The sequence below is a fragment of the Agrobacterium sp. 22-210-1 genome (assembly GCF_053522525.1).
Genome location: NZ_JBNWCI010000001.1, coordinates 2,015,243 through 2,243,686, shown reverse-complemented (window position 1 = coordinate 2,243,686; position 228,444 = coordinate 2,015,243). Strand labels below are relative to the sequence as shown.

General features: G+C 59.2%; 217 protein-coding genes, 4 tRNA genes and 1 riboswitch (1 of these 222 running past the window's edge). Of the genes, 129 read left to right on the top strand and 92 right to left on the bottom strand.

Translation table 11 applies throughout. The features are described from left to right. The 4 genes from pstA to phoB all read left to right on the top strand — a co-directional run. On the top strand, positions 1–290 hold the 3' portion of the coding sequence (gene pstA / locus ACQZ5F_RS11270; RefSeq protein WP_046799395.1) for a phosphate ABC transporter permease PstA. 1,033 nt of this gene lie to the left of the window's left edge; only the last 290 of its 1,323 coding nucleotides appear in the window; its start codon lies beyond the left edge, outside the window; its stop codon occupies positions 288–290. 14 nt (positions 291–304) lie between these two features. Further along, positions 305–1,120 (top strand): phosphate ABC transporter ATP-binding protein PstB, encoded by an 816-nt coding sequence (pstB, locus tag ACQZ5F_RS11265; RefSeq protein ID WP_052820251.1) that lies wholly within the window; start codon positions 305–307, stop codon positions 1,118–1,120. A 98-nt stretch (positions 1,121–1,218) separates the two neighbouring features. Further along, positions 1,219–1,944: a phosphate signaling complex protein PhoU gene (phoU, locus tag ACQZ5F_RS11260; protein WP_046799397.1), complete on the top strand. Its 726-nt coding sequence runs from the start codon at positions 1,219–1,221 to the stop codon at positions 1,942–1,944. A gap of 30 nt (positions 1,945–1,974) precedes the next feature. After that, positions 1,975–2,658: a phosphate regulon transcriptional regulator PhoB gene (gene phoB, locus ACQZ5F_RS11255; RefSeq protein WP_003493692.1), complete on the top strand. Its 684-nt coding sequence runs from the start codon at positions 1,975–1,977 to the stop codon at positions 2,656–2,658. Between the two features lie 388 nt (positions 2,659–3,046). Here the strand turns inward: phoB and ACQZ5F_RS11250 are convergent, their stop codons facing one another. Beyond that, positions 3,047–3,580, bottom strand: a complete 534-nt coding sequence (locus tag ACQZ5F_RS11250; RefSeq protein ID WP_046799398.1) for a GcrA family cell cycle regulator — start codon at positions 3,578–3,580, stop codon at positions 3,047–3,049. 430 nt (positions 3,581–4,010) lie between these two features. On the opposite strand from ACQZ5F_RS11250, the gene ACQZ5F_RS11245 reads away from it, so the two are divergent. The 3 genes from ACQZ5F_RS11245 (at position 4,011) to ACQZ5F_RS11235 (ending at position 7,417) form a co-directional block, all read left to right on the top strand. Beyond that, positions 4,011–5,210, top strand: a complete 1,200-nt coding sequence (locus ACQZ5F_RS11245; RefSeq protein WP_052820250.1) for an aspartate aminotransferase family protein — start codon at positions 4,011–4,013, stop codon at positions 5,208–5,210. 55 nt (positions 5,211–5,265) lie between these two features. Continuing rightward, positions 5,266–6,183: an ornithine carbamoyltransferase gene (gene argF / locus ACQZ5F_RS11240; protein WP_046799462.1), complete on the top strand. Its 918-nt coding sequence runs from the start codon at positions 5,266–5,268 to the stop codon at positions 6,181–6,183. A gap of 244 nt (positions 6,184–6,427) precedes the next feature. After that, entirely contained in the window at positions 6,428–7,417 is a 990-nt protein-coding gene (locus ACQZ5F_RS11235; protein WP_225339506.1) for an Hsp33 family molecular chaperone, read from the top strand. A gap of 51 nt (positions 7,418–7,468) precedes the next feature. Here ACQZ5F_RS11235 and apaG read toward each other — a convergent pair whose 3' ends face one another. Together apaG and ACQZ5F_RS11225 are read right to left on the bottom strand one after the other, a co-directional pair. Continuing rightward, a complete protein-coding gene (gene apaG / locus ACQZ5F_RS11230) occupies positions 7,469–7,861 on the bottom strand; it encodes a Co2+/Mg2+ efflux protein ApaG (RefSeq protein WP_046799401.1) in 393 nt (130 codons plus the stop codon). Between the two features lie 241 nt (positions 7,862–8,102). Further along, positions 8,103–9,287 carry an O-succinylhomoserine sulfhydrylase gene (locus ACQZ5F_RS11225; protein ID WP_052820249.1) on the bottom strand — a complete coding sequence of 395 codons (1,185 nt, stop codon included), beginning with the start codon at positions 9,285–9,287 and terminating at the stop codon, positions 8,103–8,105. A 43-nt stretch (positions 9,288–9,330) separates the two neighbouring features. Then, positions 9,331–9,409: riboswitch (SAM riboswitch) on the bottom strand. Positions 9,410–9,482: 73 nt separating this feature from the next. Between ACQZ5F_RS11225 and ACQZ5F_RS11220 the strand changes: the two genes are divergently transcribed. The 4 genes from ACQZ5F_RS11220 (at position 9,483) to ACQZ5F_RS11205 (ending at position 11,933) form a co-directional block, all read left to right on the top strand. Beyond that, a complete protein-coding gene (locus tag ACQZ5F_RS11220) occupies positions 9,483–10,580 on the top strand; it encodes a 2'-deoxycytidine 5'-triphosphate deaminase (protein WP_225339505.1) in 1,098 nt (365 codons plus the stop codon). A gap of 57 nt (positions 10,581–10,637) precedes the next feature. Next, a tRNA-Gly gene (locus ACQZ5F_RS11215) sits at positions 10,638–10,711 on the top strand. Between the two features lie 149 nt (positions 10,712–10,860). Beyond that, positions 10,861–11,550, top strand: coding sequence for an aquaporin Z (gene aqpZ / locus ACQZ5F_RS11210; RefSeq protein WP_225339504.1), 690 nt, complete (start codon positions 10,861–10,863; stop codon positions 11,548–11,550). Positions 11,551–11,639: 89 nt separating this feature from the next. Further along, the gene (locus ACQZ5F_RS11205; RefSeq protein WP_046800726.1) at positions 11,640–11,933 is read left to right on the top strand and encodes a hypothetical protein; all 294 of its coding nucleotides are present in this window, start codon (positions 11,640–11,642) and stop codon (positions 11,931–11,933) included. Between the two features lie 215 nt (positions 11,934–12,148). On the opposite strand, the gene ACQZ5F_RS11200 is transcribed toward ACQZ5F_RS11205, so the two are convergent. Next, positions 12,149–14,095 carry a glycosyltransferase family 2 protein gene (locus ACQZ5F_RS11200; protein WP_225339503.1) on the bottom strand — a complete coding sequence of 649 codons (1,947 nt, stop codon included), beginning with the start codon at positions 14,093–14,095 and terminating at the stop codon, positions 12,149–12,151. A gap of 170 nt (positions 14,096–14,265) precedes the next feature. Between ACQZ5F_RS11200 and ACQZ5F_RS11195 the strand changes: the two genes are divergently transcribed. Further along, positions 14,266–15,027 (top strand): transporter substrate-binding domain-containing protein, encoded by a 762-nt coding sequence (locus tag ACQZ5F_RS11195; RefSeq protein ID WP_225339502.1) that lies wholly within the window; start codon positions 14,266–14,268, stop codon positions 15,025–15,027. Between the two features lie 100 nt (positions 15,028–15,127). Here the strand turns inward: ACQZ5F_RS11195 and uppX are convergent, their stop codons facing one another. Beyond that, entirely contained in the window at positions 15,128–16,420 is a 1,293-nt protein-coding gene (gene uppX / locus ACQZ5F_RS11190) for a Wzx-type polysaccharide biosynthesis protein UppX (RefSeq protein WP_225245453.1), read from the bottom strand. Positions 16,421–16,709: 289 nt separating this feature from the next. Between uppX and uppY the strand changes: the two genes are divergently transcribed. Continuing rightward, positions 16,710–18,005, top strand: coding sequence for a Wzy-type polysaccharide biosynthesis protein UppY (uppY, locus tag ACQZ5F_RS11185; RefSeq protein ID WP_225339501.1), 1,296 nt, complete (start codon positions 16,710–16,712; stop codon positions 18,003–18,005). A gap of 26 nt (positions 18,006–18,031) precedes the next feature. Continuing rightward, entirely contained in the window at positions 18,032–18,784 is a 753-nt protein-coding gene (locus ACQZ5F_RS11180; protein WP_046800521.1) for a polysaccharide deacetylase family protein, read from the top strand. A gap of 47 nt (positions 18,785–18,831) precedes the next feature. Here the strand turns inward: ACQZ5F_RS11180 and ACQZ5F_RS11175 are convergent, their stop codons facing one another. Both ACQZ5F_RS11175 and ACQZ5F_RS11170 read right to left on the bottom strand, forming a co-directional pair. Continuing rightward, the gene (locus ACQZ5F_RS11175) at positions 18,832–19,482 is read right to left on the bottom strand and encodes a S24 family peptidase (protein ID WP_046800522.1); all 651 of its coding nucleotides are present in this window, start codon (positions 19,480–19,482) and stop codon (positions 18,832–18,834) included. A 113-nt stretch (positions 19,483–19,595) separates the two neighbouring features. After that, the gene (locus ACQZ5F_RS11170; RefSeq protein ID WP_225339500.1) at positions 19,596–20,246 is read right to left on the bottom strand and encodes a response regulator; all 651 of its coding nucleotides are present in this window, start codon (positions 20,244–20,246) and stop codon (positions 19,596–19,598) included. A gap of 241 nt (positions 20,247–20,487) precedes the next feature. On the opposite strand from ACQZ5F_RS11170, the gene ACQZ5F_RS11165 reads away from it, so the two are divergent. Both ACQZ5F_RS11165 and ACQZ5F_RS11160 read left to right on the top strand, forming a co-directional pair. Further along, the gene (locus ACQZ5F_RS11165; RefSeq protein WP_448730465.1) at positions 20,488–20,841 is read left to right on the top strand and encodes a DUF952 domain-containing protein; all 354 of its coding nucleotides are present in this window, start codon (positions 20,488–20,490) and stop codon (positions 20,839–20,841) included. Then, entirely contained in the window at positions 20,841–21,932 is a 1,092-nt protein-coding gene (locus tag ACQZ5F_RS11160; protein WP_052816925.1) for a quinone-dependent dihydroorotate dehydrogenase, read from the top strand. Before ACQZ5F_RS11165 ends, ACQZ5F_RS11160 begins: the two co-directional genes overlap by 1 nt. 196 nt (positions 21,933–22,128) lie before the next feature. Here the strand turns inward: ACQZ5F_RS11160 and ACQZ5F_RS11155 are convergent, their stop codons facing one another. Continuing rightward, the gene (locus ACQZ5F_RS11155) at positions 22,129–22,458 is read right to left on the bottom strand and encodes a helix-turn-helix domain-containing protein (protein ID WP_225339499.1); all 330 of its coding nucleotides are present in this window, start codon (positions 22,456–22,458) and stop codon (positions 22,129–22,131) included. Between the two features lie 163 nt (positions 22,459–22,621). Between ACQZ5F_RS11155 and ACQZ5F_RS11150 the strand changes: the two genes are divergently transcribed. Continuing rightward, positions 22,622–22,960 carry a hypothetical protein gene (locus ACQZ5F_RS11150; protein ID WP_225339498.1) on the top strand — a complete coding sequence of 113 codons (339 nt, stop codon included), beginning with the start codon at positions 22,622–22,624 and terminating at the stop codon, positions 22,958–22,960. A gap of 211 nt (positions 22,961–23,171) precedes the next feature. Here ACQZ5F_RS11150 and ACQZ5F_RS11145 read toward each other — a convergent pair whose 3' ends face one another. Further along, complete coding sequence (locus ACQZ5F_RS11145; protein ID WP_046800526.1) at positions 23,172–23,672, bottom strand: CAP domain-containing protein; 501 nt, start codon at positions 23,670–23,672, stop codon at positions 23,172–23,174. 1 nt (position 23,673) lies between these two features. Next, the gene (locus ACQZ5F_RS11140) at positions 23,674–23,940 is read right to left on the bottom strand and encodes a DUF6460 domain-containing protein (RefSeq protein WP_046800527.1); all 267 of its coding nucleotides are present in this window, start codon (positions 23,938–23,940) and stop codon (positions 23,674–23,676) included. 168 nt (positions 23,941–24,108) lie between these two features. Here ACQZ5F_RS11140 and ACQZ5F_RS11135 point away from each other — a divergent pair, with 168 nt between their 5' ends. The 3 genes from ACQZ5F_RS11135 (at position 24,109) to ACQZ5F_RS11125 (ending at position 26,520) form a co-directional block, all read left to right on the top strand. Continuing rightward, on the top strand, positions 24,109–25,050 hold the full coding sequence (locus tag ACQZ5F_RS11135) for a class I SAM-dependent DNA methyltransferase (RefSeq protein ID WP_225339497.1): 942 nt from the start codon (positions 24,109–24,111) through the stop codon (positions 25,048–25,050). Between the two features lie 135 nt (positions 25,051–25,185). Next, positions 25,186–25,797, top strand: a complete 612-nt coding sequence (locus ACQZ5F_RS11130; RefSeq protein WP_137085871.1) for a YitT family protein — start codon at positions 25,186–25,188, stop codon at positions 25,795–25,797. A gap of 81 nt (positions 25,798–25,878) precedes the next feature. Further along, positions 25,879–26,520, top strand: coding sequence for a YitT family protein (locus ACQZ5F_RS11125; RefSeq protein WP_225339496.1), 642 nt, complete (start codon positions 25,879–25,881; stop codon positions 26,518–26,520). 26 nt (positions 26,521–26,546) lie between these two features. On the opposite strand, the gene ACQZ5F_RS11120 is transcribed toward ACQZ5F_RS11125, so the two are convergent. After that, complete coding sequence (locus tag ACQZ5F_RS11120) at positions 26,547–27,008, bottom strand: carboxymuconolactone decarboxylase family protein (protein ID WP_046800531.1); 462 nt, start codon at positions 27,006–27,008, stop codon at positions 26,547–26,549. 114 nt (positions 27,009–27,122) lie between these two features. Beyond that, positions 27,123–27,626 (bottom strand): RrF2 family transcriptional regulator, encoded by a 504-nt coding sequence (locus ACQZ5F_RS11115; protein WP_052816930.1) that lies wholly within the window; start codon positions 27,624–27,626, stop codon positions 27,123–27,125. A 49-nt stretch (positions 27,627–27,675) separates the two neighbouring features. On the opposite strand from ACQZ5F_RS11115, the gene ACQZ5F_RS11110 reads away from it, so the two are divergent. Continuing rightward, positions 27,676–30,267, top strand: a complete 2,592-nt coding sequence (locus ACQZ5F_RS11110; RefSeq protein WP_225339495.1) for a ligase-associated DNA damage response DEXH box helicase — start codon at positions 27,676–27,678, stop codon at positions 30,265–30,267. 32 nt (positions 30,268–30,299) lie between these two features. Then, positions 30,300–31,028: a ligase-associated DNA damage response endonuclease PdeM gene (pdeM, locus tag ACQZ5F_RS11105; RefSeq protein WP_046800533.1), complete on the top strand. Its 729-nt coding sequence runs from the start codon at positions 30,300–30,302 to the stop codon at positions 31,026–31,028. A 78-nt stretch (positions 31,029–31,106) separates the two neighbouring features. Here pdeM and ACQZ5F_RS11100 read toward each other — a convergent pair whose 3' ends face one another. The 4 genes from ACQZ5F_RS11100 to podJ all read right to left on the bottom strand — a co-directional run bounded on the left by ACQZ5F_RS11100 (position 31,107) and on the right by podJ (position 37,470). Further along, positions 31,107–31,544 carry a universal stress protein gene (locus ACQZ5F_RS11100; RefSeq protein ID WP_052816932.1) on the bottom strand — a complete coding sequence of 146 codons (438 nt, stop codon included), beginning with the start codon at positions 31,542–31,544 and terminating at the stop codon, positions 31,107–31,109. Between the two features lie 160 nt (positions 31,545–31,704). Then, entirely contained in the window at positions 31,705–32,532 is an 828-nt protein-coding gene (locus ACQZ5F_RS11095) for a TIGR02186 family protein (protein ID WP_046800535.1), read from the bottom strand. After that, on the bottom strand, positions 32,529–33,455 hold the full coding sequence (locus ACQZ5F_RS11090; protein ID WP_046800536.1) for a sulfite exporter TauE/SafE family protein: 927 nt from the start codon (positions 33,453–33,455) through the stop codon (positions 32,529–32,531). The genes ACQZ5F_RS11095 and ACQZ5F_RS11090 overlap by 4 nt, the downstream gene beginning before the upstream one ends. A gap of 265 nt (positions 33,456–33,720) precedes the next feature. Further along, the gene (podJ, locus tag ACQZ5F_RS11085; protein WP_225339494.1) at positions 33,721–37,470 is read right to left on the bottom strand and encodes a cell division protein PodJ; all 3,750 of its coding nucleotides are present in this window, start codon (positions 37,468–37,470) and stop codon (positions 33,721–33,723) included. Between the two features lie 374 nt (positions 37,471–37,844). Here podJ and ACQZ5F_RS11080 point away from each other — a divergent pair, with 374 nt between their 5' ends. The 6 genes from ACQZ5F_RS11080 to ACQZ5F_RS11055 all read left to right on the top strand — a co-directional run bounded on the left by ACQZ5F_RS11080 (position 37,845) and on the right by ACQZ5F_RS11055 (position 44,892). Further along, positions 37,845–39,641, top strand: a complete 1,797-nt coding sequence (locus tag ACQZ5F_RS11080; RefSeq protein ID WP_225339493.1) for an acyl-CoA dehydrogenase C-terminal domain-containing protein — start codon at positions 37,845–37,847, stop codon at positions 39,639–39,641. Between the two features lie 32 nt (positions 39,642–39,673). Next, positions 39,674–40,882, top strand: a complete 1,209-nt coding sequence (locus ACQZ5F_RS11075; RefSeq protein ID WP_225339492.1) for an acetyl-CoA C-acetyltransferase — start codon at positions 39,674–39,676, stop codon at positions 40,880–40,882. Between the two features lie 146 nt (positions 40,883–41,028). Then, complete coding sequence (locus ACQZ5F_RS11070) at positions 41,029–43,245, top strand: 3-hydroxyacyl-CoA dehydrogenase NAD-binding domain-containing protein (protein WP_225339491.1); 2,217 nt, start codon at positions 41,029–41,031, stop codon at positions 43,243–43,245. Positions 43,246–43,400: 155 nt separating this feature from the next. Beyond that, complete coding sequence (locus ACQZ5F_RS11065) at positions 43,401–43,826, top strand: hypothetical protein (RefSeq protein WP_225339490.1); 426 nt, start codon at positions 43,401–43,403, stop codon at positions 43,824–43,826. A 239-nt stretch (positions 43,827–44,065) separates the two neighbouring features. After that, positions 44,066–44,141: transfer RNA gene (locus ACQZ5F_RS11060), tRNA-Phe, on the top strand. Positions 44,142–44,424: 283 nt separating this feature from the next. Further along, complete coding sequence (locus ACQZ5F_RS11055; RefSeq protein ID WP_225339489.1) at positions 44,425–44,892, top strand: alpha-ketoglutarate-dependent dioxygenase AlkB; 468 nt, start codon at positions 44,425–44,427, stop codon at positions 44,890–44,892. Between the two features lie 42 nt (positions 44,893–44,934). Here the strand turns inward: ACQZ5F_RS11055 and ACQZ5F_RS11050 are convergent, their stop codons facing one another. Then, on the bottom strand, positions 44,935–45,267 hold the full coding sequence (locus ACQZ5F_RS11050; RefSeq protein WP_225339488.1) for a helix-turn-helix domain-containing protein: 333 nt from the start codon (positions 45,265–45,267) through the stop codon (positions 44,935–44,937). 130 nt (positions 45,268–45,397) lie between these two features. Between ACQZ5F_RS11050 and ACQZ5F_RS11045 the strand changes: the two genes are divergently transcribed. Together ACQZ5F_RS11045 and ACQZ5F_RS11040 are read left to right on the top strand one after the other, a co-directional pair. Further along, positions 45,398–45,679 (top strand): hypothetical protein, encoded by a 282-nt coding sequence (locus ACQZ5F_RS11045; protein WP_225339487.1) that lies wholly within the window; start codon positions 45,398–45,400, stop codon positions 45,677–45,679. Positions 45,680–45,780: 101 nt separating this feature from the next. Further along, positions 45,781–46,572 carry a toll/interleukin-1 receptor domain-containing protein gene (locus ACQZ5F_RS11040; RefSeq protein WP_225339486.1) on the top strand — a complete coding sequence of 264 codons (792 nt, stop codon included), beginning with the start codon at positions 45,781–45,783 and terminating at the stop codon, positions 46,570–46,572. An 83-nt stretch (positions 46,573–46,655) separates the two neighbouring features. On the opposite strand, the gene mnhG is transcribed toward ACQZ5F_RS11040, so the two are convergent. From mnhG to ACQZ5F_RS11005, 7 genes are all read right to left on the bottom strand, one after another. After that, positions 46,656–47,000 carry a monovalent cation/H(+) antiporter subunit G gene (gene mnhG / locus ACQZ5F_RS11035; protein ID WP_046800545.1) on the bottom strand — a complete coding sequence of 115 codons (345 nt, stop codon included), beginning with the start codon at positions 46,998–47,000 and terminating at the stop codon, positions 46,656–46,658. Next, a complete protein-coding gene (locus ACQZ5F_RS11030; RefSeq protein ID WP_046800546.1) occupies positions 46,997–47,278 on the bottom strand; it encodes a K+/H+ antiporter subunit F in 282 nt (93 codons plus the stop codon). The genes mnhG and ACQZ5F_RS11030 overlap by 4 nt, the downstream gene beginning before the upstream one ends. After that, complete coding sequence (locus tag ACQZ5F_RS11025; protein WP_046800547.1) at positions 47,275–47,763, bottom strand: Na+/H+ antiporter subunit E; 489 nt, start codon at positions 47,761–47,763, stop codon at positions 47,275–47,277. Before ACQZ5F_RS11025 ends, ACQZ5F_RS11030 begins: the two co-directional genes overlap by 4 nt. Continuing rightward, entirely contained in the window at positions 47,760–49,406 is a 1,647-nt protein-coding gene (locus ACQZ5F_RS11020) for a monovalent cation/H+ antiporter subunit D (protein ID WP_046800548.1), read from the bottom strand. Before ACQZ5F_RS11020 ends, ACQZ5F_RS11025 begins: the two co-directional genes overlap by 4 nt. Beyond that, positions 49,403–49,738, bottom strand: a complete 336-nt coding sequence (locus ACQZ5F_RS11015; RefSeq protein ID WP_003493763.1) for a Na+/H+ antiporter subunit C — start codon at positions 49,736–49,738, stop codon at positions 49,403–49,405. Before ACQZ5F_RS11015 ends, ACQZ5F_RS11020 begins: the two co-directional genes overlap by 4 nt. Further along, positions 49,738–52,656 carry a monovalent cation/H+ antiporter subunit A gene (locus ACQZ5F_RS11010; RefSeq protein WP_137083454.1) on the bottom strand — a complete coding sequence of 973 codons (2,919 nt, stop codon included), beginning with the start codon at positions 52,654–52,656 and terminating at the stop codon, positions 49,738–49,740. The genes ACQZ5F_RS11015 and ACQZ5F_RS11010 overlap by 1 nt, the downstream gene beginning before the upstream one ends. Before the next feature lie 104 nt (positions 52,657–52,760). Further along, positions 52,761–53,126 carry a hypothetical protein gene (locus ACQZ5F_RS11005; protein WP_046800550.1) on the bottom strand — a complete coding sequence of 122 codons (366 nt, stop codon included), beginning with the start codon at positions 53,124–53,126 and terminating at the stop codon, positions 52,761–52,763. 517 nt (positions 53,127–53,643) lie between these two features. Here ACQZ5F_RS11005 and ACQZ5F_RS11000 point away from each other — a divergent pair. The 13 genes from ACQZ5F_RS11000 to ACQZ5F_RS10940 all read left to right on the top strand — a co-directional run bounded on the left by ACQZ5F_RS11000 (position 53,644) and on the right by ACQZ5F_RS10940 (position 67,161). Next, positions 53,644–55,239 (top strand): globin-coupled sensor protein, encoded by a 1,596-nt coding sequence (locus ACQZ5F_RS11000; protein WP_225339485.1) that lies wholly within the window; start codon positions 53,644–53,646, stop codon positions 55,237–55,239. Beyond that, on the top strand, positions 55,239–55,538 hold the full coding sequence (locus ACQZ5F_RS10995) for an STAS domain-containing protein (RefSeq protein WP_046800552.1): 300 nt from the start codon (positions 55,239–55,241) through the stop codon (positions 55,536–55,538). The genes ACQZ5F_RS11000 and ACQZ5F_RS10995 overlap by 1 nt, the downstream gene beginning before the upstream one ends. Further along, positions 55,535–55,900: a chemotaxis response regulator CheY1 gene (gene cheY1 / locus ACQZ5F_RS10990; RefSeq protein WP_004439870.1), complete on the top strand. Its 366-nt coding sequence runs from the start codon at positions 55,535–55,537 to the stop codon at positions 55,898–55,900. The genes ACQZ5F_RS10995 and cheY1 overlap by 4 nt, the downstream gene beginning before the upstream one ends. A 16-nt stretch (positions 55,901–55,916) precedes the next feature. Then, positions 55,917–58,184, top strand: a complete 2,268-nt coding sequence (locus ACQZ5F_RS10985) for a chemotaxis protein CheA (protein WP_225339484.1) — start codon at positions 55,917–55,919, stop codon at positions 58,182–58,184. A gap of 13 nt (positions 58,185–58,197) precedes the next feature. Next, on the top strand, positions 58,198–59,106 hold the full coding sequence (gene cheR / locus ACQZ5F_RS10980) for a protein-glutamate O-methyltransferase CheR (RefSeq protein WP_052817816.1): 909 nt from the start codon (positions 58,198–58,200) through the stop codon (positions 59,104–59,106). Next, positions 59,103–60,158, top strand: coding sequence for a protein-glutamate O-methylesterase CheB (gene cheB, locus ACQZ5F_RS10975; RefSeq protein WP_046800554.1), 1,056 nt, complete (start codon positions 59,103–59,105; stop codon positions 60,156–60,158). The genes cheR and cheB overlap by 4 nt, the downstream gene beginning before the upstream one ends. Further along, entirely contained in the window at positions 60,158–60,547 is a 390-nt protein-coding gene (gene cheY2, locus ACQZ5F_RS10970; RefSeq protein WP_003515008.1) for a chemotaxis response regulator CheY2, read from the top strand. The genes cheB and cheY2 overlap by 1 nt, the downstream gene beginning before the upstream one ends. Continuing rightward, on the top strand, positions 60,544–61,089 hold the full coding sequence (gene cheD, locus ACQZ5F_RS10965; protein WP_046800555.1) for a chemoreceptor glutamine deamidase CheD: 546 nt from the start codon (positions 60,544–60,546) through the stop codon (positions 61,087–61,089). Before cheY2 ends, cheD begins: the two co-directional genes overlap by 4 nt. Before the next feature lie 14 nt (positions 61,090–61,103). Further along, complete coding sequence (gene cheT / locus ACQZ5F_RS10960) at positions 61,104–61,487, top strand: chemotaxis protein CheT (RefSeq protein ID WP_052816944.1); 384 nt, start codon at positions 61,104–61,106, stop codon at positions 61,485–61,487. Positions 61,488–61,616: 129 nt separating this feature from the next. Next, positions 61,617–63,299: a flagellar basal-body MS-ring/collar protein FliF gene (fliF, locus tag ACQZ5F_RS10955; protein ID WP_046800557.1), complete on the top strand. Its 1,683-nt coding sequence runs from the start codon at positions 61,617–61,619 to the stop codon at positions 63,297–63,299. A 372-nt stretch (positions 63,300–63,671) separates the two neighbouring features. Next, entirely contained in the window at positions 63,672–64,403 is a 732-nt protein-coding gene (gene visN / locus ACQZ5F_RS10950; RefSeq protein WP_052760248.1) for a transcriptional regulator VisN, read from the top strand. A 53-nt stretch (positions 64,404–64,456) separates the two neighbouring features. Then, on the top strand, positions 64,457–65,158 hold the full coding sequence (gene visR, locus ACQZ5F_RS10945; protein WP_046800731.1) for a transcriptional regulator VisR: 702 nt from the start codon (positions 64,457–64,459) through the stop codon (positions 65,156–65,158). A gap of 155 nt (positions 65,159–65,313) precedes the next feature. Then, entirely contained in the window at positions 65,314–67,161 is a 1,848-nt protein-coding gene (locus ACQZ5F_RS10940) for a methyl-accepting chemotaxis protein (protein WP_225339483.1), read from the top strand. Between the two features lie 52 nt (positions 67,162–67,213). On the opposite strand, the gene ACQZ5F_RS10935 is transcribed toward ACQZ5F_RS10940, so the two are convergent. Then, positions 67,214–70,723 (bottom strand): PAS domain-containing hybrid sensor histidine kinase/response regulator, encoded by a 3,510-nt coding sequence (locus ACQZ5F_RS10935; protein WP_225245437.1) that lies wholly within the window; start codon positions 70,721–70,723, stop codon positions 67,214–67,216. Positions 70,724–71,048: 325 nt separating this feature from the next. Between ACQZ5F_RS10935 and mscL the strand changes: the two genes are divergently transcribed. The 3 genes from mscL (at position 71,049) to galE (ending at position 74,158) form a co-directional block, all read left to right on the top strand. Beyond that, positions 71,049–71,477: a large conductance mechanosensitive channel protein MscL gene (gene mscL, locus ACQZ5F_RS10930; protein ID WP_046800560.1), complete on the top strand. Its 429-nt coding sequence runs from the start codon at positions 71,049–71,051 to the stop codon at positions 71,475–71,477. Between the two features lie 155 nt (positions 71,478–71,632). Next, positions 71,633–72,799: a pyridoxal phosphate-dependent aminotransferase gene (locus ACQZ5F_RS10925; RefSeq protein WP_046800561.1), complete on the top strand. Its 1,167-nt coding sequence runs from the start codon at positions 71,633–71,635 to the stop codon at positions 72,797–72,799. A 327-nt stretch (positions 72,800–73,126) separates the two neighbouring features. Continuing rightward, positions 73,127–74,158 (top strand): UDP-glucose 4-epimerase GalE, encoded by a 1,032-nt coding sequence (galE, locus tag ACQZ5F_RS10920; protein WP_052816950.1) that lies wholly within the window; start codon positions 73,127–73,129, stop codon positions 74,156–74,158. Between the two features lie 12 nt (positions 74,159–74,170). On the opposite strand, the gene ACQZ5F_RS10915 is transcribed toward galE, so the two are convergent. The 10 genes from ACQZ5F_RS10915 to ACQZ5F_RS10870 form a co-directional block, all read right to left on the bottom strand. Beyond that, entirely contained in the window at positions 74,171–75,007 is an 837-nt protein-coding gene (locus ACQZ5F_RS10915) for a DUF6030 family protein (protein WP_225339482.1), read from the bottom strand. A 149-nt stretch (positions 75,008–75,156) separates the two neighbouring features. Further along, complete coding sequence (gene yacG / locus ACQZ5F_RS10910) at positions 75,157–75,384, bottom strand: DNA gyrase inhibitor YacG (protein WP_046800564.1); 228 nt, start codon at positions 75,382–75,384, stop codon at positions 75,157–75,159. A gap of 3 nt (positions 75,385–75,387) precedes the next feature. Beyond that, positions 75,388–76,011, bottom strand: coding sequence for a Maf-like protein (locus ACQZ5F_RS10905; RefSeq protein WP_225339481.1), 624 nt, complete (start codon positions 76,009–76,011; stop codon positions 75,388–75,390). A gap of 31 nt (positions 76,012–76,042) precedes the next feature. Further along, complete coding sequence (gene infA / locus ACQZ5F_RS10900) at positions 76,043–76,261, bottom strand: translation initiation factor IF-1 (protein WP_004432473.1); 219 nt, start codon at positions 76,259–76,261, stop codon at positions 76,043–76,045. A 144-nt stretch (positions 76,262–76,405) separates the two neighbouring features. Continuing rightward, positions 76,406–76,894, bottom strand: a complete 489-nt coding sequence (locus ACQZ5F_RS10895) for an arsenate-mycothiol transferase ArsC (RefSeq protein ID WP_046800566.1) — start codon at positions 76,892–76,894, stop codon at positions 76,406–76,408. Between the two features lie 2 nt (positions 76,895–76,896). Continuing rightward, entirely contained in the window at positions 76,897–77,370 is a 474-nt protein-coding gene (locus tag ACQZ5F_RS10890) for a UPF0262 family protein (RefSeq protein ID WP_046800567.1), read from the bottom strand. Between the two features lie 3 nt (positions 77,371–77,373). Then, positions 77,374–78,672 (bottom strand): histidinol dehydrogenase, encoded by a 1,299-nt coding sequence (hisD, locus tag ACQZ5F_RS10885; protein ID WP_137083470.1) that lies wholly within the window; start codon positions 78,670–78,672, stop codon positions 77,374–77,376. A 133-nt stretch (positions 78,673–78,805) separates the two neighbouring features. Then, complete coding sequence (locus ACQZ5F_RS10880; protein WP_225339480.1) at positions 78,806–79,246, bottom strand: DUF2948 family protein; 441 nt, start codon at positions 79,244–79,246, stop codon at positions 78,806–78,808. Between the two features lie 115 nt (positions 79,247–79,361). Beyond that, the gene (murA, locus tag ACQZ5F_RS10875; protein ID WP_046800570.1) at positions 79,362–80,654 is read right to left on the bottom strand and encodes a UDP-N-acetylglucosamine 1-carboxyvinyltransferase; all 1,293 of its coding nucleotides are present in this window, start codon (positions 80,652–80,654) and stop codon (positions 79,362–79,364) included. A gap of 101 nt (positions 80,655–80,755) precedes the next feature. Next, the gene (locus tag ACQZ5F_RS10870) at positions 80,756–81,022 is read right to left on the bottom strand and encodes a hypothetical protein (RefSeq protein ID WP_225339479.1); all 267 of its coding nucleotides are present in this window, start codon (positions 81,020–81,022) and stop codon (positions 80,756–80,758) included. A gap of 155 nt (positions 81,023–81,177) precedes the next feature. On the opposite strand from ACQZ5F_RS10870, the gene ACQZ5F_RS10865 reads away from it, so the two are divergent. Continuing rightward, positions 81,178–81,252: transfer RNA gene (locus ACQZ5F_RS10865), tRNA-Thr, on the top strand. Positions 81,253–81,472: 220 nt separating this feature from the next. Here ACQZ5F_RS10865 and ACQZ5F_RS10860 read toward each other — a convergent pair. From ACQZ5F_RS10860 to ACQZ5F_RS10780, 17 genes are all read right to left on the bottom strand, one after another. Continuing rightward, positions 81,473–82,810 (bottom strand): flagellin N-terminal helical domain-containing protein, encoded by a 1,338-nt coding sequence (locus ACQZ5F_RS10860; RefSeq protein ID WP_046800571.1) that lies wholly within the window; start codon positions 82,808–82,810, stop codon positions 81,473–81,475. Positions 82,811–83,070: 260 nt separating this feature from the next. Next, positions 83,071–84,414 carry a flagellin N-terminal helical domain-containing protein gene (locus ACQZ5F_RS10855; RefSeq protein ID WP_046800572.1) on the bottom strand — a complete coding sequence of 448 codons (1,344 nt, stop codon included), beginning with the start codon at positions 84,412–84,414 and terminating at the stop codon, positions 83,071–83,073. A gap of 593 nt (positions 84,415–85,007) precedes the next feature. After that, positions 85,008–86,018 (bottom strand): flagellin N-terminal helical domain-containing protein, encoded by a 1,011-nt coding sequence (locus ACQZ5F_RS10850; protein ID WP_225339478.1) that lies wholly within the window; start codon positions 86,016–86,018, stop codon positions 85,008–85,010. Positions 86,019–86,390: 372 nt separating this feature from the next. Further along, complete coding sequence (fliP, locus tag ACQZ5F_RS10845; protein WP_052817083.1) at positions 86,391–87,128, bottom strand: flagellar type III secretion system pore protein FliP; 738 nt, start codon at positions 87,126–87,128, stop codon at positions 86,391–86,393. Continuing rightward, positions 87,125–87,628 carry a flagellar basal body-associated FliL family protein gene (locus tag ACQZ5F_RS10840; RefSeq protein ID WP_137083474.1) on the bottom strand — a complete coding sequence of 168 codons (504 nt, stop codon included), beginning with the start codon at positions 87,626–87,628 and terminating at the stop codon, positions 87,125–87,127. The genes fliP and ACQZ5F_RS10840 overlap by 4 nt, the downstream gene beginning before the upstream one ends. A 27-nt stretch (positions 87,629–87,655) precedes the next feature. Further along, on the bottom strand, positions 87,656–88,375 hold the full coding sequence (gene flgH, locus ACQZ5F_RS10835) for a flagellar basal body L-ring protein FlgH (protein WP_046800576.1): 720 nt from the start codon (positions 88,373–88,375) through the stop codon (positions 87,656–87,658). Then, positions 88,372–88,908 (bottom strand): MotE family protein, encoded by a 537-nt coding sequence (locus tag ACQZ5F_RS10830; RefSeq protein ID WP_046800577.1) that lies wholly within the window; start codon positions 88,906–88,908, stop codon positions 88,372–88,374. Before ACQZ5F_RS10830 ends, flgH begins: the two co-directional genes overlap by 4 nt. Continuing rightward, positions 88,905–90,026, bottom strand: coding sequence for a flagellar basal body P-ring protein FlgI (locus tag ACQZ5F_RS10825; RefSeq protein WP_225339477.1), 1,122 nt, complete (start codon positions 90,024–90,026; stop codon positions 88,905–88,907). Before ACQZ5F_RS10825 ends, ACQZ5F_RS10830 begins: the two co-directional genes overlap by 4 nt. Next, positions 90,023–90,511: a flagellar basal body P-ring formation chaperone FlgA gene (gene flgA / locus ACQZ5F_RS10820; protein WP_080842295.1), complete on the bottom strand. Its 489-nt coding sequence runs from the start codon at positions 90,509–90,511 to the stop codon at positions 90,023–90,025. The genes ACQZ5F_RS10825 and flgA overlap by 4 nt, the downstream gene beginning before the upstream one ends. 20 nt (positions 90,512–90,531) lie before the next feature. After that, positions 90,532–91,320: a flagellar basal-body rod protein FlgG gene (gene flgG, locus ACQZ5F_RS10815; protein WP_003503427.1), complete on the bottom strand. Its 789-nt coding sequence runs from the start codon at positions 91,318–91,320 to the stop codon at positions 90,532–90,534. Between the two features lie 18 nt (positions 91,321–91,338). Then, on the bottom strand, positions 91,339–91,674 hold the full coding sequence (locus ACQZ5F_RS10810) for a flagellar hook-basal body complex protein FliE (RefSeq protein ID WP_046800580.1): 336 nt from the start codon (positions 91,672–91,674) through the stop codon (positions 91,339–91,341). Then, positions 91,671–92,090 carry a flagellar basal body rod protein FlgC gene (gene flgC / locus ACQZ5F_RS10805; protein WP_046800581.1) on the bottom strand — a complete coding sequence of 140 codons (420 nt, stop codon included), beginning with the start codon at positions 92,088–92,090 and terminating at the stop codon, positions 91,671–91,673. Before flgC ends, ACQZ5F_RS10810 begins: the two co-directional genes overlap by 4 nt. 3 nt (positions 92,091–92,093) lie before the next feature. Continuing rightward, positions 92,094–92,486, bottom strand: coding sequence for a flagellar basal body rod protein FlgB (gene flgB / locus ACQZ5F_RS10800; protein ID WP_046800582.1), 393 nt, complete (start codon positions 92,484–92,486; stop codon positions 92,094–92,096). 162 nt (positions 92,487–92,648) lie between these two features. Next, a complete protein-coding gene (locus ACQZ5F_RS10795) occupies positions 92,649–93,212 on the bottom strand; it encodes a hypothetical protein (protein ID WP_448730466.1) in 564 nt (187 codons plus the stop codon). 4 nt (positions 93,213–93,216) lie between these two features. Further along, entirely contained in the window at positions 93,217–94,623 is a 1,407-nt protein-coding gene (gene fliI, locus ACQZ5F_RS10790; protein WP_046800583.1) for a flagellar protein export ATPase FliI, read from the bottom strand. Between the two features lie 11 nt (positions 94,624–94,634). Next, on the bottom strand, positions 94,635–95,369 hold the full coding sequence (flgF, locus tag ACQZ5F_RS10785; RefSeq protein WP_052817091.1) for a flagellar basal-body rod protein FlgF: 735 nt from the start codon (positions 95,367–95,369) through the stop codon (positions 94,635–94,637). A 1-nt stretch (position 95,370) separates the two neighbouring features. Next, the gene (locus ACQZ5F_RS10780) at positions 95,371–96,150 is read right to left on the bottom strand and encodes a DUF1217 domain-containing protein (protein ID WP_225339649.1); all 780 of its coding nucleotides are present in this window, start codon (positions 96,148–96,150) and stop codon (positions 95,371–95,373) included. Positions 96,151–96,335: 185 nt separating this feature from the next. Here ACQZ5F_RS10780 and motA point away from each other — a divergent pair, with 185 nt between their 5' ends. The 29 genes from motA to ACQZ5F_RS10635 all read left to right on the top strand — a co-directional run bounded on the left by motA (position 96,336) and on the right by ACQZ5F_RS10635 (position 123,818). Then, the gene (gene motA, locus ACQZ5F_RS10775; RefSeq protein WP_046800586.1) at positions 96,336–97,208 is read left to right on the top strand and encodes a flagellar motor stator protein MotA; all 873 of its coding nucleotides are present in this window, start codon (positions 96,336–96,338) and stop codon (positions 97,206–97,208) included. Next, the gene (locus tag ACQZ5F_RS10770; protein ID WP_052817096.1) at positions 97,205–98,164 is read left to right on the top strand and encodes a FliM/FliN family flagellar motor switch protein; all 960 of its coding nucleotides are present in this window, start codon (positions 97,205–97,207) and stop codon (positions 98,162–98,164) included. The genes motA and ACQZ5F_RS10770 overlap by 4 nt, the downstream gene beginning before the upstream one ends. A gap of 65 nt (positions 98,165–98,229) precedes the next feature. Then, a complete protein-coding gene (gene fliN / locus ACQZ5F_RS10765; protein WP_046800588.1) occupies positions 98,230–98,769 on the top strand; it encodes a flagellar motor switch protein FliN in 540 nt (179 codons plus the stop codon). A gap of 27 nt (positions 98,770–98,796) precedes the next feature. Further along, positions 98,797–99,840, top strand: coding sequence for a flagellar motor switch protein FliG (fliG, locus tag ACQZ5F_RS10760; RefSeq protein ID WP_046800589.1), 1,044 nt, complete (start codon positions 98,797–98,799; stop codon positions 99,838–99,840). A gap of 129 nt (positions 99,841–99,969) precedes the next feature. Continuing rightward, positions 99,970–101,052 carry a flagellar biosynthesis protein FlhB gene (gene flhB, locus ACQZ5F_RS10755; protein ID WP_046800590.1) on the top strand — a complete coding sequence of 361 codons (1,083 nt, stop codon included), beginning with the start codon at positions 99,970–99,972 and terminating at the stop codon, positions 101,050–101,052. A 5-nt stretch (positions 101,053–101,057) separates the two neighbouring features. Beyond that, the gene (locus ACQZ5F_RS10750) at positions 101,058–101,495 is read left to right on the top strand and encodes a hypothetical protein (protein WP_046800591.1); all 438 of its coding nucleotides are present in this window, start codon (positions 101,058–101,060) and stop codon (positions 101,493–101,495) included. A 298-nt stretch (positions 101,496–101,793) separates the two neighbouring features. Then, on the top strand, positions 101,794–103,110 hold the full coding sequence (locus ACQZ5F_RS10745; RefSeq protein ID WP_052817100.1) for a flagellin N-terminal helical domain-containing protein: 1,317 nt from the start codon (positions 101,794–101,796) through the stop codon (positions 103,108–103,110). Positions 103,111–103,370: 260 nt separating this feature from the next. Continuing rightward, positions 103,371–104,021 (top strand): hypothetical protein, encoded by a 651-nt coding sequence (locus ACQZ5F_RS10740; protein WP_448730467.1) that lies wholly within the window; start codon positions 103,371–103,373, stop codon positions 104,019–104,021. Further along, the gene (locus ACQZ5F_RS10735) at positions 104,018–105,298 is read left to right on the top strand and encodes a MotB family protein (protein WP_448730468.1); all 1,281 of its coding nucleotides are present in this window, start codon (positions 104,018–104,020) and stop codon (positions 105,296–105,298) included. The genes ACQZ5F_RS10740 and ACQZ5F_RS10735 overlap by 4 nt, the downstream gene beginning before the upstream one ends. Continuing rightward, the gene (motC, locus tag ACQZ5F_RS10730; protein ID WP_309581300.1) at positions 105,295–106,584 is read left to right on the top strand and encodes a chemotaxis protein MotC; all 1,290 of its coding nucleotides are present in this window, start codon (positions 105,295–105,297) and stop codon (positions 106,582–106,584) included. Before ACQZ5F_RS10735 ends, motC begins: the two co-directional genes overlap by 4 nt. Beyond that, on the top strand, positions 106,581–107,942 hold the full coding sequence (fliK, locus tag ACQZ5F_RS10725) for a flagellar hook-length control protein FliK (RefSeq protein WP_448730469.1): 1,362 nt from the start codon (positions 106,581–106,583) through the stop codon (positions 107,940–107,942). Before motC ends, fliK begins: the two co-directional genes overlap by 4 nt. Then, positions 107,890–108,456 carry a lytic transglycosylase domain-containing protein gene (locus ACQZ5F_RS10720; RefSeq protein WP_046800596.1) on the top strand — a complete coding sequence of 189 codons (567 nt, stop codon included), beginning with the start codon at positions 107,890–107,892 and terminating at the stop codon, positions 108,454–108,456. Before fliK ends, ACQZ5F_RS10720 begins: the two co-directional genes overlap by 53 nt. A gap of 282 nt (positions 108,457–108,738) precedes the next feature. Next, positions 108,739–109,410 carry a response regulator transcription factor gene (locus ACQZ5F_RS10715; protein ID WP_046800597.1) on the top strand — a complete coding sequence of 224 codons (672 nt, stop codon included), beginning with the start codon at positions 108,739–108,741 and terminating at the stop codon, positions 109,408–109,410. A 105-nt stretch (positions 109,411–109,515) separates the two neighbouring features. Continuing rightward, positions 109,516–110,820 (top strand): flagellar hook protein FlgE, encoded by a 1,305-nt coding sequence (locus tag ACQZ5F_RS10710; RefSeq protein ID WP_225339471.1) that lies wholly within the window; start codon positions 109,516–109,518, stop codon positions 110,818–110,820. Positions 110,821–110,842: 22 nt separating this feature from the next. Next, a complete protein-coding gene (gene flgK, locus ACQZ5F_RS10705; protein WP_046800599.1) occupies positions 110,843–112,336 on the top strand; it encodes a flagellar hook-associated protein FlgK in 1,494 nt (497 codons plus the stop codon). 3 nt (positions 112,337–112,339) lie between these two features. Continuing rightward, positions 112,340–113,443 carry a flagellar hook-associated family protein gene (locus ACQZ5F_RS10700; protein ID WP_046800600.1) on the top strand — a complete coding sequence of 368 codons (1,104 nt, stop codon included), beginning with the start codon at positions 112,340–112,342 and terminating at the stop codon, positions 113,441–113,443. A 34-nt stretch (positions 113,444–113,477) separates the two neighbouring features. Next, a complete protein-coding gene (gene flaF, locus ACQZ5F_RS10695; protein WP_045021979.1) occupies positions 113,478–113,822 on the top strand; it encodes a flagellar biosynthesis regulator FlaF in 345 nt (114 codons plus the stop codon). Beyond that, entirely contained in the window at positions 113,819–114,268 is a 450-nt protein-coding gene (flbT, locus tag ACQZ5F_RS10690; RefSeq protein ID WP_046800601.1) for a flagellar biosynthesis repressor FlbT, read from the top strand. The genes flaF and flbT overlap by 4 nt, the downstream gene beginning before the upstream one ends. Beyond that, on the top strand, positions 114,259–114,729 hold the full coding sequence (flgD, locus tag ACQZ5F_RS10685; RefSeq protein WP_046800602.1) for a flagellar hook assembly protein FlgD: 471 nt from the start codon (positions 114,259–114,261) through the stop codon (positions 114,727–114,729). The genes flbT and flgD overlap by 10 nt, the downstream gene beginning before the upstream one ends. Before the next feature lie 49 nt (positions 114,730–114,778). Then, entirely contained in the window at positions 114,779–115,045 is a 267-nt protein-coding gene (fliQ, locus tag ACQZ5F_RS10680) for a flagellar biosynthesis protein FliQ (protein ID WP_046800603.1), read from the top strand. Between the two features lie 158 nt (positions 115,046–115,203). Further along, positions 115,204–117,291, top strand: coding sequence for a flagellar biosynthesis protein FlhA (flhA, locus tag ACQZ5F_RS10675; protein ID WP_046800604.1), 2,088 nt, complete (start codon positions 115,204–115,206; stop codon positions 117,289–117,291). Beyond that, on the top strand, positions 117,288–118,043 hold the full coding sequence (gene fliR, locus ACQZ5F_RS10670; protein ID WP_046800605.1) for a flagellar biosynthetic protein FliR: 756 nt from the start codon (positions 117,288–117,290) through the stop codon (positions 118,041–118,043). Before flhA ends, fliR begins: the two co-directional genes overlap by 4 nt. Positions 118,044–118,056: 13 nt before the next feature. Next, positions 118,057–118,476 (top strand): hypothetical protein, encoded by a 420-nt coding sequence (locus tag ACQZ5F_RS10665; protein ID WP_046800606.1) that lies wholly within the window; start codon positions 118,057–118,059, stop codon positions 118,474–118,476. Between the two features lie 114 nt (positions 118,477–118,590). Beyond that, complete coding sequence (locus ACQZ5F_RS10660; RefSeq protein ID WP_046800607.1) at positions 118,591–119,148, top strand: rod-binding protein; 558 nt, start codon at positions 118,591–118,593, stop codon at positions 119,146–119,148. A gap of 29 nt (positions 119,149–119,177) precedes the next feature. After that, the gene (locus ACQZ5F_RS10655) at positions 119,178–119,546 is read left to right on the top strand and encodes a hypothetical protein (protein WP_046800735.1); all 369 of its coding nucleotides are present in this window, start codon (positions 119,178–119,180) and stop codon (positions 119,544–119,546) included. Further along, positions 119,546–120,082, top strand: coding sequence for a flagellar basal body-associated FliL family protein (locus tag ACQZ5F_RS10650; RefSeq protein ID WP_046800608.1), 537 nt, complete (start codon positions 119,546–119,548; stop codon positions 120,080–120,082). The genes ACQZ5F_RS10655 and ACQZ5F_RS10650 overlap by 1 nt, the downstream gene beginning before the upstream one ends. A 199-nt stretch (positions 120,083–120,281) precedes the next feature. Beyond that, a complete protein-coding gene (locus ACQZ5F_RS10645; RefSeq protein ID WP_052817833.1) occupies positions 120,282–120,980 on the top strand; it encodes a WecB/TagA/CpsF family glycosyltransferase in 699 nt (232 codons plus the stop codon). A gap of 88 nt (positions 120,981–121,068) precedes the next feature. Then, positions 121,069–122,841, top strand: a complete 1,773-nt coding sequence (locus ACQZ5F_RS10640) for a GumC domain-containing protein (protein ID WP_225339469.1) — start codon at positions 121,069–121,071, stop codon at positions 122,839–122,841. Between the two features lie 77 nt (positions 122,842–122,918). Further along, positions 122,919–123,818 carry a bifunctional methylenetetrahydrofolate dehydrogenase/methenyltetrahydrofolate cyclohydrolase gene (locus ACQZ5F_RS10635; RefSeq protein WP_137083492.1) on the top strand — a complete coding sequence of 300 codons (900 nt, stop codon included), beginning with the start codon at positions 122,919–122,921 and terminating at the stop codon, positions 123,816–123,818. Between the two features lie 17 nt (positions 123,819–123,835). Here the strand turns inward: ACQZ5F_RS10635 and ACQZ5F_RS10630 are convergent, their stop codons facing one another. Then, positions 123,836–124,861 carry a LacI family DNA-binding transcriptional regulator gene (locus tag ACQZ5F_RS10630; RefSeq protein WP_046800611.1) on the bottom strand — a complete coding sequence of 342 codons (1,026 nt, stop codon included), beginning with the start codon at positions 124,859–124,861 and terminating at the stop codon, positions 123,836–123,838. 269 nt (positions 124,862–125,130) lie between these two features. Here ACQZ5F_RS10630 and ACQZ5F_RS10625 point away from each other — a divergent pair, with 269 nt between their 5' ends. From ACQZ5F_RS10625 to ACQZ5F_RS10590, 8 genes are all read left to right on the top strand, one after another. Then, positions 125,131–126,492 carry an ABC transporter substrate-binding protein gene (locus tag ACQZ5F_RS10625; protein ID WP_046800612.1) on the top strand — a complete coding sequence of 454 codons (1,362 nt, stop codon included), beginning with the start codon at positions 125,131–125,133 and terminating at the stop codon, positions 126,490–126,492. Between the two features lie 161 nt (positions 126,493–126,653). Then, the gene (locus tag ACQZ5F_RS10620; RefSeq protein WP_046800613.1) at positions 126,654–127,667 is read left to right on the top strand and encodes a carbohydrate ABC transporter permease; all 1,014 of its coding nucleotides are present in this window, start codon (positions 126,654–126,656) and stop codon (positions 127,665–127,667) included. A 1-nt stretch (position 127,668) separates the two neighbouring features. Then, complete coding sequence (locus ACQZ5F_RS10615) at positions 127,669–128,829, top strand: carbohydrate ABC transporter permease (RefSeq protein WP_052817119.1); 1,161 nt, start codon at positions 127,669–127,671, stop codon at positions 128,827–128,829. Positions 128,830–128,866: 37 nt separating this feature from the next. Continuing rightward, entirely contained in the window at positions 128,867–130,522 is a 1,656-nt protein-coding gene (gene bglA / locus ACQZ5F_RS10610) for a beta-galactosidase BglA (protein ID WP_225339468.1), read from the top strand. 20 nt (positions 130,523–130,542) lie between these two features. Beyond that, positions 130,543–131,631: an ABC transporter ATP-binding protein gene (locus ACQZ5F_RS10605; RefSeq protein ID WP_046800615.1), complete on the top strand. Its 1,089-nt coding sequence runs from the start codon at positions 130,543–130,545 to the stop codon at positions 131,629–131,631. A gap of 241 nt (positions 131,632–131,872) precedes the next feature. Further along, on the top strand, positions 131,873–132,229 hold the full coding sequence (locus tag ACQZ5F_RS10600) for a hypothetical protein (RefSeq protein WP_046800738.1): 357 nt from the start codon (positions 131,873–131,875) through the stop codon (positions 132,227–132,229). A 120-nt stretch (positions 132,230–132,349) separates the two neighbouring features. Further along, positions 132,350–132,613: a type II toxin-antitoxin system ParD family antitoxin gene (locus ACQZ5F_RS10595; RefSeq protein ID WP_137083500.1), complete on the top strand. Its 264-nt coding sequence runs from the start codon at positions 132,350–132,352 to the stop codon at positions 132,611–132,613. Next, on the top strand, positions 132,610–132,909 hold the full coding sequence (locus ACQZ5F_RS10590) for a type II toxin-antitoxin system RelE/ParE family toxin (RefSeq protein ID WP_225339467.1): 300 nt from the start codon (positions 132,610–132,612) through the stop codon (positions 132,907–132,909). The genes ACQZ5F_RS10595 and ACQZ5F_RS10590 overlap by 4 nt, the downstream gene beginning before the upstream one ends. A gap of 54 nt (positions 132,910–132,963) precedes the next feature. Here the strand turns inward: ACQZ5F_RS10590 and ACQZ5F_RS10585 are convergent, their stop codons facing one another. From ACQZ5F_RS10585 to ACQZ5F_RS10560, 6 genes are all read right to left on the bottom strand, one after another. Then, on the bottom strand, positions 132,964–134,328 hold the full coding sequence (locus ACQZ5F_RS10585; protein ID WP_225339466.1) for a metallophosphoesterase: 1,365 nt from the start codon (positions 134,326–134,328) through the stop codon (positions 132,964–132,966). A gap of 218 nt (positions 134,329–134,546) precedes the next feature. Then, a complete protein-coding gene (gene edd / locus ACQZ5F_RS10580) occupies positions 134,547–136,367 on the bottom strand; it encodes a phosphogluconate dehydratase (RefSeq protein WP_225339465.1) in 1,821 nt (606 codons plus the stop codon). Between the two features lie 126 nt (positions 136,368–136,493). Beyond that, positions 136,494–137,192, bottom strand: coding sequence for a 6-phosphogluconolactonase (pgl, locus tag ACQZ5F_RS10575; RefSeq protein WP_046800739.1), 699 nt, complete (start codon positions 137,190–137,192; stop codon positions 136,494–136,496). 11 nt (positions 137,193–137,203) lie between these two features. Then, on the bottom strand, positions 137,204–138,679 hold the full coding sequence (gene zwf, locus ACQZ5F_RS10570) for a glucose-6-phosphate dehydrogenase (RefSeq protein WP_046800618.1): 1,476 nt from the start codon (positions 138,677–138,679) through the stop codon (positions 137,204–137,206). Positions 138,680–138,815: 136 nt separating this feature from the next. Further along, the gene (locus ACQZ5F_RS10565) at positions 138,816–140,102 is read right to left on the bottom strand and encodes an NAD(P)/FAD-dependent oxidoreductase (protein ID WP_448730470.1); all 1,287 of its coding nucleotides are present in this window, start codon (positions 140,100–140,102) and stop codon (positions 138,816–138,818) included. Positions 140,103–140,114: 12 nt separating this feature from the next. Next, entirely contained in the window at positions 140,115–141,551 is a 1,437-nt protein-coding gene (locus ACQZ5F_RS10560; RefSeq protein ID WP_046800620.1) for a glutamine synthetase family protein, read from the bottom strand. A 123-nt stretch (positions 141,552–141,674) separates the two neighbouring features. Between ACQZ5F_RS10560 and ACQZ5F_RS10555 the strand changes: the two genes are divergently transcribed. Next, positions 141,675–142,859, top strand: coding sequence for a BaiN/RdsA family NAD(P)/FAD-dependent oxidoreductase (locus tag ACQZ5F_RS10555; protein ID WP_225339463.1), 1,185 nt, complete (start codon positions 141,675–141,677; stop codon positions 142,857–142,859). Positions 142,860–142,969: 110 nt separating this feature from the next. Here the strand turns inward: ACQZ5F_RS10555 and ACQZ5F_RS10550 are convergent, their stop codons facing one another. Further along, positions 142,970–143,404, bottom strand: coding sequence for a hypothetical protein (locus ACQZ5F_RS10550; RefSeq protein WP_225339462.1), 435 nt, complete (start codon positions 143,402–143,404; stop codon positions 142,970–142,972). Between ACQZ5F_RS10550 and ACQZ5F_RS10545 the strand changes: the two genes are divergently transcribed. Next, the gene (locus ACQZ5F_RS10545) at positions 143,403–144,275 is read left to right on the top strand and encodes a LysR family transcriptional regulator (protein ID WP_046800623.1); all 873 of its coding nucleotides are present in this window, start codon (positions 143,403–143,405) and stop codon (positions 144,273–144,275) included. The two genes, ACQZ5F_RS10550 and ACQZ5F_RS10545, sit on opposite strands and share 2 nt — an antisense overlap. Before the next feature lie 66 nt (positions 144,276–144,341). Here ACQZ5F_RS10545 and ACQZ5F_RS10540 read toward each other — a convergent pair whose 3' ends face one another. Continuing rightward, entirely contained in the window at positions 144,342–144,596 is a 255-nt protein-coding gene (locus ACQZ5F_RS10540) for an SMc00767 family acetate metabolism repressor (protein ID WP_046800624.1), read from the bottom strand. A 162-nt stretch (positions 144,597–144,758) separates the two neighbouring features. Continuing rightward, a complete protein-coding gene (aceA, locus tag ACQZ5F_RS10535; RefSeq protein ID WP_225339461.1) occupies positions 144,759–146,048 on the bottom strand; it encodes an isocitrate lyase in 1,290 nt (429 codons plus the stop codon). Between the two features lie 254 nt (positions 146,049–146,302). On the opposite strand from aceA, the gene ACQZ5F_RS10530 reads away from it, so the two are divergent. The 5 genes from ACQZ5F_RS10530 (at position 146,303) to ACQZ5F_RS10510 (ending at position 151,995) form a co-directional block, all read left to right on the top strand. Then, complete coding sequence (locus tag ACQZ5F_RS10530) at positions 146,303–147,718, top strand: helix-turn-helix domain-containing protein (protein WP_225339460.1); 1,416 nt, start codon at positions 146,303–146,305, stop codon at positions 147,716–147,718. A gap of 152 nt (positions 147,719–147,870) precedes the next feature. Beyond that, entirely contained in the window at positions 147,871–148,968 is a 1,098-nt protein-coding gene (locus ACQZ5F_RS10525; RefSeq protein ID WP_046800627.1) for a polyamine ABC transporter substrate-binding protein, read from the top strand. 132 nt (positions 148,969–149,100) lie between these two features. Then, positions 149,101–150,258, top strand: a complete 1,158-nt coding sequence (locus ACQZ5F_RS10520; RefSeq protein WP_046800628.1) for an ABC transporter ATP-binding protein — start codon at positions 149,101–149,103, stop codon at positions 150,256–150,258. 11 nt (positions 150,259–150,269) lie between these two features. Further along, on the top strand, positions 150,270–151,178 hold the full coding sequence (locus tag ACQZ5F_RS10515) for an ABC transporter permease subunit (RefSeq protein ID WP_046800629.1): 909 nt from the start codon (positions 150,270–150,272) through the stop codon (positions 151,176–151,178). 4 nt (positions 151,179–151,182) lie between these two features. Then, complete coding sequence (locus ACQZ5F_RS10510; RefSeq protein WP_046800630.1) at positions 151,183–151,995, top strand: ABC transporter permease; 813 nt, start codon at positions 151,183–151,185, stop codon at positions 151,993–151,995. A 311-nt stretch (positions 151,996–152,306) separates the two neighbouring features. Here the strand turns inward: ACQZ5F_RS10510 and ACQZ5F_RS10505 are convergent, their stop codons facing one another. Then, on the bottom strand, positions 152,307–153,971 hold the full coding sequence (locus ACQZ5F_RS10505; RefSeq protein WP_225339459.1) for an ABC transporter permease: 1,665 nt from the start codon (positions 153,969–153,971) through the stop codon (positions 152,307–152,309). 75 nt (positions 153,972–154,046) lie between these two features. After that, complete coding sequence (locus ACQZ5F_RS10500; protein WP_225339458.1) at positions 154,047–157,805, bottom strand: ATP-binding protein; 3,759 nt, start codon at positions 157,803–157,805, stop codon at positions 154,047–154,049. 314 nt (positions 157,806–158,119) lie between these two features. On the opposite strand from ACQZ5F_RS10500, the gene ACQZ5F_RS10495 reads away from it, so the two are divergent. The 3 genes from ACQZ5F_RS10495 (at position 158,120) to ACQZ5F_RS10485 (ending at position 160,794) form a co-directional block, all read left to right on the top strand. Beyond that, positions 158,120–158,196: transfer RNA gene (locus ACQZ5F_RS10495), tRNA-His, on the top strand. 229 nt (positions 158,197–158,425) lie between these two features. Further along, a complete protein-coding gene (locus tag ACQZ5F_RS10490) occupies positions 158,426–160,057 on the top strand; it encodes a Ppx/GppA phosphatase family protein (protein ID WP_225339457.1) in 1,632 nt (543 codons plus the stop codon). Continuing rightward, a complete protein-coding gene (locus ACQZ5F_RS10485) occupies positions 160,054–160,794 on the top strand; it encodes an RlmE family RNA methyltransferase (RefSeq protein WP_046800634.1) in 741 nt (246 codons plus the stop codon). Before ACQZ5F_RS10490 ends, ACQZ5F_RS10485 begins: the two co-directional genes overlap by 4 nt. Positions 160,795–160,819: 25 nt before the next feature. Here the strand turns inward: ACQZ5F_RS10485 and ACQZ5F_RS10480 are convergent, their stop codons facing one another. After that, on the bottom strand, positions 160,820–162,217 hold the full coding sequence (locus tag ACQZ5F_RS10480) for an MDR family MFS transporter (protein ID WP_225245461.1): 1,398 nt from the start codon (positions 162,215–162,217) through the stop codon (positions 160,820–160,822). Between the two features lie 208 nt (positions 162,218–162,425). On the opposite strand from ACQZ5F_RS10480, the gene ACQZ5F_RS10475 reads away from it, so the two are divergent. The 5 genes from ACQZ5F_RS10475 to ACQZ5F_RS10455 all read left to right on the top strand — a co-directional run bounded on the left by ACQZ5F_RS10475 (position 162,426) and on the right by ACQZ5F_RS10455 (position 167,805). Beyond that, a complete protein-coding gene (locus ACQZ5F_RS10475; protein ID WP_225339456.1) occupies positions 162,426–163,427 on the top strand; it encodes an MBL fold metallo-hydrolase in 1,002 nt (333 codons plus the stop codon). A gap of 179 nt (positions 163,428–163,606) precedes the next feature. Next, positions 163,607–165,112: an IMP dehydrogenase gene (gene guaB / locus ACQZ5F_RS10470; protein ID WP_052817149.1), complete on the top strand. Its 1,506-nt coding sequence runs from the start codon at positions 163,607–163,609 to the stop codon at positions 165,110–165,112. Between the two features lie 114 nt (positions 165,113–165,226). Then, on the top strand, positions 165,227–165,628 hold the full coding sequence (locus ACQZ5F_RS10465; RefSeq protein WP_046800637.1) for an MAPEG family protein: 402 nt from the start codon (positions 165,227–165,229) through the stop codon (positions 165,626–165,628). 148 nt (positions 165,629–165,776) lie between these two features. After that, positions 165,777–166,805 carry an alcohol dehydrogenase AdhP gene (gene adhP, locus ACQZ5F_RS10460; protein WP_046800638.1) on the top strand — a complete coding sequence of 343 codons (1,029 nt, stop codon included), beginning with the start codon at positions 165,777–165,779 and terminating at the stop codon, positions 166,803–166,805. A gap of 124 nt (positions 166,806–166,929) precedes the next feature. After that, positions 166,930–167,805 carry a dienelactone hydrolase family protein gene (locus ACQZ5F_RS10455; RefSeq protein ID WP_225339455.1) on the top strand — a complete coding sequence of 292 codons (876 nt, stop codon included), beginning with the start codon at positions 166,930–166,932 and terminating at the stop codon, positions 167,803–167,805. Positions 167,806–168,097: 292 nt separating this feature from the next. Here ACQZ5F_RS10455 and moaB read toward each other — a convergent pair whose 3' ends face one another. From moaB to ACQZ5F_RS10435, 4 genes are all read right to left on the bottom strand, one after another. After that, positions 168,098–168,643, bottom strand: a complete 546-nt coding sequence (gene moaB, locus ACQZ5F_RS10450) for a molybdenum cofactor biosynthesis protein B (protein ID WP_137083522.1) — start codon at positions 168,641–168,643, stop codon at positions 168,098–168,100. 26 nt (positions 168,644–168,669) lie between these two features. After that, a complete protein-coding gene (locus ACQZ5F_RS10445; RefSeq protein ID WP_448730471.1) occupies positions 168,670–169,554 on the bottom strand; it encodes a 4-(cytidine 5'-diphospho)-2-C-methyl-D-erythritol kinase in 885 nt (294 codons plus the stop codon). A gap of 6 nt (positions 169,555–169,560) precedes the next feature. Then, positions 169,561–171,405, bottom strand: a complete 1,845-nt coding sequence (locus ACQZ5F_RS10440) for a tetratricopeptide repeat protein (RefSeq protein ID WP_082178683.1) — start codon at positions 171,403–171,405, stop codon at positions 169,561–169,563. Positions 171,406–171,595: 190 nt separating this feature from the next. Continuing rightward, a complete protein-coding gene (locus tag ACQZ5F_RS10435) occupies positions 171,596–172,612 on the bottom strand; it encodes a polyprenyl synthetase family protein (protein WP_035219036.1) in 1,017 nt (338 codons plus the stop codon). A 111-nt stretch (positions 172,613–172,723) separates the two neighbouring features. On the opposite strand from ACQZ5F_RS10435, the gene ACQZ5F_RS10430 reads away from it, so the two are divergent. From ACQZ5F_RS10430 to ACQZ5F_RS10375, 12 genes are all read left to right on the top strand, one after another. Continuing rightward, positions 172,724–172,954: a putative signal transducing protein gene (locus ACQZ5F_RS10430; RefSeq protein ID WP_052817160.1), complete on the top strand. Its 231-nt coding sequence runs from the start codon at positions 172,724–172,726 to the stop codon at positions 172,952–172,954. Between the two features lie 6 nt (positions 172,955–172,960). Then, complete coding sequence (locus tag ACQZ5F_RS10425) at positions 172,961–173,761, top strand: tRNA1(Val) (adenine(37)-N6)-methyltransferase (RefSeq protein WP_046800644.1); 801 nt, start codon at positions 172,961–172,963, stop codon at positions 173,759–173,761. Positions 173,762–173,850: 89 nt separating this feature from the next. Continuing rightward, a complete protein-coding gene (locus ACQZ5F_RS10420) occupies positions 173,851–174,717 on the top strand; it encodes a S49 family peptidase (protein ID WP_046800645.1) in 867 nt (288 codons plus the stop codon). A 20-nt stretch (positions 174,718–174,737) separates the two neighbouring features. Further along, positions 174,738–174,932 carry an NfeD family protein gene (locus tag ACQZ5F_RS10415; protein WP_046800646.1) on the top strand — a complete coding sequence of 65 codons (195 nt, stop codon included), beginning with the start codon at positions 174,738–174,740 and terminating at the stop codon, positions 174,930–174,932. A gap of 208 nt (positions 174,933–175,140) precedes the next feature. Continuing rightward, positions 175,141–176,121, top strand: coding sequence for an acyltransferase family protein (locus tag ACQZ5F_RS10410; protein WP_225339453.1), 981 nt, complete (start codon positions 175,141–175,143; stop codon positions 176,119–176,121). A 122-nt stretch (positions 176,122–176,243) separates the two neighbouring features. Then, positions 176,244–177,197, top strand: coding sequence for a glycine--tRNA ligase subunit alpha (locus ACQZ5F_RS10405; RefSeq protein ID WP_046800648.1), 954 nt, complete (start codon positions 176,244–176,246; stop codon positions 177,195–177,197). 51 nt (positions 177,198–177,248) lie between these two features. Beyond that, the gene (locus ACQZ5F_RS10400; RefSeq protein WP_046800649.1) at positions 177,249–177,689 is read left to right on the top strand and encodes a hypothetical protein; all 441 of its coding nucleotides are present in this window, start codon (positions 177,249–177,251) and stop codon (positions 177,687–177,689) included. A 120-nt stretch (positions 177,690–177,809) separates the two neighbouring features. Beyond that, positions 177,810–178,361 (top strand): LemA family protein, encoded by a 552-nt coding sequence (locus tag ACQZ5F_RS10395; protein ID WP_080825990.1) that lies wholly within the window; start codon positions 177,810–177,812, stop codon positions 178,359–178,361. A gap of 84 nt (positions 178,362–178,445) precedes the next feature. Next, positions 178,446–179,723 (top strand): 3-phosphoshikimate 1-carboxyvinyltransferase, encoded by a 1,278-nt coding sequence (locus tag ACQZ5F_RS10390; RefSeq protein ID WP_052817169.1) that lies wholly within the window; start codon positions 178,446–178,448, stop codon positions 179,721–179,723. Between the two features lie 23 nt (positions 179,724–179,746). Then, complete coding sequence (locus ACQZ5F_RS10385; protein ID WP_448730472.1) at positions 179,747–181,687, top strand: DUF2207 domain-containing protein; 1,941 nt, start codon at positions 179,747–179,749, stop codon at positions 181,685–181,687. Positions 181,688–181,787: 100 nt separating this feature from the next. Next, the gene (gene glyS, locus ACQZ5F_RS10380) at positions 181,788–184,184 is read left to right on the top strand and encodes a glycine--tRNA ligase subunit beta (protein WP_448730473.1); all 2,397 of its coding nucleotides are present in this window, start codon (positions 181,788–181,790) and stop codon (positions 184,182–184,184) included. A 230-nt stretch (positions 184,185–184,414) separates the two neighbouring features. Beyond that, positions 184,415–184,909, top strand: coding sequence for a DUF523 domain-containing protein (locus tag ACQZ5F_RS10375; RefSeq protein ID WP_448730474.1), 495 nt, complete (start codon positions 184,415–184,417; stop codon positions 184,907–184,909). Positions 184,910–185,130: 221 nt separating this feature from the next. Here ACQZ5F_RS10375 and ACQZ5F_RS10370 read toward each other — a convergent pair whose 3' ends face one another. The 3 genes from ACQZ5F_RS10370 to purD all read right to left on the bottom strand — a co-directional run bounded on the left by ACQZ5F_RS10370 (position 185,131) and on the right by purD (position 189,213). Continuing rightward, positions 185,131–186,954 carry a methyl-accepting chemotaxis protein gene (locus ACQZ5F_RS10370; protein WP_448730475.1) on the bottom strand — a complete coding sequence of 608 codons (1,824 nt, stop codon included), beginning with the start codon at positions 186,952–186,954 and terminating at the stop codon, positions 185,131–185,133. 325 nt (positions 186,955–187,279) lie between these two features. After that, positions 187,280–187,786 carry a plant virulence effector HPE1-like domain-containing protein gene (locus tag ACQZ5F_RS10365; RefSeq protein WP_225245394.1) on the bottom strand — a complete coding sequence of 169 codons (507 nt, stop codon included), beginning with the start codon at positions 187,784–187,786 and terminating at the stop codon, positions 187,280–187,282. A 155-nt stretch (positions 187,787–187,941) separates the two neighbouring features. Further along, positions 187,942–189,213, bottom strand: coding sequence for a phosphoribosylamine--glycine ligase (gene purD / locus ACQZ5F_RS10360; RefSeq protein ID WP_448730476.1), 1,272 nt, complete (start codon positions 189,211–189,213; stop codon positions 187,942–187,944). Between the two features lie 201 nt (positions 189,214–189,414). On the opposite strand from purD, the gene ACQZ5F_RS10355 reads away from it, so the two are divergent. The 4 genes from ACQZ5F_RS10355 (at position 189,415) to ubiA (ending at position 195,321) form a co-directional block, all read left to right on the top strand. Beyond that, positions 189,415–191,739 carry a Tex family protein gene (locus ACQZ5F_RS10355; RefSeq protein WP_046800656.1) on the top strand — a complete coding sequence of 775 codons (2,325 nt, stop codon included), beginning with the start codon at positions 189,415–189,417 and terminating at the stop codon, positions 191,737–191,739. 168 nt (positions 191,740–191,907) lie between these two features. Further along, entirely contained in the window at positions 191,908–193,164 is a 1,257-nt protein-coding gene (locus ACQZ5F_RS10350) for an SAM-dependent methyltransferase (RefSeq protein ID WP_046800657.1), read from the top strand. 284 nt (positions 193,165–193,448) lie between these two features. Then, the gene (locus ACQZ5F_RS10345; RefSeq protein ID WP_046800743.1) at positions 193,449–194,249 is read left to right on the top strand and encodes a MipA/OmpV family protein; all 801 of its coding nucleotides are present in this window, start codon (positions 193,449–193,451) and stop codon (positions 194,247–194,249) included. A 118-nt stretch (positions 194,250–194,367) separates the two neighbouring features. Next, a complete protein-coding gene (gene ubiA / locus ACQZ5F_RS10340) occupies positions 194,368–195,321 on the top strand; it encodes a 4-hydroxybenzoate octaprenyltransferase (RefSeq protein ID WP_225339446.1) in 954 nt (317 codons plus the stop codon). Positions 195,322–195,400: 79 nt separating this feature from the next. Here the strand turns inward: ubiA and ACQZ5F_RS10335 are convergent, their stop codons facing one another. Continuing rightward, entirely contained in the window at positions 195,401–195,967 is a 567-nt protein-coding gene (locus ACQZ5F_RS10335; protein WP_046800659.1) for a DUF6101 family protein, read from the bottom strand. 367 nt (positions 195,968–196,334) lie between these two features. On the opposite strand from ACQZ5F_RS10335, the gene ACQZ5F_RS10330 reads away from it, so the two are divergent. After that, positions 196,335–198,773, top strand: coding sequence for a DUF1217 domain-containing protein (locus tag ACQZ5F_RS10330; RefSeq protein WP_046800744.1), 2,439 nt, complete (start codon positions 196,335–196,337; stop codon positions 198,771–198,773). Between the two features lie 68 nt (positions 198,774–198,841). Here ACQZ5F_RS10330 and ACQZ5F_RS10325 read toward each other — a convergent pair whose 3' ends face one another. Then, positions 198,842–199,792, bottom strand: coding sequence for a LysR substrate-binding domain-containing protein (locus ACQZ5F_RS10325; RefSeq protein ID WP_046800660.1), 951 nt, complete (start codon positions 199,790–199,792; stop codon positions 198,842–198,844). A 202-nt stretch (positions 199,793–199,994) separates the two neighbouring features. On the opposite strand from ACQZ5F_RS10325, the gene ACQZ5F_RS10320 reads away from it, so the two are divergent. Then, a complete protein-coding gene (locus tag ACQZ5F_RS10320; protein WP_052817310.1) occupies positions 199,995–200,288 on the top strand; it encodes a DUF1127 domain-containing protein in 294 nt (97 codons plus the stop codon). Between the two features lie 216 nt (positions 200,289–200,504). On the opposite strand, the gene ACQZ5F_RS10315 is transcribed toward ACQZ5F_RS10320, so the two are convergent. From ACQZ5F_RS10315 to ACQZ5F_RS10285, 7 genes are all read right to left on the bottom strand, one after another. Then, positions 200,505–201,878 carry a glutamate--cysteine ligase gene (locus ACQZ5F_RS10315; RefSeq protein ID WP_448730477.1) on the bottom strand — a complete coding sequence of 458 codons (1,374 nt, stop codon included), beginning with the start codon at positions 201,876–201,878 and terminating at the stop codon, positions 200,505–200,507. A gap of 118 nt (positions 201,879–201,996) precedes the next feature. Then, on the bottom strand, positions 201,997–202,734 hold the full coding sequence (locus tag ACQZ5F_RS10310; protein ID WP_225339445.1) for a 16S rRNA (uracil(1498)-N(3))-methyltransferase: 738 nt from the start codon (positions 202,732–202,734) through the stop codon (positions 201,997–201,999). A 17-nt stretch (positions 202,735–202,751) separates the two neighbouring features. After that, positions 202,752–204,257, bottom strand: coding sequence for an inorganic phosphate transporter (locus ACQZ5F_RS10305; RefSeq protein WP_052817317.1), 1,506 nt, complete (start codon positions 204,255–204,257; stop codon positions 202,752–202,754). Between the two features lie 163 nt (positions 204,258–204,420). Beyond that, positions 204,421–204,861, bottom strand: a complete 441-nt coding sequence (locus tag ACQZ5F_RS10300; protein ID WP_046800665.1) for an NUDIX hydrolase — start codon at positions 204,859–204,861, stop codon at positions 204,421–204,423. Between the two features lie 269 nt (positions 204,862–205,130). Then, positions 205,131–205,895, bottom strand: a complete 765-nt coding sequence (locus ACQZ5F_RS10295) for an HAD family hydrolase (protein WP_225339444.1) — start codon at positions 205,893–205,895, stop codon at positions 205,131–205,133. Beyond that, a complete protein-coding gene (locus tag ACQZ5F_RS10290) occupies positions 205,892–207,238 on the bottom strand; it encodes a glycosyltransferase family 4 protein (protein ID WP_162249028.1) in 1,347 nt (448 codons plus the stop codon). Before ACQZ5F_RS10290 ends, ACQZ5F_RS10295 begins: the two co-directional genes overlap by 4 nt. Positions 207,239–207,341: 103 nt before the next feature. Then, positions 207,342–208,115 (bottom strand): FadR/GntR family transcriptional regulator, encoded by a 774-nt coding sequence (locus ACQZ5F_RS10285; RefSeq protein ID WP_137083556.1) that lies wholly within the window; start codon positions 208,113–208,115, stop codon positions 207,342–207,344. A 295-nt stretch (positions 208,116–208,410) separates the two neighbouring features. Here ACQZ5F_RS10285 and ACQZ5F_RS10280 point away from each other — a divergent pair, with 295 nt between their 5' ends. Then, complete coding sequence (locus ACQZ5F_RS10280; protein WP_225339443.1) at positions 208,411–209,685, top strand: DUF3422 family protein; 1,275 nt, start codon at positions 208,411–208,413, stop codon at positions 209,683–209,685. 144 nt (positions 209,686–209,829) lie between these two features. Here the strand turns inward: ACQZ5F_RS10280 and ACQZ5F_RS10275 are convergent, their stop codons facing one another. Next, positions 209,830–210,729 carry a LysR family transcriptional regulator gene (locus tag ACQZ5F_RS10275; RefSeq protein ID WP_448730478.1) on the bottom strand — a complete coding sequence of 300 codons (900 nt, stop codon included), beginning with the start codon at positions 210,727–210,729 and terminating at the stop codon, positions 209,830–209,832. 97 nt (positions 210,730–210,826) lie between these two features. Here ACQZ5F_RS10275 and ACQZ5F_RS10270 point away from each other — a divergent pair, with 97 nt between their 5' ends. The 3 genes from ACQZ5F_RS10270 (at position 210,827) to glcF (ending at position 215,033) form a co-directional block, all read left to right on the top strand. Next, entirely contained in the window at positions 210,827–212,275 is a 1,449-nt protein-coding gene (locus ACQZ5F_RS10270; RefSeq protein WP_263647273.1) for an FAD-linked oxidase C-terminal domain-containing protein, read from the top strand. 238 nt (positions 212,276–212,513) lie between these two features. After that, complete coding sequence (locus tag ACQZ5F_RS10265) at positions 212,514–213,728, top strand: FAD-binding protein (protein WP_448730479.1); 1,215 nt, start codon at positions 212,514–212,516, stop codon at positions 213,726–213,728. A gap of 3 nt (positions 213,729–213,731) precedes the next feature. Beyond that, positions 213,732–215,033, top strand: coding sequence for a glycolate oxidase subunit GlcF (glcF, locus tag ACQZ5F_RS10260; protein WP_225339439.1), 1,302 nt, complete (start codon positions 213,732–213,734; stop codon positions 215,031–215,033). 393 nt (positions 215,034–215,426) lie between these two features. Here glcF and ACQZ5F_RS10255 read toward each other — a convergent pair whose 3' ends face one another. Beyond that, the gene (locus ACQZ5F_RS10255) at positions 215,427–216,086 is read right to left on the bottom strand and encodes an outer membrane beta-barrel protein (RefSeq protein ID WP_225339438.1); all 660 of its coding nucleotides are present in this window, start codon (positions 216,084–216,086) and stop codon (positions 215,427–215,429) included. A gap of 275 nt (positions 216,087–216,361) precedes the next feature. Next, positions 216,362–217,138: a L,D-transpeptidase gene (locus ACQZ5F_RS10250; protein WP_046800674.1), complete on the bottom strand. Its 777-nt coding sequence runs from the start codon at positions 217,136–217,138 to the stop codon at positions 216,362–216,364. Between the two features lie 238 nt (positions 217,139–217,376). On the opposite strand from ACQZ5F_RS10250, the gene ACQZ5F_RS10245 reads away from it, so the two are divergent. Together ACQZ5F_RS10245 and ACQZ5F_RS10240 are read left to right on the top strand one after the other, a co-directional pair. Then, positions 217,377–218,006, top strand: a complete 630-nt coding sequence (locus ACQZ5F_RS10245) for a DNA-3-methyladenine glycosylase I (RefSeq protein ID WP_225339437.1) — start codon at positions 217,377–217,379, stop codon at positions 218,004–218,006. Continuing rightward, positions 218,003–218,446, top strand: a complete 444-nt coding sequence (locus ACQZ5F_RS10240) for a hypothetical protein (protein WP_046800676.1) — start codon at positions 218,003–218,005, stop codon at positions 218,444–218,446. Before ACQZ5F_RS10245 ends, ACQZ5F_RS10240 begins: the two co-directional genes overlap by 4 nt. Positions 218,447–218,456: 10 nt before the next feature. Here ACQZ5F_RS10240 and ACQZ5F_RS10235 read toward each other — a convergent pair whose 3' ends face one another. Next, complete coding sequence (locus ACQZ5F_RS10235; protein ID WP_046800677.1) at positions 218,457–219,500, bottom strand: YeiH family protein; 1,044 nt, start codon at positions 219,498–219,500, stop codon at positions 218,457–218,459. Between the two features lie 81 nt (positions 219,501–219,581). Here ACQZ5F_RS10235 and ACQZ5F_RS10230 point away from each other — a divergent pair, with 81 nt between their 5' ends. Further along, entirely contained in the window at positions 219,582–220,499 is a 918-nt protein-coding gene (locus tag ACQZ5F_RS10230) for a LysR substrate-binding domain-containing protein (protein ID WP_020812649.1), read from the top strand. 253 nt (positions 220,500–220,752) lie between these two features. Here ACQZ5F_RS10230 and copM read toward each other — a convergent pair whose 3' ends face one another. From copM to relB, 5 genes are read right to left on the bottom strand one after another with little or no spacing between them, the layout of a single operon-like run. Continuing rightward, on the bottom strand, positions 220,753–221,127 hold the full coding sequence (gene copM / locus ACQZ5F_RS10225) for a CopM family metallochaperone (protein WP_225339436.1): 375 nt from the start codon (positions 221,125–221,127) through the stop codon (positions 220,753–220,755). Positions 221,128–221,185: 58 nt separating this feature from the next. Then, positions 221,186–221,590, bottom strand: coding sequence for a hypothetical protein (locus ACQZ5F_RS10220; protein WP_225339435.1), 405 nt, complete (start codon positions 221,588–221,590; stop codon positions 221,186–221,188). A gap of 41 nt (positions 221,591–221,631) precedes the next feature. Next, positions 221,632–222,396 carry a hypothetical protein gene (locus ACQZ5F_RS10215; protein WP_137083578.1) on the bottom strand — a complete coding sequence of 255 codons (765 nt, stop codon included), beginning with the start codon at positions 222,394–222,396 and terminating at the stop codon, positions 221,632–221,634. A 6-nt stretch (positions 222,397–222,402) separates the two neighbouring features. Further along, on the bottom strand, positions 222,403–222,672 hold the full coding sequence (locus tag ACQZ5F_RS10210) for a type II toxin-antitoxin system RelE family toxin (protein ID WP_046800682.1): 270 nt from the start codon (positions 222,670–222,672) through the stop codon (positions 222,403–222,405). Next, the gene (gene relB / locus ACQZ5F_RS10205) at positions 222,656–222,889 is read right to left on the bottom strand and encodes a type II toxin-antitoxin system RelB family antitoxin (protein ID WP_004440186.1); all 234 of its coding nucleotides are present in this window, start codon (positions 222,887–222,889) and stop codon (positions 222,656–222,658) included. The genes ACQZ5F_RS10210 and relB overlap by 17 nt, the downstream gene beginning before the upstream one ends. Positions 222,890–223,046: 157 nt before the next feature. Here relB and hisS point away from each other — a divergent pair, with 157 nt between their 5' ends. From hisS to hisG, 4 genes are read left to right on the top strand one after another with little or no spacing between them, the layout of a single operon-like run. Further along, the gene (gene hisS / locus ACQZ5F_RS10200; RefSeq protein WP_225339434.1) at positions 223,047–224,633 is read left to right on the top strand and encodes a histidine--tRNA ligase; all 1,587 of its coding nucleotides are present in this window, start codon (positions 223,047–223,049) and stop codon (positions 224,631–224,633) included. A gap of 4 nt (positions 224,634–224,637) precedes the next feature. Further along, entirely contained in the window at positions 224,638–225,006 is a 369-nt protein-coding gene (locus tag ACQZ5F_RS10195; RefSeq protein ID WP_225339433.1) for a VOC family protein, read from the top strand. Positions 225,007–225,022: 16 nt separating this feature from the next. Next, entirely contained in the window at positions 225,023–226,150 is a 1,128-nt protein-coding gene (locus ACQZ5F_RS10190) for an ATP phosphoribosyltransferase regulatory subunit (RefSeq protein ID WP_225339432.1), read from the top strand. Beyond that, on the top strand, positions 226,147–226,839 hold the full coding sequence (hisG, locus tag ACQZ5F_RS10185; RefSeq protein WP_020812640.1) for an ATP phosphoribosyltransferase: 693 nt from the start codon (positions 226,147–226,149) through the stop codon (positions 226,837–226,839). The genes ACQZ5F_RS10190 and hisG overlap by 4 nt, the downstream gene beginning before the upstream one ends. A 64-nt stretch (positions 226,840–226,903) precedes the next feature. Here hisG and ACQZ5F_RS10180 read toward each other — a convergent pair whose 3' ends face one another. Together ACQZ5F_RS10180 and ACQZ5F_RS10175 are read right to left on the bottom strand one after the other, a co-directional pair. Then, positions 226,904–227,350: a DoxX family protein gene (locus tag ACQZ5F_RS10180; RefSeq protein WP_046800685.1), complete on the bottom strand. Its 447-nt coding sequence runs from the start codon at positions 227,348–227,350 to the stop codon at positions 226,904–226,906. A gap of 155 nt (positions 227,351–227,505) precedes the next feature. Next, the gene (locus ACQZ5F_RS10175) at positions 227,506–227,940 is read right to left on the bottom strand and encodes a hypothetical protein (RefSeq protein ID WP_137083590.1); all 435 of its coding nucleotides are present in this window, start codon (positions 227,938–227,940) and stop codon (positions 227,506–227,508) included. On the opposite strand from ACQZ5F_RS10175, the gene ACQZ5F_RS10170 reads away from it, so the two are divergent. Beyond that, complete coding sequence (locus ACQZ5F_RS10170; protein WP_448739318.1) at positions 227,873–228,154, top strand: hypothetical protein; 282 nt, start codon at positions 227,873–227,875, stop codon at positions 228,152–228,154. The two genes, ACQZ5F_RS10175 and ACQZ5F_RS10170, sit on opposite strands and share 68 nt — an antisense overlap. Positions 228,155–228,444: the final 290 nt, after the last annotated feature.

The window sequence follows — 228,444 nt, the reverse complement described above, 5'->3', positions numbered from 1 at the left end:
CGCTCGCCATGCCCGGCATTCTCACCGGCACCATCATCGGCCTTGCCCATGCGCTGGGTGAAACGGCGCCGCTGCTCTTGATCGGCATGGTGGCATTCGTTGCAAATTATCCGACAACGCCGATGGATCCGTCCACGGCTCTGCCGGTGCAGATTTACATGTGGGCGAACGAAGCGGAACGTGCCTTTGTCGAAAGGACATCCGGCGCTATCATCATCCTGCTTTTGTTCCTCATCGTCATGAATGTTGGCGCAATCCTGTTGCGTCGCCGCTTCGAACGGCGCTGGTAGAGGGAGATTGAGCAATGAACATGTTGTCGGAAGCAGCAGTTGAAAAGGCGCTGGACAAGAAAATGAATGAAGTTTCGTACAAGATGATCGGCAAGGACGTTTCGGTTTTTTACGGCGAAAAGCGTGCGCTTTACGACGTGAACCTCAATGTCCGCGAAAACACGGTCACTGCGCTCATCGGTCCGTCCGGTTGCGGTAAATCCACATTCCTGCGTACCTTGAATCGCATGAACGATACGATCGATGGCTGCCGGGTCACCGGCAAGATCACCCTCGACAGCGACGATATCTACGATCAGGCGATCGACGTCGTGGAATTGCGCGCCCGCGTCGGCATGGTGTTCCAGAAGCCGAACCCCTTCCCGAAGACGATTTACGAGAACATCTCCTACGGTCCGCGCATCCACGGCCTTGCCCGTAACAAGGCGGATATGGACCAGATCGTTGAACAGAGCCTGCAGAAGGCCGGCCTGTGGAACGAGGTGAAAGACCGTCTGCAGGAATCCGGTACCGGCCTTTCCGGTGGTCAGCAGCAGCGTCTGTGTATTGCGCGCGCGGTTGCCGTCAGCCCGGAAGTGATCCTGATGGATGAACCCTGCTCGGCGCTCGATCCGATCGCAACCGCCAAGGTCGAGGAACTGATCCACGAACTGCGCGCCAACTTTACGATCGTCATCGTCACGCACTCCATGCAGCAGGCAGCGCGTGTTTCCCAGCGTACGGCCATGTTCCATCTTGGTCATCTTGTCGAAGAAAACGAAACGGACAAGATGTTCACCAATCCGGACGACCAGCGTACGCAGGATTACATCATGGGCCGCTTCGGCTGATTTCCGGCCGGCGCTTTATCGAAACCGAACAAGACTGGTGCCTTTGCCGTGCCCCGTTGGCGTGCACGTGCATGAAGGCCAAGCCGGAGGATTAGACCATGACACAGACAACGACCCATTCGCATATTCTGTCCGCTTATGACGAGGAATTGAAGTTCCTGACGCGCCGCATCGCCGAAATGGGCGGTCTGGCCGAGCAGATGTGCGCCGACGCCGTGCGCGCACTGGTCAATTCCGACGCTGCGCTTGCGCAGAAGGTCATTTCCGACGACGCGATCCTCGACCATTCCGAGCGCGAGATCGGCGACAAGGCCATCGTCACCATCGCCAGACGGCAGCCTGTCGCGGCCGATCTTCGCGAAATCATCGGCACGCTGCGTATTGCCGGCGATCTCGAGCGCGTTGGCGATCTCGGCAAGAACACCGCCAAGCGCGTTATCGCGGTTGCCGGCACCGGCGTGCCGCGCAAGCTCGCCCGCGGTCTCGAACATCTGTCGGAACTGGCGCTGGTGCAGCTCAAGGAAGTACTCGACGTCTATTCCACGCGTTCTGCCGAGAAAGCCAACGCCATTCGTGAACGGGACGAAGAAATCGACGCCATGTACACGTCGCTCTTCCGTGAGCTTCTGACCTACATGATGGAAGATCCGCGCAACATCACCACCTGCACACATCTTCTGTTCTGCGCCAAGAACATCGAGCGTATCGGCGATCATGCGACGAATATCGCTGAAACAATCTATTACATGGCCACCGGCAGCCAGCCGGAGGGTGAGCGTCCGAAGGACGATAGTTCCAACACACTCGGTTCGGTGACCGAATAACAGACAGGCAGAAGCTTGCGGAGTTAGTATATGGTGCCCAAGATTGCAGTTGTGGAAGACGAGGAAGCGTTGAGCGTCCTGCTTCGTTACAATCTCGAGGCTGAGGGATACGACGTCGACACGATACCCCGTGGCGACGAGGCGGAAATCAGGCTGCAGGAACGTATTCCGGATCTTCTTATCCTGGACTGGATGTTGCCCGGTGTTTCCGGCATCGAACTGTGCCGGCGCTTGAGAATGCGGCCCGAAACCGAACGCCTGCCCATCATCATGCTGACAGCGCGCGGTGAAGAAAGCGAGCGGGTGCGCGGTCTTGCCACCGGCGCCGACGATTATGTCGTCAAGCCATTCTCGACGCCGGAACTCATGGCCCGCGTCAAGGCGATGCTACGCCGGGCCCGCCCGGAGGTTCTTTCATCGGTGCTGAAATGCGGCGATATCGAACTCGATCGCGAAACCCACCGCGTTCACCGCAAGAGCCGCGAAGTGCGCCTCGGACCGACGGAATTTCGCCTGCTGGAATTCCTGATGACATCTCCGGGTCGGGTGTTCTCCCGCTCGCAGTTGCTGGACGGCGTCTGGGGTCACGATATCTACGTGGATGAGCGCACCGTTGACGTTCACGTAGGGCGCCTGCGCAAGGCGCTCAATTTTTCGCACATGCAGGATGTCATCCGCACCGTTCGCGGTGCTGGATATTCGATGGAAGCCTGAGCTAAGCCGAACAGCAGCTTCAATCAGCACAACATCTGACCAAAATCAAAAGGCCCGACACCATTCCGGTTTCGGGCCTTTCGGTTTTGAACCTTTCCCAAACACGGCACCTTGACCTTTTGAATGGACAATCGGCGGCCTGTTCGCATGCGGATTGTGGGCTAGAGTATTTCCAGTAAAGCGGTTCTACGTCCGGAAAATACGTAAAAACAAAGAGATAGGGCACGTCCAAAGATGCCGTTTAAACCGGACGTGCCTGGCCCGGGCGGCGTGGAGGAAAGGCCGAACATTCCACCGGCGATTGTTTTCCGGAACCGGCCTGAATTTGTCATAAAAAAACGGGCCCGAAGGCCCGTAGTTTTTGAGTGCTGAATGCGTGCCGCAACACTCAAGCCTTGCGGCGCTCACTGACCGGCTGGTAGGCGAGTTTCGCATGGAACTTGCAATAGGGTGAGGATTCCAGCGCTTCGCAACCGCAGAAGTGGAAATCGTCTTTCAAGGGATCACCGACCGGCCACTTGCAGGTGCGCTCGGTCAGTTCCGTCAGCGTCAAGCGACGGGAAATCGGCGTCACTACATTTCTGGAAGGAACGTAATCGAGAACCTGCGCGGTTTCGATATCGATCTCTTCATGAAGAGCCGTTGCTGCGTTCGAACGGCTCATGGTGCGGGCCGGCGCCGCGCTGACGCGTGCCGTGAAATTTGTCGCGCGCGGGGCAGGGGCCGCGGTGCGCTTGGGCGCGGAGCGTGCCGAAGTGACCGGTCCGCCGGCCTTGACGCGTCCCGGTAGATTGAGACGATGGACCTTGCCGATCACGGCATTACGGCTTACACCGCCCAGCTGCGCTGCTATCTGGCTGGCGCTCAGTCCTTCGGCCCACAATTTCTTGAGTTTCTCGACCCGCTCGTCTGTCCAGTTCATGCCGCTTCTCCGCTTGTCGCGTATCTTTCGGCAGAATCCCTCTCCGTCTCGCGGGCGCGCCGCGAGCGTGGTTTCTGCCGGATTTTAGGTGACTAGTTCCGCCGCAATGCAGTCTAGTAATTAGCGATTAACCTAGTGCCAGCCCGACTCCGTGGCAAGAGTCGCGGGAATCATCTGGAATCGATTTTCCGGTTTTCCCCAACTTGCTGGTGCGTTGAGTCTGAAAGGCAACACCTTGGGCCTCCTTCGGTGGCGCCTACTAGTGCTTGAGAAGCCCGGGAAACGCGGACTTTTGTTGACATCGGCAAACGAAGTGACAATAGTGCCCCTGCCGCCGCGAGGCGGCATTTTTGATTTTCAGGCGAGGGATAACCTCGCGAGCCTATTGACAACCTTATGACAGCGCATCCGCGCAAGGAGTGATACAGCCATGGCCGAAGCCGCCGCGCCATTGTTCGATACGTTTGCAAGAGCCCCGCTGCGCTTCGAGCGCGGTGAAGGCGTCTGGCTGTTCACGGAGAGCGGCGAACGATATCTGGATTTTGCAGCCGGTGTTGCGGTTAACTCGCTGGGTCACGCTCATCCGCACCTCGTGGAAGCAATTAAGGCGCAGGCCGAGAAGGTCTGGCACGTCTCGAACCTTTATGAAGTGCCCGGACAGGAAAAGCTCGCTAAACGGCTGACGGAAGCAACCTTCGCGGACAAGGTGTTCTTCACCAATTCCGGTGCTGAAGCGCTGGAATGCGCCATCAAGACCGCGCGCCGTTATCACTATTCAAAGGGCCACCCGGAAAAATTCCGCATCGTCACCTTCGAGGGCGCGTTCCATGGCCGCACGCTGGCAACGATCGCTGCCGGCGGCCAGCAGAAATATCTCGAGGGTTTCGGTCCCAAGGTCGAAGGTTTCGATCAGGTTCCTTTCGCTGATGTCGATGCCTTGAAGGCTGCCATCACGTCTGAGACGGCCGCGCTTTTGATCGAGCCTATCCAGGGCGAGGGCGGTATTCGCGCGCCGAGCAAGGAATTCCTGCAAATCCTGCGTGGATTGTGCGACGAGCACGGCCTTCTCCTGATTTTTGATGAAGTCCAGACGGGCGTCGGCCGCACGGGTAAGCTGTTTGCCTATGAGCAGACCGGCGTTGCGCCTGACATCATGGCGGTTGCCAAGGGTATCGGCGGCGGTTTCCCGCTTGGCGCATGCCTTGCAACAGCGGATGCCGCCTCCGGCATGACGGCCGGTGTGCATGGCACCACCTATGGCGGCAACCCGCTGGCAATGGCGGTCGGCAATGCGGTGCTGGATGTCGTTCTGGCCGACGGTTTTCTGGAAAAGGTTCGTGATGTCGCGCTGGTCTTCCGCCAGGGACTGGCATCGCTCAAGGACCGCTATCCTGATGTAATCGAGGAAATTCGTGGCGAAGGCCTGTTGATGGGCATCAAGGCGAAGGTTCCTTCGGGCGATCTGCTGCAGGCCATGCGCGCGGAGCACCTGCTCGGCGTTCCGGCAGGTGACAACGTCATCCGTCTCCTGCCGCCGCTCGTCACCACGGCGGAAGAGGCCCGCGAAGGGCTGGCGCGAGTGGAAGCGGCTGCCGCCTCCCTGACAGCGAAACAGGCGAAAATCGCCTGAAACCAATCAAGGGCGGGCCTCTTCCCGGAGGCTCGCGAGCATGGGACAGTTTGAAATGGCTTCACCAAAACATTTTCTAGACCTTTCGGCCGTTGGGTCGGAGGATTTGCGGACGATTCTTGATGATGCGCGGGCGCGCAAGATTGCCACCAAGGCCGGCACTGCGGAAAAGCCGCTTGCCGGCAAGATGCTGGCGATGATCTTTGAAAAGCCGTCCACCCGAACCCGCGTTTCCTTCGATGTCGGCATGCGTCAACTCGGCGGTGAGACCCTGTTCCTGTCGGGTACGGAAATGCAGCTCGGTCGTGCGGAAACGATCGGTGATACGGCCAAGGTTCTGTCGCGTTATGTTGACGCCATCATGATCCGCACCACGGATCATTCGCGCCTGCTTGAGCTTGCCGAACATGCAACCGTGCCTGTTATCAACGGCCTGACGGACGACACCCATCCCTGCCAGATCATGGCGGATATATTGACGTTCGAGGAACACCGCGGTCCGGTGAAAGGCAAGACCATTGCCTGGACGGGTGACGGCAATAACGTGTTGCACTCTTTCGTTGAGGGCTCGGCCCGCTTTGGTTATCGCATGAATATGGCGGTGCCCATGGGCTCTGAACCGCATGACAAGTTCCTGAACTGGGCGCGCAATAATGGCGGCGAGATCGCGCTATATCATGATGCCGACAAGGCGGTTGCCGGGGCAGATTGTATCGTTACCGACACCTGGGTATCGATGAACCAGGAACACAAGGCGCGCGGCCACAACATCTTCCAGCCCTATCAGGTGAATGAAGCACTGATGGCCAAGGCCGATAAGGACGCACTGTTCATGCACTGCCTGCCGGCGCATCGCGGCGAGGAAGTAACGGACGGCGTTATCGACGGGCCGCAATCGGTGGTCTTCGATGAGGCGGAAAACCGGCTCCACGCACAGAAGTCCGTCATTGCCTGGTGCATGGGCGTCATCTGACGAATATCGTCGGTTCCGACTGATGCCTGGCCAGGTGCTTGAACTTGGCCGCATACATTACCATCTGTGGGACTTCGAAGAGGCTCGTCGGTTTTTTGCTGGCGGGCCATCATCAAGATTTGCACGATTTTCCCCGGAGGCGGTTTCGCTTCCCGGATCTCTGTGCGACAAGCGGAAAAAGCACATTCAAAAAGCCGGACTTTTGGACGGTAGCGGCGCAACGGCTGCGCCAGGGAGTTATGATATGGCAGATGTAACGGTTGAACTGGACGATCTCGTTCTTGCTGGCGACGACAAGGTCGTGCCCTTTCAGGTCGAAGGTCTGGATGTGCGCGGTCGCGCCGTACAGGTTGGGCCGCTGCTGAACGCCATCCTCGAACGGCACGACTATCCCACGGTTGTTGCCCGCCTGCTGGCGGAAGCGACCGTTCTGACGGCGCTGATCGGCACATCCCTGAAGTTCTCCGGCAAGCTTACGGTGCAGACCAAGGGTGACGGCCCGGTGGACCTTCTGGTCGCGGATTTCACCGCACCCGAGAGCATGCGCGCCTATGCCCGTTTTGACGAAGAACGACTGGCCGAGGCAATCGCAGCCGGCGCCACCTCGCCCGAACAGTTGCTGGGCACCGGTATTCTCGCTTTTACGATCGATCAGGGTATGGGTATGCAGCCCTATCAGGGCATCGTTCCGCTGGATGGCTCGTCGCTGGAAGAAATCGCCGGGGTTTATTTCCGCCAGTCGGAACAGCTTCCCACCCGCGTGCGCCTCGGCGTTGCCGAGTTCTTCGACCGTGACGGCGAAGGCAAGCCACGCCATGGCTGGCGTGCCGGCGGCGTGATCGCCCAGTTCCTGCCGCAGGCGCCGGAGCGTCTGCGCATGCGCGATCTCCACGGTGGTGATGGCGATGAAGGTGGTTACGAAACGGTGGAAGACGATGCCTGGACTGAGGCTGTAACGCTGCTGAATACGGTCGATACCGATGAATTGACCGACCCGCAGGTGCCGGTCGAACGTCTTCTATATCGGCTTTTCCACGAGAATGGTGTGCGCATTTATGATCCGCAGGCCATTTTCGATCGTTGCAGCTGTTCGCGTGACAAGATCAAGGGCGTTCTGTCCGGTTTCACCGCTGAAGAGATCAAGGCGAGTGAGGAAGACGGCGCAATTGCGGTGACGTGCGAATTCTGCTCCACCACCTATCGCTACGACATTAGCGAGTTTGAAAACGTCTGAGTAGAAAGCCGCGCTTTTAAAAGGCGCGGCTTCTCAACCGCCTTGTGAACCTCAGTTCAACACCCGCAAAAGCCCGGGTGAATCCAGCGAGAAGGCGGGTATGGTGACATTGAACACCTCGCCCTTTTCGGTTTCCATTTCATAATGGCCGAACATCAGGCCTGAAGGTGTGTCCAGCGGGCAGCCGGAAGAGTACTCATAGCTGTCTCCGGGGTTCAGGTGCGGTTGCTCGCCAACGACGCCTGGCCCGTAAACCTCATCCACCTGGCCGTTCTGATCGGTGATATGCCAATAGCGGTTGACGAGTGTCACCGTCATATCAGAGTTGTTCGAGATCACGACTTTATAACCCCAGACGTAACGGTCGTCATCCGGGTCGGATTGTTCTTCGAGATAATACGGATCGACCGTTACCTCGATATCCCTTGTCAGAGCACGATACATACGCGCCACACCTCGATATTATGCCTGTTGCCATCATCCTACACTATAGGCTCTGGCTATCGTCAAGAAAATGAACGGCTTGACGGGCGGGCGCCACCTGTTGTCGCGCCGTTTTCCACCGTTAGGGATAACGATAAAGGTAAATATTGGTTGCCCGCCACAGGATTTTGCCCCTTGCGAAGCCGGCTGCGGCGCCACGGCCCAACGCAGGGTAGGGCCATGGCGCTTATGGATTGAATTCTCAGGCGGAAACGGCTGCCAGCCCCTTCGCCAGATCTTCCAGCAGGTCGTCCGTATCCTCGATACCGCAGGAAAGACGCAGAGTTCCGCCGGAAATACCGAGTTCGGCGCGCGCCTCATCGGAAAGGTTCTTATGCGTCGTGGTTCCGGGGTGGGTGATAAGGCTCTTGGCATCGCCCAGATTGTTGGAAATCTTCACGATCTCCAGCGCGTTCTGCAGCGCGAAAGCCGCGTCCTTGCCGCCCTTCAGTTCGAAAGCCACCAGCGTCGAACCGCCTGACATCTGCCGCGCGATAATATCGGCCTGCGGATGATCGGCGCGACCGGGATAGATGACCTTGGCGACCTTGCCGCTATCGGCGAGGAAATCGGCGATCTTGCCGGCATTTTCCGTCTGCTGCTTGACGCGCAGCGGCAGGGTCTCGATGCCCTTCAGCAGCGTCCACGCATTGAACGGCGACATGGCCGGACCGGTGTGGCGGAAATAGTCCTGCAGCTCTTCCTCGATCCATTTCTTGTCGGAAAGGATCACGCCGCCGAGGCAACGGCCCTGGCCATCAATATGTTTGGTCGCCGAATAAACTACGATATGGGCGCCGAGTTCGAGCGGCTTCTGGAAGAGTGGCGTCGCAAATACATTGTCGACGACGACCTTCGCGCCGATCTGGTTGGCAAGCTTTGCCACGCCGGCAATATCCACCACTTCGAGTGTCGGATTGGTCGGGCTTTCAAGGAAGAACAGCTTGGTATTCGGCTGGATCGCCTTTTCCCAGTTGCCGAGATCGCGTCCGTCGATCAGCGTGCATTCGATGCCGTATTTCGGAGCAAGCGTCTCAACCACCCAGCGGCAGGAGCCGAAAAGGGCGCGGGCAGCAACGATATGGTCGCCTGCACGCAGCTGGCACATGATGGCGGCGGTGACGGCCGCCATGCCGGAGGCAAGCGCCCGGGCGTCTTCGGCACCTTCCAGCAGGCACATGCGCTTTTCGAACATGTCATTGGTCGGGCTTGCATAACGGGCGTAGATGAATCCATCCGTTTCGCCCTTGAAGCGCGCTTCGGCGGCTTCGGAGTTTTCGTAGACGAAACCCTGGGTCAGATAGATCGCTTCAGACGTCTCACCATAGGGGGAGCGTAGCGTGCCGCCGTGAACGAGCTGGGTTGCCGGGCGCCATTTATTGCTCATGTGATCACCTTCAAAACAAAAAAACCGGTCGCAAAAGCAGACCGGTTCCAAGCACCCGGTCTTTTTAGCCACTTGTTTAACGTGGCTGCAAGCCGACCGGCCAAATCACCACGGGATAAGCTTGCCATACTGCCGTTATCGGCTTGCGTCAATGCTTTCCTTTTGGTTTTGTCGCCGTAAAAAGGAATGATGACCATGACGAGAACCACGGGCATTTTGGCGGATGGCGCTATCCGGGCGCTGTTTGCAGGCGGCAAGCTGAAGAGCGAGGCCGAGCTCGATGCTGACCAGGTGCAGCCCGCCAGCCTCGATTTGCGGCTGGGCTCAAAAGCCTATCGCGTTCGTGCCAGCTTCATGCCCGGCCCCGGAACCCGCGTCATCGACAAGCTCAATCGCTTCAGCCTGCACGAGGTCGATCTCTCTGAGGGCGCCGTGCTGGAAACCGGTTGCGTTTATATCGTTCCGCTGATGGAAAGCCTGGAACTGCCGGCGGAGATGTCGGCTTCGGCCAATCCCAAAAGCTCGACCGGTCGCCTTGATATTTTCACCCGCGTGATGACCGACAACGCGCAGGAATTCGACAAGATCCCGGCGGGATATACCGGCCCGCTTTATCTGGAAATCAGCCCGCGCACCTTCCCGGTGGTGGTTCGCCGGGGCTCGCGCCTGTCGCAGATCCGCTTCCGCATCGGCCATTCGCTGCTCAACGAAAGCGAGCTTTTGAAGCTGCACGAAACGGAAACGCTGGTTGCCAGCGAAACCCCCAACGTGACGGGCGGCGGCATCGCGCTTTCGATCGACCTCAAAGGTTTCGGCGAGAATGGCCTGATCGGTTATCGCGGCAAACACCACACGGCTGTGGTGGATGTCGACAAGAAGGCCCAGCACGACGTTCTCGATTTCTGGGAGCCGCTTCATGCGCGCGGCCGCGCCGAGCTGATCCTTGATCCCGATGAGTTCTATATTCTCGTCTCACGCGAAGCCGTGCACGTACCGCCGCTTTACGCCGCCGAAATGACGCCTTTCGACCCGCTGGTGGGCGAATTCCGGGTCCACTACGCCGGCTTCTTCGACCCAGGCTTCGGCCATGCGCAGGCCGGCGGAACAGGCAGCCGCGCGGTGCTGGAAGTGCGCAGCCACGAGGTGCCCTTCATCCTAGAACACGGCCAGATCGTTGGCCGCTTGGTATATGAACACATGCTGCAGAAACCGGAAGGCCTCTACGGCACGGGTCTTGGATCCAATTATCAGGCTCAGGGGCTGAAACTCTCCAAGCATTTCCGCGTGGAATAATGAACCCGCCGGGCGCTTGACACCCGCTGCGAACTGTCCGATGTCTTGTTTCACGGTGCGGGTGTAGCTCAATGGTAGAGCAGCAGCTTCCCAAGCTGAATACGAGGGTTCGATTCCCTTCACCCGCTCCAGTTTTCCAACGTAACTGAAATGTTTTCCGGCCCGCGGACATGCCGCGCCTGGCCGCCGTTGAGCGGCAAGCGCATCCCTATAATTTAGCTTGACTACGATTAAATTGCACGTAATAGTTGATGCAGTCGTAACATTATGGGGAAGTGTTATGAGTCGCAAACTTCTTTCGGAATTTTTGGGAACGTTCTGGCTTGTCTTCGGTGGCTGTGGCAGCGCGGTTTTCGCTGCCGGTTTCCCAGAGCTCGGCATTGGGTTTCTCGGCGTTGCTTTTGCTTTCGGCCTGACGGTTCTGACCATGGCCTATGCGGTCGGAGGCATTTCCGGCGGTCATTTTAATCCGGCGGTTTCCGTCGGTCTGACGGTGGCCGGCAAGTTCCCGGTATCGAGCCTCGTTCCTTATATTGTGGCGCAAGTGCTGGGCGCGATTGTCGCCGCAGCTGCGCTTTACGTCATCGTCACCGGCAAGGCGGGGGCCGAACTTGGTGGTTTTGCCGCCAATGGTTATGGCGAATATTCACCGGGCGGATATTCCCTCGTGTCAGCGCTGCTGATCGAAGTGATCCTGACTGCGTTTTTCCTGATCGTCATTCTGGGATCGACACATGGCAGGGCTCCAGCCGGTTTTGCGCCAATCGCCATCGGCCTTGCCCTTACACTTATTCATCTGATTTCCATTCCGGTCACCAATACCTCTGTCAATCCGGCCCGCTCGACGGGACAGGCATTGTTCGTCGGTGGATGGGCATTGCAGCAGCTCTGGCTGTTCTGGCTTGCTCCGATCCTCGGCGGCGTCATCGGTGCTGTGGTCTGGAAACTTTTCGGCGAGAAAGAAGAGTAAGGCGCAAGGCCAGCTCCTTCCTGCCCGCGCAGACATGAATGGGAAGTTTGTTTTCCCGAATGGTCGGGGAAACCATTGAGGAGGATGACATGGATCTTGCTTCGATATTGGCCCAGGTGATCGGTGGTGCGGTTGGCGGCACGGCTGGCGGGAAGATAGTGAAGGATTCCGATCTCGGCTCGCTTGGCAACCTGATTGCAGGCGCCATTGGCGGCATTGGCGGCGGAACCGTACTTGGCTCGCTGCTCGGAGCGGCGGGAAATGCGGCGGCCGGCGGTGTGGATATCGGCGCTCTTGCGGGTCAGCTGGTTGGCGGTGGTGTCGGTGGTCTGATCGTTCAGATCATTGTCGGACTGATCAAGAACAAACTCGTCGCCAAATAGGGTCGTTCAGTCACCGCCGTGGTGGCGTGACAGACCTTGCCGGAGGAGGCACCTCATTCGGCAAGGCATTCTGGTTTATTCCGTATCGATCGTGGCAACGCCGCCGGAAACGGTTTTTTGCGAGATGCAGTAGCACGTCTGCAATGGTGAGACGCGTTCTGCGGTTGCTGAAAAGACGTGTAGGAACTGCATCCACCGATATTGCGGATGCCGCGTCAGGCCGAATTCTTGACGGCAGGCATATGTGGTGTCTTGTTCCAGACGAAGGGTCTGGTTTTCAGTTCCACAACCGCGCGCCATGCCGCAAGAGACAACATCAGCCAGTAAAACGGGATCGCCAGCCAGCGTTGCCCGACCTGCTTCTTTTCATAGGGTATCATTCTGTTTCGGCCCATCAGCACGAAGATGGTGTAACTTCCGAGAATATTCAGCGTATCGATGACGAACAGAATGCCCTGCCAGGAAAACAGCATATCTGTGCCGCTTTCCAGGATCGCCATGGTCATGAAGGTGAAGGAAAGAAACAGCAGGGGGTGGGTCAGTGACGATAAAAGCATGCCGCCGATCAACAGTTGAAAGACAATATAGTCGGTCCATCCCATCTGGCGCGCAGTTGTAACGGGCGCACGGGTCATCACCAGCCAGCTTTGCAGCCAGCCCTTGTACCAGCGCGCGCGCTGGTTCAGCCAGACGGAGAACGAGGTTGGCGCGTCCTCCAGTGTCTGTCGCCGAATGACACCGCAGCGATAACCCAGCCTGTGCAGTCTGAGGCCCATATCGGCGTCCTCAGTCACATTATAGGGGTCCCACGCGCCAACGCGGCGCAATACCGCGGTGCGGAAATGGTTTGAAGTGCCGCCAAGTGGCAGCGGCAGCCTGTGTGCGGCAAGAACGGGTAACATGCAGCGAAAGAGGCCGGAATATTCCAGCGCGAAACAGGCGCTGAGCCAGGACGAGCGTGCATTGCTGACAATAAGCGGCGCCTGCAGGCAGGCCACTTCGTCCGGCTGGCGGCGAAAGGTGGCATGGGCTTCGCGCAATTGCTGCGGATGGGGGCGGTCTTCTGCGTCGTAGACGGCAACCAATGTGCCCCGCGCTCCAGCGAGCGCATAGGTCAGCGCCTTGGGCTTGGTACGCGGCAGGGATGGCGGCACTTTTATCAGCTCGATATGTGGACCGGGATTGACACGCTTGATGGTGGCGATCGTCGCATCATCATCCGCTTCGCAGACGAGTTTGATATCCAGTCGGGACTTGGGCCAATCCAGACGCTCCAGCGCGCCGATGAGTTGCTCGACGACCGCCTCCTCGCGATAGAGCGCCACGAGAACGGTGTAGACCGGCAGGTCGCTGTCGTCTCGGAGGGCCGGGAGGGTTTGTTTTTCGTTTTCCGTCGGCGCGTGCGGAGCGTTAACGAGCGCAAACAGCCTGAAAAGCAGGGTGAAAAAATAGAGCATCGTCAGGCTGACGTGAATGTAAGCCAGAGCCGCTTCCGTATAAAAAAGCAGCGACAGCGTCAGCAGCGTAGCCAGAACGCCAGTGTAGAAACCCTGCTGGCCCTGCAATGTAATCCTGGCGGAATGGCCCGGGGCCGCGTTGAAAAGCCGTTGTTGCGCCTCATGGCTGCGGCGCGTTTCACCAGCCTTCCAGATTGCGCTGCGCATGGCCTGAGGCGTAGTGACGGCAAGCTCGTCGAAAAGATGCGGATGCCGATCGAGCATGGTCTTCAGCAATGCAAACCGTCCCAGTTCCGGCACGATCAGAAGGAGCGGTCTGCCGTTCAGTGGCTTCAACCGGAGCAACTGCGGTTCAGCGAGTTGCATATCGAGGTTCTTGATATCCTCGACCCGTTCCGGATCGATTTCCGGGAAAAACGGTAGTCGCAGAAATCTGGCAAAAGCACCGAAGTAAGCTTCCGTCTGGACAAGGCCGCTTGCCAGCAATTCATCTTCCACCGTCGAGCCATTTTTAAGAGCCCGCTGCTCGAATGCGTCGATATAGGGTTTGCCGAAGCCCAGTGAAGCGAGGAACTGCGCCTGTCCGGGTTCAGCCTGTTCAGCTGCGCTCCATTGCCGATCATCGCCCGTGAATGAAAATGCAATTTTCCGTTCCATTGGCGTCGTGTGAAACGATTCTCGTGTATAATGGCTAGATTGATCCATGCATCGCCGCCGCCGTCATGGTAATGTCCCACATCCTGCCACGGACAGTATAGATGAGAATGACGAATGTAACGCGAAATATAGGTATTGGCTTTACTTTAGCTATCGCTTTACAATTTTTTGGTGTTATTGGCGAAACCCATGCCGAAGGTCTTTCAGACGGAAACCGCATGCCGGTGCTGTTTGATGCGCAGGAGCGGTTTCCGGGCGGCGATCTTTCTTCCGTGCCGCGGATCAGGTTTCTGATGTCGGTTGATTTTCCACCGTTCAATTTTACCGACCAGGAGGGCCGGCTCGCGGGTTTCCATGTGGATCTGGTGCGTGAAATCTGCGCCCAGCTGAAGGTGGAAAGCAAGTGCCAGGTGCAGGCATTGCCGTTTGACGAGCTGGAGGCGGCCCTGGAAATGGGCGAAGGCGAAGCGGTGATTTCCGGCATTGCCACCACCGCTGACCTGCGCAAGAGTTTTACCTTCTCGCGCCCTTATCTGCTGTTGCCCGCCCGTCTTGCGGTCAACAAGGCTGCGAAGTTCTCCGGCTCCGGCGCCGATGCATTGTCGGGAAAAAAGGTGGGGGTTGTCGCGGGTTCACGGCATGAACAGATGCTCAAGGCATTTTTCCCGAAAGCCACCCCAGAGGGTTTCGAGGGCCACGAACCCATGTATGCAGCCCTGAAGACAGGCAAAGTGGACGCCATCTTCGCTGACGGCCTGCGCCTGCCTTTCTGGATTTCGGGGAGCGCCTCCGAAGGCTGCTGTTCTCTCTTCGGCGGGCCTTATATGTCCGACAGGTTCCTCGGCGAAGGCCTTTCCATCATGGCCGTCGATCCGGATAACGTGCTTGTGCCGGCCTTTGATCAGGCGCTTGCCGCACTTTCCCGCAACGGCCGGCTGGAAGAAATCTACCGCCGTTATTTTCCCTATGGGCTCTACTAGAACATTCGGAAAAACGGCGTAGCGATTTGACGCTCGGAAAAGGCGCCGAAGGCGATAGTTGGGTGTCGATCCGATTCAGATCGCCTGGGGCGTTCTCATTCTATTTCGCCGGGGCAAAAGCCTCGTCACTGCGGCGCAATCGCAAAAGCGCGATCCATACCGCAGCGGCAATGGCGGTCTCCACCATGAAATAGCTGCCGATCGTTCCTGAAATGCTGAAAGACCAGGTCGCAAGCGCGACGACGACGGAACCGATGAGGTTCCCGCTGTTCCATATCTTGGCGCGAATATCCTGCCGTCCGGATGCGCCGAGCGCTTCAAGCGCCGTTGCCGCAACAGCCATGGGTATCACCGCCCAGCAAAGAACACGGGTGATGACGGGCAGGGAAACATATTCGTCACCGAACAGGAGGGGCAGGAATGGTGCGATGATGAAGATCGCCAATGCGCTGCCGGCTGCGATGACAAGGGCGGCCTTCAGCACATTATAGGCGCGTTCTATCGTCTTGCTGATGCCCTGCAGGGCGGCGGAAGCCGAACCCGGATAGATCAGGCGGTTAAGCGCCTCAACGGAGAGATAGGAACTGTCGAGAATCCGCCGGGCAATGGAATAGCTGCCCAGAACCTCGGCGCTGGCAATGGCGCCGAGAACCAGAATATCGGCATTGCCGCGCACGGCCTTGAACAGGAACTGCGTGGAAAACAGAATGCCGATGCGGATTTCATCGCGCACGATCCGGAACACCGGCCTGCCGAGCCTGCTGATCGCCTTCACGGAAATTACGGCGGCAATGGTGTGGGCGGCGAGGTTCCACAAGGCCCAGGCCTCTACCGTTTCCACCTTGAAGACGAGACAGGCGACCACGGCGGCAATCGTGCGGGCAACGGCAAACATCACTTCCAGCTTGTTGGCCGAGGCGAAGTCGGAATGGGCGATGAAGCTTTGTGTGGAAAGCGAAATAACCTTCAAGAGAACGAGGTTCGTGATGAGGATCAGGAAGGTGGTGATGAGCGTGTGCAGCAATGTTTCCGAGGTCGGGAAAAACACCGGAATCGTTACCATGCCGATGATGGTCAGCACCACGCCTGTCGCGGCACTCAAAAGGTAACTGTGGCCGAGCATGACGGGAAACATGCTGCGATCCTGCGCCACGCGGCGGATGAGCGATTCCTGCGAGCCGATGCCGCAGATCTGCACACCGAGATTGGTCACGGCGGTAATCGAGGCGTAAAGCGCGAATTGTTCGACACCGAGATGGCGGGCGAGCAGGGCAAACGTCAAAAGCTGGGCGGCGCTGGACATCAGCAGTGCCCCGCCGGATGCCATGTAGGTCAATCCCAGTCTGACTAGATGGCCGAACCGCGGCGTATTCAACGACACCTCATTCTCCATGTTTTTTCGACATTGCCGGGCAAGTTCAAGAATGATCGCCCGGCCTTGCAATATTTCGCGAACTGAAAAAGCCGGTAATCGGCCAGTAACCTGAATGCCAATAACCTGAATGAATGGCAGTTTCTCCTGTCTTAGCCTTCTTGAGGTAAGAGAGGGTTAAAGCAATTGCACAATAATGATGATAATGACCGTTTATGGTTATTTGGACATGGCCCGGTTTCATAAGGGTTTTGTTGTTCGTCACAAGGCAGGCCAATGATCCGATTTTCCGCTCCCGATGCAGGCGACCATGCCGCGTTTTGCTGATACGCAGTCCATTTCTGCGGAAAGCAGCGCCATGTCCCTTTCGGGCGGCCGCCGCGACGCGATTTTTTTCGTCGTCACGATGCTCTATATCTGGATTTCTGTGGCGCCTTTCGAGAGCCTTGCGGTGCCGCCGGTCCCGCGCGCCGCCGCAAACCAGCTGACCGGGCTGGTGATTGCGTTGATCCTGCTGGTATTTGCCCTGCGTCACCGGCTGACGGGGCTTTTGCTGCGGCCGCGTCTGCCTATCCTGCTGCTGTTTTCCTGGCTGGTGATTTGCTCGGTGCTCGGCACGCAGCCAGGCACCTCGCTGCAGCGGCTGATCTTTACGGCGCTGCTGTGCTTCATCACCAGTGTCCTCGTCGTCATGCCAAGGGACCGGCGGCAGTTCGACCGGATGATGGCCATCTTCGCCATCATTCTTTTGGCGCTTTGTTATTTCGGGGTGATCTTCCTGCGATCGCGCGCAATCCATCAGCACTTTGATCTCGATGAAAAAGCGCTGGCGGGTGACTGGCGCGGCATCTTCAACCACAAGAACGCCGCCGCGCCCGCCATGATCATTCTTTTCATGGTCGGGCTTTATCTGCGTAACGCCTGGTCAACGGTCGGTGGTATTGCGATCACGCTGCTGGCGGGGTTCTTCCTCTGGAAAACCAACGGGAAAACCGCCGCGATGCTGCTGCCCGTCACCATCGCGCTGATCTGGATCATGGAAAGACATGCCGGCCGGACATTGCTGATGATCGGCGGCCTCCTCACGTTCCTCAACATCCTTGCGGTCGGCTCCACTTATTTTCCAAGCATACAGAATCTGGTCGAAAGCCTGGGCATCGATTCCACCTTCACCGGGCGAACGGACATATGGCGCCTGTCCTTCGACACCTTTGCGCAGTCCCCGATCTTCGGGCAGGGTTTTCAGGCGTTCTGGACGAGCGACCGGCTTCTATCGCAGGCCGATATTGCCGGCACCTGGGCAATCACGGCCTTTCATGCCCATAACGGTTATATCGAAAGTCTGCTGAATGGCGGCCTGCCGGCTTTCATCCTCACAGTCATATGGCTCGTCATCATTCCCGCAAATGATTTTCGCACGGCGGTGGACCGCGGCACGGACCCGGCTTTGACGCGGCTTTTTGGACGAATCTGGGTGTATGCCTTACTTTCTTCGTGTCTTGAGAGTAATTTCTTTACCGGAACCGGGCCTATCTGGTCGTCTCTTCTGATCGCAATTTATTGTTTGAGGCATCAGGCTTACGACATACTTGAACAGGGGCAGTAATTTGTTGACAGGCCGGGGGGCTGTGTATGACGCAAAAAATCGGAACGCTTGCAGACCGGGTCAATAACCGGCTGGTGCGGTATTTTCCGGGACCGGCGGTGCGGATCGAAACATCTCAGCCGATCGTCTCCTTCACATTCGATGATGTTCCGGCGAGTGCCTGGACGAAGGGTGCCCGCATTCTGGAGGATGAAGGCGTTCTCGGGACGTTTTACATTGCGGGCGTTTTTATCGACCGGCACGATGAACAGCAGGAGATGATTTCCGCAAAAGGCTGTTCAGAGCTTGCAGCGGCCGGCCACGAGCTTGCCTGCCACACCTATTCCCACCGCAAACTGTCGAGCTTTTCACGGCGCGGGCTTGAAGAAGATTTCGACCGCAATGATCGCGTGCTCGGATCGTTCGACGAGAAACGGCACAGGCAGAATTTCTCCGTTCCTTTCGGCATGGCGTCGCCAATCATGCAGCCCCTGTTGCGGCGCCGGTTCAGAACCACCCGCGGCATTATGCCCGGCATCAACCGCGGCAGCGTCGATCCGCATAATCTTGCCGCCGTCGAATTACGGTCGGATCAAAATTATCTCGATGCCGCTGACCGCTGGCTGGAGGATGTTTTGCAAAATGGCGGCTGGCTCATCATTTTCACCCATGATGTTTCGACCACGCCAAGCTTTTACGGTTGCCCGGAAGAGAGGCTTCAGAGCCTCGTTCGCCGGGCGACGTCCGGAGGGGCGAAAGTCATGACGGTGGATGCCGCCGCAAATGCGCTTGGTCTCTGAACATATATTGCGTTGGGTATAGCGTCAGCGGCTCTTTACCCGCGCGCTTACTGGCTGGCCCAGATGATGCGAGCGATCCATTCCACATCGGCCATGTCGAAGCTGCGGTTGGGATGTTCGGGGTTCAGCGACAGAAGCTCGATGTTCTTGGGGCTTTGCCGTGCCAGCACCTTGGCCATCACTTCACCGTCGCGACTTTTCAGCACCACACGGTCACCGCGCCGTACCTGCGCGCCCGGTTCCACGATGAGGATATCGCCGTCGCGGTAAAGCGGCATCATGCTTTCGCCCTGCACTTCCAGTGCGTAGACGCCCTGTTTTCGTTCGGGAGAAGAAGGGAATTCCACCACATCCCAACCCTGACCCGCCGGAAAACCGCCATCATCGAAAAAACCGCCGGAACCGGCCTGCGCAAAACCGAGAAGCGGAATGGCGTTGTCGGCACCGGAAGGCTGCATGGTCTGTGCCTTGCCGAAAGCGTAGCCGAAAAACTGATCGACACTCGCCCCCGTTGCCTCCAGCACTTTTGATACGGATTCCGTCGAGGGCCAGCGTTTGCGTCCGTCCGGGCCGAAACGCTTCGACTTGTTGAACGAGGTGGGATCGAGACCGGCACGTTTTGCCAGTGCCGATGGTGTCAGCTCATGACGCTTGGCTAGCGTATCGATGGCGCTCCAGATCGTCTCGTGTGAAAGCATGATAGAAAGCCCGCAGATGGAGCCGGTGGCGGAAAAGCTCCTGTCGTTTACCCATAGGAATCTAGACTATATCCAGCCTGGAGTAAAGAAAGGAAAGGAATAAAATCCTTATCTCATGCCACCATGGCCGACATATTTATCTTGGCGAGCTGGATGACGGCCTGCGTGCGGCTGTCTACCTTGAGCTTTAAGAGGATCGCTGAGACATGTGCCTTGATCGTGGCTTCCGAAACATTCAGCTCATAGGCGATCTGCTTGTTTAGCAACCCTTCGGCAAGCATGCCGAGAACCCGGCTCTGCTGCGGCGTCAGCGTTCTGAGTCGACCGATGAGATCGGCGACGTCCGAATCCTGTTCCTTTTCGCCTTGATGACCCGCCGGTATCCAGACATCGCCTTCCAGCACCGCGCGGATACCATCGCGGATATCATCGATACCGGAGGATTTGGAAATGAAACCGGAAGCGCCAAGCTCGATGGATCGGCGGATGGTGGTGGCATCGTCCGTTGCCGAAACGATGACGATCGGCAGGCTGGAAAATTCTGCCCTGAGCGCCATCAGGCCGGAAAATCCGCTAACTCCCGGCATGGCAAGATCGAGAAGCATCAGATCGGCGTCGTTGCGTGCCGTTGCAGCACTTCGGGCGGCTTCGAAATCTCCCGCTTCCACAATGGTCTGCTGCCCGTCAAGACCGGATACGGCCTGTTTGAGGGCGCCGCGAAAAAGCGGGTGATCATCTGCAATAATAATGACAAGTTCCGACATTCTGGCCCCCTCCCAAGGGCGTTATGCGGTTCTTTCGCGGGTACTGGTGCACTCCCTTGCCGGCGGTCGAAACGCACCCGGCTCCTCCGCTCAAGGTTGCGCCAATCGCTTGCGCATTACAAGAAAAAGCTTGTGGAGAGGTGGCCTTTGAAGCTCTCCGCAATAAAAATGCCGTGGAAACTGTGGACAATCTTCGAGCTTTGCGGCAAATCCCGCTGAGTGGAAAGCCTTGGAGAGCCCTATGCATGAAACGCCCGCGATCATCTATAAAATCGTGCCGGAGACGTTGTGGAGTGCAGCCAGGGCAAAAGGCGTGTTCGAAGGTGCGGCTATCGACCTGACGGACGGCTTTATTCATTTTTCGACGGCAAAACAGGTGGCCGAGACCGCCGCGCGGCATTTTTCCGGCCAGGTCGATCTGCTTCTGATTGCAGTCGACGGCGCAGCGCTGGGCGACAAGCTGGTCTATGAACCCTCCAGAGGCGGTGATCTTTTCCCCCACCTCTATGCCCCGCTTCCCCTGAGTGCCGTGCTTTGGGCAACGCCGCTCTCACTCGATCATGATGGCCAGCACCAGTTTCCGGAGATTTTATGATGAGCGGATTATTTTCCTCGATCGGCCGCAAGGGCCTGTTTCTGGTCGATCCGGAAAAGGCGCATGGACTGTCGATCGCCGCGCTGAAAAGCGGCTTTCTGCCCACCTGCATGGTGCCGCATGATCCGCGCCTGCAACAGACGGTTGCCGGTCTCGTTTTTCCCAATCCGCTCGGCATGGCGGCAGGTTATGACAAGAACGCCGAAGTGCCGGGACCGCTTCTGCGGCTCGGTTTCGGCTTCACGGAAATCGGCACTGTCACGCCGAAAGCGCAATCCGGCAATCCGAAACCCCGTATCTTCCGTCTGGTCGAGGATGAAGGCGTCATCAACCGCCTCGGTTTCAACAATGAAGGCCATGCCGCGGCGCTGGAGCGCCTGAAGCAAGCGAGCTTGCGCGGCATCGTTGGCGTCAATATCGGCGCGAACAAGGATAGCGAAGACCGCATCGCCGATTATGTGCAGGGCATAGAGGCGTTTTATTCGGTCGCATCCTATTTCACCGTCAATATTTCTTCGCCCAATACGCCCGGCCTGCGCGACCTGCAGGCGCGCGAAAGCCTTGCCGCACTTCTCGTTGCGGTGCTGGAGCGCCGCAAGGCGCAGACTGAGCGCTTTGGCAAACGCATTCCTGTCTTTCTCAAGATCGCACCCGATCTGACCGAGGAGGGAATGGATGACGTTGCAGAAGAAGCGCTCGCCCATGATCTCGATGGCTTGATCGTCTCCAACACCACGCTCTCACGCGAAGGCCTGCGGCCCGGCCCGCACAAAGGCGAGACCGGCGGCTTGTCCGGCAAGCCGTTGTTCGAGCTCTCGACCACGGTTCTCGCCAAGATGCGCCGCCGCGTCGGCGGCAACCTGCCGATAATCGGTGTCGGCGGCGTCTCGTCTGCGGAAACCGCGCTGGAAAAGGTAAGGGCAGGGGCCGATCTGGTGCAGCTCTATTCCTGCATGGTCTATGAGGGCCCCGGCCTGCCGTCGACCATCGTCAAGGGCCTGTCGCAGCTGGTCGCCCGTGAGGGTGTGCAGTCTATTCGTGACCTGCGCGACAGCACGGTAGACCGCTGGGCTGACCGCAAGCTCGGCTGAGTGGACGATTTACCGAAAAGGCGCTCAAACCTGTCATCCGTCATCCTCGGCTCCGCGCTGAGGATCTAATCACATCGAATAAAATCAATTGGTTGCAGATTCTCGGGGCAGGTTCGAGAATGACGTCGTGGTTTATGTCGGCGTTTGCTGTTCATCGGATGACGCAGGCGTGTCTGGCAAAAATGAGAAGCCGCTTTCAGTCGGTAAGCGCGCTCAACATCCTTTCTGCGCGAACTAGTTGGTCCTCGTTGAGACGGGAGAGTCTGGTCTGAATCTTCGAAAGGATGCGCGTCCTGTCGCTATCCGTCGTCACGATCAGCCCGACGCCGAAAAAGACGACCTCCGGCACATCCAATATTTCCGATAGCTTCTCTATCGTCATGAAGGATGGCGAGGCGTTGCCACGCTCGATCCTGCTGATCATCTCGGCCGACAGCGATACCTTCTCGGCAAGCTCCGCCTGCGTCAGGTGTTTCGCCTTACGGAGATTACGCAGATTTGTTCCGAATATAACTGCAAGTGGCACGCCATACCTCCGACCTTACATTCGGAGGCGCGTCCTAGTAAAAGAAGGAATTAATATTACGATGTGAAAATAATTCGTAATATAATTACGATTTTTAGGATTTATTCTAAATAATACTTTGTTACTCCTACGGTTTATCTTATCTAAGACTACGGAGTGTTCGATGGTCTATCCGATTTATTGGTCGCGAATTATGGTCGATTTCCTTCTGCTCATTTGGAAATGGCTGGCAATTGCTGCGGCGGCATCGCCAATCTTCTTTGCCGTCTGTTGGATCCTGTGGGAGGCCGTGCTCCTGCCGCGTTTCACTCCCCGTGCAGAAATCGAAGGGATTGCCGAGCAGGTGATGCGGGATCACCCCAATGACCCAGAAGAATGGGCGCTGATGGAAGAATATGCGGCCTGGCACCGCAGCCGGAGCTTCGAACAGGGGAAATGGCGGCGTGTCCGCAAGGCGATCAATCGGAGACTAAGGGCTGGTGACGGGTTGTCCGCTGGCTGAAGAAAACCCGAAGGTTGAGGTGGTAAGCTGGTTAAGAGAAGTGCTTATTGCACTGCGCTCTCCTCATCCCTGTGCTTGTCACAGGGATCCAGCCAGCCCAAGTCCTTGGGCTGAAAGGACTCTATCCGCCGCGCAGACGCGCGTCGGCTGGATTCCTGTGACGAGCACAGGAATGAGGGTCGCGAGGGTAGCCCAAAACTCCACCTGTATCTCAGGCGCAGAGCACCATCGCCCAATAGGGCCGGTTGCGGCTGGCCGCGTCATAGGCCACCGCAACGCCGAGACCATTATAGGGCCCGAGCATGTTTTCGAGGTGATGTTGCGAGCCGATCCAGGCCTTGACCACACGCTCGACGCTGTCCTGCCCGGCGGCCACGTTTTCCGCCGCCGGAAGCGGAACCTTGCCGTCCTTCATGCGGATGAGGAAGCTGTCGGTGAGGCCGATCAGATGCGCCATCTTCTGCGCCTTGACCATGCGGCCGGCTTGATAAGCGGCAGCGCCGCTTGCCGCACCATTAATTGTAAGCGGCGAAAGCCCCTTCGAGCGGCGCAGATCGTTGACCATCGGCAACGCGGCCGCCGTCTCATCGCGGGTGCCTGATGGCATTCCCTTGTTGGTGGGCATGGAAACGCAGGCGGAAAGAACGGAGCTGGCGGAAATCAGCACGAAGCCGCGCCGGGAAAGCGTCTGAAGTGATGATGTATTGGTCATGTCAGCGGCGATAGCTCAGAAGGCGCAGGATGATGAAAACGGGAATGACGATCGTGGCCCCGAGGATCAGATAGTCGCCGATTGCGCCCAGCGCATGGAAACCGCTGCGCCACAGGTCGACGACGAAATCGCGCGCGCTATAGATGATGTTCCACGGCGTCAATCCGAAGATCGCCATCAGAAAACCGACGAGCAGCGAAACCACCAGCAGCTTCACCACGGTGCGGGCCACCGTATCACCCAGCATTTTGTTGACCTCACCGGCCATCAGCAAGTCTCCTGTTTTGTCCTGACATATGAAACGGACCGCTTCGATGCAAGTTTTCACGCATTATATCGCGCCATATCAGTCAATTCCACGCGGGTGCCATGAAATAGGACTTGAGTTTTTTTATGGCTTGATAAATGACAGCCGGCATCTTCTCAGGAATCATTGATGGCCCCAAACCAGTTTTCTTCCGGTGACGTCATTGCCGACCGCCGGGCGGACTATGCCCGCATGTTGGCGGAAGGCGGTGATTATCCCGCCGCCGCCGAACTTATGGAACAGGCGCTTGAACTTGCGCCACGGTGGACGGCGGGATGGTTTCGCTTCGGAGAATATCTCGAAAAGGCGGGCGAGACCGCAAAAGCGGTGGCGGCTTATGAGAAAGTCGCCGAGCTGGATAGGGAAGGGCTGTTTGCAGCCGAACTGAAACTTGCGGTTCTCGGCGCCGCGGAAACACCCGAGCAGCCGCCGAGCCGTTATGTGGAAGGGCTGTTTGACGATTATGCCGACCGCTTCGAAACCTCGCTTGTTGAGAAGCTGGATTACAGCGTGCCGCAAAAACTGGCGGAACTGATCGGCAGGCAAGCGAAAGGCGGCATCTTCGACACCGTTGTCGATATCGGCTGCGGCACCGGTCTCCTTGGCGTCGAAATCCGCTCCCTCGCAAAACGGCTAGAGGGGTTCGATATTTCGCAGAACATGCTGGCCAAGGCCGAGGAAAAGGGTCTTTACGATCATCTCGACCAGGCCGATCTTTCGTTGGACGAAGAGACCTCGGGACTGTTCACCCCGGCACTTGCGCAACATCGCGCCGATCTCGTCGCCGCTGCCGACGTGATGATGTATCTGGGCAGTCTTGAAACCGTCATGCCGCTCGTTTCCGCCCTGCTCAAGCCATCAGGCTTTTTTGCCTTTTCGGTGGAGGATGCGGGAGATGAGCAAGGGTTCGTCCTGCGGGAATCCCTTCGTTACGCCCATTCCAAAAGCTACGTGACCGACCTTCTTGAGCGGACGGGCTTTTCCCTCATCGAAATCCGCAAAACCACCATTCGCAAGGATGCCGGAAAACCCCTTTCCGGCATTCTCTTTCTTGCACGCGCCAGAGGCTGAACATTCCGTTTCTTGCCTTTTTCACGATAGGTCAGCGTTGCTTACATATCCATCTTGATCCGGTATTTTTTGCAGTGCAAAATATGCCGGAAACCTGAGGGAAAAAGCGTGAGCAGAACGAGAAGCGTTTACGGCATGTGGAGTTCAGATCCGGCCAAACATGCGCCGGTGGAAGACGTGCAAGGCATTGTTACCGGTGCCATCGTCTCGGCGCTCGGTTTTTATCTCCTGAACAAGGTCGGCCTTTTGACCGGCGGCACCGCCGGCGTCGCCTTCCTCATTCATTATGCCTTCGGCGTCAGCTTCGGCCTCCTGTTCTTCCTCGTCAACCTGCCCTTTTATTATCTGTCCTTCCGCCGCCTCGGTCTCGCCTTTTCGTTCAAGACCTTCATCGCCATCGGCCTTGTTTCGGTGCTGACGGAAGTGGAGGCGCGCTGGATGGTCATCGACAGCATCAATCCGCTTTGGGCGGCGCTGCTTGGCGGTCTGCTTCTGGGCTATGGGCTGCTGGCGCTTTATCGCCATCGCGCCAGCCTCGGCGGTATCGGCATTCTGGCCATCTATATTCAGGACCGCTTCGGCATCCGCGCCGGTCTTATCCAGCTGGCTTTCGATGCCTTTGTCATGCTCTGCGCTTTTCTCGTCATCGATCCCGCCACCGTGGTCTATTCGATTGTCGGCGCTTTCGTTCTCAACATATTCCTCGCCATCAATCACCGCTCGGACAGATACATCGTCGTGCGTTAAGCTGAGCGCTTGAAATTCGTCGGGCTTGGGCGCAATAGCTGGGCAAGGTGGGGCCAGGTCTGGCAAGTCAGGGGAAAATGCATGGACGATACCAGTGCGCGCAGGCGATTGAATCTTTGGACGTCGGCGCCCGATCGCCATTCGCTGCTGGAAGATGCGCAGGCCATTCTGGCGGGCAGCATGCTGATTTCGCTCGGCGTCACGTTGTTTTCCGCCGCGGGCCTTCTCACCGGCGGTGTGGTGGGTCTCGCATTTCTGGCGCATTATGCCAGTGGCTTCAGCTTCGGCGCTCTGTTTTTTCTCGCCAATTTGCCGTTTTATTATCTCGCCTTCCGCCGTCTCGGCCTCGCCTTCACCATCAAGACATTCTGCGCCATCGCCATGACGGCACTGCTTTCCGAATATATGCCGGGCTTTTTCGCGTTTGAGAGCATCAATCCGATTGCAGCTGCACTTTTCGGCGGACTGACGGTTGCCGCCGGCATGCTGGCTCTGTTTCGCCACCGCACCAGCCTCGGCGGTTTCGGCATATTGGCGCTTTATCTGCAGGATCGTTTAGGCTGGCGTGCCGGCCTCGTGCAGCTCGCCTTTGATGGCATGGTGCTGGCCTGCTCCTTCTTTGTCGCGACGCCTTTTGTCATCCTCTGCTCCATCTTAGGCGCGCTGGTCATGAACCTCACGCTTGCCGTCAATCACAGAAACGACCGCTACATCGCCATGTAGCGGTCGCCCGATTTCGATTGAGTAATTCAGGCCGCCTTGGCTGCCGCATCCACCGGGTGCTGCGAGCGAAAACCCACGGCGATGCGGTTCCATGTATTGATGGCGCCGATGGCAACCGTGATCTTCACGATATCCTCATCGGAGAAATGCGCCTTCAGCGTTTCGAAGGCATCATCCGGCGCACCGGTTTCGGCAATCCTGGTCACCGCATCCACCCAGCCGAGCAGCGCCCGCTCCTGTTCGGTATAAACGGTCGATTCCCGCCAGACGCTCATCAGATTGATCCATTGTTCGGCAAGACCGTCATGGCGGCTTTCCTTGACATGCATGTCCACACAGAAGGCGCAGCCGTTGATGATCGAGGCGCGCAGCTTGATGAGGTGAACGAAGCGGCGCTCAAGGCCGCTGCTCTGGACGTAGTTTTCCAGCGCCATCACGGCCTTGAAGGCTTCGGGGGATGCTTTGGCATAGTTGATACGGGTTTTCATCGGTCTCTCCAGTGATTGGGGTCTATTTAAGGGCATGCAGTATCGGCCCGGAAAGCTGTCAGGCTCACCGGTATTGGCTTGGCAGGTCTGTCGGTGGTTCTGTCTTTTCGGGTCTCAGCGCGTCATCGTCTTGCGCTCGTTCAACTCCAGAAAGGCGCAGCCGCGCGCGGCAATCCCGCCATCGTCATTGGCGGCAAGGTCACCCAGAATGTCGGCGATGCTGGTTTTGGCAAGTTCCGCGCGGTAGACCTTCTCCGCTTTCAGCATCGCGGCATTGATGCCGCAAGGCTTGGTGAAATATCGTCCCGGCAAGGGGTTCGGCCCCCGCTGGCGGATTTCCGCACAGCGAAAGGCTGGCTGCGGTCCTTCGACAGCCAGCACGATATCGAGCAGCGTGATCTTGTCGGTTGCCCGGGCCAGACGGTAACCGCCTTTCGGACCCGGTACGGTGGCGACAATTCCCGCGCTGGACAGTGATTGCAGGTGCTTCAGGAGATAGCTCGTGGAAACGCCGTGGAATTCCGCCAGCGCCGCTGCGGACAGCACGCCGCCTTCGGAAAGTCCCGCCAGCATGCCTACGCTGTGAATGGCCTGTTCTACGCCGTCGCCGAGTTTCATCGGTCTTTCCCATGTCCTGTTGCTTCAGTATCGTGGATATTATTTATCCATGATTATGGTTTCCTGTCAAGCGGCAGTGTTCCGCCCTTCTTTTTTGCAGCTTTTTCACTACCTTGAAGGCGTGAAACACACCGAGTCTCCCACTTCCGGCACGCATGTCGGCACCTTGCCCCTTCCATTCCAGAAATGGTTTGCTGAAAAAGGGTGGTCTCCGCGCGCACATCAATTGGAGTTGATGGCGCGGGCGCGGGGCGGTGAAAACATGTTGCTGATTGCGCCGACAGGTGCCGGCAAGACGCTGGGCGGCTTCATGGCCTCGCTCACCGATCTGGCGGAACGCGGCAAGGTGCCGGCGGGCTCCGGTTTCGTCGGCGTGCACACGCTTTATATCTCGCCGCTGAAGGCGCTGGCGGTGGATATCGAGCGCAACCTCACCAAGCCAGTCTTCGAAATGGGCCTGCCGATTTCCATCGAAACGCGCACGGGTGACACACCGCAGGCCAAACGTCAGCGCCAGAAGGTCAAGCCGCCCGATATTCTGCTGACCACGCCCGAGCAGGTGTCGCTGCTGCTTGCCAACAAAGAGGCTGAACGGTTTTTCCGCGACCTGAAATATGTGGTGCTGGACGAGCTGCATTCACTCGTCACTTCCAAGCGCGGCCATTTGCTGTCGCTGGCACTCGCCCGGGTGCGCAGGCACGCTCCGCACGTGCGCTTTATCGGCCTTTCCGCCACCGTGGCGGAGCCGATGGATCTGCGCCGTTACCTCGCACCGCAGGGCCAAGGCGAACCGCCTGCCGGTCTCATCACGGTCGAAGGCGGGGCAAAACCGGATATCGCCATTCTGCAGACGGAAGAACGCATCCCATGGTCGGGCCATTCGGCAAGCTATGCCATGAAGGATTTGTATCCGGCGCTGAAAGAGCACCAGACAACGCTGATCTTCGTCAACACCCGCTCCCAGGCGGAGAGGATTTTCCAGGAGCTCTGGACCATCAATGACGACAATCTGCCCATCGCGCTGCATCACGGCTCGCTGGATGCCGGCCAGCGCCGCAGGGTGGAAGCGGCCATGGCGGAGAACAAATTGCGCGCCGTCGTCGCCACCTCCACGCTCGATCTCGGCATAGACTGGGGCGATGTTGATCTCGTCGTGCATGTCGGCGCGCCGAAGGGGGCGAGCCGCCTTGCCCAGCGCATCGGCCGTGCCAATCACCGAATGGACGAGCCGTCAAAAGCGATACTCGTTCCCGCCAACCGTTTCGAGGTGATGGAGTGCCGGGCAGCACTTGATGCAAACTACATCGGCGCACAGGATACGCCGCCGATCGCCGAAGGCGCGCTCGATGTTCTCGCCCAGCATGTGCTCGGCATGGCTTGCGCCGAACCTTTCGATGCCGACGAGCTCTATCGTGAAGTAACGAGCGCTTCGCCCTATGCGGATTTGCCGCGCGCCACCTTCGACCGGGTGGTGGATTTTACCGCGACAGGCGGTTATGCGCTGCGCACCTATGAGCGCTACGCCCGTATCCGCCAGATGAAGGATGGCCGCTGGCGCGTCTCCAATCCTGCGGTTGCGCAGCAATATCGCCTGAACCTCGGCACCATCGTCGAGGCGGCGGAACTGAATGTCCGCATGGTCAAGCGCAATGCCAGGGGCACGGTCGGCCGCGGCGGCATGTCACTCGGTAAGGTCGAGGAATATTTCCTCGAACAGCTGGTGCAGGGCGATACATTCCTGTTTGCCGGCAAGGTGCTGCGCTTCGAGGGTATCAGGGAGAGCGAATGTCTGGTGTCGCAGGCCTTCTCCATGGATCCGAAAATTCCCTCCTATGCCGGCGGCAAGTTTCCGCTTTCCACCTACCTCGCGGATCAGGTGCGCTCCATGCTTGCCGATCCTGCCCGCTGGCACGCGCTTCCGGATCAGGTGCGCGACTGGCTGGCGATCCAGAAGGAAAAATCGATCATTCCGAAGCGCGACGAGTTGCTGGTCGAGACGTTCCCCTTTCGCAAGCGCTTCTTCATGGTCATGTATCCCTTCGAGGGACGGCTGGCGCACCAGACGCTCGGCATGCTTTTGACGCGGCGGCTGGAACGGGCCGGCGCAAAACCCATGGGTTTCGTCGCCACCGATTATTCGCTCGCCATCTGGGCCATGGAAGATATCGGCAGACGGCTGAAATCACGCCGCCTGTCGCTGGCAGACCTTCTTGATGAGGATATGCTGGGCGATGATCTGGAGGCGTGGCTGGATGAATCCTTCATGCTGAAGCGCACTTTCCGCAATTGCGCCGTCATTTCCGGCCTTATCGAGCGCCGCCATCCCGGCAAGGAAAAGACCGGCCGGCAGGTTACGGTCTCCGCCGATCTTATTTATGACGTTCTTCGCAGCCATGAGCCGGACCATATCCTGCTGGAAGCGACACGGCGCGATGCGGCGGCGGGGCTTTTGGATATTGGCCGTCTTGGCGATATGCTGAAGCGAATCAAGGGTCACACCACCCACCGCGCGCTGGAGCATGTCTCGCCGCTTGCCGTTCCGGTCATGCTGGAAATCGGTCGCGAGACGGTGGCGGGCGAGGCGATGGACGATGTGCTGGCCGAGGCCGCCGACGAATTGATCGCCGAGGCCATGTCCTGAAACGGCGGACTGGAACAAGGGAACGAAGGTAAGTGTTGAGCCGGCTGACACTGAGCGACCGATTTTCGAACGGCTTCGAATGCCTTGGCAGCGAAACCGCCGTGAATGGTGTCGCCGCCTGGTGCGATCCTTTGGGCGGGCTTTACCTGCCGGACCTGTCGCTGCTCGTGGTCTCCGACCTGCATCTGGAAAAGGGTGCCGCCTTCGCCCGGCGCGGGCGCATGCTGCCGCCCTATGACACCATCGCCACTCTAAAAATCCTGTCCTCCCTCGTCAGCCGCTATGATCCGAAGATCGTCGTCAGCCTCGGCGACAATTTCCACGACCGCGTCGGGTCAGAGCATCTGTCGCCCATGTTGCGCGAACTCATCCGCGAGATGGCGCATGGCCGCGAATGGATATGGATCAATGGCAACCACGATCCTGATGGCACGGTCGATCTGCCGGGCTCTTCGGTGGACGAGATGTTTTACGGCAATCTCACCTTCCGCCACGAGCCGAAGCTGGGTGATGCCGCCGGCGAAATCGCCGGGCATCTGCATCCCTCCGCCACGGTTCGCCGTCGCGAAAAGACGGTCCGGCGGCCCTGCTTCGCCACGGATGGCGCGCGTCTGTTGATGCCGGCTTTCGGGGTGATGAGTGGCGGGCTGGATTTGCGCCACAAGGCCATGCGTGGCCTGTTCGATCATGCGGCGCTCGTCGCGCATCTGATGGGACGGGACCGCATCTATTCGGTACGGTTCTCAAATCTGCTCGGCTGAGCGTATCAGCGCCGTTATCTCTCTGTTTTTACGCATTGTCCGGACGTAAAACCGCTACGCGCTTTTGACGGAAATGCTCTATTGCCGATAAACCAGCACCGGTATCTTCGAATTCTTCAGCACCTTGGCCGTGACGCTGCCGAGCAGCATCTCGAGGAAGCTCCTGCGCCGGTGTGAGGCCATGGCGATGAGGTCGCAGCCGGTCCTGTCGGCAATTTCGATGATCGCCTCGTCCGGTCGTCCCGCCCGCGCCAGCAGCGCCTCGCAATCCAGCCCCATCGACGCCGCATGCGCCTGGGTGTCCCTGAGAAGATGCTCCGCCTCCTCGCAACGGTGGAATTCTTCTTCGGCAATGGCGGCAATGTCTTCGACGTCGCTCGCAATCACGTGAAAGGGTTCCGATACCGTCACGACGGTCACCTTTGCGCCTGCCTCCCTGGCGAGAGCGAACCCTTGGTCGATTGCGATCTGCGCCAGCGGCGAGCCATCGGTGGGAATGAGAATGTGCTTGAACATGACATTTCTCCTTTTCATCCCGGTCACAACCGCGCTGGCCGCCACTGTCTGGGTGCGAGGTTGTAACGTCTTGAATTTTACCGCAAACCGTTAAAGGAAGCGAATGCTATCTTTGCCGCTGCGGGCGGCAAACGCTCTCTTTTTCGCGATGAAAAAGCGGTCAGTCCTTGCGGAAGATGATGCTGGCACCCCAGCCGGTCACGACGGCCAGCAGAACGCAGAGCGCGCCGTAGGCAAGCGGCGTCTGATGCGCGGCATCGGTGATGGCCTGTTCCATGCCCGTCTTGACGACACGCAGTTTCAGCTCGCGCTGGGCGATGAACTTGCCGCTCTTGAACAGATAGGCACGGGCCGTGTGCACGCCGTTCGGCACGTTGGCGGGCAGGCGAAGCGTCGCCCAGAACAGACCGGTGCGCTCAAGTCTCACCCCGGTCGTGTCATTGCGATAGATGCCGCTGGAAAGCTTCAGGCGCCGATAGGCCTCCTGAAAATCGAAGACATTATCGGGTACGCCGGAAAACACCGCGCTTTTGAGCGACAGATGATCGACGCCCAGCCCCATGGCCCGCAAGGTGCCGGGCGAGGCGATATCCGTTATGTCACGCGTGCTGGCCATGGAATAGGATTCCGGCAACGGCGTGAAGGTGATCGCACTGGTATTGATCCAGATGCCCGCAACACGCTGCTTCTTGCGCACAGTCATATAGTCGGTCGGCCCTTCGAGCGTGACGACAATGTCATACTGGCCGATCGCCAGCAGCAGCTGGTCGGTATTGTTCAGCGCGCCGAAGAGGGTGAAATCCGCACCGCGAAAATCGGAGGCGATGGGAATTTCCGTCGTCGATGCGCCGATTTCGATATTTTCCAGCAATGACCGCTGCTGCGTACCGGGAGGCAGGGCAAGCGGCGGCGTCTGTGCGGAGGCCATACTCCCAAAGGCAAGGCAGGGTAAGATCAGAAGGGCGGCGATGAGCAGGCGAGAGGTCAATAGCCCAGCCCTCCCACGGCAACCGAAAACAGGTCTTCCGGACGCACCACCAGCGAGACCGCAAGGCGAAGGGCGACCGCGAGGACAAGAAGGGCAAGAAGCGCGCGCAACTGTTCGCCGCGCAGTTTCTGCCCGACGCGCACGCCATATTGCGCGCCGATGACGCCCGCCACCATCAGGATGAAGGCCAGCACCACATCGACGGAATAGTTGGTCGCCGCCTGAACGATGGTCGTATAGGCGGTCACGAAAATGATCTGGAACAGCGATGTACCGACGACGACATTGGTCGGGATGCGCAGAAGATAGATCATCGCCGGCACCATGATGAAACCGCCGCCGACACCCATGATCGAGGTGAGGATACCGATGCCGAAACCAAGGGTGACGATCGGAATGATGCTGAGATAGATCTTCGATTTCTTGAACCGCATCTTCAGCGGCAGGCGATGCACCCAGTTGTGATGGCCCGGCCGGCGCAGCGTTACCGTTTCGTTGCGGGCGGCGCGGCGCAGCGCTGAAATGCTCTCCTTCAGCATCAGCCCGCCAACGGTGCCGAGCAGGATGACATAGAGCAGCGAAACGATGAGATCGAGCTGGCCGATGCTGCGCAGGAAGGAGAATATCCACACACCGACCGTCGCCCCGACCAGGCCGCCAACAAGCAGCACACTGCCGAGCTTGATATCCAGCGTGCCGCGCCGGAAATGGGTGATCGAGCCGGAGACCGAAGAGGCAACCACCTGGTTAGCACCCGTCGCCACGGCCACCACTGGCGGGATATTGTAGAAAATCAACAGCGGGGTGATCAGAAAGCCACCGCCCACGCCGAACATTCCGGAAAGAAAACCGACGGCCGCGCCCATGCCGAGAATGATGAAAATGTTCACCGACAGTTCTGCGATCGGCAGATAGACAGTCACGGCTCGGACCTCGGGCAAATGGTTCCGGGCGGCAGGGCTTGTCCGGGTGAGGGGGCCGCGCCGCGATTTACACTTTCTGTCTGAAAAGACCGGGCATGGCCCAGCCTTCATCCGTCATGCCCGCGAGGGCCTGACCTGTCAACATTCAACGGTAAATACGTTGATAATTTGGAAAGATAGCGGCTGTGTGTCGATGGCCAGTCACATTCCTGCGCCGAGTGGTGCGAAAGCGGCCAAGGGGGCCGCTTCACGGGTTCCGGAAGGCTTACTTGTTGCGGGCAAGCAGCGCAGTCACCAGTTCGTTGGTGATGCGCCCGTCAGGTGCCTGGCCGACGGATTTCTGGAAATCCTTGATGGCGGTGACAGTGTTCTTGCCGAGCTTGCCATCCGGCTGACCGGCATCGAAACCGTTCTTGTTCAAGATCGCCTGAATGTTGCGGATCGCCTTCTCCATGTCCACGGAGGCGGTCTTCACACCTTCCTTGCCAGCCCATTCTTCAGGCGGGTTGACGCTGTTGGTGTCTTCCGAAAGCGGCTTGACCTTCCATGCGTCCACCTTGGCCTTGGCGCTCTGAAGCTGCTGCGGGTTCATGGCTCCCGCAACTTCGTCACGTTTCTGGGCGGCGTCCGCGTCGCCATCCTTGGCGGCAATCGCGAACCACTTGTAGGACTCCTCGATATCCTGCTTCACGCCGCTGCCGCGGGCATAGAGAATGGCGAGGTTGAACTGGCTGTCGCGCACGCCGAGTTCCGAAGCCTTGATGAACCATTGCGCCGCAGCGGTGAAATCCGGCTGGCCGGCCGCGTCGGACGCGAGCAGGACCGCGAGATTGTGCATGGCGCCGGCATTGCCCTGTTCAGCGGCCAGCGTGTAGTAGCGCTTGGCCTCGGAAAGGTTGCGCTCCACACCGTTCGCCTTCTCGTAAAGATTGGCAAGACGGTATTGCGCAGGCGCCAGGCCACGATCCGCCGCCAGCTTGTACCATTTCGCCGCTTCCGCACGGTCGGCGGTAACGCCACGACCTTCGGTATAACGTGCGGCGATCTCAAACAGCGCCTGCGTTTCGCCCTTGGCGGCCGCATCGGCCAGTGATGCGGGCTCGATGCCGGCGGGAACCACGATTGCGTCCTGCGGTGGAACAACGGTGGTGACAGTTTGCGTCGGAGCCTGCGGTTCGCTCTTTGCGACTGTGTCTGGCGTTGTCGGATCCACCACCGGCGCATCGGCAACCGGCGGCTCGTCTGCGAGCGGTGCGCCGCCAATGGTACGGGTATCGATGCTGTTCTGCGCCGGCGCATTATTCTCGATGCTGTCGGCCGATGCCGCCTGCTCGGGATCGATGGCGAGATCGGAGGGGATGGTCACGGCCTTGTCGCCGGTTTCAGGAAGTGCCGAGACCGGTGCATTGTCGATCTTCTGCTCGATAACAGGTGCCGGGGCTTCCGCGCCGCCGATCAGCGTCTTGACGAGCGGCATGGCCATCATGGCGAGAAGAATGGCGCCGATACCAAGCAGCAGCGGGCGACGATAGCGCGACAGCGCCGAAGCGTCGGCCTTACGGCTCTTCTTGCCGGTTTCGAGTTTCTCCGGCGATGTTTCCATGGCCGCAGCCTGTGCTGCGCGGCGGGCGGCGGCAATGAAATCCGTCCGTCCTTCAGCATCTACGGCCTTGCCGCTGGCAGCCACCTGGCTGGCGCGCACGCGTTCCAGTATCTTCTTGATGTCAGGTGCGCCCGAGCCCGGCTCCAGAAGTTCGTTTTCCTGGCCTGCGGGCAGAACGTCGATCGGGTCGAGCGACGGGGCCGGCTCCACCTGCGTGCGGGCAGAGGAGGCCGAGACCGGCTCTTCAGCGGTTTTGACGGTCTTTGCCGTGCTGGTCTTGAACCGTTTCGTCAGGCCGGCAAGCAGGCTCTTCTTTTCCGCCTTGGCGGGCTTTGCGGCAGCAGGCGGCACAACGGCCATCGCATCCGCTTCGTTTTCGTCGGCGTCGAGAATGGCCTGTTCTTCAGCGATATAACCTTCTTCCGGGAAGATGGCGGCTGGCATCGCCACTTCTTCGCGGGCGGGCGTGACCATAGGCTGCGCGACCCTGCGGGGCGCGGCCTCTTCGCGGTAGGCGGGACCGTTGTCCAGGCTGTCGAGACGGCCGGCAATCTGCACCAGCGTCTCATGCAGCGCCTCAAAAGTGCGATGCGTGCGCTCTTCGGTATTGCGGCTCAAGGCTTCGAGGCTGCGCAGATCGGTTGCGAGATCGGTCAGCATCGTCATGTCGGCGAGGTTGGCGCCCGCTGAGAGATTGTTGCGCGTATAGGCGTCCAGAACCGCTTCGGCAGCCTGCCGTGCAGCTTCGATGATATATTCATCGTTAGACGCCATATAGTCCTCGATCGCCGCCATGCGGGCATCGAGTTCCGGGGACATGCCTGCCGCCTGCATCTGCATCGGCTGGCTGATCAGCGTCGAAAGATGGGCGATCTGGTTTTCGAGGCTCGTGAGCGCGCCGCTATCGGCGGGGGCGGCATGGGCGGTCTCGTCGAGACGCGCCGCGATATTGCCGAGCCGCTCTTCCAGGCGCGAAAAGGCGCTTTCACTGAGGCCCGATGCCGGCTGCGGCTGGCTGTAGCGATAATCCAGGTCTTCAATGCGGCGCGACAGCGTATCGAGCCGTTCTGCCAGACCGTCATTGACGGCGCCATGATCCAGCGCATCGATCTTGCGGGAAATGTCGCTGAGGAAGGATGTCAGTTCCGCCTGCTGCGAGGGGCGCTGCGACCGCTCCAGCAGCAGCGAAAGCTGGTCCAGCCGCTCATGCAGCTGGGCGGCGTCGCGGGCGGTGCTGAGTTCGTCGATCTTGCCGGACAGCGCTTCAAGGCGGGCAGTCAGGTCCATCGCCGGCTCGGGTTTGGCGGCGGCAAGGCGGTTGATGTCGCCGAGCTGTTCGGCAAGGCCGTTCAAACGGGTTTCCAGCCGCTGCGCCAGCGCATTATCCGTCGCCTGCGTGTTGGAGCGGGTATTGGTCGCGGCAATGGCACGGCTGATTTCGTCCAGCCGCTGGTCGAGACCGGAAAACTGTTCGGTAAAGGCGGCCTCATTGGGCTTCATATGCTTACCGAGCTGCTCCACGGCGCTGGCAATCGCAATCAGCTTTTCCTCGAGGACACGCACGGCCGGATTGTTGCTCATGCCGCCAAGCTGGGTCTTGATGTCATCGAGACGATAGGCGAGCGACACGATCTCATCCTGCAATGAGTTCGTATCAAAACCGCGCAACGTGTCTTCCACATTGTTCCAGCGGCTTTCGATCCGGTGCACGCTGTCTTCGCGCGCAAGCTGGTCGATGGTGAGGCGCAGGTCCTCGAACTCGTTGCGCAGCCCGTAGGCGTCAGGAGATGCGAGGTTGCCAAGCTGGTCGATGCTGCCCGCAAGCCGGGCGATGTCGTCGCGCAGATCGCCGATGAACTGCTGATCTTCCGCCACCGCGCGGATATTGCGGATTTCTGCGCGCAGCCCCTGCGCTTCGCGGGCCACGCCCTCGGAAATATCGTGCTTCAGCTCGTGGCGAAGGTTGACGAGCGCCTGCGCGATCTCCTGCAGGGCGGCGTCATTACGCTGCGGTTCCTGATAGGGCGGAATGGAACGTGCGCGCGGACCGGGGTTGGCCGCCGCGTTCTGAACGTTCGGCCGATATTCCGGTGCAAGTGGGCGGGTAATTGTCCGTTCCGGACGCGCAACGGGTTCCTGCGGGCGCTGGAAGCTCGCCTCGAGAAGGCGCTGGCGCTGGCGGATTTCGTTGACGGGGTCAAGTTGCGGCGGGGTAACCGTGGCGCGTGGTTCGCGGGGCGCGGCATAAGCCTCGCCTTTCGGCTCGGGCGCGGGGCTCGGGCGCGGCTCGCGCGGAAACTTCTGGCTCATCAGCCCTTCAATACGGGCTTCAAGGCCTTCAATGGTGCGATTGAGAGCATCAAGAGACGACCTGTCGCTTGGCTGTTGGTTATTCGATCGCAATCCGTTCATCTTCTCGCTCGCTTCGCTTCCGCCCGCTATGCCCGGTTGTTGTCGCGACGTTGCCTGCCTGTGCAAGCTGTCGCTGCAACATGCAGCAATTCCAGAGCCGGTATTCGCCCCCTTGGAGGAAAATGCGCCGATGAACGAAGCAGTTACCTCTTGTCGGAGAATTCACGAAACGTGGTAAAGAAGTGGTTAACTATGGTTGGAATTTTTTAACTTTTGTGGCGCGGGGGTAGGCCGCGCCGGGTTGAGCAGCCATTTGCCAGCAGAGGATCGGCGATATCCATTGAAATTTATTTGACGTTTACGCGCACGTCAAATATTGTCATCCCATATCCGCCGGATTGTCTCCGGCACCACGATGCGGAGGAACATCGGTAATGCCTGTTTACAAGGCCCCAGTCAAAGACACGCTTTTTATCCTGAACGACGTTCTTGGCCTCGAGCGGTATAACAACCTGCCCGGCTTTGAAGATGCAACCCCTGACATGATCGAGGCCATTACCGGCGAGGCTGCAAAGCTCGCCGAAGAACGGCTTTTCCCGCTCAACCTTTCCGGCGATCAACAGGGTTGCAAGCGCGCCGATGACGGTTCGGTTTCGGTGCCTGAAGGTTTCAAGTCCGCTTATGACGCCTATTGCGAGGGCGGCTGGATCGGCCTTGCCGTTCCCCAGGAGTTCGGCGGGCAGGGCCTGCCCTATACGCTGCATGCGGCGATCGGCGAATATATGTCGTCCGCCAACCTGTCGCTGATGATGTATCCCGGCCTGACGCAGGGCGCGATTGCCGCAGTCCTCGTGCACGGCACGCAGGAGCAGAAGGAAACCTATCTGCCGAAGATGGTTGAAGGCACATGGTCCGGCACCATGAACCTGACCGAACCCCATTGCGGCACCGATCTTGGGCTGCTGCGCACCAAGGCGGTGCCACAGGGCGACGGCACTTACAAGATTTCCGGCCAGAAGATATTTATCTCCGCCGGCGAACATTCCATGACTGACAATATCGTGCATCTGGTGATCGCCCGCATCGAAGGCGCGCCGGAAGGCACCAAGGGCATTTCGCTGTTCATCGTGCCGAAGTTCCTCGTCAAGGAGGATGGTACGCTCGGCGAGCGCAACGGCGTCACCTGCGGTGCGATCGAGCACAAGATGGGCATTCACGGCAATGCCACCTGCGTCATGAACTATGACGATGCGACGGGTTATCTCTTGGGCGCGGAGAACAAGGGTCTCTCCGCCATGTTCGTGATGATGAACGAGGCTCGCCTCGGCGTCGGCCTGCAGGGGCTTTCGGTCGGCGAGATCGCCTATCAGAACGCTGTCGAATACGCCCGTGAGCGCATTCAGGGCCGTTCGCTTTCGGGCGCGAAATTCCCCGACAGGAAGGCCGATCCAATCATCGTGCACCCGGATATCCGCCGCACGCTGATGACCATCAAGGCCTATAATGAGGCCGGCCGCGCTTTCCTTTTGTGGACTGCGCTGCAATCCGACATCGCGCACCGTGCCGCCGACGAAAAGCAGCGCCAAGTGGCAGACGATCTGCTCGGTCTTGTGACGCCGATCCTGAAGGGTGTTTTGACCGACAAGGGCTTCGACCACGCCGTGATGGCGCAGCAGGTCTTCGGCGGTCACGGTTACATCGAAGAACATGGCATGAGCCAATATGTCCGCGATGCGCGGATCACCATGATCTATGAGGGTGCCAACGGCATTCAGGCGCTCGATCTGGTTGGTCGCAAGCTCGGCATGAATGGCGGCCGCGCCGTCATGGCGCTGTTCAAAGAAATCGGTGATTTCTGCGAGGAAAACCGCGCCGACGAAAAGCTTGCCCTTTACACCAAGGGCCTGAAGAAGGGCTTGAACGACCTGCAGGCCGCAACCATGTGGTTCATGCAGAACGCCATGGCCAAGCCCGACAATGCCGGTGCCGGTTCGACCGACTACATGCATCTCTTCGGCATCGTGGTGCTGGGTTACATGCAGGCGCGCATGGCGAAAGCCGCCAGCGACGCGCTTGCAGCAGGCAGCGCTTCGGACGAGGATTACCTCAAGACCAAGCTTGTCACGGCAAAGTTTTACATGGAGCGCATCATGCCGGAAACGGCGCTGCGCAAGGCCCGCATCGAAACCGGCGCGGACACCATGATGGAACTGGCTGCGGAAGCATTCTGATAGGGCGTGTTACGCGCCGAGGGAGAGAGTTAATGACCGACGTTTATATTTATGACCATGTCCGCACCCCGCGCGGACGCGGCAAGAAGGATGGCAGCCTGCATGAGGTGCCCTCCGTTCGCCTTGCCGCCAAGACGCTGGAAGCCATCCGCGATCGCAATGGTCTCGACACCTCTGCTGTCGACGACATCATCATGGGCTGCGTCGATCCTGTCATGGATGCCGGTGCCGTGATACCGAAGGCCGCTGCCTTCGAGGCCGGTTATTCCAACAAGGCGCCGGGCATGCAGATCTCGCGCTTCTGCGCCTCGGGTCTCGATGCCATCAACTTCGCAGCTGGCAAGGTCAAGGCCGGTTCGGACGATATCGTCATTGCGGGCGGCGTCGAAAGCATGTCACGCGTCGGCATGGGCATGTCGGGCGGCGCCTGGTACATGGACCCCTCGGTCAACTTCCCGGCCTTCTTCATGCCGCAGGGCGTTTCGGCCGATCTCATTGCCACCAAGTATGGTTTCTCCCGTGACGATGTCGACGCCTATGCCGTCGAAAGCCAGAAGCGTGCGGCGCATGCCTGGGAAAAGGGTTATTTCAACAAGTCGGTCATTCCGGTGAAGGACTCAAACGGCCTGACGATCCTAGACCGTGACGAGCACATGCGCCCCGGCACGGACATGCAGGCGCTGGCCTCGCTCAATCCTTCCTTCCAGATGCCGGGTGAAATGGGCGGTTTCGAAGCCGTCGGCATCATGGCGCATCCGGAAGTGGAGCGGATCAATTACGTGCACCACGCCGGCAATTCGTCCGGTATCGTCGATGGCGCTGCGGCCGTGCTGGTTGGCTCGAAGGCGGGCGGAGAGGCAATGGGCATTAAGCCCCGCGCCCGCATCAAGGCATTCGCCAATATCGGCTCCGATCCGGCACTGATGCTCACCGGCCCGGTGGATGTGACCGAAAAGCTCCTGAAAAAGACCGGAATGTCGCTTGCCGATATCGATCTTTTCGAACTCAACGAGGCCTTCGCCGCCGTGGTCCTGCGTTACATGCAGGCCTTCGACATCGACCACAACCGGATGAACGTCAATGGCGGCGCCATCGCCATGGGCCATCCGCTGGGTGCAACCGGCGCGATGATCCTCGGCACGGTGCTGGATGAGCTGGAGCGGCGCGATCTCAACACCGCGCTCGTCACGCTTTGCATCGGCGCTGGCATGGGCACGGCGACCGTTATCGAGCGGGTTTGAGAGGCTTCGGCTGATACCGCAACGGTTCCTCCGTCATCCTCGGGCTTGACCCGAGGATCTATCCCGGTGCTTGGATCCTCGGGTCAAGCCCGAGGATGACGGAGAAAGCGAAGCGGCCATTAAGATTCAGGGAAGAGGAATCCCAAATGAGCACTTACACCAATTTCACCATCGAGACGGACGCAGACGGCATTGCCCTCGTTACTTGGGACATGCCGGAAAAATCCATGAACGTCTTCACCTCTGAGGTGATGGACGAGCTGAACGCCATTCTTGACGCAACCGTCGCCGACAGCGCCGTCAAGGGCGTCGTCTTCACGTCCGGCAAGAGCACCTTTTCCGGCGGCGCCGATCTTTCGATGATCAAGTCGATGTTCTCCTTCTACAATGATGAGAAGACGAAGAACCCGGATCAGGCCGCTGCAAGGCTGTTCGAACTGGTTGGCCGCATGACGGGCCTGTTCCGCAAGATCGAGACCAATGGCAAGCCCTGGGTTTCCGCCATCAACGGCACCTGCATGGGCGGCGCGTTTGAGCTGTCGCTCGCCTGCCACGGCCGGGTCGCCTCCAGCGCCAAGAACCTCAAGATCGCCCTTCCGGAAGTCAAGGTCGGCATCTTCCCCGGCGCCGGCGGCACCCAGCGCGTGCCGCGCCTGACGGATGCGCAATCGGCACTGCAGATGATGACCACCGGCCAGTCGCTGAGCGGCGCGCGCGCCAAGGCCATGGGTCTGGTGCATCAGGTGGTGGAGCCGGGTGAGCTGGTCGCAACCGCAAAGCAGATGATCAAGGACGGCCTGAAACCGGTCGCACCCTGGGATGAAAAGGGCTTCAAGGCCCCCGGCGGCGGCATCTGGACGCCTGCCGCAGCCCAGCTCTGGCCCGCCGCTCCGGCCATCCTGCGCCGTGAAAGCGCCGGCAATTATCCGGCCGCCCTCGCCATCCTCAAATGCGTCTATGAAGGCCTGCAATTGCCCTTCGACACGGCGCTGAAGGTGGAGCAGCGTTATTTCACCGAAATCCTTCGCTCGAAGGAAGCCTTCGGCATGATCCGCTCGCTGTTCATTTCCATGCAGGAACTGGGCAAGGGCGCGCGCCGCCCGGCCGGCCAGCCGAAGACGGAGTTCAAAAAGGTCGGCGTTGTCGGCGCGGGCTTCATGGGCGCTGCCGTGGCTTATGTCACCGCAGCTGCCGGCATCCCCGTCGTGCTGGTGGATCGCGATCAGGAAGCCGCCGACAAGGGCAAGGGCCATTGCGAGGAAAGCGTCAAGGCCGCCATCGGCAAGGGCAGGCTGACGCAGGATGAGGCCAAGGCCCTGCTCGACCTCGTCACCCCGACATCCGATTACGCCGCACTCGCGGATGCCAATCTCGTCATCGAGGCCGTCTTCGAAGACCGCGATGTCAAGAAGGCCGTCATCGAGGCCGTGGAAGCTGTGCTTCCTGAAGGTGCGATCTTCGCCTCCAACACCTCCACGTTGCCGATCACGGGTCTTGCGAAGAACTCGAAGCGCCCGGCGGATTTCATCGGCATCCACTTCTTCTCGCCGGTCGAGAAGATGATGCTGACGGAAGTGATCCTCGGCAAGGAAACCGGCGACAAGGCGCTCGCCGTCGCGCTGGACTATGTGGCGAAGATCAGGAAGACCCCGATCGTCGTCAACGATACGCGCGGCTTCTTCGTCAATCGCTGCGTGCTGCGTTATATGGCGGAAAGCTACGATATGCTGATCGAAGGCGTACCCGCCGCCATGATCGAAAATGCCGCGAAATTCGCCGGCATGCCGGTCGGCCCGCTGGCGCTGAATGATGAGGTGGCTATCGATCTTTCCTACAAGATCCTGAAAGCCACCGTCGCCGATCTCGGCGAAAAGGCCGTCGATCCGCGCCATATGGAACTGGTGAAGACGCTGGTGGAAGGCGAGGGCCGTTTTGGCCGCAAGAACGCCAAGGGCTTTTACGACTATCCGCAAAAGCCCGCCAAGAAGTCCCTCTGGCCCGGCCTGAAGGACCTCTATCCGCAGCAGAAGCCTGAAGCGGTGGATATGGAGGTGCTGAAACAGCGCTTCCTCGTCACCGTGGCGCTGGAAGCCGCCCGCACAGTGGAAGAAGGCATCGTCACCGATCCACGTGAGGCGGATGTCGGCTCCATCCTCGGTTTCGGTTTCGCACCCTATACCGGCGGCGCGCTGTCCTATATCGACGGCATGGGCGTGAAGAACTTCGTGGCACTCGCCGAGAAACTCAGCGAGACTTATGGCCCGCGCTTCAAGCCGACGCCGCTGCTGAAGGACATGGCCGCCAAGGGCGAGACCTTCTACGGTCGCTTCGATCCCTATGCCAGCGCCGCCAAGGCGGCCTGAGGCTTCAAGTAAGACATTGAACAGGCCCTCCGGGGCCTGTTTTATTATGCCCATCTCCCTACTTTCCGTGCATCCTTTGCCCGGCTGAGGCGTTGAAAAGGCTGACCGGGCAAAAGCGCCCGTCGCCGCCATTCAGCACGCCCCAGGAGACAGCGATGAAAGCACCACTGCGATCCCACGGTTTCGACAAGCCCTCGGACCTTGACGACCATCTGGCCGAACTGGACGAAGATGCCGTGGAGAAGAAGGCTGCAAAACCCGCTGCTGCCCGAAGGGTGCGTGCCTCCGCCCCGCCGGAATCATCCTTGCGGGCGGAACTGGATGATCTGCGCAAACAGCTCGAAAAGATTCGCCGCGACGTCAAACGGCTGGAAGCTGCCGCCAACACGCCGCATCATAAATCCGCCAATGCCCGGCATGAGCGCGACCGTGAGAATTCGCGCCTGATGACGGTGGTGCGCTCCGTTGCCGTCACCTCGCTGGCAAGCCGCATCTTCGCCTCCTCGCCCGTCATGGCGGCGCTGGTGGCCGTTGTGCCCATCGCGCTTGGCCTTGCCGCACGGCGCAATGAGGAGGCGTAAGCCGCCACCTGCCGCGCCACCGCCCGCTGGTCCGGCGGATGCCCAAGCGCTGGTTTTCCGCCGCAATCCGGCCTTCGCCGGGCAGACTTTTCAGCCATCCACAGGCGCCGTGAAAAAACTGTCAAAAAACTTCGCGATGGCGCTTGCCATGTCCGAACAAGATGTTATAACCCCGCTCACTTTCGGGGCACCAAACAGCCCCGCCCGCCAAAAGCGGAGGTTCTTCAAGGACCTGAAGTGCCCGGATAGCTCAGTTGGTAGAGCAGCGGATTGAAAATCCGCGTGTCGGTGGTTCAAATCCGCCTCCGGGCACCATTTATCTCAATAGCATTATTGACGAATTGCGTGCTTGGACGACCTGCGCATTTGCAGGCAAATTTCGATGAGTAGCTACCGCTATCATATGCTTTTGACATGCCCGGTGTAGCTATCGGCCAACCCTGCTTATTGCAGGCAGTTGGAGAGCAACCCGCAAAGGGATCGTGTCATACGCCCACCTCTTCTACCGCCCGGCATTATCTATTTTGATGGCTTTCTCTCTCAAGAGGAGGAGGCCGCCGTCGCCGACAGACTGGATGCGGGTGTGTGGAGCACGGAGTTGAAACGCCGCGTGCAGCATTTCGGTTATCGGTACGACTATAAGGCGCGGGCTATTACCGCGGAAGCGTATCTCGGGCCGTTGCCACCATGGCTTGGCGTGTTCGCTAAGCGATTGGTTGCCGCAGGATATTGTCGGGATTTGCCCGATCAGGTTATCGCGAACGAATATCTTCCGGGGCAGGGCATCAGTGCGCATGTCGATTGTGTGCCCTGTTTTGACGATACCATCGTGTCGATAAGCCTTTTGTCCACATGCGAGATGGTTTTCCGCGAATTGCGTGGACCAGCCGCATGCGGTGTTCTGCTTCAACGCCGGTCAGGCGTCTTGCTGAGAGATTCCGGCCGCTACGGCTGGACCCATGAAATTCCGGCTCGAAAATCGGATATCGTGAATGGAGTCACGACAGCCCGAGGCAGACGAATTTCCCTCACTTTTCGCAAGGTCATTACTTCGAAACAGTCTTGATCAGAAAGGAACACCCGTTCCTCCATTCAGTCTAGAAAAAAACTATTTTCCGGCAAAAGCATCGATCATCTTGGCAAGGCGAAAGAGTTGTTCGTCATTCAGGCTTGAAAGTGACCTACTTATGTTCGCGAGAAGCTTTCCTCTGTTACCCTCGGGCATACCGTCAGATTGATGGCCAAATAGTACGGTGACTTGAATATCTAGGGCCGATGCTAGCCTTTCCGCCGTTGCGAAGGTCGGAGCCGTGCTTCCGCGTTCGATTTTGCCGATCGTTTCCATGGAAACCTCGACGCGCTCCGCGAGGGCTTCCTGAGTCAAGCCTCGTGCTTTGCGATGATTGCGCACGTTAGCGCCAAATATTTTTTGCAATTCCATGACCTGCCCTCTGGCCATAAGAACGCAAAGTTCCGATCTGAATTTTAAGGAACTAAAACACCTTATTTTTATTGAAGAGAACTAAAATATCTTATTTGATGAAATCGGTAGAAAAAACGCGGGTTTGCACATGACCGATTTTATAAGTCAGAATGGCATGTCCTTTCTGGCCTTCGGCATCTTTGTACTGCTGGTGTCTGCTTGGGTCGGATGGGAGAGCCACGTTCGGGCTATGCTTATTCGACGCTCTGACATCACGCGCTTGGCTGATGAACTGGTTCAACAGCATGGCGAACGCGCCGAGGAAATTGCCTTCATTGAGGAAGATAGGTCTTGGCGTTATTCTCGGAATTTCGAGAAAGGCAAATGGCGGCGCGTACGGACGGAGCTTAGCCGCCGAAGAAAGTTCTAGGTAAACGCACGGGATTATTTTCTTCTTTATGCCACCGGAATTGTAATCGAAAACTCCGTGTGCATGGGTATAGTTATGGAGGAGCTAATCGGAGAGTTAATATGTCCAAGCAATATGATGTTGCGTTGTCATTTGCCGGGGAAGATAGGCCGTATGTCGAAAAGGTAGCCGAGATACTAAAAGGGCGTGGCATAGAGCTATTTTATGATGAATATGAAAAGCACGATTTGTGGGGAAAAAATTTATACGATCATCTTTCATCGGTTTATAAGGATCAATGTCAGTATGTAATTATGTTTGTATCCAAATATTATGCCAATAAAGTTTGGACAAACCTTGAGCGCGAAAGTGCGCAGGCGGCAGCATTCAAGGAACGAAAAGAATACATCTTGCCTGTTCGCTTTGATGATACCGAAATACCTGGAGTTTTTGACACCATAGGGTATCTAAAAGCACCCGAGACTTCACCTGCCGATCTGGTAAGGCTCTTTGAGAGAAAGCTGGGAACCAGGGCGCAATACTGGCTTAGACAGGCCGAAGAGGCGGCGAATTTCGCAAAACGTGTCTTGTTTGAAGCTCATCGCGGAGCGTTTTTGTGGAGGGAAAAAGCCGTCGCCATCTTTGCAAATGTGGGGCCTTCTGATCGCAGCCAAGTGTACGCACAAAAGATGATAGACGGTCTTGATCAAAAGAGAATACTATCATCTGCATTGTCAGATGATGGGTATACTTGGGTGGTTATGTATGATGATGGAAACCCAAATTATTTAACTGATTTAATCTGGAAAACATTTTTAGAGGAAAATCCGGACAAGGGTATGTACGTTTCCCTTGAGCACAAAACGGCAAGAGCGACTCTTAGAAACTATTTGTACATAACAGCAATGGAGTAGCATAAAAAATTTACTCAGACCGGAGGCGTCATGGCCAAGTGAGTTCGTCGCCCATACTTTAATTATAGACCCACAATATGTTGCTACAAATGCTCCCGATTATCCGTATTCTGCTCCGCCCGGTCCCGATAAAGCGCGGCCCGCCCGAGCAGCATCAGCGACACCGGTGTCGTCACTGTCATGAAAATGCCGATGAAGATTTCGTGGAAGGCGAAGCGGTCGCCGGAGACGGAGAAATAGATGATCGAGGCCATGACGATGCCGCCGGTGCCCCAGCTGGTGCCGAGTGTGGGCGCGTGCAGGCGCTCGTAGAAGCTGTTCAGCTTGGCAAAGCCGATGGTGCCGATCAGCGTCAGCGAGGCACCCAGCAGCACAAAGAAAGCCACGAGAATGGCGGCCCAGAGCGGAAATTCTGCGGCACTGTTCATTCGATCACCTCGCCGCGCATCATGAATTTGGAAAGGGCGACGGTGGAGACGAAGCCGAGGATGGCGATCAGCAGCGAGGCTTCGAAATAGATGTCGTTGCCGGTGCGCAGGCCGAAGGTCAAAAGAAGCAGCATGGCGTTGACATAGAGCGTATCCACGCCCAGCACGCGGTCCTGCGCGCGCGGGCCGATGGCGATGCGGTAGACCGAAATCGCCATGGCGATGGCAAGCATCAGCTGCGCCAGCGAAAAGGACCAGAAAAGGATAATCGAACTCATTCGAATATCTCCATCAGCAGTTTTTCATAACGGTTCTTGATGAGGCTTATCCACGCAGCCTCATCCACATCGTCGAGAACGTGGAGGAGGAGCGTGCCCTGGCTGGAATTATATTCAAGCCAGGCGCTGCCCGGCGTCGAGGTCAGGATCGTTGCCAGAATGGCGAGCGCCATGGGATCGCGAATATCGAGCGGCACCGCCAGGAAGCCGGATTTACGGTCCCTTTCGCGCTTGAACAGGATGATCTTCACGACCGAGATATTGGACCTGATAATATCGTAAAGCACGATCAGGATCAGCTGCACCAGCCTGTGCCAGTTGCGGATACGCGGTTTGGCTGGCCTGAGCGACGCCATCGCCCAGGAGGCGATGAGTGCTACCGCGGTGCCGAGCAGCAGGTGTCCGGGCGAAAAGCTGTTGATCGTCATCCAGAAGAAGATCAGCGAAACCGTCAGCAGCGGGTAAGGGAGGAGACGGCTCATCATGGCTCCGCCTCCGGGTTGCTGCCCGCTCGCGGTGCGGAAATGACGCCCTGAATATAGCTGGCGGGCAGATCGAGAATACGCGCCGTCTCCTGCATGTAACGCATCACCGGCCCGGCCTGCACGGTCATGGCAAGCGTAAGGCCAAGCAGCAGCATCACGGGGGCGATTTCGATGACGAGAACGCGCGGCACTGTGCCTTCGATGGAGGCCCAGAAGGTGCGGATGCCGGCGCGCGTCATCGAGATCAGCGAGGCGAAACCGGCAAAGACGATCAGGAAAACCAGCCACCAGGAAAGCGTGGAAACGCTGTCATTGGCGCCCAGCCCGGAAGGGTTGAGAATGGCGGTCAGCATCGAGAATTTGGCGATGAAACCCGAGAGCGGCGGCAGACCGGCCAGAAGAATGCCGCAGGCGGCAAAGCAGGCGCCGAGCACCGCCATGGTGGCGGGCATGGTCACGCCGACTTCTTCCTCCTCTTCCTCGTCTTCACCCTCGCCATAGGCTTCCATCGTGACGGCAAGAACGTTCGCGCCCGCATCCTGCCCGCGCTCGACGAGTTCGATCAGCATGAAAAAGGCGCTAATGGTGAGCGTGGAACTGACCATATAATAAAGCGCGCCGGCCGCCACCGTTGGATTGCCGGTGCCCATGGCGGCCAGAAGCGTTCCCGACGATACCAGAACCGAAAACCCGGCCAGCCGCCCGAGCGCCTGCGACGCCAGAACGCCGATGGCCCCGAAGATGATGGTGGCGATGCCGCCGACCAGCAGTGCGTCATGGCCGAAGCCGGCGGATTCGCCGGCCGTCTGCCCGAAAAGCAGGAAGGACAGGCGGGCGATGACATAAATGCCGACCTTGCTCATGATCGCAAACAGACCGCCAACCGGGGCAGACGCTGAGCCATAGGCGGAAGGCAGCCAGAAATTCAGCGGCCACATGCCGGCCTTGACCAGAAACGCAATGCCAAGCACCGCAGCGCCGGTTTCCAGCAGCATGCGCTGGTCTGGGTTGAGCCCCTCGATGCGATGGGCAAGGTCACCCATGTTCAGCGTGCCGGTGACGCCATAGATGAGGCTGACGCCGATCAGGAAGAACAGCGCCGCGACGAGGTTGATGGCGATATAATGCAGCCCGGCCTTCACACGCTGCTGGCCGGAGCCATGCAGCAGCAGGCCGTAGGAGGCAGCCAGCATCACTTCGAAGAACACGAAGAGATTGAAGAGGTCGCCGGTCAGGAACGCGCCGTTGACCCCCATCAGCATCATCTGGAACAGCGAATGGAAATGCGCGCCGGCCTTGTGCCATTTCGCCATCGAATAGATCAGCGACGGAATGGCAAGCAGCGCGGTCAAAAGCACCATGAGCCCGGAGAGGCGATCAGCCACAAGCACGATGCCGAAGGGGGCGGGCCAGTTGCCGAGCAGATAGACGCCACTCGACACCACAGCGGCGATCTCGGTATTGACCGTCGAGTTCACCTCGCGGAACAGCAGGATGGCGACGATCAGCAACAGGACGGTCGAGGTAAGGCTGATCGCGGCTTTCGCCACGCGCTGGCGCTCATCGAAGAACAGCAGAAGTGCTGCTGTTATCAACGGCACCAGGATGGGGGCGATGACGATGTGGAAGGGGAACGACATCATTTCGACTCCCTCCCGTCCACGTGGTCGGTGCCGGTGAGGCCGCGGGCGGCAAGCAGCACCACCAGAAACAGCGCGGTGGTGGCAAAGCCGATGACGATCGCCGTCAGCACCAGAGCCTGCGGCACGGGGTCGGCCAGCGTGGAGCTGTCGACACCATTCACCAGCACCGGCGGCGCATTGGTCTTGATGCCGCCGACGCCGAAGATGAACAGGTTGACGGCGTAGGACAAAAGCGAAAGCCCGACGATGACCTGATAGGTACGTGGGCGCAGGATAAGCCACACGCCGGAGCCGGTCATGATGCCGATGCCGATTGCAAGAATGAGTTCCATTACACGTCCTCCGCTTTTGCGGCGTCAGGCGTGCGAACGCGGTAGTTACGCAACGATTGGTGTGCCAGTGCTATCAGGATAAGAACGGTGGAGCCGACGACCAGCGAGAAGACGCCGAGGTCGAACAGCAGGGCGGATGCCGTCGGCATTTTGCCGATATAGGGTATCTCCGTATACTGGAAATACGAGGTCAGGAACGGGTAGCCGAAATACCAGGAGCCGATACCCGTCGCCGCCGCCATCAGAAGGCCGAAACCCATCCAGCGCAGCGGCAGGATGCGAATGCGGTCTTCCGCCCAGCGCGCCCCGCCGGCGAGATATTGCAGCAGGAAGGCAATCGCCATGGTGATGCCGGCCGCAAAGCCGCCGCCCGGCATGTCGTGGCCGCGCATGAACAGGAAGATCGAAAAGGTGATGATAACAGGGAACATCCACTGCATCACGATCGACGGCACATAGAGATAGTCGCGGACCGTATCGCCCTTGCTACGATCAGGACGTTCAGCATCGAAGGCGTTTTGCATCTGCTGCTGTTCCGGCACCCCGATGCTTTCATGCGCGGGGCGGAAACGGCGAAGAAGGGCGAAGACGGTGAGCGCCACGATGGCCAGCACCGCGATCTCGCCGAATGTGTCAAAGCCACGGAAGTCGACGAGGATGACGTTGACGACATTGGTGCCGCCGCCTTCCGTATAGGCGCGCTCCAGGAAATAGGTGGCGATGGCGTTCGGCACCGGCAGGGTCATGACGGCGTAAGCGATGACGGACATGCCGATACCGCTGGCTGCCGCCAGCAGGAAATCGCGGGCGCGGCGAAGCTGCGCCGGCAGCTCGTCGCTGCTATCGACCTTCTCGAAGCGTTTTGGCAGCCACCTTAGACCAAGCAGGATGAGAACCGTGGTGACGATTTCGACCAGCAGCTGGGTGATCGCCAGATCCGGCGCGGAAAGCCAGATGAAGGTGAGGCAGGTGACGAGCCCGGAGACACCGAGCATGATGAGGGCAGCGAGGCGATGATATTTCGCCTGCCAGGCGGCACCCAGCGCGGCAATCATGCCGATCAGCCAAAGGATGGCGAAGATCGGATCAAAGGTCGTCACGCGCGGCAGCGACAGGGAGAATTCCGAAAGGAATAGTGGCGAGAAACCGGCAAGAAGCGCCACGAGGATGAGAAGTCTAAGCTGCGGCTGCAGACGCCGCGTGCCGAGCGTGCTTTCCAGCCACCGGGCCCACTTCCAGGACACGGTGACGAGAATGCGCTCGAAGATGCGCTGTCCCCGTAAATGCCGGAAGACCGGCGGACCGTCGTCGCAGCGCGAGAAATAACCGCCGAGCAGTGCATAGATCGTCACACCGCCGATAAGTGCCGCGATACTCATGATGAGCGGCAGGTTGAAACCGTGCCAGATCGACAGGCTGTAGACGGGCGTCTGGTCGCCGAGAACGGAAAGCACGGCCGAATGCAGGAACGGGCCGATGGAGAGGCTCGGAACGATGCCGACGATCAGGCAGGCGAAAACCAGGAACTCGATCGGGAAACGCATCCAGCGCGGCGGCTCGTGCGGATTTGGGTTGGGCAGATCGACGGGCTTGGGGCCGAAGAAGACGGTGTGGATGAAGCGCAGCGAATAGGCGACGGCGAATGCGCCTGAAAGCGTCGCGACATAGGGCAGCGCCCGGTCCAGGAGTGAATCGGCATGCGTCTCGACGGCCTCGGCAAAGAACATTTCCTTGGAAAGGAAGCCGTTGAACAGCGGCACGCCGGCCATGGCCGCGCTGGCCGCCATGGCAAGCGTCGCCGTTGCCGGCATATAGGTATAAAGCCCGCTTAAGCGCCGCATGTCGCGGGTGCCGGTTTCATGGTCGATGATGCCGGCCGCCATGAACAGCGAGGCCTTGAAGGTGGCGTGGTTGACCATGTGGAAGATGGCCGCAACTGCCGCAAGCGGGCTGCCGAGGCTCAACAGAGTAGTGATAAGGCCGAGGTGGCTGATGGTCGAATAAGCGAGCAGGCCTTTCAGGTCCTGCTGGAACATGGCGAAATAAGCGCCGAGCAGCAGCGTGATGATGCCGGCCACGCCCACCAGCCAGAACCATTCCGGCGTGCCTGCCAGCACCGGCCAGAACCGCGCGAGCAGGAAAACCCCCGCCTTTACCATGGTCGCCGAATGCAGATAGGCGGAAACCGGTGTGGGCGCTGCCATGGCGTTGGGCAGCCAGAAATGGAAGGGAAACTGCGCGCTTTTGGTCAACGCGCCGCCAAGAATGAGAATAAGTGCCGGCAGATAGAGGGAATGGGCGCGGATCGCGGCCCCGGCCTCGATGATCTTGTCCAGATCGTAGCTTCCCGCCATATGGCCGAGGATGAGAAGTCCGGCCAGGAGGCTGAATCCGCCGATGCCGGTCACGGTCAGCGCCATGCGGGCGCCGTCGCGCGCGCCGGCGTTCTGGTGCCAGTAGCCGATCAGCAAAAACGAGAAGATGCTGGTCATTTCCCAGAAGATCGACAGCAGGATGACGTTGCCGGACAGGACCACGCCGAGCATCGAGCCCATGAAGGCGAGGAAGAAGGCAAAAAACCGCGGGATTGGATCCTTGGCCGACATGTAATAACGGGCGTAGAGCACCACGAGCAGGCCGATGCCGGTAATGAGGATCGCGAAGATCCATGCAAACCCGTCCAGCCGCAGGGTGAAATTCAGCCCGAGCTGCGGCAGCCATTCCACATCGTATTTCAGCGCGCCGCCGTCGCTGACAGTCGAATAAAGAAAGACGCTGCTGATGAGACCGAAAAGGGCGACGCCGCCTGCAACGGAGGCGGGGCCGGCGGCTGCGCCATCGCGCGGCATGAAAGCCGTGAGAATGGCGCCGACAAAGGGCAATGCGACAATAAATGGAAGAATGGTTGCAAGTGTCATATGCAGTGGCGGTTTTTCTCTGGAATTGGAGTCTACGGCGGGTTTCCGACGACTCCGATCCCTCAAGGCTCATGAGAGCCGAATGATGAGGACCGCCGGAATGACTAATAGATAATATGCGGGGGTGCTCTTGGAACCACGCTCGCAAAGTCTCGGAAAGCTTGTGGCGCGACGGCAACAGATGCAACGGCCGGCCCGGCGTCAACGGCGATCCGCAAAGCGGGCGAGGGGAAGTTGCCGGGGCGAAGACCCGAGCTGGTATCCCCGGCCTTGCAGCCGCTATCGCAATCCCTGTCGCGAAGAGTGAGGGAACGGTTGAGATCGACGGTCTGCAATCTCTCCAGACGGCTGGTCTTGGAAAGGGTCTTGATGCCGGATGGTGCCTGAAAGCCGATCATGACGAGCAGGCTTGCGACCATGATGCCGATCAACACTTGCGGATGGCGCCTTGAACGGCGGCATTTCTCCATCCATAACAAGTTGGCATCTCCTTGATCGTAAAGGTCTCTTTAAAGCATCACCGCTCAGCGAATATCCCGTTGATTTGTTTTAGGGGAAGCCGCAGGCGCTTGTCCAGCGCACAGGCCGGAAAAACCGCCCGCAATGGCCGATTCCTTTTCGTTTTTGCCCGTTTGCGGCAAAGTGAGGGCGGCAATGGCTAAAAGCTTTTACAAATTTTACCGTTTGACGCTGGAGCTGATGTTTCTTAACTTTCAAGCAAGGAATTAACCATAAAGATTGATGGTATTTCCACGGCGGAATGGGGTTCTCTCCCCTTCCAGGCATGACGCCGCACTGCCGTACCGGTGCCGATCCGGTATTTTCGTTTCTTGGTTCAAGAAGGTCAGGCAAGCGTCGATGCCGCATCGTCCGCGATGGGTATGTTCGTTCAAAAATCCCCCTTAGGGTGCTGGCGTTCTGAACCTTGGCCAATTGGCCGGGTTTTACCGGCCGTCATGTTGTTGGGGACGTCGGTTGGGGCAGGACTTGCCATCAGATCAAGCGCGCAGATCGGCAGGTGCAAGCCTGGCGGGACGGTTGCGTTTTGCCGGCCTCGATGAGACGCAATCCGATTTCCTGCGCAATTATCGCAGCATGCTGGAGCCTTACGTCAAGGCCGGCCTGCGGGACGTGATGAACCGTTTTCAGTCGATGCCCGACTGTTCTCCGTCTTTCGAAAGCGAAAACCAGCTTGATCGCCTGCACGATCTGCAATCCTCGCACTGGAGTGTGCTGACGGATGCGCGTTTCGATGCGCTTTATGCCGAGCGGGTGAAGGTTCTTTCCGACAATGCCGGCCGCATGGGTCTCGATCCACGCTGGCAGATCGCCAGCCACGCCATCGTTCTGGAACATCTGCTCGGTGGGTTGGTGACTGAGCACGCGCCGCGCTCCATCCTGCCCGGCAGCCGCAAGAAGAGCCGTGAACTGGCCGAAGCCGTGAAGAACATCGTCCGTCTGGTGATGGTCGATACGGAGATCGCCGTCTCGCTGCGCTTTAATGAATTACGCCTGCGTCACGGCCGGGAACTTGCGGAACAGCGCGACAATGACCGTTCGGAAGCAGCGACACTGCTGGGTGCGGCGCTGACGGCCTTTGCCGCCGGCGATCTTAAGGCGCGTATCGGCGGCGATCTGCCGGAAGCCTATCGCGATGTTGCCGCCTCCTTCAACGCGGCGCTGGAAACGATCGGCGCATCGCTGACCTCCGCGCAGCAGGGTATCGGCGACGCCGAGACGCTCAGCGCCCGTTTCGCCGATATCGGTCGCTCCATCGCAGAACGTTCCGGCCAGCAGGCAGAAGCCCTTGCCGAGACCTCCCGCGCGCTTCAGGCTATGATCGGGAACCTGGCCGAAAACGGCACCCGCATATCGGCGACGGAAACGGCGGTTTCCCGCGCCCGCGACGCGGCTGTCGAAAGCGGCAAGGCAATCGGCGAGGCGATCGACGCCATGTCTGACATCGAACAATCCGCCGAGCACATCGGCAGGATCATAGGCACGATCGACGAGATTGCTTTCCAGACCAACCTTCTCGCCCTCAACGCCGGCATCGAGGCGGCGCGTGCGGGTGAAAGCGGCCGCGGTTTCGCCGTCGTCGCACAGGAAGTCCGGGCACTCGCCCAGCGTTCCGCCGACGCCGCAAGGGAAATCAAGAGCCTTGTCGGCACCACCAAGACGCAGGTCGAGGGCGGTGTTCGCATGGTGAACCGCACGCAGGAAGCAATCGGCGGCGTCGTCCGGCAGGTGTCCGGCATCAACGACATGATCGCCGAAGTTTCCCGGCATACGTCTGCACAGGCAGATGACCTGAAAACGGTCGCTGCCGATATTAGCGAACAGCAGCGGCAGGCCGGCCGGATCGCAAACGAGATCGGCGAAGGCTCCTGCGAGGCAGACGCACTTCACACTGTCATTCTGCAGCTGGGCCGCACCATTCGCGAGTTCCGCATCGCCCGTCAGGGTCAGGCCGCGGCAATGGCCGTGGCCGACCGTCAGGACACATCATTTATGGCCCGTGCGGATAACCGTACGGATTACGGCCAGGATTACCAACAATTCAGACGCCAAGGAGTCATGTAATGGCAGCCAGAAAAGCAGCTGAGGCGACGCTGAAACTGTCACCGGTGCTGGATCTCAACGAAGCATCGGCGCTGCAAGGCAAGCTGATGACGCTGAGAGGAGCACCTTTGTCGGTCGATGCGTCCGAGGTGGAGCGCATTGGCGCGCTTTGCGTCCAGGTCCTGATGGCCGGCGCGAAATCCTGGGAGGAAGACGGCAAGCCCTTCGGTTTTGCCAGGGTGTCCGATGCATTCGACAAGACCATGAAACTGATAGGCGTCGATATTGACCATTTGCTCCCCAAGGAGATGCAAAAGTGAAGAAAAAAGTTCTCACCGTGGATGATTCCCGGACGATCAGGAACATGCTCCTGGTCACGCTCAACAATGCCGGTTTTGAGACCATTCAGGCTGAAGATGGCGTTGAAGGCCTCGAGGTGCTGGAACAGAGCAATCCCGATGTCATCGTGACTGACATCAACATGCCCCGTCTTGATGGTTTCGGCTTTATCGAAGGCGTGCGCCGCAACGAGAAATATCGGGCTATCCCGATCCTCGTTCTGACGACTGAAAGCGATGCAGAAAAGAAGAACCGCGCCCGCCAGGCCGGTGCGACCGGCTGGATTGTCAAGCCGTTCGACCCTGCAAAACTCATCGATGCCATTGAACGCGTAACCGCCTGATACGGGACATTTCACGATGGATATGAACGAAATCAAGGAAATCTTTTTCCAGGAATGCGAGGAGCAGCTCGCTGAACTGGAATCGGGGCTTCTTAAATTGAATGACGGCGACCGCGATCCGGAAACCGTCAACGCCGTTTTCCGTGCCGTTCATTCCATCAAGGGCGGGGCAGGTGCCTTCGGTCTCGATGATCTCGTGGCCTTCGCCCACGTTTTTGAAACGACCCTCGACTGCGTTCGCTCCAACAAGCTGGAGCCGACACAGGATGTTCTGAAAGTCATGTTGCGCTCCGCCGACGTGCTGGCGGACCTGACCAATGCGGCGAGAGACGGCGGCAGCGTCGATGAAAGCCGCACCCGTGGTCTCGTCAAGGAGCTGGAAGCGCTGGCAAACGGCGAAGCCGTACAGGCCTCCGCGCCGGCAGCAGCGCCAGCTGCCATAAAGGCGCCGGCACCCGCCGCGCCCAAGCCGACGGATGAGAGCGGTTTCCAGCCGGTCCTGTTCTCCTTCTCGGACTTTGCCGACGACACGACACCGTTGATGGAAGCGCCGACCTTCCAGATCACCTTCAAGCCGCATGCATCGCTATATTCAAAGGGCAACGAGGCAGCACTACTCCTGCGCGATCTCTCGCGTATCGGCGAGATGAGCATCAATTGCGACCTGTCGGAGCTGCCTTCGCTCGACAAGCTCGATCCTGAAGCATCTTATCTCTCCTGGACGGTTTCGATCGCCACCGACAAGGGTGAAGAGGGTATCCGCAGCGTCTTCGAATTCGCCGAATGGGATTGCGATCTCGAAATCACGCCGGTTCTCTCGGGTGCCGCTGCGGATGACGAAGAACTTCCGATGATCCCGGTTCCGTTCGATCTCTCGGCGCTTGATGGCGGACCGGAAGCGGACATTGCCGTTGAAGCAGCTATGGTGGAAGAACCTTTTGTTGCCGCAGCCGTTGAAGCGGCCGTCGCAACGACGCAGATCGCCCAGAGCGTCAATGCCGCCATCGAAAAGCGTGAGGCGGCGGCAGCGCCGGCCGCAGCGCAGGCGAATGCCAATGCGGCGGCCAATGCAAGTGCCGGCCAGACCATCCGCGTTGATCTCGACCGCGTTGACCGCCTCATCAACCTCGTTGGCGAGCTTGTCATCAATCAGGCGATGCTGTCGCAGAGCGTCATCGAAAACGATGCGAGCGGCACCTCTGCCGTCAATATGGGCCTGGACGAGCTGCAGCAATTGACGCGCGAGATCCAGGACAGCGTCATGGCCATCCGCGCGCAGCCTGTGAAGCCGGTCTTCCAGCGCATGTCCCGTATCGTCCGCGAAGTCGCCGACATGATCGGCAAGCAGATCCGCCTCATCACCGAAGGTGAGAATACCGAAGTCGACAAGACGGTTATCGACAAGCTGGCCGAGCCTCTGACCCATATGATCCGCAATGCCGTCGACCACGGCATCGAAACACCGGAAAAACGCGAAGCCGCGGGCAAGAACCCGGAAGGCACCATCAAGCTTTCGGCCAAGCACCGCTCGGGCCGCATCCTGATCGAGCTTCAGGACGATGGCGCCGGCATCAACCGCGAACGCGTTCGCCAGAAGGCGATCGACAATGATCTCATTGCCGCCGATGCGAACCTGACCGACGAAGAGATCGACAACCTGATCTTTGCACCGGGCTTCTCGACGGCAGACAAGATTTCCGACATTTCCGGCCGCGGCGTCGGCATGGATGTGGTCAAGCGTTCCATTCAGGCGCTTGGCGGCCGCATCAGCATCTCCTCGCGCCCCGGACATGGTTCCACCTTCACCATGAGCCTGCCGCTGACGCTTGCTGTCCTCGACGGCATGGTGGTGACGGTGGCCGGGCAGACGCTCGTCGTGCCGTTGACCGCAATCGTGGAAACCCTGCAGCCGGAAGCGAAGAACATCCACTCCTTCGGCTCCAACCAGCGACTGATCTCCATCCGCAATTCCTTCTGCCCGTTGGTCGATGTCGGACGCGTCCTGAACTTCCGTCCGACCCAGGCCGATCCGGTCGAAGGTGTGGCGCTTCTGGTGGAATCGGAAGGCGGCGGCCAGCGCGCGCTGATGGTAGATGCCATTCAGGGCCAGCGCCAGGTCGTCATCAAGTCGTTGGAAGCAAACTATACCCATGTTCCGGGCATTGCCGCCGCCACTATCCTCGGTGACGGACGCGTTGCGCTCATTCTGGATGTCGATGCCATCGTCAGCGCTTCGCGCGGACAGCCCCTGAAGCAGGAAATGTCGCTTGCGGCGACAGGTTGAAAGCGGTTCGTTCATGGCAGCACTTAATTTCAGTGACCAGCGCCAGTCTCCGGACGACGTTCTTGCCAGCGGTGAATATCCGCTGACGAGACGCGATCTGTCGGAGATCGCTGCGATGATCTATGCGGATGCGGGTATCTATCTCAACGACACCAAGGCGTCGCTGGTCTATTCCCGCCTGTCGAAGCATATCCGCAATCTCGGCCTTTCCGGTTTCCGCGAATATTGCACGCTGGTCTCCTCAACCGAGGGCGCACCGGCGCGGCGCGAGATGTTGTCGCATCTGACGACGAATTTCACGCGCTTCTTCCGCGAGAACCACCATTTCGAACATCTGCGCGACGAGGTCCTGCCGGGCCTTATCGCAAGGGCCAAAAGCGGTGGACGCGTCCGTATCTGGTCGGCGGCCTGTTCCGACGGGCAAGAGCCCTATTCGATCGCGCTTACCGTGCTCGCCATGTTCCCGAATGCGGCGGACTACGATTTCAAGATTCTGGCGACGGACATCGATCCGAAGATTTTGGCGCAGGCCCGTGCCGGCGTCTATGACGACAACGCGCTCGAAACCGTATCCCCCGCCATGCGCAAGCAATGGTTCACGGAGGTCGATGCCGGTGGTCGCCGCAAATTCCGCATCGATGACAAGGTCAAGCGCCTCATCACCTTCAACGAATTGAACCTGATGACGCAATGGCCCTTCAAGGGCAATTTCGACGTCATCTTCTGCCGGAATGTCGTCATTTATTTCGACGAGCCGACACAGACGCGCATCTGGTCGCGTTTCGCCGGCCTGCTGCCGGAAGGTGGGCATCTCTATATCGGCCATTCCGAACGCGTCGCCGGTGATGCCAAGAACCTGTTCGACAATACCGGCATCACCACCTACCGCTACATTGGTCACGCATCCGGGAGGAAGGCATGAGCGCACTCGCACGGGTACTCGTCGTCGATGATAGTCCAACGATGCGCGGCCTGATTTCGGCTGTCCTCAAGGCAGATCCGGAAGTCGAGGTGGTCGGGCAGGCCGGCAACGCCATGGAAGCGCGCGCCGCCATCAAGCAGCTCAACCCCGATGTCGTGACGCTCGACATCGAGATGCCGGAAATGAACGGCCTCGAATTTCTTGAAAAGATCATGCGTCTGCGGCCCATGCCGGTGATCATGGTCTCGTCGCTCACCCATCGCGGTGCGGACGCGTCGCTTGCGGCTCTTGAAATCGGCGCCTTTGATTGCGTCGGCAAGCCTGCTCCGGGCGATGCGCGTCCCTTTGGCGATCTCGCCGACAAGGTAAAAGCTGCCGCTCGCTCCCAACATGCCGCCTATCGCGCGGCTCGTCCGGAAAGCGCCGCGGCAGTGCAGCCTACCCCGGTCAGCGACTATCGGGCGGGTCGTAAAGTCGTGGCCATCGGTTCATCCACGGGTGGCGTCGAGGCGCTGATCGCCGTGCTGCAGAAGTTTCCGGCCAATTGCCCGCCGACCGTCATCACCCAGCACATGCCGCCGACCTTCACCCGGAGCTTCGCCGAACGGCTGAACCGGATTTGCGCGCCCGTCGTGGAAGAAGCGACGGATGGTGCGCGCCTGCAGACAGGCAAGATCTATCTCGCGCCGGGCGGTGAACGCCACCTGCAGATCGCCAACCGGGCAGCACCCTGCTGCCGGCTCATCGAGCGTGATCCTGTCAACGGCCATCGTCCCTCCGTCGATGTGTTGTTTGATTCGGTGGCCGAGCTTGCTGGTCGCAACGCCGTCGGTGTCATTCTCACCGGCATGGGCCGCGATGGCGCGGCTGGACTGCTGAAAATGCGCCATGCCGGTGCGCGCACCGTCGGCCAGAACGAAAAAACATGTGTCGTCTACGGCATGCCCCGCGTGGCCTATGAGCTCGGTGCCGTCGAACAGCAATTGCCGCTGGCCTCCATCGGCGAAGAAATCCTGAAACTAACCACTGCCCGCAAAGAAGGTGCTGACTAATGTCTCTCGCAGAAAAGATCAAAGTTCTGATCGTTGACGATCAGGTGACCAGCCGGCTGCTTCTCAGCGATGCGCTGACACAGCTGGGCTTCAAGCAGATCACTGCCGCCGGCGATGGCGAGCAGGGATTGAAGATCATGGAGCAGCAGCCCCATCATCTCGTCATCTCCGACTTCAACATGCCGAAGATGGACGGTCTCGGTTTCCTGCACGCCGTGCGGGCCAATCCGACTCTTAAAAAGGCAGCCTTCATCATCCTCACGGCGCAGGGCGACCGCGCGCTGGTGCAGAAGGCGGCGCAGCTCGGTGCAAACAACGTGCTGGCCAAGCCTTTCACCATCGACAAGATGCGCGCAGCCATCGAGGCGGTTTTCGGATCGCTGAAATGATTGAAGCTGCGGCCAAACGCGTACATATCATTCAGGGCGAGTACAAGGTTGTCAGCGATCCCGACGTGGTCATGACGACGATACTCGGTTCGTGCGTGGCCGCCTGTCTGAGAGATCCCGTTGCCGGGCTTGGAGGAATGAACCACTTCCTGCTGCCGGGAACGGGCAATGTGACCGGGGGAGATGCGACGCGTTACGGCGTGCATCTCATGGAACTTCTGATCAACGGCCTTCTGAAGAAGGGCGCCCGCCGCGACCGGCTGGAGGCCAAGGTTTTCGGCGGCGCGAAGACTATCGCCAGCTTCTCGAATGTCGGCGAGCAGAATGCCATCTTCGCCATGCAGTTTCTGAAGGACGAAGGCATTCCGGTCATAAGCTCTTCCACGGGCGGAGAGCATGGCCGCAAGATCGAGTTCTGGCCGGTCTCGGGTCGCGCGCGTCAGCATCCGCTCAGCGGCGCGGAAACCCAGAAGACGGTCGCCATGGAAACGCGTCCGGTGCCGGCTCCCAAGCCCGTCGCCAACGACATCGAATTTTTCTAGTCACGGAGTTTCCAATGCAGATTGCAGACCACGCCGGTACCGCTCCGTTCGAAGAAGCCCTGCCGGATGTCCTCATGCGCGTGGTGTCGGAGCTGCACGATGTCGCCTATCTCATAGAGCGCATCGAGCCGCAGTTGCTGGAAGTGACCAGCGGTCAGTTGTCGGGCGATGGCATCAAGCTGCTGCAGGGCATTGATCTCGCCGTTCAGAAGACCCGCGGTCTTGCCGAATTCATCGATACCATCACCGGTTCCATTCCCGGTGAATGGATCGTGGATGTCTCCACGGCGCTCAGCCTCGTCAAGCTTGCCGAAATGCAGAAGGCGCTGGGCGCTGCCTTCCGGCACGGCCATTCCCAGCCGCTGGACAAGGCTTCCGGCGACTTCGACCTGTTCTAGATCGCATTTCTGCCGACGTTCCTTTCCTCGCTGAATGCGGAGAAAGGCAACGCTCGCGCAAGCTTCGCACCCTATTGTCATTACGGGGCCAAAAGGTCTCGGATTCTATGAATGACGGTGCGGAACAGAATGAATCTGTTAAATCAAATCCCTCAGGTCCTGAAGAATTTCGCGGCGCTGGGTCAGACACGGCTGCTGATGCTGGGCGGCGTGGGCGTTTTGTCCATGGCCGTTATCCTTGCGGCAGCGCTCTACGTGAACCGTCCCGCCTACGAGACCCTTTATGTCGGGCTTGAAAAAAGCGACCTCAACAAGATCAGCATTGCGCTCGCCGAATCGGGGCTGGACTTTCAGGTTGGAACCGACGGTTCGAGCCTTCAGGTTCCCGTTGGGCTGACCAGCAAGGCAAGGCTGCTTCTGGCCGAACGCGGTTTGCCTGATAGCGCCAATGCCGGTTACGAGCTTTTCGACAATGTCGGTTCTCTCGGCCTGACCTCCTTCATGCAGGAAGTGACGCGCGTCCGCGCCCTCGAGGGTGAGATCAGCCGCTCCATCCAGCAGATCGATGGGATTGCGGCCGCACGCGTCCATATCGTCATGCCTGATGTCGGCAATTTCCGCCGTGGCGAACAGAAGCCAACTGCATCGGTCATGATCCGCGCCAGCGCCACCGCAGGTCGCAAGGCGTCCGCCTCCATCCGTCACCTCGTCGCCTCGGCCGTTCCCGGCCTTGAAGTCGATGATGTGACGCTGCTCGATTCCACCGGCCAGCTTCTGGCTTCCGGCGACGACGTCACCAACGCCGCCATGAACCGCTCGCTGACGCTGGCGCAGAACGTCCAGCAGGAAATCACCACCAATATCGACAAGGCGCTGGCGCCTTTCCTCGGCATGGACAATTTCCGCTCGAGCGTCACGGCGCAGCTGAACACCGACAGCCGCCAGATCCAGGAGACCGTGTATGATCCGGAATCGCGCGTCGAGCGTTCTGTCCGCACGGTAAAGGAAGACCAGAAGTCCCAGGAAACGCAGCCGGATACGGCAGCGACCGTGGAACAGAACGTACCGCAGGCAGCCCCGCAGGGCGGCGGCGGTGGCCCGCAGTCCTCCGACCAGTCGGCCAAGAAGGAAGAGCAGACCAATTACGAGATCAACTCGAAGACGGTCGCTACGGTCAAGAACGGCTATACCGTCGAGAAGATTTCGGTCGCCGTGGTCGTCAACAAGGGTCGCATTGCCAAGATGGTCGGTGAACCCGTCGATCAGGCCAAGATCGACGCCTATCTTGCCGAAATGCAGAAGATCGTGACTTCGGCGGCGGGTATCTCTTCCGATCGCGGTGATATCGTGACGCTGACGGCAATGGACTTCCTTGAAACGCAATTGCTCGATGAGGCCGCCAGCGGTCCGGGCATCATGGAAGTGTTAAGCCGCAATTCGGCCGGCATCATCAACTCGCTCGCTTTCGTCGCTGTCGCCTTCCTCGTCATCTGGCTTGGTGTGCGCCCCCTGGTTCGCACGGTCGCCGGCAATGGCGCGGCTGCGGGTCAGCTCAGCCAGGAGACCGCCGGTCTCGAACTGCCGGATTTCTCTCCGGGCATGGATGCAGGTGCTGGTGGTCTTATGGAAGGTTTCGGAGCGGATTTCGGCTTCGACAGCACCGACGATCTTCTGGCGGGTGGCGACAGCGAAGGCACCTTCAACCGCCGGGTTCGCGAAGGACCGGAACGCAGGCTCTCCCGCATGGTGGAAATCAGCGAGGAAAGAGCAGCCAAGATCCTGCGCAAATGGGCGGTGGAAAAGGCAGCGTGATTTTGAAAGGGCCGGGCTTACCCCCGGCCTTTTTCGCATTTTCGGGCTTTTTACTATCCTTGGTCGCCGGGCCGTGGCATTCTCGTTTCAGGACAGTGTTTACAAAAAATTCATCAACGATACAGTTTGCTGGGAATAGGCTGAGAATGACGTTTATGGATTGGCCAGCTTTTCAGTATGTTTTTTTAGCAATAGACGAATGAGGAAATACGTGGAAAGGCTGTTGTCAGGTAATGGCAAATTCCGGTCGGTTCCATAAAATGAAGTGATTCGGTCTCCGGGGGCGTGCCATTCCATTTTGGTAAGCTTCTTGAATGGAATGATTCCATCCCGATGTATAATCTCCCACTGGGAGCAAGAGGGCGTAGGCGATTGAAAGTCGATGTTGATATCCGCAGGCTGTCTGCCAAGCCTATGGAGGGCATGGGTAAGCCCTTGCCGCGCGATCAGCTTGCCAAGAACGTCGCAGCCACGGCCGCTGCCGGTAACGTTGCAGGCGCACTGGATTTGCTCGTAACCTACGCCGGCGCCTCGCATTATCTGCTGGCGCGGGATGACCTTCTCGAAGAAACCGGGCTGAAATTCATCGTCACATCCGACTGGCCTTTCGATCTGGTACGCAGGCTCGGCATTGAACTGACGAACAGCCAGAACAGATCGAGCGAAATGGAAAAATGCCTTTCGCTTCTGCGGCCGCGATTATTGTTTCTTCCCGACGATGTTTCTGTTCCCTACGGTATCGACCGGCAATATTCCGCACTGTCTTTCTGCGTGGGCCGCATCCGCCTTTCCCTTCTGCTGCTGTTTCCCGAACACGCTGTTCCTTCACCGGAGCGTCTGCGCGAAATCGCCCTGTTGACGGGTTATTGCGTCAGTTTCGGCATCGCCAGCGAAGCAAAGGCCGTGCGTGATATCGATCTTACCGAGCGCGAGCTCGAATGCCTGTTCTGGATTGCAGAAGGCAAGACAAGCGACGAAATTGCGATGATCCTTGGCATTTCGCGCAATACGATCAATAATTACATTACAAGCGTGATGCGTAAAACCGCGACAAAAACCCGCTCGGAGGCAATTGCCTACGCCGTGCGCAACAACCTCGTATAATGGTCGGACGGATGGTACAGACGAAAGACAATGAGGGTACAGGTCAAACGGGCATGTTTTACCGCAGCCCTGTCGCAACGAGCCGGTCGGATCTGTTTCCGAAGCTCGTCGCCATGCAGAAGCTGGTCGGCGCACGAAATTTCGTGGTGACGAAGGCTGCCGCTTCCGGTTTCCCCAACAAGAAGAAGCTGACCTGCGAGCTGGAAAACTGGGGCATGAATGCCGCAGAACAGAGCACGCAGTTTATCCGCGCTGTCGGTGATATTCTTCTCGATCATATCGAGACGTCGCTGTTGCCGGTCATCTGGCGCAACAAGAATGCCGGCGGCTTTGCCGATCTTCCCGATGTTCCGGCGTTGCTGCGCCGGATCGAAAACGACACCTTGCCCTATGCCGGGCTGGCCATGCCGGTGCGGCTCGGCACCATCGGCAACGGTTACATCGTTTTCTGCGGCACCAATCTCGTTCTCGACAATGAGGTCGTCATCGAGCAGCACATCAAATGCTGCGAGATCATGGTGGACATGCTGGCGCTCGACGAGCGCAAGGCGGCGCCCTCGGAAGCACTGAGCGAGAGGGAAATCGCCTGCCTGCAACTGGCAGGTGACGGCCGGATCAGTGAAGAGATCGCGGTCAAGCTCGGGCTTTCCGTGCACACGGTCAATGCCTATCTCGGTTCCGCGACGATCAAGCTCGATTCCGTCAACCGCATTCAGGCAATCGCAAAGGCCATCCGGCTCGGCTATATCCACTGATGGTGGGCGGGGGCTCCCCCGCACTGCATCCCCGGGTTTTCAGGGCCGCAGGCCGCGGCAGGCCTGCCGATACGCCATGGTTCCGGCGTCTCATTTCGCGTTTTTTAACAGTTGCCAGCTAGAACTGTCGCAGGTTTGGCTTTGGGGAACTGTTCATGCACAACCGGCTCTTTAAGACCGTCGCGAGCAAAGTCGTCGTGCTGACGATCGGCTTGATCATGCTCAGCGTGGCGGCAGTTGGTTTTTCCACCTACATGCGCTTGAAGGATAATATCATCACCACCGCGCTGCGCGATACCAACAGCGCAATGCGCAACATGGCGATCCTCTACGAGATGAAGGTCGGTGGCGTCGCGCTGGACATGGGCGATGGGCAGCTCAAAAGTGTCAGCCGCGCCAGCATTGGGACGCTGCGCGACAACGACCTCGTTGATCGCACCGCGGCAGGAAACGGCGGCATCGCCACGGTTTTTGAAACCAAGGCCGGTGAATATGTCCGTATGATCACCAATCTGAAAAATGAAAAGGGCGAACGCGCGGCAGGCACCAAGCTTGCCACCGATCATCCTGCTTTCGAAAAAGTCAGCAAGGGCGAAGCATATTTCGGCCCGGCCACGCTTTTCGGCGTCAGTTACATGACCGGTTACATGCCGGTTATCAACAAGTCCGGCGCCACCGTCGGCATTCTTTTTGTCGGCGTTCCCATGGCCGTCTACGAAGCCCAGATATTCGGCCTGCGCGACCTGATGCTGATCTGCGGTACGCTGGCCATGGGCGGAGTCGGGCTTCTCGCCTATTTCGTCATCAGACGAACATTGCAGCCGCTGGGCAAACTGACGGACGCGGTGAAGTCTCTTTCGGACGGCAATCTCGACACACCAATCCCCTATGCCACCAATACCAATGAATTCGGCAACATCGCCCGCGCGCTGGTGATCTTCCGCGAGAATGCGCTTGATAAACTGGCCATCGAGGGAAGAAGCGCCGATGAACGCTCCGTGGCGGAATCCGAACGCCACCGCAACGACGCGGAAAAGCAGGAGCTGGACAGCCAGATCGAATTTGCGGTCGGTGAAATCGCATCCGGTCTCGGCAGGCTTTCGCGTGGCGATCTGAGCCGCACGATCGAGACACCTTTCACCGGCCGTCTGGACCGGCTGCGCACGGATTTCAACGAATCCCTGCTCAATCTGCGCGATGCGCTGGGGCAGATCCGTGAGCGCACGCTCATCATCCAGCATAGCGGCTTTGAAATTGAGCAGTCGTCGGTTGATCTGTCGAAGCGCACCGAAAATCAGGCGGCCTCGCTGGAAGAGACCGCCGCCGCCGTCGAGGAAATCACCGCGACGGTCAGATCGTCGGCCGAGCGGGCGCGGGAGGCCAATGAGGCCGTCCGCATTACCAAGCAGAGCGCCGACAGTTCCGGCTCGGTCGTCAGCAATGCCGTTGATGCCATGGGCCGCATCGAAGGCGCTTCACGCAAGATCGAGCAGATCATCGAGGTCATCGACGATATCGCCTTCCAGACCAATCTCCTTGCGCTCAATGCCGGCATCGAGGCGGCGCGTGCGGGTGAGGCGGGCAAGGGTTTTGCCGTGGTGGCGCAGGAAGTGCGTGAACTGGCGCAACGTTCCGCCGACGCAGCCCGCGAGATCAAGCAGCTCATCAACCAGTCGACGCACGAAGTCAGCACCGGATCGAAGCTGGTGCAGGAGGCGGGCACGGTTCTTTCCGCCATCAGCCAGCAGATCGTCACCGTAAGCCAGCATGTCGAAACCATCGCAACGGCGACGCAGGACCAGTCATCCGCGCTTCACAACGTCAACGGTTCCGTCAACCAGATGGACCAGATGACGCAGCAGAATGCAGCACTTGCCGAGCAATCGAGTGCGGCGAGCCGGGTGCTGTCCGGCGAGGTGGAGGCCTTGCTCGATCTCGTCCAGCGTTTCCAGATGGAGCAGGGATCGGCGGCGGGCAGGGATCGATTGAACCGGGCTGCCTGATACCCCCAATTCGCAAAATCAAAATCTCCCGGATCGCAAGGTCCGGGATTTTTTATTCCGCCGCTGCCCGTGCCATGCTGGATATCTGGTTGATATAGGCGCGCAGCGCCGCCGGTTTGACCGGCTTGTGCTGAACGGAAATCCCGTATTTTTCGGCATCGCTGCGCACTTCGGGACTGCGATCCGCCGTCACCAGCAGGGCAGGGATCGATTTGCCGTAGAATGTGCGGATGAGGCGGATGGCGCTGATGCCGTCACCATCATCGAGATGGTAATCGGCGATGATGATATCAGGCGCCGCCGCCAGTTTCAGGAAGGGTTCTTCCAGCGTCGCCACCGAACCTGCCGGCAGAACCTCGCAACCCCATCCCGTCAGCAACAGCGTCATGCCCTCGAGAATTTTCGGCTCATTGTCGATGCACAGGACGCGCACCCCCTGAAGGCGATCGCTCGCCGCCGCATTGCTGACGGCGCCGCCGGATTTGGCTGGCGCAACGCGGTCTGATTCACGCGGCAGATGAATGCGGAAGGTTGTACCCTTGCCGGGCGTCGAAATCAGCTGCACGGGATGGTGCAGCATGCGCGACAGCCGGTCGACGATGGAAAGGCCGAGCCCAAGGCCGGAGGCCGTTTTTGCGCCCTCGTCCAACCGGGCGAATTCCTTGAAGACGGTGCGGAATTTGGAGGCGGGAATGCCGATGCCGGAATCCGTCACCTGAATGACGACTTCACCGCCCCGGCGGCGGGCACCGACGACGACCTTGCCCCTCAGTGTGTATTTGATGGCGTTCGAGACCAGATTCTGTACGAGCCGCCGCAGGAGATTGGGGTCGGAACGGACCGTGAGTGAGGTGGGCATGACCACGAGATCGAGGTTCTTTTCCTGCGCCATGGGTGCGAAATCGGTTTCGATGCGTTTCAACAGCTCGTTTAGCGGCACCGACGTCATGCGCGCCTTCATCGAACCCGTGTCGAGGCGGGAAATATCGAGAACCGCGCCGAGAATGGTTTCGACCGATTCCAGCGCTGAATCGATATTGTGGACGAGATCGCTTTCTCTGGAGACGCCAAGCCGTTCTACAAGCGAGGAGGAATAGAGGCGCGCTGCATTGAGCGGCTGGAGAATGTCGTGACCGGCGGCGGCGAAGAACCGCGTCTTGCCGATATTCGCCTCGTCGGCGGATGCTCTTGCCTCCGCCAGTTCGCGGTTGACGCGGGTAAGCTCGACGGTTCGTTCCGCCACGCGCTGCTCCAGCGTTTCGTTGGCCTGTTTCAACGCCTGATCGCTCGCCACCCGCTGCGTGATATCGGTGAAGGTGGCGACGATGCCCTTGTCCGGCATGGTGTTGGAACGCACTTCGATAATGCGCTCACCGCCAGCCAGCACCAGCGAGAAGGGCAGGTCCATGGTCAGGAAACTGGTGATCAGCTCGTCCGTATCACCGGCCGGCATGTCGCCGCGCTCCTGCAGCATGGCGACGATATCCGTCAGTGGCACGCCCACCTGGCCGAATTGTTCCGGCAGGTCCAGCAGGGTGCGGAAGCGCCGGTTCCAGATGGTCAGCTGCTGCGAACTGTCGAAAACAGCGATGCCCTGATCCATCTGCGCCAGCGCTGTTTGTAGCATGTCCTGGTTATATTGCAGGGCTTCACTGGCCTGATCGAGCAGCCAGGCGGTGTCTGCGCTGGTATCTTCCGCCTTCTGGAGAATGATCGACAGCACGAGGCGGGCCGAGGAGGAGCCGATGGCGCTGCCAAGCAATTGTTCGGAGAAATGGATCAGCGCCATGTCCGCCGGCTGGTCGTCGTTGAGCTTCCGGCCGGCCGTCTTTTCATAGGTGGCGAGTGAGCGCAGCATGCGCTCTTCCCCGAGATAGCGGGCGATCGCGCTTTTGAGGTCGCCGACGCTCACACGGGTTTTCCAGCCGCGTGTGGCGAATTGCGATTTCGAATGACGCTTGACGAAAATGCCGGACTGGATCCGCTCCACCGGCCGCGGGTTGCGCGATAGCGAGCCGAGCACAAAGGCCATGCTGTTGACGAGCAGGCTGAGGATGACGGCATTCACAAACGGATCGGCTTCCGGTCCGTTGAAGACTGTACTGCCGGAAAACAGGAAACCGAGAATATTCGCCGCCACTTCGGAATTGTCAGGCCCGCCGAAGCTCGGCAGAAACAGCAGATAGGCCCAGACGAAAAAGCCCGAACTCAGGCCGGCAATCGCGCCGCGCGCATTGGCGCGCCGCCAGAACAGGCCGCCGAAAAGGGCAGGGGCCATCTGGGCGATGGCGGCGAATGCCAGGAAGCCGATGGAGGCGAGCCCTGTCGTGCTGTCGGCGGCGCGATAATAAAAGTAACCCAGCAGCATCACCGCGAAGATCGCCGTCCTGCGGATATTGAGCAGCGTTTTGGCGAAATTGTCCCGATGCGGCGAGCGGTTCAACAGCTTCTGCCGCAGAAAGATCGGCATGACGATGTCGTTGGAAATCATGATCGACAGCGCCACCGAAGCAACGATAACCATTGCGGTCGCGGCCGAAAATCCGCCGATGAAAGTGATCAGGGATACGACCGGCATCTGATGCGTAAGCGGCAGTTGCAGGACGTAGAGATCGGCGCTGCCGTTTGCGCCGAGCGTCAGAATGCCGGCGAGCGCGATCGGCAGCACGAAGATGTTGATGGCGATGAGATAAAGCGGCAGGAGGAACCCCGCCATGCGCAATTCTTCCGGCGTGCGGTTTTCCACTACGGTGACGTGGAACTGGCGCGGCAGAAGGATGATGGCGAAGCCGGATAGCAGGGTCATGACAATCCAGCGGCTGACGGGCGTGTGATAGGATATGGCCCGCATGGCCTGTTCATTCTCCGTGGCGAGCCGCCACAGATGCACAGGCCCGTCGAAAAGGACGAACAGCACGTAAAAGCCGACGGTACACATGGCGACCAGCTTGACCAGCGATTCCATCGAAATCGCCAGAATGAGCCCGTCCTGATGTTCTGTGGCGTCGGTGTGGCGGGTCCCGAACATGACGGCGAAACCGGCCATGACGATGGTGACGACCAGCGGCAGATCGAGGAAATAAAGATTGCCGCTGCCAATGCCGTAGTCACCGGGATCGACCATCGTCGCCACCGAATTGGAAACGGCTTTCAGCTGCAGGGCGATATAGGGAATGGCGCCGACAAGCGCGATGACGGCGACGATCATCGCCACGGTGGAGTTCTTGCCGTAACGGGCGGCGATGAAATCCGCAACCGATGTCAGTTTTTCCGTTTTGGCCAGCTCGACGATTCGGCGAATGATCGGCATGCCGATGGTGAAGGCAAGGATCGGCCCGGTATAGATGCCGAGAAACTCCAGCCCCTTGTCCGCCGCAAGCCCGACGCCGCCGAAATAGGTCCAGGAGGTGCAATAGATCGCCAGGCTGAGCGCATAAACGAACGGCCGCCCCTTCTTCGGGGCGTTTCTTTTCCGGCTGTTTCTATCCCCGAAGCTTGCAACCGCAAACAGCAGCAGGACATAAGCGAAGGCCGAACCGAATATGATCCACCCAGGAAGCACGCATCCTCCCCATGCAAGAATTCCCCGATATGAGCATAGGCGAATTCCATGCGGTTGAGAATGAGCGCGGTCTGATCATAAAGTTCAAGACGGGAGCATTTCCAGTAAAAGTGCTTAGCGGTTTTACGCGGGGGAAAATGCGAAGCAAACAGATTGCTGAAGCACGTCCGCCGGTGCCGTTTTCACCCGGCGTGTTATGGCGTGCAAAAAAGCTAATAAATGCAATCTTGACGAATTCCAAATGCGAAGGGGAACCTATATGGTCGAACCTGTAGGGACAGTCACATAGCTTCAGCTTTCGAAGCAGGAGAGAGGGACAATCTGGATGCTAAACGAATTTAAAACCTTCATTGCCCGCGGCAATGTCATGGACCTGGCCGTCGGTGTCATCATCGGTGCGGCTTTCAGCAAGATCGTCGATTCCGTCGTCAACGATCTCATCATGCCGATCGTCGGCGCAATTTTCGGCGGCTTCGATTTCTCGAACTACTTCCTGCCGTTGAGTTCCGGCGTCACCGCCCCGTCGCTTGCCGCTGCCCGTGATCAGGGTGCCGTCTTTGCTTATGGCAACTTTCTGACCGTTCTCATCAACTTCCTCATCCTCGCCTGGATCATTTTCCTGATGGTCAAGGGCGTCAACAAGCTTCGCGCCTCGGTAGAAACCAAGAAGGCCGAAGAAAAGACGGAAGCGGCTCCGCCGCCGGAAGACGTCAAGCTTCTCACCGAAATCCGCGATCTGCTCAAGACGCGCTGAGACCGACATTATCCCCGGCCTGGTTTTGCTGACCTGCGCGGACAGCTCTCTTGCGCCGGGGATCGATCCATAAAGAAAATCCATGTTCGCCTCACGGAATATCATGCATATGACCGGTTCGATGCGATAAGAAGGCACCAAACGGAGTGTCTTTAATGTCCATTTTGAACAGTCTGAGTGCGCGCTCTCTGGCGGCTCCCGAGAGCGGCATCGTTGAGGTCGTGAATTATGCCCGGGGACGGGACAATCTCCTGCCGCTCTGGGTTGGCGAAGGCGATCTGCCGAGCCCTGACTTCATCAATCAGGCTGCGATTGATGGGCTGAACAATGGCGAAACCTTTTACACCTGGCAGCGTGGCATTCCCGAACTGCGCCAGGCGCTCAGCCGCTACTACGAACGGCATTTCGCGGCATCGCTGCCGCCGGAGCATTTTTACGTCACCGGTTCCGGCATGCAGGCGATTGTGCTTGCCGTGCAGGCGCTGACCTCGCCGGGCGACGAGATGGTGTATCTTTCACCAACCTGGCCCAATATCGTTGCCGCCATCGGTGTGGCGGGCGCAAAGGCGGTTCCGGTCGGTATCGATTTCCGCGACGGCCGCTGGGATCTCGATATCGGCAAGCTTGAAAGCGCCATCACCGGCAAAACCAAGGCGCTTTTTATCAACACGCCTTCGAATCCGACCGGCTGGACCGCGACGCGCGACAATCTTCGCGATGTTCTGGCGCTTGCCCGCAAACACGATCTCTGGATCGTCGCGGATGAGATTTACGCGCTTTATCACTATGCCGGCACCCGCGCGCCTTCGTTCCTCGACATCATGGAGCCGGACGACAAGATCGTCTTCGCCAATTCCTTTTCAAAGAACTGGTCCATGACCGGCTGGCGTGTCGGCTGGCTTGTGGCACCGCCGGCCATCGGCCAGGTGATCGAAAATCTCATTCAATATTCCACCTCTGGCGTTGCGCAGTTCATGCAGCGCGGCGCAGTCGCAGCCCTCGACCAGGGCGATGGCTTCATCCGCGAAAACTACGAACGTGCTCTGGCGTCCCGCGATATTCTCTGCGATGCGCTGATCGCAACGAACAGGGTTGAAACGCTGAAGCCGGACGGCGCTCTTTATGCCTTTCTCAAGATAGACGGCGTGACGGACAGCCGCGCCACGGCGCTGGATATCGTCGATAAAACCGGCGTCGGCCTGGCGCCCGGCACGGCATTCGGTCCGGGGGGAGAACTGTTTCTGCGCGCCTGCTTCCTGCGCAACCCCAGGCAGATAGAAGATGCAGCCGATCGGCTGTCATCTTACATCCTCGGCAGGTAGATATCGGTCTTCCTTGCAATGTTTGCCTGTCGCGTTGGTACGTCACCGCGACAGGTGCATTTGCTCAAAAAATCACAGTGAAGCTCCAAAACTGCAACCCCACGGCGTAACCATCGACGTGCGGGCTTTTCTGTGCTATGCGCCTTCTGTTCCTTTTATGAGAACATTTTCATCTAATAAATAAAAAGCACTTCATTGCGCTAACCAATCGTAAGCCACCTTTTCAGAGGGCTGAGGGCTGGGTCGCGTATTTACTGTGCAAGTAATCAATGATGAAGAATTATTGGCTTTGATGGGCTCAAGAAAAGCAAACAGGGAAGTAAAGTCATGGCTGTTCTGGTCACGGGTGGAGCAGGTTACATAGGAAGCCACATGGTGTGGGCTTTGCTCGATGCCGGGGAAGAGGTCGTTGTTGTCGATCGGCTTTCCACGGGGTCGCGTTGGGCTGTCGCGCCGGCTGCGCGCTTCTATCTGGGGGATGCGGCCGATCGCACCTTGCTCGACCAGATTTTCGAAGAAAACCAGATCGAGACCATCTTCCACTTTGCCGGCTCCCTCAGCGTTCCTGAATCGATCAGCCAGCCGCTGGAATATTACGAAAACAACACCGGGACGACCCGCGCCCTTGTCGCGGCAGCGGTCGCCCATGGCATTCGCAATTTCATCTTCTCCTCGACAGCCGCCGTATACGGAAACCAGCCCTTTGATGGCCCGGTGCCGGAAACGGCGATCCTGAGCCCGGAAAATCCCTACGGCCTGTCGAAACTCGCCTCTGAAATCATGCTGCGCGATGTCGTGCAGGCGCATGATTTCAACTATGTGGCGCTGCGTTATTTCAATGTCGCCGGAGCCGATCCGCAGGGCCGCGCCGGTCCTTCTCCGACGGGCGTGGCAAACCTTATCAAGGTCGCCTGCGAGGCCGCGACCGGCCGGCGTGATCGGGTTGAGGTTTACGGAACGGACTATCCGACTGCTGACGGCACGGGCGTTCGCGACTATATCCATGTCAGCGATCTCATAGATGCGCATATGCTGGCCATGGCGCATCTGCGCGCCGGTGGTGGCACCCGAACCTTGAATTGTGGTTATGGCGTCGGTTATTCGGTGCTGGACGTGCTGCACGCGGTGCGGCAGGAATCGGAACACGATTTCCCGGTCATCCATTGTCCGCGTCGGCCGGGCGATATTGCCGCCATGGTAGCGGATTCCACCCGTATTCAGTCGGAGCTGGGTTGGCGCCCGCGTTTCAACGATCTGGCGATCATCGTTCGCACTGCTCTTCAGTGGGAAGCCAAGCGCCAGGCTCAGCAAAGTGACAGGATCCCCCCGGTCCGGCGCAAGCTGGCAGCGATAGGCTGAGCAGGTTTCGCATCAGCGGACACGGTTTTTCTCGACGGAATTATAGACGACCGGCCGATCCGAAGCGCTGGCGGCGGGAAGCCATTGCCCCCTGTCGAAAAAACTGCGCGTCAGCTTCAGCCCCGGCGACTGTTCGTTCGCGAGCAAAATCACGTTCATGCGATGCGGTGCGGTCGGCTCCGGTTTGACGGAGACCGAAATGCCGAAATGTTGCACCTGATAGGCCTGCATCCCGTTTGCTGGCCCAAGCATGGCGGCAAGGTCGGCCCAGCGGGTTTGCCCGATAATCAGGGCCAGTGCATCATTAAGCTTGGCCCTGATGGCGGCACCGTCAGGCGTCTCAGGCGCCACGGCCTTCATTCTGATGGACCTGATCTCGCCCGATGCCTCGCCTCTGATTTCAAGGAAAAGCGATGCCCGTTCGGCAGGCGTTGCTGCATTCTCTTCGACAAGATCGGCGATGCATTCGAAATTTCGGATATTCATCGGGCTGGCATGCCAGCCTTCGAGGTTGGAAAAACCCTCGGTGGTGAAACGGTCACAGAGGTCCTTGCCAGAAAGCACGAAATCGCGTGCGAAAGATGCCCTGTCGCCGGTTTTTTCGAATTTCAATAGATGATGCGGCAGATCGACCTTCTTGGCGGCGAGCTTTTGCCGTTTGACGGGCCTCACCTTGGCCGGCTGCTCGGCGGAATAGATGGCAGGCGCCAGATTGAGGTAGGTCAACAGGCTCTTGAGGTGCTTCTGATCGTTGGCAAGCAGCACCGTCGCCAATATGGTGAGACAGACGGCCAGCACTGCAAACAGCAGCGCGCCATGGCTTACTCTTTTTTGCAGGCTTGCGTCCATCGCAGGACCCTATGGCTGCCGGGGCAGGGCGGAAGCCTTTTTTGATATGGATTTTCGGGCCGTTTTCAGCCCTGTGAATATGGATGTAAGCGGAAGCTCAAAAAATAATATATGCAATCCACCGCCGAAATCTCCGGCGGCGCATGGTGTTATTCGGATGTATTTTTACCCGTGTCCTGCCCGCCGGCGCTGCTTTCATCGTCCGCGACCGGAATGGCGTAAGAGCCATTCAGCCAGCGGGCGAGATCGAGCGAGCGGCAGCGATCCGAACAGAACGGATAATCGTCGCGCGTCGAGGGCCGCCCACATTCCGGGCATGGCTGGGATTTACGCAGCGGCGTGACATTTCCGGCGCTTTCAGTGGAGGGTTTTACCATGGTCTATCCCTCGAGCCAGCCCGACGTCACCTCAAATCCTTCACCGGACAAAAGTGACATCGTCTCGTAAAGCGGCAGGCCGACGACGTTGGTGTAGGAACCGGTCAGTTTCTGCACGAATGCGCCAGCAATGCCCTGAATGCCATAGGCGCCCGCTTTACCGCGCCACTGGCCGGAGGCGATGTAGGCATCGATTTCTCGCGTCGAGAGCCGTTTGAAGCGCACCTTGGTTTCCACCACCTTCTGTCGGATCTTGCCGCCGGGTATTACAAGGCAGATGCCGGTATAGACCCAATGGCTGCGTCCCGAGAGAAGATGCAGCGCCGACGAGGCGTCTTCGGTATATTCCGCCTTGCCGACGATGCGACGGCCCACGGCGACGACGGTGTCGGAGCCGAGAACATAGGCGTCTTTCCACGTCTGCTCGCTCTTGAGCGCGGCATGCGCCGCTTCGGCCTTCTGCAGCGACAGACGACGACACAGCGTGCGCGGATGCTCGAGCTTCGCAGGCGTCTCGTCGATATCCATCGGCATCAGGCGTGCCGGCTCGATGCCGATCTGATGCAACAGTTCCAGACGCCGCGGTGAGCCGGATGCCAGAACGAGCTTTTGTTTTGTGTTTGTCATTGCGCTGCCCGGGCGTCCGATGCCGAACGGATTACTTGAAGCGGTAGGTGATGCGGCCCTTGGTCAGGTCGTAAGGCGTCATTTCAACCAGCACCTTGTCGCCCGCCAGAACGCGGATACGGTTCTTGCGCATGCGGCCTGCAGTGTGGGCGATGATTTCGTGTTCGTTCTCAAGCTTCACGCGGAATGTTGCGTTCGGCAGCAATTCGGTTACGATGCCCGGGAATTCAAGGACTTCTTCTTTTGTCATGTAAGGGTTTTCTTCCTGTTGATAGTGCCGGACATGTCCTGTCCGGGAAAATTGCGCGGAAACTACACAATCCCGGCACATTTGTGAACCTCTAAAGCATCGGCTTGAAAATCAGTACCGATTTTCATGAGGCGAGGTCAGTTTTCAGTCTTTTGACAGCGTATCCGCCACCGGCTGCTGCCGCCCCGGCAGGCGTTCCGAAATCAGTTTCGACAGATGGTCCCGCACTTCGCGATAGGCGTCGAGAATCTGTTCGCGCGTGCCCGTGATCACCGTCGGATCCATGGTCGGCCAATAGACCACATCGAGCGAATTCGAGCGGGTCAGTTCCAACGCGGCGTGATGGGCCTCTGGGGTCAATGTAATGATCAGATCGAAAAAATCATCCTCGATCTCGTCCAGCGTGCGCGGCTTGTGTTTGCCGAGCGAAAATCCCTGTTCCTCAAGCACTGCATCCACGAAGGGATCGCGCTCGCCAGCCCGCACGCCAGCCGACTGGATGTAAATGCCAGGCGCCACCAGCCGTTTGGCGATGACTTCCGCCATGGGGGAACGGATGGAGTTCATGCCGCACATGAAGAGGACCGATTTGGGCGCTCGTCCCTCGTTTGGCGCTGCGGCAGGATCGCTCATCTCTAACCCCGCCAATAAAGCACGCAGACAAGGGTGAAGAGGCGGCGCGCCGTGTCGAAATCCACCTTGATCTTGCCGGAAAGCCGATCCATCAGGGTCTGCGAGCCGTCATTGTGAATGCCGCGCCGGCCCATGTCGATCGCCTCGATCTGACTGGGTGTAGAGGAGCGGATCGCCTCATAATAGCTTTCGCAGATCAGGAAATAATCCTTGATGATGCGGCGGAACGGCGTCAGCGATAGAATATGGGTCGAGACGTCTTTTTCGTCTTCGGTCTTTATCGCGAAAACCAGCTTGGCATCGACCAGCGAAATATGCAGCCGGTATGGCCCGCCTTCGTGGCCCGCCGGCTCAAAGGTATTTTCTTCGATCAGGTCGAAAATGGCGACGGCGCGTTCGTGCTCCACATCAGGCGTGGACCGGCCGATACTATCGTCCAGAACCACGTCGCAGAGCCGGAAATCGCCTGAAGCCATCGCTTAACTTTCCGGATTGAGGCGAATGGAGACCGAGCGCGCATGCGCGTCCAGCCCTTCCGAACGGGCAAGGGTGATCGCTGCCGGCGCAAGCTGGCGCAACTGCTCTGGCCCAAGGCGCAGGATAGAGGTGCGCTTGACGAAATCAAGCACCGAAAGCCCGGAGGAGAAGCGTGCCGAGCGCGCGGTCGGCAGAACATGGTTGGAGCCGCCGACATAATCGCCGATCACCTCAGGCGTATGGCGTCCGACGAAGATGGCACCGGCATTGCGGATGTGGGCCATCAGCGCGTCGGGATCATCGACGGCAAGTTCCAGATGTTCGGCCGCGATGCGGTTGGCAAGCGGAATGGCATCGGTGAGCTTCTCAACCAGAATGACCGCGCCGAAATCGGCCCAGCTCGCCGCCGCCGTCTCGGCGCGCGAAAGGCGCTTCAACTGCCGTTCAACGGCTGCCTCCACCGCCTTGCCGAGTTCGGCATTGTCGGTGATGAGGATGGATTGTGCACCACGATCATGCTCCGCCTGCGCCAGCAGATCGGCGGCCAGCCAGTCCGGATCATTGTCCCTGTCAGCAATGACGAGCACTTCAGAAGGCCCGGCGATCATGTCGATGCCGACCGTGCCGAAGACCTGGCGTTTGGCGGCCGCCACATAGGCGTTGCCGGGGCCGACGATCTTGGCGACCGGCGCGATGGTTTCCGTGCCATAGGCAAGGGCTGCCACAGCCTGCGCGCCACCGATGCGATAGATCTCCTCAACGCCGGCAATACGCGCCGCAGCAAGAACCGCGGGGTTTATCACGCCGCCATTGGCGGGCACGACCATGACGATGCGCTCCACGCCGGCGACCTTTGCCGGTACGGCATTCATCAGCACGGAGCTGGGATAGCTGGCGGTGCCGCCAGGCACATAAAGGCCGACAGCCTCGATGGCCGTCCAGCGCGAGCCGAGCCCCACGCCAATATCGTCTTCGTAGATGTCGTCCTTCGGCATCTGCCGCGCATGGTGTTTTTCAATGCGCCGGGCCGCGAGTTCGAGGGCTTCGATGACGCTTTTGTCGACCGCTGAATAGGCGGCATCGATTTCATCCGCCGTTACCCGCATCGAAACCTTGGTAAAATCGATGCCGTCGAATTTCTGGGAATAATGGGCAAGGGCCGCATCGCCACGCTGGCGGACATCGTTGATGATGTCACGAACCGTCGCATTGACGTCTTCGGAAACTTCCCTCTTGGTCGTCAGGAAGGCTGCGAATTTCTGTTCGAAATCAGCCGATGCCTGCTCCAGCCAGATTGCCACGCCATTACCCTTTCATTGTCCCCGCGGACGATGCCGCGAGGTTCACGAACTCGCCGCGCAATAATCGCGGCTCTGGTATGTGGCATAAATCGAAACGGTCACGAAACGCAACCGTTGCGACGGCGTGAAGCGCTTATTCGCTATCGGGATGATGCGGTTTGGCGGCGGTTTCCCAGGCGCCGCTCACATCGGTCAGCTGCGCCTCGATGCATTCGACGTCGAGCGCAATGGCGCTGCCGCCCGAAAGCGTCAGCTCAACGGCTCCATCGGGTCCTTCGCCATTCTGCACGAAGCGGATGGCGAGAAGCGACAGGACCTGCTCCTTATCGGTGCGGTTGATGCCATATGAGCGCACGGCGGAGACCCGCTTGAGGAAAACGACGCTGCGGCAGCGCTCCGGTGGCAGGTTCTTCTTGTCGGCGCTTTCCCATACGAAACGATTGGCGGAAAGCGTGAACTGGCCATGCTTCGGCTCGAAGGCAACGTCTTTCAGTTTAAAGACGCTGTCCTGCATATGCGTCGAGATGACGGAGAGATCTTCAGTATCCAGCGCGAGCAATTTCAGGCCGCTCATCTTTTTCTTCCTTTTCCGCGGGCCACGGGCCGCAATGTCTATTTCTTGTACTGGAAATAGGCAGTCGAGGCCCGCTCTGCAACGGGTAGGAGCCGGATGAGCGGCAATGAAAGGATCAATCGCTGACGCGTTCGACCAGTGCGCCGCAGCGGGTGAGCTTTTCTTCAAGACGTTCGAAACCGCGATCGAGATGGTAGACGCGCGAAACCATGGTCTCGCCTTCCGCCACCAGACCGGCAATGACCAGCGATACCGAGGCGCGCAGATCGGTCGCCATCACGGGCGCACCCTTCAGGCGGGAGACGCCCTCGATACGGGCCATCTGACCGGAAAGCGAAATCTTCGCGCCGAGACGGGCCAGTTCCTGCACATGCATGAAGCGGTTTTCGAAGATGGTCTCGGTGATGTGGGAGACACCCTGCGAGCGGGTCATCAGCGCCATGAACTGGGCCTGCAGATCGGTGGGGAAGCCGGGGAAGGGCTCGGTGACAACATCGACCGGCTGGATGCCGTTGCCGTTGCGCACGACGCGCAGACCGGTTTCGGTCTCGCTGATCGTCGCACCCGCGAGCCGCAGCGTATCGAGCGCATTGTCGAGCAGCGATGCGCGCGTGCCTTCCAGCACCACGTCGCCGCCGGCCATGGCAACCGCCATGGCATAGGTGCCGGTCTCGATACGATCAGGCAGAACCCGGTGGCGCGCGCCGGAGAGCGAAGTGACGCCCTCGATGGTGATGGTGGAGGTGCCCGCACCTTCGATCTTCGCGCCCATGGCGGTGAGGCACTGCGCCAGATCGACCACTTCCGGCTCGCGGGCGGCGTTGTGAATGACGGTGGTGCCGCGGGCAAGGCTCGCTGCCATTAGCATCACGTGCGTTGCGCCGACGGAGACTTTCGGGAAGGTATAAACCGCGCCGATCAGGCCGCCCTTGGGGGCTGTGGCGTTGATGTAGCCGCCGTCGATTTCCATCGTCGCGCCGAGCGCCTCGAGGCCCTCGATAAACAGATCAACCGGGCGCGTGCCGATGGCGCAGCCGCCGGGCAGGGAAACGCGGGCGCGGCCTTCACGGGCCAGAAGCGGGCCGATGACCCAGAAGCTGGCGCGCATCTTGGAAACCAGCTCATAGGGTGCCGTCGTATCAACCACGGTGCGGCAGGTGAAATGGACGGTGCGGGAATAGGCTTCGCCCTGGCTTTCGCGGCGACCATTGACGGAAATATCGACGCCGTGATTGCCGAGAATACGGATGAGCTGTTCAACATCGGCCAGATGCGGCACGTTTTCGAGCGTCAGCGTGTCGCTGGTCAGAAGCGATGCGATCATCAACGGCAAGGCGGCGTTTTTTGCGCCGGAGATGGGAATGATGCCGTTAAGCTTGTTGCCACCCGTAATTCTGATGCGATCCATGCGTCCCTACGGGCCTGTGCCCGCCTTTCTTATCATGCCTTGCGGAAAGGCGCGTCCTTAGACGAATTTCCGCGGCGTTTCAATTTATGCTGATGAATTCTCTATGAGGATGATTCGTCCGTTTTTGCGGCAGGCAGACCAATCGTCTGGTCCTCATCGCCGGCGCGACGCGCACGAACCTGCTGTTTGCGCTTGAGAAGGTTTTCACGAAGCTTCTTCGCCGCCCGCGCCTTGCGCTCCGCCTCGCGCTGCCGTGCCTTCTCGCCCGGGCCAGCCTGCTGGCCACCGGTCGCCGTCACGGCGGACGGTTCTGTGGCGTCGTCCGCGCAAATCGCTGCATTCGCCTGTTTGTCATGATGTTCGTTCATAAATTCAGCAATATCCGAAAAATGCATTTTTCAACAGGGGGAACGCTTTTTTGCCCCGCTTGATGAAGAATATCGTTTTGCGACTTGCGCTCATCAAAAACCTATGGCAATAGGCCGCCACGCTTGATGCTGAAGCACACGCTTCGGCACCGGATGCTGCTATAGCTCAGGGGTAGAGCACTCCCTTGGTAAGGGAGAGGCCGAGAGTTCAAATCTCTCTAGCAGCACCATTTCTCCCATAAATTCAAAAAATTACGCGATTTCCAGAGATGCCGACATTAGTCTGCCGCGCGCTGCTTGTGCGCTTTCCCAAGCACTCCGTGTAAGCCTTGGAGAACAGAAATCCAGACGAACGGGAAAACCGCGCCTCTTGCGAAGCGCGGTTTCCATATCCGAATATTCTGTTGCTGCCAGAGCGGGACGAAACCGGCCGTAGCCAACGGGCGCCGCTTACTGGCGGAATAGCGACAGGATATTTTCGGAGCTGGTATTGGCGATGGAAAGCGACTGGATCGCCAGCTGCTGCTGCGTCTGGAGAGCCTTGAGCTTGGTGGACTCTTCGTTCATGTCGGCGTCAACCAAGCGGCCGATGCCCTTGTCGATGGAGTCGGTCAGCTTCGAGACGAAGTCTTCCTGCAAATCGAGACGCATCTTGATTGAACCAAGATCGGCGCTTGCGCTGATAAGCGATTCCAGCTGCGTGTTGACGAACTGGATCATGTTGTCGAGACCGTCATTGTCGGTCAGCGGCTGGCCTTTGGCATCCGTCAGCCCGCTGAGGTCCTTGGTGATGTCCAGATCGATCAGCGAGTAATCAAGCTTCTGCGCCATCTGCGACGTTGCCGCAGCGGTTTCGAGATAGATATTGTTGTTGGAGGAGCCACCGGTGCCGATCGCCGTCACAGTGGTGCCAGCGGGCGTCGGTGCCGTATTGTTGGCCTTCACATAGAGGGCTTCGCCAGCTGCGTTTTCACCGATCTTGAAATAGGTGCCGTTGTTTCTTGCGGTTGTTGCCGCAGCAACGGTTACGAGGCCGGTTGTTGCGTCCGCAGCCGAAACCGTGGTTGTCGTACCCGACGGGAAACCAAGAAGCTGAGCCTCGGTAAACACTTTTGCGGTAGAAGGCGTGGTTGTCGCAACACCTGCGGGCGTCGTCGTGGTGATTTCGAAATCACGCAGAACACCGGTGTCGGAGTAATAGGCAGCGCTGTCGAGAATGCCGTTTTTCGTCGCGCCGGTTGACGTATCGAAAAGTGCGGTCTTGTTATCAACCTGAATGTTGATGGTCTTGACGGCGACGTTACCTGCACCATCACGAACGAAGGAACCGACGATCTGTTTGGTGACCGGCGTCAGGTTGCCGGAAGCGTCGCTGATCTTGCCCTTCAGCCAGTTTTCGCCGGAGAAGGAGGCGGATTCGCCGATGCTCTTGAGCTGGTCCTGAAGCTGGCGGATTTCTTCCTGAATCTTTGCCTTGTCGACACCTGCTTCGCGGGCTGCAACCAGCTTCTTGCTGATTTCCTTGACGACATCGACGGTGGTTTCCATGGCGGAATAGGCGGTATCGACCTTTGCGGCGCCGAGGCCGAGGGCGTCCTGCACGGCGGAAAGAGCGCCATTATCGGAACGCATGGTGGTCGCGATCGACCAGTAGGCGGCGTTGTCGGATGCGGTCTTGACGCGCAGGCCGGAGGAGACACGCGACTGCGTTTCTTCCATGTTGCTGCCGATGGCGCGAAGGGTCTGAAGGGCGGCCATTGCCGCGACGTTTGTCAAAATGCTGGTCATAATTATTTGCCCCTTGATTGGCTGAAATGAAAAGGGACATTCCGGATTGCCGCCGGGAACGATCGAGCGGCTTGATGCCTGTTAACCTCTTTTTCGTCTTGGTTAACCAATCGTTTCGATGACTAGGTTTTAGGCGGCGAATGGTTAACAAAGCCTAAATCAATAAAGGGAAAAATTAAGGAACGATAATTTTTCTTAACCATAATAAAAAAAGCCGCGCTCGAGGCGCGGCTTTCCGTTTTTGACGATGTTGCCCGTGATTAACGGAAGAGCGAGAGAATGCTCTGCGAGTCGTTGTTGGCGATCGACAGGGCCTGAACAGCCAGCTGCTGTTGGGTCTGAAGAGCCTTCAGCATCGTGGATTCTTCGTTCATTTCAGCGTCGACCAGGCGACCGATGCCCTTGTCGAGCGAGTCGGTCAGCTTGTTGACGAAGTTTTCCTGCAGTTCGATGCGCATCTTGACCGAGCCGAGGTCGGCGGCGGCGGACGTCATGCTCTGGAGCTGCTTGTCGACGAACGACACCATGGCGTCGAGGTACTGGTTTTCCGAGACTGCCGAGCCGTCGCTGTTCTTGAACGTGCCGGTCAGGTCCTTGGTAATGTCCAGAGACGTCAGCGAGTAGGTCAGCTGCGTTGCAAGCTGGGCGTCAGCGCCTTCTTCCAGGTAGATCTTGGTGGTGCCGTCGAGGCCAACGGCAATGTTGGTCTTGGTTGCCGGCGCAGTCGGCGCAGTCGTGTTGATTTTCACGTACTGGTCGTTGCCAAGATTGAAGTAGGTGCCGTTGACGTTCGGAGTGGTCGTATCGGCATTAGCGATGGTGACGATACCCGTTGCAGCGGCGGTGGTGAAGGTGACGGCGGTGCCGGCTGTTGCTTCCTTCAGGCCCTTAAGCTGAGCTTCAGTGTAAACCTTGGCTGCAGCAACCTTGGTCACCGGCTGGGCGGCGCCTACGCCGTCCGAGTCATTGGTGATTTCGAACAGCTTGTAGCTGCCCGTGGAAGAAAAATAAGCGTAGGAGTCGAGGACGCCCTGCTTGTCCTTTGCAGCGCCCGAAGACGTGTCGAACAGGACCGTGTTACGGCTCAGGTCAACATTAACGGTCTTTACGGATACGTTACCGGCGGCGTCGCGGATGAAGGAGCCCACGATCTGCTTGGTGACGTTCTTCAGTTCGCCAGCGCCGTTGCTGACGGTGGCCTGCAGCCAGTTTTCACCGGAGAAGGAAGAGGAGCTGGAGATCGACTTCAGCTGATCCTGGAGCTGCTTGATTTCTTCCTGGATCTTGGACTTGTCGACGCCGGGTTCGCGGGCGGCAACCAGCTTGTTCTTGATTTCCTTGACGACGTCGATGGACGATTCCATACCGGAATAAGCCGTATCAACCTTGGCAGCGCCGAGGCCGAGAGCGTCCTGGACGGCCGAAAGTGCGCCGTTGTCGGAACGCATCGTGGTCGCGATCGACCAGTAAGCTGCGTTGTCGGAAGCTTCGCCGACGCGCTGGCCGGAGGAAACGCGGTCCTGCGTCGTTTCCATGTTCTGGCCGATAGAGCGCAGGGTCTGAAGTGCAGACATAGCTGCGACGTTAGTAAGAATGCTCGTCATAGTAGATTTGCCCCTTGAATGGCTGATTAGAAAAGGGACATTCCGGTCTCACCGGGAACGGCGCACAGCGTCATGCCTGCTAACCGGCTGATTTTTAAAGGTTAGCTCACCGTTTCGATGGCTCTAGCTAACCTTTATATAGTTAATGAAGACCTAATGGCTTTCTAAAAAAGTGCATTCTGGCGGTTTGTTTTGCAACCCTTGCGCGTGCGCGCGCGTAGCTGGAAATGTTTAAAAAAATAATAAAGCCGCACCCGTTTCCGGATGCGGCTTTGATAGAGGGGCAATACGCTCGGGTCAGCCTCCGTTGCGTCTGCCATTTTCACCCGATTACAAGACGGTCAGCCCCCGCTTGCGATCTTGTGTTTTATGTCATTCCGGCCCGCGGCTATCCGCTTGTCCATGCGCAAAATCTGACAGCCGGTGCTTTCCAATTTCCTAATTTCAGCGGACGCCCGGGCCTTCACTCTAATCGTGGTAAATGCTTTGAAAGCAGGAATGGTAAATGAAACCTTGCGGTTTGCATGCCATGCCCGGAACGCAAAACCGCGCCCTTTCGGGCGCGGCTCGTTTTTCTAGAATTTTCGTTCCGATTAACGGAAGAGCGACAGGATGTTCTGCGAGTCGCTGTTGGCGATCGACAGGGCCTGAATTGCCAGCTGCTGCTGTGTCTGCAGAGCCTTGAGGCGGGTGGACTCTTCGTTCATGTCGGCGTCAACCAGACGGCCGATACCCTTTTCCATGGTCGAGGTCAGCTTGGAGACGAAGTCTTCCTGCATGGAGATGCGGTTGGACACCGAACCCAGATCGGCAGCAGCGCTGTTGAGGGTTTCAAGCTGCTTGTCGACGTGGCTGATGAGCTTGTCGAGGATGTCGTTGTCGGTTGCAGCGGCAGTGCCGAGCATTGTGGCGGCAGCGCCCTTGTAGATCGACAGGTCCGAGATATCGAGGTTCGAAACAGTCTGCTTTACGCCGTCTGCGATCGCTGCCTTGTCGAGAATGCCCGTGCCCTTGCCGTCCGTCACAGCGCCGGTGTCGAACAGGATGTTCGAACCGCTGAGCTGCATGTCAACGCGCTGAACCTTGACGGCGCCAGCGGAGTCACGGGTGAAGGATGCGACAACCTGCTTTTTCAGGTTGGCGATAGCGGCATCGTCCGTACCGACAGCAAATGCGGCGCCATCGTTGGATGCCTTCGTCTTCAGCCAGTTTTCACCGTTGAAGGTTGCGGAGTCTGCGATGGAGGTCAGCTGCTTCTGGAGCTGGCCAATTTCCTTCTGGATCTTCTTCTTGTCGGCGGTCGGGTCCTGAGCAAGGATCAGCTTGTCCTTGATTTCCTGGACGACCTTGATGGTGGCTTCCATACCGGAATAAGCCGTGTCGACCTTGGCAGCGCCGATGCCGAGCGCGTCGGAAACGGTGGAGAGTGCCGAAGCGTCCGAACGCATGGTGGTCGCGATGGACCAGTAAGCGGCGTTGTCGGAGGCGGAACCTACTTTGAGGCCCGACGAAATACGGCCCTGTGTGGTCTCCATGTTGTTGCCGATAGAACGCAGCGTCTGGAGAGCAGCCATAGAGGAGGCGTTGGTGAGAATGCTTGCCATAATATATTGTCCCTTGTTTTTACGAGATACTGGAATTGGGGACATTCCGGACTTCGTATTACCGGTCACAACGTTTCGGCTTCATGCCACTCGGTTCAGAGTTACTTGTCTCTTGAAACCAAACCCGCTGTGTGTAGGGAGAATTTCGCAGCGAAAAATTGCGTAATTATTAATTTGAGCATTAAGAAATACTGGAAAATACTTATGGTTACTGCGAAGTATATTTAAATGGTAAGTTTTTAATTTAAAATTATAGTTATCCGGGCCCTAGCAAAATTGGTAACCAAAGCCTTAAAACGCGAAAACCCCGCTGCCGTGGGGCTGCGGGGTTAACAAACAGGATTAACGAAGTTTATTTCGGCACAAATGCCGTCAGTTGAACGATCTGACGAGGCTGCCGACGAGCAGGTTCCAGCCGTCGATCAGCACGAAAAACAGGATCTTGAACGGCAGGGAAATCGAGGTGGGCGGCAGCATCATCATGCCCATGGCCATGGTGATGGTGGCGACGATGAGGTCGATGACCAGAAACGGCAGGATGATCAGGAAGCCGATCTCGAAACCGCGGCGGATTTCCGACAGCATGAAGGCCGGAACGAGAACGCGGTAATCGACGACATTGTCGGTCATCACTTCCTGTCCGCGCTCACGGGCGATATCGACGAACAGCTTCAGGTCCTTGTCACGCGTATTGGCGTTCATGAAGGTACGGAAGGGTTCGGCGATGCGCCCTATCGCCTGCTGTTCGTTGATCTGGTTCTGCAAAAGCGGCTGCACGCCGTCCGTCCAGGCTTTGTCGAAGGTGGGCGACATGACGTAGAAGGTCATGAACATCGCCATCGACAGCAGGATCATGTTGGATGGCGTCGAGGCAAGGCCCATGCCGGAGCGCAGGATCGAAAAGGCGATCACGAAACGAGGAAAGCTCGTGACCATGATCAGGATGCCCGGCGCGACGGAGAGAACTGTCAGAAGGCCGAAGGTGCGGATGATCCATGCCGCGACGGATCCGTCGATCTGCGTATTGAACAGATCGGACGGAAATTGCTGGGCGTTGGCAAGGCCCGGCAAGGCGAGGAGGACGGCGATGGTTACAAGAAATCGAATCATTCGATGACAAAGGTCCGGAACATGACCTTGGATACGCGCCCTTGCGAGCGCAGGTCAACTCGTTCCTGAATGTCATCCTTAAGATATTGAAAGCCGCGCGGCCCTTCCAGCTGCTGAAGGGAAACGGTGCGTACATAGGCCATGATATCCTGGTGGATATCCTCCGCCAGTCCGACTTCCACCGGCCCCTTGAACATCAGCGCCACTTCCAGCCGCACCCAGTTGGTCGAAGGGTAGGCGAGGTTGGTGGTGATGGGGTCGAGCTGGACGATGCCGTTGGCTTCGGCGGAGATTTTCTCGATGCCCTCGGCGGCCTTGCCCTTTTCACCCGAAGCGGCTGGCGCGTGCGCTGCGGCCTCAGCGCCGGCGATCTTGGGGGCGATCATGCCGCCCACCAGCCAGCCGCCGCCCGCACCGAGCAGCGTCAGGATCACAACGCCAGCGATGGTCATGACCACCGGAGAGGACTTTTTCTTGCTCTCAGCCTGTTCGTTTTCCATGGTCAGTCCCGCTCCCGCAAACCGGCGTCAGAGCGGCGAGAACAGGTCGACGACCTGTTGACCGACCGGGGGCTGCTGCACTTCCGTCAGGCGGCCACGACCGCCGTAGGAGATGCGGGCTTCGGCGATACGCTCATAGGAAATCATGTTCTGCGCATCGACATCCTGCGGCCTGACGATACCGCCGACATTGAGGATACGGATTTCATGGTTGACGCGCACTTCCTGCGAACCGCTGATGATGAGGTTGCCGTTTTCCAGAATGCCGGTCACCACGGCAGCCACCATCAGCGTCAGCTTTTCAGAACGCTTGGTCTTGCCCTTGGCCTGGGTGTCGGTGTCGGATCCGTATTTGATGTTGGAGTCCGCTTCCGGCGTCCAGCCGAAGATTTCCGCCTTGGCCTTCCAGTTCAGACCGCTGGAATTGGTGCGGTTGCGCTCGGTCTCGTTGTCGAAATCGGCCTTGTCGTTGATCTGGATGTTGACGGTCAGGATGTCGCCGATGTTCAGCGCGCGCAGATCCTTGAACAATGCGCCCTGGCTGTCGCTCCATAGCGAATAGCCGCTCGCCATATGTTTCGGCTGCTTGGGATACATGCCCATCTGCGGCGTCTGGCTGAATTGCAGGCCGCTGCCGATCGGGCTCATCGCGGGTGCGTTGCCGATTTCCTTCAGGGTCTGGTTGTTCTGGCAGCCTGCCAGCAGAGCCAGCGGCAGGAGGAGGGCCGGAAGACGACGCGTGCTCATGAAGGATCCTTCGAAGTGTTTTTGTCGGTTGCCTGCGACATGATGCCGGCGACGGTGGCGGCTTTCTGCGCATCCATCTCGCTGAGGATGAGGCCGGATTGGCGCGGCGGCAGCTGCATGATGATGGCGGCCGCGATCTCCACATGCATCTTCTCGAGCTGGGGTGCGGCGGCGTCCGGCTTCATCGTCTTGTAGACATCGACGAGATTGGCTTTCGCCTGGGCGAGGAAATGTTCGCGGCGCGCCAGCCAGTCCTCATATTCTGCCTTGCGGTCTTCCAGCACGGAGATGCGCTCGTTGACGTCGGCCTGAAGCTTTTCAAGCTCCTGCTTCTGCATCAGATACCGCTGATCGCGGGCGGCATCGGCGATGTTGGTGCAGAATTTCTGGATTTCATCCTGCGTGCTCAGTTCCGACACCACGTTCTGCTGGCTTTCGGCGCCGGCGGCCGGCAGCAGGAAAAGCAGGGAGGCAACGGCTGCGAACCGGACAAGACCATTCGGCAGGGCTTGGTTTTTAAGAAGTTCCATCATTGCAGCACAAGCTCCGCCTGAAGGGCGCCGGCGGATTTGATGCCTTGCAGGATGGATATGATGCCATCCGCCTTGAGCCCGATGCTGTTGAGACCGGCAACCAGCGTGCGAAGATCGGGACCTTCGACAATGGCGACCTTGCTGCCTTCCTGCAGCGCCATGATGTCCGTCTGCGGCTGCACGGCGGTCTGGCCGCGCGAGAAGGGCTCCGGCTGGATGACCTGCGGCGATTCCGTCACCTGCACGGTCAGCGTTCCATAGCTGACGGCAACGCGGGAGATGCGCACATCCGCGCCGATGACGATCGTGCCGGTGCGCTCGTTGATCACTACCTTGGCGGGCGTATCCGTCTCCACCGTCAGGTTCTCGATTTCCGCCATCAGCCTGGTGAGGTCAGCGGTGCGGGGTTTCTGCACCGCGATTTCCTGCGAATCGCGCGGCTCGGCGATACCATCGCCGTAACGGGCGCGGGCAAAGGCGTTGACAACGTCCGCAACACGCACCGCAGTCGAGAAATCGGGATTGCGCAACTGAAGGACCAGATTGACCGAATCCTTGAATTTGGACGGCAATTCACGCTCGATGATCGCGCCGTTCGGCACGCGCGCGGATGTGGTGACGCCCTGCGTCAGCGTCGCGGCATCGCCCTGCGCCGAAAAGCCGTTGACGATCAGTGCTCCCTGCGCAACCGCATAGATCTGCCCGTCTGCGCCGGAAAGCGAGGTCATGATCAACGTGCCGCCGCGAAGCGAAGAGGCGTCGCCCAGCGAACTGACCGTCACGTCCACACGGCTGCCGGGGCTGGCGAAGGGCGGCAGATTTGCCGTCACCATCACGGCGGCGATGTTCTTGGCATTCGACTGGCCGCCCTGCGTGGTGATGCCGAGGTTCTGCAGCATCGCGCGCATGGATTGTTCGGTGAATGGCGAGGAGCGCAGGCTGTCGCCCGTGCCCTGGACGCCGACGACGAGACCGTATCCGATCAACTGGTTGTCGCGTCCGGCCTGCAGCGATGCGATATCCTTGATACGGGATGTATCGGCGTGGGCTGCGGCTACGGGAAGGAACGGCTGGGTCGAAAACAGAATGGCCGCGGCCAGGATACGAAGCAATCTCATTTCGCCATCACCTGAATGGTTCCGTCCTTCATGACCGTGCCGCTGACCATCACGCCGGAATCGATGTTGCGCACACGCACCACCTCACCAAGCGAGCCGTCGGTCATCGGCGTTCCCGAAGCCATCAACGTCATGTTGCCGATGGTGAAAACGAGCTTGACGCTGGTACCGCGCACCACCAGCGACGCTTCGCGCAGGGCGGCGACCGGGATTGTGCGGCCGGGAAGCAGGGTCTGCTTGGAAATCATGCCCTCAACTTCGCTGATGTCGGTCGCGTAGCCCGAGGAAATGTTGGGATTGGTCACTTCCACCGGTTTCACCTGGTCGGACGAGATGGTTTCACCCGGATAGATGGTGCGTGTGGGAACCAGCGCCATCGGCGCCTGGGCGAAAGCCGGCGCCATGGCAACAAGTGAAAAGGCAGACGCCAGGCACATACGGACGAGCGCCGTTCTGCAGCTGTTATTTTTTCGGCCAAACCTCATGTCCGCCTGCCTTTCCGTTCTTACTTCAGGTTCTTGCTGACAATCGATGCCATTTCGTCAGCGGTGGTGATGACCTTGGAATTCATCTCATAGGCGCGCTGCGCCGTGATCAGGTCGGTGATTTCCTTGACGGCGTCGACGTTCGAGCCTTCAAGGTAGGATTGCTTGATGTAGCCGTAGCTCGGATCGTCCGGCACGCCGATGACCGCGTCGCCGGAAGCCGGCGTCTGGGCAAAGAGGTTGTCGCCGAGCGGCTTCAGACCGGCTTCGTTTGCGAAGTTGGCGATGGTCAGCTGGCCAAGTTCGGTGAAGTCAGCGGCGTTGCCGATACGGGCCGTCACCTGACCCGTGCGGGTAACGGTGATGTCCTGCGCGTCGGTCGGGATGTTGATGTTGGGAATGACATTATAGCCATCGACCGTCACCAGATTGCCGTCGGCATTCTTGTTGAAGGCGCCGGCGCGGCTGTAGAGCGTCGAACCATCAGCCGCTTCGATCTGGAACCAGCCCTGTCCGATAATCGCCACGTCGAGTTTGTTGCCGGTCTCGATCAGGTTGCCCTGGGTGTGAATGTTGCGGACGGCAGACGTCTGCACGCCGAGACCGATATTGGCGCCTTCCGGCACGATCGCCTGATTGGCGCGGTTCGGCACGCCCTGCATGCGCTCCGTCTGGTAGAGCAGATCGGTGAACTCCGCACGCGCGCGCTTGTAGCCGGTGGTGTTGATGTTGGCGATGTTGTTGGCGATGACTTCCAGATTGGTCTGCTGGGCGTCCATACCGGTGGCGGCGATTGCAAGAGCTCTCATATCAATATTCCCGCTGGGCTAGATCTGCATCTTGGTAATGTCGAGATAGGCCGACACGATCTTGTCGCGCAGCGCGATGGCGGTCTGCAGCGATTGCTCGGCCGAAAGCACGGCATCGACCACTTCACGCGTGTTCGCCTTGCCCTGAATGCCTTCGAAGGAGGCGACTTCCGCCTTCTTCAGGTTGTTCATCGCATCCAGCGATACGTTGCCGAGAACGCTCGCGAAGCTTGCGCCCGTCTGCTGGGCGGGCGTCGTCTGCTGGCTGCCGAAAACGCTTTCGGTCAGCGAGGAGATATCGCTTGCGCCGCGCGTGAGCGAAAGGGAACTGAGTTGCTTGATGCCGTCGATCATTGCGATGCCTTCAGAAGGTCGATGGTGGAAGCGACGAGGTCGCGTGTCTGGCGGATGACCTGAAGGTTGGCGTCATAGCTGCGGTTGGCTTCGCGCATGTCGGCCATTTCGATCAGGATGTTGACGTTCGGCATCTTCACCATGCCGTTTGTGTCGGCGGCCGGGTTGCCGGGGTCGTATTCGTTGACGAAGTCACCACGGTCGACGCCGAGCTTCTTCACCGTCACGCGCTCCACACCGCTGACGCGGTCGAGCTCGGAACCGAAGGTAACGGTCTTGCGGCGATAGGGGTCGGCGCCGGGGGTGTCGCCGGTCGATCTGGCGTTGGCGATGTTTTCGGACACGACGCGCAGTCGGGTGGACTGCACCTCCAGGCCGCTGCCCGCGATCTTGCTCGCCGCACTCAAGGGATCCATGGTTTACCTCTTAACCGTCATCAGCATCATGCGATGGAAGGATTTGACGAGATTGGCGTTCAGGTCGTACTGCCGCTTGATCTCGCCCGTCTTGGTCATTTCCTCAGCAAGCGCGACCGAATTACCGGACTCCTGCATGCCGATCTCGTTATTGACCGGGTTGTCGCGCACGGCGATATTTTCGCTGAGGTTGCTCGCGCCAAAATGGGCGGGATGGGTCTTTGCCATGCCGACCTGCTGGCTGGTGGCCTGCATGACCGCTTCGAAAGGGCTGACATCCTTGGCGTGGAACTTGGGGGTGTTGGCGTTGGCGATGTTGGTCGCCACGACTTCCTGCCTCACGCTCAGCCATTCCGCTTGGCGGGATGCCAGATCGAACAGTTGAATCGGTTGCATAGACTTCTCCATCTCGTATGGCCCGAACCTAAGCACCTAATCTTGCGTCAGACTTGCGGGGAGGGGCAAAGACGCCGAACGGCGGAAGAACGGCCATCCGTGAAACAAAAAAGGCGCGCCGGCAGATGCGGCACGCCTTTTTTTCAAGGAAGAAAAAATCGTCTACTTTTCAGGACGATAGGTTTTACCCGAGGACGTTTCGATCTGCCATTCGCCGCCGCGTTGCTCGATCTTGGTCAGAAGCGCATTGTCTGGCAGGGTGGAGCCGACCCGCACCATATACATGCCCGATCCGTCCTCGATCAGCGCGCGGCCGTTGGAAACATGCAGCAAACGGAAGGAAGTCTGACCGGGGAAGGGCTGGTCTTCCACGCCGACGGCAAGATCGTTCTGCTTTTCCTTGCCGCTGGCGTTGACTGTCGCCGTCGTCAGCATATCAGGCAGTTCGGCCGGTTGCGGCATGTCTTCCTTGTTGCGGTTGGTCATGGCCATCGGCGAAACGCTGAAGACTTCCCGGGGGCCTGTGTGGGGCAGGTCGCGTGTGCGGTCACCGCCCGCAACCTTTATTCCAAACTTGTCTTCATTGAAGAACACATACCAGGGGAAAAAGGCCGCCGCTGCGGCAAGTCCAATTCCCGTCCAGGCCAGAATGCGGTCCAGCGTGAAGAAAGGCGGCTGCGACCGTGTATCCTCGACGTCGCCATTGTCGATCTTTTTCTTTTTCACGGCGTCAGCCTCTCATTCTCGGGTTTACCTGCGGCTGATTGTTCTGCACTCCGCCACGTAGCGCTGTCGCGAGATCAGCATAGGCGTCCTGCGCCGCCGGTTCGTTCGGAAGCTGTTTCAGCGTTTCATAGATGATCGGGACCTGCTTTACCGCCATGTCGAGATCGGGATCGGTGCCGGGGCGATAGCCGCCGATGAGGCGCAGATCCCGCGTTTCCTCGAAGCGATGCACCAGCGCCTTCAGGCGCGAGACCAGCTTTTCCTGATCCGGCGTCCAGGCCTTCTTGGCAAGACGCGAGATCGAGGCGAGCGGATTGATCGGCGGATAACGGCCTTCTTCGGCAAGGCTACGATCCAGCACGATATGGCCGTCGAGAATACCGCGGGTCGAATCGGCAATCGGATCATTGTGGTTGTCGCCATCGACCAGAATAGAGACGATGGCGGTGATGGTGCCGGTGCCTTCGGCGCCGGGGCCGGCCCGCTCCAGAAGCCGCGGTAGTTCGGTAAAGACCGAGGCCGGATAACCGCGCGCAACCGGCGGCTCGCCCGAAGCAACCGCCACTTCGCGGATCGCATGGGCGAAACGGGTGACGCTGTCGATGATAAGAAGAACGTTGTCGCCCTTGTCACGGAAGTGCTCGGCAATGGTGACGGCGGAAAGCGGGGCCATCTTGCGCAGCATCGGGCTTTCATCGCTGGTGGCGACGACGGCGATGGACTTGCTCATGTTTTCGCCCATCGTGTCTTCGATGAATTCGCGCACTTCGCGTCCGCGTTCGCCGACGAGCGCGATCACTACCTTGTCGAAAGCGTCGGCCTTGGCGAGCATCGACAGCAGCGTGGATTTGCCGACGCCTGAGCCGGCGAAAATGCCGAGACGCTGGCCGAGACACAAGGGAGAGAAAATATCGATTGCCCGCACGCCGGTCTTGAAAGGCGTCTCCACGCGCTTGCGCGTCATGGATGGTGGCGCATTGTTGGAGATCGAACGGCGCTCTGTACCGGAGGAAAGCGGCCCCTGGCCGTCGATGGGTTCGCCAAGCGCATTGATGGTGCGCCCGCACCAGCTGTCGTCAGGCGCGACACGGAAAGCGCCCTTGCGGATGACGGTGTCGTGAATACCGATCGGTTCACCGGGTTCGATGGGGCAGACATAGCAGATATCCGGCTCCACGCGCACGACTTCGCCGAGATGGATGCCGGTCGTGCTGCGATGGGCGACGAACTCGCCGAGCCTCACATGCCGCGAAAGGCCGGAAACCGTATAGTGTCCGGCGGCGATGGTGCGGACATGGCCACCCGGCGCCACCGAAAACTCCGGATCGGCATAGTGTCCGGCGAGGCTCGCCAGCTGGGCAAGTTTCGGTGAAATCGCCTCAGCCGAGAGCATGGGTTCCGGCATTGTCATTGCTCAGTTCCTTAACGCGCGCCGCCAAGCGTCTTGATGCCTTCGCCGAAGGTGGATTCGGTATCGCGCATCAGCGAGGAAATGCTCTCAAAGGCCCGGTTGACCTGAATGAGCTGCGTCATCTGGGAAATGCCATTGACGTTCGACTGTTCGAGATAGCCCTGAACGACGCCGACCTCGTGATCGTTGACGACCGGTGTCGGCTGGGCCACGGGCTTCACGCCGCTATTGGGATGGCGCAGGAAACCTTGCGAGAAATCGGCTTTGAAGATGCCGAGCGTGGCGACGATATTCTCGTTCTGCCTGATGGCACCGTCGAGACCGACGGTGATCGGTCCGCCATTCGGATTGAGCTGGATGGGACCGCCGCCGGCGTCGAGGACGGGATAACCGTTCGAAGAGATCAGCGCGCCGTCCGGGCGCATGGTGAAACGGCCGTCGCGGCTGAGAATCTGGCCATCAGGCGTGTCCATCGAGAACCAGGCGTCGCCCTTGATGGCGAAGTCGAAGGAATTGCCGGTCTGCTCGAAAGCGCCCTGGCGGGTGGAGAGATAGTCATTGCCCTGTGAAACGAAGGCCACCTTGGCATTCATGTCATTGTGGTTCTTGGCGACCATTTCGTCGAATTTTACTTCGGAGCCACGGAAGCCGACCGTGTTCACATTCGCCATATTATCGGAAATGGTGGTGAGACGGCGCTCCAGCGCGATCTGTGAGGACAGGGCGACATATAGTCCGGATTGCATATCATTTGCCTCCGAGTTTCAGGGAGTTGATGGAAATCAGCAGGTCCGGGGAAATGCCGTAGCCGCTGGAGGAGCCGAAAACGGCCAAGGGGTCGTAGGTCGTTGAGGGGTTTTGCATTTCCCACATGATGGTGAAACGCTCGAGCAGCTTGCCGACCTTTTCAGGATCCTGCAGATCCTTGATCTTGATGGATTTTTCGATGAGAGCGGCCTGTTTCTCGACACTCGCAGCGGCAAATTCGTCGGGCAGGTTGAAGGCTGTGCGGAACACCTGCGCGAGCGCATCGTCGGCCAGGAAATCCATGCCTGATTTGATCGTCGGCGCCTTGCGCTCGAAATAAAGCGCAAGCCGGACGCCGTTATTGTCATCGCCGGCTGTCTGTTCCAGCGTCTGGCGGGTATATTTCTCGATGGTGCCCGATTGTGCAGCCTCGGTCGCGGTCGCAGCTTTTCCAAGCTCGGCAAAATTCAGTGATTTCGCCAGATCCGCGTAACGATTGTCGGAAAGCTTGTTGGCGAAGGCATCCTTGTCCGAGGTGCCTTCCGTCAGCACCTTGCGGATGAAGGCTTTCGCATAGGCCATGTCCTCAAGGCCATGGGCTTTCAACGCATAATTAAAAAGGCGTGTATCGGCCATGAAGTCGTCGATGGATTTCACATCGCCGATCTTCGCGCGGTAATATTCGGTTTCGCGCGCCACGTCAGGCTGCTTCGACACGCGCTCAAGCGACTTGCCGATGTCCTGACTGATCAGTCTGTAGCTGGTGTAGGTGGAAGTCACTGAACCGCCGCTCTCGTTTGATCCCGATCTCAAGGCGCACGTCCGCCTTTGCCGGCATATTGCCGTAGCTTGCTTGTGCGAAACTGGTTGCCGGAGAAGCATGAAAGAGGCGTAGCGGACAGGTTCACGCAAGCCACATTTTCTAGAGATGGCGGCATGGAACACTGTTCGGGCGTGGTCGATCAATGAATATTGTAATTGGACTTATAATCACCTTCGGCTGCATCATCGGCGGCTACATGGCGATGGGCGGCCATCTGGACGTCCTCATCCAGCCGTTCGAACTGTTGATTATCGGCGGAGCGGGGCTTGGCGGCTTCATCATGGCGAACCCGATGAAGGTCGTGAAAGATTCGGGCAAGGCGCTCGGCGAGGCCTTCAAACATTCGGTTCCGAAGGAGCGCAATTATCTCGACGTGCTCGGCGTGCTTTATTCGCTGATGCGCGATCTGCGCACGAAATCGCGCAACGAGATCGAAGCGCATATCGACAATCCGGAAGAATCCTCGATCTTCCAGTCGGCGCCCTCGGTTCTGAAGAACAAGGAACTGACCTCGTTCATCTGCGACTACGTTCGCCTCATCATCATCGGCAATGCCCGTAGCCACGAAATCGAGGCGCTGATGGATGAAGAAATCGAAACCATCCTCTACGACAAGCTGAAGCCTTACCACGCGATCACCACCATGGGCGATTCCTTCCCCGCCATCGGTATCGTCGCGGCGGTTCTCGGCGTCATCAAGGCCATGGGCAAGATCAACGAATCGCCGGAAGTGCTGGGCGGCCTGATCGGCGCCGCACTCGTCGGCACCATGCTCGGCATCATCCTGTCCTATTCGATCTGCAACCCGCTCGCATCGCAGGTCAAGATCGTCCGCTCCAAGCAGCACCGCCTCTACATCATCGTCAAGCAGACGCTGATCGCCTACATGAACGGTTCGGTGCCGCAGGTCGCGCTTGAATATGGCCGCAAGACCATCTCCAACTACGAGCGGCCGTCCATCGACGCCGTCGAGCAGGAGATGATGAATCCCGGCGGCGAAAACAAGGCGGCATGACCATGGCAAAAGCTGCAGCGCAAAGAGCCCCCGCCATCGACACGGCCCTGCTCGCGCAACTCACCGGTGGGCTTTCCGATCGCAAGACGATCGCCAGGATCGGTTCCGACATCGGCCATCTCTACAGCGAATTCCTGCCTGATATCTTTCACAGCGAGACCGGCATCGCGATCGATGTCGAATATATCGGTTCCGAATCGGGGCTGATGACCGATCTCATCGCCAATGTCGGGCACAACGTCTCGGTTGCCGATTGTTCGCTGCGCAACTGGTGCCCCAATTTCATGATGGCGGTCGGCAACGGCTTTGTCATCGCGCTCATGGAGCGCATGCTGGGTGCTGCACCCGACACCATCGGCGAACCTGACGAGCGCAACCTGTCGCATATCGAACTCGACCTTGCGGCCATGGTTCTCGGCCGCATCGCGGGCGTGCTGCGTTCGGGCGTCAACGCGCCGGGCGGCTTCGAGGCGACAATCGACCCGCCGTTCAGTGCCAATGGAAAGAGCGCCTTCGACGAGATGATTGCCGGCCTTTACGGCGTCAGCATCCGCATGAAGATCGATATCGGCAAGGTTTCGTCGGAGTTTTCTCTCATCGTGCCGCAGCGGCCCCTGCTCAAGACCTCCATCGTCGCGCCCAAGGCTTCGGCCCAGGCGCTGAAGAAGCAGGAGGAATGGATGGAAATGATCTCGCAGCAGGTGAAGAGATCGCAGGTAACGCTCGAGGCGCGTATCAAGCTCGAAACGCTGACCTTGCGGACGATTTCCAAACTGGTGGCCGGCGATGTCATTCCGTTTCAGGATCTGAAGCAGGACGATATCGGCGTCGAGGTCAGCGCCAACGGCTCCAAGCTCTATAATTGCGAATTCGGCAAGTCCGGTGAGCGCTACATGGTTCGGGTGAAGAACAATGTCAGCACGGACGACGAGATTTTGCGACATTTGATGGGTTAAAATCCTGCCCGCCCTTTTTGGGCTCTGGGCAGGCTGACGCAAGTTTCAAAGGGAATAATCAGCGCATGGCTACGAAGAAAACACCTCTGACCGATGATGCGGAGCTGCCGTCGCTGGAAGATGCCGGCGACATCGACCAGGCTATCGGCGATCTGCGTGGCGTCCTCAAGACGGACGCGGAAGGTTCGCTGTCCGATTTTGGCGACTTCGGCGATTTCGGAAGCACGGACGACGCTTCCGATGATACCGACCTTTCCGCCTTCGGTGGCGGAGCGGCCAGTTTTGCGATGGATGATTTCGCCACCACCCCGCAGGTCGCGGGTGTGAAGGCGCCGCTTGGCAGCGGATTGTCCGAGAACATGGAACTGATCATGGACATCCCGATCGATGTCCAGATCGTTCTCGGCACCAGCCGTATGCTGGTTTCGGGACTGATGAGCCTCGAAGAGGGTGCGACGATTGCGCTTGACCGCAAGATTGGCGAGCCCGTCGAGATCATGGTGAATGGCCGCCGTATTGCGCGCGGTGAGATAACGGTACTTGAAGACGACGATACGCGCTTCGGCGTAAAATTGATTGAAGTAATGAGTACCAGAAAAGCCTGATCCCTGTGGGGACGGAGAGGAAAGACCATGATGGACTTCGAGGATTTCGGTAACCCCCTTGCGGGCAAGCCGTTGTCTCAGGCCGACAAGGCGGCCGCGGTGCTGCTTGCCATGGGCAAGGGCGTCGCCGGCAAGCTGCTGAAGTTTTTTACGCAGCACGAATTGCAGATGATCATTTCCTCGGCCCAGACCCTGCGCGTCATTCCTCCCGATGAACTTGCGCAGATCGTGGCGGAGTTCGAAGACCTGTTCACCGAAGGAACGGGTCTCATGGACAATGCCAAGGCAATCGAAAGCATTCTCGAAGAAGGCCTGACCCCTGAAGAGGTGGACAGCCTTCTCGGTCGTCGTGCAGCCTTCCAGGCCTATGAAGCCTCGATCTGGGATCGCCTGCAGGAAGCGGAGCCGGAATTCGTCGGCAAGTTCCTGCTGCGCGAACATCCCCAGACCATCGCCTATATCCTCTCCATGTTGCCCTCATCCTTCGGTGCCAAGGTTCTCCTGACCATTCCCGAAGAGCAGCGCGCCGATATCATGAACCGCACGGTGAACATGAAGGAAGTGAGCCCGACGGCTGCCCAGATCATCGAGAAGCGTGTGATCAATCTGATCAACGAGATCGAAGCGGAACGCAATGCAGGCGGCTCCACGAAGGTTGCCGATCTGATGAACGAGCTGGAAAAGCCGCAGGTCGATACGCTGCTCAGCTCGCTCGAAACTCTGAGCAAGGAAGCCGCAAACAAGGTCAAGCCGAAGATCTTCCTCTTCGACGATCTCATGTTCATGCCGCAGCGCAGCCGCGTCATGCTGCTCAACGATGTTTCGGCCGACGTTCTGACCATGGCGCTGCGTGGCGCCACGATGGAAATCAAGGAATGTGTGCTGTCCAGCATCAGCCCGCGCCAGCGCCGCATGATCGAATCGGATCTTGCCGTACCGCAGGCCTCGGTCAACACCCGCGAAGTGGCGATCGCCCGCCGCGCAGTTGCCCAGGAGGCTATCCGTCTGGCCAATTCCGGCCAGATCCAGCTGAAGGAAGCCGGCGCGGAAGAACAATCGGCCGCCGCTTGAGCGGAAGCCGGTTGATAACCCACCCTTCGGGCAGAACCGGCCATTGCGATGGCCGGCCCCGGACGCTAGTTTCGGGATGACGGCCTGCCGGGATCGGCGGGCCTTTTTTTTTGATCCCGGGAACGTGCCTTGGCAGACGATGAGGACAAGGACAGTAAAACAGAAGCCCCGACGGAGAAAAAGCTCCGCGATGCGGCTGAGAAGGGCAATCTTCCCTTCTCTCGGGAAGTGCCGATCTTTGCCTCGTCGCTCGCTTTTTACTGTTATCTGGTCTTCTTTTTGCCCGATGGCGCCGGCCGTCTTGGCGTCACGCTGAAAGACCTGTTCGGTCAGCCCGAACAATGGGACCTCAGCACCCGGCCTGATGCCCTGTCTCTGCTTTATTTCCTCGGCACGTCCATGGCCTATCTGCTCATGCCGGCCATGATCATGTTCATCGTCTTCGGCCTTGCCTCGTCGTTTCTCCAGAACCTGCCATCGCCAGTGCTTGAGAGGGTGCGCCCGCAATGGTCGCGCATCTCGCCCGCAAAGGGGTTCACGCGCATTTACAGCAAGCAGGGCTTCGTGGAATTCGGCAAGTCGCTGTTCAAGATATTGATCGTCTCGATCATCATGTTCATGTCGCTGCGCGGCGATTTCTACAGCCTCATCGACCTGATGTTTTCCGATCCGCAGGTGATTTTTGTCAGGGTCGTCGAGATCGTCAAGAAAATGATGGTCGTGATCCTGCTTTCGACCGCATTGCTTGCCGCCGTCGATCTTTTGTGGACGCGCCACCATTGGTTCAGCCAGCTGAAAATGACGAAACACGAGGTGAAGGAAGAGTACAAGCAATCGCAGGGCGACCCTGTGGTCAAATCCCGCCAGCGTTCTATCGCCCGCGATCGCGCCCGCCGCCGCATGATCAACAATGTGCCGCGCGCAACACTTGTCATCGCCAACCCGACACACTTTGCGGTGGCGTTGCGTTACGTGCGCGAAGAAGGTGACGCGCCTGTTGTCGTCGCCAAGGGCCAGGACCTTATCGCATTGAAAATCCGCGAGATTGCGGAAGAAAACAATATCCCCGTTTTTGAAGACCCACCGCTCGCACGCTCCATGTTTGCGCAAGTCTCGATCGATAGTGTGATTCCACCAGCCTTTTATAAGGCTGTGGCTGAGCTCGTTCATCGGGTTTACGCCATGAAGTCATCGAAAATACGGGTTCAATAAAACCAATGAAAAAATCCGCCTATTCTGAACAGCGGGAAATGATCGTCGCAGAGGCGATCAACCCGATCGCTACCGAATTACGATTGCTAGACCCGGCAGACCTGATTTCGTTGCTCAGATTCGAGTGCTATGGCAGCATCGCCGACCTCGTCTCTTCCGCCGCGGAGCTTTATTATCATCCCGGCACGATCAATTTCGGTGCGGGTGGCGAATACAAGCTTGAATGGGAAGGCGCCCCGGAGATCGTTCTCGATCTCGAAATCAAACCGAAAGGCGCCACGGTCTATGCGCAGTTGATTCTCGCCAATGAACATGCGGCGGTCGAGATCAATCATGTTTCGTTTCAGAACCCGTCGGAAAATCCGGATGAGAATACCGAGTTCCTGCGCAGAAGCCTGATGGCGGCCCGATTCGTTCCGGCCCATCAGGGCGAGGCGGCCTGAACATCACCACCGGATAATTATCCGTTGCGACTGCCGAAACGGCGGTCGCAGCGGTTTTGTTTGATCGCTTTTTTGCCCGAGCTTGCCTGAAGCCTGCCGCTTTAAGCAAAACCGCTCCGGCGAAGCGAGGAACGCCTTGCAAATCAGCGTTGTTGTTTGGTACCTATCGAATTAACGATTTGTTAACGAACGGCAGGTCGCGGTGGCTCATTTCAACCATCGCCGATGCGCATGATGCTCCTGCTCGTTTTCGGCGCTGCGCCGGATTTCTTCTTACATTTTGAATTGGGTGGAACCCATGACCAGCATTATGACCAATGCGGCGGCAATGGCCGCGCTGCAAACCTTGCGCATGATCGACAAGAGCCTTGAGACAACGCAGGCGCGTGTCTCTTCGGGTTACCGTGTCGAGACGGCGGCGGATAACGCGGCCTATTGGTCTATCTCCACGACCATGCGCTCCGACAACACGGCGCTTTCGGCCGTACAGGATGCGCTGGGTCTGGGAGCGGCCAAGGTCGACACCGCCTTCGAGGCCGTTGAAAGTGCCATCGAGACGGTCAAGTCTTTGAAGGCGAAGCTGGTCGCCGCCTATGGCGTAGGTAGCAACCGGACGAAGATCCAGGAAGAAATCAAGCAGCTTCAGGACCAGCTGAAAAGCATTTCCGAATCGGCCTCCTTCTCCGGCGAAAACTGGCTCCAGGCGAAAATCGGCGATGGCAAGACACCGGCTGCCGAAGAGCCGACCATCAAGAAGATCGTTGCCTCGTTTACCCGCACCGCTGCAGGCTCGGTGGGCGTAACGACTGTCGATTATTCGCTTGATTCGAGCACCGTGCTGTTCGATCTGAGCGGCGGAAAATTCGGCATTCTCGACACCGAGGCCCGCTTCCTCCGGAAGAACGAGACGTCGGTCACGATGCGCACGACGGACACGCCCGCGCTACCTGCACTTCCGACAGTCACCGACAAGAATTACGTGGTTACTACGCTGAAGGACAGCGAGGTCGCTGCTTTGGCCGGCTTCAGTCTCAAGGCAACGGGTATTTATACGAATGCCGCCAGTACCCAGGGATATTTGAAGATCGGTGACGGCGTCTGGGTAAAGCTCACCTCTACGGATCCGGCAAGTGCCGCCGCTCCGGCCACCGACAGCACCACACCGGTCGCAACGACGACATCGCCGAACACCAACTGGTACTACGACATTTCCGCGGCAGTCGATCCCGACACCCGCAAACTCGGAATCTCGGTATCGACGCTCGACATCAACAAGCTGACCGACCTCGCCCAGAAAATGGGAACGATGACGGGAGAGCAATATACCGAAGCCGATGTGCTGGATGCGATGATGTCCTTTGTCGACGGACAGCTTGAAGCGATGACCAGCGCGGCATCCAGCCTTGGTTCGCTGCAGAGCCGCATCGATATGCAGGAAAACTTCGTTTCGAGCCTGATGGACGTGATCGACAAGGGCATCGGTCGTCTCGTCGATGCGGATATGAACGAGGAATCGACCAGGCTGAAGGCGCTGCAGACGCAGCAGCAGCTCGGCATACAGTCGCTTTCGATCGCCAATGCCAACGCGGAGAATATCCTCCAGCTCTTCAAGTAAGGGTTTGGCCCGGCGTGGGCAGGCGCGGAGACAAGACGCGGAGACAAGGCGCGGGCTTCCGGAACAGGCCGCCTTCATCCTCGCACAAGTTTGAACACCTAACGTCGGGGCAATATCGGCTGGATCGCATGGCGTGATCCGGCCGGAGCAATGGAAGAGACGGACAGGGTAGCAAGGATGACGATGGTGCCGCCAAACGGCTTAAATCGCAGGCAAGGAAACATGTCTCGCCTCTCTGGCCAGTTTTGCCGGGGGCGCGCATGAGCGCCTCTATTGCAAGATATCTCAAGGATTTCGGTGACAGCCAGCCCGCCGGGCTGGCGTTTGGCGATCCGCTGGCGGATGCCGAGGGCATGTCCGGGTTCGGTGATGTCGCTGCCGGTTTCGATGAGTTCGAGACTGTCGATGTCGAAAGCGAAAAACAGGCTGCCTATGCCCGTGGCCGCGACGATGCGACCCGGGAAATCACTGAGAAGATGCAGGCCGAGCAGGACGCGTTACTGGCTTCCCATGCGGCCGAACTGGAGGCCCTGCGTTCCGTCTATCTCGAGGAGATTGCGGTTTTCCTGTCCCGGGGTCTGCGTGAGGGCATCGATGCGATCGCGGCCAATCTCAGCGAACAGACGGCCAGTATCCTTGCCCCGGTTCTGACGGAAGAGCTGTCGCTCAAGTCGGTGTCTGCGCTGGCGGATGTGGTGCGCGCTTCCATGCCGGATGGCGAGGCTGTCACAATTGTCGTCAAAGGTCCCAGAGATTTGTTCGAGCATTTGAAGGCCCAACCGGGCTTCGAAGAAGAAACGATGAAATTTACCGAGACCACGGACATCGACCTTTCCGTCGAACTGGGTGAAAGCGTGTTCGTGACCCGCATGTCCGCCTGGGCGTCCAGTCTTCGCAAGGTGATGAAATGAGTGAAGGCGAAAATCACCACCACGGCAAAAACGAGATCATCATCGTCAAACGCCACAAGGGTGGACACGATGGCGCCCATGGCGGTGCTTGGAAAATCGCCTATGCCGACTTCATGACGGCCATGATGGCGTTCTTCCTCGTCATGTGGCTGGTCAATGCCGCCAATGAGGAGACCAAAGCCTCGGTCGCCAGCTATTTCAATCCGATAAAACTGTCCGATGAAAAACCCTCGTCCAAGGGGCTGGAAAAGCCCGTGGACAAGGAAGAGGGTGTCGAGAAAAAGGACCAGTCGAATATCAAGGCGGAAAAGGTAACCCAGGGCTCTGCCGCGGCGACGGGCGAGGACCTGACGTCCCAGACTGGCGAACAGTCGAATTTCTCGGAAGCCGACTTTTTTGAGAACCCCTATTCGGTACTGGCGGAAATCGCCCAACAGGTCGGGCAGCAGGCCAATGTCAGCGCCAAGGGCGAGGGCGGTGCTGCTGATTCCGGCCCGGCGACGGGCGCAAGCGGTGGTGAAGCCTATCGCGATCCCTTCGACCCGGATTTCTGGACCCAGCAGGTGAAGATCACCCGCGCCGACCAGCAGCAGAACCCGACGGAGCCGCAGCAGACGGCGGAGAAGCAACCGGATGCCGCCAAGGATGCTGAAGCGGTGTTAGCCGCAGCCTCTCAAAAGCCCGCGGATCATTCGCAGGACGGCAAGCCGATGGAAGTTGCCGCCGTTGTACCGCAGCAACGCCCGGACGCCACTGAGCAGGCCGCGCTCGCAAAATCTCAGCCAGACGAGCAGCAGGCCACTGATGCCGAATGGCAAAAGGCCGACACGCTGCGCGAAGAAATCGAAAAGCAGATTTCAGGCATTACCGGCAAGCTCGCTGAAGGCCTGGTGGTAACGCCGGCCGAAGGTGGATTGCTGCTCACCATTTCCGACCAGTCTGAGACGCCGATGTTCAATGTCGGATCGGCCGTGCCGCGGGGTGAAATGGTTCTGGCCATGGAGAAGATAGGCAAGTTGCTTCAGGAACGGGGCGGCAGCGTGGTGATCCGCGGCCACACCGACGGACGACAGTTCAAGGGCGAAGCCAATGACAACTGGCGGCTTTCAATGGATCGCGCCCACAGCGCCTATTACATGCTGGTGCGTGGCGGCCTGTCGGAAGAGCGGGTGAAACAGGTCTCGGGCTTTGCGGATCGCAGATTGCAGGTGCCGGCAGACCCTCTGGCGGATGCCAACCGCCGTATCGAAATCCTGCTTGAGGCCGATCGGGGGTGAGTGTGACGAAATCCTCGAAACGCTGGCTTTTTCTCGCGGCGACGCTTTGCGGTCTCGGTGCGGAGCCGATCAAGGCATTCTCGCAATCGCAAGACAGCCTCATGCCCTACGCCATGTTGCGCTCCCTGCAATTCGTGCAGGATTCGGTTGCCATGGGCGACCATTCGGCAACGGAAATGCAGCGGTTCCTGCTCCAGACGATCGACGAGCGGCTTAAAAGTGCACCATCGGCGATCTTCAAGGATCCGCGTAATGTCGATGCGGCGCTTGTCTATGCCATGAGCGGCGGCAATCCGGCGACGCTGGAATTGCTGGTCGCGCGCGATGTGGACGGCAATTTCGACAGTCGCGTCGCCGATATCCTGCGCAAATACCTCTCGGGTAAGGGAACGCTGGTGGCGCAGAGCATTGCAGCCATGGTGCCGGAATATCGCGGCACCCGGATCGGCGCCTACCTGGCACTGATCGGCGGCAACGTGACGATCCCGCGTGATCCGCTGGCGGCCCTCGGTTTCTACGACATAGCCCGGCTCGAAGCGCCAGGCACCATCGTCGAGGAGGCGGCCCTTCGCCGCTCGCTGGCGATTGCGGTTGAAGACGGTGATGCGGCGCGCGGTGTCGATTATGCGCAGCGCTACGCGCGGCGCTTCCTGCATTCGCCCTATGCCAGCCAGTTTGCGGATCTTTTGGTCTCGCTGGTGGTCAAGCGGGCGGATTCCATCAGCGAGGAAGCGATACAGGAAACATTCGCCATGATGGACACGGAAAGGCAGAAGGAAGCCTATCTGCGCCTCTCCCGTCTGGCGGCGATCAGCGGCAAGGACGGGCTGGCACGCATGGCGGCGCTGAAGGCGAAAGCTCTGTCTCCCGCCCTGCCGGACCAGCCGGAAGCACAGGCAAATCTCTATGAAAGCCTTTCCAACATCGGCACGCCCGATGTGGTGAGTGCGATCGAGACGATCGTGCAGATCCCCGAAGGGCAGCTTTCAGATCGCGACAGGGCGCTGCGGGATGCAGCAAGGGCGATCGCCGAGCAGGTGGTCCGCCCACCCTCGTTGCAGCCGGGGCAGCCCGGCGCCGAGGTCGGCGCTGCGACTACCCAGCAGGACGCCAGACAGAACCCATCCTCGAATGGGACAGCTGGCACTGGAGAAAAGAGCATATGGCGGGTTGAAACCCACAAGGCTGACGATGAGGGCGAGAATGTGCGGCAACTCGTAACGAGCGGCCGCAGCAAGCTTGATGAAATCGATAGCCTGTTGAAGAAAGGCGAGGGGGCACCATGATCGACGGAACCATCAACGCGATAGTGAATGCGCCATATAATGATCCGCGTGCCGGCAGCGCCGCAGTCAGGGACGACGCCAAGGGCGGAAGTTTCGGCGAGGCCCTGTCCACCGTTCGCGATGAGCGCCCAACGCAGGCACCGCATTCGCGCCATCAGCAGGAAGCAGGTTCGGCTGAGGAGCAGCATGCACAGCCCGAAGGTGGCGAAGAGGAAACAAAGACGCCGGTGAAGCGGCCTTCGACCTTCCTGAATGTGATCGGCAGCGACCATTCCGCAGAAGGTCGCAGCCATGAGACGGCAGCCGAACTTCAAAACGCGGGGAAACCGGCGCGCACATCGGTCGAAAACGGCAAGACCGGCAAGAAGCTCAAGGACGACGCCGACAAGGATACGAAAACGACGGCGGATGCCATTGAGCCGAAACTGGCGGATATGAATACGATCGCGACCAATGTCGGCGATATCGCGACGGCCAAGACACCGCTTGAGGAGATCGCACAGGCGATCGCCGGCAAGGCTGATCCGGTCAAATCCGACAGGACCGAGACCGTCCGTGGCAAGACAGAGCCTTCGCCCAAGGACATGCCGACACGGGCCGAGCTTGCTGGCAATGAGGCCGAATCCGGCTCGGATAGCGAAAATGGTGCTTCGGCATTCCGCTTCGCCTCCGCGCGTTCCGGCACGTCCCGCGCCCTCGACATGAGCACGGTTCAGCGCGAAGGCCGCGTTGAATTTGATGCCCGGGAAAGCACCGGCAAGGCGGCGGATACGATAACGGTGCTCGATTCACGGCGGTTCATCGGCCTGGCGCCATCGACCAACGCATCCGCATTGACCGGTCTCATCGCCAATGATCCGGAATGGGTCAGCGCGATGCAGCCCGGTTCGTCGCTCTCCAACGCCGCTGCCCAGAGCAGCACAGGCAAGGTTGTCCATACGCTGAAGCTGCATATGACGCCGATCGAGCTTGGATCGGTGACGATGTCGCTGCGTCTGGCCGGCGACGAGCTCGCCGTTCACATGACGGTGGAGAGCGTTGCGGCCTATAAAAAGCTTCAGGAAGACAGCAAGAGCATCCTTGATGGCCTGAAAGCGCAGGGTCTGACGGTCGATAACATCACGATCAGCATCGCTTCTTCCGACAAGAGTGACCAAACGGGCACACAAGGCAACAATCAGCAAAATCAGCAGGCGCAGCAGCAGGGCCAGCAGGCCGCTGCAGGGCGCAACCGTGACGAGTCCGGCGCACGGGATGGCCGGCAAGGCAATGGTGATAATTTGGGGGTGCATAATGAAGGCATGGATGGCGCTCTCGGCTCTGGCCGTTCTTCTGCTGACAATGGCGTCTACCTCTGAAAAAGCCTCGGCTTCGGCAACATCAGGTGTCTGTGAAAGAGAAATCCAGTCCGCCGCCCGCAAATATGGCGTGCCGGAGGGAATTCTCTATTCCGTTGGCCTGACCGAGACGGGCCGCAAGGGGCGGCTTGACCCCAATGCCATGAATATTGAAGGAAAACCGGTATTTGCCGCATCCACGGAGGAGGCATTGACCACTTTCGAGGCGGCGAAGCGCAATGGCGCCAAGCTGATCGACCTCGGATGCATGCAGATAAACCACTATTTTCACGGCGAAAACTTCACATCCGCGCGCGAAATGTTCGATCCGCGCCGCAATGTCGAATATGCCGCCATGTTCCTGCGCAACCTTCACAACAGGCATGAAACCTGGACCATGGCGGTCGCGCGTTATCATGCCGGCCCCAATAACGATCCGGCGCAGAAGAAATATGTCTGCCGGGTCATCGCCAATCTGGTGGCGACGGGCTACGGAAAATGGACTGCCAACGCGAAAAATTTCTGCGACGGTTGACAACCTGAAATTGTCTTTAAGAACCGCAGGACTCGTAATTTGAAATGTGGCGATAGATTGATCGAAAAAAGGCGCTGCAAGCGTTTTTTTGGGAATTTTAAAATTTTTACACAAAAATTTTGTGCCATATATGGTTAACAACCACTATATATAGATCAAATCGGCACAAAATAGTTAATCAATTATTAATATCTATCGATGATTTCCTACAGTTGTCGCTGAATCCCCCGATTCGTACCAATGCCTTATTGGAAAACACCACACTGATTCGGAGGCGGACGAATGATCGTAGTGGTTGATGAGCGCGAGCTCGTTAAAGACGGCTATACATCTCTATTTGGGCGTGAGGGCATTCCCTCGACCGGGTTCGATCCGGTCGAATTCGGGGAGTGGGTCTCGACGGCAGCGGAAAGCGATCTTGCGGCCGTGGAGGCCTTCTTGATCGGCCAGGGCGACCGGAGCTTCTCTTTGCCGAAGGCGATCAGGGATCGCACGACGGCGCCGGTTATCGCGGTCAGCGACCAGCCCTCGCTGGAATCGACGCTGGCACTGTTCGACAGCGGCGTCGACGATGTCGTGCGCAAGCCGGTTCACCCCCGTGAAATCCTGGCGCGTGCGGCGGCGATCCGTCGCCGGCTGCAGGTCATTTCGAACTTTACCGATGCCGGACCTATCCGGGTTTTCTCCGATGGCCGTGATCCGGAAGTCGGTGGCGAAGTATTTCCCTTGCCGCGCCGCGAGCGCCGCATCCTTGAATATTTGATCGCCAATCGCGGACGCCGCGTCTCCAAGACGCAGATTTTCAATGCCATCTACGGCATCTTCGATGATGACGTCGAAGAGAATGTCGTCGAAAGCCACATCAGCAAGCTGCGCAAGAAGCTGCGCAAGAAGCTCGGCTACGATCCGGTCGATTCCAAGCGGTTCCTCGGCTACAGCATTGATTGGCAATGATCTTCATTGACCCGCGTGGTCTTTTTCAAACGCGGTATTTCAGACAGCTTCACGCAAGCCAAACGCTTTACCTTCTCCCTGAAAGATGACCACGAGGGTTTTTGAATGAGTATTTTCGGCACTATGCGAACCGGTGTGTCCGGCATGAATGCGCAGGCGAACAAGCTGGGCACCGTGGGCGACAACATCGCCAACGCAAGCACCACCGGCTACAAGCGCGCATCGACGTCGTTCTCCTCGCTCGTTCTGCCCTCCTCGTCGGGCAGCTATGCCTCCGGCGGCGTGCAGTCCAATGTACGCTACAGCATTTCCGAGCAGGGCAACCTCTCCTACACCACCTCGAGCACCGATCTTGCCATTCAGGGCAACGGTTTCTTCGTGGTTCAGGATGGTGCAGGCACGCCTTACCTCACGCGCGCCGGTTCCTTCGTGAAGAATGCCGAAGGTTATCTGGAAAACGCAGCGGGCTTCCAGCTGATGGGTTACCCCTACGGCTCCAACCCGCCGGCTGCCGTCGTCAACGGCTTTACCGGTCTCGAGGCCATCAACGTCAACAATTTTGGTCTGACGGCGTCGCCCTCGACGCAGGGTAGCTTCCCGGCCAACCTGAACCGTGACGAAGCAATCGTACCGGGAGGTTCGCGCCCCAGTGACAACGTCGCAACCGCAAAGATCGGCGCAAAAACATCGCTGACGGCATTCGACAGCGGTGGTGCCAAAGTCCTTTACGATTTCTATTATACGCGCATCGACAATGACACGTCCGGCAACCCGCAATGGGAAGTGTCGGTCTATCGTCAGGATCAGTCGACGAATGGCGGCTTCCCTTACACGGCAACACCGGCTGCAAATCTGGTGCAGGAGAAGGTAACGCTGGTCTTCGATCCGGCGACCAACAAGCTGAAAACCGGAACCCCTGCATCTCCGACATCCATCACCATCGACGATCAGGTCAGCGGCGTAGCGCAGTCGATCAAGATCGATCTGTCCGAAATGACGCAGTTCTCCTCGAAGTTCACGCCCGGCACCGCAATCCTGAACGGTAACGGTCCGAGCCAGATCAAGGATGTCGAAATCGGCAAGGACGGTGTGGTGACGGCAGTCTATCAGGATGGTGGCCGCCGCAACATCTACCAGCTGGCGCTGGCAACCGTGCCGAGCGTCGACAACCTCAGCCCGCAGAACGGCAACGTCTATCTGCCCAGCAACGAGTCGGGCGTCGTTACCATCGGTTTCGCGCAGACGGGCAGCTTCGGTTACATCCAGAAGGGTGCACTGGAAGGCTCAAACGTCGATATCGCCAGTGAACTCACCGACATGATTGAATCCCAGCGTATCTATACCGCGAATTCGAAGGTCTTCCAGACTGGATCGGATTTGATGGACGTCCTGATCAATCTGAAGAGATAGTAATTCCTACGAGGACAGATGAATGTCGCTCACGTCAGCAATGAATACTGCGCAGTCGATTTTCAATAATACAGGTAAGCAGACAGACGTTACTTCGAAGAATATTGCCAATGTCGGCAATGCGAATTACGTCAAGCGAACCGCCATTCTCGGCACGACCATGGCCGGAGCGAGTATCGTCTCCAATGGCCGTGCCCAGAATGAAAGTCTTCTCAGGCAGACGATCTCCAGCGCCTCGCTGGCCACCGGTCAGAACACCGTTCTGACCGGCCTTGAGGAGATGAAGAGCATTTTCGGCGGCAACAATTATGAAAGCTCGCCGTCTACCTACATGAAGGAATTGCTGAAGAGCCTGAGCGGTTACGCCGCCAAGCCGAGCAATGCTGCCCTTGCGGCGACGGCTGTGACCTCGGCTGCGGATGTCGCCAGTTCCCTGAACAAGGCGTCTTCCGAATTGCAGGCGATGCGTCTGCGTGCCGACAAGGAAATCTCCCTTCAGGTCGACAAGCTGAACGGCCTGCTTGCAAAATTCGAGGAAGCCAATAACGAGGTCAAGGCGCAGACGGCGATCGGCGGTGATCCGAGCGACGCCCTTGACCAGCGCGAGACCTTGTTGAAGGACATTTCGTCCATCATGGGCATCAATGTCGTCAATCGTCCAAACAACGATGTGGCGCTTTACACCACGGAAGGTGCGACCCTCTTCGAAGTCGTGCCGCGCAAGGTCACCTTCAAGGCGCAGCCGGGCTACGATGCGACGACCACGGGCAATGCGATCTATGTCGATGGCGTGGCGCTCAAGGCCGGCAACGGCAGCAACACGACAGCGGAAGGGTCGCTGCAGGGTCTGATGCAGGTTCGTGACGATCTGGCACCGACCATGCAGAGCCAGCTCGACGAAATCGCTCGCGGCCTGATCACCATGTTTGCGGAAAAGCCGATCACGCAGCCGGCACCGCCCGCGACGCCCCTGACGGCGAAACCTGGCCTGTTCACATGGGCGGGAGCAACGGCCACAAGCGAGATTCCTGCCGCTGGCGTTATCGTTCCGGGACTCGCTGCCAGCATTAACGTCAACTCCGCGTTAATTATTTCGAAAGGTGGAAACCCGGAATTGTTGCGCGACGGCGGCATCAACGGTACCGCTTATATTGTCAATACCACAGCTACGGGCGGCACTGGCTTTTCCGCCCTGATCGACAGCTATGTGACCGCATTCGACGCGCCCATGAATTTTGCCGCGTCGACACGTATCGATACGAATACCAGCATCTTGAAATACGGCACCAACTCGATGGGTTGGCTCGAACAGGAACGATCCGGTGCGACTTCGGCGAACGAAGCGAAAAGCGCGCTCTATGAGCGCTCCGCCGCCTCCTATTCGAACAATACGGCGGTGAGCCTGGATGAGGAGCTGTCGCTGCTCATGGATATCGAGCAGTCTTACAAGGCAGCCACCAAGCTGGTGACCACCGTCGATGAAATGCTCAAGTCCTTGATGGACATGGTGAGGTAAAAGATGAAAACGTCATTCATTTCATCGCTGGCGATGCAGAACAGCATGCGCAGCACCATCCTCAAGGCCCAGCTTGAGATGACCAAGCTCAATACCGAACTGACGACAGGCAAGCACGCGGATCTAGGCGTCACTCTCGGTGCCAATACGGCCCGCAGCCTCGATCTCAATCGGGATGTGGAGCGGATTTCTTCGCTTGTCACGGTCAATTCCTTTGCCACGCAACGTCTTGAATCGTCGCAGACGGCATTGGACGGCATGGCAAAGGCCGCCCAGGAAATCCTCGGCGTTCTGGTGCCGAATACGAGCAGCGCGCAGCCCACGCTTGCCACCGTCAACCAGAAAATTACCAATGCGCTCAACAATTTCACCAGCTTCGCGAACACTGCTGTCGATGGCGAATATCTGTTTTCCGGTACGAATACGGATGTGAAGCCGGTCGATGACTATTTCGCCGATGGTTCGACGCTGAAGACCGCTTATAATGATGAGCTGAACCATTTCATGGCGACGCAGACGCCGCCGGTGGGAAGCATCGCCAACCTGTCCAAGGATCAGGTCAACGCCTTCATGACCCATATGGAAGGCGTATTCAACGGCACGACGACGGTCACCAACCCGCCGCATAGCAGTCTCACCACCGGTCAGAACGTTGATTTCTGGACGACGTTCGGCTCCAAGGCCAGCGACACCAATATGACGAGCCGGATCAGCCAGAACGAAGTGATCGAGACATCGACCAACAGTAATTCGCAGGGCATGCGTTATTTCGCGATGACGGCAATGACGGCGATGACCTTCCTCGACGACAAGGTTCCGAGCGATGTCCGTGAAGCTGTCGCCACCCGCGCGGTTACGACAATCGGTACCGCGATCGACGGTTTGAACCAGCAGGCCAGCGGCCTCGGCCTCTCGCAGGAACGCGTCAAAAAGTCGAACGACTCCTTGGCCGCGCAGAAGAAGATCATCGAGACGCATCTGCTGGATATCGAAGGTATCGATACCTACGAAGCGAAGACCCGTCTCGACCTGCTGCAGCAGCAGATCGAAATCGCCTACAGCCTGACGTCGCGTCTGCAAAAAATGAGTCTGGTGAACTACCTCTGATGAACAGGGGTGGCGGCAGATAAAGGATACATGAATGTACCAGTTTTCCTACGCCGAAATCATGGAGGATGGTGTCGCAGACGCGAAGGATCGCGAGCGGCAGGCGTTGACCAAATCGATCGAACTGCTTGTGGAGGCAAAGGATTCGTCTTCCCAACGCCATACGATCGAAGCACTTTTTTACACTCGGCGGGTCTGGATCCGCTTCATTGAGGACCTCAAGCAGCCGGATAACCAGCTGGCTATGGAACTGAGGGCCAATCTGATCTCGATTGCGATCTGGATTTTGAAAGAGTGCGAACTGATCCGGAAACGTCAGTCGACGAATTTCCAGGGCATAATTGACGTGACAACCATCATCAGGGATGGACTGAAATGAAAAGTACACTTCGAATCTCGCTGAAATCGGGCGAAAAGATTTTCATCAACGGTGCAGTTTTGCGGGTGGATCGCAAGGTGGCGCTCGAATTCCTGAACGATGTCACGTTCCTGCTTGAAAACCACGTTTTGCAGCCGGAGCAGGCGACGACGCCGCTGAGGCAGCTTTATTTCATCGCGCAGATGATCCTCATCAACCCGGAAGGGCGCGAACAGTCTACGAACATGTTCCGCAAGTCCGTGAGCATGCTGCTGAACTGCTTCCAGCATGATGAGATATTGGCCGAACTCAAGCGGATCGACGGGCTGGTTGCCTCGGGCAAGGCCTTCGAAGCGCTGAAGGCCATTCGCGGTCTTTATCCGACCGAGGAAAAAATCCTCAACAATCAGGAAATGACCCCCGCAACGATCGAACAGATTCGCAAGGAGATCGCACCATGGCGGTAGATGCAGTCAACTCGGCAGCCTCTAACCCCTGGGCCAATGCCGGGGCGAGCAGCAATGACAAGAACGCAGCTTCGCTGAACTACGACAGCTTTCTGAAGCTCCTCATCGCCCAGATGAAGAATCAGGATCCGACCAGCCCGATGGATGCCGGTCAGCAGATGTCGCAGCTGGCAAGCTTCTCGCAGGTTGAGCAGACGATCAAGACAAACACCCATCTGAAGAGCATGCTGCAGGCCGAAGCCCTGACACGCGCTTCCGATCTGGTCGGCAAGACGGTCAAGAGCGCCGACGACAAGGTCACCGGCGTGGTTAAGGAAGTCGAAGTCTATTCGGACGGCGTTGTCGCCATTACCGAAGCTGGTGACAAAGTGTTGCTGCAGGCCGGTGTGAGCTTCTCGAACGGTCCGATCGCGACTACACCTGATAGCGATACCGATTCGGATAAGCCTGCCGATTCGTGATAGTGTAGGGGCGGTATGATGCCGCCCTTCTGAAATAAAGGATGCGACGATGAACGAGGCCGATGCGCTTGATATCATGCAGGCAGCAGTCTGGACTGTTCTCGTCGCCGCCGGTCCGGCCGTTCTGGCCGCCATGATCGTCGGTGTCGCCATTGCCTTCATACAGGCCCTGACCCAGGTTCAGGAAATGACGCTGACGTTTGTTCCTAAAATCGTGACGATCATGCTCGTCCTTGGCATTGCCGCCCCCTTTGTGGGTGCGCAGATCGGCCTTTTTTCCAATCTCGTATTTTCGCGCATCCAGTCCGGCTTCTGACATCTGAGCGCTGCGGATGCCACCCTCGCGCAAGCTTCAGCGACTAGGGATAGGCTGAAGCATCGGACCGAATTGCGCGCGCAATTTCGAAAAGCCGGTGTCGCGAACCGTGCGGCGGCTTTTCCGTCGCCCTTCTCATGAAGAGACAGGACGATTTTATGGCGCAACCACCAGTCATCTCCTTGCCCAAGGTAAGTCCGAGCATGCGGGACGTCGGTTTCGCGCTGGGCATCGTGGCAATCCTTTGCGTTCTGTTTCTGCCCATTCCAGTCGTTATGGTGGATATCGGGCTTGCGTTTTCGATAGCGCTTTCGGTTCTCATCCTCATGGTGGCGCTCTGGATCCAGCGTCCGCTGGATTTCTCGTCGTTTCCGACCGTGCTGCTGATCGCGACCATGATCCGCCTGTCGCTGAACATTGCGACAACGCGTGTCATCCTTTCGCACGGTAATGAGGGGCCGACGGCGGCGGGCGGCGTGATTGCGGGCTTCTCCAGCCTCGTCATGTCCGGCGACTTCGTCATCGGTCTGATCGTCTTTCTGATCTTGATCACGGTCAACTTCATCGTCATCACCAAGGGCGCCACTCGTATCGCTGAAGTCGGCGCCCGCTTCACGCTGGATGCCATTCCCGGCAAACAGATGTCGATCGACGCGGATTTGTCCGCCGGCATTATCGATGAAAAGGAAGCACAGCGCCGTCGCCGCGAACTGGAAGAGGAAAGCTCGTTCTTCGGTTCGATGGACGGTGCCTCGAAATTCGTCCGCGGCGATGCGATCGCCGGTCTTATCATCACCGCAATCAATGTCTTTGGCGGCATCATCATCGGTTATTTCCGCCACGGCATGCCGATCGGCGAGGCGGCGGATGTTTTCGTCAAGCTTTCGGTCGGCGACGGTATCGTTTCGCAGATCCCGGCGCTTATCGTGTCGCTGGCGGCCGGCCTTCTGGTGTCGCGCGGCGGCACCGCCGGCTCGACGGATCAGGCGGTCGTCAATCAGCTGAGCGGCTATCCTCGCGCTTTGATGGTTTCAGCCATGCTGATGGGCTTGCTGGCGGTTATGCCGGGTCTTCCCTTCCTGCCCTTCATCTTCCTTGGCGGCATCATGGCCTTCGGCAGCTGGTATATTCCGCGCCAGGCCGAAGCTGAAAACGCTCTCCGCCGTCAGGAGGAGGAGAACAAGGTTCTCCAGACCACCGAAGCGGAAAAGGATTCGGTCAAGCAGGTGCTGAAAACCGCCGAGATCGAACTGGCGCTCGGCAAGCAGGTGTCAACCCGCCTTCTCGGCGCGCATCAGGAACTGGCCTTCCGCGTCGGCAAGATGCGCAAGAAATTTGCGACCCAATACGGCTTCGTCGTGCCGGAGATCAAGGTCTCCGACGACATCATGATCCCGGAAAAGGCCTATCAGATTCGCGTCCATGGCACGACCATCGCGTCGAGCAACCTGCGTGTCGGCGATGTTCTCGTGGTGACCGGGGCAGGGCGCAAGCCGAGCATTCCCGGCGACGAAATCCGCGAACCCGCCTTCGGCATGCCTGCCGTCTCGATCCTCGAAACCTTCACCGAAGATTTGAAACGCGAAGGCTTCCACCCGATCGACAATGTCTCTGTCGTGCTGACGCATCTGAGCGAAGTTATCCGCAACAACCTGCCGCAGCTCCTGTCGTATAAGGACGTCAAAATCCTGATCGACAGGCTTGATCCGGAATATAAGAAGCTGGCCGACGAAATCTGCTCGTCGCACATGTCCTATTCCGGCCTGCAAGCGGTTCTGAAACTGCTGCTTGCCGAACGCGTATCGATCCGCAACCTGCATCTCATTCTGGAAGCGGTCGCCGAACTCGCACCGCATGTGCGCAAGACGGAACAGATCGTCGAACATGTGCGGGTGCGCATGTCGCAGCAGCTCTGCGGCGATCTCGCCGACAACGGCGTGCTGCGCGTCCTGCGCCTCGGCAACAAGTGGGACATGGTCTTCCATCAGGCGCTCAAGCGCGATCAGAAGGGCGAAATCGTCGAATTCGATATTGATCCGCGCCATCTCGAAGAGTTTTCCGAGCAGGCTTCGAAAGTTATCCGTGAATTCATGGATCGCGGACTGCCCTTTGTCCTTGTAACCTCGCCGGAAACGCGGTCCTATGTGCGCATGATTATCGAGCGACTCTTTGCGACCCTGCCGGTTCTTTCACATGTGGAACTGGCCAAGGGTCTGGAGATCAAGATCCTAGGCGCTATTTCATGATAACCGACCCGCAAGGGACAATTATCGCATTGTTCCTTGCCATTTGCCGTATCGGCGCCTGTTTCATGACAATGCCGGGCTTTTCCAGCTCGCGCATTTCACCGCAAATCCGCATGCTGCTCTGCGTCGCGGTGTCCATGGCGCTTCTGCCGGTGCTGTGGGATACGATCTATCCGAAAGTCTCCGGCGCAAGCCAGGGCACGGTCGTCGGCCTCATCTTCACCGAGATCGTCATCGGTTCGATGTATGGCCTGATCGCACGCTTTTATACGCTCGGTTTCCAGTTTACCGGTGCGCTCATCGGCGCTTCCATCGGTCTCAGTGCGCCCGGCGGTGCTGACGTCATCGAAGAGGTGCAGGAAAACCAGATATCCAACTTCATCACCTTCGGCGGTCTGCTGGTGCTGTTCATGCTGGATTTCCACCATATCGTTTTGAAAGCGCTGGTTGATTCCTATACCGCAACGCCGGTCGGGGCGCTTATCAGCGGCCAGAAGATGCTGATCACACTCACCGATACGCTGCGGGCATCGTTCTCCATCATGCTGCGGCTTGCCAGCCCCTTTGTGATTTACGGCCTGATGTTCAACGTTGCCGTCGGTCTCATCAATAAGCTGGCACCGCAGATTCCGGTTTATTTCATCTCGACGCCCTTCGTTCTGGCGGGTGGTCTTTTCATGCTTTACCTTTCGGTCGCGGCCCTCATCCGTCAGTTCGTGGATGGTTTTGGCCCGGTCTTCATCGGTTTTTGATCTGGAGAAACCCATGGCTTCGGACAAGCGATCGGCAAAACTCAAGCGTCTGGTAACGGTCCAGCGCCACATGGAAAAAATGGCCGAGGTGGAGCTGGCCGATACCACCCGCGTGCGTACCGAAGTGGCGCAATCCATGGACAACGTGCTGGAAGCCATGAGTTCCATGGAGCCGGTGCATCAGACGTTTTCCAGACATTATTCCGATCGTTACGGCCGCCTTGTGGTCAAGGATCGCCAGCTTGCCGGCGTGCAGCAATTGCAGGAAAACAAGGTGCTGAAGGAAAAGACCAAGGCCGACCGCCTTGAGGACAGAATGCACCTTGCCCGCGATCTCGAGGATCGCGAGGCCGACGACAATGCAATCTATGATCTGCTTGAAATGACAAACGCATCCCGGACACCAGCCTCCAGCAAGGTTGGCGATCCATAGTCCGTTCCATTGTTGCATCGCGGGCGTTCGAAAGACGTCTCCGGCGATGTTTCTTGATTGAACGGACGCGTCGGCTTTCCATGCCACACGTTCGTCAGCTCGGGAGATCGGGACGTGGCGATATCGGTTATAAGTGATCTGGTGATGGATGTGGTGCGCGCTGCGGACCCCCAGGAAGTACAGATCGCCCAGGAAAAGCTGAAGGCGAACAAGGCGGCTTTTGCCGCAACCAGCCTTGCAGATGCGGGCAAGGGCTTTGGCGCCGCCGTCGATATGCTGGATGGCGCCTCCTCGAAGGCGGGCCTTGGCGACACCAATATTCGCTCGGCGCGCACGGAGATTCCCGAAACCTACCGCAAATATGAAGCCTCGGTTCTCCAGACCTTCGTTGCCAACATGCTGCCGAAAGACAGCGAGGAAGTTTATGGCAAGGGTAATGCCGGCGAAATCTGGAAAAGCATGATGGCGGAACAGTTCGCCGACACGATCTCCAGAAATGGCGGCGTCGGCATTGCGGAACAGGCCTACAAGGATGCGTTGAGGAAAGCCGAAAGCAAAGGCATTACCGACGTATCGATGAATGAAAAAGACCATAATGCTGCAATTCGGATGGTGGCGGAGTTCGAGCGGCAGGTCCTCGGCGTTTCAAATGATAAAACGGACGAGGCTTGAGAATGAAAAACCTTAACGAGGAGACAAGCATGGACCTTATGTCGAACGACCACCGTATCCAATCCGTTCTCGGCCGCCTTGAGATGATCATTGACAATGAGAACGACAATATCGGTAAGGATCCGCAATTCGACTTCAAGGTTTCCAACGCCCATAAAAGCCGTTGCCTCTATGAACTCACCATGCTGTTTCGCGACACACCGCGCGAAGACATCGCCGGTGGTTATCTGGAGCAGGTGAAGGGCATCAAGTCCAAGCTCGCGACCAATGCCAGCCGCGTTGAGGCGCATCTGAACGCGGTTCGCGCTGTTGCGGACCTGCTGAAAAACGCGATCCAGGAAGCCGATACGGACGGCACCTATTCGCAGGAACAGTTCATGTACGGTGCCGCCTCCTGATGTTGAAGCTTCTTCTCACCGGCGTCTGGGTTTGCGCCGTCACGCTCGGCGCGGTGTATTTCTCCGTCCAGATGGCGACGGCGCCGGGAGATGAGGCGGGCGAGAAAAAGACCAATCTGCAACTGGTCAAGGGTGAAAGCATCACCATTCCCGTCATTAATGATGGCGGGGTGAACGGCTATTTCCTCAGCCGTATTTCGCTGCGTGTCGACAAGGACAAGATGGCGAAGATCGAGTTGCCGGCAACGCAGCTGATGACCGACGAATTGTTCACGCTTCTGGCTGGCTCTTCCATGGTCAACATCGCCAATATTTCCACCTTCGATCCCGAGGCTTTCAAGCAGCGCATCCGCGAGGGGCTGAACAAGAGGCTCGATGACGAGGTGGTCGAGGATGTGCTGATCGAGCAGCTGGATTATCTGTCGAAGGCAGATATTCGCGAGCAGAATGGCAATGGCACACCCCGGTCGGTCAAGATCGTCGAGGGCGAGAAGGCCGAGGCTGGCAAAGAAGCGGCCGCTGCGCCCAGCCACTGATGTCGCAGGGCGCGGCTCACGGGCCCGCCAACACGCGGTTCGCCGGTCTGGTTAACCGTTCCTTTGCGCGAGCCCGAATATTCGATCGATTGCTTTCAGCATAACTTCAACCTGCACCTGTATAAACAAATCCATGAGCCGCCGTGCCGCAACCATGCGCCGGATCGGCGGCGGTGAATTTGGCATTCGGGGGTTGGCAATGAATTTCGCGGCAGGTTTTGCGCGGCCGGGATCGCAACGGAATATCCACGGACTGCGTGTCTGTGATCTGGACTGGAGTGGGGCACTGGAGCTGGTCAGCGGCCGGGCTTCGGCTTGCGAAGGGCACACGATGCTCTCCTTTCTGACCATCGATAAAGCCCGCCTGTCGCTCAAGGATATCGCTTACCGCGAGATTCTGGAAAGCTGCCTGCTTCTGCCGCAGGGCAAGGCGATGAATGCAGCCGCCCGTGTGGAAAATGGCAAGCCTCTGTCCGCTGCCATCGATGGCGTGGCTTTCGTCATGGCGCTTCTGACCTATATGGCGGTGCCGAAACGGATTGGTGTTGCCGGCGACGATGCGGCGCAGGTTGGTGAAGTGCTGGCAAAGCTGCGTGCCCACGCGCCATGGCATGATTTCGTGATGCTGGGTCGGGATGCGTCCGGGGTGAAGGTTGATGTTCTGCTTGCCGGCATGAGCGGTGAAAATCAGGAGAGATGGTTGCACAGAACTGTCAGCCGTCAGGATGTGCGTGTCGCAATCGCGGTCGGCCCGCTGTTCAAGGTGTTGTCGTCCGAAGTGGCGGGCATGCCGGAAATCTTCCGCAAGCTGCATATGAGCTGGCTTTACAGCCTCTGCGCCGAACCCTGGCACATTGCACTCGGCAAAGCTGAGACGGGTTCGCGCAGCCCGCGTTAACCATTTGTTTGCCACGATCCTTTAACCTCTCGTAAGGTTTTGACAGTCGCCCGTCGCGGGCGGCACCGAGGGTGGCAGACGGCTTCAGATGGTTGATAACAGTCCGGACATGATGGCGACCCGTCCCGACGAGGACGATTTTGCCGTGCCCCCGTCGCAATGGCGCAGGCATTGGCTGCGGCTTCTGACGGCAGGTTGCGTCTTTGCCGCTACCGTTACCGCCGCGGCTCTTCCGTTACTGCTGATCGATTCCGGTTTTCGCGGATATGTTTCGCAGGCCCGGATCGAGATCACCCAGACGTCCTATGACGCACCCGATGCCGCCCGTTTTCTGGCGATGGCGCGACGTACCCTGTTATCTCCCGCCGGGCTTGACCGGGTCAGCGGCGATCTGAAGCTGAAATCCGCCGATATGGTGGGCGTTCGCAATCAGGGTGAGCTTGGCCTGCTTGTCGATCTTTTGACAGGGGCGGACGCACGCCCGCTTTCCCCGCGAGAAGCACTGAATGGCGCAGTGGGTGATGCGATCCGGCTGGAACTGACGCCGGATGAAAATACGCTGATCGTGACCGCAAAGGCCGCGACGCCGGAAAGCGCGATGCGTCTGACCGATTATCTGTCGATGCGGGTCATGGCGGATGGCAAGGCCGGCACCATGACGCCCGCCATGCGTGAGACGGAGCGAGCGCGCAAAAGACTGGACGAGGCGGAAGCGGCGTTGAACGGTTTCCAGATGCGCCATGGCGATGCCGTTCTCTCTGATGTGCAGCAGCTCGAACAGCAATTGCGCGACGTAAACGACAGCCTTGCGGGCAGCACGCAACACCAGCAGTCGCTTCAGGCGGATTTGACGGCGGCCTCCGCCCTCAAGCCGAATGATATTTTGTCGAAGCCTTTGCCGACCGGCGCGGCTTTCGCAGCGCTCGAGGATATCAGGCAGAAACAGGCGACCGCCAATATGGCGCTTGCCAGTGTCTCGGTTGATTATGGTCCCAAGCATCCGCGCCGCATCGCCGCCCAGAATGCGGCGGATGCCGTGCAGGCGCTGGCAGCTCCCGCATTGCGCCAACTGGTTGAAGGTTTGCGGGTGGATGAAAAGCGCATCGCCCAGGAGATTGCGACCGCGAATGGCGAGCGCAAGAAACATCTTGATCGCCTGGATGGGCTCGGCGTCGCCCCCGGTGAGCTTTCGCGATTGCAGGCTGAACTTGAGACGGCGAGAAATGCCTATCTGGAAGCGAGCGAGCGCCGCGATCTGTCCTCTTCCACCACGCCAGCCATCGAGACCCGCCTTGCAAGGAAGGCCGGACCGGGTGAACTGTCGCGTGATCTGACACAGGCGGCGATGATGGCAGGCGGCGGCGGCCTTATCGGCCTGCTGGGCAGTCTTTATCTCCTGAGCTATCGTCGTCATGACGAGGAACAAGATGGCGAGCTGGTCGTCGAAAATGGAGTGCAACTTCCCGCCTCCCTGGATGGGCCGGAGCAATCGCTGCAATTTTCCGAATTTGAGCAAATTGAGCCGGCGGTTTTCGATGATCTGGAAGACCTTGCCGCAGCAGATTATGTCCAGCCGGAAGACGCCTTCGCTGACTATTATGCCGAGGCTGCAAATGATGCCGACGATATGCCTCTGGACGAGCGCGTGCGGCAGGTGCTGATGGGTAACCGAACGGTCAGAAACGCCACTCAAATGTCACCGGAGCTTCCGCCATTGCTTGGTGAAGCCCTTGCCGGGCACTTCGATCATGAGCAGGCCGAAGCCGAGGAGTTGGCGGAATTGAGACGCGAGCTGGCGCTTCTGAGGGAGCGTCTCGCCGATTACGCCGATCACCAGGACGACTACCGCAAAACTGCCTGACGAGGCTGTATTTTTGCTTGCATTCCTGCAAAGGGGGCACCATACGGGGCCAACGTAATCCAGCAGGAGCAAGACGCATGGCAGTTGTGATTGACGGGAAGGCGAAGGCGGCTTCGGTAACGGAGGCGGTCCGCAAATCGGCAGAAGCGCTTGAGGCGGAAAAGGGCGTAAAGCCCGGTCTCGCAGTCGTCATCGTCGGCAATGATCCGGCCAGCCACGCTTACGTGAACTCCAAGAGCAAGATGGCCAAGCAATGCGGCTTCAACTCCATCCAGCACACGCTGCCGGAAGAGACGACGCAAGGTGAGCTTTTGAAGTTGGTCGGCGAATTGAACGCCGACGCCTCCATTCACGGCATTCTGGTGCAGCTGCCTTTGCCGAAGCATTTCAATTCCGATGAGATCATCCAGTCGATCCTGCCCGAGAAGGACGTCGATGGCCTGAGCGTGTTGAATGCGGGCAAGCTGGCGACCGGCGATCTCGCCACCGGGCTTATTTCCTGCACGCCAGCTGGCGCCATGCTTCTGGTGCGCGGCATTCACGGCGATGATCTTTCCGGCCTGAACGCCGTGGTCATCGGCCGCTCGAACCTGTTCGGCAAGCCCATGGGCCAGCTTCTCCTGAATGCCAACGCCACGGTGACCATGGCGCATTCGCGCACCAGTGACCTCGCGACCGTCTGCAAAACGGCCGATATTCTCGTGGCGGCCGTCGGTCGCGCGGCGATGGTGAAGGGCGACTGGGTAAAAGCGGGCGCAACCGTCATCGATGTCGGCATCAACCGTATTCCTGCTCCCGAAAAGGGCGAAGGCAAATCGAAGCTTGTTGGCGATGTCGCCTTCGACGAGGCAAGTGCCGTTGCTGCCGCCATCACCCCCGTGCCCGGCGGCGTTGGCCCGATGACGATCGCCATGCTGATGGCGAATACCGTCATCGCCGCTCATCGCGCGCTGGGTGAGACCGCGCCGAAATTCTGATTGAATTGACTGGCCGGCTATTCTTTCGGAGCCGGCCCCGTCGAAGCGCGCACCACAAGCTCCGCCTTCCAGAGTTCCTGATGCGGTTCCGTCTGGTTCAGCTTGATGCGGTTGATCAGGCGCTGCCCGACGCGCACGCCCGCCGCCCGCAGCGACGAGCGGGTGGTCGTCAGCGGCACGGAAAAATTATCCGGTTTCAGCAGCGGCAGCACGTCGTCATGGGCGATCAGCGAAATATCCTTGCCGGGTTTTAACCCTCGCTGGTTCATCGAGCGGATAGCGCCCAGCGCAAGCGCGGTACTGGCGCAGAGGATGGCGGTCGGTTTTTCCGGCTGGGACAACAGCGCCTCCATGCCGAGATAACCTTCCTCGTCCGTCATGCTGCTGTGCCGTTTATTGGCCGGGTGCAGGGCGAGGCCGCTTGCTTCGAGCGCCTTCTCCACCCCGAGACAGCGCCGATAGGTAAAATCGTAGCCCTCCGGCCCGTTCAAAAGCCCGATGCGCTTATGGCCGAGCTGGAGGAGAAGCTGGGCCGCATCACGAAACGCGCCTTCATTGTCCACATCGAGATAGGGATAATTCTCCTCCACGCCGACGGACCTGCCGTGCACGAGGAAGGGCAGGGAGAGCGACTGCATCATGGCGATGCGCGCATCGTTCTTCTTCATATAGGCGAGATAGATGCCATCGACGCTGCCGCTTGCCGCCAGCCCACGCAGGGCTTCGCGCTCCTTTTCCGGCTCCGTCGGCATGATGACGAGGTGAAAACCGCTGCGCGACGCTTCTTCGCCGAGACCGCTTAAGAATTCGCCGAAATGCACATCGGACCGGTGGTGTTCGCCAATCGGCATGACGAGCCCGATGGAGCCGACCTTGCCGGTCGCCAGCCGCTGCGCCGCTGCGTTCGGGCGATAGCCCGTCTTCTCGGCGGCTTCCATGACGCGGCGGCGGGTTTCGGCGCTAACCTCAGGGTAGCCGTTGAGCGCCCTGCTGATGGTCGTCTGCGAAATGCCCAGCAGTTGCGACAACTGTTTCAGGTTCATCTATTGTCCTCCATGCGTGCGCTCGAGAACACGGCAAAGCCTCTCCTCAATTCCAAAGCGCTTTAGATTTTTACCAGCCTCCACCCCATTTCTCAATCGAAAAGCATAGCCGCCTTCCTAATTAAATATGACTATTCATAAGGCACTGCAACGTTTCCGAACAAAGAGCCTCTTGACTCCGTCTTGATGACAATGAGATGAATAGACAGCCAAAGCGCTTTGATTGGAGAGGACGCTTTGAGCCTTTTATGTGATGGGAGGTAAATCACATGCAGAAGACTCTTTTGGCGACGGCGGCTTCGATCATGCTGCTGTCCGGTGCGGCCTTTGCCGCCGACCTGAAATTTGCACCCGGCGGAGACGCCAAGTTCAACTGGAAAAGCTACGAGGACTTCAAGGCGGCCCATGCCGACCTGAAGGGCCAGACGCTGACGATTTTCGGGCCCTGGCGCGGTGAAGATGAGGCCCTGTTCCAGTCGGTGCTCGCCTATTTCGCCGATGCGACCGGCGTGAATGTCCGTTATTCCTCGTCGGAAAATTACGAGCAGCAGATCGTCATCGATACGCAGGCGGGCTCGCCGCCCAATATCGCCATCCTGCCGCAGCCCGGTCTTCTGGCCGATCTCGCCGCCAAGGGCTTCCTTGTGCCGCTCGGCGACAAGACCGCTGACTGGGTCAAGGAAAATTACGGCGCGGGCCAGTCCTGGGTCGATCTCGGCAGCTACAAGGGCAAGGACGGCAACAAGGCCTATTTCGCTTTCCCCTTCAAGGCGGATGTGAAGTCGCTTGTCTGGTACGTGCCTGAGAACTTCGAGGAAGCGGGCTATAAAGTGCCCGAGAGCATGGAAGACCTGTTCAAGCTGACGGATCAGATCGTTGCCGATGGCGGCACGCCCTGGTGCATCGGTCTCGGCTCCGGCGGCGCCACCGGCTGGCCGGCAACCGACTGGGTGGAAGACCTGATGCTGCGCACGCAGCCGCTCGACGTTTACCAGAAATGGACGACCAACGAGGTCAAGTTCACCGATCCGGCCGTGGTCGAGGCGATCAACGAGTTCGGCAAATTCGCCAAGAATGAAAAATATGTGAGCGGCGGCGTCGCGGCCGTGGCCTCCACCGACTTCCGCGATAGCCCGAAGGGCCTCTTCGACATTCCGCCGAAGTGCTACCTGCACCATCAGGCGTCGTTCATTCCATCCTTCTTCCCTGAAGGCACCAAGGTGGGGACGGATGCGGATTTCTTCTACATGCCGACCTATGCTTCCAAGCCTGACCTCGGCAAGCCGGTTCTCGGCGCTGGCACGCTCGTCACCATCACCAAGGAAGCACCAGCGGCCAAGGCATTCGTCGAATTCCTGCAAACGCCGATCGCTCATGAAGTCTGGATGGCGCAATCCAGCTTCCTGACGCCCTATAAGGGTGTGAACGTCGACACCTATGCCAATGAGCAGATGAAGCGGCAGGGCGAAATCCTGACGACCGCGACAAGCTTCGGCTTCGATGGTTCCGACCTGATGCCCGGCAAGATTGGTGCCGGCGCATTCTGGACCGGCATGATCGATTTCGTCGGCGGCAAGTCCGCCGATCAGGTCGCCGCCGATATCCAGAAGGCCTGGGACGGCCTGAAGTAACAATCGGCCGAGCAGATTCCGGAAAAATGTTCTGCGGTTTTCCGGTCAGAATCTGCGGTAAAACAAAAAGTCCCGGTGGTTTGCTGCCGGGCCTTTACCAATGGAACGGCCCGACGACCGCATAAAATCAGCGCGGCGCGGAGAGGATCAAGGGAGGGAACATGGCTCAACAACTCGTGTCTGCCATCGGCGTCATGGTGGCGGGGGTCTTTGCCTGCGCTGCCTATTACTGGCTATCCGACAAGGCGCTGCAGGTGATCTTCCCCGTCCGCTCGGGAGACGTCATTCATGCATCCCGCAACCTCAATCGCCGCGCCGCCGTCCGGCCCTGGCTGTTCATCGGCCCGGCTTTGATCCTCCTGCTGGTCTATCTGGTGTACCCTGTCATCGCCACGCTGATCCTGTCCTTCTATGACCGGACCGGCAGCGAATTCGTCGGTCTCGCCAATTATCGCTGGGCGTTTTTCGATGCCGGTTTCCGCCAATCGATCTTCAACAATATTCTCTGGCTCGCCGTCGTGCCGGCCGCCTGCACCTTCTTTGGCCTCGTCATCGCCGTCATGACCGACCGTATCTGGTGGGGCAACATCGCCAAATCCATCGTCTTCATGCCGATGGCGATTTCTTTCGTCGGTGCCTCCGTCATCTGGAAATTCATCTACGAATACCGCGCCGAAGGCCAGGTGCAGATCGGCCTCCTGAACGCCATCGTCGAGTTTTTCGGCGGTAGCCCGGAGGTGTGGATTTCCATGCCCTTCTGGAACAATTTCTTCCTGATGGTCATCCTCATCTGGATCCAGACCGGTTTTGCCATGGTCATCCTGTCGGCGGCGCTGCGCGGCATTCCTGAAGAAACCATCGAGGCGGCCGTCATCGATGGCGCCAATGGCTGGCAGATCTTCTGGAAGATCATGGTTCCGCAGATCTGGGGCACCATCGCCGTGGTCTGGACGACGATCACCATCCTCGTGCTCAAGGTCTTCGATATCGTGCTGACCATGACCAACGGCCAATGGAACACCATGGTTCTCGCCAATCTCATGTTCGACTGGATGTTCCGCGGCGGTGGCGACAGCGGCCGAAGTGCGGTCATCGCGCTTATCATCATGGCGGCCGTCACCCCCATCATGGTCTGGAACATCCGCCAGGCGAACCGCGAGATGGAGGGCCGCTGAGATGAATATCGTCAAACGCCTTCGCCGCGTCGGCCTGCCGCGCCTCATCGTCCACGCCAGCGTCCTCGTCGTCGTGCTGCTCTGGCTTTTGCCCACGCTCGGCATTCTCGTCAGCTCGCTGCGCGACAAGGACCAGATCACCGTTTCAGGCTGGTGGACGGCCTTCTCCAGTTCCGAACAGACCTCGGCGGTTCGCCTTGCGGATGCTTCCGTGCAGAAGCAGGATGGCAGCCGCTACGTCATATCAGGCAATGTTTTCGAGAACGGGCAGGGTGGCCAGGTCGCCGCCTTCGGTGTTCGCGTCCAGGAGCCGACGGCCTTCAAAGCCGGGGAGGCTGCCGATATCGGTGACGGCGAGACACTTCTCGTCAATTCGGACGGCACCTACGAATACAGCAAGGCTGCAAGCTTTGAGGGTTCGCGCGGAAAACGCGTCTATATTTCCGTCGCGACACCGCCGGTCTTCACGCTGGACAACTATCGGACCGTGTTGACCTCGGAAGGCATCGGCCAGTCCTTCGTCAATTCGCTGACCGTGGCCGTGCCGGCAACCGTCATTCCCATTCTCATCGCCGCCTTCGCCGCCTATGCGCTGTCATGGATGAGCTTTTCCGGCCGCAATCTGCTGATTGCCATGGTGGTGGGCCTGATCGTCGTGCCGCTGCAAATGTCGCTGATCCCGCTGCTGCGGCTTTATAATGAGATTGGCACCATTTTCGGCGTGCCGTCCAAGACCTATGCCGGCATCTGGCTGGCGCACACCGCCTTCGGCCTGCCGCTCGCCATTTATCTGCTGCGCAACTATATTTCCGGCCTGCCGAAAGAGATCATTGAAAGCGCCCGTGTGGATGGCGCGAGCGATTTCGAAATCTTCGTCAAGATCATCCTGCCGCTCTCCTTCCCGGCGCTGGCCTCCTTCGCCATCTTCCAGTTCCTGTGGACCTGGAACGACCTGCTCGTCGCCATGGTCTTCCTCGGCACGCAGAAGGACGAGCTGGTGCTGACCGGTGCGTTGAACGCGCTGCTCGGCTCGCGCGGCGGCAACTGGGAAATCCTCACCGCCTCGGCCTTTGTCACCATCATCGTGCCGCTCTGCGTCTTCTTCGCCCTTCAACGTTATCTCGTGCGTGGCCTGCTCGCGGGCTCCGTCAAGGGAGGCTGATCATTCCATGAACGCCCATACCAGACAGGACACTTCCATGACCGCTTCGGTGACTTCCGCTTTGACGCCCAACAAGGACTGGTGGCGTGGTGCTGTGATCTATCAGATCTATCCGCGCTCCTATCAGGACTCCAATGGCGACGGCATTGGCGATCTCAAGGGCATCACCGACCGTCTGGCGCATATTGCCGGCCTCGGTGCCGACGCCATCTGGATTTCGCCCTTCTTCACCTCGCCGATGAAGGATTTCGGCTACGACGTCTCGAACTATGTCGATGTCGATCCGATGTTCGGCACGCTCGCCGATTTCGACGGGCTGATCGCGGAAGCCCACCGTCTCGGCATCCGCGTCATGATCGACCTCGTCATGTCGCACACGTCGGACCAGCATCCATGGTTCGTGGAAAGCCGCGCCAGCCGCAATAACCCCAAATCAGATTGGTATGTCTGGTCGGACAGCAAGCCGGATGGCACGCCGCCCAATAACTGGCTGTCGATCTTCGGCGGTTCGGGCTGGCAGTGGGACCCGACCCGCATGCAATATTACATGCACAACTTCCTGACATCGCAGCCGGACCTCAACCTGCATAATCCGGAAGTTCAGGAAGAGCTGCTGAACATCACCCGTTTCTGGCTGAAGCGCGGCGTCGATGGTTTCCGCCTCGACACCATCAATTTCTATTTTCACGACCTTGAGCTGCGCGACAACCCGGCGCTGGCGCCGGAGCGCCGCAACGCCTCCACCGCGCCTGCGGTCAATCCCTATAACTTCCAGGAACATCTCTACGACAAGAACCGCCCGGAAAACATCGCCTTCCTGAAGCGCTTCCGCGCGGTGCTGGACGAGTTTCCGGATATCGCCGCCGTGGGCGAAGTGGGTGATAGCCAGCGCGGTCTCGAAATCGTCGGTGAATATACCTCCGGCGATGACAAGATGCAGATGTGCTACGCCTTCGAATTCCTGGCGCCGGATGCGCTGACCCCGCAGCGCGTTGCCGATGTGCAGGCGGATTTTGCGAGAGCCGCTCCTGAGGGCTGGGCCTGCTGGGCCTTCTCCAACCACGATGTCGTGCGCCATGTCAGCCGCTGGGGCGAGCATGTCGAAGATAAGGATGCCTTCGCCAAGGTACTTTCGGCGCTCTTGATGACGCAGCGCGGTTCTGTCTGCATCTATGAGGGTGAAGAACTCGGCCTCACCGAAGCGGATATTGCTTTCGAAGATTTGCAGGATCCCTACGGCATCCAGTTCTGGCCGGAGTTCAAGGGCCGCGACGGTTGCCGCACGCCAATGGTGTGGGATGCCGGTCATGCGCAGGCGGGTTTCTCGACCGCCGACAAGACCTGGCTGCCCATTCCTGCCGAGCACAAGCAGCGCGCCGTCAGCGCCCAGCAGGGCAACGAGGCCTCGGTGCTGGAACATTATCGCCGCTTCCTGAGCTTCCGCAAAAAGCATCCCGCTTTTGCCAAAGGCGGCATCGAATTCCAGCCGGTTGAGGGCGAAGTGCTGAGCTACACCCGCACGCTGGGCAACGAAACCGTTCTTTGCCTCTTCAATCTCGCCGCCACGCCGGCAAAGGCCACGCTGCCGGAAGGGAACTGGGAGGTTCTCGAAGGTCACGGCTTTGCAGGCGGTCTTGAAGGCAGAAGCGTAGAACTTCCGGCATGGGGCGCTTTCTTCGCCCGTTACGCCTGACAGATGAGGGAGGAACACCCATGACAAGTCTCGTTCTCAAGGATATCCGCAAATCATACGGGCAGGTGAAAGTCCTGCACGGCATCGATCTGGAGATCGAACAGGGCGAATTCATCGTTTTCGTCGGCCCCTCGGGCTGCGGAAAATCGACGCTGCTGCGCATGATCGCCGGTCTTGAGGAAATCACCGGCGGCGAGATGTATATTGACGGTCAGCTCGTCAATGAAATCCCGCCTTCGCGCCGGGGCATCGCCATGGTGTTCCAGTCCTATGCGCTTTATCCGCATATGACGGTCTATGACAACATGGCCTTCGGCATGAAGATCGCCAAGGAAAACAAGCAGGAGATCGACCGCCGGGTTCGCGCCGCCGCCGAAATCCTGCAATTGACGCAATATCTGGAACGTCTGCCCAAGGCGCTCTCCGGTGGTCAGCGTCAGCGCGTCGCCATCGGCCGCGCCATCTGCCGCAATCCCAAGGTCTTCCTGTTCGATGAGCCTTTGTCGAACCTCGATGCCGCCCTGCGTGTCGCCACCCGCATCGAGATCGCCAAGCTTAACGAGCAGATGGCCGATACGACGATGATCTACGTCACCCACGACCAGGTGGAGGCGATGACGCTGGCGGATCGAATCGTCGTGTTGAATGCGGGCCGTGTGGAGCAGGTCGGCCCGCCGCTCGAACTTTACGAAAGGCCGGCCAACCTCTTCGTGGCGAAGTTCATCGGCTCGCCCGCCATGAACATCATTTCGGCGAAGATCGTCGGAACCGGTGAACGGACCTCGATCGAACTCGTCGGTGGCAAGACACTTGCCGTTAATGTTCCTACACCCGCAACCGAGCAAGGCAAGGCCGCAAGCTTCGGTGTCCGGCCGGAAGATCTGAGCATCGTCACCGGCGATGACTATCTTTTCGAAGGCAAAGTCTCGATTGTCGAGGCTCTGGGCGAAGTGACGCTGCTCTATCTCGAGGCTCCGAACGGGCAGGAGCCGATCATCGTCAAGATACCGGGCATCCTTTCCGTCTCCAAGGGGGAAACCCTGCGGTTTGCAGCACCGCAGGAAAAGCTCCATCTCTTCGACGCTGACGGCAAGACCTATCGTCCATAATTGCTGGCAGTACCTTAAAACACGCCCCGGAACCTCGCCGTTCCGGGGTTTTTTCGTGACTTTTTGCCACTGTGGAAAAACAACGGAAATGTCCCGCTTCCGGTCCGTTTGAGGCAAGTCTGATATGAATTGTTAAAGACTATGGCCTAGTCTCGATCTGTTAAGAGAGCATGGGAGTCCGGGCGTGCAGAGCAGTGCGGGTGTCATCAGGAACAATTACCTGAGTAAAGAAGAATCCTTCATGTACGACCGCGAAGGCCGGTTTCGCATGGAAGACACCATGAATGCCGCGCGCATCGAATATACCGAGAAGGCCGTCATGCATATGGCGGCGCGGCGCTGCGACGTCATCCGCATCTCCCAGACCGAAGCGGTGCTGGCGCTGCTGACCAAATACAGCCTGCCAAACCAGTTCTATCTTGATATTCCCGACGCCCGCATCACCAAGATCGGCTGCGTGATGTTGCGCGTCAACGCCAACAACACCATCCACGTCCGTTTCCTGCGGATATTGACGCAGAAAGAACTGGACCGCGTTTTTGTATTCAGCACGCACCCGGCGCACAGGGACCGGAAGCTCGATATCCGGTCTTTCTGAGCAACCTTCCAGCTATGGGCAGAACGGCCGGATCGACCGATCTGCTGCTCACGGACCTCTCCTGTCATTGCTAACTATTATCACTGGATGGTATAAGCAAAGGATAGAGAGGATATCAGCATGGCGAGCAGTGCGAATCTCGGTCATCACCTTGAAAACTATGTTTCCGATCTTGTGAGGTCGGGGCGATATAACTCCCGCAGCGAAGTACTGCGCGAAGGCGTTCGGCTGGTGGAAGAGCGTGAAAAGAAACTGGCCGCTCTGGATGCCGCCATTGCGCGTGGCGTCGCCGATGCCGATGCGGGCCGCGTCACACCGATTGGGGACGTCGCATCGGAACTGAGCGCCAAGTATGCTAAAATGGCGAGAGAACGCGGCTTGTGATCGTCGTTCTGACCGATGAAGCCAAAACAGACCTTGAACGTATCGGCGATTTCATCGCATCCGATAATCCACGGCGGGCTGAAACATTCGTGAGTGAACTGCTTGATCAATGTTTAAGATTGGCAGAAATGCCTCGCGCATTTCCGCTTGTGCCCCGTTACGAGCAAACTGGTATCCGCCGTCGTCCTTATGAAAACTATCTTGTTTTTTATCGTATTGCCGAGACACGCGTGGAAATTCTACACATTCTGAACGGCGCCCAGGACTACGAATCCATTCTTTTCCCGCAAGATTAGCGGCGCAAGCTCGCAATGTTTGTCTCGGCGTTTTGCCAGGGTGAGGAAGCGGGCTTAAGAAAGCCCGCCCAGAACCGTCTGCTTCAGCTTCACTTCAGGCACTTCCATGAAGGCAAGATCGCTGCGGCCGAAATAGGATTTCTGGTTGGTGGCCGACCAGTCGTTGCAGACCAGCTTGTAACGTTGTTTCGTTTCCGGTTTTTCCGGCATGGCGTAGAGATAATCGCCGGTGCGCGCAGCAAGCGGAATGTCGCCGTCCTGGTTGCAACGTTCAAGGATCTGGGCAAGCACCTCACCATCCACTTCCGTCATCATCAGCTTGCCGTCGAAACGCAGCGAGGCGTTGAAATCATAGCGGCGAATATCGCCCTGCGGCAGACCGGCGCCGAGCGACGTATGGCCGATGAAACCGACATCCGCGCCGGTTTTCGCAGCGATAAGCTGCGCCACATGGCGTCCGGCCTCATCGACAGTCATTGCCTTGGCGGATTTGCCGACAACCGCCCGTTCTTCCGCCGTCAGGTGCTTTTCGAGCGTCTGCTCGATCAGGCTCTTGAGGGCCGGGGAGGCGGGAGCGCCGCTATCAATGGCGATCGTTTCGATGGCCGGCGCCTTGCCGGGGGCGGAGATCGTTGCCACCGTCATGGATGTGCACCATGAGCCGGTATGGACATAACGCGTGGCGCCCTGTTCATGCACGAAGTTCAGGTGATCGTGACCGCCGACCAGCAGCGTGCCATCCGGTAGCAGCGGCAGGATATCGCGGTCGGCAACGACGCCGGCATGGCTCAAGACGATGTTGATAGCGCCCGACTTAACGATGCCAGACAGATTGGCCTTGGCCCATTCGACCGGCTGCGGAATGTCGAGCATCCCGCGCGTCGCCTTCGGATAGGTATTGATCGCATTGGTGGCGAGACCCACCACGATGACCTGCCGCCCACCGACGCTCACCTCGGCACGATCAGGCGCATAGGGCTTTCCACTGCGCTTATCGTTGATGTTGGACAGCACGGTGATGCCGAGTGCCTGGGCGCGGCTGACGAAATTGGCAAGATCATTGTCGATATCGGGCTCATGATTGCCGATATTGATGACGGTGGGGGCGAGCTTGGCGAGTGCAGCGAGGAACGTCCACTCGATTTCGCCGGCCGAACGTGTGGCCACCGCGTTACCGAGTTCGAACAGGTCGCCATTCAGCAGGATGATATGAGGCGTCTTGTCGGCAGCGATGCGCATTTCGATGGCCGCGAGAAGCTGGCCGATGCGCTCATAGGCCGAATGCAGGTCGGAGATCACGATTGCACGCAGCGCGACATCCTGCGCCGTCGCTGGCGTGGCCAAGGCAATCAGCGGCAGCACGGCTGTGCCAGCCATAAGCTTCAGCACATCGCGGCGTTTGCTTGAGAAAATCGTCATGTCCTGGCCCCATCATCCGAAACTGCACCGTCGTCCCACGGTTGCTCGAGAAGGCCCTATAGGGCGATCATCACAGCCGCATGACAAGTGTGACTTTTAAGAAATGGGAAATAAAGCTGTTTCTGTGCCGGATTATCAGAGGCGGGAAAGCGCAGTCAAACGATACCGCAAAGCAGGGTTGAAAGGCGAAAACCGCATCGGCCTTCGCCCTCCAAAAATCAATGGAACAGAACGCTGGCGCCCTGATCGGCCGGGCCGGCATTGCGGCGGAAGGGGGCGAACAGTTCGCGGCCCATGCCCCATTCATTACCGGACAGATCGGCGCGCGCCGGTTCGCGTTTGGCCAGTTCGGCGGCGGACACCAGCACTTCCAGCGTTCCCGAAATGGCGTCGAGACGGATGATGTCGCCATCGCGGATAAGCGAGATCGGGCCGCAGTCGGAAGCTTCCGGCGTGACATGGATGGCGGCCGGTACCTTGCCGGATGCGCCAGACATGCGCCCGTCCGTCACCAGCGCCACCTTGAAGCCGCGATCCTGCAGCACGCCGAGCGGCGGCGTCAGGCGGTGCAGTTCCGGCATGCCGTTGGCCTTCGGTCCCTGGAAGCGCACGACGGCGACGAAGTCTCGGTTGAGCTTGCCGTCCTTGAAGGCATCCTGAAGCTCCTGCTGGTCGTTGAAGACGATCGCCGGCGCTTCGATGATGTGGCGTTCCGGCTTGACGGCGGAAATCTTGATGACCGATTTGCCGAGATTGCCCGTCAGCATCTTCAGACCGCCGGTCGGCTGGAACGGGGTCTCGATGCTGGAAAGCACCTTCGGGTCGTGGCTCTGCTCGGGCGAAGGCTGGCGGACGACCGCACCCTTCTCGTCAAGCTTGGCATCCACGGTGTAAGCCTCAAGGCCATGTCCGAAGACGGTGCGGACATCGTCATGCACGAAGCCCTGTTTCAGAAGCTGCTTGATGAGGAAGCCCATGCCGCCGGCGGCGTGGAAGTGGTTCACATCCGCAAGTCCGTTGGGATAGACGCGGGCCAATAGCGGCACGATGTCGGAAAGATCGGAAATATCCTGCCAGGTGAGGATGATGCCGGCGGCGCGCGCCATGGCGATCAGATGCATGGTGTGGTTGGTGGAACCACCCGTCGCATGCAGGCCGACGACGCCGTTGACGACCGATCTCTCGTCGATCATCTCGCCCGCCGGCGTGAATTCATTACCCTGCGCGGTAATCGCCAGCGCGCGCTTGGCGGCCTCGCGCGTCAACGCATCGCGCAGCGGCGTGCCGGGGTTGATGAAGGAGGAACCGGGCATATGGAAGCCCATGATCTCCATCAGCATCTGGTTCGAATTGGCGGTGCCGTAGAAGGTGCAGGTGCCCGGGCCGTGATAGGATTTCGATTCCGCCTCCAGTAGCTCCTCGCGGCCAACCTTGCCTTCGGCGTAAAGCTGGCGGATGCGCGACTTCTCGTCATTCGGCAGGCCTGACGTCATCGGGCCGGCGGGAACGAAGACGGCGGGCAGGTGACCGAAGGCGAGTGCCGCGATCACGAGGCCGGGTACGATCTTGTCGCAGACGCCGAGATAGACGGCGGCGTCGAACATGTTGTGCGACAGGCCGATGCCGGCCGCCATGGCGATGGCATCGCGGGAAAACAGCGAAAGCTCCATGCCCGGCTGGCCTTGCGTCACACCGTCACACATGGCGGGGACGGCGCCCGCCACCTGCGCGATGCCACCCGCTTCCTTGGCCGCATCGCGGATGATCGTCGGGAAGGTCTCATAGGGCTGGTGCGCCGACAGCATGTCGTTATAGGCGGTGATGATGCCGAGATTGGGAACCCGGTCGCCGGCAAGGATGTCCTTGTCGGCGGGGGAACAGACCGCAAAACCGTGCGCAAGGTTGCCGCAGGAAAGCACGGAACGGTGAACGCCTTTTGAGACCTGCAGCCGCAACCGCTCGAGATAGGTCTCGCGGTAAGGCTTGGAACGTTCGACGATGCGGGCGGTGATGGCCTGAATGCGGGAATCGGCGGACATGGGCGTTCATCCTGTTCGTTGGTCGGCAACCGGCGTTCCGGGAGGTGAACGGCCGGTTGTCGTGTTTCTGTCTTCATGTCTTCGGGGCGCTTGTCGCCGGGCCGCGCGTGCGGCGGTACTTTCGGCTTACGGCGCCCAGTATATATCCACGGGCGTTTCTGCCCGGTTCAGCACGGCGCGAACAGGCATTTCGTCCTCATCCTCACCCGATTGGGCTTTTTCAAGCGTCGCCTTCTTGGCTGCGCCTTCAATGTGCAGCACCAGAAAATCGGCGTCATGCAGGCTGGAGAAATTGAAGGTCAACCGCTCCTCTCCCGCATTCTCCGCCGCCATGGTCAAGACGCCGCGTGGCTCATCAAGGTCCAGCGCCTCATAGAGATTGTCGCCACCGGGGAAGAACGATGCCGTATGGCCATCCGTTCCCATGCCCAGAATGACGACATCGAAAGGATCGCAGATCGCTTCGGTCTTGACGGTTGCGAGCGTCGCCGCATCCTCCGGCGAGGCCGCCGACTGGAAAAGCGGCACGAAATAGGCCGCTTTCGCCTTGTCCTGCAACAGGTTCTCGGCAACCAGGCGATGGTTCGAGCGGTCGCTTTCCGGCGGCACGAAGCGTTCGTCCACCAGCGTCACGCTGATATTGGGCCAGTCGAGATCGTGTTTGGAAAGCGCCTGGAAAAATAGCTTGGGCGTCGAGCCGCCGGAAACGGCGATGCTCGCCGTGCCGCGCTCCTGCGTTGCGGCCGAAAGGCGGCTGGCAACTTCTGTCGCCAGCGTGGAGGCCAGGTCGGCGGCGCTGTCGAAGACATGCAATGTCTCACTCATCTCCGTCATCCTCAATCTCCATCGTGCCAGGTGCGGCCATCGCGCTCGATCAGCGCGATCGAGCCGCTCGGACCCCAGGTGCCGGCGGTATAACCCTGCACGCCCTGCGCCAGATCTTCCCAGCTCTTGAGAATGGGGTCGATCCAGTCCCATGCGGCCTCGACCTCGTCGCGGCGCATGAACAGCGTCTGGTTGGAGCGGATGGTGTCCATCAGAAGCCGCTCATAGGCATCGGGGCTGCGCACGTTGAAGGCTTCGGCAAAGCTCATGTCCAGCGACACCTGACGCAGGCGCATGCCGCCCGGGCCGGGGTCCTTGATGAGCAGCGACTGCTTGACGCCTTCATCGGGCTGCAGGCGAATGACCAGCTTGTTGGCCTCGATCTTGCCGGCCGCATCGTCGAAGATCGAATGCGGGATCTGCTTGAAGGTGACGACGATTTCCGAAACGCGGGTCGCGAGGCGCTTGCCGGTGCGGATGTAGAAGGGAACGCCAGCCCAGCGCCAGTTGGCGATTTCAGCCTTGATGGCGACGAAGGTTTCGGTGTTGGAAACGCCGCCTTCCAGCTCTTCCAGATAACCCTTGACCGGGCCGCCGGCGGAAGCGCCGGCGCGGTACTGGCCGCGAACCGTCTGCTTTTCGACATTGCTGGTGTTGATCGGCTTCAGAGAGCGCAGAACCTTGAGTTTTTCGTCACGCACGGCTTCCGCATTCATGGATGCGGGTGGCTCCATGGCCACGAGGCAAAGCAGCTGAAGGATATGGTTCTGCACCATGTCGCGCAGCGCACCGGCCTTGTCGTAATAACCGGCGCGGCCTTCAAGGCCAACCGCTTCGGCAACCGTGATCTGCACGTGGTCGATATGGGCGGAATTCCACAGCGGCTCGTAAAGCGCGTTGGCGAAACGCAGCGCCATCAGGTTCTGCACCGTCTCCTTGCCGAGATAGTGGTCGATACGGAAGATCTGCTCTTCCTTGAAGACGTGGCCGATGGTGTCGTTCAGTTCCTGCGCGGAAGCGAGGTCACGGCCGATCGGCTTTTCAACGACGATGCGGGTCGAGCGGGTGATGAGCTTGTGCTCACGAATCTTGTCGGCGATATCGCCGAAAATGCCCGGCGCGACGGCCAGATAAAAGGCGCGTATGCGCTCCTTGCCCTCATCGAGCAGCTTCTTCAGCACGTCCCAGCCATTGCTGCCCTTGGCATCAACAGGCACGTAGAAAAGCCGGTTGAGGAAGAGCGTGACCTGCGCGTCGTCATATTCGCCGGCCTTCAGGTGCTCCTTCAGCGCGTCCTGCGCGAATTTGCGATATTCCTCATGGGTCATGACCGAACGCGACGCGCCGATGATGCGGGTCGGCTCCGTGAACTGGCCTTCGACCTGCCGGTGATAAAGGGCCGGCAGAAGCTTGCGCTCGGCAAGATCGCCCGTGCCGCCAAAAACGACACAATCAAAAGGTTCAACAGGAATGATCTGACTGCTCATATCGATTCTCTCGATCTTCAAGGGTTGGGGCATCAATAATCTAATCGATTTAAAAATGCCAGACTCAGTTATGTGAAATTATGAATTTTGGCTTTGTTCGCCCGTTCTGTTTCGGTAACTGGCTGTAAACATTATCCTAAAACCTGTCTCGCAACGCGTACCAAGATAGCGCCAGGAAAAGCAGCGGCGCGCGCATTGAAGTTCCGCCGGGGAATGCGGGCACCTTCAGCCGCGCAAATGGTTCCAGCATGTCCTTTTTGCCGAGTATGAGATCGGCATAGAGCTTGCCGCAATAATTCGACAGCATCACCCCATGACCGGAATAACCGCCGATGGAGGTGACATCAGGCATGACTTCGCGCACGAACACCTGTCGCGGCAGGGTGATGCCGACGGAGCCGCCCCAGGAATGGGTGATGTCGATATTTTTCAGTGCGGGATAGATTTCCGCTATCTGCCGGCGGATATGGCTGGAAATGTCGCGCGGCGTATCGGCCGTATAGGCTTCACGTCCACCGAAAAGCAGCCGGTTGTCGGCCGTCTTGCGGAAATAGCGCACCACGAAACGCGAATCCGCCACGGCTTCCCGGCCTGGAATGATGTCGGGAAACGCATCGAGAGGTGCCGTCGCGCCGATAAAGGAGCGGATCGGCATGATATGGGCGGCCGTTATCGGCTCCAGATTGCCGATATAGGCATTGGTCGCGATCAGCACCTTTGTCGCCGTCAGATTGCCGGAGGGCGTGTTTATGATTGTCTTGCCGCCGGACTGGCGAATGGATCTGGCAGGCGTCATTTCGTGAATGCTGGCACCCGCAGCTTTCGCCGCCTTTGCCAGCCCGACCAAAAGCTTCAGCGGATGGATATGGCCGGTGCCGGTGTCGCGCGTGCCGCCGAAATAATGGGTGGAGCCGACGCGTTGACGCGCTTCGCCGCGTTCCATGTAGGAAATATGCGGATAGCCGTAGCGACTGTTCATCGCATCGACGCTTTTGCGATAGTCGTCCTCGTAGGTCGCCTTGTGCGCCACATAAAGCTGTCCCGGCAGGTACTCCATGTCTATGCCGCGATTGACGGCGAAGCTGCGCACGTAATTCTTGGCATCCTCGGCAATGTCGAACAGCAGCTTTGATTGCTCGAAGCCGATCTCATCTTCCATTTCGTCGGGGAACGAACGCTGGCCGGTGCCGAACTGGCCGCCATTGCGGCCGGAAGCGCCATCGCCGAAACGATGCGCTTCGATGAGGGCGACCGAGACGCCGTTTTCGGCAAGGTTACAGGCAGCCTGAAGGCCGGTATAACCGCCGCCGATAATCGCGACATCCACTTCTCTCGACCCATCGAGAGCGGGATAGTCCGGCCGCTCACCGACGGTTGCCTGATACCAGGAAATCCCCGGCGCAATCGGGCTTTGCCATGTCATGCTCGGGGTTCCTCACACGTTGAGAAGCAGGAATTCCCGCTCCCAGGGGCTGATGACCTGCATGAAGGTCTCGAATTCCCCACGTTTCAGGCCGGCATAAAGGCCGACGAATTCATGGCCGAAAACCCGGTCGAACTGCTCTTCACCTTCCAGCAGCGCCACGGCTTCCAGAAGGCCACGCGGCAGGTCGATGGAGCCTTCATTGGCCGTCTCGGCGGTCGGTTCGGTCGGCTCGATATTGTTGACGATGCCGAGCCAGCCGCAGCCGAGCGAAGCGGCAAGCGCGAGATAGGGATTGGCGTCGGAACTCGGCAGGCGGTTTTCGACGCGGCGCGCCTGCGGGCTGGAAATCGGCACCCGGAAGGCGGTCGTGCGGTTGTCGTAACCCCAGGCATTGTTGACCGGGCAGGCCATATCAGGCGTCAGGCGGCGATAGGAATTCACATAGGGCGCCAGCATGACCAGCGCATTGGGCACATAACGCTGCATGCCGCCCACGAAGGAGAAGAACTCCTTGGAGGGGCCGCCATCCTTGTTCGAGAAAATATTGCGGCCGCTGTCGATCTCTACCACCGACTGGTGGATATGCATGGCCGAACCCGGCTGGCCCTGCATGGGCTTCGCCATGAAGGTGGCGTAGATGCCGTGCTTCAGCGCCGCCTCGCGGATGGTGCGCTTGAACAGGAACACCTGGTCGGCGAGCTGGATAGGGTCGCCATGCCGCAGGTTGATTTCCAGCTGCGCCGGGCCTTCCTCATGGATCAGCGTGTCGATCTCGAGGCCCTGTTTTTCCGAGAAGTGATAGATGTCGTCGATCAGCTCGTCGAACTCGTTGATGCCGGCAATCGAATAGCTCTGTCCGCCGACGATCGACCGGCCGGAACGGCCTTTCGGCGGATGCAGCGGATAATCCGGATCGTCATTCATGGCGACGAGATAAAATTCGATTTCCGGCGCAACGACCGGTTTCCAGCCCTTTTCGGTGTAGAGCGAAAGCACGTTCTTCAAAACGTTGCGCGGCGTATAGGGAACGAAATTGCCCTCGGCATCCACGACGTCGCAGATCACCTGCGCGGTCGGGTCGCTCTCCCACGGCACGACGGACAAGGTGGAAAGATCAGGCACCAGCTTCAGGTCGCTGTCGCGTGGCTCATAGCGGAAATTCGCCGTCTCGTCAGGATATTCGCCTGATATTGTATGGCGATAGAGCGCGGATGGCAGGGCAAGCGATGTGTCGCCCGTGAACTTTGCCGTCGGCATCATCTTGCCGCGCGCAACGCCGGCAAGATCGGGCGTGATGCATTCTATGTCCTCGATCCCGCGCGCCCGCAGCCATTGCGCGGCTTCGCGCCAGGAGGAAACGCCACGGGTGGAGGAGAGGTCGAGGGGAGGTGTCTTTGCCATGGTTGCCTGTTTCTTCGGGCGGAGCATGGTTTTCTTCGGGGGCATGTATCACCGGGTCTGTGTTTCGACTGGCGCCATCATAACCGTAGTTTGGCAATTGGCGAGGGGGAAAGCGCCATTGACAAGCGCCAGTACTTCGAAAAGAGGAGAGGAAACGGATCGGATGGAATGATGACAGAGAAATGTGACGTGCTGATTTTAGGGGCGGGCGCCGCCGGCATGATGTGCGCTATCCGCGCCGGCCAGCGCGGCCGCTCCGTTGTCATTCTCGACCATGCCAAGGCGCCGGGCGAGAAAATCCGCATTTCCGGTGGCGGCCGCTGCAATTTCACCAATATCCATGCAGGGCCGAAGAACTATCTCTCCGCGAACACGCATTTCGCCAAATCCGCGCTCGCCCGCTACACGCCGCGCGATTTCATTGCTCTGGTGGAAAAACATCGCATCGGCTGGCATGAAAAAACGCTCGGCCAGCTCTTTTGCGATGACAGCGCCAAGGACATCATCCGCATGCTGCTTGGCGAAATGCAGGCGGTGAATGCGAAGCTGCGGCTCGAAACGTCAGTCTCGGCGGTCGCTCACGATGGCGGGCGTTTTCGCGTGACGACGTCGGGTGGCGTCATCGAGGCGGAAAGCCTTGTCGTGGCGACAGGGGCTAAGTCGATCCCGAAAATGGGCGCGACCGGTTTTGCCTACCAGATCGCCGAGCAATTCGGCCTGCCGCTCATCGAGACGCGCCCGGGACTCGTGCCACTGACGCTCGATCCTGCCGCGCTGGAAAAGCTGAGCCCGCTTGCCGGTGTCGCGGTTCCAGCCGAGGTTTCTCACGGCAAGACCTCGTTTGAAGAGGCGCTGCTCTTCACGCATCGCGGTTTGAGCGGTCCCTCCATCCTGCAAATCTCCTCCTACTGGCGCGAAGGCGACGCCATCCGCCTGAAGCTCGAACCGGGTCGCGATATTGCCGCGCTGCTGAAACAGGCGAAACAGAAGAACGGCCGCCAGTCGCCCCAGACCGCTTTGTCGGAAATCCTGCCGAAACGGCTCGCCCAGCACGTCGTCGAACAATCCGGCCTCACCGGCCATCTGGCCGATATGTCCGACAAGGCTTTGGCAAAGCTGGCGGGCGAGGTGCAGGACTGGCAGATCAAGCCCGCCGGTTCGGAAGGTTATCGCACGGCGGAAGTCACGCTTGGCGGTGTGGATACGACGGGCCTCGATTCCCGCAGCATGGCGGCGAAATCCGTGCCCGGGCTTTATTTCATCGGCGAATGCGTGGATGTCACCGGCTGGCTCGGCGGTTATAACTTCCAGTGGGCCTGGGCCTCAGGGCAGGCGGCAGGCGAATTTGCGTGAAACCGCCTGTCTTAACACCTTGTTAACGGGCGCGGAGTCATCCTGACCGAATGCCAGCAAAGCCGGATCGCATTGCGCTCCCGCTGCACATGATGTCCTGCTGGAGGCTCTTAACAGGGCATGGGTCGGTTGAGTTTTTCGTCAGGAACCCGCGCATGAACAGATCTGCACATCGCACCCCTCGCGCCATTGCCATCGCCCGCACTGACAACGAGAGCCGGCGGCTGGCCTTTCGCCTGAGCCTTATCGCAGCCGGTGCTCTCGCGACCCTGATCGCTCTCTTTTACTGATCGACGGCTCTTCGCCTTTATCAAGCCAATGAGCGCGCTGAAAAGCCGCCACGGGCGCGATGCCTGCGCCATATCGGTATAAAATTTCTCTTCCTGCAGAATGGCCTCGCGCCGGGTGCGCGGCTGCTGGTTTTCGATGATGATCCGGGCTGCAAAAATCGCGTGCATGTCACTCTCCTCGTGATGCGGAGGGCCATAGTGCACGCCGTTTTTTGATTTATCTGCGCAAGAAAATGCGCTACGTTTTTCACCCATGAAAAACGTCACCTGGGATTCCTATCAGCTTTTCCTCGATGTGTCACGCAGCGGCGGCCTGACGGGCGCCGCTGCGCTGACGGGTTTGAGCCCGGCAACCGTCGGGCGGCGCATGGTCGAACTGGAGGAGCGCATTGGCAAGGCCCTGTTCCAGCGCAGCCAGACGGGATACGCGCTGACGGCGGATGGCCGCGCTTTGTTCGACCGGCTTCAGGCGATGGAAAATGCGGCAAAGGATGTTGAAGGATGGCAGAAGGCGTCATCGGCCTCTTCGGTTGTACGCATTGCCGTCGGCACCTGGAACGCCTGGCTGCTGACCGGGAATTTTTCCGCCATCTGTACCGACCGCGATGATTTCCGCATCGATCTTTTCATCGCCGAACAGAGGGCGTCTCTTGCCCATCGCGAAAACGACATCGGTATCCGCGCTTTCGAGCCGCAGGAAAAGAACCTTGCCGCCATCAAGACGGGGGAGGTGGCCTATGCGCCCTACAGGTTGCGCAATGCTGCTGCATCGGTTGCCGACCGCTGGCTGGCGGTGGCGGAGGAAAACGCCATTTCAACCTATCTGCGCTGGCCGCATGAGAACCGCCGCAATGATATCGCGGTAACCGTGAACCGGCCGACGGCGCTTCTCGACCTTGTGCTGGCGGGGGCAGGCGTTGCCGTGCTTCCATGCTTCGTGGGCGATGCGGATGCCCGGCTTGCTCGGGAAGGTGACGAGATGGAAACCCTTCGCCACAATCAATGGATCGTCATGAACAATGACGATCGCCACCGCCGCGATATACGGACGGTGGCGGACCGGATGACCCGTCTGATCAAGGGACATTCCGATTTATATGCCGGGCGCAAGAGCCGTCCGGCGTGAGAGAGCATTTCCAGTAAAAGTGTGTCGCGGTTTTACGTCCGGAAATGCGGAAAAACTCTAACCGTTTCAGGCCGCAGCGCCCTGCGCGACGATAACAGGGATCAGTAGATCGCCCCAGTTGCCGCCGCCGCCATGGTGGCGGGCCGAGCGGACCAGCTCGACGGAAACGCCGGCCTCAACGGCTTTCATGACAGCCTGGTTGAGGCGGTGCAGATCGTTGGCCAGCATGCGGATGGCGGCCTGCTGATCCTGCGTCATGGCGGAGGACTGCTCCTCGGCGCGTTCCTTTACGTGGGTCTTGATGGGGTTATGGGCATTCATGGCATTTCTCCTCTCATTATTGGTTGGGGTTCTTGATTGGAGCATCGGACCGAAAAGTGTTACGCGGTTTTCGGAAAATCCGATGCTTGAACAAAAACTTAGAGCGGATTACGCTCTAAGTTTGCAAGCCCTTCCCGTCACCGGGAAGGGCAGTTTTTCGATTTATTCGGCCGCCGGGCGGAACTGGTCGTGCTCGGTGGATTCCTTCATGGCTGTCGTGGACGAAGTGCCGCCCGAGATCGCCAGAGACACGGCGTCGAAATAGCCGGTGCCGACTTCGCGCTGGTGCTTGGTGGCGGTGTAGCCATTGGCCTCGGCTGCGAATTCCGCTTCCTGAAGCTCGGAATAGGCCGCCATCTGCCGGTCCCTGTAGCCGCGCGCCAGTTCGAACATGCCGAAATTCAGCTGGTGGAAACCGGCAAGCGTGATGAACTGGAACTTGTAGCCCATCGCACCCAGCTCGCGCTGGAACTTGGCAATCGTCGCGTCGTCGAGGTTCTTTTTCCAGTTGAACGACGGCGAGCAATTGTAGGCGAGCTTCTTGCCGGGATGCACCTTGTGCACGCCTTCGGCAAATCTGCGCGCCTGGTCGAGATCCGGCTTTGATGTCTCGCACCAGATGAGGTCGCAATAGGGCGCATAGGCCACGGCGCGGGCAATGCAGGGTTCGAGACCGTTCTTGACCTGATAGAAGCCCTCGACGGTGCGGCCGGCATCGTAATCCACGAAGGGCTGGTCGCGCTCGTCGATATCCGAGGTCAGGAGCTTGGCGGCCTCCGCATCCGTGCGGGCGATGACCAGCGTCGGCACACCCATGACATCAGCTGCGAGACGCGCCGCCGTCAGGTTGCGTATATGCGCCGCCGTCGGGATCAGGACCTTGCCGCCGAGATGGCCGCATTTCTTTTCCGATGCCAGCTGGTCTTCATAATGAACACCCGCAGCACCCGCCTCGATAAAGGCCTTCATGATCTCGAAGGCATTGAGCGGCCCGCCGAAACCGGCCTCCGCATCGGCAACGATCGGCGCGAACCAGGTGTCGACCGAAAGGCCCTTGCCCTCCGCCGTCTCGATCTGGTCGGCGCGCTGCAAGGTGCGGTTGATGCGCTTTGCAAGCTCCGGTGCGGCATTGGCGGGATAAAGCGACTGGTCCGGATACATGGCCGATGCCGTATTGGCATCCGCAGCAACCTGCCAGCCGGAAAGATAGATCGCCTTCAGCCCGGCACGAACCATCTGCATGGCCTGGTTGCCGGAAAGCGCACCGAGCGCATTGACGAAATTTTCCTCGTTGATCAGCTTCCACAGCCGGTTGGCGCCCATTTCGGCCAGCGAATGGCGGATTTCGACGGAGCCGCGCAGCCGCTCGACATCGGCGGCAGTGTAAGTGCGCTCAATGCCGTCGAAACGTCCCTGCGGTGCACCCGGAACAAGTTTGTAAAAATCCGTCATACTTCTCTCTCCCATGATAAATGCGGTTTCCGTAACGGGCCGAATTCAACATCATATGGCGCCGTTTGATGTGACTACATTTACATTTTTCGAGATTTGAGCGCCAGAACAAACACAAAAACAGTGACTTGAAAGAGGTTATCCTGTAGTGTGCGTGACAGGGTGGAGATGTAAAATTGTAAATTTTGTAAAAGTCCTTCGCCCCAAGAATTTGTAACAGATTTGTATGAGTCGCAGGCACAGGGGGTGAGGCGGTGTCGGAAAACAAGATTTTTGCAGGCCCGCGCGTGCGCCGCATTCGCAATGGTCTGGGGCTGACGCAGACGGCCATGGCCGAGGCGCTGGCGATTTCGCCGTCCTATCTTAATCTCATCGAGCGCAACCAGCGACCGCTCACAGTGCAGCTGCTTTTGAAGCTTGCCTCGGTCTATAAGGTCGATCTGGATGATCTGCAGGGCGAAAGCGCCGGTTCCGCCGGGCAGCTGCGCGAGGTCTTCGCCGATCCGCTGCTGGTGGGCGAGGTGCCGTCACCGCAGGAGTTGATCGAGGTTGCCGATGCCGCGCCCAATGCGGCAAGCGGTGTCCTCAAGCTTTACCGGGCCTATCGGGAGCAGGCGCAGCGCCTTTCGGATCTTTCCGATCTTCTGGCGCGCGAGGGGCATGAAACGGCGCTTTCCTCCACCCGTCTGCCGATCGACGAGGTGCGGCACGTCTTTGAAAACCGCCCGGCATATTTTCATTCCATCGATGCGGCGGCTGAAGAACTCCATAAACAATTGTCGACCGGCGATGATCTCGCCTCCGGTCTGCGCGCATGGCTACAGAAAAACCACGGCATCGTCGTCAGAACCCTGCCAGTGCATGCCATGCCCAATCTGCGGCGACGTTATGACCGCCATTCCATGCGGCTGTTTTTGTCCGAGCGCCTGTCGCAGCCGGATCAGCTGCGGGAAATGGCGATGGAGACCTGTCTTCTGGCCCTTCGCGAAGAGATCGGTGCAGAACTGGAAGCGCTTGGCCTGAAGGGCGAGGAAGCCCGGCGCATCGCCCGTTTCGAACTGGCGCGATATGCCGCCCATGCGTTGATGATGCCCTATGGCGCGTTCCTGAGCGCCGCCCAGCGGGCGAAATACGATCTCGAGGTTTTGCGGTCGCGCTTCAACGTTTCTTTTGAACAGGCAGCCAACCGCCTCGTCAGCCTGCAACGGCCGTCAGCCGCGGCGATCCCGTTTTTCCTGATGGAGATCGACAATGCCGGCAACCGTTTCCGCCTTGCAGGGGCCAGCGGTTTTCCAAGGGCGCGTTTCGGCGGCCTCTGTCCGCGGCTCAATATCCATGCCGCTTTTGCCCAGCCGGGACAGGTGCTGGTGGAAGCGGTGGAAATGCCTGACGGTGACGCTTTCCTCTCTGTTTCGCGCACGCTGGAAGGTCCGCAGGCGGGCTTCGGTGAAAGGGTAAGGCGCACGGCGGTGCTTCTTGGCTGCGATCTCGCCCAGGCCGGAGACACCGTCTATGGCCCCGCCGCATCGGGTGCCGCGCCCGTCGCTGTCGGCCCCTCGTGCCGTCTGTGCGAAAGGCAGGGCTGTCTGTCGCGGGCAGAAGCGCCGCTCACAAGGCCGCTCGGCCTCGATGAAATGGTCACCGGTCTCAGTGTTTTCGACTTCCAGTAGGTGTTTCCATTCGCTTTTTTGTGGCCGGAAAACATTCGGTTGAAAATGCTGTGCTGCACATTTCCCGCTTGCTCCCTTTTGTTTTCCTTTCTAGTCTCTCCCAAAAAAGGGGATCACGCTCCCACCGTGAGGATGCGTTAACAGGAGACATCATGAAAAACCGTTCTCTCCGCCTGACCTTGGCTCTCACCACCGCGCTCGTTGCAGCAGGCTCGGCAATGGCCCAGGAAAAGGTCGTCCACGTCTATAACTGGTCGGATTATATTGACGAATCAGTGCTTGCCGATTTCACCAAGGAAACCGGCATCAAGGTCGTTTACGACGTGTTCGACAGCAACGAGCTTGTGGAAACCAAGCTTCTGGCCGGCAGCTCCGGTTATGATGTCGTGGTGCCGACCGGCCCCTTCCTCGCCCGCCAGATCAATGCCGGGGTGTTCCAGAAGCTCGACAAGTCCAAGTTGCCGAATCTGAAGAACATGTGGCCTGAAGTCTCCGAGCGCCTGGCGAAATACGACCCCGGCAACGAATATGCCGTGAACTACATGTGGGGCACCACAGGCATCGGTTATAACGTCGCCAAGGTGAAGGCGGCGCTCGGCGATGTTCCGGTCGACAGCTGGGATATTCTCTTCAAGCCGGAAAATGCCGAAAAGCTGAAATCCTGCGGCGTCAATATTCTCGATGCTTCGGACGAAACCTTCGCCATTGCGATGAATTATCTCGGCAAGAACCCCGACAGCAAGGAAACCGCCGATCTGGAAGCGGGCGGCGAGGTCTATTCGAAGATTCGCCCCTATGTGAAGACGTTTAATTCCTCCGCCTATATCGACGAACTCGCGAATGGCGACAGCTGCATCACCATCGGCTGGTCGGGCGATATCCTGCAGGCGAAAAGCCGCGCCGAGGAAGCCAAGAACGGCGTCGAAGTGAACTATGTCATCCCGAAGGAAGGCACGTATATGTGGTTCGACAACCTTGCCATCCCGGCGGATGCCAAGAATGTCGAGGAAGCACATGCCTTCATCAATTATCTGATGCGGCCGGAAGTTATCGCCAAGGCGTCGAACTACGTTCAATACGCCAACGGCAACCTTGCCTCGCAGGCGCTGATGGATGAGTCGGTTTCGAAAAATCCTGCGGTCTATCCCGATGCCGAGACCATGAAGAAGCTCTTCACCATCTCGCCTTACGGACCGAAGGAACAGCGCGTGCTGAACCGCGTCTGGACGCAGATAAAGACCGGCAGCTGACATCTCCGTCCGCTGGCTGAGGAACGGCCGGCGGGCCTGTTTCTCTGATAGCTTTGCCGGCAGGTCACCCTGCCGGCGCTGCCCGCCCCGAAGCATCGATCGAAAGACCAACGGGATTTGAGGGTAGGGTGAATGGCGAAAACTCTGGGGCCGGTCAAACGCAAATTCAGCCCGTGGGACAACCCCGATGCGGTTCCCTTCATCCGCTTTGAAAACGTCACCAAGCGTTTCGGCGATTTCGTCGCCGTCAACAATCTGACGCTCGATATCTATGAACGCGAGTTCTTCTCGCTGCTCGGTCCGTCGGGCTGCGGCAAGACCACGCTGATGCGCATGCTGGCTGGTTTCGAGGAGCCGACGGATGGACGCATCCTGCTGCAGGGCAAGGATATTTCCGGCGTACCGCCCTATAAGCGCCCGACCAATATGATGTTCCAGTCCTATGCACTTTTCCCGCATATGTCGGTGGAGAAGAACATCGCCTTCGGTCTCGAACAGGACGGCTTGCCGAAAGCGGAAATCGCCGCCCGCGTCGAGGAAATGCTGCGGCTCGTCAAACTCACGGAATTCGCCAAACGCAAGCCGAGCCAGCTGTCGGGCGGCCAGCGGCAGCGCGTGGCGCTCGCCCGTTCGCTTGCCAAGCGGCCGAAGGTGTTGTTGCTCGACGAACCGCTCGGCGCGCTCGACAAGAAGTTGCGCGAGGAAACCCAATTCGAGCTGATGGACATCCAGACCAATCTCGGCCTCACCTTCCTGATCGTCACCCATGATCAGGAAGAGGCGATGACGGTGTCGGATCGCATCGCCGTCATGGACAAGGGCAATGTCGTGCAGGTGGCGACGCCGGCCGAGATTTACGAGGCGCCGAACAGCCGCTACGTGGCTGACTTCATTGGCGACATCAATATTTTCGACGCCAATGTCGTCGCCAATGCCTCCGATATCGGCAAGCCGGGTCTGGTGACGCTCGATTGCGACGGGCTGAAAGTGGCGGTGGAGCAGGAATGCGCTGCGGCGACCGGCAGTCAGGTGGCTTACGCCATCCGCCCGGAAAAGGTCCGCATCTCGCTCGACCAACCGGCTGACAGCAGCGTCAATTCCGCCTATGGCGAGGTCTGGGATATTGGTTATCTCGGTGACTTCTCGGTCTTCATCGTCAAGCTCGCCGATGGCCGTGTCCTCCGCGCGGCGCAGGCGAATGTGTCACGTCTCGTTGATCGCCCGATCACCTTCGGCGATATGGTGTGGCTGAACTGGAAACCGGATTCAGGTCTTGTCCTGACGCGCTGAGGGAGGCTTTCATGGCGGTCACCACTCCCGAAAACCGGCAAAGCCCCTGGCGCTGGCTGGTCGTTGCGGTTCCCTATTTCTGGCTGCTGTTGTTTTTCGCAGCGCCGTTTTTCATCATCTTCAAGATCTCGCTGTCGGATACGGCCATATCCATGCCGCCCTACACGCCGGTCTTCGAAGGCTTTTCGAAGCTCGGCGCGTTCTTCTCGCAGCTGGATTTCGAAAATTATCTGTTCCTGACGGAAGACCCGCTCTACATCGACGCCTATCTGTCGTCGTTGCGCATCGCCTTCATCTCCACTTGCCTGCTTCTGCTGATCGGTTATCCCATGGCGCTGGCCATGGCGCGCGCGCCGTCATCGGTGCGGCCGACGCTGGTGATGCTGGTGATCCTGCCGTTCTGGACGTCGTTCCTGATCCGCGTTTACGCCTGGATCGGCATTCTGAAGCCGGAAGGCCTGCTGACGGTGCTGTTTCAGTGGCTCGGTTTTCTCGGACCCGACCAACAGGTCAATATTTTCCGCACCGAGACGGCGATCTTCATCGGCATCGTTTATTCCTATCTGCCTTTCATGGTGCTGCCGCTTTATTCAGCGCTGGAAAAGCTCGACAATACGCTATTGGAAGCGGCGGCCGATCTTGGCTGCCCGCCATGGAAAGCCTTCTGGAAGATCACTTTCCCGCTGTCGCTGCCGGGTGTTGTCGCCGGGTCGATGATCTGCTTCATCCCGATAACAGGCGAATTCGTTATTCCCGATCTGCTCGGCGGCGCGCAGACATTGATGATCGGCAAGACGCTCTGGACGGAATTCTTCGGCAACCGCGACTGGCCTTTGGCATCGGCCGTGGCCGTGCTGCTCCTGTTGTTGCTGGTGGTGCCGATTGCCATCTTCCAGAACCAGCAGAAGAAGGTGGGGTGAGGCCATGAAGCGCGGAAAATTCGACATCACCGTTCTCACACTCGGTTTTGCCTTTCTTTATATCCCGATCATCATCCTGATCGTTTATTCCTTCAATGCCTCCAAACTGGTGACGGTCTGGGGCGGCTTCTCGCTGCAATGGTACAGGTCCATGTGGTCGAACCAGGGGCTGATGGATGCCGCCTGGGTGACGCTGCGTGTCGGTATCTTAAGCGCCACCATCGGCACCATCCTCGGAACACTGGCGGCCCTGTCGCTCACCCGTTTTGCGCGCTTCCCGGGGCGCGTGCTGTTTTCCGGCATGATCTATGCGCCGCTCGTCATGCCGGAGGTTATTACCGGCCTGTCGTTGCTGCTGCTGTTCGTGGCTGTCGGGGTGGATCGTGGTTTCTGGACGGTGGTCATCGCTCACACCACCTTCACCATGTGTTATGTGGCGATCGTTGTGCAGTCGCGCCTGCTCACCTTCGACCGCAGCCTTGAGGAAGCCGCACTTGATCTCGGCTGCCCACCGGTGAAGACCTTCTTCCGCATCACCCTGCCATTGATCTTCCCAGCCGTCATCGCCGGCTGGATGCTGGCGTTTACGCTGTCGCTCGACGATCTGGTGATCGCCAGCTTCGCCACAGGCCCCGGCGCAACCACGCTGCCGATCAAGATTTACTCGCAGGTACGTCTTGGGGTGACGCCGGAAATCAATGCCATCTGCACGATCCTCATCGGTCTTGTGACGATCGGCGTCATTGTCACCTCCATCACGTCCAAACGCACCGAACTGCAGCGGATGCGGGACGAGCACGCCGCCGCCCGCAACTGATTATCGGCTCTGCTTCGATTTCCTCACGTTACTGTTGAAATCGCAATAAAATTAGAAACCTGTAATTTAGTTTTGGGACTCTACGGTCTCAAAATAGGAATTATCGTCGGTAATTGCTCGATTTTGGTTTTAACCGCTTGTTAATAGGAGTTGGCGGAAAGTAAACCTAACGCAGGGTTGTCAAATTCTGACGGCCGGGATTGATAATTTCCATATGGCGAGGTTGTCCCCCTTTCTCTCGTTAAAAAAAGCACAACTAATACAGGCGGCCGAAAGGCCGCCTTTCTTTTTGCCGCGATACCGGGCGCTGCTCAGCTGTTTTCCGGATGATCCATGGATTTCGAGACGAGAAGCACGGGAATAAGCCCGGCGATGATGATGATGATCGCCGGAACGGCGGCATCCTGCACCCTGGAGCGGGATGCATCCTCATAGACCAGCGTGGCAAGCGTGTTGAAACCGAAAGGCCTGAGCAGGATGGTCGCCGGCAGTTCCTTCATGGATTCGATCAGCACCAGCAGAAAAGCAGTCAGCGCCGCCGGCCGCATATTCGGCAACAGCACCTTGAACAGCGTCTGCAAACGATTGCGCCCAAGCGTGCGCGAGGCCATGTCGATATGCGGCGAAAGCTTCTGGAAACCGGCATCGAGCGTGCCTTCCGCCATGGTCATGAAGCGCACGCTATGCGCATAGATGATGGCGAAGGCGGTGCCGGAAAGCAGCAGCCCGCTGGAAAAGCCGAAATGCGTGCGGATGAAGCCATCGACGCCATTGTCGAGACTGGCCAGCGGAATGAGCACCCCGATGGCGAGCACGGTTCCCGGCACGCCATATCCCATGGAACCGAAGCGGGCGGCCACCTTCGAGGTGCGCGAGCGCTCGGTGCGGATGGCATAGGAAAACACGAAGGCGGCTATCAGCGTCACCAAGGCGGCGGAAAACGAGACTTCGAGACTGTGTCCGAGCGCTTTCAGAAGCTTCGGCGCAAACAGTGCGTCGAGCCTCCTGGTGGCGTAACCGCCGAGCACGATGACGGGAATGAAAAAGCCGCTCGCGACAGGAACGAAGCAGAACAGGCTCGCGCACCAGCGCCGCCAGCCGGTGAGCGCCTTCAGCCGGTGACGCTGCGCCATGCTTGTCGCCTTCGGCGCGCCGAAGCGCTGTTTTTCGCGGGCATTGCGTTCGATGACGATCAGCGCGCCGACGATGATGAGGATGACGGCGGCGATCTGCGTCGCATTGGCGAGATTGCCGCGATTGAGCCAGGTCTCGTAAATGGTGAAGGTCAGCGTCTGGACACCGAGATATTCAACCGCACCGATATCGTTCAGCGTCTCCATCAAGACGAGCGAAAGCCCGATGGCAATCGCTGGCCGTGCCATCGGCAATTGCACGGAAAAGAACACGCTGAGCGGCTTTGCGCCAAGCGTGCGGGCCGCTTCCGCCGCAAACCGGCCCTGCATGGAAAAGGCGGCGCGGGCCGACAGATAGACATAGGGGTAAAGCACCGAACTCAGGACGATCACCGCGCCGCCAAGCGAGCGTATGTCGGGAAACCAGTAATCGCGGATGCTGTGATAATCGAAGGCGGCGCGAATTGCGCTCTGCACCGGGCCGGTGAAATCAAGGAACTCGCCGAAGGCATAGGCAGCCAGATAGGAAGGAATGGCAAGTGGCAGCACGAGTGCCGCAGACAACAGACGCCGCAGCGGAAATTCGAATGTCGTGACGAGCCATGCGCAGGCTATGCCGAAAAAGGCCGTCGTCGCGGCTGTCATTCCTAGCAATAGGAAGGTGCGAAACCCCGCGCGCGGCAGGACATTGGCGAGAAGATGTTGCCATCCTTCCGTACTGCCGGTCAGCGCCAGCCAGAAGATCGCCAGAATGGGCATGGCGGCAATGGCCGCGACGATGATCGCCGCGACAGGCAGTATCGAAACGCGTTTTGTGGCTGGAAGGGAAACCGTCATGGGCATGCGGGCCTGTCTTGCGAAAGCCTCGAGCGGCGATCATTCCGCCGGTGGCTTTCGCATTGCTACGCCCGCATGACCTCAGTTGGCAAGAACCCGTTGCGACGGAAAGGTGATTTCCACCAGCGTGCCTTCATTCGGCGTCGAGGTGATGGAGAAATTTGCCCGGTTGGCATCCACCATCGCCTTCGTCAGTGGCAGGCCAAGCCCGGTGCCGTCGCCGCGCACGCGCTTGCTGGATGAGGCCACCTGCCGGAATGGCTTCATGGCCTGTTCCAGTTCCGCCCGCGTCATGCCGATGCCGGTGTCGCGGATGCGCAGCGAGACGCTGCCATTCGCCTCGTAGGCCGTAGACACCACGATCTGGCCGCCGGAGGGCGTGAAGCGGATGGCGTTGGACAGAATGTTCAGCACGATCTGCTTGATCGAGCGCAGGTCGGCAACGATCTGCGGCACGGATTGCGACAGTGCGGTGCGGATGATGACACGCTGATTGTTGGCCTGCGGCTGCACCAGCGAGACCGCTTCGGCCACCGTCTCGTTCAGCGGCACGGCGATGAAATCCACATCCATCTGCCCGGCCTCGATCTTGGAAATGTCGAGCAGATCATTGACGATATCGAGCACGTGCCGGCCGGAGCGGCCGATATCATTGGAATATTCCGCATAACGCGGATGGCCGATCGGCCCGAATCGCTCGGTCGCCATCATGTCGGCAAAGCCGATAATGGCGTTGAGCGGTGTGCGTATTTCATGGCTGACGCGGGCCAGGAAATCGGTCTTGTGGGCATTGGCGGTTTCCGCCGCGCGCTTGGCGTTGCGGAGTTCTTCTTCCGTGCGCTTCCATTGGGTAATGTCGCGGATGACGGCGCAATAGCCATGCGAGGATTTAAGCCGCCCGATGGTCATGAACAGCGGCAGGAACCCGCCGGATGCTTCGCGGCCGATCACCTCACGGCCATCATTCAGCACGCTGGCCACACCATTATTGGCAAGGCCGGAGAGATAATCCAGCACGGCGCGCTGGCTCTCATGCGCAAACAGGGTGACGAAGGGCTTGCCGGCGATTTCGCCATTGTCATAGTTGAACAGCGCGCTGGCGGAACGGTTGAGCGAGCGGATTTCGCCGTTGTCTCCCAGTAAAACCACGCCGTCGGTGGCGGTCTCCAGAATGGAATGCAGTTCCTCGACTTCGCCCTGCAGCACGGAAACACTGCCGGCTTCTTCACCCGCTGTTGCTGCCGTATTTTCGTTCGCCGCTGCAACCGGCGTCTGCTTTTCTTCCAGCGGAACCAGCGACAGCATCAGTGCCTTGGCTTCTTCCCAGCGGATGGACTGCAGCCGCGCTTTGACCGGAATGATGTCGTTTTCGGCGCTGACCACGACCATGCCGCCCTCATTGTCGGGCATCTCGTCCAGCTCCTGCCGCTGCAGCAGCGCTTCCAGCCCGCCCACATCCTGGAGTTCCTCAAGCGAGGTGTAGCCCGTCAGCCGCAGGAAATCCGGATTGGCGTGGATCAGCCTGTCGCCGGCATGGACAAGAAGCGCCACCGGCATCTGATCCAGTGTCTCGGCCGTCAGTATACCGGCGGGGCGAGGGGGAGGGCTAACCATCGCGGCGGCAATATCGGCCGTCGGCTGCAGGTCCGTTGCGGTGTCTTCCTTCTCGCCGGTATCGATTTCAGTCGTCGGCGTTGGGGCGGCAGCCGGCCGCTCACCGCGAACATAATCGGCGAAAAGGTCGTCCTCTTCCGCCATTTCGGTTGCCTTGGCAGCCTCTTGAGCGTTCTGCGTTTCGTCCACAGGCGTTTCCGGGGCGATATCTTCGCGGCTATCCTGCGGAACCGGCCCGGCGGAATAAGCCTCTTCGTCCGCTTTGCGGTTCTCGTCCGCAAGGGCATCGATGGGCGCTAGTGTCCGGCCGATTTCCCGGAAGGCGGCCTGTTCGCCTGCGGTCAGACCCTCTCTCGAGCGTGAGCGGCGCTCTTCCAGATGAACGACCTTGTCGGAATAGGAGGGCTCGGCTTCTGGAGCGGGTGCCAGCGTCGGCGCTTCGAATTCCGCCGGGCTGTCATCGTGATGCTGGTCTTCGTCTGAAATCTCGCCCGTGGTGCCGTCAGATTCGACCGGGGTCTCATCGCCACCGGCAGAAACAGCATCGTCTTCGGCGGCGTCATCCTCTTCGAGAAAAGCCAGCAATTCGTGGCTTTCATTCTCGGTGTCCGGTTGCGGCGAAGCCTCGGTCGGAAAAATCTCTTCACCTTCCAGGAAGGTCAGGCCGGTGGCATGCGGATCTTGCGCGGCGTCGGCAAGCCGCACGATGCCGAAACCACGGAATCCGTCGAATTCGCGCGAGCGTGTGTAGGTGGGCAGGGCGGCGAGGTCGATAGGCACCATCAGTGAGGTGCCTTCCACCGGCCAATAGATCGTCTTGCCCGACCATGTGTCGCGACGGCTAAGAAGTTCGCGAATCTTGCCATCCGGATCGAGGTTGAAAAGCGCGGCCACATCGGCAAAGCCCATGCCTTCGACAGCCGCCGCCTTTGTGCCGACCGCTTCTGCGAATTCATGCGAAATCGAGCTGAAGCGCCCCTCTGCATCGATTTTCCAGACGAAACGGGATGCGCGTGCACCGGCATTAAACACAAAAGCTGGTGCTTCTTCTGCGGCTTCCGTTTCCACAGGGATATCCCCTTCCGCCTGCGCAGCGGCCTGAGCAGTCACGGTTTCGGTGATCTCTTCCGCTGCTGCGCTCTCAGCTTCTTCGAATGCCTCTTCAGCATGGTCGTGACCGGCAGCACGCTCGATTGCCGGTGCCTCTTCATCATCCGCATCGAGTTCGAAGAGATCGGCAATATCGTCCGTCATGGCCTCCTGCGCGGCGGCATCGGCATCTTCGACGGGAATATCCAGCAGGGCCTCGGCCTGTTCTTCTGCCGGCAGGGGAACGGCGTCCAGTTCCTGTTCCGCCACAATCTCGTCTTCGATATCGGCAGGCAGTTCCGGCACGTCCTCCACATCCTCGATACCGGCAACGGCATCAAGCACGGAATCAAAGGATGCCGCGGCTGCGGCAACAGGTGCGGCCTCTGCGGCCGGCAAAACTGGCTGAACGGCAGCCGGGGCTTCCTGCGGCTTGTCTTCGGCAAAACCGTTGACGGGATCGAGCGTACCAAGCGCGGTCTCGACCACGAACATCAGGTTGAGTTCGGGTGACGCCGTGATCTGGCCGGTAGCCGCCGGCAGATAACCCTTGCCGGTCGGCACGGGACGTTTGACGAGATGGCCGGACTGGCCTGCGGCCATGCGCACCAGCGTCCTTGCCGTATGCGGCGTAATACCGAGTGACGAGAAGCGCGGCGAAGCAGCGATAATCTCGTTTTCGCCGTTCAGAACCGCCATATGAATATCGGGGTCGTCAAAACCTTCGATCATGCGCCGGGCGCATTCCCCCGTGTCAGGCGCGGCCTGATCGGTAAGGGCGGAAAACAGTATTGCGGGCTGGCCCGGTTCCGCTTCAATGATTTCCGCCTTGGCGGTCACGGCAATGCTGCGGAACCCGGCATTGATGCGAATGGTAAACGGCAGGCTGTCGCCCGCCTGGGAAAGCCGTGCCGCCGTTGCCGCCAGCTGCCGGAAGGTCACATCCTGCCGCTTCGGGCCCTGTTCCAGAAAATCGTAGACCATCGGCGTGCCGAACAAAGCCGCACCCCGGCCGTTGGCCCAAAGGGCGCTCTGAAGGTCGAGCGAAAACAAAGCCATCGCCTCGCCGCGCCCGAAACCTTCACGCACCCGTTCATGCACTGCTATATCGATAAAGGGATACTGGACGGCGGGCATGTCGAAACCTATTCTGGCACTACCGGACCTCGAGGGCTTTTCAGCCTCCTCATGAAGCTGAAAGGTAAACCCGCTATGGCACCACGTTAACAGAATTTTAAATAACTTCACAGGCCGGCGGGGTCCACCATCCGGCGGATGAATCGCCAAATAGAGTTAACATGAACAGGCCTCGGCTCCGCCCCTTATCCGTCTGGGCGCAATGAAAGCGCTTGCCTTTCGACGCCTTTTTTCGCAAAATTCACAGAGGCACTTGCAAATGGGGGAAACACCTTTTATGTCACCCCCCGTGACGCCGCTTCGGCGTTTCATGTGCGGTTGTAGCTCAGTTGGTTAGAGCGCAGGTTTGTGGCACCTGAGGTCGGTGGTTCGACCCCACTCAACCGTACCATTCCCTTCTCCCGATAAGTCTATATGTCACAACGACTTACCGGGAGATGGGAGTAATTTTTCTCCCTGTCTGATATGCCGGTTTTCAAAAATTCGCGAAAATGATCACAGCGATTGTGGCAGTCCGCGCCTGCCTTTCTCATCGCATGTGAACCTTTGCCGTTTTCGGTACGGGAAAAACCATTTGGCTAAAATCTCTTGCGCTGGTATTGTCTGCCCAACGAAACCTTATGAAAGCCAGCAGCATAGCGTCTTCGCTTGTGCGCGGCGAAATGGACAAGACAGTGATCGACCCCGGAAACGGCCCAAAGCCGTCGGACCAAGGGGCATCGGTGGCGAACAAAGGGAAAGCGAAGCGATCCCGTCGTGGCAAGAAACACAAGCGTGACGGGAAGCCCCGTGACGCCGCTGTGCTGTCGCATGATGTTGCCGCGGATGTTCCGGCCGGTTCTCCCTACGTGTCGGCTCTCGAGCCGGATGCCGAACCACGCAAGAGAAAGCGCCGGCGGCGTTCTCGCGGCAAAGGCGCGTCCACCCAGCAGAGTGTGTCTGCATCCGGTGAACAGGCGCAGGATCCAGTTGCAGCGGACGCGACAAATCCATCCTCCGCACCGGCTGGCGGTGTTCGCAAATCGCGCAACCGCAAGCGTGCTCACCGCGATCCGCGTGGACGGGATCCGCAGGGGCGCCCGCTGGTTCCCTCCCAGGCACCAAGACATGTCGGCAAGCAGAACGGTCGCGCCAGCGGGGCTTCTCAGGATCCGCACCGGCAGCAATCGGATTCCGCACGTCAGGCGGGTCGCCATCACGAGCATGGCCAGGACACGCCGGCGGATATGTATGCGGCGCTCGATCTCGGCACCAATAATTGCCGCCTGCTGATTGCGCAGCCGACACGTCCCGGCCAGTTCCGGGTCGTCGACGCCTTTTCGCGCATCGTCCGGCTGGGCGAGGGGCTGGTGTCCACCGGCCGGCTTTCCGACGACGCGATGGATCGCGCCGTCGAAGCCCTGAAGGTCTGCTCGGCGAAACTTTCCGGTCGCCCGATAAGGCGCATGCGGCTGATCGCCACCGAAGCCTGCCGTGCGGCTACCAATGGTGAAGAGTTTCTGTCGCGCGTCACCCGCGAAACCGGCTTGAGACTCGAAATCATCAGCCGCGAGACGGAAGCCCGGCTTGCGGTCTCGGGTTGCGCCTCGCTTGTCGGGCGTGAAGCACGCTCCGTTGTGCTGTTCGATATTGGCGGCGGATCGTCGGAAATCGCGGTCATCAAGGTCGGTGAAAACCGGTCGAACCGGCTCGCCAACCACATCACCCACTGGACCTCGCTTCCGGTCGGCGTCGTCACGCTCTCGGAACGCCATGGCGGCCGTGATGTGACGCCTGATGTCTTTGCCGCCATGGTGCGGGAAGTTGAAGGGCTGCTGGATGCTTTCCATTGCCCGCCACTGGCGCCGCATTTGCATCACGAGGATTTCCATCTGATCGGAACATCCGGCACGGTGACGACGCTTGCGGGTGTCCATCTCGATCTGCCGCGCTATGATCGCCGCAAGGTGGATGGCCTCTGGCTTTCCGATGCCGAGGTGACCGCGATGCAGGACAAGCTTCTGGCATGGGATTTCGCCGGCCGCGCCGCCAATGCCTGCATCGGTCCTGACAGGGCCGATCTGGTTCTGGCGGGTTGCGCCATTCTTGAGGCCATTCGCCGCCGCTGGCCGTCACGCCGCATGCGGGTGGCCGATCGTGGCCTGCGCGAAGGGCTTTTGACGGATATGATGGCGGATGACGGCGCTTGGCGGCGCAACCGCATAAGGCGCATGCAGATGGTACGGCAGGACAGAACGGAAGGTTTGACATGAGCAAGGCGCCGACAAGCACCAATCGTACCGGCCGCAAGATCGGCCAGAAGGTCAAGAAGACCAAGCTCAAGGCCTCATCGCGCCGTTGGCTGGAGCGTCATATCAATGACCCCTATGTGCAGCGCGCCAAGCTGGAAGGCTATCGCGCCCGCGCCGCCTTCAAGCTATTGGAAATCAACGACAAGCATCAGATTCTGAAGGGTGCGACCCGCATCATCGACCTTGGCGCCGCACCCGGAAGCTGGTCGCAGATCGCCTCCAAGGTCACGGATTCCACCGAGGATGATATCCGCGTTGCGGCCATCGATTTTCTTGAAATCGATCCGATCCCCGGCGTGAAGATCCTGCAGCTCGACTTCCTCGACCCGACCGCGCCGGACCAGCTGATGGAAGCTGTCGGCGGCACGCCCGATCTTGTCTTGTCGGATATGGCGGCGCCAACCACGGGCCACCAGAAGACCGACCACATCCGCACCATGCATCTATGCGAAGTCGCAGCCGATTTTGCGGTTCAGGTGTTGGCGGAAGGCGGCCATTTCCTGGCCAAGACCTTCCAGGGCGGCACCGAAAAGGCGCTGCTGGACATGCTGAAGAAGAACTTCAAGCAGGTGCTGCACATCAAGCCGGCGTCGTCACGCTCGGAATCGGTCGAGATGTTCCTGCTTGCCAAGCACTTCAAGGGCCGCAAGAACGAGCCCGCTATCGATGCCGACGCTGAAGAAGCGGCTGAAGACTGATCAATACGCCGGTTGCGAAACCTTGTCACTCCGCCGGTTGCGAAACCTTGCCGCGGTGGCCGGAGACGGCCGCCCCGGCCTGTGCATCCATGCGGATAATCGGCACGACGGCGAATAGCGAAACCAGCGCCACGATGGTGAAGGCGATGTGGAAATCGGCAAGCTGAAGATGCGTACCCGACATCATGCTGCTGACTTCCAGAATGGAAGCGGCGAATGCCACGCCAAGTGCCAGGCTGATCTGTTGCAGCACCGAGGCCATCGAGGTTGCCTGGCTGGCCTGACTGTCCTCGATATCGGAATAGCTGAGCGCGTTTGATCCGGTGAAGAAGAACGACCGGGCAAATCCGGCCGTGACCAGAAAGATCATGATCAGCGGGTAAGGCGTATCCGGCGTGAAGAAGCTGTTGGCGAGTGTCGTGCAGGCGCCGACGATGCCGGCCCCGATCAGCGTTGACTTGAACCCGGTTGCCGCAAACACCCGCTTGGCCATGAATTTTGTGGTGATCGCGCCAATCGCACCGGCAAAGGTGATCATGCCTGACTGGAACGGGTTGAGCCCGAAGCCGATCTGCAACATCAGCGGCATCAGGAAGGGAATGGCGCCCGTTGAAATGCGGAAGATCGTGCCGCCAACGGAGGCCGCCCGGAACGTCGCATTCTGAAAAATCCGGAAATCCAGAATGGGGGCGGGATGGCGCGCGGCGTGGCGCATGTAAAGAAATCCGCAGATGAAACCGATGATCGTCGAGGCGATGCCGATGGCGGGTGGCAGAGCCGGAAGACTGACCACCGACACACCGAATACCACGCCCGAAGCGGCGATGCCTGAGAGCACGAACCCCTTGCCATCCATCGGCGGGGGATTGGTGGTTTCGATTTCCGGCAGGAAGATGGTCGAGAGCCAGATGCCGATGATACCGATGGGCACGTTGATCAGGAAAATCCAGTGCCATGAAAAATAGGTGGTGATGAAGCCGCCAATCGGCGGACCGGTGAGCGGCCCGACAAGTCCCGGTATCGTCAGCAACGCCATGGCGGAAACGAGTTCACTACGCTTGGTCGTTCGCAGGAGAACGAGGCGACCAACGGGCGTCATCATCGCACCGCCCATGCCCTGCAGGAAACGCGAGAGCACGAATTCAAACACCGACGATGAGACCGCGCAACAGATCGACCCGACCACAAAGACGCCGATGGCGAAACGGAAGATTTTCTTCGCGCCATATTTGTCGGCCATCCAGCCGCTGATGGGAATGAAGATCGCCAGCGCCACCATATAGGCGGTCAGCGCGAGCTTCAGGGTGATCGGTCCGACATTGAGGTCTGCTGCAATCGCCGGAAGCGAGGTGGCGATGACGGTGGAGTCCATCTGCTCCATAAAGAGAGCGACTGCCAGGATCAGGGGAATGATGCGGTTCATGAGGCTGCCTGCGGCTTTCCGCTGCGACAAGGATATCGCCGTTCCTCCTACGCCTGATAGGCCGGCTTGCCAACACGTTAATTATCAATTTCGGAAGTTCCGATCAAACCTGCGTGAGGCCGGTTTTCTTGCAACTTTCTCGCTCTATTGTCCGTTGGGTGAGTTCAGTTGGTGATAACGGCCAGTTGGCGAAATCGGAGACAAGATGATGACCCAATCCTTGAGCATGAGCAGACGCGGCCTCATCGGTGCGGCCGGCGCAACCGTCCTCGGCGCGCCGCTGTTGATGGCGCGCAGCGCAACGGCCCAGACCAACCAGCCACAAACCTCCATGGAGATCAAACACGCCATGCCGCCGGAAACCAACCGCTTCAAGCTCGGCAATTTCGAAGTGCTTGTCGTGAAGGACGGCGCGCGCGCCGCGCCCAATCCGGGCGAGACCTTCGGCACTGACCAATCGGCGGAGACGGTCGGTAAACTGCTGGAAGACAATTTTTTGCCGAAGGACCAATTCGTCAATTCCTTCTCGCCGGTTCTCGTCAATACCGGCTCAGACCTCGTGCTGTTCGACACCGGCTTCGGCGAGGCCGGCCGTGGCGCCGGCAACGGCCGCCTGATCGAAGGCATGGCGGCGGCCGGTTACACGCCGGAGGATGTGACCGTTGTCGTGCTGACCCACATGCACGGCGACCATATTGGCGGACTGATGGAAAAGGGTGCACCAGCCTTTTCAAAGGCGCGTTACGTGGTCGGTCAGGCGGAATATGATTTCTGGACGGATGAGAAGCGGGTCGGAACTCCTGCCGAGGGTGGGCACAAGGGCGTTATCGCCAACGTCAAGCCACTGGCGGAAAAGGCAACCTTCATCGGTGACGGCGACAATGTGGTGTCCGGCATCACCGGCATCGCGGCTTTCGGCCATTCGCCGGGACACATGATTTTCCGTGTCGAATCGGAAGGCAGGCAGCTGATCCTGACGGCGGATACTGCCAACCATTTCGTCCTGTCGCTGCAAAGGCCGGATTGGGAAGTGAAGTTCGACATGGACAAGGCAGCGGCCGCCGCCACCCGCAAGAAGGTCTATGACATGATCGCCACCGACCGTCTGCCCTTCCTCGGCTATCACATGCCTTTCCCTTCCGTCGGTTATGCGGAAAAGCTGGATACGGGTTATCGTTTCGTGCCGAAATCCTACCAGTTCGATATCTAATATCTGCTGCAATGCAGCAACAGAGGAAACCCGGAAGGTTATTCCGGGTTTTTTCTATTCCCTTCCTGTCATGAACGTGTTACCAGCCCTCGCCAACTTCCAAGCAATCCTTGCAGGGCGCCGGGGTGAACTTTTCGTTCCGGAACGGCCACGCATTTTCAGTATGAAGGAATTTGGTCATGGCACGCATCATTCAAACACCCACTGGTTTGGACGCTCTCACATTTGACGATGTGTTGCTGCAGCCCGGGCATTCCGAAGTCATGCCGGGGCAGACGAATATCGCCACCCGCATCGCCCGCGATATCGATCTCAACCTGCCGATCCTGTCTTCCGCCATGGATACGGTCACCGAAGGCCGTCTTGCCATCGCCATGGCCCAGGCCGGCGGCATCGGCGTCATCCACCGTAACCTGACCCCCATCGAGCAGGCCGAAGAAGTGCGGCAGGTGAAGAAGTTCGAAAGCGGCATGGTCGTCAACCCGGTCACAATCGGCCCGGATGCGACGCTTGCCGAAGCACAGGCCTTGATGAAGGCGCACGGCATTTCCGGCATTCCGGTGGTTGAAAACGGCGGTGCCGGTGGCCACAAGAACGGCCGGCTCGTCGGCATCCTGACGAACCGCGACGTGCGTTTTGCCTCCGATCCGCAGCAGAAGATCTACGAACTGATGACCCGCGAAAACCTGGTCACGGTCAAGGAAAGCAGCGTCGACCAGCAGGAAGCCCGCCATCTCTTGCACAAGCACCGCATTGAAAAGCTGCTGGTGGTGGATGGAAAAGGCAATTGCGTCGGCCTCATCACCGTCAAGGATATCGAGAAGTCGCAGCTGAACCCCAACGCCACCAAGGATGCGCAGGGCCGCCTTCGCGCCGCTGCCGCCATCAGCGTCGGTGCTGACGCCATCGAGCGCGCCGAGCGCCTCATCGATGCCGGCGTCGACCTTCTGGTCGTTGATACCGCACACGGCCATTCGCAGCGCGTGCTGGATGCTGTTTCCGTGGTCAAGAAGATGTCGAACTCGGTTCGCATCATCGCCGGCAATGTCGCCACCGCTGACGGCACCAAGGCGCTGATCGATGCTGGCGCCGATGGCGTCAAGGTCGGTATCGGCCCCGGTTCCATCTGCACCACCCGCATCGTCGCCGGTGTCGGCGTTCCGCAGCTTGCCGCGATCATGGCCTCGGTCGAAGTGGCCAATGCGGCCGACATCCCCGTCATTGCCGATGGCGGCATCAAATTCTCGGGCGATCTGGCCAAGGCAATCGCTGCCGGCGCGTCCGCCGTCATGATCGGCTCGCTTTTGGCCGGCACGGATGAAAGCCCGGGTGAAGTGTTCCTCTATCAGGGCCGTTCCTTCAAGGCCTATCGCGGCATGGGTTCCGTTGGCGCCATGGCGCGCGGTTCCGCCGACCGTTATTTCCAGGCCGAAGTGCGTGACACGCTGAAGCTCGTGCCGGAAGGTATCGAAGGTCAGGTTCCCTACAAGGGACCGGTCTCCGGCGTCCTGCACCAGCTGGCCGGCGGCCTGAAGGCTGCCATGGGTTATGTCGGCGGCAGCAACATCAAGGAATTCCAGGAGCGCGCCACCTTCGTTCGCATCTCCAGCGCCGGCCTGCGTGAAAGCCACGCCCATGACGTGACGATCACCCGCGAAAGCCCGAACTATCCCGGCGCGGTTTGATCTTTCGAACCGAATCCGTAAGAAGATAGACTGAGTATTTGGCGCTTCCCGATTCCAGCCGGATCGGGAAGCGTATTCATGATTGGGGGAGAAAACATGTCACCGACGACCGCAATGTTCTGGCCGATGATCGCCCATGTCTTTCTCGTTTTCTGGCTTTACGGGCTGCTGCTCTACCGTCGCAAGAAATATACCTTCACGGATCGCGAATCAGCCATTCGCCTTCGCGACAAGAGTGAAGAAGCGCGGGAAAGCTATCTGGTGAACCGCAATATCGCCAACCAGTTCGAACTTCCCGTCCTGTTTCATATCGCCTGCCTGCTGCTCTACATCACCGATGCGGACAACATCGTCACCATCGTGCTCGCCTGGCTGTTCGTGCTCTCGCGTTATGCCCATTCCTATGTCCACGTTACCACTAACCGGCTGCGTCACCGCGGGGCACTGTTCGGCATCGGCTTTGCCCTAATCGTGTGCCTGTGGGCATGGCTCGCCATCTGGTTGGCGCTGGAATGAAACAGCACCGTCAGGTTGCCTCATAAGTGAGACAATCGCGCCTTTAAAATCACCCGATTTGCGATGGGTCAATTCCATGACGTCCCATCCCCGTTAATCTCTGCCTGCCGTCGAGGATTTCAGGCGAGCAGAGATTGAGGAGTATGTCATGGCGAAAACAATGAAGGCAGCCGTCGTCCGCGCGTTTGGAAAACCGCTGACCATCGAGGAAGTGGCGATACCGGATCCCGGCCCCGGTGAAATTCTCATCAACTACAAGGCGACGGGCGTTTGCCACACCGACCTGCACGCCGCAACGGGCGATTGGCCGGTCAAACCCAACCCACCCTTCATTCCCGGCCATGAAGGTGCGGGTTATGTCGCGAAAATCGGCGCTGGCGTCACCGGCATCAAGGAAGGCGACCGCGCCGGCACGCCCTGGCTCTATACCGCCTGCGGATGCTGCATTCCCTGCCGCACCGGCTGGGAAACCCTTTGCCCGAGCCAGAAGAATTCCGGCTATTCCGTCAATGGCAGCTTTGCCGAATATGGCCTTGCCGATCCGAAATTCGTCGGCCGCCTGCCGGACAATCTGGACTTCGGCCCGGCGGCCCCGGTGCTCTGCGCCGGTGTCACCGTCTATAAGGGCCTCAAGGAAACCGAGGTCAGGCCCGGTGAATGGGTGGTCATTTCAGGCATTGGCGGCCTGGGTCACATGGCCGTGCAATACGCCAAGGCCATGGGCATGCATGTGGTTGCCGCCGATATTTTCGATGACAAGCTGGCGCTTGCGAAAAAACTCGGTGCAGATGTCGTCGTCAATGGTCGTGCGCCTGACGCGGTGGAGCAGGTGCAGAAGGCGACCGGCGGCGTCCATGGCGCGCTGGTGACGGCAGTGTCGCCCAAGGCCATGGAGCAGGCCTACGGCTTCCTGCGCTCCAAGGGCACCATGGCGCTTGTCGGCCTGCCGCCGGGCTTCATCTCCATTCCGGTGTTCGACACGGTGCTGAAGCGCATCACGGTGCGCGGCTCCATCGTCGGCACGCGGCAGGATCTGGAGGAAGCGCTGACCTTTGCCGGTGAAGGCAAGGTGGCGGCCCACTTCTCCTGGGATAAGCTCGAAAACATCAATGATATCTTCCACCGCATGGAAGAGGGCAAGATCGACGGCCGTATCGTCGTCGACCTCGCCGCCTGAGACAAATGACATGGGTTGCGGCGCTCACGCAAAAGTGTGGCGCCGCTTCCGCCCACCCCGTTCCCCGCGGGGCGATCTGCGTTATCCTCCCTGCCGCATCCGCGCGCTCAAGGAGGACAGGGTGATGGACAAGCCGAAGATTACGCAGGCCATGATCGACGCTTACGATGAATATACCCATCTCAGCCTCGACCGCCGCAAATTCATGGAAAAACTCACAGTACTTGCCGGTTCCGGCGCTGCTGCGGCGGCGATCGCGCCGCTTCTTTCGGCCAATAGCGCCCGTGCGGCCATCGTCGCGCCTGACGATGCGGGGATCGTGGCGGAAGACGTGACCTATCCCGCTCCCGGTGGCGAGATGAAAGGTTACCTCGTCACGCCGAAATCGGTGTCGGGACCGATCGGCTCCGTCATCGTCATCCACGAGAACCGTGGCCTGAACGACCATATCCGCGATGTGGCAAGACGTGTGGCGCTTGCCGGTTTCAGGGCGCTTGCGGTCGATTTCCTCTCCCCGCAGGGCGGTACGCCTGCCGATGAGGACAAGGCGCGGGAAATGTTCAGCGGCCTCGACATGGACGCAACGGTCGCCAATGCCGAAGCGGGCCGGGTGTGGCTCGCGGCCCGGCAGGGTGCGAACGGCAAGGTCGGCGCGGTCGGCTTCTGCTGGGGTGGTGGGCTGGTCAACCGTTTCGCCACCAAATCGGCCGGCCTGAATGCTGGCGTCGCCTATTACGGTCAGCAAGCCCCGGCGGCCGATGTGCCTGATATCAAGGCGCCGCTGCTCTTGCACTATGCGGGTCTCGATGAGCGCATCAATGCCGGCATCGATGCCTATAAGAAGGCGTTGGAAGACAACGGCAAGACCTTCGAAATCTTCGTCTATGACGGCGTCAACCACGCCTTCAACAATGATACGTCCTCGGCGCGATATGATAAGGCGGCCGCCGATCTCGCCTGGGGCCGGACGACGGAGTTCTTCAAGAAATATCTGGCGTGATAGGTTTTCGAGGTGGCCGCTTGTTCCTTCTTCCCGTCGGGGAAGGAGGAAAGGCTCTAGATCTTGTCCACTTATAATGGGCCAAAGGTGCGTGGGGCTTACCCCCTCTGCCCTGCCGGGCATCTCCCCTCAAGGGGGAGATCGATACGCGGGTAGGTTTCGCCCATCTCATAGTCTGAGAATGAAGTGGAGGTAGCCCCTCCTGCTGATCTCCCCCCTTGAGGGGGAGATGCCCGGCAGGGCAGAGGGGGGTAAAGCCCCACGCACCTTTGGTCCAATCTCGGGGGATGCTCTAAACCCCACCACTCCCACGCTTCAAATGCTCATCCAGCCTTGGCATGATCTCCACGAAATTGCAGGGCAGGTGGCGATAATCCAGCTGGGCCTTGAGGATACCGTCCCAGGCATCCTTGCACGCACCCGGCGAGCCGGGCAGCACGAAGATGAAGGTGGCGTTGGCGACCCCGCCGGTTGCCCGCGACTGGATGGTGGCAGTGCCGATCTTGTCATAGGAAATGCGATGGAAGACGGCGGAAAACCCGTCCATGCGCTTTTCGAACAGCGGTTCCAGCGCGTCGGGCGTCACGTCGCGGCCAGTAAAACCGGTGCCGCCGGTGGTGATGACCACATCCACGCCCGGGGCCAGCGTCCAGTCACGCACGGTGTTGAAAATGGCGGCCCTGTCATCCGGTACAATGGCGCGCGCGGCGAGACGGTGTCCCGCCTCCTCCAGCCTAGCGACGAGCGTATCGCCGGATTTGTCGTTCTCCAGCGTGCGGCTGTCCGACACGGTCAAAACCGCAATGCCAAGGGGAATGAAGGGTCTTTCGCCTGCCATGGCCTTATCCTCGAATTATATGGTCCTCAAATGGTCCGCGTCGCCTGAAAATACCAGCCGGGGCGTTTTTTCCGAAGCGATGATTCCGCGTTTCGGGCGGCATCGAAGGAATGGAAAACCCCGAAGCAGGTCGCACCCGAACCGGACATGCGGACAAGCGCGGCATCTTCCTGCGACAGCATGTCGATGATCTCGCCGATCTCCGGCAGCAACGTCTGCGCGGGTGGTTGCAGATCGTTGCGGCTTTGCGCCAGAAAATCCACCCAGCCAATTGTCGCACGTGCCGGCAGGCGAGGATTGGTCTTGTTTTGCAGGCGTCGGAATATATCCGGCGTCGAGACGGCGTTCAGCGGATTGGCGAGCACCAGAAACAGGCAGGGCAGATCGGAGACCGGTTCGATCTCCTCGCCAATGCCGCGTGCGATGAGGGACCGGCTTTCAAGGCACATCGGCACATCCGCACCGAGTGTGAGCGCAAGCGATGCCAGTCTTTCCGGCTCTATCGTAACCTGCCAGTGCCGCAGAAGCGCCCGAAAGGTAGCCGCCGCATCCGCCGAACCGCCGCCAATGCCGGAGGCGACCGGAAGGTTCTTCTCGAGGTGAATGGCAACCGGAGGGCCTGACTGACCCGTGGCCGCAAGCGCATCACGCAGTCTGTCCCGGGCGCGGGTGACGAGATTGTCGCCGCCATCGTCGGTACGCAGGAGATCGCCGAAAGGGCCGGAGATAGAGAAGGCATCGGCATCCGCATCGCGAATACGGATCACGTCGCCGGCCTCGGTGAATGTCACCAGCGTTTCGAGCAGATGATAACCATCCGCCCGCTGGCCGGTCACATGCAGTGCCAGATTGATTTTTGCCGGGGCCGCCTCGATGGTCTCGGTGGCCCCGGAAACCTCATGCACACGCATGCGGCGTCAGGATTTCTTGTCCGGGGTAGGAGCGGTCGGTGCCGGAGGAGCCGGCGGCTGCGGCGCGGCATCCTTCTTGGCGGTGTTTTCGGCATCTTTTTCCACCGGCGGCAAGCCGTTGGCGATCTTTTCCTTCACCTTCGCCTTGTCCACGTCATCGCTGTCGCCGATCATGGCACGGTTCCACTGGTAGACGGCCTCGATCTTGCGGCCCACGCGCCAATAGGCGTCGCCCAGATGGTCGTTGATGGTCGGGTCGCCGGCCTTGAGTTCGATTGCCCGCTCCAGCTCCGTCACGGCGTCATCGAAAGCGCCGAGGCGATAATGCGCCCAGCCAAGCGAATCGACGATGTAACCATCATTGGGGCGAAGCTCGACGGCGCGGCTGATCATCTTCATGCCTTCGTCGAGATTGATGCCCTTATCCACCCAGGAATAACCAAGATAGTTCAGCACCTGCGGCTGCTCCGGGTTCAACTCCAGCGCCCGCTTGAAATTCGGTTCGGCCTTGTCCCATTCCTTCAGCCGCTCATAGGCGATGCCGCGCTGGAAGAACACCGACCAGTCGGATTTCTGCGGCACGGCGCCGATAACCTCGATGGCCTTGTCGTAATTTTCGGCCATGGCGCGATAGTCCTTGGCGTCCGAAAGCACGCTGCCATAAGCGAGGTAGGAGCGGACGTCCTTCGGGTCGGATTCGAGCAGGGATTTAAGGTGTTGGCGCGCCTCATCCACCTTGCCGGTCTGCGCGAGCGTCAGTCCGAGCTGCAGCTCGGAGATGCGATACATCGGCGAATCCTTCGGCACATCGCGGTAAAACACGATGGCGCGTTCAGGCTGCTTCATGGCTTCAGCAAGCCCGCCGAGAAGAATAAGCGTATCGGGGCTTTTCTGATCGAGCGCGCGTGACGTCTGCAGATAAAGCGTAACGATTTCCTCGGCGCCTTCGCGGTTCAAGGCCCCGGCAATGGAGAACATGACGCTGGCGGCGCCTTCCACGGCATTGGTGATCTGCTGTTCCGGCTTCTCACCCTTTTCGATCGCTTCGCGCAGCGCTTTCAGCGGCGCATAATTGGGCGCGAAAGTATCGCCGACCGCAATCGCATCCAGCGCCTTCTGCCTGTTGCCGGCGGAAGCCTCCAGGCGTGCAAGCGCCATCACCGCGCGCATATAGGTATCGGACGCCGTTGCGCCGCCTTCGCGATCCGTCACCGCTTCGTTGAGGCTTTTCCGGGCGGCATCGATATTACCGCTGACAAGGGCGATCGCGGCCGCATTGTATTTCTGGAAGATCGAAATCCAGCCTGGGCCCTTCATGTTGTTGACGAGCGCCAGCGCTTCCTTCGGCTTGCCGGAACCGGCACGCGCCCAAGCGGTCAAAAGCGTGTTGACCATGCGGTCGAGATCGTTCGGACCGGTATATTTCAGGATTTTCTCGGCCTTGGTGAATTCCTTGTCCTTGATGGCGTCAAGGCCGCGCACGATGGTCGTCACCCGTTCGACGGACGTATCGTCCTTCATCGAATCGGCGATCTTGGCGCCAGCCTCGAAATTGCCGCTCAGAAGTTCGGCGATCATCAGCCGCTGGCGGATTTCCGTATTGGCCGGATCGAATTCCAGCGCCTTCTTGTAGAGCGAAATCGCCGTCGGATAATCCTGGTCGACATCGGCATTCCGACCGGCAAGGAAAGCGCCGGAGAAGGTGTTTACCTTGCCGGGATCGAAGGTGACGGCCTTGTCTTCCGTTTTCGCCTTTGTCTCAGCAAAGCCGGGGCTTGCACCCGCACCAATCGTGAGAGCGGCGGCAAGAGCCGCGCTGCAGAGAAGACGAAGTGCTGGTTTACGCCGCATGAGGGAACCTTTGCCTTTGTGCGAATGCACGGAAAAATCAGTTTCCATTGTTTGGTCACGATAGAATGGCTTTTTTGAAGCAACCCCGCAAGAAATTATGGCCCGGCCACAATTGCGCCTTGCGAAAAATCCGGCCCGAAACATCGGGCGGATGGTCCTGTCCATCCGCCGTTCGCGTGGGCCTTCAGCCTCAGTTCAGACGCTCGATGCAGAAGTCGATCACTTCCAGAAGCGCATTTTTCCACGGGCTCTGCGGCAGCGGGGCCAGCGCATCGCGGGCAATGGTGCCATAATGTGTGGCGCGGCCGATCGTATCGCCAAGACCATTATATTTGGTAATCAGGCCCAGCGCCTTTTCGAGGTTCTCGTCGCTGCTTTCGCCCTTTTCAATGGCGTTACGCCAGAAGGCGCGCTCGTCCTGCGTGCCGCGACGATAGGAAAGGATGACCGGCAGCGTAATCTTGCCCTCACGGAAATCGTCGCCGGTATTCTTGCCGAGATCGGCGGACTTGCCGCCGTAATCCAGCACGTCGTCGACGAGCTGGAAGGCGAGGCCGAGATTCATGCCGTAGGATTTCAGCGCGCTGCGGGTCGCCTTGTCGGTCTTCGCAACGATCGGGCCGACTTCCGCCGCAGCCGCAAACAGGGCCGCCGTCTTGGCGCGAATCACCTGCAGATAATCGTCTTCGGTGGTTTCCATGTTCTTGGCGACCGAAAGCTGCAGCACCTCGCCCTCGGCGATAACAGAAGCGGCGGTGGACAGCACGTCGAGCGCATCGAGAGAGCCGACATCCACCATCATGCGGAAGGCCTGGCCGAGCAGGAAGTCGCCGACGAGAACGCTCGCCTGGTTGCCCCAGATGGTGCGGGCGGTGGATTTGCCGCGGCGCAGGTCGCTTTCATCCACCACGTCGTCATGCAGAAGCGTCGCGGTGTGCATGAATTCCACGCTGGTGGCGAGCTTGATGTGGTGGTCGCCCTCGTAACCGAACATCGAGGCCGAAGCGAGCGTCAGCATCGGCCGCAGGCGCTTGCCGCCGGATGAGATCAGATGGTTGGCCACCTCGGGTATCATCTGGACATCGGAACCGGCCTTGGAGAGGATAAGCTGGTTCACCCGTTCCATGTCGGGGCGGGTCAGGTCGACAAGCGGCTTGACGGATGCGAGTTTGTTTTTGCTTTCTTCAAGCGGTATGACGACGCCCAAGGGACAGGACTCCTGTTCGAATTTGAATTCGACAATAAAAACTGGCGCCTTGCGCGGCAAGGGGCGAATTGCCGCTAGCCATTCAAAAAGATGGGAATTTAGGGCTTATCCATGCGTGAATTGATCCGTACCAACGATGCCGTGCTGCTCTCCTTCGCTGAAAGCCTGATGAAGGACGCCGGCATCCACTGCCTTGTTGCCGATCAGGCGATGAGCATTCTGGAAGGTTCGCTCGGCCTTTTGCCCCGAAGGTTCCTTGTGGAAGAGGAGCGTGCCGATGAGGGGCGGCGCATCCTCGTCGATGCCGGGCTGGGCGACGAGTTGCGGGGCGAAGAGGCTTAAGGCGACGTGGGCGACGATATTTCCGAAACGATTGACGCCTTTCACCGGGGCCGGTTTCACATCCTTCAGCCGAAGGGCAGGGGGCACCGCGCCGGCATGGACGCCATGCTTCTGGCCTCGCTGGTGGCCGATGACCGCCCCTGCCGGATTGCCGATCTCGGTGCGGGCGCAGGTGCGGCGGGTTTTGCGGTTGCCGCCCGGCTGGAGACGGCCGAGGTAACGCTCTACGAACGTTCGCCGGAAATGGCGGATTTTGCCCGCCGCAGCCTGCTATTGCCGGAAAATGCTGGCTTTTCCGCTCGGCTAAGCGTGCGCGAGGCCGACGTGACGCTGCGGGCGAAAGCGCGTATCGAGGCGGGCTTGCCAGATGATTATTTCCATCACGTCATCATGAACCCGCCCTATAATGATGCGGGTGATCGCCGCACGCCGGATGCCCTGAAGGCCGAAGCCCACGCCATGACGCAGGGCCTGTTCGAGGACTGGATCAGAACCGCAGGTGCGATCATGGTTTCGGGCGGTCAGCTGTCGCTGATTGCACGGCCACAATCGGTGGCGGACATCATTGCCGCCTGCGGCAGCCGCTTCGGCGGCATGGAGATTACCCTCATTCATCCACGTCCCGGCGAGGACGCGGTGCGCATGCTGGTTACCGCCATAAAGGGCTCGCGGGCGAGGCTGTCTTTTCGGGCCCCGCTCATCATGCATGCGACTGACAGCCACGCCTTTACCCCCTTCGTGGACGACCTGAACAATGGCCGTATCGCCTATCGCCGCAATGTAAAGGCAATCAAACCCGGCTTATAAATATCGCCGTTCCGCCGGCCGCACCATTGTGTTTTCCCGGGCGATACATACATGCCTGACGAACAGGCAAATGCTGCGAGGATTGAGTTGTGGGTTTTTTGAAGTATCTGGTGCCGAAACGCTTTCGCAAAAAAGAACTCGTCATCCCTGTCGTGCGCATGCATGGTGCGATCATGGCGGGCGGCAGCCAGTTTCGCCCCGCGCTTAATCTAGCCTCCTATGCGCCGCTGCTTGAAAAGGCCTTCGCCATCAAGGACGCGCCGGCCGTCGCCATCTCGCTCAACTCTCCCGGCGGCTCTCCGGTGCAGGCGCGGATGATCTATAATCGCATCCGCCAGCTTGCCGAGGAAAACGAAAAGAAAGTCCTGATCTTCGTTGAGGATGTGGCGGCCTCCGGCGGCTACATGATCGCGCTTGCCGGTGATGAGATCATTGCCGACCCCACCTCCATCGTCGGCTCGATCGGCGTCGTCTCCGGCGGTTTCGGTTTCCCCGAAATGCTGCGGAAGATCGGCGTGGAGCGTCGCGTCTACACGGCCGGCGAAAACAAGGTCATCCTCGATCCCTTCCAGCCGGAAAAGGAAGGCGATATCGACTACCTGAAGTCGCTTCAGGTCGAAATCCACAATGTTTTCATCGATATGGTGAAGATGCGCCGCGGCGCAAAACTGGTGGACGATGAGACGATCTTCTCCGGTCTGTTCTGGACCGGCATGCGCGGTCTCGATATCGGCCTGATCGACGGGCTGGGCGATATGCGCGAGGTGTTGCGCCGCCGTTACGGCGAAAAGGTCAAGCTCCAGCTCGTCAGCGGTGGGCGCACCCTGTTCGGCAAAAAAGTGCCGGGCGTGAATGCGGCACTCGGGCTGAATGGCGAAAGGCTCGCTGCAGGGGCAGTCTCGGGACTTGCGGAGGTTGCCGAAGAAAAGGCATTGTGGTCGCGTTTCGGTCTTTGATGTCGCGGGAATAGAGCCTTATGGCGCAGCTGATTACAATCATCCTTCTGGTGGTGGGATCCATCATCCTTTACCGCCGCTTTGTGCGCGATGCGCAAAAGCTGTCTGCAAAATCGAAACAGCGCGAAAAGGAACGCGAAACCGGCGCCATCGGCACGCTGATCAAGGACCCCGAGACGGGCGAATATCGCGTCAAGCGCGAGGATGATGCGTAACCGCGGGCGCGAAGCGACGCGTTGCGCGGGCATCGGGGCTTAAGTCACAGGTTAACCCAAAAAGCAGCTTGTTCAGATATACCCCAATTTCTGCAAGTATTTTTGCAGGATTTATGCAACTACTGGTCCACGATATTTGAGATCGATCTGCAGCGCTTCGCCCAAAACCGGTTGAAGCCTCGCACGAGGTTGCTGGACGGGGTATTTTTTGCAGAAAGTTCATTCCATTCAGTTTTTGCGAGCAGTCGCAGCGCTGGCCGTCATGTTTTTCCACATTGCCGGCACGCCTTTCACGATCGGCGCAGCCGGAGTGGATGTTTTCTTCGTCATATCGGGATTTGTCATGGGGCTGGTCGCTGACAAGTCGCCGCCCGGCAAGTTCCTGCGCCATCGTCTCTTCCGCATCGTGCCGCTTTACTGGGCCGTCACATTCGTCATGTGCCTTGGCGCACTGGCTGGGGTGTTTTCCACCTTCACCTTCACGATGGAACATCTCTGGAAATCACTGCTCTTTGTCCCCTATGTCAACGCTGCGGGCCAGGTGACGCCGCTGGTGCTGGTGGGCTGGACGCTGAATATGGAGATATTCTTCTATCTCGTGTTCGCGTTGGGTCTTGCATTGCGCGCGCCGATCGCCGTAACCGTCGTCATCCTGTCGGCAATGGTGGCCGTGGGGCAAATGGCGGACTGGCAATCGCCGTTCATGCAGATTTGGGCATCGCCCCTGCTGCTGGAATTCCTCGCCGGGCTTATCCTGTCCCGGATTGCCTTTGCGGGCATGCGCAGTGGCATCGCCGCTCTGGCCCTGTCTTTTGTCGGTTTTGTTTTCGCGGCCGGTATCGGTGAGCAATTTGGCCTTTTGCGCATAGTGAGCTGGGGTTTGCCTGCCTTTCTGCTCGTCGCGGGTTGTGTCTGGATAGAAAGAGCCGGGGGCTGGCCGGAATCGTGGCTGAAGCCTTTCGAAATTGTCGGCGACGCCTCCTATGCGCTTTATCTCCTGCATGGTCTGGTCATTTCGATAGTCCTGAAGGTCATTGCGCCGGGCTTTGCGGCGAGCATCGTGATCGTTGTTGTTGCACTGGCTGTGTCTATTGCGGCGCATATTCTGTTCGAAAAGCCCGTCATCAGGCTTTTCAGAAAGTTCGCCGATCGCGGTGTCGCAAGTTCACGCGCAGAAGCTGCGGGCTGATCAGCCGAGGGCCGGAGGCGGCTTTATGCATAAAACCTTGACCCCCACGCCATGCCGTGGCACGTGTCCGCATCCGAAGTAAGTCAGTGCTTACTTGTCCTCCTAACGCCGCGATGACTGCAATGACCGATATTCCAGACCATATGAACCCGAAGCGTTCCTTTCAGGCGCTGATCCTGACGCTGCACAATTACTGGGCCGACAAGGGCTGCGCGGTGTTGCAGCCTTACGATATGGAAGTGGGCGCGGGTACATTTCATCCGGCGACGACGCTGCGCGCACTCGGGCCGAAGCCGTGGAAGGCCGCCTATGTGCAGCCGTCGCGTCGTCCTTCCGACGGTCGTTACGGCGAAAACCCCAACCGTTTGCAGCACTATTACCAGTACCAGGTCATTCTGAAGCCCAACCCGTCGAACCTGCAGGAACTCTATCTCGGTTCGCTGAAGGCGATCGGTCTCGATCCGTTGCTGCATGACGTACGCTTCGTTGAAGACGACTGGGAAAGCCCGACGCTCGGCGCCTGGGGTCTTGGCTGGGAATGCTGGTGCGACGGCATGGAAGTCTCGCAATTCACCTACTTCCAGCAGGTCTGCGGCATCGAATGCTCGCCGGTTGCCGGCGAGTTGACCTATGGTCTGGAGCGTCTGGCCATGTATGTTCAGGGCGTCGACAATGTCTACGACCTGAACTTCAACGGCCGCGAGGGTGAAGAGAAGATTTCCTATGGCGACGTCTTTTTGCAGGCCGAGCAGGAATATTCCCGCCACAACTTCGAATTTGCCGATACCGGCATGCTGCATCGCCATTTCATCGACGCCGAAAAAGAATGCCAGGCGCTGCTCGCCGCCGGCGCACCTGATGACAACGACAACCAGCGCCTGCACAAATGCGTTTTCCCGGCCTATGACCAGTGCATCAAGGCAAGCCATGTGTTCAACCTTCTGGATGCGCGCGGCGTGATCTCGGTGACGGAGCGCCAGAGCTATATCCTGCGCGTGCGCACGCTGGCGAAAGCCTGCGGCGAGGCCTTCCTGCTGACGGATGCGGGCGGGCTGAACTGGAACAGGGCCGCCTGATTTTTGAAGGCGGGTTCAAGCCGAACTTTTAATGAAAATGGAAGGCCGTTCTTGACGGCCTTTTATTTTGTGTGGATTGGTATCCTTAATATAGCAGTGGGTTTAACAGTGAATAATATTAGAAATTTCTGTTTTTTATTTGTGCTTACACTCGGATGCATTTTCGGCAATGGCGCGGCTGCGGAAACGACAGACTGGATGAGCGGCAAGGATGCCTTTGCCCGTGCCGACAAACTGCGTTCTTTCGGAATGATCGTCACCCGCATGGAATGCAAGGATAGCGGCCAGCGCTCTCTCGATGTGGGCAGCGCGCTCGTTCGCATGCACTACACGCGTAATACGAAAATGCTCGACTGGGTCATTGACGGCTGGAATCATCTGGAAGGAAACAAGGAATATTGGGCCGAGCGCGGCTACAGGCTTGCCTCCTATACTCTTTTTGTACGCAAGGTATCCGGTCTGAAATTATATTGTACCGTCTTTTATAAATAACGGGTGTTTGCTTCCCGCAGCGTCTCTCTTCCGGCAAAAACACAGAGAATGACCGAAGCCTCATGACTTTGCGGGAATGAGCGGCTATCGTGCGCGCATCGAAGCTGGGAATCGCAATTCATGTTCATCACGCTGGCAATCATCGCGGCAATCGCGCTTTATGTCGTCTTCATCTATAACGGGCTGGTCAAGGCGCGGCAGATGAAGGAAGAGGCGTGGTCGGGCATCGACGTGCAGCTGAAGCGCCGCGCCGATCTCATTCCCAACCTCATCGAGACCGTGAAGGGTTACGCGGCACATGAAAAGAGCACCTTCGAGGAGGTGATCGCCATGCGCAACCGGGCGCAGGCCGTGCCGGCAGGGGATGTCGAAGGCCGCGCCCAGGCGGAAGGGCTGCTGTCGCAGGCGCTCGGCAAACTCTTCGCGCTCGCCGAAGCCTATCCCGATCTCAAGGCCAATACGAACTTCCTGGAATTGCAGCGTTCGCTTGAAACCATCGAAGGCGAGCTCCAGATGTCGCGCCGTTATTACAATGGCGCCGCCCGCGATCTCAACGTCAAGGTGGAAAGCTTCCCGTCCAATCTGGTTGCAGGCCAGTTCGGATTTGCCAAGGCGCCCTATTTCGAGATCGACAATCCGGCTGACCGCGCCGTGCCGACAGTGAAGTTCTAAGGGTACCGCCCCCGCGGCTTAAAACCTCCCGCTCAAATTCCGATAATCCGGCTCTTCGCCGCATTCATTGACAAGACGACAATCATGATCGAATTGACCATCACCCCGCCCGACCACCCGCTTTCCGGCAAGGTCGAACCGCCCGGCTCCAAATCCATCACCAACCGTGCGCTTCTCTTGGCTGGTCTTGCCAAGGGCAAAAGCCGTTTGACCGGCGCACTGAAAAGCGATGACACGCTTTATATGGCCGAAGCCCTGCGCGAGATGGGTGTCAAGGTCACCGAGCCTGATGCCACGACCTTCGTGGTGGAAGGCACGGGCGTTTTGCAACAGCCGGAAAAGCCGCTTTTCCTCGGCAATGCCGGCACCGCCACGCGCTTCCTCACTGCCGCTGCCGCACTTGTGGATGGCGCCGTCATCATCGATGGCGACGAGCATATGCGCAAACGCCCGATCATGCCGCTGGTGGAGGCGCTGCGTTCGCTCGGCGTCGAAGCGGAAGCGCCGACCGGTTGCCCGCCCGTCACGGTCTGCGGCAAGGGCACGGGTTTCCCGAAGGGCAGCGTCACCATCGATGCCAACCTGTCCAGCCAATATGTGTCGGCACTTCTGATGGCCGCCGCCTGCGGCGACAAGCCTGTCGATATCATCCTCAAGGGCGAGGAAATCGGCGCGAAAGGCTATATCGACCTCACCACATCAGCCATGGAAGCCTTCGGTGCCAAGATTGAGCGGGTCAGCAACGCCATCTGGCGCGTGCATCCGACCGGCTATACCGCGACGGATTTCCACATCGAGCCGGATGCCTCCGCCGCCACCTATCTCTGGGGCGCGGAACTTCTGACCGGTGGTGCGATCGATATCGGCACGCCCGCCGACAAGTTCACCCAGCCGGATGCCAAGGCCTACGACGTCATGGCCAAGTTCCCGCATCTGCCCGCCGAAATCGACGGTTCGCAGATGCAGGACGCCATTCCCACCATCGCGGTTCTCGCGGCCTTCAACGAAACGCCGGTGCGCTTCGTCGGCATCGCCAACCTGCGCGTCAAGGAGTGCGATCGCATCCGTGCCGTTTCGCTCGGCCTCAACGAAATCCGCGATGGTCTGGCACATGAAGAAGGCGACGACCTGATCGTTCATGCCGATCCCGCACTTGCAGGCCAGACGGTCGATGCTTCCATCGACACCTTCGCCGATCATCGCATCGCCATGAGCTTTGCGCTGGCGGCGCTGAAGATCGGCGGCATCGCCATCCAGAACCCGGCCTGCGTGGCCAAGACCTATCCCGGTTACTGGAAGGCGCTCGCCTCGCTCGGCGTCGATTACACGGAAAAGGAAAGCGCTGCCGAGCCGCAGCACTGAAGCCAATGAGGAAGGATTGCCCCGTGAAGACCATCGCCGCAAGACTTCTCGCGCTGTTCGTCTTCGTGGGCGTCGCCTTTCCGGCCCTAGCGGAGGAATTCATCCGCTCCTACCATTCCGTCGTCGAGGTGGCGGCGGATGGCAAGCTGGCGGTGACGGAAACCATCACCGCCCGCGCCGAAGGCCAGAACATCAAGCGCGGCATCTTCCGCGATTTTCCGCTTTATGCGCTGGACGCGAATAACCGCCGCACGAAGGTGGATTTCAACGTCGTTTCGGTCGAGCGCGATGGCACGCCGGAAAGCTGGCGCACCGAAAATATCGATGGCGGCATCCGCATCTATACCGGCAGCGCCGACCGTTTTCTGCCGACCGGCGAACATGTCTTCCAGATCACCTACACCACCGCCCGGCAAATCCGTTATTTCAGCGATTATGACGAGCTGACCTGGAACGTCACCGGTAATGGCTGGCAATTCCCGATGGGCGAGATTTCCGCGACCATCACTCTGCCGCAGGGCGTCAAGGCCACCGATACCGCCGTCTTCACCGGCCCGCTTGGCGCGAAGGGCAAGGATGCGCGCATTCTGAACGAAGGTAACGAGGTGTTCTTCGCCTCCACCCGCCCGTTTACGGTGGGCGAGGGCATGACGGTTGCAGTCAAGCTGCCCAAGGGTGCGATTGCCGCCCCCGATACCTCGCAGGAGGCGGGCTGGTGGCTGCGGGATAATCTCGCCATCCTGCTTTCGGGCGGCGGGCTTCTGGCTGTGCTGTTTTATTACCTGCGGGCATGGTTCGCCGTTGGCCGCGATCCGGCGAAGGGGGTGGTCGTGCCGCGCTGGGATGCGCCGGAGGGCCTTTCTCCGGCTCTCGTCAATTATGTCGACAACAGGGGTTTTTCCGGCGCTGGCTGGACGGCACTCTCTGCCTCCGCCCTTGATCTGGCGGTCAAAGGCTATGTCGTTCTGGAAGATCTGAAGAATTCCATCGTCATCCGCCGCACGGAAAAGGCAGCCGCCGCCGATCTGCCGACTGGGCAGAAGACGCTGCTTTCCTCCATCGGCGGTCCGGGCGAGACGCTCACCATCGACAAGGCCCATGGTGCGGAGGTCGAAAAGGTCGGCAAGCAGTTCCGCGCGGCGATTGAAAAAGAGCATAGCGGCAAATATTACCACAGCAATTCCGGTTATATTTTCTTCGGCATCTTCTTCAGCATCGCTCTCATCGTTGCAACACTGGTCTTCGGCGATCTGGATGAGTTTGCCATTGCCGCCGTGCTGGTCTTCGGCTTTTTCGCCTTCTTCTTCAGCATTCTGTCGATCGGCATCGGCCGGCAGTTCTCGCGCGGCGCATCTCTGAGGAAACGCATCGGCGGTATCGTCATGCTGGCCTTTGCCGGTTTCGTGGCTTTTTCCGCGATAGGCGGCATCGCCACGCAAATATTGCTGGATGTGACGCATGACACGAAGTCGCTGGCGCTGGCGGCTATCGGTGGCATCGTGCTCACCAATGCGCTTTTCCTGTTTCTGATGGGGGCGCCCACACCGCTCGGCCGCAAGCTGATGGACGGCATCGAAGGGCTTAGAACCTATCTGACGCTGGCGGAAAAAGACCGGATGAACATGGCGACCGCTCCCGCCATGTCGCCGCAGCATTTCGAGACGCTGTTGCCCTATGCCGTGGCGCTCGGCGTTGAAAAACCGTGGAGCCGCACCTTCGAGACCTGGCTCGCAACAGCTGCCGCAGGTGCCGCCGTGGCAAGTTATGCGCCCGGTTGGTATTTGGGCAGCAATTACGGCAGCTTCGGCGACAGGATCGGCGGCTTTTCCACCTCCATGGCAAGCACCATCGCCTCCACCATCCCCCAACCCGTCAGTTCGTCCAACTCCAGCTTTTCGGGCGGTGGCGGCGGCGGCGGTTTTTCCGGCTCCGGTGGTGGCGGCGGTGGCGGCGGCGGCTGGTGAAGCCTGCCGGCGGTAATTTAACCGAATGCCTTGGTGACTTTTGCCGCGTTGCTTGCTAAGCCGACCGCAATCGTCCGACAACAGATAAAGTCCTGATCCCATGCCCGATCTTCTGCTTGAACTCCGCTCCGAGGAAATCCCCGCCCGCATGCAGCGCAAGGCGGCGGGCGATCTGAAGAAACTCGTCACCGATGCGCTTGTGGAGAGAGGGCTGACCTATGAGGGCGCGCGCGAATATTGGACGCCGCGCCGCCTGACGCTGGATATTCGCGGCCTCAACGCCCGCTCCGCCGATGTGCGCGAGGAAAAGAAAGGCCCGCGCACCGACGCCAATGAAAAGGCCATCGAAGGCTTTTTGCGCGGCGCCGGCCTCAACGATATTTCCGAGGCTCAGGTCGTTTCCGATCCGAAGAAGGGCGATTTCTACATCGCCATCATCAACAAGCCCGGCCGCCCGGCGGAAGAGATCATCGCCGAGGTGATGCCCGGCATCATCCGCTCCTTCCCCTGGCCGAAATCCATGCGCTCCGGCCCGGCCTCCATGCCGAAGGGTTCCAGCTATGCCGGCATCGAAGGCAAGGGCTCGGAAAGCCTGCGTTGGGTGCGGCCGCTGCAATCCATCGTCTGCCTGTTCGGCCCCGAACATGACGAAACCCAGGTCATTCCTTTCGCCATCGACGGCATCGTCGCCGGCAACGTCACCTATGGCCATCGTTTCCATGCGCCCGGCCCGATCACCGTGCGCCGTTTCGAGGATTATGTTTCGAGCCTCGAGAAGGCGAAGGTCATTCTCGATGCAGAGCGCCGCAAGGATATCATCCTGCACGACGCCAAGGATCTGGCTTTCGCCAACGGCCTCGATCTGGTGGAAGACGAAGGCCTGCTGGAAGAAGTCTCCGGCCTCGTCGAATGGCCGCAGGTGCTGATGGGCACCTTCGAGGAAGACTACCTGCAGATCCCTGCGGAAATCATCCGCCTCACCATCAAGACCAACCAGAAGTGTTTCGTCACCCGCAATCAGGGTGCGGAAGAAGGCCTTTCCAACCGCTTCATCCTGATCTCGAATATCGAGGCAAGCGATGGCGGCAAGGAAATCATCCACGGCAATGGCAAAGTCGTGCGCGCCCGCCTGTCGGACGCCCGCCATTTCTGGAACCGCGACCAGGGCGACCTGCCCGATCTGGAAACGCTGAAAGATTCGGCTGCGAAATTCGGCCTCGATCTCAAGAAGCCGCTCGATCAGCGCATGGCGAAGCTCGATGCGCTGAACGTCACCTTCCATGCCAAACTCGGCACGCAGGGTGAGCGCGTCGCCCGCATCCGCGAACTGGCGAAGGCGCTGGCCCCGGTTGTCGGCGCCGATGCCGATCTGGTGGACCGCGCCGTGGTACTGGCGAAAGCCGACCTGCGCACCGAAGCCGTCGGTGAATTCCCCGAGCTTCAGGGCCTGATGGGCCGCAAATATGCGGCGCTGCAGGAAGAGAATGAAAGCGTCGCGGCTGCGATAGAAGAACATTGGAAGCCACAAGGTCCGACTGATGCCGTTCCGCGTGACAAGGTTTCGCTAACAGTGGCTCTGGCAGACAAGCTTGATACGCTAGTCGGGTTTTGGGCAATCGATGAGAAGCCGACCGGCTCCAAGGACCCGTTTGCGCTGCGTCGCGCTGCATTGGGTGTTGTTCGCATTCTGCTCGAGCGGAATGTGCAGATAAATTTTGGCGCACTTATTTCCTTGGCAGTAAATCTTCTCGCTGCCCAGATAGCAGATAGCGGGCGGGGCTATGTCCTCAAAGGTGAGGCAGGCGGATCCTTTACTGCAACTTATGCCAAAGATCTTGAGGCCCTTTCTGAATTCTATTCTAAGAATCAGTTTAAACGCGACCTTCTAGAACCTGCGATCGCCGAGGGACGAGTTGCGTTCGAAACCCCTGCACGTTCCGGCAATAGGACGGTCATTGCAGCGTCAGGTGAGATAGTTACAGACCTTCTGTCCTTCTTCCATGACCGCCTGAAAGTCTATCTCCGCGATCTCGGCGCGCGTTACGATCTGATCGACGCGGTTCTGACGCCCGAATCCGATGATCTCCTGATGATCGCCCGCCGTGTCGAGGCGCTCACCGCCTTCATCACGGGTGAGGAAGGCCGAAACCTTCTGGCGGGCGCCAAGCGCGCCACCCAGCTTCTGGCTGCCGAGGAAAAGAAGGGCACCGTGGTTGCCGATGGCGTCTCTGAAGAGCTGCTGAAGCTCGACGCCGAAAAGGCGCTTTATGCGGCGATCAAGACTGCCTCTGCCGATGCCGCGAAGGCCGTCGAAGGTGAGGATTTCCGCTCGGCCATGCAGGCGCTTTCGACGCTGCGCGTCCCTGTCGACAAGTTCTTCGAGGATGTGCTCGTCAATGACGAGGATGCGGCCATCCGCGCCAACCGTCTGGCGCTGCTGAAGGCCATCCGCGAGGCGACCGGAACGGTTGCGGATTTCTCGAAGATTACGGGGTGATGGGTTCGAGGTAGCCAGGTATGTCAGCGTGCTTGGTTCACCCCCTCTGTCCTGCCGGACATCTCCCCCTCAAGGGGGGAGAACGACCCGTGGCAACCTCCCAGCCACATTGAACGTTTCGGGAAGAGCGAGGAGCATGCCTCTTGCCGATCTCCCCCCTTGAGGGGGAGATGCCCGGCAGGGCAGAGGGGGGTAAGCCGCAGCCTCCACTCCCGCAGGATGACTCCCCATTGACCCACACGCCTCCCAAAATCCTCATCAGCGCCTGCCTCCTCGGCCAGCCCGTCCGCTACGATGGCAGGGGCAAACCTCTATCTCACCCTGCAATAGAGCGCTGGCGAAGCGAGGGCAGGCTGGTGACGATCTGTCCGGAGATGGCGGGTGGTATGCCCGTTCCGCGTCCACCGGCGGAAATCGAGAGGGGCGCGTCCGGTCTCGATGTGCTGGAGGGCCGCGCCCGCGTGCTGGAGGTGACCGGTGGCGATGTCACCGCGCAATTCATCGCCGGTGCGCAAAAGGCGCTGGCCTTCGCCAAGGCCAATGGCTGCACCCATGCGCTGCTGATCGATGGCAGCCCGTCCTGCGGGTCGGTTGCGATCTATGACGGTTCGTTCTCCGGCCTCAAACATCCGGGCAATGGCGTGACGGCGGCGCTGCTCGGAAAAGCCGGTATTACCGTATTTTCACCTGCCGATATCGATCGTCTCGATACACTGACCCGCTGAAATGAGGCGCTGCCAACACGGCATTGCCTGCTTCTCGACGTTGCAAATACTCTCTGCCGTCATCCTTCCCCTTAAGGCGAGAATCCAGAAGGCAGTCTGGCATGAATCCTGGGGTCGAGCCCGAGGACGCCGCCGAATATGTAGGGAACGGTTGGAAAACCACATAAAAATGCCGGGTCTGTGCCCGGCATTTTGTTTCAATCGCATGAGACCGTTAGTGGTCACCCCGCCATACGCATCTGCTCTGCCATGCCGTGAAGCTGGTGGCCGGCGGAAACGCGGAAGCCGCGGATGAGGTTCAGCAATTCTTCGGTATCCACGGCCAGCGCTTCGGCCGAAGCCGTGGTTTCTTCCGCCATCGCCGCATTGTGCTGGGTGGCGACATCGAGCTGGTTGAGCGACGAGGAGATCGAGCGCAATGTCGTGTCCTGTTCGGCAGCCGAATGGGCGATCTTGCTGACGATCTCGTTAGCGGATTTGATCTGGTCCGAAATGCGTTTCAGCGCGTCACCGGCCTCACCGACAAGGCGCACGCCGTTTTCGACCTGGCTGGAAGAACGGGCGATCTGGTCCTTGATCTCCTTGGCAGCGGCGGCGGATTTCTGCGCCAGTTCGCGCACTTCCTGCGCCACCACGGCAAAGCCCTTGCCAGCCTCACCCGCACGCGCTGCCTCCACACCCGCATTCAACGCCAGCAGATTGGTCTGGAAGGCAATGTCGTCGATCACGCCGATGATGTTGGAAATCTGGTCGGAAGACTGTTCGATGCCGCTCATCGCTGATATCGCCTCTTCCACCACCCGGTCGCTGCGCATGGCCTCCGAGCTGACGGTGGTGACGCGCTTGGCGGCGTCGGCTGCACCCTCCGCCGTCTGGCGCACCGCAACGGTCAGTTCATCCAGAGCGGCCGAGGTTTCTTCGAGGTTCGCGGCCTGCCGTTCGGTGCGCTGCGAAAGCTCGTTGGAGGCCTTGCGGATTTCCTCCTTGGAACCGCCAATATCGATGCTCTTGGAGTTCACCTTGGCCATGGCGGCGTCGAGATGGGTCAGGGCCTCGTTGAAATTGTCGCGCAGCGCGGCATAACGGTTGCCGAGATCGCCGCAGCGTACGGTCAGATCGCCGCCGGCGAGCTTCTCCAGCGCCTCGCCGATGGTGGTGACGACACGCGCCTGCAATGCGGCTTCGTCGCGCTGCATGTCGAGATTGTTCTGGCGTTCCGTGTCGAGCTGTTCCTGCTGTTCTTCCTGCCGGCGCTGCATGGCGTGGCGCTCGCGCACCTTGTCCTGCAGCGAGGCGGTGGCCTTCGCCATCATGCCTACCTCGTTGGTGAGACCGGTATGGGGGATTTTGAGCGAGACATTCTCATTGGCCACTTCGCCAAGCGCACGGTGGATATCGCCGAGCGGTTTGGAAATGCCGCGGATGACGTAGAAGGCGGCGGCAAGCGCCAGGATGAAGATGGCGGCGCCGATGGACAGCGCCTTCATCACTTCGCCGCGCACCTGCGCGTTCAGATCGTCGATATAGACGCCGGTCACGACCACCACCTGCCAAGGCTCGAAGGCAAGTGCGTAAGAGCTTTTGGCGTAATCATTGCCTTCCATGCCGGGCTTCGGACCGTAGAAATCCGTCTGGCCGCCGCCGTTGCGGCCAAGCCGCACCAGCTCGTCACGATAAGCGAACCCCTTGCTATCAGGCTTGCCCTTGAAGTTTTCGCCGACCCGCTTGGCATCGGGATGGAACTTCATCGTCACGTCATAGTCGTACCCGAACAGATAGCCATCAGGGGTGAACCTGATGGCGCTGACGGTGGCGTAAGCCTGTTTCATGGCTTCTTCCCGCGACAGCGTTCCGGCGGTTTCCTTGTCATGGAAGGATTGCAGAATGGAAATGGCCGATTGCACCTGCGTCCGCAGCATGCCGTAGCGTTCCTCATAGATCGCATCGGTGGCGGATTTCAGCTGGTAAAACGTCGCCACGGAGAAGGCGGCCATAAGGGCCACAACGAGTACGATCAGCTGGCGGGAAATGGAGAGGTTCTTCATGGGCGCTCACAAGCGTTTGGCGTCGCGGCCTTAAAAGGTCGCGCGCTGCCGAAGTTTCGGAAATGGAAAGGGCGCCTGATGCGCGGTGAAGGGCCTGAAAAGCGAGCGTCCGCCCAGGCCTCATATTGTGCTGCATTGCACCATGAAGTCACTTAGCGGCCAAAAATTTGAATAAATATTTAATTGGCGAAAGCTTTATCAGCTTGTCTGACAGAATAACGGCCGGAAAACCTATTATTCCCCGAATGGTTGCCGAGGGCTACAATAAGTACAGCGATAACGCGATTATTTGATATTTGTCAGGAAACGCGCCGAGTGCCGACCGTCAGTTGCCACGCAATTTGAAATCCGGGAATACGGGTGCGGCGGCTGAGGCGCTGGTTGGAGCTGCGGCATTATCGCCAGAGATTTCCTTGACCCCTGCGGTCGTCGTCGTCACGTCAATACCGGCAGGTGTCGAAACCGCTTCTTGAGGATGCGCCACGGGTTCGGCATCGTCATAGGTTGCGATTGCGGTACTGGAGGTTTCCGACATCCATGCGGGATTGGTGCTGACGAAGGTAACCGGCGCACCGCCGAGCCAGGCCTCGGTGCGGATGAGTGTGCGTTTGCCATCGACTTCGCGCATTTCGGTATGTTGTGTGCCCGGCTCGATGGATGGAATGGCATAACCTTGCGCTGCCGTTTTGTCTTGTACTGGTTCGCAGCCCGTGCAGTCACGGCGAACAAAGCTGCCATTGCTGGCATGTACGCCATTGATATATTCGATGGAAGACGCCATGGCCGAACCGCCGGTCAGCGCGATAATGGCTGTCAAAAGAAGACGACGCATCGAAAAACCCCCGAAATAACCGCAAAATCCGTGGCTCAGGCACGGTGCGTCATTCAATATTCGGGCAAATATTACTGGTCTTTCGTTTCCATCGGGTCAGCAAACTTGGTAAAAATTGAACGAAATATTCGCTCCATCACCGTTTGCTGCAAGTATCAGGCCTTTTCGCGGGCCACGGCCTGCCAGCCGATATCGCGGCGGCAGAAGCCATTTTCCCATTCGACCTTGTCCGTCAAAGCATAGGCGCGTGCCTGGGCCTCCGTCACGTCTTTTCCAGAAGCGGTGACGTTCAGCACACGCCCACCGGTTGCGACGAGTTTGCCGTCCTTCAATGCTGTTCCGGCATGGAAGACCTTCGCCTCTGCGCTGGCATCGGGAATATGGGCGATCGGCGTGTTCTTGTCGTAAGTGCCGGGATAACCCTTGGAAGCGAGTACGACAGTCAGCGCCGCATCATCACGCCATTCCGCCTGCGCCTTGTCCAGCGTGCCGGTGGCGGTGGCGTAGAGGAGCGGCAGGAGGTCGCTCTTGAGGCGCATCATCAGCACCTGGCACTCGGGATCGCCGAAGCGCACATTATATTCGATCAGCTCCGGGCCTTTGGCGGTGATCATCAGGCCGGCGAAGAACACGCCCGAGAAGGGATTGCCGTCCTTGGCCATGCCTGAAATCGTCGGCTCGATGATCTCCTTCATGGTGCGTTCCACCATGGCGGATGTCATGACGGGGGCAGGGGAATAGGCGCCCATGCCGCCGGTATTCGGGCCGGTGTCGCCGTCGCCGACGCGCTTGTGATCCTGCGCGGTGGCCAGCGCCAGCGCCGCTTTGCCATCCGAAAGGCAGAAGAAGCTGGCTTCTTCGCCATCGAGGAAGGCCTCCACCACCACTTCGGCGCCGGCCGCACCGAAAGCACCGTCGAAACATTCGTCGATGGCGGCAAGCGCTTCCGCTTCCGTCATCGCCACGGTCACGCCCTTGCCGGCGGCAAGCCCGTCCGCCTTGATGACGATGGGCGCACCCTGTTCACAGACATAATCCCTGGCCGGCTCGGCGGCTTTGAAACGCTGGTAAGCGCCGGTCGGAATATCGTAGCGCGCGCAGAGATCCTTGGTGAAACCCTTGGAACCTTCAAGCTGGGCAGCGGCTTTCGATGGGCCGAAAGTGGCGATGCCAGCGGCACGCAGATCATCCGCCAGACCCGCCACCAGCGGCGCTTCCGGGCCGACAACGACGAAGTCGATCGCTTTTTCCTTTGCAAAGGCAATGACGGCGGCGTGGTCTTCCACATCAAGCACAACCAGCTTTGCGTGGTCGGCGATGCCGGGATTGCCGGGTGCAGCATAGAGCTCATCGAGCAGGGGAGACTGGGCGATTTTCCACGCCAGTGCATGTTCGCGTCCGCCGGAACCGATCAACAGAACTTTCATGGTCAACACCCCTGCAAATTCGCCAGTAACCTTGTGTCAGCGGCGTTAAGGGCAGGGGGGCGAAAGGTCAAGGAGAAAGCGCCGCAAAGGCCTGTCTTTCCCTTGAACTCAGCCTTTCCTGTGGAATCGTTGCCGCCTCTTGTTGTCACGCCACAATCAGACATTATGTTCGCCGCTCCAGACGCCACATCAGAGAACCTCATGACCGCAGATAATGCCCGCCTCGCCACGCTCATCGCCTCCGAAATCAACGCCCGCCCCGATCAGGTGAAGGCGGCGGTGGGCTTGCTGGACGAGGGCGCGACCGTTCCCTTCATCGCCCGTTACCGCAAGGAGGTGACCGGCGGCCTCGATGACACCCAGCTTCGAACGCTGGCGGAACGCCTTGTCTATCTGCGCGAACTCAATGCGCGTCGCGCCTCCATCGTCGAGACCATCAACGGTCAGGGCAAGATGACCGACGCGCTGATGATCAAGATCATGCAGGCGGGCACCAAGGCGGAACTGGAAGACCTTTATCTGCCCTATAAGCCCAAGCGCCGCACCCGCGCGGAAATCGCCCGCGAACGCGGCCTTGGTCCGCTTGCCGAAGCCATCTGGGATAACCGCGCTGGCGATCCGGCAAAGCTTGCAGAGGCCTATATCAAGGGCGAAGTAGCGGATGTGAAGGCAGCGCTTGAAGGCGCGCGTGATATCGTGGCCGAGACCATGACGGAAAACGCCGATCTTCTCGGCCGGCTGCGCGACTATATGCGCCAGAACGCTATTTTCCGCGCCAAGGTCGTGGACGGCAAACAGGCGACCGGCGAGAAGTTCTCCGATTACTTTGACCACTTCGAGCGCTGGGCAACCGTGCCGGGCCACCGCGCGCTCGCCATGCTGCGCGGCTGGAACGAGGAAGTGCTGACACTGACGATCGATGTCGATGCTGACGATCCGTCGCCGGTCAAGCCGGCCCAGCGCACCGTCGCTGCCGCCTTTGATATCCGCAATGCCGGCCCCGCCGATCAGTGGCTGATGGAAGTGGCGGGCTGGACCTGGCGCGTGAAGCTCTCAATGTCGCTGTCGCTCGATCTCTTGCGTGAAGTGCGTGAGCGGGCCGAAGAAGAGGCGATCAATGTTTTCGCCCGCAATCTGAAAGATTTGCTGCTGGCTGCACCGGCGGGTTCCCGCGCCACCATGGGTCTCGATCCGGGCATCCGCACCGGCGTCAAGGTGGCCGTGGTGGATGGCACCGGCAAGCTCCTGGAGACCACGACGGTCTATCCTTTCCCGCCAAAGAACGATGTGCGCGGCACGCAGGCGGAACTCGCCTTGCTCATCCGTAAGCACAATGTCGAGCTGATCGCTATCGGCAATGGCACCGGCAGCCGCGAGACGGAAAAGCTGGTGGCCGATCTTCTGGCGCAGATGCCCGCTTCGGCTTCCGGCACAAAACCCACCAAGGTCATCGTTTCGGAAGCGGGCGCTTCGGTCTATTCCGCTTCGGAACGGGCGGCGGCGGAATTCCCCAATCTCGACGTTTCGCTGCGCGGGGCCGTCTCCATCGCCCGCCGCCTTCAGGACCCATTGGCGGAACTGGTGAAGATCGAACCGAAATCCATCGGTGTTGGCCAATATCAGCACGATGTCGATCAGGGTCGCCTCAGCCGCTCGCTTGATGCCGTCGTGGAAGATGCGGTGAATGCCGTCGGCGTTGATCTCAATACGGCCTCGTCGCCGCTTCTGGCGCGGGTGTCCGGTCTTGGCAGCTCGATTGCCGACGCCATCGTCGCCCATCGCGATCAGACCGGCCCCTTTGCCAGCCGCAAGGAGCTGCTGAAAGTGCCGCGCCTTGGCCAGCGTACCTTCGAACAATGCGCTGGCTTCCTGCGCATTCCCAATGGCAAGGAGCCGCTGGATGCGTCTTCGGTGCACCCGGAAGCCTATGGTGTGGCGAAGAAGATCGTTGCCGCCTGCGGCCGCGACCTGCGCACGCTGATGGGCGACAGCGCCACGCTGAAGGGTCTCGACCCGAAGCGCTTCATCGATGAGCAATTCGGCCTGCCGACTGTCAAAGACATCATCGCTGAACTGGAAAAACCCGGCCGCGACCCGCGCCCGAGCTTCAAGACCGCGACTTTTGCCGAAGGCGTGGACGAGATCACCGATCTGAAACCGGGCATGCTTTTGGAAGGCACGGTCACCAATGTTGCCGCCTTTGGCGCTTTCGTGGATATCGGCGTGCATCAGGATGGGCTGGTGCATGTCTCGCAGCTTGCCGACCGTTTCGTGAAGGATCCGCATGAGGTCGTCAAAGCGGGCGATGTCGTCAAGGTGCGAGTCGTTGAAGTGGATGTGAAACGCAAGCGCATCGGTCTTACCATGCGCAAGGATGGCGGTGAGGCAGCACCTCAGCCGATGCGCGAGAAGGGCAATGCCAGCGCCATGCGCCACGCGACATCCAAGCCGAAAGATCGCAACGAGGGGTCGCAATCTGGTGGTGCTCTTGCCGCGGCTTTGGCTGAGGCAATGAAGCGACGCTGACCTAGGGTTGAAATGATTTTTTGCCGAAAAGCCCTGCCGGATACCCCGGCGGGGCTTTTTATTTGATGAAATCGTTCAATTTTTTTGAAATAAGACTATCTTGAAACTTGTGCCGAAAGGAATACGGTCAGCAAAATTGATAAGTGAGACTTAGCAATTGGGGGTGCCATGGCGTCGTCTCTGCATGTTCTTCTCGAAAAGATAATCAAGATCGGTGATCTTGCCGTTCACAGCCCGCAGGGCAGCCGCACATTTGGTGACGGCACTGGAAAACGGGTTGTTCTGAATTTCACCGACGAAGCTGCCATGCAGGAGATCGCCGCCGATCCTGCATTGAAACTTGCCGAAATTTATATGGAAGGCCGTATGACCATCGCCGAGGGCGATATTTACGACTTTCTGGCGCTGGTCAAAGGTAATACGTTGAGCGAGGCGTTGTCCTTTGGCATGGTCTGGCGCGGCATGGCGCGCATCATCGCCGCCCGCATCAAGATGCATCTGCCGGTCAATCACAACAAGAGCAACGTCGCCCACCACTATGATCTGAGCGCCAAGCTGTTCGACCTCTTCCTCGATGAGGACTGGCAATATTCCTGCGCCTATTTCAACCCGCCTGGTATCAGCCTTTATGAGGCGCAGGTTGCCAAAAAACGGCATATTGCTGCCAAGCTGATGACCGAGCCGGGCCAGAGCGTGCTGGAGATTGGCTCCGGTTGGGGCGGCATGGCGATGTATATCGCCGAAAGCGCCGGTGCCGATGTGACGGGCATCACGCTCAGCGAAGAGCAACTGCGTGTTTCCCGCGACCGGGCGGCAAAACGCGGTATTGCCGGCAATGTCCGTTTCGAATTGCAGGATTACCGCTACCTTCCGGCCTCAAAGAAATATGATCGCATCGTCTCCGTCGGCATGTTCGAACATGTCGGGCCGACGCATTATCGCGATTATTTCGACAAGGTAGCGGAGGTGCTGGACGATAAGGGCGTGATGGTGCTGCATTCCATCGGCCAGCCCTATCCGGCACTGGCGACCAATCCCTTCATCGAAAAATATATTTTCCCCGGCGGATATATTCCCTCGCTTGCCGAGGTGCTGCCGGCGATCCAGAAGTCCGGGCTGCTGGTGAAGGATATCGAAATCCTGCCCATGCATTACGCCCATACGCTCCGGCACTGGCGTGAACGTTTCGTGGCGCGCAAGGCCGAAGCGATCGCACTTTACGACGAGCGCTTCTTCCGCATGTGGGAATTTTATCTGGCGGGGTCCGAAATGGCCTTCACCCATGAAAATTTCCATATCTTCCAGATCCAGCTCGCCAAGGATCGCGATGCCGTTCCGCATAATCGCGATTACATTGCGCAGAACGAGGCGAAGCTGCTGGAGTTTGAAAAGACCCGCCCACCGCTGGAGAAGGTGACGTTCTGACCACGGCGTGGGTGACGGGTGACCGAATTGCGGAGAGTGTTGACAAACGTCTCCGCAATCTCGGCGTCATCCTCGGGCTCGTCCCGAGGATCTATCCACGTTGCGTAAAGTCCTTCGGTTGCAGATGCTCGGGATAGGCGCGAGCATGACGGAGGTGGGGTTTTGAGGCCTTGTCACCACCCTCCGCAGGAGTCGAATTTCATCCCGCGCTGGTTAATGGAATGGAAAGACAATCCCTCTAATTCTACGGGCACCTGTCTGTATTGCGTTTCTGGGGTTCTTTCATGTTCAAGCCATCAGCGGCAGTCGCCGCCTGTGTCCTGTCGCTTTTTGCCGTGGGCAATGCCCATGCCGAAGGCTGGTTTTCCGGCGACTGGTATCTGAAGCTCGGCGGCGCGGGTTTCACTGCGCCGAAATATCAGGGCGACAACAAGAACGAATTCGGCTTCTCGCCCATCATTTCGCTCGGACGTCAGGGGCAGGGCGCGCGTTTCACCTCGCGCAATGACAGCGCCTCGATCTCGCTTCTGGATAACGGTCCGATCAGCATGGGTCTGGCCGGCAAGCTCGTATCCCCGCGTGACGAAGGCGATTCTTCCGATCTGAAGGGCATGACCCGCATCAAGCGCGGTGGCGAGCTTGGTGGTTTCGCCGAGGCCTATCCGACCGACTGGCTGCGCGTGCGCGGCGAAGTTCGTCAGGGCATCCGCAGCCACAGCGGCGTGGTTGGTGACGTCTCCGTCGATGCCTTTACCGATATCGCCCCCGGCATCCAGATTTCCGCTGGCCCGCGCGCCACATGGGTCAGCAGCAAATACAATGAGCGCTATTACGGCGTGAGCGCGGCGCAGACAGCCGCCGGCGCGCCTTCGCCCTATAGCCCGGGCGGCGGCCTGCATTCCGCCGGTATCGGCGCCGCCATCACCTGGAAAGTCACCGAAAACGCCGAAGTCGGTTCCTTCGCGGAATATCGCCGTCTGACGGGCGACGCCGCCGACAGTTCGCTGGTGCGCGAGCGTGGTTCGAAGAACCAGTTCATCATCGGTGTTCAGGCAAGCTACAAATTCAATTTCTCGCTGCCCTGAGGCGACGCGAATAAGGTGATGCAAAGCCTCGCCGCGAAAGCGCTGCGGGGCTTTTTTGTGGGCGCGGCCAATGCTGAAATCCATTCCGATTCGCCCGCCAATGCTGTAGAACCATCCCATGGTTCACCACAGCGATTTATCAGGCCGCGTTTCCGACGCGCCATCCAACAACTGGGTCTATCGGATTTTGCCGAGGTCCCTCTGGCCCTATGCGCAATTGGCACGGTGGGATCGCCCCATCGGCTGGCAATTGTTGATGTGGCCGTGTTTCTGGTCCGCCGCCCTTGCGGCCAATGCCGCGACGGTGAGTGGCGGCTTTTCCTGGGGCACGCTGATCTGGCATCTGGCGCTGTTTTTCATCGGATCGGTGGCGATGCGCGGTGCCGGTTGCACCTATAATGATCTGGCCGACCACAAGATCGACATGGCCGTGGCGCGCACCCGCTCCCGTCCGTTGCCATCCGGCCGCGTAACCCGGCTGCAGGCCAAGATATTCATCGTGTTGCAGGCGCTTGCCGGATTTGTGGTGCTTTTGCAGTTCAACAGCTTCGCAATCGCGACAGGCATCTTCTCGCTGATCTTCGTAGCGATCTATCCTTTTGCCAAGCGCTTCACCAACTGGCCGCAATTTTTTCTCGGCCTTGCCTTTTCCTGGGGCGCGCTGATGGGCTGGGCCGGGCAGTTCGGCTCCATCGCCTGGCCGGCTGTCCTGCTTTATGTCGCCTCCATCGCCTGGACGATCGGTTATGATACAATCTACGCCCATCAGGACAAGGAAGACGACACGGCGGTAGGCATCGGTTCCACCGCCCTGCTGTTTGGAGAAAACACACATCGCTGGCTGGTTTTTCTTTATGGCACAGCCCTTGTCATGATTGCTCTCTCTTTCTGGGGTGCGGGTGTTAACGTCATTGCCTATAGCGGCCTTGCTGCCGCAGCCATCATGCTGTTCCGGCAGGTCTGGGTTCTGGATATCGACGACGTCGAACAATGCCTCGTATTGTTCAAATCCAACAACCGCGTCGGTGTGATGATTTTCGCGGGCCTCATTCTGCCGCTTCTGCTGGTGTGAAGCAGCTGGAAAGCAAGATACAAAAAAGCCCGGCCGCATTACGCGCGCCGGGCTTTTGGTTTGTTTTCGCTGAAGATTATCAGCTGCGGGCGATGATTTCCTTGCCCTCGATCTTCATGCTCATGCCGAGAGAACCGGTGGAGCGGCGAACGAGGAAGCGCGGGCGGCGATCCGCGAAATAGGAATGGCGGCGGCGCGGGCGGGTATTCTGGGTGCGCACCTTGCCGAGATGTTCTTCCAGCGGGCGGGCAACGCCATCGGCTTCCACCATCAGCATGGGAATGCGGTAGGCTTCGGACCAGCTGCGCCAGTCGGCGGCGATATCGCAGAGATCGTGGGCGACCAGCAGCGGAACGCAGAGATCCGGATCATCATGGTGAAGTTCCAGCGTCACGGTCACCTGGCCGTCGCCATGGTCGATGGCGCGGGCGGCGACACCCTTGAAGGCGCGGGCTGGCAGGGCGAAAGACAAAGGCAGGCCGGAAGAGGAAAGAACCTTTCTCAGAACGGCGCCCCGTTCATCGAGCGTTACGGCGACGTCGGTCGCGCCGTTGCCTTTTCCATAGGTGACCTGTTGCGGAAAACGTGCCGGGTCGAGTCTGAGTGTGGCAACGGCCCAGTCGGGCTTCAGAACGGTCTTGGTCATGTTTAATCTACCCTTGTTTTACCTGAGAGCCGGTTTCCGGTCTTCTCATCGGGACTTTTCGTCCTCTGATGTCAGGAGATTATCCGCCGCATGTTCGAGACTGCTTAAAAATCGCGGTTAAGAAAACTTTGCATTCCCAAATGGTTAGCAAAACCCACTGTGGCATGGTTTCGATTGCGTAAAGCGGATTGAGACAATGCGGTTTTTATCACTCCCGAAAATGTGCTCTTTCAAGCTCCGGGCAAGGAGCGTCATGCATAGTCCTGCCAAGGCTTGCCGTGCGTCCGGATGGGGCGTGTTGGGTGGATTTAATAACCGGAACCTCGATGCTCCCGAAGGGATGCGCGATGTTTCAGAGGGCATTCAGATGGTATCGACGTATCTCAGCTACGACCTCATCAACCGCGATATGAAGACGAGCATCTCTCGCGTGGCGCAGCAGGGTCTCATCGAGCGACAGACGAAATATTACAAGGAAAACATCGGCAATGTGAAAAGTGTCGATGAGTTCCTGAATAATTATCAGCTCTATTCCTACGCCATGGATGCCTTCGGTCTCGGTGAGATGACCTATGCCAAGGCCTTTATGAAGAAAGTTCTGGAAAGCGATCTGAACGACCAGAACAGCTTTGCCAACAAGCTGACGGATGAGCGCTACCGCGAATTCGCCGCATCCTTCAACTTCACGGCGTCAACGAAGACCGTCCAGACGGAGGCCCAGCTCGACAAGATGATCGGGCTTTACGGTACGTCGATATCCGATCTTGATAACAGCCTTTCGGAAGAAACGCGTTATTACAAGGCGATCATCGGCTCGGTCACCAATGTGGATCAGCTGCTGCAGAATGACAGGACCCGTGCCTATATTTTCCAGGTCTTCAGCATCGATGAGAAGACCTATACCTATGCCCATATCCGCGGATTGATGACGAGCGATATCGCCGATCCCGATAGCTACCTCAACCAGAAATTTGGTGCCGCCTATAATGACGCGGTCGAAAAGCTGGCGATGAAGGGCAATATCGAACTTCACGGGCAGGTCACGGCCCGCATCACCGCCATCGACACCTCGCTTGCGGGGACGGACCTGACGGCCGAGCAGCGCACGGCACTCGAGGCGGAAAAGGTGACGAGGCAGGATCAGCTGACGCAGCTTGAAGCCGTGTTGCCGCCGAAGAGCGAGTGGGAAGCAAAGCTCGCCGCAATCACGGCGGAGCAGACGACGCTGTCCAACACCGTCACGCAATATAACAAGATGGCACAGCTTGCGGCCGCCTTCGAGTTCAAGAACGACGGCACGGTGGCCGCCGGCGGAGCGCAGAAGGCTGACAATGTCAAAGTGATGACGGATGCCTATATCGCCAGCGCGCCGCGCGTGACGCCGACGGTCGCCACCCTGAACCGGGATTATTTCGAATCGAAGATCGGCTCGATCAAGACCGTGGACGAACTGACCTCGGATGCGCGCCTTCTCAACTATATAAAGGTTGCTTTCGACCTGAACGACGTGACGATCGTGACGGCGACAATCGAGAATATTCTGACCAGCGATCTGAGCGACCCGAACAACTACATCGCGACCTTCGGCAAGAACGACAAACGCTACATCGCCATGAGAAATGCGTTCAACTTCCAGGCGGACGGAACGCTTGCCGCCGGCACGACGCCCCAGACGACGTTGCAGACCGCGACCACCACCAACGGCTACATGACCCATTATAACGACAAGGATGACGCGGCCGACGCGAATGCGCTCAAACTGTTCAAGAGCGACATAAGAAGCGTCACATCCGTCAAGGATTTTCTCGACAGCAGCGCGGTCTATAACTACGCGCTGAAGGCGGTCGGTCTCGATCCGGCCAAGGTGAATGTTGCCGATATCCGCAAGGTCCTTACCAGCGACCTGCAGGACAAGAAGAGTTACGTCTATACGCTGAAGGACGAGCGCTACGTCAAGCTGGCGGATCTTTTCAACTTCAAGTCCGACGGAAGTCTGGGGTCTCCCGTTCTGGCTCAGTCGGAAATCGAAATGCAGACCATGTCGGCCGATTATATCAAGAAGAAGTCTGCTTTCGGCACGGAGAAGGACAAGGAAGCGGCCAAGAAAGAGGCGGAGTATTTCACCGCCGAGATGCAGAAGATCAAGACGTTCAAGGAATTCCTGGCCAATGATCGCCTGACGAAATTTGCGATGGAATCGCTGGGCATCGATCCGAAAAGCGTGACAAAGGAACAGTTGGAAAAGATATTCTCCTCCAAGCTGGATGATAGCGAAAGCTACGTCAACAAGGAGATGGACCCGGTCTTCCGTCGTCTCGTCACAGCCTTCAACTTCGATACGGACGGCAATATCCTTCGCGAAGACCGCAGTTTAATCCAGACGCGGCGTGGTCTTTACGAGACGCTGGACAATTACCTGACGCAGACGCTGGAAACGCAGGCGGGTGAAGAGAATGCCGGTGTGCGCCTGGCGCTCTATTTCAAGCGCATGGCGGCAGGAACGACGTCCTATTATTCCATCCTTGCCGACACCGCGATCCAGAATTTCATCAACACTACCTTTGGTATTCCCGATGAACTCGGCAACGCCCCGGTCGATACACAGGTGGCGATGATGAAGAAATATTTCGACATCGAGGATTTTCAGGACCCGGAAAAGGTCAAGAAACTCGTCTCCCGCTTCACCATCATGTACGACAACGCGCAGAACACCACCGATCCGATCATGATGCTGTTTAATGGCAGCGGCTCAGCGGGTATCAGCGGCGAGACGCTGCTGGCGGTCGCGTCGCTGCGGGCGCGGTAAACGGCAGCGCGCAAACGCGTAACAGAAAGGCCGGAGCTTGCCCCGGCCTTCGTATTTGTACTATCCGCTCACCACCCCGGCAGCATATGCCCGGCGCGCAGGCGCGGCATCTTCGGGTAGGTCTTCACGTCACTGTCCATCTCATCGGCAACGTTCATCGGCGAGATGTTGTCGAGGCAGGCGGTGATATGGTCGGTAATCGCATTCACCAGCGAGGGGGAGAGGCCCGGCCGCTTCATCAGGCCGATTTGCACCGGTGGCAGCGGTGGGAAACCGTCGGCAGCGCTCAGAACCTTCATACCGGTACGCAGCGCCGATTCCGGCAGCACCGAGACGGCCATGCCGGCCAGCACGGCGGCGGCCACCACGGTGGAAGACCAACTGGTGAACAGAACCTGATAATCCCGCCCGTCGGCATCGAGCGCCGAACAGGCAAGCTGCCGCCAGTGGCAGTCGCGACGGCCGACGGCGAGCGGCACCGGCGCATCATCCTTCAGCGGATGGTTGGCGGAAGCGACCCAGCACAGCGGTTCGGTGCGAACCACATCCGAAGAGCGGGCGCGGGGATTGTGGGTGACGAGCGCAATATCCAGCTCGCCGCGCGCCATTTTTTCGGCAAGGCTGACCGAAGGTTCGCAGACGATGTAAAGCTCGACATTCGGATGGGTCTTGGCGAAACGGCCGATGATTTCAGGCATATAGCGGTCGGCATAGTCATCAGGCGTGCCGATGCGCAATGTACCTTCGAGCCGGTTGTCGTCAAAGGCGGCGATCGCCTCATTGTTGAGGCGTATGATACGGCGGGCGTAATTCATCAGCTTTTCGCCCTCCGCCGTCAGGCGGTTGCCACGCCCGTCTTTGGCGAAAAGCTGTTTGCCGATCCGCTCCTCAAGCCGCCGCATCTGCATGGAGACGGCGGATTGCGTTTTGAAAACGCGGTCGGCTGCTTTGGTGAAGCTGCCCGTATCGATGATGGCGATGAAGGTGTGCAGCTGATCTATATCGAGAGGTGCGGACATGGATGGTCATCCATCAGAATGATTGATGTCTTACATTAGAAACATTCGTTGGACTGATCAATAGTCTTGCGACATTTTGACATTCAACAAATCAACCTCAACCACGGGCCGGCGAAACGTCAGGCCCCAACCCAAGGCAGCTTCTCGCGCGTGGTGCGTCGGGGGCGGTGCCGCATCGTGCCGTTACGGAAGGATAAGTGTCATGCGCACGGCAGAACGGAGAATGGAACTGGAACTCGCAACCACAAGGCAGAGCGACACCCTGCGTCGCATCGTCTTCGGTGGTGCTTCGGCCGTGAAAACGTTTTTGCAGCGCATCTACAACCGCATCGTCGCCAATGGGCTGACCGAGCTTGACGACCGCCTTCTTGCCGATATCGGGCTGGCACACTCGGATGTGCGGGACGCGCTTAATACCGGCCTGTTCGAAGATCCGACCGCTCATCTGACCCGCGCCGCGCGCAAGCGGGCAGTGACACGGTTCAAGACGCTGTAAGCATTGCAGCAAAAGCGGCTTCGTTCGCGCAGTTCCAGCGGGCCTCCAGCGGCTGGAACTGCTTCGAACCTAAAAGTTTTCCCCGCAGGGTGATTTGCCAATAGCCCTGCCTTTGCCCGGTGTCAGGCCCCTCGGCCGCGCCGGGCTTTTTTATGGCTTTTCTTCGCTTGCTGTTACGCGGGCTCCTGACCCCACAGCGGGGTTCGGCGGGATATCTTAATACTGATATTCCTCGAACACCGGCAGCACCGAGCCGCCCCAGCGTCCGTTATAGAGCGCCAGCAGGTCGTCGGCGAGCGTGGTCTTCTTGGCCAGCACCTCGTCCAGCGATGACAGGAACACGGTCTCGTCCTGGCCTTCGCCGTTCAGCCTGTTGCGGTTTTTAAGGCCGGTGCGGGAAATATCGACAACCTCGCGGGCGATACCCAGAAGCGGCTTGCCGGCTATCTCGGCACCCAGTCCCTTGACCGGCACGGCGTCGCGAAGTGCGATCACCTCGTCGAAGCTCCAGCCGGCCGTCAGTGCATCGGCAGCGTCAAGCGCTTCCTGATTATACAGAAGGCCAACCCAGAAAGCCGGCAGGGCGCAGATGCGCCTCCAGGGGCCGCCATCGGCGCCGCGCATTTCAAGGAAACGCTTCAGGCGCACATCCGGGAAAAGGGTAGAGAGATGGTTCGTCCAGTCACCCATGGTCGGCTGCCAATCGGCGATTTCGCCCTTCAGCGCGCCGTTCATGAACTGCCGGAAGGTGACATGGGTGCAATCGTGATATTTGCTGTCGCGCACGATGAAATACATCGGCACATCCAGCGCCCATTCGACATAGTCCTTGAAGCCGAAATCGTCGTTGAAGGTGAAGGGCAGCACGCCGGACCGCTGATTGTCGGTGTCGCGCCAGATATCGCCACGCCAGGAAAGAAGGCCGTTCGGCTTGCCTTCGGTGAAGGGCGAAGAGGCAAACAGTGCGGTTGCCAGCGATTGTAGCTTCATGGAAACGCGCATCTTCTGGCGCATATCCGCTTCGGAGGAAAAGTCGAGGTTCACCTGGATCGTACAGGTACGGTACATCATGTCGAGACCCTTGGTCCCGACCTTCGGCATATAACGCGTCATGATCGCATAGCGTGATTTCGGCATATGCGGTGTTTCGTCGTAACTCCACAGCGGGCTGCCGCCGATGCCGAGGAAACGGATGCCCATCGGCTCCGCCACTTCGCGAAGGGTCGCCAGATGCTGGTTGGATTCCTTGCAGGTCTGGTGCAGGTTTTCGAGCGGCGCGCCGGAAAGTTCGAACTGGCCGCCCGGCTCGATGGAGATGGCCCCTATGCCGTGCTGTTCACCAAGCCCGATGATGTTCTCACCGTCCATGATCGGTTCCCAGCCGAGCTTTGCCTGCATGCCCTTCAGGAGGGCGGAAATGCTGGCCTCGCCGAAATAGGGAACGGGGCTATTATCCTCACGGAAGAATGCAAATTTCTCGTGCTCGGTGCCGATGCGGAAATCGGCTTCAGCTTTGCAACCGCCCGCCAGATAGTCTGTAAGCTCCGTGACGGAGGAGAGGGGTGTCTGGTCGGTTGTGTCGCGTGCCATGGCTTACCTTGTTATGACGTCTCTGTTGCGGCGAGGCATATGATTGGCAGATAGAGCCGGATCGCATCCGGAGGCAAATGAATTTCTTTTAAAGATGCATGAAGCGTAATATTCCACCTCAGTTCCAGTCGCCGATGGTCGCCTGAATGACCGCCAATGCTGCGACGGCGGCCGTATCGGCCCTCAGGATACGCGGCCCGAGCGGAATGGGAGTAACGAAAGCAAGACTGCGCAGAAGGTCCCGTTCGTCCTCTGAAAACCCGCCTTCCGGGCCAACCAGCAGGGCGATTTTGTGTTCCTTGACGGATTGCAGAACCGGCAGCGGATTTTGCCCCGCATCGCCTTCGTCGCAATAGATGATGCGCCGGTCCTGTGGCCAGCTCTCCAGCATGTCTTTCAGCTTCACCGGCTCGGCGACCTCAGGCAGAGACAGTATGCCGCATTGTTCGGCGGCCTCGACGGCGTTGGCGCGCAGCTTGTCGGTGTTGTGTATTTTGCCCTGAACATGCTGCGTCATCACCGGCTGCAACAGGCCGGCACCCATCTCAACCGCCTTCTGCACCAGATAATCCATGCGGCCGACCTTCAGCGGCGCAAAGAGATAATGCAGATCCGGCGCGTCCGGCTGCGGCCGCGTCTGCTCCAGAGGGATGAGAACGATCTTCTTGCGGCTCGGAAAGGAAAGTTTCGCCTTCCATTCGCCGTCGCGGCCGTTGAACAGCAGGATTTCCGCGCCATCCGCCATACGCAGCACATTGGCGAGGTAGTTGAACTGTTCGCCCGTCGCCTCCAGTGCGATGTCCGCAGCAAGCGGGGCTTCGATAAACAGGCGTTGCATCCGGAAATTTGCGCGCATGGGATTTGGTTTCAGGTTTACAGAAAGAGGAAAGACATCAGCCAGTAGAGCAGCGCCGCAAGCGTAGCACTTGCGGGAACGGTGACCAGCCAGGCAGCGATGATCGTCATGAAGTGGGAACGCCGGACAAGGTAGCGGCGGCGCACCTCGGAAGGATTGTCGGCAAATCGTGCAGCCCGGCGGATATCCCCGGTGCCCGCATTGACGAGTTCCTGCCGTCGGCGCGATGACTGCGTGTACCATTCACGGAAGAAACCGACGCCGAATACGGCGCCGATTGCCGTATGGGTGGTGCTGACCGGCAGGCCGAAGCGTGAGGCGACAAGAACGGTGAGCGCGGTCGCCACGGAAACGCAAAACGCGCGCATTGGATTGAGCTTGGTGATCTGTTCACCGACCAGGCGGATGAGGCGCGGGCCATAAAGCAGAATACCGCAGGAAAGGCCGAACGCGCCGACCAGCATTACCCAGAGCGGTGCGCGGGCGGACGTCTCCACCGCTTCGTTGTGCAATGCCCGCACGATGGCCACCACCGGGCCAATGGCGTTGGACACGTCATTTGCCCCGTGCGCGAAGGACATCAATCCGGCGGCGAGCACGAGCGGCCATTGGAACAGCGTTCGCAGCGACTGGTTACGGTTCTCCAGCCCTTCGGATTGTTTGCGGATGATCGGCACGCAGAGACGCCAGGCAACGAGGCCGGTCATAAGCCCGATGAGGCTGGCGTGGCCCAATGACACATGCATGAGCTGCCGCAACCCGACCCAGATGAGATAGGCGGTAAAAACCCCCGCCATCAGGCCGATGAGAACAGGCACCCACAGCCGCGCGGATTCGATCTTGTCCTCGCGATAGATGATGCATTCCTTGATGAAGGCAAGGATGAGGACGGCGATAACCGCACTGATGAAGGGCGCAAGCACCCATGCAAAGGCAATGCTGCCGAGCGACAGCCAGTCGACTGCGCCGATGCCATAGGCCGCCATGCCGGCACCCGCAACGCCACCGACCACCGTATGGGTGGTGGAAATCGGCGCTTTGGTCCAGGTCGAGAGATTGACGAGAAGGCCGGCAGCGAGAAGCGCCGACAGCATCGCCCAGGAAAATGCGGTCCTGTCTGGAATGGTCTGGACGTTGATGATGCCGCTGGAAATGGTTTCGACCACATTGCCGCCGGTGATCAGTGCACCGGCGATCTCGCAGATGGCGGCAATGATGAGTGCTGCGGCAAGTGGCAAGGCCTTGGCGCCAACCGCGGGGCCCACATTGTTCGTTACGTCGTTCGCGCCGATATTGATCGCCATATAGGCGCCGATGGCAACGGCGGCGATGATGATGACCGAGCCGTCGGTGCCTGTGACGAAGGCACCGGCAAATATCGCCGCCAGAACAACGAACATGAACCCCGCGCCAAGGCCTGCAAGCTGCTGCGTGACGTGCAGCGTCGCCTCTTCGACACGGGTGATCTTGTCGAGATCCTTGTCGAGCGTCGGTTTCATGTTCGATGGTGGCTTTATTGCCAATTCAGACCTCGTTTGCCAGCATTCCCTCTCGTCCGGCAGTGTCGCAGGTTGAAGGCAATTTTACAGAAAGACTGTTACATCTCGCACATCTTTCCAAAATGAAAGACGATAAAAGCCATGTTGGAAAAACAAACTGCACATTGCCACGCTTCGGGCGGCGGCGCTATTTCGAATGCGCCATCCGCTTGTCGAAAGCCAGCATCAGCGCCTTCAGCTCCGGCTCATTGACCCGCCTGTTCGCTTCCTTGGGGGTGACCCATTCCAGCCTTCTGGAGTCTCTTTCGGGAAAGCTCTCCTGCATTTCCGAGACTTCGAGCAGATGCACCTGAACCCTGCACGGCACGTTGATGCCGCTGTTCAGTTTTTTCTCATATTCATAAAAGCCGAAGGGAGCCTTCTCCACCGTGCCTTTGACGCCAGCTTCCTCATAGGCTTCCTGCTCGGCCACCGCATGGGCCTTCTTGCCGCCCATCGGCCAGCCTTTGGGAATGACCCATCGTCCCGTATCCCGGCTGGTCAGCAGCAGGACTTCCGGCTCCGGATTTTTTTTGGACAATCGATAGCACAGCGCCGCATATTGCTGTCGCGGCGGTCTGCGCAACATCAAGCCAACGTCTGTCGCCAATCGATTCAAAATCTTCAATCCGTATAAATCCTTGTTTGCCGGGTAGTGATAATTGCTAATATAGATATGCTGGATGTTCCGCCAATCCCCCTTCATCCATAACCCACTATTGTCTTCACGCTGATGAAGATCAGGGGGGCAGATGGAGGCGAACGGAAGCTCGCCGGGGTGTTCCCGGTTCAACAGCCGATTGCGGAATTCCGTATCTGTCTGCTTTCAGGTCATTCGGAACGCAAACCGTTCAAGGGCTACGGCCGGAATTGCGCTGGCCCCATATCCAGTCCCCAATGTCGGAGACCTTCAATCACACCATCCGCTTCAGTCGCGCCCGAGAGGTAAAACCGGCCATTGCTGTTTGCCATGGAAACAAGTTCCGGCAAGGCATTGCCAACGATCACGCCGCGAACGTCATTTAACTCGAACATCGCCCGATCATTGCCAGTATCGCCCGCGACGACCGATTCGTCGAGGCCGATATGCAGTTGTCCACATAACCATGCCAATGCGGCACCCTTGTCGGCGGCCTTTGGCAATATGTCGAGGTCACGACCACTGGAATAGATGATGCGGGCATCGATCTTAGCCGCCAGCAGCGCTGCTTCGATATCGGCAAGCGCTTTCTCATCGGCATCATGCAGGAACCAGCTGGATTTGAGGCCGTGCTGATATTGCTCATCCTGCATCGTCACATCAGGCAGGCGTCCCATGACATCGGCAATCCTCCTCGGGTCGAAGCCGGTGCCGAGTGAGTGCCTGTAGGCGCTTTCCAGCTCGCCGCGCTCCTTCGCGTGTAGCATGGTTCCGACGCCGCCGATGATATAATCGGGCCGCGGCAGTGGCACCTCTTCCAACAGCGCAAGCTGGTCATCGACCAGCCTGCCGCTATTAAAGACCAGAACCGGACGGTGCTCGTCCGGCAGTGATTGCCAGAAATCGCGGAACCGACGCGTGGCATCGTTGTTGCCGACGACAGTTCCGTCGAGATCGGTGGAAAAAAGGCGAAGCGGTCTCAATCGCCGTCATTCCACGGTTCGGCCCAGTCCGCCTCTTCCAGAACCGGCATCATGGTCCTGCCTTCTACAAGCGCCAGCAATTGCTGCGCGATGCCCGTCCATGTGAACAGGCTGCGCGCCTTGTGCGCGCCCATACGCGAAAGCCGCCCGTAAAGCCGCTCATGCTTGAACGGTTTCATCATGGTTATGCCGAGGTCCTCCTTGTCGAAAGGATCGGCAAACAGCGCATGGCGGCCATAACTGACGGCCCGGAACAACCCGCCATGGATGGTAACGACGGTGGGTGTGCCGCTCGCCATCGCTTCAATCGCCGTCATGCCGAAAGGTTCGTAACGGCTGGAAAGCACGAAGAGATCGGCGGCGCGATATATATCCGGCAGATCCTCATCCGCGACGTAACCGGAAAATGCGACCTTGTCTTCCAGTCCGAGCGTTTTTACCCGGTCCTTCAACTGGTTGAGAATGGTGGTCTCCTGCTCGTCCATATTCTCGCCGCCGACGGCCAGATGCAGGCGGGCTTCCGGCTCGCGCTCCGCCAAAACGGAGAAACCATCGATCAGCAGATCATAACCCTTGTTGGTGGCAAGCCGCCCCAGCGCCAGCACCACCTTGCCTTCGAAACCGAAACGCTGACGGATCATCTGCCGCGTTGCATCCGAAACCGGGAAGAAGCGATTATCGTCATAACCCGGCGGGATCATGTGGATGTGTTTGCGCTTTTGCCCGTAATCTTCGATCAGCACGTCAAGCTGCACCGGCGTCGTGGCAATCACCATGTCGCAGCTGCGATAGATGATCAGCTCGTGCTGGATACGCTCCTTGAAATTGAATTCCAGTTCGAACGTATCGGCCTTTTCCGGATAGTCGGTCTCCATCTGGCGTTTTTTCCAGATGCCGAGCGAATGCGGCGTGTGCAGATGCGGGATTTTCAACGCTTCGGACAGCCGCTGTCCGGCCACGCCAGCATCCCAGTAATGGCTGTTGATGAAAGAATAATTCAGGTCGTTCTTCTTGATGAAACGCAGTGCATTTTCGCACCACTCCATCAGGTGGCGATGCAGATATTCCTTGGGAATGAAATCGCGCCCGCCACAGGGAATGCGCACCACACGGACGCGCTCGTCAACCTCGTCAAATTCCGGCTGGTCTTCGAAGCGGCGGGTATAGAGATCGACAGTATAACCGAGCTGGCCGAGTTTGCGTGCAAGCTCAAGCACATAAACCACCTGTCCACCGGTGTCGGCAGCACCCAGTGGCGGATGCGCGGCGACATAGCCATGCGTCGATATGAGAGCTATCCGCGGATAGCGTTCAGTTTCGCTCGTGGTCGTCATGGGTCCCATCTTGGTAAATTTTTCCAATTAACCCGATTAAAAGACCAAAGAGCACAAAAGGTTCCATAAAAACCTGAATAAAATAGGTGCCGTATTTCGCCGGATGGCGTTTTCAGGTGCTGCGCTGCTGTTGTCTCAGGCGGGAAATCCGGTCCCATTCGCGCGCCTGATGCGCCCGGAATGTCGTTTCCACGATGAAGTCGATATGAGCCTCGGCCGCAGCCCTTGCCGCCGCCGGATCCCCGCTCGCGATGGCGTCATGGATCGCGATATGCTGTCTCAGCACCTCGTCATGGGCGCCCGCGACGGTGAAGATGAGATGGCGGTTATAAAAGATGTCATCGCTCAAAAGCCGGTAACATGACCGCAATGTGTGCATCAGCACGATATTATGCGCCGCTTCGCCAATGGCATTGTGAAATTCCACATCGCCGGAAAGCTCGTCATCGAAGCGGCCGGCCTCATGGGCTTCCCTCATCCTGTCGACGATAGCTGTCAGATTGCGCCTGTCCGGTTCCGTCGCCCGCTGCGCCGCAAGTTCGGCGGTCATGCCTTCGATATAACGGCGATATTCGAGAAAATCCCGCGTCGCCCGGCTGTGGCGGGTAATCAGCGCGCTCAAGGGGTCGGAAAACACCGGCCCGACAATATCCGCGACATAGGTGCCGCCGCCATGCCGGCTGATGAGAAGGCCACGGGTCTCAAGCTCCTTCAGCGCTTCCCGAAGGATCGGCCGCGAGACATCCAGCTTTTGCGCCAGTTCGCGCTCGCCGGGCAGCCGGTCGCCATCCCGCAATATGCCGTCGAGGATCAATTCCTCGAAGCGTAAGATCACCTCCTGTGATGTGCGGCTGTGCTCGATGCGCGCAAAAAGCGTTTCGTCCATCGCAGAAGTCTCCGGCGAAATCCCGCCCCGTATTTGATGTGGAGCAAACTATCAGCGAAGCGTCGCACTGGTCAAATATTCTATCCAGTTCTCCGCCAGGCTGTGCCATGCCTGCGGCAACACGACATCTGCCTTTTGAAACTGGCTTTTGTTAAAGCAGCAGCGGCAGGACAGGGTGACGATGGTGGATTTTTCCGCAGGTTGGATCAAAACAATGACAGCCGCTTCGATTGTGGTGTTTTCATTGCGATGGATGCTTTAGAAAACCGGCGGAAACAGGCGGGGACGGTATCGCATGGCCAAGGGTAGATTTGCTTTCGCAAGCGCGCCGGAAAGGTCGCTGGCGCTCGGGGAGGTTCATGCGCGGCCGACGGTGCTTCTCGCCCCGTCGCGCATCATCGTCCAGCTTGCCTTCATGATGGATGGTGGCTCGGCCGTGCATCACTCGGTCATCGCGGAAATGTCGCGCGGTCGCGGTGTTACGCCGCCGGAACGCGACGCCCGCCACCACGCCATGCCCTGGGGGCAGGGGACCTTGCGCTGGGAGCGGCACACGGAATTCTCGACCTGGTTCTGGGATGGCCCCGCGCCGGAAAAATTCGGCGGCGAGATTGCCGGCGACCCCTTCGGCGACGGCTTTTCGCCGCCCGGCTCGCTGATCTCGGGCGTGCGGCTTGAAATCCGCCCGGAGAATGGTGTGGCGTCTCAGGCGGAGGCGATCTTCGAACCGACCAGCCTCTGTCACAGCGACGTGCGCGACGGGCAGGCGGCGATCCTCACCGATTTCCGGCAGGATCGCGACGGGCTGACGCAGATATTGGTAATCGATCGCGGCTTGAGCGATTACAGCCGCGGCGCGCTGGTGCAGCGGCTTCTCGATATCGAGACCTATCGCACCCTTGCCATGCTCGGCCTGCCGATGGCGCAGACGCTCTCGCCGGAAATCCGCCGCATCGAAGATGGTTTGACGGGCATCACCCAGCGCATGAAAAACGGCGCACGCGACGAGGCCGATGCGCTTCTGGCCGAGATGACCCGGCTCGCGGCGGAGCTGGAAGCCAATGCCGCGCTCAGCCTCTATCGCTTCGGCGCCAGCCGCGCCTATGACGGCATCGTGCGCGAACGCATCCGGGCGCTTGCGGAAACCCCGGTGCAGGGCCATGAGACCATGGGCAGCTTTCTGGAGCGGCGCATGGCGCCCGCCATGCGCACCTGCCAGTCGGTTGAGGAGCGGCAGGCCAACCTGTCGCGCAAGCTCTACCGCGCCACGGCGCTCGTCAGAAGCTGGATCGATGTGGAACTGGAACGGCAGAATACGGTGCTGCTCAATACCATGAACAAGCGCGCCGCCATGCAGCTTCGCCTGCAGCAGACGGTCGAAGGCCTCTCGGTCGCCGCCATTTCCTATTATGTCGTTGGTCTGATCGGTTATCTCACCAAGGCGATCAGCCATGATGTGCTGCCGCTCGACCCCGCCATGGTCACCGGCATCTCCGTTCCCTTCGCGGTCCTCGGCGTCTGGTGGGTGGTACGCCGCATCCGCCGCTCCCACGCGGAGGGCGGGCACTAAGGGCCAAGTTTCCCTCATTCCTGTGCTTGTCACAGGAATCCAGCCGACGCGCGTCTGCGCGGCGAAAAGAGTCCTTTCAGCCCAAGGACTTGGGCTGGCTGAATCCCTGTGACAAGCACAGGGATGAGGGAGGCGGCGGCCCCTTCAGCCCTGCTCCCAATAGGGTGAAGGGCCATAGAGCCTTGCCAGATAATCGATGAACAGCCGCACTTTCGCGGGCAGGAACTGCCGGCTCGGATAAACCGCTGATAGCGTGACGTTGCGCGACCCCTCGTAGCCGGGCAGAACCTGCACCAGTTTGCCGGCGCGCAATTCATGGCCGATATCCCAGGTGGAACGCAGCGCTATGCCAAGCCCTGAAATCACCGCCTCGCGGATCACCTCACTGGAATTGGTGATAAGCATGCCTTCCGGGCGGATGCTCATCGCACCGCCCGGTCCTTCCAGCCGCCAGACATCATTATTATGGGCCGGCAGGCAGCGGTGCTTTTTCAGATCCTCGATTGTATCAGGCATACCATGGGCCGCGACGTATTCCGCCGAAGCGCAAAGCACGCGGCGCACCGGCGCCAGCCTTCGGGCCACGAGGCTGGAGGAATTGAGATCGGCAATGCGGATGGCCAGATCGTAACCGCCCTCAATGATATCGATGAATTCGTCGCTCAGCACCAGATTGACTGAAAGGTCCGGGTGTCGCTCCATGAAAGCCTTGAGATGCGGCGCGATATGCATGCGCCCGAAGGAGGTGGGGGCGGAAATCTTCAGCGTGCCGTTGACGGTGTTGGCCCGGCCGGACACGAAATCCTCGGCCTCTTCCAGCCCTTCCAGCACGGCAAGCACCCGCTCGTAAAATCCCTGTCCGGCCTCAGTCAGCGAAATTTGCCGCGTGGTGCGCTGGAAAAGCCGCGCGCCGAGCTTTTCTTCCAGCCGCTTGATGCGCTTGGAAATGACGGCGGGCGAATAACCAAGCTCCTTGGCCGCCATCGACATGCTGCCGGAGGCGACAACGCTTGCAAAGACTTCCAGATCACCCAGATTTGTCACAGTTGCCCTCGATTATTTCCGGAATGGAAAAAATCCATAACATTTGATTGCGCTGTTTCAAAGTGGTAAAGAAAGAATACCAGTTGGCAGGATATGCATGGAGGAGGGGGCGGTGACGCAGCCGATCAAGTTTCTGGAGCCGCGTGCGAAGGTCGTCGCAAGCCGTGACCGCATCATATCCGATCTGAAGGATATCTTGCCGGAAGATTGTCTTGTGCACGAACCGCGCGAACTCGTGCCTTTCGAAACCGATGCATTCGTGTCCTACCGCCGTCTGCCGCTGGCCGTCGCACTGCCGAAGACGACGGAGCAGGTGGCAGCAGTGATGAAACATTGTCATCGCTACGGCATTCCGGTCGTACCGCGCGGCGCCGGCACCTCGCTGTCTGGTGGCGCGATCCCGCAGGAGGATGCGGTGGTGATCGGCCTTTCGAAAATGGCCTCGATCCTCGAACTCGATTTTTACAATCGTACCGCGCGGGTGCAGGCGGGCGTCACCAATCTCTCCATCTCAGATGCGGCCGGTGCGGAAGGTTTCTTTTATGCGCCGGACCCAAGCTCGCAGCTTGCCTGCACAATCGGCGGCAATATCGGCATGAATTCCGGCGGCGCGCATTGCCTGAAATATGGCGTCACCACCAATAATCTGCTCGGCGTGAAAATGGTGCTGGTGGATGGCACGGTGCTGGAACTGGGCGGCAAGCACCTCGACGCCGCCGGTTATGATCTGCTCGCTCTCGTCTGCGGCTCGGAAGGTCAGCTCGGCATCGTCACCGAAGCGACGGTGCGACTGATCGCCAAGCCGGAAGGCGCACGACCGGTGTTGTTCGGCTTCGAGACATCCGAGGAGGCTGGCTCCTGCGTCGCCGATATCATCGGGGCCGGCATTATCCCTGTTGCCATCGAATTCATGGACAAACCGGCCATCGAGATCTGCGAGGCCTTCGCCAAGGCGGGATATCCGCTGGATGTCGGCGCGCTTTTGATTGTCGAGGTCGAAGGCTCCGAGGCGGAAATGGACGCCATGCTGGCTGATATCGTCACCATCGCCAAAAAACATGGCGTGAAGACTGTGAAGGAATGCCAGTCGGCCATGGAGGCGGCGGCGATCTGGAAAGGCCGCAAATCCGCCTTCGGCGCGACGGGACGTATTGCGGATTATATCTGTATGGATGGCACGGTGCCGCTTTCGCAGCTTTCTTACGTGCTGAAAAAGACGAGCGAGATTACCGACCGGCTCGGCCTGCGCGTCGCCAATGTCTTCCATGCCGGCGATGGCAACATGCACCCGCTCATCCTGTTCAACGCCAACGATCCAGACGATGCCGCCCGCGCGGAAGAGGCAGGCAATGAAATCCTGAAGCTCTGCGTCGATGCCGGTGGCTGCCTGACCGGCGAACATGGTGTGGGCATCGAAAAACGGGATTTGATGCGCCACCAGTATGGCGAGGCCGATCTTGCCCAGCAGATGGCGGTGAGAGCGGCTTTTGACGAGGGGTGGTTGATGAACCCGTCGAAAGTATTTCCGTTGGAGGGGAGGGGATGATGGGTTTGAGCTTTGTGATCTCTGTGGGTGTGGCTTACCCCCCTCTGCCCTGCCGGGCATCTCCCCCACAGGTGGGGAGATTGGCAAGACGCACCTGCGTCGCTCCATCTCTACCGAAGAAAAATGCGGGGCCTTGCCGCGAGTCGATCTCCCCCCTTGTGGGGGAGATGCCCGGCAGGGCAGAGGGGGGTATCCCTCGCGCAAACGTCGCTGTCCGATGCCCGGAGTTCGCCGCCCCATGCTGACCCCATACGCAGAAACACAGGCCGCCGATATCATCCGCGACCACGCAACCCGAAAAGCCGCGCTGAAAATCATCGGCGGCAACACCCGCTCCGGTTTCGGCAACGTGGTGGCGGCAGACTCCACGCTCTCTTCCCGTGCGATGAACGGTATCGTCTCTTACGTTTCCGCCGAAATGGTCATGACCGTAAAGGCCGGCACTCCGCTCGCCACCGTCGAAGCCGCCCTTGCCGAAAACCGCCAGATGATGGCCTTCGAGCCGATGGACCATCGCCCGATCATGGGTACCAAAGGCGAGCCGACCATCGGCGGCGTCTTTGCCGCCAATGTTTCCGGGCCGCGGCGGTATGTAGCGGGCGCGGCGCGCGATAGCCTGCTCGGCATCCGCTTCGTCAACGGCAATGGCGAGATCATCAAGGCTGGCGGCCGGGTGATGAAGAATGTCACTGGTCTCGATCTGTCGAAGTTTCTCGCGGGTTCTTTCGGCACGCTTGGTTTCCTCACCGAAGTGACCTTCCGCGTGCTGCCGAAACCGCCGGCTGAAAAAACAGTGGTCGTGTCCGGTCTGGATGACGAGGCGGCGACACGCATCATGGCGGCGGCGATGGCGATGAGCGTCGAGGTATCCGGCGCGGCGCATCTGCCGGAAAGCGTTCGCTCGCGCTTTATCGAAGATAGCCTGCCGGAAGGCCCAGCGACGATCCTGCGGCTGGAAGGGCTTGCCGCATCGGTGGAAGCGCGCGTCCGCAAGCTTCTGTCGGTAATGGACCGGGTCGGGCCATGGGCGCTGCTGGAGAAAGAAGAGAGCGGCCTTCTATGGCGACAGGTGCGTGATGTCGCGCCCTATGCCGGGCAGAATACCAAGCCGCTCTGGAAAGTTTCCGTCGCGCCCGCCGCGGGCCACCGGCTTGTCGCGGCGCTGCGCATGGAAGCAGGCATTGACGCCTTTTACGACTGGCAGGGCGGCCTTGTCTGGATGCAGATGGAGGCCGACCCCGAGGCGGATTTGCTGCGCGGCGCGATCCGGGCACTCGGCGGCGGCCACGCAACTTTGGTGAGGGCAAGTGATGCGGCGCGCGCCACTGTCGCTGCCTTCGAACCGCGCCCGGCGGCGGAAGCGCTGCTTTCTGCGCGTATCAGGGAGAAGCTGGATCCGGCGGGCATCTTCAATCCCGGCAAGATGGCCGCAGCGATGGAAAGGGCCGTCTGAACCATGCAAACATCCTTCACGCCCGAGCAGCTGGCCGATCCGCATGTGGCGGAATCCGAAAAAATCCTGCGCAAATGTGTGCATTGCGGTTTCTGCACCGCCACCTGTCCCACCTATGTCACGCTTGGCAACGAGCTGGACAGCCCGCGTGGCCGCATCTACCTCATCAAGGACATGCTGGAAAACAGTCGCCCGGCTGACCGTGAGGTCGTCACCCATATCGACCGCTGTCTCTCCTGCCTTGCCTGCACCACCACCTGTCCCTCCGGCGTGGATTACATGCATCTGGTCGATCATGCCCGCGCCCATATCGAACAAACCTATAAACGCCCCTTCATGGATCGGCTGTTCCGCAATCTTCTGGTTGCCGTCCTGCCCCATCCCGCCCGTTTCCGGCTGGCCCTGCATCTGGCCCGGCTGGCACGGCCCTTCTCAGGCCTGCTTGCCAGGGTTCCGGCGCTGAAACCGCTGCAATCCATGCTCGCTCTTGCGCCCGCCGCCGTGCCTGCAGCCTCCGCTTCCGCCCGTCCGGGTGACCGGCCGGCCGAAGGCAAAAAACGCGGGCGTGTCGCCATTCTCACCGGCTGCGCTCAGCCAGTGCTCGACCCTGGTATCAACGAGGCGACGCTGCGCCTGCTTGCGCGGCTCGGCATCGAGGTCGTGGTGCCGAAGGGGGAGGGTTGCTGTGGTTCTCTGGTGCATCACATGGGTCGGGAGGAAGCGGCGCTCGCCTCGGCACGGCGCAATGTCGATGTCTGGACACGGGAGATGGAGAATGACGGCCTCGACGCCATCATCATCACCGCTTCCGGCTGCGGCACCACCATCAAGGATTATGGTCATATGCTGCGGCTTGATCCGGCCTATGCGGAAAAAGCCGCGCGGGTCTCGGCGCTTGCAAAGGATATCACCGAATATCTCGCCACCCTCGATCTGCCGCAAAAGCCAAGCCAGGGCCTGACGGTCGCTTATCATTCCGCCTGCTCCATGCAGCACGGCCAGAAAATCACGCTCGCCCCGAAACAGCTGCTGAAGGCGGCGGGTTTTACCGTGCGCGATCCGGCGGAAGGGCACCTCTGCTGCGGCTCAGCCGGAACCTACAATATTCTGCAGCCGGAAATTTCCGCCAAGCTCAAGGCGCGCAAGGTCAAGAATATCGAAGCCACAAGGGCGGATGTCATCGCCACCGGCAATATTGGCTGCATCACGCAGATCGGAACCGGCACGCAGATGCCGATCCTGCACACGGTGGAGCTCTTGGACTGGGCCTATGGTGGGCCGAAACCGGCGCGGCTCTCGGTTTAGAGTCTGCCAGGGAAAAGTGGAACCCGGTTTTCCCGAAAAGATAAACGAATCTAGAGTCTGGAGGTATTCCGATTTCGCACGACACGAGACAGCTCTCCCGCTCGCGTCTCTCCGTCACGGCGGCCATGACCACTATTGTCCGGTTCAGATTTTCATGCACGCGTCCGCCGTCGGAAAGTCGGTGGTGACGGGCATAGACCTCTCTGCGTCATCCTCGGGCTTGTCCCGAGGATCTAATCACGTCGAATAAAATCAACACGTTGGCAGATCCTCGGGACAAGCCCGAGGATGACGTCAGTGCGATTGGCTCGGTTAGCGTTCCTATTTAACGTCACGGCCAAAATGACGGAAAAAGAGAGCGTCTTCCAACCGGCAGGCTTTGCACCACATGTTTTAGAACTTATACGCCACGCCGAAATTCACCGCATTGGTGATGATATCGGTCTTTAACGATGCGCCATTGTCGATATCAACGTCGATAAAGGAATAGGTGCCCTTATATTCCACGAAGGTCGACCAGTTGTCCGTGATGCGGTAGCTGAGGCCGGCCTGTGCCTGCAGGGTGGCGCCGCCGAACTGGTATTCGAAGGTTTTACCCGACGGACGGTTCACCTCCACATGCGGCACGTTGATGCCGACGCCGGCGCCCACATAAGGGGTGATCGGCAGGGATTCGAGCGGAAAGCGGTAGAGCGCGTTCAGCGTCAGAAGGTTCAGGCCGTCGGTGAATTCGAAATGCGACCAGCCGGAGCGGGCAAGCGTCTGGTCGTCGGCATAGACCTTGTCATGGGTGAAATCGAGCGAGATACCAAAATTGTTGAGCCGGCCCTCTTCGAACCAGTAGGTGCCACGCACGCCCCAATAGGGAGGGCTGGAAAATGATTTGCCTTCCCATCCGGCCCGGAAGTCCGGTCCGTCGGAAACCGTCACATCGCTATGCGGGGCGCTTTGCCAGCCGCCATAACCGGAAATTTCAAATTCACCTGCAATCGCGGCAGAGAAGGAAACGCCGCTGAGGAGCAGGGCGCAGATAAAAGAAGCATGGCGCGGCATGGAGAGAATCCAGATTGATATCAGAAATCCACCAAACCGTTTTTTGATAACATTTGAATGACAGAAACGAAAAACGGGCGGTCAGTTGACCACCCGTTTTAAGGCCGTTCCGTCATCCCCCTGAGAGAGGTCCGGCGCCTGGCGTCCCCCGCCAAGTCTCGTCGAATGCTTCGTTCGATTGAATTGGGCCGGAGTGTACCGCTGAAAGGCGGCAATTCAAGCGGATACGCCGCCACGCCGGCCCTGCAGCGGCCGGAATGGCGCAACCGTTGCCGTCATATCACAATTACCCGCGTTCCAACGTTTACGCGCTCATAAAGATCGGTGACATCCTCGTTGCGCATGCGGATGCAGCCGGAGGAATTGTTGCTGCCGATCGTCCATGGCTGGTTGGTGCCGTGGATGCGGTAAAGCGTGGAACCGAGATACATGGCGCGCGCGCCCATCGGGTTGGCCGGGCCGCCTTCCATGAAGGCCGGCAGGTAATGTCCCTTCGCCGCCTCGCGGCTGATCATTTCCTTCGGCGGGGTCCAGCTCGGCCATTCGGCCTTGCGGGTCACCTTGTGTGTCCCGGCCCATTCGAAGCCGGGTTTGCCGACGCCGACGCCATAACGCCGTGCCTTGCCATCGGCGAGCACGAGATAGAGAAAGCGGTTCGGCGTATCGATGACGATGGTGCCGGGTTTTTCATTGGTCTGATAGGTGACGATCTGCGGCAGGAATTGCGGCGCGATCTGCGTGCGCACCGGCGCGTTGGGTCGCACGGCGGCATTCTGCACCCGTGCCGGGCGCTGCGATGTGACGCCGGAGCTGGGGCGCTGCGGCATGGCGGCCTGACGCTGCTGGAAGAATGGCTGGCGTGCGGCAGGCGCGCGCGGATAAACCACCGGGCGCACATTGCCGCGGCCACCCAGCTGCGTGACCCATGGGGCGGAAAGGTCCGGGCTGACGACGATCGGCGGGCGCTCGCGATAACGCTCATTGGCCATGGCGGCCGGGACAGTGAGGGTGGAAACGAGGCTCAGCGCCAGAAAAACGGACTTCATCGTCATCGGGTGGACTCTCTCTGCGGTATGCCGCAACAATGGAAATGGCGGGGAATATTGTCCCGCATTGCCGGACACGTTCGCACCTCGACGCCAGCGAATCGTAAATGGCTGTTCATTAAAAAGCCCTTGATTAGGGAAAGCTGGATTTAAGGTTAGTGCCCGGTTTTGAAACGTGGTGAATAAGTGGTAAGTGCGCAGCTTCCACCGGTTACGCGCGGGAGCGGAAAAGGGTTGTTGCGGAATGAGCGAAGCGGGACTTGAAACCGGTGCGGATGGCCGTGTGCGGTGTTTCTGGCAGCAGGGGCTGGAGGATTACAGCCGTTATCACGATGAGGAATGGGGCTATCCCGTCACCGACGATCGCCGGCTGTTCGAGAAGATCTGCCTGGAAGGGTTCCAGTCTGGCCTTTCCTGGCTGACGGTTCTGCGCAAGCGCGAAGCTTTCCGGCTTGCCTTCGCCAATTTCGAATTCGAAAAGGTGGCTGAGTTCGGCGATGCCGATATTGAGCGCTGCGTTGTGGACAAGGGCATCATCCGTCATCGCGGCAAGATCGTTTCGACCATCAACAATGCCCGCCGTGCTTTGGAACTGCGAGACGAATTCGGCTCGCTCGCCCGATATTTCTGGGGTTTCGAACCCGCTGCCGCAGAAAGGCCGCAAAGGCTGGACTATGCGACGTTAAGGGCCAACCCCACCAGCGCCGCCTCCATCCGTCTTTCGAAGGATCTGAAGAAGCGGGGCTGGAGTTTCGTCGGCCCGACGACCGTCTATGCATTCATGCAGGCCATGGGTATGGTCAACGACCATATCGAAGGCTGCCATTGCCGCCAGCCGATCGAGGTCATGCGGCGGGAGTTCATGCGTCCATGAAGGCAACTTCCCTTCTTCTGGCTTTCACCATGACTGTGGCCGCCGTGCCGCATCCGTCATTCGCGGAAAGCCGCAATGTTGACGGTATCTGGCTCGATGACGGCGAAACGCTGAAGCAAGTGGCCCTGCCGCCTGCCGGACCGCTGAAGCTGGATGGCTGGACCCGGCGCGGGCGTGGTGATGTCTACCGCCTGAAAGTAAAGGCCGGGCAGACGGTGAAGATCGAACTTGCCGCCTCCAGTGAATTCGTCCTGATGGCGGTCTTTGATTTTTCGACGCCGGATGAGGACGCGATCTTCTTCAGCGATTCCGGCGGCAAGGTCGCGACGCTGACGCCGAAGGCGGATACCGAATGGCTGATCCGCCCGACACTCATTCTGGGGTCGCCGCGCCGTGGCCTCGGCGCGCATTACACGTTGACGGTCAGCACCGGGACATAACGGCGCGCCCTCAGGCCGCCTGTGTCAGCACGATCAGGCCGAAACTCAGAACACCCAGCAGCACCAGCGACAGGCTGGCGGCGAGAATGACCTTGCCACCGGCATGGCGAAGGCTGCGAATATCGACCGAAAGCCCCAGCGCCGCCATCGACATGATGGTGAGGATATTGGACAGCGAGGCGACGGGGGAAAGCAGAACTTCGGGGATGAGGCCGAATGAGCGGGCCATGATCATCAGCACAAAGCCGATGATGAACCACGGAACCATCTGCTGCAACTTCAGACGTCCCTTGCCGGACTGGCCATGGATGACGGAAAGCGTGGCGATCACAGGCCCCAGCATCAGCACACGGATGAGCTTGACGATGGTGCCGGTCTGCACGGCCACGGCTCCAAGCGGCGCGGTGGCGGCCAGAACCTGCGGCACGGCATAGACAGTGAGACCAGCGAAGATGCCATATTGGGTGGCGTCGAGGCCGAGGAGCTGCGGCAGGAACGGCATCAAAAGCACGGCGGCGACGCCGAGAACCGCGGTGAAGGCAATCGAGGCGGCAACATCTTCCGGCTTGGCGCCAATGGCGGGCGCAGCGGCCGCAATGGCGGAGTTGCCGCAGATGGAATTGCCGCAGGCAATCAGCGTTGCAAGCTTGGGCGGCAGCCCCAGCATCCGCCCGGCGGCATAGCTGACGATTAGCGACAATGCGACGATCAGCGCGATGCCGCCGATCAGCAGCCCGCCGGCGCCCTTGAGAATGGCAAGGCTGAGGGACGCACCGAGAAGCGCCACGGCGATTTCGAGCAGGGTCTTGGCGCTGAATTTGATGCCGGCCGAAGCGACAGCCGGCAGCGACACCAGCGACCGTAGGATCGTGCCGATCAGAATGGCAAGCACGAGATCACCAAGCCATGCATGGCCGGCAAGCCGCACCTGAAAGCGCTCGGCCAGAATGGCGGCGCAGCTGACGGCGGCGCAGAGCAGGATGCCCGGCAGAAGCGGGGTGAGCCAGCGAAGGGAAAACTGAAAGGGATAGGTGAGGGTGCGATGCTGTGCCATGGCCAGACAATGCCGTAGCCGCCTGTTTTATTCTATCAAATAATATGGCATATATTATTCGATAAAATCGAATGAAGCATCATGACCTTTGAACAACTCCGCATCTTCATCGCCGTCGCCGAACGGGAGCATCTGACGAGGGCCGCCGAAGCCATCGGTCTGACAGCTTCCGCCGTCAGCTCTGCCATCAAGAATCTCGAGGCCTTTTATAATGTCGAGCTGTTCCATCGTGTCGGCCGCAACATCGAGCTGACCGAAAGCGGCCGGGTATTTCTGGGCGAAGCAAAGGCGACCTTGGCGCGTGTGCGCAATGCCGAATTGATTCTTTCTGAAATGGGTGGGCTGACGCGCGGCGAAATCACCGTCTGCGCCAGCCAGACCATTGCAAGCTACTGGCTGCCGCCGATCCTGATGCAATTCAAAAAGCTTTATCCCGGCGTGACCGTCCGGCTCGATATCGGCAATACCAAGACTGTCACGCAGGCAGTGCTGGACGGTCTGGCGGAGGTCGGTTTCATCGAAGGCAGGATCGATGAGCCGGCATTGATGGTGCAGCCCGTCGTGTCGGACAAGCTGCTGGTCGTCACCGGTTCGGCCCACCCATTCGCCGATGGCCGTTATCTCACCGCGCTCGATATGCTCTATGGCACCTCATGGGTCCTGCGCGAGCAGGGCTCCGGCACCCGTTCCGCCTTCGAGGCGGCGGTGCGGCAGATGGGAGTGGATCCCGGCGAGCTTTCCGTCATGCTGGAACTGCCGTCCAACGAGGCGGTGGTGATGGCGGCACGCTCCGGCGGCGCTGCGACGGCAGTTTCAGCCTCGGTGGCATCCCTCTTTCTGCGGCAAGGCTTGCTCGTCCGCGCCGGCATTGATCTGCCCGCCCGCAACTTCGCCCTTTTGCGCCACAAGGAACGCCACACCAGCCGGGCGGCCATGGAGCTGGAACGCCTTAGTCGTGCGGCATCGGAGGACTACAAGGCCGGTCTTGCGGGGTTGTAGGCTGTCAGTGTGCCAAACATTCCCTAAATCCGGCATCGTCTCACCTTTGCGTAACGCCGTCGCCGATGAAGCGAAGGGGTGCCGCTTGCTTCTTCTCCCCGCCGGGGAGAAGGTCGCGGCAGCGGGATGAGGGGGCGAGGGTAGCGATATGCGGTGAGCTTGCCCCCTCATCCGACCCTTCGGGCCACCTTCTCCCCGGTGGGGAGAAGAAAAGAGGAGAGCCGCAGCCGGCGCTCCCCTTCCACAAAAGCAATCACTTGCCCTTGGATTTCAGCCAGGCCTCCATCATGGCGATTTCGCCTTCCTGCGCCTTGATGACCTCTTCTGCCAGCTTGCGGATTTCCGGGTCTTTGCCATATTCGAGCTGGACCTTGGCCATATCGATCGCGCCCTGATGATGCGGGATCATGCCGCGCACGAAATCGACATCGGCATCGCCGCTATAATCGATGGCCATATCGCCATGCATCTTCTTGCTGGCTTCCATGAAAGCCTTGGTGGAATCGGTTTCGCTTGCGGCACCCTTGGACATGGTGTGCCCGGAATGGCCGCCCGCTTCCTGGGCGAAAAGGGGCATGGCGAAAGCGGTTGCGAAAGCGGCGGCGAGTGTGATGGTCTTGATAGACATGGATTATCCTTCCTGTGTCTGACGGATTTTTCGATGGATTGAGTGGAAAAATCTGGCGTCAGGCGCGGGGAGGCGGCAGCGGCGGGGCGAAAGCCTTGCCGTTGAAGAGAATGCCACGCTGCGGCTTGGGGTAGGCGAAGATCATCCGGCCGGCATCGGCGAAGATCGTTTGGGGAACCACGATCAGGCAGGCAGCGCAGGATCCGGGATGCGCGGCGTCATCGCCATGTGGGCAGCAATCGCCCATGCCCGATTTATGGGCTTTGGCTGTATCTTGCCCGTGGGTCTCAGCACCGGTGTCCCGATCTCCGGCATGGTTCGAATGGCCATTTTCATGGCTCATCGCGGATTGCGGCGAAACAGCCATGCCCGCGTCCATCGGCATGCTCATCGCCATCTGCGCCGGCATTGCACCGTAAAGCAGGCAGGCAAGGAACATCAAAGTGCGGATCATCAGGCGCATGACGCGAATTTACCGCGAAAATTGTGGAATAAGCATGACGCTCAGGTCAGTTCACGCGCGATGACGTGATGTACGATACGATAATCCCTGCTTTCCTCTCCAAGGGGGGCAAGCGGCCATTCCCACGCGGCGGTGGGCGAGGAAATCTGGATGCCGTGCAGTAAATCCTCGTGCTGCTGCTGGCTGCCATCCTTGCCGATGACATCGAAGGACGTGTCCGTTACCAGGCAGGCTTTGCAGGGAAGCCCGGCCAGCGCATCGACATGCGTCTGAATGAGTTTCGGCAGCAGATCGTCCGGCGCATTCGTGATTTTCTCCCGCTCCAGCCGGTGGCGCGCGCCGGTGCCGATCTGCGACAGGAGATTGGCCGAAACGACGAGATCGAGATAGGGCACCCGCCGCAGGAAATCGAGCGGTTCTGCTTCTTTCCCGGCAAGGATTTCGTCAAAGCCGGAAAGATCGCGGTTGGCGATGCGGACATTCTTTTTGGCATTGAGGCGCAGCTTCGCCTGCAGGCTGGCAAGATGCACCAGATCAACCAGAACGACGGTATCGAACATCGCGACCAGCGCATCATAGGGCACATCGCGCAACAGGCCCGATCCCAGCACCACTGCCGTCCGCCGCTGCTTCAGCTTTCTGGCCGATTGCAGCACGAATTGCCGGCTGTTGTTTTCATGCTCCGCCCATGCCTTGGCGCAGCGGTTGGCGCGTGCCCACAGGTTGACGGAATAGCGGATATGCGGCCGGAATTCTTTCGGCGTCACCGTGCGGGTGGCGGCATATTGCAGGGCTTCGAGGATCATGAATGCCTAACGGTAGATTTCACGGCGATGGCCGATTTCGACCACCAGCACGACCAGCTTGTGGTCCTGTATATCGCAGATAATGCGGTAGTCGCCCACCCGGTAGCGCCAGAAACTTCCGAGTTCCGAGCCTTGCAGGGCGGTGCCGGTCCTGCGAGGATTTTCGTCTTGGACCACTCGATCTGCGAGAAACGAAACGATGCGGTTCGCATCTTGCTTGGACAGCTTTGCAAGCTGCTTGACGGCGCGGTGCTGAAACTCAATTTTCCAGGTCAAGATTGCGCATCACTTCTTCCAGAGTATAGGTGCGCTCATTGTTTGCGATCCGCCGCCGCGTCGCCTCTTCGGCAAGATAGAGATCTTCCATATCCTCGATATGCTTCTCGATCGCCTCGCGGATATAATAGGCGGAGGTGCGGCCGGTGCGCTCGGAAAGCGCTTTCAGCCGCTCATAGGTCTCATCCGGCAGGCGAATGGCCGTCTGTTTGCTCATTGCTTGCGTCCTTTCCCGACCAAAATGGGATACATGTATCCCATATAGCACCGCTTGCCCCGTGCTGCCAGTAGAACCGGAGCCTTTGCGGCTTGCCGCACAGGGCTTCATCCTCTAATACACCGGCATAATTTCAGGAAAATATCGGATCGGCATCATGAGCGAAAAAGCAAAAAAGCCTCAGAAACTGAAAGCCCGCCTGCCGCGTGGCTTCGTGGACCGCTCGGCTGCCGATATCCATGCCACCAATGAGATGATCGACAAGATCCGCAGGGTCTACGAGCTTTACGGTTTCGATCCGATCGAAACGCCGCAGTTCGAATATACCGATGCGCTCGGCAAGTTCCTGCCGGACAGCGACCGTCCGAACGAAGGCGTGTTTTCGCTTCAGGATGACGACGACCAGTGGATGAGCCTGCGCTACGATCTCACCGCGCCGCTCGCCCGTCATGTGGCGGAAAACTTCAACGAAATCCAGCTGCCATACCGCACCTATCGCGCCGGTTATGTGTTCCGCAATGAAAAGCCCGGCCCCGGCCGTTTCCGGCAGTTCATGCAGTTCGATGCCGATACGGTGGGCGCTGCCGGTGTACAGGCGGATGCCGAAATGTGCATGATGATGTCCGATACGCTGGAAGCGCTCGGTATTGCGCGTGGCGACTATGTCATTCGCGTCAACAACCGCAAGGTGCTCGATGGCGTTATGGAAGCCATCGGTCTCGGCGGCGAGGAGAATGCCGGCCGTCGCCTCAACGTGCTGCGCGCCATCGACAAGCTCGACAAGTTCGGCCCGGAAGGCGTGAAGCTGCTGCTCGGCCCCGGCCGCAAGGATGAGTCCGGTGATTTCACCAAGGGCGCAGGGCTGGATGCCGAAAACATCACGCTTCTGATTGGTTTCCTTAAGTCCACAGTAAGCATTGGAAGTCATCAGATAGCCCACGAGAACAGCGATCAGAGCGTCAATACGAAGCTGATGCCTCACGCGATGTTTCCGTACGACGGCAACCGCTTGATTTCGAATGAACGCTTTTCTGAGGGAATCGCGGAGTTGTCCACGATTCGGAGTATAATTCACTCTGCTGGTTACGGCCCCGATCGCATCAAGATCGACCCCTCGGTCGTTCGCGGCCTCGAATATTATACCGGTCCGGTTTATGAGGCTGAGCTGACCTTCGATGTTACCAATGAAAAGGGCGAGAAGGTCGTGTTCGGCTCTGTCGGTGGCGGTGGGCGTTATGATGGCCTCGTTTCGCGCTTCATGGGCCAGCCGGTTCCGGCCACGGGCTTCTCCATCGGCGTCTCGCGGCTGATGACGGCACTGAAGAACCTCGGCAAGCTCGGTCAGATGAAGCCGCTTGCCCCCGTTCTCATCACCGTCATGGACGGTGATGTGCAAAGCATGGGCCGTTACCAGACATTCACGCAGGCGTTGCGCGCCGAGGGCATCCGCGCCGAAATGTATCAGGGTAACTGGAAGAAATTCGGCAATCAGCTGAAATATGCCGACCGTCGCGGCTCCCCCATCGCCATCATCCAGGGCGGTGATGAGCGTGCCGAAGGTGTGGTGCAGATCAAGGATCTGATCGAAGGCAAGCGCCTGTCTGGCGAGATCGAGGACAATGCCAGCTGGCGCGAGGCGCGTGTGGCGCAGGTCACCGTACTGGAAGCGGATCTGGTGGCGAAGGTTCGCGAGATTCTGGAGCACCAGGCAGAGGACGTTCGCCGCGCCGCCGAAGGGCATTAAGGCCATGGCGATCCTCGCGCTCGACCATGTTCAACTGGCGATGCCGGCGGGCCGTGAAGATGAGGCGCGCTCTTTTTATGGTGGCCTGCTCGGCTTTGCGGAGCAGGCCAAGCCCGCCAATCTGGCCGCGCGCGGCGGGTGCTGGTTCAGCCGGGGTTCGATAAAACTGCATCTCGGCGTCGAGCAGGATTTCCGCCCGGCGAAGAAAGCCCATCCGGCCTTTCTGGTCGATGATATGGTAACCTTGCGAAAAACACTTGAAACAGCAGGCTGCCATGTGGTTGAGGATGAGCCGCTTGAAGGGTATCACCGGTTTTATGTCCATGATCCCTTCGGAAACCGCATCGAAATGATGCAGCCGCTCGAACCGTGACGAAAAGTACCGTTCCATGCCCCTGATCGACATGCCGGAATTTTCCGGAGAGCTACTGGAAGAATTCGCCGCACGCCGCACGAGCCGTGTGAACACGCCGGTCATCCAGCCTGCTGAACCGTTTCTGGATATGGCCGGCGAGGATTTGCGCCGCCGTATCTTCATGACGGAAAGCGAAACGGGGGCAAGCCTCTGCCTGCGCCCCGAATTCACCATCCCGGTCTGCCTTCGCCATATCGAAACGGCGACCGGCACGCCGAAGCGTTATTCCTATCTCGGTGAAGTCTTCCGCCAGCGCCGCGAAGGTGCCAACGAGTTTTATCAGGCCGGTATCGAGGATCTCGGCGATACCGATATCGCCGCCGCCGATGCCCGCGCTGTCATTGACGCCACCGGCATTCTGCAGCGCCTGCTGCCGGGCCGGGCGCTTGCCATCACGCTGGGCGACCAGCAGGTGTTCGAAGCGGTTGTTGCCGCCCTCGGCCTGCCGCTTGGCTGGCAGAAGCGGCTGGTGCAGGCCTTTGGCGATATGGCGCAGCTCGACGCGTTGCTGGAAAGCCTTGTGCATCCCAAGCCGATGACCGGCCTTGACGCCCGCGTCGCCGGCCTGCTGGCTACGGGCGATGAGGCGGTGCTGGTCGATTATCTCGATACGGTGATGCAGGAAACCGGCTATTCCACCAATGCCAGCCGCTCGCCGCAGGAAATCGCCCGCCGCCTGCGGGAAAAACTGGCGCTTGCCGCTACGCGCCTGCCGGATGAAAGCTTCGCGCTGCTCAAACAGTTCCTGGCCCTGAAGGCGCCTTTGCCACAGGCCTCGCAGGTTCTGGCCGATTTTGCCGTAAAGGCGAAGCTGAAACTGGATGGTGCGCTTTCCGCTTTCGACAAACGTGTCGCGGCACTTGCCAATGCCGGTGTCGATCTCGAAACCGTCACCTATGGCGCGGCCTTCGGCCGTCCGCTCGATTATTATACCGGCCTTGTGTTCGAGGTGGTGGAAGCGGGCGGAGACAGCGTTCTGGCCGGTGGTGGCCGTTTCGACCGGTTGCTGACCCTGCTCGGCGCACAGGAAAAAATCCCGGCCGTGGGCTTTTCGCTCTGGCTGGATCGCATCGAAGCGGTGCGCGGGAGCGACAAGCCATGATCACCATCGCATTGCCCTCCAAGGGCCGGATGAAGGAAGACGCCTCCGCCGTTCTGGAACGCGCCGGGCTGAAAGTCGCGGCTGTCGGCAATGACCGCTCCTATCGCGGCCGCATCGAAGGGCGCGACGATATCGAGATCGCCTATCTGTCGGCTTCCGAGATCGCCCGCGAGATCGGCGCTGGCACCGTGGATTTCGGCGTGACGGGAGAGGACCTCGTGCGCGAGGGACTGACCAATGCCGATGCGCAGGTGGAATTCTGCGCCCGCCTCGGTTTCGGCCACGCCGACGTCGTCGTCGCCGTGCCGGAAATCTGGCTGGATGTGGACAGTATGGCCGATCTCGGCGATGTTGCCTCGGAGTTCCGCGCCCGTCATGGCCGCAGGCTCGCCATCGCCACCAAATACTGGCGGCTGACACAGCAGTTCTTTTCGCGCCAGCACGGCATCCAGCTTTATCGCATCGTCGAAAGCCTTGGCGCGACCGAGGGTGCGCCGGCGGCAGGGCAGGCGGATATCATCGTCGATATCACCTCCACCGGCTCGACGCTCAAGGCCAACCACCTGAAAATCCTCTCCGACGGCATCATCGTCCGTTCGGAAGCCTGCTTTGTGCGTGCCCGCAAGCCGGAACATGAGGGCGATGCGGCGGTTCAGGAAATCGCCTCGCGCATAAGGGCTGCGGTCTGACCACGTAAAATAAAAAAGCCGCCGGAGCGATCCGGCGGCTTTTTTTCTGGTGGGCCTATTTGGCTTATGCGTGGGCCACAGCCGTGCCGCGCCTGGCGTCGACGGAATAGGCGCCGGGGCCGAAGGCGGCTAGCAGGATGTATGCGCCGGCAAGGGTGATGTTCTTCACCATCATGATGCCGTTCAGCGTGTTGATCCAGCCAAGAGCCGGCTCAGGCCAGCCGGGAACGGCAACGGTGCCGCTGTGGAACACCAGACCGGTGAAGACGCAGAAGACGGCAAGCGCCCAGGCAGCGATTTTGGTCTGGAAACCAGCGAGAATGGCAAGACCGGCAACGAGTTCGAACAGGCCTGCGAGATAGGCAAGCGCGGTTGCGGCGGGCAGGCCGGCGCCCGTGATCATGCCGGCCGTGCCGGCCGGATCGACGAGCTTGCCGAAGCCCGACGAGATGAAGATGAAGGAAAGCAGAATGCGGGCGATGAGAACGAGAACGTTCTGGCTGCTGGACATGGATATCTCCGGTAGATGATCGGCGTTTCGCCGGTTAGCTGCAAGGCAATGTCTGGAAATATCAATGGCCGAAATTCATCCGCCAATAAAGATGAACAATAGGAGACAAATTGTCTTCATTTTGTGAACGAAGCTCGTTCGATTGACGTTGATGCTTAGGCGGCGAAGCGAATATCTTCGAAACGCGGAAACAGAAACAGCCCGGAAATGCGACCCTGCTGGCCCTCGTCGAAACCGGAGGATTCACCCATGCAGATGACCGGCTGCCGCATTGCCGGCAAGATGGAGACGCCGGTCGAAAAACAGAAACGCGAGGCTGCGGTGGAGGCCTGTTCGAAGAGTTCCAGCACACGGGCATGGTCGCCGCGATCATAGCAGCGGATCAGGCTGAGCAGCCCGCATTCACCCGGCGGCAGGCCGTGCATGAAAGAGGCGTGTTCGCCAAGCCGAATGACGCCGCTCGAAAGATCGCTATTCCATTCTTCCGAAATAAAGAAATGCGACAGGGTTCGCGGATCGGGCATGGTTGATGCAGCCATAGGCAGAGCATCGTTGCGTCTTGATATTTCGAACAAATCGCGCCCCCGCATGAACATCGTGCCAGCGCCGCTCTTTCAAGCTTCGCCGCCAGGTCGAATTTTCACCGCCATCCGCAGTCGGACGTATTTGCCAGGCATTGAAACCCCTTCAATGCTTGCGTCCAGTCGCGGCACCCTTATGGGGGTGACTTATAGTTTATTTTCTTCCGCCTACAACAACCACTCAGTGAGAAAATCAAAAATATTATGTATTCCTTCATCGTAATCGCGAAATATATGAAAAAAGACAACTAAATGTCGCACTTATAAGCTTGATGAGGCGGAAATCCCGCCCGTCGGCAGTGGTGATTCGCCTGTCTTGATGTCCGATTATTGCATAGGTCATCGAAAACAAGCCGGCTAAATTTGCCGCTGTCTCAAAAAGAGACAATATCTTGAGCCTGCGCCCGGTTTCCCGCGCGAGAAGATGTCCTGCCATCTTGCATTGTAGTCTTTCCTGCGAAATTTCAACAGAAGAGAGCGATCCGAAGACCGCCCTTTCTTAATTCCGGTGAC

Bases quoted from the DNA above. Each gene is read 5' to 3' on its own strand.
- pstB (WP_052820251.1), top strand. From the start codon at position 305: ATGAACATGTTGTCGGAAGCAGCAGTTGAAAAGGCGCTGGACAAGAAA.
- phoU (WP_046799397.1), top strand. From the start codon at position 1,219: ATGACACAGACAACGACCCATTCGCATATTCTGTCCGCTTATGACGAG.
- phoB (WP_003493692.1), top strand. From the start codon at position 1,975: ATGGTGCCCAAGATTGCAGTTGTGGAAGACGAGGAAGCGTTGAGCGTC.
- ACQZ5F_RS11250 (WP_046799398.1), bottom strand. From the start codon at position 3,580: ATGAACTGGACAGACGAGCGGGTCGAGAAACTCAAGAAATTGTGGGCC.
- ACQZ5F_RS11245 (WP_052820250.1), top strand. From the start codon at position 4,011: ATGGCCGAAGCCGCCGCGCCATTGTTCGATACGTTTGCAAGAGCCCCG.
- argF (WP_046799462.1), top strand. From the start codon at position 5,266: ATGGCTTCACCAAAACATTTTCTAGACCTTTCGGCCGTTGGGTCGGAG.
- ACQZ5F_RS11235 (WP_225339506.1), top strand. From the start codon at position 6,428: ATGGCAGATGTAACGGTTGAACTGGACGATCTCGTTCTTGCTGGCGAC.
- apaG (WP_046799401.1), bottom strand. From the start codon at position 7,861: ATGTATCGTGCTCTGACAAGGGATATCGAGGTAACGGTCGATCCGTAT.
- ACQZ5F_RS11225 (WP_052820249.1), bottom strand. From the start codon at position 9,287: ATGAGCAATAAATGGCGCCCGGCAACCCAGCTCGTTCACGGCGGCACG.
- ACQZ5F_RS11220 (WP_225339505.1), top strand. From the start codon at position 9,483: ATGACGAGAACCACGGGCATTTTGGCGGATGGCGCTATCCGGGCGCTG.
- aqpZ (WP_225339504.1), top strand. From the start codon at position 10,861: ATGAGTCGCAAACTTCTTTCGGAATTTTTGGGAACGTTCTGGCTTGTC.
- ACQZ5F_RS11205 (WP_046800726.1), top strand. From the start codon at position 11,640: ATGGATCTTGCTTCGATATTGGCCCAGGTGATCGGTGGTGCGGTTGGC.
- ACQZ5F_RS11200 (WP_225339503.1), bottom strand. From the start codon at position 14,095: ATGGATCAATCTAGCCATTATACACGAGAATCGTTTCACACGACGCCA.
- ACQZ5F_RS11195 (WP_225339502.1), top strand. From the start codon at position 14,266: ATGCCGGTGCTGTTTGATGCGCAGGAGCGGTTTCCGGGCGGCGATCTT.
- uppX (WP_225245453.1), bottom strand. From the start codon at position 16,420: ATGGAGAATGAGGTGTCGTTGAATACGCCGCGGTTCGGCCATCTAGTC.
- uppY (WP_225339501.1), top strand. From the start codon at position 16,710: ATGCCGCGTTTTGCTGATACGCAGTCCATTTCTGCGGAAAGCAGCGCC.
- ACQZ5F_RS11180 (WP_046800521.1), top strand. From the start codon at position 18,032: ATGACGCAAAAAATCGGAACGCTTGCAGACCGGGTCAATAACCGGCTG.
- ACQZ5F_RS11175 (WP_046800522.1), bottom strand. From the start codon at position 19,482: ATGCTTTCACACGAGACGATCTGGAGCGCCATCGATACGCTAGCCAAG.
- ACQZ5F_RS11170 (WP_225339500.1), bottom strand. From the start codon at position 20,246: ATGTCGGAACTTGTCATTATTATTGCAGATGATCACCCGCTTTTTCGC.
- ACQZ5F_RS11165 (WP_448730465.1), top strand. From the start codon at position 20,488: ATGCATGAAACGCCCGCGATCATCTATAAAATCGTGCCGGAGACGTTG.
- ACQZ5F_RS11160 (WP_052816925.1), top strand. From the start codon at position 20,841: ATGAGCGGATTATTTTCCTCGATCGGCCGCAAGGGCCTGTTTCTGGTC.
- ACQZ5F_RS11150 (WP_225339498.1), top strand. From the start codon at position 22,622: ATGGTCTATCCGATTTATTGGTCGCGAATTATGGTCGATTTCCTTCTG.
- ACQZ5F_RS11145 (WP_046800526.1), bottom strand. From the start codon at position 23,672: ATGACCAATACATCATCACTTCAGACGCTTTCCCGGCGCGGCTTCGTG.
- ACQZ5F_RS11140 (WP_046800527.1), bottom strand. From the start codon at position 23,940: ATGGCCGGTGAGGTCAACAAAATGCTGGGTGATACGGTGGCCCGCACC.
- ACQZ5F_RS11135 (WP_225339497.1), top strand. From the start codon at position 24,109: ATGGCCCCAAACCAGTTTTCTTCCGGTGACGTCATTGCCGACCGCCGG.
- ACQZ5F_RS11130 (WP_137085871.1), top strand. From the start codon at position 25,186: ATGTGGAGTTCAGATCCGGCCAAACATGCGCCGGTGGAAGACGTGCAA.
- ACQZ5F_RS11125 (WP_225339496.1), top strand. From the start codon at position 25,879: ATGGACGATACCAGTGCGCGCAGGCGATTGAATCTTTGGACGTCGGCG.
- ACQZ5F_RS11120 (WP_046800531.1), bottom strand. From the start codon at position 27,008: ATGAAAACCCGTATCAACTATGCCAAAGCATCCCCCGAAGCCTTCAAG.
- ACQZ5F_RS11115 (WP_052816930.1), bottom strand. From the start codon at position 27,626: ATGAAACTCGGCGACGGCGTAGAACAGGCCATTCACAGCGTAGGCATG.
- ACQZ5F_RS11110 (WP_225339495.1), top strand. From the start codon at position 27,676: ATGATTATGGTTTCCTGTCAAGCGGCAGTGTTCCGCCCTTCTTTTTTG.
- ACQZ5F_RS11100 (WP_052816932.1), bottom strand. From the start codon at position 31,544: ATGTTCAAGCACATTCTCATTCCCACCGATGGCTCGCCGCTGGCGCAG.
- podJ (WP_225339494.1), bottom strand. From the start codon at position 37,470: ATGAACGGATTGCGATCGAATAACCAACAGCCAAGCGACAGGTCGTCT.
- ACQZ5F_RS11080 (WP_225339493.1), top strand. From the start codon at position 37,845: ATGCCTGTTTACAAGGCCCCAGTCAAAGACACGCTTTTTATCCTGAAC.
- ACQZ5F_RS11075 (WP_225339492.1), top strand. From the start codon at position 39,674: ATGACCGACGTTTATATTTATGACCATGTCCGCACCCCGCGCGGACGC.
- ACQZ5F_RS11070 (WP_225339491.1), top strand. From the start codon at position 41,029: ATGAGCACTTACACCAATTTCACCATCGAGACGGACGCAGACGGCATT.
- ACQZ5F_RS11065 (WP_225339490.1), top strand. From the start codon at position 43,401: ATGAAAGCACCACTGCGATCCCACGGTTTCGACAAGCCCTCGGACCTT.
- ACQZ5F_RS11050 (WP_225339488.1), bottom strand. From the start codon at position 45,267: ATGGAATTGCAAAAAATATTTGGCGCTAACGTGCGCAATCATCGCAAA.
- ACQZ5F_RS11045 (WP_225339487.1), top strand. From the start codon at position 45,398: ATGACCGATTTTATAAGTCAGAATGGCATGTCCTTTCTGGCCTTCGGC.
- ACQZ5F_RS11040 (WP_225339486.1), top strand. From the start codon at position 45,781: ATGTCCAAGCAATATGATGTTGCGTTGTCATTTGCCGGGGAAGATAGG.
- mnhG (WP_046800545.1), bottom strand. From the start codon at position 47,000: ATGAACAGTGCCGCAGAATTTCCGCTCTGGGCCGCCATTCTCGTGGCT.
- ACQZ5F_RS11030 (WP_046800546.1), bottom strand. From the start codon at position 47,278: ATGAGTTCGATTATCCTTTTCTGGTCCTTTTCGCTGGCGCAGCTGATG.
- ACQZ5F_RS11025 (WP_046800547.1), bottom strand. From the start codon at position 47,763: ATGATGAGCCGTCTCCTCCCTTACCCGCTGCTGACGGTTTCGCTGATC.
- ACQZ5F_RS11020 (WP_046800548.1), bottom strand. From the start codon at position 49,406: ATGATGTCGTTCCCCTTCCACATCGTCATCGCCCCCATCCTGGTGCCG.
- ACQZ5F_RS11015 (WP_003493763.1), bottom strand. From the start codon at position 49,738: ATGGAACTCATTCTTGCAATCGGCATCGGCATCATGACCGGCTCCGGC.
- ACQZ5F_RS11010 (WP_137083454.1), bottom strand. From the start codon at position 52,656: ATGACACTTGCAACCATTCTTCCATTTATTGTCGCATTGCCCTTTGTC.
- ACQZ5F_RS11005 (WP_046800550.1), bottom strand. From the start codon at position 53,126: ATGGAGAAATGCCGCCGTTCAAGGCGCCATCCGCAAGTGTTGATCGGC.
- ACQZ5F_RS10995 (WP_046800552.1), top strand. From the start codon at position 55,239: ATGGCAGCCAGAAAAGCAGCTGAGGCGACGCTGAAACTGTCACCGGTG.
- ACQZ5F_RS10985 (WP_225339484.1), top strand. From the start codon at position 55,917: ATGGATATGAACGAAATCAAGGAAATCTTTTTCCAGGAATGCGAGGAG.
- cheR (WP_052817816.1), top strand. From the start codon at position 58,198: ATGGCAGCACTTAATTTCAGTGACCAGCGCCAGTCTCCGGACGACGTT.
- cheB (WP_046800554.1), top strand. From the start codon at position 59,103: ATGAGCGCACTCGCACGGGTACTCGTCGTCGATGATAGTCCAACGATG.
- cheY2 (WP_003515008.1), top strand. From the start codon at position 60,158: ATGTCTCTCGCAGAAAAGATCAAAGTTCTGATCGTTGACGATCAGGTG.
- cheD (WP_046800555.1), top strand. From the start codon at position 60,544: ATGATTGAAGCTGCGGCCAAACGCGTACATATCATTCAGGGCGAGTAC.
- cheT (WP_052816944.1), top strand. From the start codon at position 61,104: ATGCAGATTGCAGACCACGCCGGTACCGCTCCGTTCGAAGAAGCCCTG.
- fliF (WP_046800557.1), top strand. From the start codon at position 61,617: ATGAATCTGTTAAATCAAATCCCTCAGGTCCTGAAGAATTTCGCGGCG.
- visR (WP_046800731.1), top strand. From the start codon at position 64,457: ATGTTTTACCGCAGCCCTGTCGCAACGAGCCGGTCGGATCTGTTTCCG.
- ACQZ5F_RS10940 (WP_225339483.1), top strand. From the start codon at position 65,314: ATGCACAACCGGCTCTTTAAGACCGTCGCGAGCAAAGTCGTCGTGCTG.
- mscL (WP_046800560.1), top strand. From the start codon at position 71,049: ATGCTAAACGAATTTAAAACCTTCATTGCCCGCGGCAATGTCATGGAC.
- ACQZ5F_RS10925 (WP_046800561.1), top strand. From the start codon at position 71,633: ATGTCCATTTTGAACAGTCTGAGTGCGCGCTCTCTGGCGGCTCCCGAG.
- galE (WP_052816950.1), top strand. From the start codon at position 73,127: ATGGCTGTTCTGGTCACGGGTGGAGCAGGTTACATAGGAAGCCACATG.
- ACQZ5F_RS10915 (WP_225339482.1), bottom strand. From the start codon at position 75,007: ATGGACGCAAGCCTGCAAAAAAGAGTAAGCCATGGCGCGCTGCTGTTT.
- yacG (WP_046800564.1), bottom strand. From the start codon at position 75,384: ATGGTAAAACCCTCCACTGAAAGCGCCGGAAATGTCACGCCGCTGCGT.
- ACQZ5F_RS10905 (WP_225339481.1), bottom strand. From the start codon at position 76,011: ATGACAAACACAAAACAAAAGCTCGTTCTGGCATCCGGCTCACCGCGG.
- infA (WP_004432473.1), bottom strand. From the start codon at position 76,261: ATGACAAAAGAAGAAGTCCTTGAATTCCCGGGCATCGTAACCGAATTG.
- ACQZ5F_RS10895 (WP_046800566.1), bottom strand. From the start codon at position 76,894: ATGAGCGATCCTGCCGCAGCGCCAAACGAGGGACGAGCGCCCAAATCG.
- ACQZ5F_RS10890 (WP_046800567.1), bottom strand. From the start codon at position 77,370: ATGGCTTCAGGCGATTTCCGGCTCTGCGACGTGGTTCTGGACGATAGT.
- ACQZ5F_RS10880 (WP_225339480.1), bottom strand. From the start codon at position 79,246: ATGAGCGGCCTGAAATTGCTCGCGCTGGATACTGAAGATCTCTCCGTC.
- murA (WP_046800570.1), bottom strand. From the start codon at position 80,654: ATGGATCGCATCAGAATTACGGGTGGCAACAAGCTTAACGGCATCATT.
- ACQZ5F_RS10870 (WP_225339479.1), bottom strand. From the start codon at position 81,022: ATGAACGAACATCATGACAAACAGGCGAATGCAGCGATTTGCGCGGAC.
- ACQZ5F_RS10860 (WP_046800571.1), bottom strand. From the start codon at position 82,810: ATGACCAGCATTTTGACAAACGTCGCGGCAATGGCCGCCCTTCAGACC.
- ACQZ5F_RS10855 (WP_046800572.1), bottom strand. From the start codon at position 84,414: ATGACGAGCATTCTTACTAACGTCGCAGCTATGTCTGCACTTCAGACC.
- ACQZ5F_RS10850 (WP_225339478.1), bottom strand. From the start codon at position 86,018: ATGGCAAGCATTCTCACCAACGCCTCCTCTATGGCTGCTCTCCAGACG.
- fliP (WP_052817083.1), bottom strand. From the start codon at position 87,128: ATGATTCGATTTCTTGTAACCATCGCCGTCCTCCTCGCCTTGCCGGGC.
- ACQZ5F_RS10840 (WP_137083474.1), bottom strand. From the start codon at position 87,628: ATGGAAAACGAACAGGCTGAGAGCAAGAAAAAGTCCTCTCCGGTGGTC.
- flgH (WP_046800576.1), bottom strand. From the start codon at position 88,375: ATGAGCACGCGTCGTCTTCCGGCCCTCCTCCTGCCGCTGGCTCTGCTG.
- ACQZ5F_RS10830 (WP_046800577.1), bottom strand. From the start codon at position 88,908: ATGATGGAACTTCTTAAAAACCAAGCCCTGCCGAATGGTCTTGTCCGG.
- ACQZ5F_RS10825 (WP_225339477.1), bottom strand. From the start codon at position 90,026: ATGAGATTGCTTCGTATCCTGGCCGCGGCCATTCTGTTTTCGACCCAG.
- flgA (WP_080842295.1), bottom strand. From the start codon at position 90,511: ATGAGGTTTGGCCGAAAAAATAACAGCTGCAGAACGGCGCTCGTCCGT.
- flgG (WP_003503427.1), bottom strand. From the start codon at position 91,320: ATGAGAGCTCTTGCAATCGCCGCCACCGGTATGGACGCCCAGCAGACC.
- ACQZ5F_RS10810 (WP_046800580.1), bottom strand. From the start codon at position 91,674: ATGATCGACGGCATCAAGCAACTCAGTTCCCTTTCGCTCACGCGCGGC.
- flgC (WP_046800581.1), bottom strand. From the start codon at position 92,090: ATGGATCCCTTGAGTGCGGCGAGCAAGATCGCGGGCAGCGGCCTGGAG.
- flgB (WP_046800582.1), bottom strand. From the start codon at position 92,486: ATGCAACCGATTCAACTGTTCGATCTGGCATCCCGCCAAGCGGAATGG.
- fliI (WP_046800583.1), bottom strand. From the start codon at position 94,623: ATGACAATGCCGGAACCCATGCTCTCGGCTGAGGCGATTTCACCGAAA.
- flgF (WP_052817091.1), bottom strand. From the start codon at position 95,369: ATGCAATCCGGACTATATGTCGCCCTGTCCTCACAGATCGCGCTGGAG.
- motA (WP_046800586.1), top strand. From the start codon at position 96,336: ATGAATATTGTAATTGGACTTATAATCACCTTCGGCTGCATCATCGGC.
- ACQZ5F_RS10770 (WP_052817096.1), top strand. From the start codon at position 97,205: ATGACCATGGCAAAAGCTGCAGCGCAAAGAGCCCCCGCCATCGACACG.
- fliN (WP_046800588.1), top strand. From the start codon at position 98,230: ATGGCTACGAAGAAAACACCTCTGACCGATGATGCGGAGCTGCCGTCG.
- fliG (WP_046800589.1), top strand. From the start codon at position 98,797: ATGATGGACTTCGAGGATTTCGGTAACCCCCTTGCGGGCAAGCCGTTG.
- ACQZ5F_RS10750 (WP_046800591.1), top strand. From the start codon at position 101,058: ATGAAAAAATCCGCCTATTCTGAACAGCGGGAAATGATCGTCGCAGAG.
- ACQZ5F_RS10745 (WP_052817100.1), top strand. From the start codon at position 101,794: ATGACCAGCATTATGACCAATGCGGCGGCAATGGCCGCGCTGCAAACC.
- ACQZ5F_RS10740 (WP_448730467.1), top strand. From the start codon at position 103,371: ATGAGCGCCTCTATTGCAAGATATCTCAAGGATTTCGGTGACAGCCAG.
- ACQZ5F_RS10735 (WP_448730468.1), top strand. From the start codon at position 104,018: ATGAGTGAAGGCGAAAATCACCACCACGGCAAAAACGAGATCATCATC.
- fliK (WP_448730469.1), top strand. From the start codon at position 106,581: ATGATCGACGGAACCATCAACGCGATAGTGAATGCGCCATATAATGAT.
- ACQZ5F_RS10720 (WP_046800596.1), top strand. From the start codon at position 107,890: ATGGCGCTCTCGGCTCTGGCCGTTCTTCTGCTGACAATGGCGTCTACC.
- ACQZ5F_RS10715 (WP_046800597.1), top strand. From the start codon at position 108,739: ATGATCGTAGTGGTTGATGAGCGCGAGCTCGTTAAAGACGGCTATACA.
- ACQZ5F_RS10710 (WP_225339471.1), top strand. From the start codon at position 109,516: ATGAGTATTTTCGGCACTATGCGAACCGGTGTGTCCGGCATGAATGCG.
- flgK (WP_046800599.1), top strand. From the start codon at position 110,843: ATGTCGCTCACGTCAGCAATGAATACTGCGCAGTCGATTTTCAATAAT.
- ACQZ5F_RS10700 (WP_046800600.1), top strand. From the start codon at position 112,340: ATGAAAACGTCATTCATTTCATCGCTGGCGATGCAGAACAGCATGCGC.
- flaF (WP_045021979.1), top strand. From the start codon at position 113,478: ATGTACCAGTTTTCCTACGCCGAAATCATGGAGGATGGTGTCGCAGAC.
- flbT (WP_046800601.1), top strand. From the start codon at position 113,819: ATGAAAAGTACACTTCGAATCTCGCTGAAATCGGGCGAAAAGATTTTC.
- flgD (WP_046800602.1), top strand. From the start codon at position 114,259: ATGGCGGTAGATGCAGTCAACTCGGCAGCCTCTAACCCCTGGGCCAAT.
- fliQ (WP_046800603.1), top strand. From the start codon at position 114,779: ATGAACGAGGCCGATGCGCTTGATATCATGCAGGCAGCAGTCTGGACT.
- flhA (WP_046800604.1), top strand. From the start codon at position 115,204: ATGGCGCAACCACCAGTCATCTCCTTGCCCAAGGTAAGTCCGAGCATG.
- fliR (WP_046800605.1), top strand. From the start codon at position 117,288: ATGATAACCGACCCGCAAGGGACAATTATCGCATTGTTCCTTGCCATT.
- ACQZ5F_RS10665 (WP_046800606.1), top strand. From the start codon at position 118,057: ATGGCTTCGGACAAGCGATCGGCAAAACTCAAGCGTCTGGTAACGGTC.
- ACQZ5F_RS10655 (WP_046800735.1), top strand. From the start codon at position 119,178: ATGGACCTTATGTCGAACGACCACCGTATCCAATCCGTTCTCGGCCGC.
- ACQZ5F_RS10650 (WP_046800608.1), top strand. From the start codon at position 119,546: ATGTTGAAGCTTCTTCTCACCGGCGTCTGGGTTTGCGCCGTCACGCTC.
- ACQZ5F_RS10645 (WP_052817833.1), top strand. From the start codon at position 120,282: ATGAATTTCGCGGCAGGTTTTGCGCGGCCGGGATCGCAACGGAATATC.
- ACQZ5F_RS10640 (WP_225339469.1), top strand. From the start codon at position 121,069: ATGGTTGATAACAGTCCGGACATGATGGCGACCCGTCCCGACGAGGAC.
- ACQZ5F_RS10635 (WP_137083492.1), top strand. From the start codon at position 122,919: ATGGCAGTTGTGATTGACGGGAAGGCGAAGGCGGCTTCGGTAACGGAG.
- ACQZ5F_RS10630 (WP_046800611.1), bottom strand. From the start codon at position 124,861: ATGAACCTGAAACAGTTGTCGCAACTGCTGGGCATTTCGCAGACGACC.
- ACQZ5F_RS10625 (WP_046800612.1), top strand. From the start codon at position 125,131: ATGCAGAAGACTCTTTTGGCGACGGCGGCTTCGATCATGCTGCTGTCC.
- ACQZ5F_RS10620 (WP_046800613.1), top strand. From the start codon at position 126,654: ATGGCTCAACAACTCGTGTCTGCCATCGGCGTCATGGTGGCGGGGGTC.
- ACQZ5F_RS10615 (WP_052817119.1), top strand. From the start codon at position 127,669: ATGAATATCGTCAAACGCCTTCGCCGCGTCGGCCTGCCGCGCCTCATC.
- bglA (WP_225339468.1), top strand. From the start codon at position 128,867: ATGACCGCTTCGGTGACTTCCGCTTTGACGCCCAACAAGGACTGGTGG.
- ACQZ5F_RS10605 (WP_046800615.1), top strand. From the start codon at position 130,543: ATGACAAGTCTCGTTCTCAAGGATATCCGCAAATCATACGGGCAGGTG.
- ACQZ5F_RS10600 (WP_046800738.1), top strand. From the start codon at position 131,873: ATGTACGACCGCGAAGGCCGGTTTCGCATGGAAGACACCATGAATGCC.
- ACQZ5F_RS10595 (WP_137083500.1), top strand. From the start codon at position 132,350: ATGGCGAGCAGTGCGAATCTCGGTCATCACCTTGAAAACTATGTTTCC.
- ACQZ5F_RS10585 (WP_225339466.1), bottom strand. From the start codon at position 134,328: ATGACGATTTTCTCAAGCAAACGCCGCGATGTGCTGAAGCTTATGGCT.
- edd (WP_225339465.1), bottom strand. From the start codon at position 136,367: ATGTCCGCCGATTCCCGCATTCAGGCCATCACCGCCCGCATCGTCGAA.
- pgl (WP_046800739.1), bottom strand. From the start codon at position 137,192: ATGAGTGAGACATTGCATGTCTTCGACAGCGCCGCCGACCTGGCCTCC.
- zwf (WP_046800618.1), bottom strand. From the start codon at position 138,679: ATGAGCAGTCAGATCATTCCTGTTGAACCTTTTGATTGTGTCGTTTTT.
- ACQZ5F_RS10565 (WP_448730470.1), bottom strand. From the start codon at position 140,102: ATGACATGGCAAAGCCCGATTGCGCCGGGGATTTCCTGGTATCAGGCA.
- ACQZ5F_RS10560 (WP_046800620.1), bottom strand. From the start codon at position 141,551: ATGCCCCCGAAGAAAACCATGCTCCGCCCGAAGAAACAGGCAACCATG.
- ACQZ5F_RS10555 (WP_225339463.1), top strand. From the start codon at position 141,675: ATGATGACAGAGAAATGTGACGTGCTGATTTTAGGGGCGGGCGCCGCC.
- ACQZ5F_RS10545 (WP_046800623.1), top strand. From the start codon at position 143,403: ATGAAAAACGTCACCTGGGATTCCTATCAGCTTTTCCTCGATGTGTCA.
- ACQZ5F_RS10550 (WP_225339462.1), bottom strand. From the start codon at position 143,404: ATGGGTGAAAAACGTAGCGCATTTTCTTGCGCAGATAAATCAAAAAAC.
- ACQZ5F_RS10540 (WP_046800624.1), bottom strand. From the start codon at position 144,596: ATGAATGCCCATAACCCCATCAAGACCCACGTAAAGGAACGCGCCGAG.
- aceA (WP_225339461.1), bottom strand. From the start codon at position 146,048: ATGACGGATTTTTACAAACTTGTTCCGGGTGCACCGCAGGGACGTTTC.
- ACQZ5F_RS10525 (WP_046800627.1), top strand. From the start codon at position 147,871: ATGAAAAACCGTTCTCTCCGCCTGACCTTGGCTCTCACCACCGCGCTC.
- ACQZ5F_RS10520 (WP_046800628.1), top strand. From the start codon at position 149,101: ATGGCGAAAACTCTGGGGCCGGTCAAACGCAAATTCAGCCCGTGGGAC.
- ACQZ5F_RS10515 (WP_046800629.1), top strand. From the start codon at position 150,270: ATGGCGGTCACCACTCCCGAAAACCGGCAAAGCCCCTGGCGCTGGCTG.
- ACQZ5F_RS10510 (WP_046800630.1), top strand. From the start codon at position 151,183: ATGAAGCGCGGAAAATTCGACATCACCGTTCTCACACTCGGTTTTGCC.
- ACQZ5F_RS10505 (WP_225339459.1), bottom strand. From the start codon at position 153,971: ATGCCCATGACGGTTTCCCTTCCAGCCACAAAACGCGTTTCGATACTG.
- ACQZ5F_RS10500 (WP_225339458.1), bottom strand. From the start codon at position 157,805: ATGCCCGCCGTCCAGTATCCCTTTATCGATATAGCAGTGCATGAACGG.
- ACQZ5F_RS10490 (WP_225339457.1), top strand. From the start codon at position 158,426: ATGAAAGCCAGCAGCATAGCGTCTTCGCTTGTGCGCGGCGAAATGGAC.
- ACQZ5F_RS10485 (WP_046800634.1), top strand. From the start codon at position 160,054: ATGAGCAAGGCGCCGACAAGCACCAATCGTACCGGCCGCAAGATCGGC.
- ACQZ5F_RS10480 (WP_225245461.1), bottom strand. From the start codon at position 162,217: ATGAACCGCATCATTCCCCTGATCCTGGCAGTCGCTCTCTTTATGGAG.
- ACQZ5F_RS10475 (WP_225339456.1), top strand. From the start codon at position 162,426: ATGACCCAATCCTTGAGCATGAGCAGACGCGGCCTCATCGGTGCGGCC.
- guaB (WP_052817149.1), top strand. From the start codon at position 163,607: ATGGCACGCATCATTCAAACACCCACTGGTTTGGACGCTCTCACATTT.
- ACQZ5F_RS10465 (WP_046800637.1), top strand. From the start codon at position 165,227: ATGTTCTGGCCGATGATCGCCCATGTCTTTCTCGTTTTCTGGCTTTAC.
- adhP (WP_046800638.1), top strand. From the start codon at position 165,777: ATGGCGAAAACAATGAAGGCAGCCGTCGTCCGCGCGTTTGGAAAACCG.
- ACQZ5F_RS10455 (WP_225339455.1), top strand. From the start codon at position 166,930: ATGGACAAGCCGAAGATTACGCAGGCCATGATCGACGCTTACGATGAA.
- moaB (WP_137083522.1), bottom strand. From the start codon at position 168,643: ATGGCAGGCGAAAGACCCTTCATTCCCCTTGGCATTGCGGTTTTGACC.
- ACQZ5F_RS10445 (WP_448730471.1), bottom strand. From the start codon at position 169,554: ATGCGTGTGCATGAGGTTTCCGGGGCCACCGAGACCATCGAGGCGGCC.
- ACQZ5F_RS10440 (WP_082178683.1), bottom strand. From the start codon at position 171,405: ATGCGGCGTAAACCAGCACTTCGTCTTCTCTGCAGCGCGGCTCTTGCC.
- ACQZ5F_RS10430 (WP_052817160.1), top strand. From the start codon at position 172,724: ATGCGTGAATTGATCCGTACCAACGATGCCGTGCTGCTCTCCTTCGCT.
- ACQZ5F_RS10415 (WP_046800646.1), top strand. From the start codon at position 174,738: ATGGCGCAGCTGATTACAATCATCCTTCTGGTGGTGGGATCCATCATC.
- ACQZ5F_RS10405 (WP_046800648.1), top strand. From the start codon at position 176,244: ATGACCGATATTCCAGACCATATGAACCCGAAGCGTTCCTTTCAGGCG.
- ACQZ5F_RS10395 (WP_080825990.1), top strand. From the start codon at position 177,810: ATGTTCATCACGCTGGCAATCATCGCGGCAATCGCGCTTTATGTCGTC.
- ACQZ5F_RS10390 (WP_052817169.1), top strand. From the start codon at position 178,446: ATGATCGAATTGACCATCACCCCGCCCGACCACCCGCTTTCCGGCAAG.
- glyS (WP_448730473.1), top strand. From the start codon at position 181,788: ATGCCCGATCTTCTGCTTGAACTCCGCTCCGAGGAAATCCCCGCCCGC.
- ACQZ5F_RS10370 (WP_448730475.1), bottom strand. From the start codon at position 186,954: ATGAAGAACCTCTCCATTTCCCGCCAGCTGATCGTACTCGTTGTGGCC.
- ACQZ5F_RS10365 (WP_225245394.1), bottom strand. From the start codon at position 187,786: ATGCGTCGTCTTCTTTTGACAGCCATTATCGCGCTGACCGGCGGTTCG.
- purD (WP_448730476.1), bottom strand. From the start codon at position 189,213: ATGAAAGTTCTGTTGATCGGTTCCGGCGGACGCGAACATGCACTGGCG.
- ACQZ5F_RS10355 (WP_046800656.1), top strand. From the start codon at position 189,415: ATGACCGCAGATAATGCCCGCCTCGCCACGCTCATCGCCTCCGAAATC.
- ACQZ5F_RS10350 (WP_046800657.1), top strand. From the start codon at position 191,908: ATGGCGTCGTCTCTGCATGTTCTTCTCGAAAAGATAATCAAGATCGGT.
- ACQZ5F_RS10345 (WP_046800743.1), top strand. From the start codon at position 193,449: ATGTTCAAGCCATCAGCGGCAGTCGCCGCCTGTGTCCTGTCGCTTTTT.
- ubiA (WP_225339446.1), top strand. From the start codon at position 194,368: ATGGTTCACCACAGCGATTTATCAGGCCGCGTTTCCGACGCGCCATCC.
- ACQZ5F_RS10335 (WP_046800659.1), bottom strand. From the start codon at position 195,967: ATGACCAAGACCGTTCTGAAGCCCGACTGGGCCGTTGCCACACTCAGA.
- ACQZ5F_RS10330 (WP_046800744.1), top strand. From the start codon at position 196,335: ATGGTATCGACGTATCTCAGCTACGACCTCATCAACCGCGATATGAAG.
- ACQZ5F_RS10325 (WP_046800660.1), bottom strand. From the start codon at position 199,792: ATGTCCGCACCTCTCGATATAGATCAGCTGCACACCTTCATCGCCATC.
- ACQZ5F_RS10320 (WP_052817310.1), top strand. From the start codon at position 199,995: ATGCGCACGGCAGAACGGAGAATGGAACTGGAACTCGCAACCACAAGG.
- ACQZ5F_RS10315 (WP_448730477.1), bottom strand. From the start codon at position 201,878: ATGGCACGCGACACAACCGACCAGACACCCCTCTCCTCCGTCACGGAG.
- ACQZ5F_RS10310 (WP_225339445.1), bottom strand. From the start codon at position 202,734: ATGCGCGCAAATTTCCGGATGCAACGCCTGTTTATCGAAGCCCCGCTT.
- ACQZ5F_RS10300 (WP_046800665.1), bottom strand. From the start codon at position 204,861: ATGTTGCGCAGACCGCCGCGACAGCAATATGCGGCGCTGTGCTATCGA.
- ACQZ5F_RS10290 (WP_162249028.1), bottom strand. From the start codon at position 207,238: ATGGGACCCATGACGACCACGAGCGAAACTGAACGCTATCCGCGGATA.
- ACQZ5F_RS10285 (WP_137083556.1), bottom strand. From the start codon at position 208,115: ATGGACGAAACGCTTTTTGCGCGCATCGAGCACAGCCGCACATCACAG.
- ACQZ5F_RS10280 (WP_225339443.1), top strand. From the start codon at position 208,411: ATGGCCAAGGGTAGATTTGCTTTCGCAAGCGCGCCGGAAAGGTCGCTG.
- ACQZ5F_RS10270 (WP_263647273.1), top strand. From the start codon at position 210,827: ATGGAGGAGGGGGCGGTGACGCAGCCGATCAAGTTTCTGGAGCCGCGT.
- ACQZ5F_RS10265 (WP_448730479.1), top strand. From the start codon at position 212,514: ATGCTGACCCCATACGCAGAAACACAGGCCGCCGATATCATCCGCGAC.
- glcF (WP_225339439.1), top strand. From the start codon at position 213,732: ATGCAAACATCCTTCACGCCCGAGCAGCTGGCCGATCCGCATGTGGCG.
- ACQZ5F_RS10255 (WP_225339438.1), bottom strand. From the start codon at position 216,086: ATGCCGCGCCATGCTTCTTTTATCTGCGCCCTGCTCCTCAGCGGCGTT.
- ACQZ5F_RS10250 (WP_046800674.1), bottom strand. From the start codon at position 217,138: ATGACGATGAAGTCCGTTTTTCTGGCGCTGAGCCTCGTTTCCACCCTC.
- ACQZ5F_RS10245 (WP_225339437.1), top strand. From the start codon at position 217,377: ATGAGCGAAGCGGGACTTGAAACCGGTGCGGATGGCCGTGTGCGGTGT.
- ACQZ5F_RS10240 (WP_046800676.1), top strand. From the start codon at position 218,003: ATGAAGGCAACTTCCCTTCTTCTGGCTTTCACCATGACTGTGGCCGCC.
- ACQZ5F_RS10235 (WP_046800677.1), bottom strand. From the start codon at position 219,500: ATGGCACAGCATCGCACCCTCACCTATCCCTTTCAGTTTTCCCTTCGC.
- ACQZ5F_RS10230 (WP_020812649.1), top strand. From the start codon at position 219,582: ATGACCTTTGAACAACTCCGCATCTTCATCGCCGTCGCCGAACGGGAG.
- copM (WP_225339436.1), bottom strand. From the start codon at position 221,127: ATGTCTATCAAGACCATCACACTCGCCGCCGCTTTCGCAACCGCTTTC.
- ACQZ5F_RS10220 (WP_225339435.1), bottom strand. From the start codon at position 221,590: ATGCGCCTGATGATCCGCACTTTGATGTTCCTTGCCTGCCTGCTTTAC.
- ACQZ5F_RS10215 (WP_137083578.1), bottom strand. From the start codon at position 222,396: ATGATCCTCGAAGCCCTGCAATATGCCGCCACCCGCACGGTGACGCCG.
- relB (WP_004440186.1), bottom strand. From the start codon at position 222,889: ATGAGCAAACAGACGGCCATTCGCCTGCCGGATGAGACCTATGAGCGG.
- hisS (WP_225339434.1), top strand. From the start codon at position 223,047: ATGAGCGAAAAAGCAAAAAAGCCTCAGAAACTGAAAGCCCGCCTGCCG.
- ACQZ5F_RS10195 (WP_225339433.1), top strand. From the start codon at position 224,638: ATGGCGATCCTCGCGCTCGACCATGTTCAACTGGCGATGCCGGCGGGC.
- ACQZ5F_RS10190 (WP_225339432.1), top strand. From the start codon at position 225,023: ATGCCCCTGATCGACATGCCGGAATTTTCCGGAGAGCTACTGGAAGAA.
- hisG (WP_020812640.1), top strand. From the start codon at position 226,147: ATGATCACCATCGCATTGCCCTCCAAGGGCCGGATGAAGGAAGACGCC.
- ACQZ5F_RS10180 (WP_046800685.1), bottom strand. From the start codon at position 227,350: ATGTCCAGCAGCCAGAACGTTCTCGTTCTCATCGCCCGCATTCTGCTT.
- ACQZ5F_RS10170 (WP_448739318.1), top strand. From the start codon at position 227,873: ATGGTTGATGCAGCCATAGGCAGAGCATCGTTGCGTCTTGATATTTCG.
- ACQZ5F_RS10175 (WP_137083590.1), bottom strand. From the start codon at position 227,940: ATGCGGGGGCGCGATTTGTTCGAAATATCAAGACGCAACGATGCTCTG.